General features: G+C 57.5%; 193 protein-coding genes, 13 tRNA genes, 1 pseudogene and 1 riboswitch (2 of these 208 running past the window's edge). Of the genes and pseudogenes, 79 read left to right on the top strand and 128 right to left on the bottom strand.

Annotated elements, in window-relative coordinates; all coding sequences use genetic code 11:
* The 4 genes from N1030_RS15660 to N1030_RS15675 form a co-directional block, all read left to right on the top strand.
* Window positions 1–827 carry the 3' portion of an aspartate-semialdehyde dehydrogenase gene (locus tag N1030_RS15660; RefSeq protein WP_265826457.1) on the top strand. Its footprint begins 220 nt before the window's first position, so the window shows 827 of its 1,047 coding nt (coding positions 221–1,047); its start codon lies off the left edge, out of view; the stop codon is at window positions 825–827.
* 24 nt (window positions 828–851) lie between these two features.
* Window positions 852–1,796 (top strand): aminotransferase class IV, encoded by a 945-nt coding sequence (locus N1030_RS15665; RefSeq protein ID WP_265826458.1) that lies wholly within the window; start codon window positions 852–854, stop codon window positions 1,794–1,796.
* A 107-nt stretch (window positions 1,797–1,903) separates the two neighbouring features.
* Window positions 1,904–2,965, top strand: coding sequence for a glycosyltransferase family 4 protein (locus N1030_RS15670; protein WP_265826460.1), 1,062 nt, complete (start codon window positions 1,904–1,906; stop codon window positions 2,963–2,965).
* A gap of 117 nt (window positions 2,966–3,082) precedes the next feature.
* Window positions 3,083–4,066 (top strand): PhzF family phenazine biosynthesis isomerase, encoded by a 984-nt coding sequence (locus N1030_RS15675; RefSeq protein WP_265826461.1) that lies wholly within the window; start codon window positions 3,083–3,085, stop codon window positions 4,064–4,066.
* A gap of 42 nt (window positions 4,067–4,108) precedes the next feature.
* On the opposite strand, the gene N1030_RS15680 is transcribed toward N1030_RS15675, so the two are convergent.
* Window positions 4,109–4,783: a YaeQ family protein gene (locus N1030_RS15680; protein WP_265826462.1), complete on the bottom strand. Its 675-nt coding sequence runs from the start codon at window positions 4,781–4,783 to the stop codon at window positions 4,109–4,111.
* 284 nt (window positions 4,784–5,067) lie between these two features.
* Between N1030_RS15680 and N1030_RS15685 the strand changes: the two genes are divergently transcribed.
* Together N1030_RS15685 and N1030_RS15690 are read left to right on the top strand one after the other, a co-directional pair.
* Window positions 5,068–6,279: a pyridoxal phosphate-dependent aminotransferase gene (locus tag N1030_RS15685; protein ID WP_265826463.1), complete on the top strand. Its 1,212-nt coding sequence runs from the start codon at window positions 5,068–5,070 to the stop codon at window positions 6,277–6,279.
* A complete protein-coding gene (locus N1030_RS15690; RefSeq protein WP_265826464.1) occupies window positions 6,279–7,004 on the top strand; it encodes a uracil-DNA glycosylase in 726 nt (241 codons plus the stop codon). The genes N1030_RS15685 and N1030_RS15690 overlap by 1 nt, the downstream gene beginning before the upstream one ends.
* 3 nt (window positions 7,005–7,007) lie before the next feature.
* On the opposite strand, the gene N1030_RS15695 is transcribed toward N1030_RS15690, so the two are convergent.
* The gene (locus N1030_RS15695; protein ID WP_265826466.1) at window positions 7,008–7,403 is read right to left on the bottom strand and encodes a secondary thiamine-phosphate synthase enzyme YjbQ; all 396 of its coding nucleotides are present in this window, start codon (window positions 7,401–7,403) and stop codon (window positions 7,008–7,010) included.
* A gap of 287 nt (window positions 7,404–7,690) precedes the next feature.
* Between N1030_RS15695 and selB the strand changes: the two genes are divergently transcribed.
* Window positions 7,691–9,607, top strand: a complete 1,917-nt coding sequence (selB, locus tag N1030_RS15700; protein ID WP_265826468.1) for a selenocysteine-specific translation elongation factor — start codon at window positions 7,691–7,693, stop codon at window positions 9,605–9,607.
* Between the two features lie 87 nt (window positions 9,608–9,694).
* Here selB and N1030_RS15705 read toward each other — a convergent pair whose 3' ends face one another.
* From N1030_RS15705 to N1030_RS15840, 28 genes are all read right to left on the bottom strand, one after another.
* Window positions 9,695–9,937 carry a hypothetical protein gene (locus N1030_RS15705; RefSeq protein WP_265826469.1) on the bottom strand — a complete coding sequence of 81 codons (243 nt, stop codon included), beginning with the start codon at window positions 9,935–9,937 and terminating at the stop codon, window positions 9,695–9,697.
* 265 nt (window positions 9,938–10,202) lie between these two features.
* Window positions 10,203–12,464: a polyribonucleotide nucleotidyltransferase gene (gene pnp, locus N1030_RS15710; protein WP_265826470.1), complete on the bottom strand. Its 2,262-nt coding sequence runs from the start codon at window positions 12,462–12,464 to the stop codon at window positions 10,203–10,205.
* A 184-nt stretch (window positions 12,465–12,648) separates the two neighbouring features.
* Entirely contained in the window at window positions 12,649–12,918 is a 270-nt protein-coding gene (gene rpsO, locus N1030_RS15715; RefSeq protein ID WP_265826471.1) for a 30S ribosomal protein S15, read from the bottom strand.
* A 29-nt stretch (window positions 12,919–12,947) separates the two neighbouring features.
* Window positions 12,948–13,874, bottom strand: coding sequence for a tRNA pseudouridine(55) synthase TruB (gene truB / locus N1030_RS15720; RefSeq protein ID WP_265826472.1), 927 nt, complete (start codon window positions 13,872–13,874; stop codon window positions 12,948–12,950).
* A 4-nt stretch (window positions 13,875–13,878) separates the two neighbouring features.
* Window positions 13,879–14,865: a DHH family phosphoesterase gene (locus tag N1030_RS15725; RefSeq protein ID WP_265826474.1), complete on the bottom strand. Its 987-nt coding sequence runs from the start codon at window positions 14,863–14,865 to the stop codon at window positions 13,879–13,881.
* Between the two features lie 16 nt (window positions 14,866–14,881).
* Window positions 14,882–15,172 carry a DUF503 domain-containing protein gene (locus tag N1030_RS15730; RefSeq protein ID WP_265826475.1) on the bottom strand — a complete coding sequence of 97 codons (291 nt, stop codon included), beginning with the start codon at window positions 15,170–15,172 and terminating at the stop codon, window positions 14,882–14,884.
* 92 nt (window positions 15,173–15,264) lie between these two features.
* Window positions 15,265–18,354 carry a translation initiation factor IF-2 gene (gene infB / locus N1030_RS15735; protein WP_265826476.1) on the bottom strand — a complete coding sequence of 1,030 codons (3,090 nt, stop codon included), beginning with the start codon at window positions 18,352–18,354 and terminating at the stop codon, window positions 15,265–15,267.
* A 15-nt stretch (window positions 18,355–18,369) separates the two neighbouring features.
* Entirely contained in the window at window positions 18,370–18,597 is a 228-nt protein-coding gene (locus tag N1030_RS15740; protein WP_265826477.1) for a YlxR family protein, read from the bottom strand.
* Window positions 18,598–18,603: 6 nt separating this feature from the next.
* Window positions 18,604–19,923, bottom strand: a complete 1,320-nt coding sequence (gene nusA, locus N1030_RS15745; RefSeq protein ID WP_265826478.1) for a transcription termination factor NusA — start codon at window positions 19,921–19,923, stop codon at window positions 18,604–18,606.
* A 45-nt stretch (window positions 19,924–19,968) separates the two neighbouring features.
* Entirely contained in the window at window positions 19,969–20,472 is a 504-nt protein-coding gene (locus N1030_RS15750; RefSeq protein WP_265826479.1) for a ribosome maturation factor RimP, read from the bottom strand.
* Between the two features lie 438 nt (window positions 20,473–20,910).
* The gene (locus N1030_RS15755) at window positions 20,911–21,360 is read right to left on the bottom strand and encodes an Rrf2 family transcriptional regulator (RefSeq protein ID WP_265826480.1); all 450 of its coding nucleotides are present in this window, start codon (window positions 21,358–21,360) and stop codon (window positions 20,911–20,913) included.
* A gap of 67 nt (window positions 21,361–21,427) precedes the next feature.
* The gene (locus tag N1030_RS15760) at window positions 21,428–21,784 is read right to left on the bottom strand and encodes a response regulator (protein WP_265826481.1); all 357 of its coding nucleotides are present in this window, start codon (window positions 21,782–21,784) and stop codon (window positions 21,428–21,430) included.
* Between the two features lie 109 nt (window positions 21,785–21,893).
* Window positions 21,894–23,288 (bottom strand): sulfate respiration complex iron-sulfur protein HmcF, encoded by a 1,395-nt coding sequence (hmcF, locus tag N1030_RS15765; protein WP_265826482.1) that lies wholly within the window; start codon window positions 23,286–23,288, stop codon window positions 21,894–21,896.
* 23 nt (window positions 23,289–23,311) lie between these two features.
* Window positions 23,312–23,992 carry a sulfate respiration complex protein HmcE gene (gene hmcE, locus N1030_RS15770; RefSeq protein WP_265826484.1) on the bottom strand — a complete coding sequence of 227 codons (681 nt, stop codon included), beginning with the start codon at window positions 23,990–23,992 and terminating at the stop codon, window positions 23,312–23,314.
* 39 nt (window positions 23,993–24,031) lie between these two features.
* Window positions 24,032–24,175 (bottom strand): sulfate respiration complex protein HmcD, encoded by a 144-nt coding sequence (gene hmcD, locus N1030_RS15775; protein ID WP_265826485.1) that lies wholly within the window; start codon window positions 24,173–24,175, stop codon window positions 24,032–24,034.
* A 17-nt stretch (window positions 24,176–24,192) separates the two neighbouring features.
* On the bottom strand, window positions 24,193–25,353 hold the full coding sequence (gene hmcC, locus N1030_RS15780; RefSeq protein ID WP_265826486.1) for a sulfate respiration complex protein HmcC: 1,161 nt from the start codon (window positions 25,351–25,353) through the stop codon (window positions 24,193–24,195).
* On the bottom strand, window positions 25,354–26,460 hold the full coding sequence (gene hmcB, locus N1030_RS15785) for a sulfate respiration complex iron-sulfur protein HmcB (RefSeq protein ID WP_265826488.1): 1,107 nt from the start codon (window positions 26,458–26,460) through the stop codon (window positions 25,354–25,356).
* A gap of 18 nt (window positions 26,461–26,478) precedes the next feature.
* The gene (gene hmcA / locus N1030_RS15790) at window positions 26,479–28,086 is read right to left on the bottom strand and encodes a sulfate respiration complex hexadecaheme cytochrome HmcA (RefSeq protein WP_265826489.1); all 1,608 of its coding nucleotides are present in this window, start codon (window positions 28,084–28,086) and stop codon (window positions 26,479–26,481) included.
* A 518-nt stretch (window positions 28,087–28,604) separates the two neighbouring features.
* Entirely contained in the window at window positions 28,605–29,534 is a 930-nt protein-coding gene (locus N1030_RS15795) for an ATP-grasp domain-containing protein (RefSeq protein WP_265826490.1), read from the bottom strand.
* 399 nt (window positions 29,535–29,933) lie between these two features.
* Window positions 29,934–30,560 (bottom strand): RluA family pseudouridine synthase, encoded by a 627-nt coding sequence (locus tag N1030_RS15800; protein WP_265826491.1) that lies wholly within the window; start codon window positions 30,558–30,560, stop codon window positions 29,934–29,936.
* A gap of 50 nt (window positions 30,561–30,610) precedes the next feature.
* Entirely contained in the window at window positions 30,611–31,534 is a 924-nt protein-coding gene (locus N1030_RS15805) for a hypothetical protein (RefSeq protein ID WP_265826492.1), read from the bottom strand.
* 27 nt (window positions 31,535–31,561) lie between these two features.
* Complete coding sequence (locus N1030_RS15810) at window positions 31,562–32,167, bottom strand: hypothetical protein (protein WP_265826493.1); 606 nt, start codon at window positions 32,165–32,167, stop codon at window positions 31,562–31,564.
* Between the two features lie 156 nt (window positions 32,168–32,323).
* The gene (locus N1030_RS15815; protein WP_265826494.1) at window positions 32,324–33,274 is read right to left on the bottom strand and encodes an SMP-30/gluconolactonase/LRE family protein; all 951 of its coding nucleotides are present in this window, start codon (window positions 33,272–33,274) and stop codon (window positions 32,324–32,326) included.
* 187 nt (window positions 33,275–33,461) lie between these two features.
* Window positions 33,462–34,373 carry a helix-turn-helix transcriptional regulator gene (locus N1030_RS15820; RefSeq protein ID WP_265826495.1) on the bottom strand — a complete coding sequence of 304 codons (912 nt, stop codon included), beginning with the start codon at window positions 34,371–34,373 and terminating at the stop codon, window positions 33,462–33,464.
* A gap of 105 nt (window positions 34,374–34,478) precedes the next feature.
* Window positions 34,479–35,297 (bottom strand): substrate-binding periplasmic protein, encoded by an 819-nt coding sequence (locus N1030_RS15825; protein ID WP_265826496.1) that lies wholly within the window; start codon window positions 35,295–35,297, stop codon window positions 34,479–34,481.
* A gap of 224 nt (window positions 35,298–35,521) precedes the next feature.
* Window positions 35,522–35,857 carry a zinc ribbon domain-containing protein YjdM gene (locus N1030_RS15830; protein ID WP_265826498.1) on the bottom strand — a complete coding sequence of 112 codons (336 nt, stop codon included), beginning with the start codon at window positions 35,855–35,857 and terminating at the stop codon, window positions 35,522–35,524.
* A 269-nt stretch (window positions 35,858–36,126) separates the two neighbouring features.
* Window positions 36,127–36,203, bottom strand: a tRNA-Asp gene (locus N1030_RS15835).
* Window positions 36,204–36,208: 5 nt separating this feature from the next.
* Window positions 36,209–36,284 (bottom strand) — tRNA-Val (locus N1030_RS15840).
* A 286-nt stretch (window positions 36,285–36,570) separates the two neighbouring features.
* On the opposite strand from N1030_RS15840, the gene N1030_RS15845 reads away from it, so the two are divergent.
* Window positions 36,571–37,758 carry an anaerobic nitric oxide reductase flavorubredoxin gene (locus N1030_RS15845; RefSeq protein ID WP_265826499.1) on the top strand — a complete coding sequence of 396 codons (1,188 nt, stop codon included), beginning with the start codon at window positions 36,571–36,573 and terminating at the stop codon, window positions 37,756–37,758.
* Between the two features lie 93 nt (window positions 37,759–37,851).
* Here N1030_RS15845 and N1030_RS15850 read toward each other — a convergent pair whose 3' ends face one another.
* The 5 genes and pseudogenes from N1030_RS15850 to N1030_RS15870 form a co-directional block, all read right to left on the bottom strand.
* Window positions 37,852–38,484, bottom strand: coding sequence for an isochorismatase family protein (locus N1030_RS15850; RefSeq protein WP_265826500.1), 633 nt, complete (start codon window positions 38,482–38,484; stop codon window positions 37,852–37,854).
* A gap of 416 nt (window positions 38,485–38,900) precedes the next feature.
* Window positions 38,901–38,977 (bottom strand) — tRNA-Asp (locus N1030_RS15855).
* Between the two features lie 80 nt (window positions 38,978–39,057).
* Window positions 39,058–39,134 (bottom strand) — tRNA-Asp (locus N1030_RS15860).
* A gap of 16 nt (window positions 39,135–39,150) precedes the next feature.
* Window positions 39,151–39,226: transfer RNA gene (locus N1030_RS15865), tRNA-Val, on the bottom strand.
* Window positions 39,227–39,941: 715 nt separating this feature from the next.
* Window positions 39,942–41,012 (bottom strand): annotated as a pseudogene (locus tag N1030_RS15870) (sigma-54 interaction domain-containing protein); the annotation flags it as partial.
* Window positions 41,013–41,324: 312 nt separating this feature from the next.
* Between N1030_RS15870 and N1030_RS15875 the strand changes: the two are divergent.
* From N1030_RS15875 to N1030_RS15890, 4 genes are all read left to right on the top strand, one after another.
* The gene (locus tag N1030_RS15875) at window positions 41,325–42,359 is read left to right on the top strand and encodes a 4Fe-4S dicluster domain-containing protein (protein ID WP_265826501.1); all 1,035 of its coding nucleotides are present in this window, start codon (window positions 41,325–41,327) and stop codon (window positions 42,357–42,359) included.
* Window positions 42,352–42,828, top strand: a complete 477-nt coding sequence (locus N1030_RS15880; protein ID WP_265826502.1) for an iron-sulfur cluster-binding protein — start codon at window positions 42,352–42,354, stop codon at window positions 42,826–42,828. Before N1030_RS15875 ends, N1030_RS15880 begins: the two co-directional genes overlap by 8 nt.
* 154 nt (window positions 42,829–42,982) lie before the next feature.
* Window positions 42,983–44,467, top strand: a complete 1,485-nt coding sequence (locus N1030_RS15885; protein ID WP_265826503.1) for a DUF438 domain-containing protein — start codon at window positions 42,983–42,985, stop codon at window positions 44,465–44,467.
* Window positions 44,468–44,518: 51 nt separating this feature from the next.
* Complete coding sequence (locus N1030_RS15890; protein WP_265826504.1) at window positions 44,519–45,670, top strand: GGDEF domain-containing protein; 1,152 nt, start codon at window positions 44,519–44,521, stop codon at window positions 45,668–45,670.
* Window positions 45,671–45,872: 202 nt separating this feature from the next.
* Here N1030_RS15890 and N1030_RS15895 read toward each other — a convergent pair whose 3' ends face one another.
* Entirely contained in the window at window positions 45,873–46,685 is an 813-nt protein-coding gene (locus tag N1030_RS15895) for a sugar phosphate isomerase/epimerase family protein (protein ID WP_265826505.1), read from the bottom strand.
* A gap of 263 nt (window positions 46,686–46,948) precedes the next feature.
* Here N1030_RS15895 and N1030_RS15900 point away from each other — a divergent pair, with 263 nt between their 5' ends.
* From N1030_RS15900 to N1030_RS15940, 9 genes are all read left to right on the top strand, one after another.
* Complete coding sequence (locus N1030_RS15900; RefSeq protein WP_265826506.1) at window positions 46,949–48,460, top strand: hypothetical protein; 1,512 nt, start codon at window positions 46,949–46,951, stop codon at window positions 48,458–48,460.
* A gap of 112 nt (window positions 48,461–48,572) precedes the next feature.
* A complete protein-coding gene (locus N1030_RS15905; RefSeq protein WP_265826507.1) occupies window positions 48,573–48,908 on the top strand; it encodes a hypothetical protein in 336 nt (111 codons plus the stop codon).
* Window positions 48,909–49,200: 292 nt separating this feature from the next.
* Window positions 49,201–49,437, top strand: coding sequence for a hypothetical protein (locus N1030_RS15910; protein ID WP_265826508.1), 237 nt, complete (start codon window positions 49,201–49,203; stop codon window positions 49,435–49,437).
* Window positions 49,438–49,580: 143 nt separating this feature from the next.
* A complete protein-coding gene (locus N1030_RS15915; protein ID WP_265826509.1) occupies window positions 49,581–51,017 on the top strand; it encodes a sigma-54-dependent transcriptional regulator in 1,437 nt (478 codons plus the stop codon).
* Between the two features lie 275 nt (window positions 51,018–51,292).
* On the top strand, window positions 51,293–52,633 hold the full coding sequence (locus tag N1030_RS15920) for a KamA family radical SAM protein (RefSeq protein WP_265826510.1): 1,341 nt from the start codon (window positions 51,293–51,295) through the stop codon (window positions 52,631–52,633).
* Window positions 52,624–53,658: a D-alanine--D-alanine ligase family protein gene (locus tag N1030_RS15925; protein WP_265826511.1), complete on the top strand. Its 1,035-nt coding sequence runs from the start codon at window positions 52,624–52,626 to the stop codon at window positions 53,656–53,658. Before N1030_RS15920 ends, N1030_RS15925 begins: the two co-directional genes overlap by 10 nt.
* A gap of 2 nt (window positions 53,659–53,660) precedes the next feature.
* The gene (locus tag N1030_RS15930) at window positions 53,661–54,707 is read left to right on the top strand and encodes a D-alanine--D-alanine ligase family protein (RefSeq protein WP_265826512.1); all 1,047 of its coding nucleotides are present in this window, start codon (window positions 53,661–53,663) and stop codon (window positions 54,705–54,707) included.
* Window positions 54,708–54,724: 17 nt separating this feature from the next.
* Window positions 54,725–55,234: a GNAT family N-acetyltransferase gene (locus N1030_RS15935; RefSeq protein WP_265826513.1), complete on the top strand. Its 510-nt coding sequence runs from the start codon at window positions 54,725–54,727 to the stop codon at window positions 55,232–55,234.
* 118 nt (window positions 55,235–55,352) lie between these two features.
* The gene (locus N1030_RS15940) at window positions 55,353–57,110 is read left to right on the top strand and encodes a histone deacetylase family protein (protein WP_265826515.1); all 1,758 of its coding nucleotides are present in this window, start codon (window positions 55,353–55,355) and stop codon (window positions 57,108–57,110) included.
* A 131-nt stretch (window positions 57,111–57,241) separates the two neighbouring features.
* Here N1030_RS15940 and N1030_RS15945 read toward each other — a convergent pair whose 3' ends face one another.
* The 6 genes from N1030_RS15945 to N1030_RS15970 all read right to left on the bottom strand — a co-directional run bounded on the left by N1030_RS15945 (window position 57,242) and on the right by N1030_RS15970 (window position 64,088).
* Window positions 57,242–57,508: a hypothetical protein gene (locus tag N1030_RS15945; protein ID WP_265826516.1), complete on the bottom strand. Its 267-nt coding sequence runs from the start codon at window positions 57,506–57,508 to the stop codon at window positions 57,242–57,244.
* A 278-nt stretch (window positions 57,509–57,786) separates the two neighbouring features.
* Window positions 57,787–59,064, bottom strand: a complete 1,278-nt coding sequence (locus N1030_RS15950) for an L-cysteine desulfidase family protein (RefSeq protein ID WP_265826517.1) — start codon at window positions 59,062–59,064, stop codon at window positions 57,787–57,789.
* A 49-nt stretch (window positions 59,065–59,113) separates the two neighbouring features.
* Complete coding sequence (locus N1030_RS15955; RefSeq protein WP_265826519.1) at window positions 59,114–60,316, bottom strand: dicarboxylate/amino acid:cation symporter; 1,203 nt, start codon at window positions 60,314–60,316, stop codon at window positions 59,114–59,116.
* A gap of 90 nt (window positions 60,317–60,406) precedes the next feature.
* Window positions 60,407–60,781, bottom strand: coding sequence for a RidA family protein (locus tag N1030_RS15960; RefSeq protein ID WP_265826520.1), 375 nt, complete (start codon window positions 60,779–60,781; stop codon window positions 60,407–60,409).
* A 126-nt stretch (window positions 60,782–60,907) separates the two neighbouring features.
* Window positions 60,908–61,579, bottom strand: a complete 672-nt coding sequence (locus N1030_RS15965) for a helix-turn-helix transcriptional regulator (protein WP_265826521.1) — start codon at window positions 61,577–61,579, stop codon at window positions 60,908–60,910.
* 445 nt (window positions 61,580–62,024) lie between these two features.
* Window positions 62,025–64,088, bottom strand: a complete 2,064-nt coding sequence (locus N1030_RS15970) for a ribonucleoside triphosphate reductase (RefSeq protein WP_265826522.1) — start codon at window positions 64,086–64,088, stop codon at window positions 62,025–62,027.
* A gap of 590 nt (window positions 64,089–64,678) precedes the next feature.
* On the opposite strand from N1030_RS15970, the gene N1030_RS15975 reads away from it, so the two are divergent.
* On the top strand, window positions 64,679–65,560 hold the full coding sequence (locus N1030_RS15975; RefSeq protein ID WP_265826523.1) for a flagellin N-terminal helical domain-containing protein: 882 nt from the start codon (window positions 64,679–64,681) through the stop codon (window positions 65,558–65,560).
* A gap of 81 nt (window positions 65,561–65,641) precedes the next feature.
* Here N1030_RS15975 and N1030_RS15980 read toward each other — a convergent pair whose 3' ends face one another.
* From N1030_RS15980 to N1030_RS15990, 3 genes are all read right to left on the bottom strand, one after another.
* Window positions 65,642–67,681 carry a methyl-accepting chemotaxis protein gene (locus N1030_RS15980; RefSeq protein ID WP_265826524.1) on the bottom strand — a complete coding sequence of 680 codons (2,040 nt, stop codon included), beginning with the start codon at window positions 67,679–67,681 and terminating at the stop codon, window positions 65,642–65,644.
* Window positions 67,682–67,961: 280 nt separating this feature from the next.
* Window positions 67,962–70,001, bottom strand: a complete 2,040-nt coding sequence (locus N1030_RS15985; RefSeq protein ID WP_265826525.1) for a methyl-accepting chemotaxis protein — start codon at window positions 69,999–70,001, stop codon at window positions 67,962–67,964.
* A 227-nt stretch (window positions 70,002–70,228) separates the two neighbouring features.
* Window positions 70,229–70,957, bottom strand: coding sequence for a TIGR00266 family protein (locus tag N1030_RS15990; protein WP_265826526.1), 729 nt, complete (start codon window positions 70,955–70,957; stop codon window positions 70,229–70,231).
* A gap of 229 nt (window positions 70,958–71,186) precedes the next feature.
* Between N1030_RS15990 and murI the strand changes: the two genes are divergently transcribed.
* Window positions 71,187–72,011, top strand: coding sequence for a glutamate racemase (gene murI / locus N1030_RS15995; protein ID WP_265826527.1), 825 nt, complete (start codon window positions 71,187–71,189; stop codon window positions 72,009–72,011).
* Between the two features lie 104 nt (window positions 72,012–72,115).
* Window positions 72,116–72,676: a hypothetical protein gene (locus N1030_RS16000; RefSeq protein ID WP_265826528.1), complete on the top strand. Its 561-nt coding sequence runs from the start codon at window positions 72,116–72,118 to the stop codon at window positions 72,674–72,676.
* Between the two features lie 30 nt (window positions 72,677–72,706).
* On the opposite strand, the gene N1030_RS16005 is transcribed toward N1030_RS16000, so the two are convergent.
* On the bottom strand, window positions 72,707–75,268 hold the full coding sequence (locus N1030_RS16005; protein ID WP_265826529.1) for an ABC transporter permease: 2,562 nt from the start codon (window positions 75,266–75,268) through the stop codon (window positions 72,707–72,709).
* Window positions 75,265–75,951, bottom strand: coding sequence for an ABC transporter ATP-binding protein (locus N1030_RS16010; RefSeq protein ID WP_265826530.1), 687 nt, complete (start codon window positions 75,949–75,951; stop codon window positions 75,265–75,267). The genes N1030_RS16005 and N1030_RS16010 overlap by 4 nt, the downstream gene beginning before the upstream one ends.
* Before the next feature lie 34 nt (window positions 75,952–75,985).
* Between N1030_RS16010 and N1030_RS16015 the strand changes: the two genes are divergently transcribed.
* The 5 genes from N1030_RS16015 to N1030_RS16035 all read left to right on the top strand — a co-directional run bounded on the left by N1030_RS16015 (window position 75,986) and on the right by N1030_RS16035 (window position 81,338).
* A complete protein-coding gene (locus N1030_RS16015) occupies window positions 75,986–76,654 on the top strand; it encodes an arylesterase (protein WP_265826532.1) in 669 nt (222 codons plus the stop codon).
* A 383-nt stretch (window positions 76,655–77,037) separates the two neighbouring features.
* The gene (locus N1030_RS16020) at window positions 77,038–78,210 is read left to right on the top strand and encodes a KamA family radical SAM protein (RefSeq protein ID WP_265826533.1); all 1,173 of its coding nucleotides are present in this window, start codon (window positions 77,038–77,040) and stop codon (window positions 78,208–78,210) included.
* A 146-nt stretch (window positions 78,211–78,356) separates the two neighbouring features.
* Window positions 78,357–78,515 carry a rubredoxin gene (locus tag N1030_RS16025; RefSeq protein WP_265826534.1) on the top strand — a complete coding sequence of 53 codons (159 nt, stop codon included), beginning with the start codon at window positions 78,357–78,359 and terminating at the stop codon, window positions 78,513–78,515.
* 289 nt (window positions 78,516–78,804) lie between these two features.
* Window positions 78,805–79,530, top strand: a complete 726-nt coding sequence (locus N1030_RS16030) for a PAS domain-containing protein (protein ID WP_265826535.1) — start codon at window positions 78,805–78,807, stop codon at window positions 79,528–79,530.
* 347 nt (window positions 79,531–79,877) lie between these two features.
* Window positions 79,878–81,338, top strand: a complete 1,461-nt coding sequence (locus N1030_RS16035; protein ID WP_265826536.1) for a carbon starvation CstA family protein — start codon at window positions 79,878–79,880, stop codon at window positions 81,336–81,338.
* A 60-nt stretch (window positions 81,339–81,398) separates the two neighbouring features.
* On the opposite strand, the gene N1030_RS16040 is transcribed toward N1030_RS16035, so the two are convergent.
* The 6 genes from N1030_RS16040 to N1030_RS16065 all read right to left on the bottom strand — a co-directional run bounded on the left by N1030_RS16040 (window position 81,399) and on the right by N1030_RS16065 (window position 89,862).
* Entirely contained in the window at window positions 81,399–81,827 is a 429-nt protein-coding gene (locus N1030_RS16040; RefSeq protein WP_265826537.1) for an RrF2 family transcriptional regulator, read from the bottom strand.
* A gap of 102 nt (window positions 81,828–81,929) precedes the next feature.
* Window positions 81,930–82,358, bottom strand: coding sequence for a hypothetical protein (locus N1030_RS16045; RefSeq protein WP_265826538.1), 429 nt, complete (start codon window positions 82,356–82,358; stop codon window positions 81,930–81,932).
* Window positions 82,359–82,495: 137 nt separating this feature from the next.
* Window positions 82,496–83,632 carry an ABC transporter substrate-binding protein gene (locus N1030_RS16050; protein WP_265826539.1) on the bottom strand — a complete coding sequence of 379 codons (1,137 nt, stop codon included), beginning with the start codon at window positions 83,630–83,632 and terminating at the stop codon, window positions 82,496–82,498.
* A gap of 590 nt (window positions 83,633–84,222) precedes the next feature.
* The gene (locus N1030_RS16055; RefSeq protein WP_265826541.1) at window positions 84,223–85,671 is read right to left on the bottom strand and encodes a sigma-54-dependent transcriptional regulator; all 1,449 of its coding nucleotides are present in this window, start codon (window positions 85,669–85,671) and stop codon (window positions 84,223–84,225) included.
* Window positions 85,652–87,622 carry a PAS domain-containing sensor histidine kinase gene (locus N1030_RS16060; RefSeq protein ID WP_265826542.1) on the bottom strand — a complete coding sequence of 657 codons (1,971 nt, stop codon included), beginning with the start codon at window positions 87,620–87,622 and terminating at the stop codon, window positions 85,652–85,654. The genes N1030_RS16055 and N1030_RS16060 overlap by 20 nt, the downstream gene beginning before the upstream one ends.
* 239 nt (window positions 87,623–87,861) lie before the next feature.
* Window positions 87,862–89,862 carry a response regulator gene (locus N1030_RS16065; protein WP_265826544.1) on the bottom strand — a complete coding sequence of 667 codons (2,001 nt, stop codon included), beginning with the start codon at window positions 89,860–89,862 and terminating at the stop codon, window positions 87,862–87,864.
* A gap of 208 nt (window positions 89,863–90,070) precedes the next feature.
* On the opposite strand from N1030_RS16065, the gene N1030_RS16070 reads away from it, so the two are divergent.
* Entirely contained in the window at window positions 90,071–91,378 is a 1,308-nt protein-coding gene (locus N1030_RS16070) for a TolC family protein (protein WP_265826545.1), read from the top strand.
* Between the two features lie 68 nt (window positions 91,379–91,446).
* Here the strand turns inward: N1030_RS16070 and N1030_RS16075 are convergent, their stop codons facing one another.
* Together N1030_RS16075 and N1030_RS16080 are read right to left on the bottom strand one after the other, a co-directional pair.
* Window positions 91,447–91,821 (bottom strand): hypothetical protein, encoded by a 375-nt coding sequence (locus N1030_RS16075; RefSeq protein ID WP_265826546.1) that lies wholly within the window; start codon window positions 91,819–91,821, stop codon window positions 91,447–91,449.
* Window positions 91,822–91,912: 91 nt separating this feature from the next.
* The gene (locus N1030_RS16080) at window positions 91,913–92,794 is read right to left on the bottom strand and encodes a LysR family transcriptional regulator ArgP (RefSeq protein ID WP_265826547.1); all 882 of its coding nucleotides are present in this window, start codon (window positions 92,792–92,794) and stop codon (window positions 91,913–91,915) included.
* Window positions 92,795–92,918: 124 nt separating this feature from the next.
* On the opposite strand from N1030_RS16080, the gene N1030_RS16085 reads away from it, so the two are divergent.
* The gene (locus N1030_RS16085) at window positions 92,919–93,536 is read left to right on the top strand and encodes a LysE/ArgO family amino acid transporter (RefSeq protein ID WP_420842845.1); all 618 of its coding nucleotides are present in this window, start codon (window positions 92,919–92,921) and stop codon (window positions 93,534–93,536) included.
* A gap of 25 nt (window positions 93,537–93,561) precedes the next feature.
* Here the strand turns inward: N1030_RS16085 and N1030_RS16090 are convergent, their stop codons facing one another.
* The 26 genes from N1030_RS16090 to rpmE form a co-directional block, all read right to left on the bottom strand.
* Window positions 93,562–94,764 (bottom strand): GAK system CofD-like protein, encoded by a 1,203-nt coding sequence (locus N1030_RS16090; protein WP_265826550.1) that lies wholly within the window; start codon window positions 94,762–94,764, stop codon window positions 93,562–93,564.
* Window positions 94,765–94,824: 60 nt separating this feature from the next.
* Entirely contained in the window at window positions 94,825–95,700 is an 876-nt protein-coding gene (locus N1030_RS16095; RefSeq protein WP_265826551.1) for a GAK system ATP-grasp enzyme, read from the bottom strand.
* 23 nt (window positions 95,701–95,723) lie between these two features.
* Complete coding sequence (locus N1030_RS16100; RefSeq protein WP_265826553.1) at window positions 95,724–97,385, bottom strand: phosphate signaling complex PhoU family protein; 1,662 nt, start codon at window positions 97,383–97,385, stop codon at window positions 95,724–95,726.
* Window positions 97,386–97,388: 3 nt separating this feature from the next.
* A complete protein-coding gene (locus N1030_RS16105; RefSeq protein ID WP_265826554.1) occupies window positions 97,389–97,661 on the bottom strand; it encodes an amphi-Trp domain-containing protein in 273 nt (90 codons plus the stop codon).
* 33 nt (window positions 97,662–97,694) lie between these two features.
* Entirely contained in the window at window positions 97,695–98,867 is a 1,173-nt protein-coding gene (locus N1030_RS16110) for a hypothetical protein (RefSeq protein WP_338033314.1), read from the bottom strand.
* Window positions 98,868–98,873: 6 nt separating this feature from the next.
* Entirely contained in the window at window positions 98,874–99,434 is a 561-nt protein-coding gene (locus tag N1030_RS16115; RefSeq protein ID WP_265826556.1) for a GAK system XXXCH domain-containing protein, read from the bottom strand.
* Between the two features lie 354 nt (window positions 99,435–99,788).
* Window positions 99,789–103,961, bottom strand: a complete 4,173-nt coding sequence (gene rpoC / locus N1030_RS16120) for a DNA-directed RNA polymerase subunit beta' (RefSeq protein ID WP_265826557.1) — start codon at window positions 103,959–103,961, stop codon at window positions 99,789–99,791.
* 108 nt (window positions 103,962–104,069) lie between these two features.
* Entirely contained in the window at window positions 104,070–108,179 is a 4,110-nt protein-coding gene (gene rpoB, locus N1030_RS16125) for a DNA-directed RNA polymerase subunit beta (protein ID WP_265826558.1), read from the bottom strand.
* Between the two features lie 464 nt (window positions 108,180–108,643).
* A complete protein-coding gene (gene rplL, locus N1030_RS16130) occupies window positions 108,644–109,024 on the bottom strand; it encodes a 50S ribosomal protein L7/L12 (protein ID WP_265826559.1) in 381 nt (126 codons plus the stop codon).
* Between the two features lie 38 nt (window positions 109,025–109,062).
* Window positions 109,063–109,584, bottom strand: coding sequence for a 50S ribosomal protein L10 (rplJ, locus tag N1030_RS16135; RefSeq protein ID WP_265826560.1), 522 nt, complete (start codon window positions 109,582–109,584; stop codon window positions 109,063–109,065).
* A 170-nt stretch (window positions 109,585–109,754) separates the two neighbouring features.
* Window positions 109,755–110,462 (bottom strand): 50S ribosomal protein L1, encoded by a 708-nt coding sequence (gene rplA, locus N1030_RS16140; protein ID WP_265826561.1) that lies wholly within the window; start codon window positions 110,460–110,462, stop codon window positions 109,755–109,757.
* A 107-nt stretch (window positions 110,463–110,569) separates the two neighbouring features.
* Entirely contained in the window at window positions 110,570–110,992 is a 423-nt protein-coding gene (gene rplK / locus N1030_RS16145; RefSeq protein WP_265826562.1) for a 50S ribosomal protein L11, read from the bottom strand.
* Window positions 110,993–111,047: 55 nt separating this feature from the next.
* The gene (gene nusG, locus N1030_RS16150; RefSeq protein WP_265826563.1) at window positions 111,048–111,602 is read right to left on the bottom strand and encodes a transcription termination/antitermination protein NusG; all 555 of its coding nucleotides are present in this window, start codon (window positions 111,600–111,602) and stop codon (window positions 111,048–111,050) included.
* 13 nt (window positions 111,603–111,615) lie between these two features.
* Complete coding sequence (gene secE, locus N1030_RS16155) at window positions 111,616–111,864, bottom strand: preprotein translocase subunit SecE (RefSeq protein ID WP_265826564.1); 249 nt, start codon at window positions 111,862–111,864, stop codon at window positions 111,616–111,618.
* 34 nt (window positions 111,865–111,898) lie between these two features.
* Window positions 111,899–111,975 (bottom strand) — tRNA-Trp (locus tag N1030_RS16160).
* A gap of 18 nt (window positions 111,976–111,993) precedes the next feature.
* Complete coding sequence (gene rpmG / locus N1030_RS16165; RefSeq protein WP_174410480.1) at window positions 111,994–112,143, bottom strand: 50S ribosomal protein L33; 150 nt, start codon at window positions 112,141–112,143, stop codon at window positions 111,994–111,996.
* A gap of 3 nt (window positions 112,144–112,146) precedes the next feature.
* Window positions 112,147–113,340 (bottom strand): elongation factor Tu, encoded by a 1,194-nt coding sequence (gene tuf, locus N1030_RS16170; RefSeq protein WP_265826566.1) that lies wholly within the window; start codon window positions 113,338–113,340, stop codon window positions 112,147–112,149.
* 52 nt (window positions 113,341–113,392) lie between these two features.
* A tRNA-Thr gene (locus N1030_RS16175) sits at window positions 113,393–113,468 on the bottom strand.
* A 37-nt stretch (window positions 113,469–113,505) separates the two neighbouring features.
* Window positions 113,506–113,581, bottom strand: a tRNA-Gly gene (locus tag N1030_RS16180).
* Between the two features lie 57 nt (window positions 113,582–113,638).
* A tRNA-Tyr gene (locus N1030_RS16185) sits at window positions 113,639–113,724 on the bottom strand.
* 3 nt (window positions 113,725–113,727) lie between these two features.
* Window positions 113,728–113,803: transfer RNA gene (locus N1030_RS16190), tRNA-Thr, on the bottom strand.
* 386 nt (window positions 113,804–114,189) lie between these two features.
* Window positions 114,190–115,107, bottom strand: coding sequence for a UDP-3-O-acyl-N-acetylglucosamine deacetylase (gene lpxC, locus N1030_RS16195; protein ID WP_265826567.1), 918 nt, complete (start codon window positions 115,105–115,107; stop codon window positions 114,190–114,192).
* Between the two features lie 135 nt (window positions 115,108–115,242).
* Window positions 115,243–116,127, bottom strand: coding sequence for a peptide chain release factor N(5)-glutamine methyltransferase (gene prmC / locus N1030_RS16200; RefSeq protein ID WP_265826568.1), 885 nt, complete (start codon window positions 116,125–116,127; stop codon window positions 115,243–115,245).
* Window positions 116,128–116,129: 2 nt separating this feature from the next.
* The gene (gene prfA, locus N1030_RS16205; protein WP_265826570.1) at window positions 116,130–117,200 is read right to left on the bottom strand and encodes a peptide chain release factor 1; all 1,071 of its coding nucleotides are present in this window, start codon (window positions 117,198–117,200) and stop codon (window positions 116,130–116,132) included.
* A complete protein-coding gene (locus N1030_RS16210) occupies window positions 117,200–118,126 on the bottom strand; it encodes a DUF1385 domain-containing protein (RefSeq protein ID WP_265829086.1) in 927 nt (308 codons plus the stop codon). The genes prfA and N1030_RS16210 overlap by 1 nt, the downstream gene beginning before the upstream one ends.
* Window positions 118,127–118,324: 198 nt before the next feature.
* A complete protein-coding gene (gene rpmE, locus N1030_RS16215; protein ID WP_265826571.1) occupies window positions 118,325–118,537 on the bottom strand; it encodes a 50S ribosomal protein L31 in 213 nt (70 codons plus the stop codon).
* A 207-nt stretch (window positions 118,538–118,744) separates the two neighbouring features.
* Between rpmE and N1030_RS16220 the strand changes: the two genes are divergently transcribed.
* Window positions 118,745–119,491 (top strand): TlyA family RNA methyltransferase, encoded by a 747-nt coding sequence (locus tag N1030_RS16220; protein WP_265826573.1) that lies wholly within the window; start codon window positions 118,745–118,747, stop codon window positions 119,489–119,491.
* A gap of 2 nt (window positions 119,492–119,493) precedes the next feature.
* On the opposite strand, the gene N1030_RS16225 is transcribed toward N1030_RS16220, so the two are convergent.
* Window positions 119,494–122,028, bottom strand: a complete 2,535-nt coding sequence (locus tag N1030_RS16225; RefSeq protein ID WP_265826574.1) for an ATP-binding protein — start codon at window positions 122,026–122,028, stop codon at window positions 119,494–119,496.
* A gap of 108 nt (window positions 122,029–122,136) precedes the next feature.
* Here N1030_RS16225 and N1030_RS16230 point away from each other — a divergent pair, with 108 nt between their 5' ends.
* Window positions 122,137–122,697 carry a CD3072 family TudS-related putative desulfidase gene (locus N1030_RS16230; protein ID WP_265826575.1) on the top strand — a complete coding sequence of 187 codons (561 nt, stop codon included), beginning with the start codon at window positions 122,137–122,139 and terminating at the stop codon, window positions 122,695–122,697.
* A gap of 78 nt (window positions 122,698–122,775) precedes the next feature.
* Here N1030_RS16230 and N1030_RS16235 read toward each other — a convergent pair whose 3' ends face one another.
* From N1030_RS16235 to N1030_RS16255, 5 genes are all read right to left on the bottom strand, one after another.
* Entirely contained in the window at window positions 122,776–123,792 is a 1,017-nt protein-coding gene (locus N1030_RS16235) for a BMP family lipoprotein (RefSeq protein WP_265826577.1), read from the bottom strand.
* A 113-nt stretch (window positions 123,793–123,905) separates the two neighbouring features.
* A complete protein-coding gene (locus N1030_RS16240) occupies window positions 123,906–124,490 on the bottom strand; it encodes a manganese efflux pump MntP (RefSeq protein ID WP_265826578.1) in 585 nt (194 codons plus the stop codon).
* Between the two features lies 1 nt (window position 124,491).
* Entirely contained in the window at window positions 124,492–124,917 is a 426-nt protein-coding gene (locus tag N1030_RS16245) for a MarR family winged helix-turn-helix transcriptional regulator (protein WP_265829088.1), read from the bottom strand.
* 24 nt (window positions 124,918–124,941) lie between these two features.
* Window positions 124,942–125,850, bottom strand: coding sequence for a sulfite exporter TauE/SafE family protein (locus tag N1030_RS16250; protein WP_265826580.1), 909 nt, complete (start codon window positions 125,848–125,850; stop codon window positions 124,942–124,944).
* Window positions 125,851–126,001: 151 nt separating this feature from the next.
* Complete coding sequence (locus tag N1030_RS16255; RefSeq protein ID WP_265826582.1) at window positions 126,002–126,748, bottom strand: energy-coupling factor transporter transmembrane component T; 747 nt, start codon at window positions 126,746–126,748, stop codon at window positions 126,002–126,004.
* 125 nt (window positions 126,749–126,873) lie between these two features.
* Between N1030_RS16255 and N1030_RS16260 the strand changes: the two genes are divergently transcribed.
* The 5 genes from N1030_RS16260 (at window position 126,874) to N1030_RS16280 (ending at window position 131,338) form a co-directional block, all read left to right on the top strand.
* Entirely contained in the window at window positions 126,874–127,446 is a 573-nt protein-coding gene (locus N1030_RS16260) for a LexA family protein (protein ID WP_338033315.1), read from the top strand.
* Between the two features lie 8 nt (window positions 127,447–127,454).
* Complete coding sequence (locus N1030_RS16265; RefSeq protein ID WP_265826583.1) at window positions 127,455–128,765, top strand: Y-family DNA polymerase; 1,311 nt, start codon at window positions 127,455–127,457, stop codon at window positions 128,763–128,765.
* A gap of 103 nt (window positions 128,766–128,868) precedes the next feature.
* Window positions 128,869–129,489: a LysE family translocator gene (locus tag N1030_RS16270; protein ID WP_265826585.1), complete on the top strand. Its 621-nt coding sequence runs from the start codon at window positions 128,869–128,871 to the stop codon at window positions 129,487–129,489.
* Between the two features lie 373 nt (window positions 129,490–129,862).
* The gene (locus N1030_RS16275; RefSeq protein WP_265826586.1) at window positions 129,863–130,174 is read left to right on the top strand and encodes an antibiotic biosynthesis monooxygenase family protein; all 312 of its coding nucleotides are present in this window, start codon (window positions 129,863–129,865) and stop codon (window positions 130,172–130,174) included.
* 132 nt (window positions 130,175–130,306) lie between these two features.
* Complete coding sequence (locus N1030_RS16280) at window positions 130,307–131,338, top strand: restriction endonuclease (RefSeq protein WP_265826587.1); 1,032 nt, start codon at window positions 130,307–130,309, stop codon at window positions 131,336–131,338.
* A 70-nt stretch (window positions 131,339–131,408) separates the two neighbouring features.
* Here the strand turns inward: N1030_RS16280 and cobI are convergent, their stop codons facing one another.
* The 6 genes from cobI to N1030_RS16310 form a co-directional block, all read right to left on the bottom strand.
* Entirely contained in the window at window positions 131,409–132,140 is a 732-nt protein-coding gene (cobI, locus tag N1030_RS16285) for a precorrin-2 C(20)-methyltransferase (protein WP_265826588.1), read from the bottom strand.
* 51 nt (window positions 132,141–132,191) lie between these two features.
* Entirely contained in the window at window positions 132,192–133,199 is a 1,008-nt protein-coding gene (locus N1030_RS16290; RefSeq protein ID WP_265826589.1) for an ABC transporter substrate-binding protein, read from the bottom strand.
* Window positions 133,192–133,989 (bottom strand): ABC transporter ATP-binding protein, encoded by a 798-nt coding sequence (locus N1030_RS16295; protein WP_265826590.1) that lies wholly within the window; start codon window positions 133,987–133,989, stop codon window positions 133,192–133,194. The genes N1030_RS16290 and N1030_RS16295 overlap by 8 nt, the downstream gene beginning before the upstream one ends.
* On the bottom strand, window positions 133,986–135,071 hold the full coding sequence (locus tag N1030_RS16300; RefSeq protein ID WP_420842816.1) for a FecCD family ABC transporter permease: 1,086 nt from the start codon (window positions 135,069–135,071) through the stop codon (window positions 133,986–133,988). The genes N1030_RS16295 and N1030_RS16300 overlap by 4 nt, the downstream gene beginning before the upstream one ends.
* Before the next feature lie 32 nt (window positions 135,072–135,103).
* Entirely contained in the window at window positions 135,104–135,994 is an 891-nt protein-coding gene (locus tag N1030_RS16305) for a sirohydrochlorin cobaltochelatase (protein ID WP_265826591.1), read from the bottom strand.
* 188 nt (window positions 135,995–136,182) lie between these two features.
* Window positions 136,183–136,361, bottom strand: a riboswitch (cobalamin riboswitch).
* Between the two features lie 54 nt (window positions 136,362–136,415).
* Window positions 136,416–137,513 carry a nucleoside recognition domain-containing protein gene (locus N1030_RS16310; protein WP_265826593.1) on the bottom strand — a complete coding sequence of 366 codons (1,098 nt, stop codon included), beginning with the start codon at window positions 137,511–137,513 and terminating at the stop codon, window positions 136,416–136,418.
* A 563-nt stretch (window positions 137,514–138,076) separates the two neighbouring features.
* On the opposite strand from N1030_RS16310, the gene N1030_RS16315 reads away from it, so the two are divergent.
* Entirely contained in the window at window positions 138,077–140,173 is a 2,097-nt protein-coding gene (locus tag N1030_RS16315; RefSeq protein ID WP_265826594.1) for an ATP-binding protein, read from the top strand.
* A 160-nt stretch (window positions 140,174–140,333) separates the two neighbouring features.
* On the top strand, window positions 140,334–141,275 hold the full coding sequence (locus tag N1030_RS16320) for a chemotaxis protein (protein ID WP_265826596.1): 942 nt from the start codon (window positions 140,334–140,336) through the stop codon (window positions 141,273–141,275).
* 403 nt (window positions 141,276–141,678) lie between these two features.
* Here the strand turns inward: N1030_RS16320 and N1030_RS16325 are convergent, their stop codons facing one another.
* Both N1030_RS16325 and N1030_RS16330 read right to left on the bottom strand, forming a co-directional pair.
* Window positions 141,679–143,409 carry a sigma-54-dependent transcriptional regulator gene (locus tag N1030_RS16325; protein WP_265826597.1) on the bottom strand — a complete coding sequence of 577 codons (1,731 nt, stop codon included), beginning with the start codon at window positions 143,407–143,409 and terminating at the stop codon, window positions 141,679–141,681.
* 10 nt (window positions 143,410–143,419) lie between these two features.
* A complete protein-coding gene (locus N1030_RS16330; protein WP_265826598.1) occupies window positions 143,420–145,006 on the bottom strand; it encodes a hybrid sensor histidine kinase/response regulator in 1,587 nt (528 codons plus the stop codon).
* Between the two features lie 217 nt (window positions 145,007–145,223).
* Here N1030_RS16330 and N1030_RS16335 point away from each other — a divergent pair, with 217 nt between their 5' ends.
* The 5 genes from N1030_RS16335 to N1030_RS16350 all read left to right on the top strand — a co-directional run bounded on the left by N1030_RS16335 (window position 145,224) and on the right by N1030_RS16350 (window position 149,629).
* Entirely contained in the window at window positions 145,224–147,416 is a 2,193-nt protein-coding gene (locus tag N1030_RS16335) for an RHS repeat domain-containing protein (protein ID WP_265826599.1), read from the top strand.
* A 689-nt stretch (window positions 147,417–148,105) separates the two neighbouring features.
* Window positions 148,106–148,441, top strand: coding sequence for a hypothetical protein (locus N1030_RS16340; RefSeq protein WP_265826600.1), 336 nt, complete (start codon window positions 148,106–148,108; stop codon window positions 148,439–148,441).
* 232 nt (window positions 148,442–148,673) lie between these two features.
* Window positions 148,674–148,751 (top strand): hypothetical protein, encoded by a 78-nt coding sequence (locus N1030_RS17750; RefSeq protein WP_476728715.1) that lies wholly within the window; start codon window positions 148,674–148,676, stop codon window positions 148,749–148,751.
* 80 nt (window positions 148,752–148,831) lie between these two features.
* On the top strand, window positions 148,832–149,431 hold the full coding sequence (locus tag N1030_RS16345; protein ID WP_265826601.1) for a hypothetical protein: 600 nt from the start codon (window positions 148,832–148,834) through the stop codon (window positions 149,429–149,431).
* Between the two features lie 6 nt (window positions 149,432–149,437).
* Complete coding sequence (locus N1030_RS16350) at window positions 149,438–149,629, top strand: hypothetical protein (protein ID WP_265826602.1); 192 nt, start codon at window positions 149,438–149,440, stop codon at window positions 149,627–149,629.
* A 213-nt stretch (window positions 149,630–149,842) separates the two neighbouring features.
* On the opposite strand, the gene N1030_RS16355 is transcribed toward N1030_RS16350, so the two are convergent.
* Window positions 149,843–151,117, bottom strand: coding sequence for a BPL-N domain-containing protein (locus N1030_RS16355; RefSeq protein WP_265826604.1), 1,275 nt, complete (start codon window positions 151,115–151,117; stop codon window positions 149,843–149,845).
* A 173-nt stretch (window positions 151,118–151,290) separates the two neighbouring features.
* Between N1030_RS16355 and N1030_RS16360 the strand changes: the two genes are divergently transcribed.
* The 13 genes from N1030_RS16360 (at window position 151,291) to N1030_RS16420 (ending at window position 166,205) form a co-directional block, all read left to right on the top strand.
* On the top strand, window positions 151,291–153,939 hold the full coding sequence (locus N1030_RS16360) for a valine--tRNA ligase (protein ID WP_265826605.1): 2,649 nt from the start codon (window positions 151,291–151,293) through the stop codon (window positions 153,937–153,939).
* Between the two features lie 350 nt (window positions 153,940–154,289).
* On the top strand, window positions 154,290–154,739 hold the full coding sequence (locus N1030_RS16365; protein ID WP_265826606.1) for a DUF3795 domain-containing protein: 450 nt from the start codon (window positions 154,290–154,292) through the stop codon (window positions 154,737–154,739).
* Between the two features lie 51 nt (window positions 154,740–154,790).
* On the top strand, window positions 154,791–156,296 hold the full coding sequence (gene cobA / locus N1030_RS16370) for a uroporphyrinogen-III C-methyltransferase (RefSeq protein ID WP_265826607.1): 1,506 nt from the start codon (window positions 154,791–154,793) through the stop codon (window positions 156,294–156,296).
* A gap of 270 nt (window positions 156,297–156,566) precedes the next feature.
* Complete coding sequence (purN, locus tag N1030_RS16375; RefSeq protein ID WP_265826608.1) at window positions 156,567–157,241, top strand: phosphoribosylglycinamide formyltransferase; 675 nt, start codon at window positions 156,567–156,569, stop codon at window positions 157,239–157,241.
* A 156-nt stretch (window positions 157,242–157,397) separates the two neighbouring features.
* The gene (locus tag N1030_RS16380) at window positions 157,398–158,042 is read left to right on the top strand and encodes a LysE family translocator (RefSeq protein ID WP_265826609.1); all 645 of its coding nucleotides are present in this window, start codon (window positions 157,398–157,400) and stop codon (window positions 158,040–158,042) included.
* 108 nt (window positions 158,043–158,150) lie between these two features.
* Window positions 158,151–158,717, top strand: coding sequence for an AmmeMemoRadiSam system protein A (gene amrA / locus N1030_RS16385; protein ID WP_265826610.1), 567 nt, complete (start codon window positions 158,151–158,153; stop codon window positions 158,715–158,717).
* Window positions 158,718–158,751: 34 nt separating this feature from the next.
* On the top strand, window positions 158,752–160,590 hold the full coding sequence (locus tag N1030_RS16390) for an ATP-binding protein (RefSeq protein ID WP_265826611.1): 1,839 nt from the start codon (window positions 158,752–158,754) through the stop codon (window positions 160,588–160,590).
* Window positions 160,591–160,722: 132 nt separating this feature from the next.
* Window positions 160,723–161,883 (top strand): MFS transporter, encoded by a 1,161-nt coding sequence (locus N1030_RS16395; RefSeq protein ID WP_265826612.1) that lies wholly within the window; start codon window positions 160,723–160,725, stop codon window positions 161,881–161,883.
* 88 nt (window positions 161,884–161,971) lie between these two features.
* Window positions 161,972–162,457 (top strand): hypothetical protein, encoded by a 486-nt coding sequence (locus N1030_RS16400; RefSeq protein WP_265826613.1) that lies wholly within the window; start codon window positions 161,972–161,974, stop codon window positions 162,455–162,457.
* 12 nt (window positions 162,458–162,469) lie between these two features.
* Window positions 162,470–163,315 carry a universal stress protein gene (locus tag N1030_RS16405; protein WP_265826614.1) on the top strand — a complete coding sequence of 282 codons (846 nt, stop codon included), beginning with the start codon at window positions 162,470–162,472 and terminating at the stop codon, window positions 163,313–163,315.
* Window positions 163,316–163,952: 637 nt separating this feature from the next.
* Window positions 163,953–164,774, top strand: a complete 822-nt coding sequence (locus tag N1030_RS16410) for an ABC transporter substrate-binding protein (RefSeq protein WP_265826615.1) — start codon at window positions 163,953–163,955, stop codon at window positions 164,772–164,774.
* A 76-nt stretch (window positions 164,775–164,850) separates the two neighbouring features.
* On the top strand, window positions 164,851–165,546 hold the full coding sequence (locus tag N1030_RS16415) for an ABC transporter permease (protein WP_265826616.1): 696 nt from the start codon (window positions 164,851–164,853) through the stop codon (window positions 165,544–165,546).
* The gene (locus tag N1030_RS16420) at window positions 165,543–166,205 is read left to right on the top strand and encodes an ABC transporter ATP-binding protein (protein ID WP_265826618.1); all 663 of its coding nucleotides are present in this window, start codon (window positions 165,543–165,545) and stop codon (window positions 166,203–166,205) included. Before N1030_RS16415 ends, N1030_RS16420 begins: the two co-directional genes overlap by 4 nt.
* A gap of 52 nt (window positions 166,206–166,257) precedes the next feature.
* Here N1030_RS16420 and N1030_RS16425 read toward each other — a convergent pair whose 3' ends face one another.
* Window positions 166,258–169,044, bottom strand: a complete 2,787-nt coding sequence (locus tag N1030_RS16425) for a PAS domain S-box protein (RefSeq protein ID WP_265826619.1) — start codon at window positions 169,042–169,044, stop codon at window positions 166,258–166,260.
* A 266-nt stretch (window positions 169,045–169,310) separates the two neighbouring features.
* Here N1030_RS16425 and N1030_RS16430 point away from each other — a divergent pair.
* The 3 genes from N1030_RS16430 (at window position 169,311) to ppnP (ending at window position 169,937) form a co-directional block, all read left to right on the top strand.
* Window positions 169,311–169,385, top strand: a tRNA-Gln gene (locus N1030_RS16430).
* A gap of 6 nt (window positions 169,386–169,391) precedes the next feature.
* A tRNA-Glu gene (locus tag N1030_RS16435) sits at window positions 169,392–169,469 on the top strand.
* A 153-nt stretch (window positions 169,470–169,622) separates the two neighbouring features.
* A complete protein-coding gene (ppnP, locus tag N1030_RS16440; protein ID WP_265826621.1) occupies window positions 169,623–169,937 on the top strand; it encodes a pyrimidine/purine nucleoside phosphorylase in 315 nt (104 codons plus the stop codon).
* A 72-nt stretch (window positions 169,938–170,009) separates the two neighbouring features.
* Here ppnP and N1030_RS16445 read toward each other — a convergent pair whose 3' ends face one another.
* The 5 genes from N1030_RS16445 to msrB form a co-directional block, all read right to left on the bottom strand.
* Window positions 170,010–170,903 (bottom strand): LysR substrate-binding domain-containing protein, encoded by an 894-nt coding sequence (locus N1030_RS16445; RefSeq protein ID WP_265826622.1) that lies wholly within the window; start codon window positions 170,901–170,903, stop codon window positions 170,010–170,012.
* A 463-nt stretch (window positions 170,904–171,366) separates the two neighbouring features.
* Window positions 171,367–173,841 (bottom strand): acetate--CoA ligase family protein, encoded by a 2,475-nt coding sequence (locus tag N1030_RS16450; protein WP_265826623.1) that lies wholly within the window; start codon window positions 173,839–173,841, stop codon window positions 171,367–171,369.
* A gap of 7 nt (window positions 173,842–173,848) precedes the next feature.
* Window positions 173,849–174,616 (bottom strand): IclR family transcriptional regulator, encoded by a 768-nt coding sequence (locus tag N1030_RS16455; RefSeq protein WP_265826625.1) that lies wholly within the window; start codon window positions 174,614–174,616, stop codon window positions 173,849–173,851.
* Window positions 174,617–174,809: 193 nt separating this feature from the next.
* Entirely contained in the window at window positions 174,810–175,652 is an 843-nt protein-coding gene (locus tag N1030_RS16460; protein WP_265826626.1) for a substrate-binding periplasmic protein, read from the bottom strand.
* 194 nt (window positions 175,653–175,846) lie between these two features.
* On the bottom strand, window positions 175,847–176,380 hold the full coding sequence (gene msrB, locus N1030_RS16465) for a peptide-methionine (R)-S-oxide reductase MsrB (protein ID WP_265826627.1): 534 nt from the start codon (window positions 176,378–176,380) through the stop codon (window positions 175,847–175,849).
* A gap of 206 nt (window positions 176,381–176,586) precedes the next feature.
* Here msrB and N1030_RS16470 point away from each other — a divergent pair, with 206 nt between their 5' ends.
* The 6 genes from N1030_RS16470 (at window position 176,587) to N1030_RS16495 (ending at window position 184,338) form a co-directional block, all read left to right on the top strand.
* Window positions 176,587–176,967 carry a flagellar basal body rod C-terminal domain-containing protein gene (locus N1030_RS16470; protein ID WP_265826628.1) on the top strand — a complete coding sequence of 127 codons (381 nt, stop codon included), beginning with the start codon at window positions 176,587–176,589 and terminating at the stop codon, window positions 176,965–176,967.
* Window positions 176,968–177,182: 215 nt separating this feature from the next.
* On the top strand, window positions 177,183–178,208 hold the full coding sequence (locus N1030_RS16475; RefSeq protein ID WP_265826629.1) for a sigma-54 interaction domain-containing protein: 1,026 nt from the start codon (window positions 177,183–177,185) through the stop codon (window positions 178,206–178,208).
* Between the two features lie 126 nt (window positions 178,209–178,334).
* On the top strand, window positions 178,335–182,051 hold the full coding sequence (locus N1030_RS16480) for a tetratricopeptide repeat protein (RefSeq protein WP_265826631.1): 3,717 nt from the start codon (window positions 178,335–178,337) through the stop codon (window positions 182,049–182,051).
* A gap of 38 nt (window positions 182,052–182,089) precedes the next feature.
* Window positions 182,090–182,941 (top strand): AmmeMemoRadiSam system protein B, encoded by an 852-nt coding sequence (gene amrB / locus N1030_RS16485; RefSeq protein WP_265826632.1) that lies wholly within the window; start codon window positions 182,090–182,092, stop codon window positions 182,939–182,941.
* 52 nt (window positions 182,942–182,993) lie between these two features.
* The gene (locus tag N1030_RS16490; RefSeq protein ID WP_265826633.1) at window positions 182,994–183,815 is read left to right on the top strand and encodes a WcbI family polysaccharide biosynthesis putative acetyltransferase; all 822 of its coding nucleotides are present in this window, start codon (window positions 182,994–182,996) and stop codon (window positions 183,813–183,815) included.
* Between the two features lie 91 nt (window positions 183,816–183,906).
* Window positions 183,907–184,338 carry an MOSC domain-containing protein gene (locus tag N1030_RS16495; protein WP_265826635.1) on the top strand — a complete coding sequence of 144 codons (432 nt, stop codon included), beginning with the start codon at window positions 183,907–183,909 and terminating at the stop codon, window positions 184,336–184,338.
* 112 nt (window positions 184,339–184,450) lie between these two features.
* Here the strand turns inward: N1030_RS16495 and N1030_RS16500 are convergent, their stop codons facing one another.
* The 20 genes from N1030_RS16500 to N1030_RS16595 all read right to left on the bottom strand — a co-directional run bounded on the left by N1030_RS16500 (window position 184,451) and on the right by N1030_RS16595 (window position 206,455).
* Window positions 184,451–185,149, bottom strand: a complete 699-nt coding sequence (locus N1030_RS16500; RefSeq protein ID WP_265826636.1) for a hypothetical protein — start codon at window positions 185,147–185,149, stop codon at window positions 184,451–184,453.
* A complete protein-coding gene (locus N1030_RS16505) occupies window positions 185,150–186,436 on the bottom strand; it encodes a L,D-transpeptidase family protein (protein ID WP_265826637.1) in 1,287 nt (428 codons plus the stop codon).
* Between the two features lie 56 nt (window positions 186,437–186,492).
* On the bottom strand, window positions 186,493–187,053 hold the full coding sequence (gene pyrE, locus N1030_RS16510) for an orotate phosphoribosyltransferase (protein ID WP_265826639.1): 561 nt from the start codon (window positions 187,051–187,053) through the stop codon (window positions 186,493–186,495).
* 15 nt (window positions 187,054–187,068) lie between these two features.
* Window positions 187,069–188,361: an adenylosuccinate lyase gene (gene purB, locus N1030_RS16515; RefSeq protein ID WP_265826641.1), complete on the bottom strand. Its 1,293-nt coding sequence runs from the start codon at window positions 188,359–188,361 to the stop codon at window positions 187,069–187,071.
* A 95-nt stretch (window positions 188,362–188,456) separates the two neighbouring features.
* Window positions 188,457–188,762, bottom strand: a complete 306-nt coding sequence (locus tag N1030_RS16520) for an FmdB family zinc ribbon protein (RefSeq protein WP_265826642.1) — start codon at window positions 188,760–188,762, stop codon at window positions 188,457–188,459.
* A gap of 325 nt (window positions 188,763–189,087) precedes the next feature.
* The gene (gene larE / locus N1030_RS16525) at window positions 189,088–189,888 is read right to left on the bottom strand and encodes an ATP-dependent sacrificial sulfur transferase LarE (RefSeq protein WP_265826643.1); all 801 of its coding nucleotides are present in this window, start codon (window positions 189,886–189,888) and stop codon (window positions 189,088–189,090) included.
* Window positions 189,889–189,890: 2 nt separating this feature from the next.
* Window positions 189,891–191,063, bottom strand: coding sequence for a homocysteine biosynthesis protein (locus N1030_RS16530; protein WP_265826644.1), 1,173 nt, complete (start codon window positions 191,061–191,063; stop codon window positions 189,891–189,893).
* Between the two features lie 245 nt (window positions 191,064–191,308).
* Window positions 191,309–192,661, bottom strand: coding sequence for a tetratricopeptide repeat protein (locus N1030_RS16535; RefSeq protein ID WP_265826645.1), 1,353 nt, complete (start codon window positions 192,659–192,661; stop codon window positions 191,309–191,311).
* A 316-nt stretch (window positions 192,662–192,977) separates the two neighbouring features.
* Window positions 192,978–193,790 carry an ion transporter gene (locus N1030_RS16540; protein WP_265826646.1) on the bottom strand — a complete coding sequence of 271 codons (813 nt, stop codon included), beginning with the start codon at window positions 193,788–193,790 and terminating at the stop codon, window positions 192,978–192,980.
* A 39-nt stretch (window positions 193,791–193,829) separates the two neighbouring features.
* The gene (gene gpmA, locus N1030_RS16545) at window positions 193,830–194,576 is read right to left on the bottom strand and encodes a 2,3-diphosphoglycerate-dependent phosphoglycerate mutase (RefSeq protein ID WP_265826648.1); all 747 of its coding nucleotides are present in this window, start codon (window positions 194,574–194,576) and stop codon (window positions 193,830–193,832) included.
* A gap of 23 nt (window positions 194,577–194,599) precedes the next feature.
* Window positions 194,600–195,994 (bottom strand): sigma-54-dependent transcriptional regulator, encoded by a 1,395-nt coding sequence (locus tag N1030_RS16550; protein WP_265826649.1) that lies wholly within the window; start codon window positions 195,992–195,994, stop codon window positions 194,600–194,602.
* A gap of 96 nt (window positions 195,995–196,090) precedes the next feature.
* Window positions 196,091–197,470, bottom strand: coding sequence for an HD domain-containing phosphohydrolase (locus N1030_RS16555; RefSeq protein ID WP_265826651.1), 1,380 nt, complete (start codon window positions 197,468–197,470; stop codon window positions 196,091–196,093).
* Between the two features lie 16 nt (window positions 197,471–197,486).
* Window positions 197,487–198,428 carry a TIGR01777 family oxidoreductase gene (locus N1030_RS16560; protein WP_265826652.1) on the bottom strand — a complete coding sequence of 314 codons (942 nt, stop codon included), beginning with the start codon at window positions 198,426–198,428 and terminating at the stop codon, window positions 197,487–197,489.
* A gap of 76 nt (window positions 198,429–198,504) precedes the next feature.
* Window positions 198,505–200,769, bottom strand: a complete 2,265-nt coding sequence (locus tag N1030_RS16565; protein ID WP_265826654.1) for a sensor histidine kinase — start codon at window positions 200,767–200,769, stop codon at window positions 198,505–198,507.
* Window positions 200,770–200,783: 14 nt separating this feature from the next.
* Window positions 200,784–201,377, bottom strand: a complete 594-nt coding sequence (locus N1030_RS16570) for a DUF4390 domain-containing protein (protein WP_265826656.1) — start codon at window positions 201,375–201,377, stop codon at window positions 200,784–200,786.
* Window positions 201,378–201,521: 144 nt separating this feature from the next.
* Window positions 201,522–202,226, bottom strand: coding sequence for an ABC transporter ATP-binding protein (locus N1030_RS16575; RefSeq protein WP_265826657.1), 705 nt, complete (start codon window positions 202,224–202,226; stop codon window positions 201,522–201,524).
* Window positions 202,219–203,004, bottom strand: coding sequence for an ABC transporter ATP-binding protein (locus tag N1030_RS16580; protein ID WP_265826658.1), 786 nt, complete (start codon window positions 203,002–203,004; stop codon window positions 202,219–202,221). Before N1030_RS16580 ends, N1030_RS16575 begins: the two co-directional genes overlap by 8 nt.
* Entirely contained in the window at window positions 203,004–204,224 is a 1,221-nt protein-coding gene (locus N1030_RS16585) for an ABC transporter permease subunit (protein ID WP_265829094.1), read from the bottom strand. Before N1030_RS16585 ends, N1030_RS16580 begins: the two co-directional genes overlap by 1 nt.
* A 63-nt stretch (window positions 204,225–204,287) precedes the next feature.
* Window positions 204,288–205,196, bottom strand: a complete 909-nt coding sequence (locus N1030_RS16590; protein WP_265826660.1) for a branched-chain amino acid ABC transporter permease — start codon at window positions 205,194–205,196, stop codon at window positions 204,288–204,290.
* A gap of 140 nt (window positions 205,197–205,336) precedes the next feature.
* Window positions 205,337–206,455, bottom strand: a complete 1,119-nt coding sequence (locus N1030_RS16595; RefSeq protein WP_265826661.1) for a branched-chain amino acid ABC transporter substrate-binding protein — start codon at window positions 206,453–206,455, stop codon at window positions 205,337–205,339.
* Between N1030_RS16595 and N1030_RS16600 the strand changes: the two genes are divergently transcribed.
* The 3 genes from N1030_RS16600 (at window position 206,455) to N1030_RS16610 (ending at window position 211,192) form a co-directional block, all read left to right on the top strand.
* Window positions 206,455–206,760 carry a hypothetical protein gene (locus tag N1030_RS16600; protein ID WP_265826662.1) on the top strand — a complete coding sequence of 102 codons (306 nt, stop codon included), beginning with the start codon at window positions 206,455–206,457 and terminating at the stop codon, window positions 206,758–206,760. The two genes, N1030_RS16595 and N1030_RS16600, sit on opposite strands and share 1 nt — an antisense overlap.
* A gap of 266 nt (window positions 206,761–207,026) precedes the next feature.
* The gene (locus N1030_RS16605; protein ID WP_265826663.1) at window positions 207,027–208,151 is read left to right on the top strand and encodes an efflux RND transporter periplasmic adaptor subunit; all 1,125 of its coding nucleotides are present in this window, start codon (window positions 207,027–207,029) and stop codon (window positions 208,149–208,151) included.
* 2 nt (window positions 208,152–208,153) lie between these two features.
* A complete protein-coding gene (locus N1030_RS16610; RefSeq protein ID WP_265826664.1) occupies window positions 208,154–211,192 on the top strand; it encodes an efflux RND transporter permease subunit in 3,039 nt (1,012 codons plus the stop codon).
* 77 nt (window positions 211,193–211,269) lie between these two features.
* Here N1030_RS16610 and N1030_RS16615 read toward each other — a convergent pair whose 3' ends face one another.
* Window positions 211,270–213,438, bottom strand: coding sequence for a methyl-accepting chemotaxis protein (locus N1030_RS16615; RefSeq protein ID WP_265826665.1), 2,169 nt, complete (start codon window positions 213,436–213,438; stop codon window positions 211,270–211,272).
* A gap of 461 nt (window positions 213,439–213,899) precedes the next feature.
* Between N1030_RS16615 and N1030_RS16620 the strand changes: the two genes are divergently transcribed.
* The 9 genes from N1030_RS16620 to N1030_RS16660 all read left to right on the top strand — a co-directional run bounded on the left by N1030_RS16620 (window position 213,900) and on the right by N1030_RS16660 (window position 224,247).
* Window positions 213,900–214,139 (top strand): DUF4212 domain-containing protein, encoded by a 240-nt coding sequence (locus N1030_RS16620; RefSeq protein ID WP_420842817.1) that lies wholly within the window; start codon window positions 213,900–213,902, stop codon window positions 214,137–214,139.
* 82 nt (window positions 214,140–214,221) lie between these two features.
* Complete coding sequence (locus N1030_RS16625) at window positions 214,222–215,997, top strand: sodium:solute symporter family protein (RefSeq protein ID WP_265826668.1); 1,776 nt, start codon at window positions 214,222–214,224, stop codon at window positions 215,995–215,997.
* Window positions 215,998–216,245: 248 nt separating this feature from the next.
* Entirely contained in the window at window positions 216,246–218,363 is a 2,118-nt protein-coding gene (locus tag N1030_RS16630; protein WP_265826670.1) for a putative nucleotidyltransferase substrate binding domain-containing protein, read from the top strand.
* A 46-nt stretch (window positions 218,364–218,409) separates the two neighbouring features.
* Window positions 218,410–219,183: a 3'-5' exonuclease gene (locus N1030_RS16635; RefSeq protein WP_265826671.1), complete on the top strand. Its 774-nt coding sequence runs from the start codon at window positions 218,410–218,412 to the stop codon at window positions 219,181–219,183.
* 247 nt (window positions 219,184–219,430) lie between these two features.
* A complete protein-coding gene (locus tag N1030_RS16640) occupies window positions 219,431–220,234 on the top strand; it encodes a substrate-binding periplasmic protein (protein ID WP_265829095.1) in 804 nt (267 codons plus the stop codon).
* 230 nt (window positions 220,235–220,464) lie between these two features.
* Window positions 220,465–222,186, top strand: coding sequence for a glutamine--tRNA ligase/YqeY domain fusion protein (locus N1030_RS16645; protein ID WP_265826672.1), 1,722 nt, complete (start codon window positions 220,465–220,467; stop codon window positions 222,184–222,186).
* 100 nt (window positions 222,187–222,286) lie between these two features.
* Window positions 222,287–223,141, top strand: a complete 855-nt coding sequence (locus N1030_RS16650; RefSeq protein ID WP_265826673.1) for a substrate-binding periplasmic protein — start codon at window positions 222,287–222,289, stop codon at window positions 223,139–223,141.
* Window positions 223,142–223,323: 182 nt separating this feature from the next.
* Window positions 223,324–223,788 carry a cytochrome P460 family protein gene (locus N1030_RS16655; protein ID WP_265826674.1) on the top strand — a complete coding sequence of 155 codons (465 nt, stop codon included), beginning with the start codon at window positions 223,324–223,326 and terminating at the stop codon, window positions 223,786–223,788.
* A 159-nt stretch (window positions 223,789–223,947) separates the two neighbouring features.
* Complete coding sequence (locus tag N1030_RS16660) at window positions 223,948–224,247, top strand: hypothetical protein (protein WP_265826676.1); 300 nt, start codon at window positions 223,948–223,950, stop codon at window positions 224,245–224,247.
* 380 nt (window positions 224,248–224,627) lie between these two features.
* Here N1030_RS16660 and N1030_RS16665 read toward each other — a convergent pair.
* The 5 genes from N1030_RS16665 to secA form a co-directional block, all read right to left on the bottom strand.
* Window positions 224,628–224,721: transfer RNA gene (locus N1030_RS16665), tRNA-Ser, on the bottom strand.
* Between the two features lie 141 nt (window positions 224,722–224,862).
* The gene (locus N1030_RS16670) at window positions 224,863–226,059 is read right to left on the bottom strand and encodes a radical SAM/SPASM domain-containing protein (protein WP_265826677.1); all 1,197 of its coding nucleotides are present in this window, start codon (window positions 226,057–226,059) and stop codon (window positions 224,863–224,865) included.
* Between the two features lie 144 nt (window positions 226,060–226,203).
* The gene (argJ, locus tag N1030_RS16675) at window positions 226,204–227,382 is read right to left on the bottom strand and encodes a bifunctional glutamate N-acetyltransferase/amino-acid acetyltransferase ArgJ (RefSeq protein ID WP_265826678.1); all 1,179 of its coding nucleotides are present in this window, start codon (window positions 227,380–227,382) and stop codon (window positions 226,204–226,206) included.
* A 214-nt stretch (window positions 227,383–227,596) separates the two neighbouring features.
* A complete protein-coding gene (locus N1030_RS16680; protein WP_265826680.1) occupies window positions 227,597–228,718 on the bottom strand; it encodes a lipase family protein in 1,122 nt (373 codons plus the stop codon).
* A 50-nt stretch (window positions 228,719–228,768) separates the two neighbouring features.
* Window positions 228,769–230,686 carry the 3' portion of a preprotein translocase subunit SecA gene (gene secA / locus N1030_RS16685; RefSeq protein ID WP_265826682.1) on the bottom strand. It continues 641 nt past the right edge of the window, so only the last 1,918 of its 2,559 coding nucleotides appear in the window; its start codon lies off the right edge, out of view; the stop codon is at window positions 228,769–228,771.

Genomic DNA, 230,686 nt, shown 5'->3' on the forward strand with positions numbered 1-230,686 from the left:
CCGCCGGTGGTTCCACTTCCGAGAAGTTCGCGCCTTTTGCCGCCAAGGCTGGCTGCGTGGTGGTGGACAACTCCAGCGCATGGCGCATGGACAAGCGTTGCCCGCTGGTCGTGCCGGAAGTGAACCCGCAGGATCTGGAATGGCACAACGGCATCATCGCCAACCCCAACTGCTCCACGATCCAGATGGTGGTGGCGCTCAAGCCCCTGCACGACGCGGCCAAGATCAAGCGCGTAGTGGTTTCCACCTATCAGGCTGTTTCCGGTACCGGCCAGAAGGCCATTGAGGAGCTGGAATCCCAGGTTCGTCAGCTGTTCAACATGCAGCAGCCCGAACCCAAGGTGTACCCCTATCAGATCGCGTTCAACGCGCTGCCGCACATCGATGTATTCCTTGATAATGACTACACCAAGGAAGAAATGAAGATGGTGCACGAAACCGTGAAGATCATGGGCGACGAGAGCATCAAGGTTACGGCTACTGCCGTGCGTATTCCCGTGTTCTACGGCCACAGCGAGTCCGTGAACATCGAAACGGAGAAGAAGCTCACCCCCGCGCAGGCCCGCGCCATTCTGACGCAGGCTCCCGGCATTACCGTGCTGGATAACCCCAAGGAAAAGATCTACCCCATGGCCATTGAAGCCGCGGGTGAAGATGCCACCTTTGTGGGCCGCATCCGCGAGGATGAAACCATCGCCAACGGCCTGAACATGTGGATCGTTGCCGACAATATCCGCAAGGGTGCCGCCCTGAACGCCGTGCAGATCGCCGAATTGCTTATCGAGCGTGACCTGCTGGGCGTGAAGGACACCACCGTCTTCCAGTAATCAACCTGAACGACAGGAAGCATCGTGATACCTGTTTGTGAAACCGAAGAATATATCCAGAAGCTCCTGTCCGCCCGCCGTGCGGGCGAACAGGGGGTTCTGGCGTTCTATGAGCACCGCATAGGCTGCATCTGCAAGAATCCACGCCTCATGGTGCTGCCCATGGATGACCACCTTGCCCACCGTGGCGACGGCATCTTTGAAAGCATCAAATGGGAAGATGGGCGTATTTATCAGCTCGATGCCCACATCGAGCGCATGAAACGTTCTGCCAAGGGGCTGTATCTGGCTCCGCCCTGCACGTGGGAAAGACTACGTGAAATAACCATCGAGGTGGCCCGTGCCGCCGAGACGGAAGAGGGTATGCTGCGTATCCTTGTGGGGCGCGGTCCGGGGGGCTTCGGCATTGATCCCGCCGAGTGTCCCGTTTCCAGCCTGTATGTGGTGGCGTACCGTTTCAAACCGCTGGCAGCCGAGTGCTATGACTCGGGACTCACGGCGTTCCGCTCCTCCATTCCGGCCAAGCCGGGGTACATGGCGCGGATGAAAAACGCCAACTACATCCCCAATGTGCTCATGCGCCGCGAGGCCACGGAACGCGGGTTGAACGTGCCCCTGTGTTTTGACGACAACGACTTTCTGGCTGAAGGCGCCACCGAAAACGTGGCGCTGGTGGACCAGAAGGGAACGCTGGTCATCCCTGAATTCACCAACGCCCTGACCGGCACCACGGTCATGCGTGCGGTGGACCTGATCAAGGACGAGATGCCTGTCGTGTTTCAGCGTGTGCGCGAGGATGACATCTATCGTGCCCGTGAACTCATGATCATGGGCACCACCGGCGATTGCGTGAGTATTGTGCGCTTCGAGGGACAGCCCATCCATGATGTCCGTCCGGGACCGGTGGCGAAGAGGATTCGCGACCTGTTGCGGCAGGATATAAAGGATTTCGGCGTTCCCGTACGCTAGAGTTGTGTTCGTCTGTCCGGCATCAATCCGGAGAGACGATGAATGAATATTCGGTCCGGCACCGGGTTATCCGGTGCCGTATTTACCTTTAGGAACACAGAGTTCTGATGCATATATTGTTGCTCGACCTCGGCAGGGAGATGCGCGGCGGTCAGTGGCAGGTTTACTACCTTGCCCGTGCGCTGGCTGCTGCCGGTGGTTTTTCTCCCATAATCGCAGCGCCGGCCAAAGCGCCGCTGCTCAGACATGCCGAAGAACTGGAGGGGGTCCGCCTGTTGCCTCTTTCCGGCAATCGTGAGTGGGATCCTCGTAACCTGCACGCCATTCGCGGACTGGTGCACAAGGAGGGCGTGCGTATTCTGCATTCCCATTGTGCCAAGAGCGCGGCCCTTGCCGCCATGTGCAAGAAGCTGTGGAGTGACAGGGTGGTTGTGGTGCACTCCCGCCGTGTTTCCTATCCGCTCAAGAACGGATGGCGGGGTAGCAAGTACCTTCGCGCAGACGCCGTGGTGGGAGTGAGTCAGGAAATTTCGGATGTGCTCATCGCGTCGGGCATGCCTGCCGAGAAGGTGCACACCATTCATTCCGGTATTGATTGCTGCCGCTACACCTCCCGCCGCAGTCGCGGCGATGGCCGCGTGGTTATCGGCATGGTCGGTGCGTTTACGGGGCAGAAAGGGCACGAGGTGCTTGTGCGCGCCATGGCGGAAATGCAGTCCATGAGCGGATTGCCCCCGTGGGAAGTGCGCATGATCGGTTCGGGAGAGTTGTTCAATTCCGTTGCCGCGCTTGCGGGCGAGTTGGGCGTGGACTCCCGTCTGGCCATGCTGGGCTGGCAGGACAGCCGTGAATTTTTGCCGGACTTCGATTTGCTTGCCGTTCCTTCGGTGGATGGCGAGGGGTCTTCCGGCACCGTCAAGGAAGGCTGGTGCGTCGGACTGCCAGTCGTCTGTTCCGACTTGCCGTCGAATCTTGAGCTTGTCAGGGATAATGAGAATGGCCTGGTTTTCCCGAACCGTGACCACGGGGCGCTGGCGAAATGTCTGCATAAGCTCATGACGGATCACGTGCTGGCGGATAAACTGGTCCGTAACGGGCAGGAGTCTGCTGCGGAATTCTCCGACAGGCGCATGGCGGAAGCCTACATGGCCTTGTACAGGCAATTGTAGCGGAGAGCGCTCTTTCCGCCCGCTGTGCCTGTTGAACGGTACGCATTTTTCAAGGCCGGTACCGTTTGGTATCGGCCTTTTTCAAACTGGCAGCGGTGCTGCCCGCAGGAGAGAATCATGGACGTTACCGTGCTTCTGGTGGATGCCTTCACCGACAAAGTGGGTAAGGGAAACCGCGCAGGCGTGGTGCTGGATGCCGAAAAGCTGAGTCCGGCGCAGATGCAGGCCATTGCCGCCTATGTGAATGTTTCCGAGACGGCTTTTCTGCTGCCGCCGCCTGCCGCGGATTCGGTCAAGGGGGGCATTCCCTTTGATTTCGGCGGGATGTTCATGCCGGATGCCGCAGATATGCTGGTGCGCTTCTTCACACCGACGGTGGAGGTTCCCGTCTGCGGGCATGCCACCATTGCCACCCACTATGCCCTTGCCAAGGCAAAGGGCATCCGCGAGGCAAACCATGCCATGGAAACCGGTGCGGGGCGTATGCCCGTGCTGGTAGGACCCGATGCGCACGGGGATCCCGAGGTGACCATGACGCAGGGGGAGCCCCGTCTGGGCAGGGAGGTGGATGCTGTGGATAGGGCTGCCATTGCCGCCACGTTGGGCATTCAGGTGGGGATGATACGTACCGATATTCCCACGCAGTATGTTTCTACCGGCTCAGAGGTTATCATCATGCCGCTGCGGGAAGCTCAGGTGTTGCACGACATGCGCCCGGATTTCAAGGCGCTGGCGGCATTGGCTCCTCGTCTGGGCTGCGCTTCGCTGTACGTGTTCGTCGAAGCCGCAGAGGATTGTCCGTATCGCATAGACGGCCGCATGTTCTGCCCTGCCGAGGGCATTAACGAGGATCCGGTCACGGGCATGGCCAACGGGCCTGCGGGCGTGTACCTTGCGACCCACGGCATGCTGCCGGACGAAGAGACTGTGACCTTTTTGGCCCGTCAGGGCTTTGCCATGGGCAAGGAAGGTTTTGTGGATGTGACCGTGTACCGCTTCGGCGGGGCCGTGGTGGCAGTGCAGATCGCAGGCAAGGCCGTGCTTGCGGGTGAGCTACGTCTGCGCGTGAGCGATGAGGGTACCGTTTCGCCGTTGCCCTGATGTCCGGGGTCTTCGGCGTCCGTCCTGCTATTTGGTCAGGAATCAGGGCTTTTGCAGGGTGATGGCACTGGAAAGTGTGCTGTCACCCTTTCTGTTGCTCACCTGCAGGGCTATGGCTGCCATGTGTGTGACAGACGGATAGACGTCGGAAGATGCAGCGCAGTCCGCTGTCATCCGGCTCTGAGGGGCGGACGTGGGGTGGAGACTAATTCGGGTCTGAATCTGGTTGGTGGCGTCCAGCGCATCCGCAAAGGCGTCCACGAAGCCTTTCTCAAAGGACAGGATGTGCACCCGCTCGGGAAAGCGCATCTTGTCGAGAGACTGGGCGAGCAGCAGGGCATCCCGGTGCGAGCGGCGCAGGATGACGAAGGGGGCGTCCGGTCCCACTTTCTGTGCCACTCGGTCGATCTTGCGCACGGCTATGTTGCCGCAGTCCACCCACAAGCGCAGGGCTCCGTGGTCGTCCAGCGAGACAAGGTCGGGCTTGTAGTGCCAGCCTATGCCTTCCTCGATGCGCGGTTCGTACTCCATGAACAGCAGGTAGCCCAGTATCTTCAGGGCAATATGCCACGCCACCTCGCCGGGGGCGGCGCGCAGCACAAGCTTGATGCGTCGCTCCGGGGCAATAGCCCTGCAGGACGCATCGGGGCAGGCTTGCGGCGGGGTGTTGTGCGGAGGCCTTTGCAGGCTGCGCTTGATGTTCAAGGTGTATTTCATGCGGTTGCCTTGATGGAGAGAGGAGGGCGCAGGAAGAAGCCGTCAGCTCCCTTCCGGCTGACTGAAGCGCGGGTCGCTTACGCTGCAATTTCCCTCAATATCATTATCGTTTTCGGGTATCATCGGTGTCCGTCTGTTGCAAGGGCAGGGGGCGGGGTGTATGGTTCGGCGGTCCTTGCATGCATGGTGCTGTCGTCCTTTTGTTCGGGCGGCATGTTCTCCGGCGCAGGGGCTCGGCACGGCATCGCTATTTCCTTTTCATTCCGCTCATGCAGGAGACTCCCATGTCCGCACCCGTCACGCCTCCGGCAGTCCGCAGGGTCAGCCGCAGGGTTCAGAATATCCGTATTTCCGCTACCAAGCTCATGCCCATGCTGGCCGCCAAGGTGGGCGGCTGCGTCTCTCTGGGGCAGGGGGTGCCCTCCTTTGCCACGCCCCCGCATATTGCAGAGGCAGTGTGCCGCGCCCTGCGCGATGAGCCTTCCGTAGGCAAATATTCCCTGCAGCCGGGCATGCCTGCTCTGCGCGAGGCCATTGCCGAAGGGCTTGAGCGTGACAAGGGCTTCGTAGTGAATCCCGATACCGAAATCGGCGTGACCGTGGGGGCCATGGAAGCCTTGCTCATGGCCATGCTGACCATCGTGGATCGTGGCGACGAGGTGATCATTCCCTCGCCCGGCTATGCCTCGCATGCGGAGCAGGTGCTCATGGCGGAAGGTCGGCCGGTATATGTGCCGCTGCGTCCCGCTGACTGGGGGCTGGATGTGGACGCCATTCGCGCAGCAGTGACGGACCGTACCCGTGCCGTCATTCTGTGCAACCCCGGCAATCCCACGGGTACCGTGTATGACGAGGCGGATGTGCGCGCCCTGTGTGCACTGGCGCTGGAACGCGACTTCGTGATCATCTCCGATGAGACCTACGACTTTATGGTCTTCGGCGCGGACGGCGAGCCTGCGCCCATGCCGTTCAGTCCCGCCAGCCTGTCGGAGATGCGCAACCACGTCATCTGCATCAATTCCTTTTCCAAGAAGTATGCCCTGACCGGCTGGCGTGTCGGTTACGTTGCGGCGGACAAGGGCTGGATGGACGAACTGCTCAAGGTGCACGATGCCGCCGCCATCTGCGCACCCACGGTTTCGCAGTATGCTGCGCTCGCAGCCCTGCGCGGACCGCAGGATTGCGTGGCCGGTATGCAGCAGGCGCTGGTTGCCCGCCGTGCGCTGACCTGCAAGGCGCTGGATGCCATGAGCGAGCATTTTTCCTATGTGGCCCCGCGCGGCGCTTTTTACGTGATGGCGAAATACCTGTTTACGGATGCAGCGTCTCCCGATGTGGCCCGCCGCATTCTGGAAGAGGCCAAGGTCATTACCATTCCGGGGGGTTCCTTCGGGCCGGAAGGGGAAGGGCATCTGCGCCTGTCTTTCGGAGGGGATGAAGCGGAACTCGCCGAGTGTTTCAACCGCCTCGCGGCATGGGCAAAGGACGCCCGCTAGTGGCCCGCAGGAAGATCGTTGCGAAGGATGCGGGCGGGGCTCAGGTTCCGACAGATTGGCTTGCAGCCGTGCCCGCTCTCACGAAAGGGGAGCACCTTCCCGTGCTGGAAGCCGTTGCCGGACTGCGCGGCAAGGGAACTGTATATCCGCCCGAAGAACTGGTGTTCAACGCGCTGCACCTGACGCCGCTTGAATCTGTGCGTGTGGTGATTGTGGGGCAGGACCCCTATCACGGCCCGGGGCAGGCGCACGGGTTATCCTTTTCCGTACCGGCGGAAGCCATTGCCGCCGGAGCCAAGATGCCGCCCTCGCTGCGCAATATCTTCAAGGAGATAGATGCGGAGTTTCAGCAGGACGGCGGGGGGAGCGAACCACTGGTGCACAGTACGGACCTGACCCGTTGGGCTCGGCAGGGCGTGTTGCTGCTGAATACAACCCTGACGGTGGCGGCAGGCAAGGCCGGTTCGCATGCCGGCCTCGGCTGGTCTTCCATTACCGACGACATTATCGCCACGGCCAGCGCACTTTGCGCCCCTTCCGTTTTTCTGCTTTGGGGCAGCCATGCCCAACAGAAAGCCGCGCTGGTGAATACCGCGCGGCATCTGGTGCTGGAATCGGCACACCCATCCCCCCTCTCGGCCTATCGGGGCTTCTTCGGCTGCGGTCATTTCCGGCAGGCGAACGAGTGGCTTGCAGCGCAGGGAAGGGGAGTTGTGGAGTGGTAGCGTCTACGACGAAATGAACTTCACCCACAGCTTGCGCTGTCTTGGTCCGTCGAATTCACAGAAATAGATGACCTGCCACGTGCCGAGCATGACGTCACCGTTTTCCACGATCAGCATCTGTGCCGGGCCGAACAGCGATGTCTTGATATGGGCATCGCTGTTGCCTTCTGCGTGGCGGTAATCTCCTCGCATGGGCACAAGCTTGGCCATGTTTACGGCGATGTCGCGTTTCACATCGGGGTCTGCCCCTTCGTTGATGGTTACGGCCCCCGTGGTATGAGGGCAGTAGAGCAGCAGCATGCCGTCTTGCCAGCCTTGCGCGTTGACGAGGTTCTGAACCTCCCGCGTGATGTCGATGAGCTGTTCGCGTTCCGCAGTGCGTATGGAAAGGGTATGCATGCTGTCTCCCTGAGTGGCTTGTCAAAGTATATGTGAATGTTGCGGCCTTTCCGAGTATGGCCCGATTGCCGTGGCGGTGCAACCGCGCAATATCGTTTGCCGTAACATATCATGCCGTGCCGCTTTGGACGCAGGTGCGCAACCGCTTGTTCACATCGGCATTTTCCCCTACAACCAAGTGTGCATCATGCCGGATTCGCGGAACTATCCCCCCGTCGGCCTGCTGTCGCGTGTGCTGTGCGCCGTGTGGCGCTATCTGCTTTCATCTGCATAGCCAAGGAGCTTTCATGCCTGTTGTTCTGGGCACTGCCGGACATATCGACCACGGAAAGACAACCCTCGTGAAGGCGCTGACGGGCATCGACTGCGACCGTCTGGAGGAGGAAAAGAAGCGCGGCATTACCATTGAGCTGGGCTTTGCCTTCTTCGATCTGCCCGACGGAACACGTATGGGCATTGTGGACGTGCCCGGCCATGAACGCTTTGTGAAAAACATGGTGGCCGGTGCCTCCGGCATCGATTTCGTCATGCTGGTCATTGCGGCGGATGAGGGCGTCATGCCGCAGACGCGCGAACATATGGAAATCTGTTCACTGCTCGGCATTGAGACTGGGTTTGTGGCGCTGACCAAGACCGACATGGTGGATGAGGAATGGCTCGCTCTGGTACAGGAGGATGTGGCGAATTTTCTGAAGGGCTCCTTCCTTGAAGGGGCTCCCATCTTTCCGGTCTCCTCGCACACGGGAGCCGGCCTTGATGTTGTCAAACAGCACATCACCCGCATGGAGAAGGAGCTGGCTCCGCGCCGTCGCTCCGACCTCTTCCGCCTGCCCGTGGACCGCGTGTTCACCATGAAGGGGCATGGCACGGTGGTCACGGGGACCATGATTTCCGGCTCCGTGGCTGTGGGGACGGATGTACAGCTATACCCCCGTGACATCATGACCAAGGTGCGCGGGCTGCAGAGCCACGGCGGTACCGTTGACGTGGCCCCCGCAGGCAGGCGCACGGCCATTAACCTGCACGGTCTTGAAGTTGCGGATATTACCCGTGGCGATGTGGTGGCCCTGCCCGGATCGCTGTTCCCTTCGCTGACCTGGCATGTGGAGCTGCGCTGCCTTTCTTCCTCCCCCACGCCGCTCAAGAATCGTACGGAAGTACATGTGCACCACGGTTCCCGCGAAACGCTGGCACGCCTCTATTTTCCTGACAGGGACAAGCTCATGCCCGGCGAAACGGCCTTGTGCGAGATGCGTTTTACCGAGCCCATGGTTGGTGTGTTCGGCGACCGTTGCGTCATCCGGTCTTTCTCTCCGCTGCGTACCGTTGCGGGCGGCAAGCTGCTGCATCCTGATGCGCAGCCATTGCGCAAGAAGCATCCCCGCTATGCGCAGCTGCTGGATTCTCTGCAGAGTCTCGGCAAGGCGGAGCCGGAAGACCGTATCCGTCTGCATGTGGCCATGGCGGGCGAGCAGGGGGTGACCTTCCGCGAACTGTGCATTCTTACGGATATTGAAACCAAGGCGCTGGACAAGGGGCTGAACCTGCTTGGCGGCAAGCAGGAGCTGGCCTGCTTCGACAAGGAAGAGCGCAGCTACGTAGCCGGCAGCATTCTTGAAGAGCTGGCCGGAACCGCATTGGCATTTGTGGCTGAATACCACCGCAAGGAACCGCTCAAGCCCGGCATGCCCAGAGGCATGCTGATCTCTGGCTGGGGCAAGAAACTGGCCCCCAAGCTGGTGCATTTTGTGGTGGAACGCCTGCTCAAGCAGGGCAAGCTGGCGGTGGAAGGCGACGTGGTGCGTCTTGCAGACCACAAGGTTTCCCTTGCGGCGGATCAGGAAGGTTTGCGCGCCAAGCTGCTTGAGGCTCACGCTGCAGGCGGCATAACTCCGCCGAACCTCAAGGATGTGCTCGAGCCTTTGAATGTGGACGTGAAAGAGGCTGGCCCGGTGTTGCGCCTCATGGAAACGGCGGGCGAGCTGGTCAAGGTGAAGGACGGCATGTACTTCCATGGTCCGGCCATGGATAAACTGGTGGGAATGGTGCGCGAATACTTTGCCACGCACGATGATCTGGGCCCCAACGAGTTTCGCGACCTGACGGGTCTCTCACGCAAGTATCTCATTCCCCTGCTGGAATATTTCGACAAGGCCCGCATCACCCTGCGCGTGGGTGACAAGCGCAAGTTGCGCGGGGCCTGAGAACATCAGATGAGACAATGAAAAAGCCGCCTTCAGGCGGCTTTTTCGTGTGCAGTATGTTCGGCAATCTGTAAAGGCAATGTCTCTCTAAAACAGGAAGGCGCGCAACATGTGCATCAGGCCGGTTTTCCTGATCGGCGCGGCGGTACGCTGGGCAGCGTCGCCGGACGCCATGGGCAGGGCCTGAGCTACTTCTTCACGGAATCGCGCGAAGGCGGTTTCCAGTTTCTCCTGCTGCTTTTCCCGCTTGCGGGCGGCCTTTTCCTGCTGGCGGGAGAGTTTTTCCATCTGTTTCAGATGGTGCTCCACCAGATGATCAACAGTATACATGTATCACTCCGACGTGGCTTTCTGGCGTGGCCAGGTAGTTTCCCCCCACGTTAGAGCCGGAACGGACCAACTTCCCGATGCGGACCGTTACGGTGGAGTCACCTTATGCGCCAATCGCCATATGCTGTCAATACGGAGTTGCGGGCCCTGTGGCCTCTTCAACGGCGTAGACATGCTGATTATCGGCCTGTCCGGTTAACGCATTAGGCTGCCAAAAAAAAACGGGCGCCTGAGCGCCCGTTTCGAATTGCGGTATGCGGGAGAATTAACGGCGTCCGCCGCGATCGCCACCACGTCCGCCACGATCACCACCACGACCGCCACGGTCGCCGCGGTCACCACGGCCACCACGATCGCCACGATCGCCGCGGGGGGCGCCGCCACGGGGACGTGCGGTGTCTTCGGGGTTCCACGGGGTGCCCTGGGCTTCCAGCAGCACAGCCTTACGGCTGGCGCGGACACGACCATCGGCGATTTCAATGACCTTGACCTTCATGTCTTCGCCAAGGGCGCAGATGTCTTCGGTCTTCTCGACGCGGGCGATATCCAGCTGGGAGATGTGCACAAGGGCTTCCACGTTGGGCAGGATTTCGACGATGGCGCCGATTTCGAGCATCTTCTTCACCTTGCCCATGTAGTCCTTGCCCACTTCAGCGCGCTGGTCGTAGTACTGAACCATTTCGCGGGCCTGCTCCAGCGCTTCGAGGGTGGGAGCAAAGACGGTGACCTTGCCGCTGTCCTCGATGTCGATGGAAGCGCCGGTGGCGCTGGTGATGGCCTTGATGTTCTTGCCGCCGGGTCCGATGATCACGCGGATGACGTCGGGGTTGACTTCGAGCACGGCAATCTGCGGTGCGTAGTCGGACAGCTTGGAACGGGAAGCGGGCAGTACCTTCGCCATTTCTTCAAGAATGTGCAGGCGGGCGACGCGGGCCTGCTCAAGAGCGCGGGCCATGACATCGGAAGGAATGCCGGAGATCTTGATGTCCATCTGAACGGCGGTAACGCCTTCTGCGGTACCGGCGATCTTGAAGTCCATGTCGCCGAGGGCGTCTTCGTCACCGAGGATGTCGGTCAGCACGAGGTAGTCGTCGCCTTCCTTGATCAGGCCCATGGCGATACCGGCAACAGGTGCGGAGATCGGCACGCCTGCATCCATCAGGGAGAGGCAGCCGCCGCATACTGCGGCCATGGAGGAAGAACCGTTGGATTCCATGGTTTCCGACACTACGCGCAGGGTGAAGGGGAACTCTTCGCCGGAGGGGGTTACGGGGCGCAGGGCCTTTTCAGCCAGCGCGCCGTGGCCGATTTCACGGCGGGATACGCGAACGGGCTTTACTTCACCTACGCAGTAGGGAGCAAAGTTGTAATGCAGCATGAAGCGCTTGGTTACGTCGCCGACCAGGGAGTCCATGCGCTGCTCATCGGTGGAGCTGCCAAGGGTGGCTACGACCATGGACTTGGTTTCGCCGCGTGCGAACAGGGCGGAACCGTGGGTGCGGGGCAGCATGCCCACTTCGATCTTGATGGGACGCACGGTCTTCACGTCGCGACCATCAATGCGCAGGCCTTCCTTGTGGATGCGGCTGCGCACGATCTTCTTTTCCAGAGCGGCCAGCATGTCCGGCACTTCGGCGAGCGGAGCGGGATCTTCAGCGTACTGGGGATCTGCAGCCAGAGTGGCCATGACCTTTTCCTTAACGGCCTTGCGGGCGTCCTTGCGGGCCATCTTCTCTGCAATCTGCAGGGCGACTTCCAGTTCGGGCTTGGAAAGCTCGGTCACCTTTTCGAGCAGTTCGGTGTTGGGCACCGGTGCTTCAAAGGTCTGCTTTTCCTTGCCGAGCATGGCGCGCAGTTCTTCCTGTGCGTCCAGCAGCGGCATGATTTCCTTGTGACCCCATTCCAGAGCCTCGGCAACCACGGCTTCGGGCACGAACTTGGCTTCGCCTTCCACCATGACAACGGCATCGCGGGAAGCGGCGAACACGAGGTTCAGGTCAGCTTCGGCCATTTCGGGGATGGCGGGGTTGAGTACGAAGGCGCCGTTGATGCGGCACACGCGTCCACCGGCCACCGGGCCGTTGAAGGGAATGGAGGAAATGGTGAGCGCGGCGGAAGCGCCGGTCAGGGCCAGTACGTCAGACTCTTCTCTCTGGTCGGAAGAGATGACGTTGGCAAGTACCTGCACTTCGTCACGGTAGCCCTTGGGGAACATGGGACGGATGGGACGGTCGATAACGCGGGCGCACAGGGTTTCGCGCTCGCTGGGACGACCGATTTCACGGCGGAAGAAGGAACCGGGGATGCGGCCTGCGGCGTACATCTTTTCGGTGTATTCCACGGTGAGGGGGAAGAAGCCCATGTCACGCATGAGGGGCTGGGAACAGGCGGTAACGAGCACTACGGTGCCGCCGCACTGTATCCAGATGGAGCCATCGGCCTGATTGGCGAGACGACCGGTTTCAAAGGTGATTTCCTTTCCACCGACGGTCTTTACGATGCGCTTTGCGTCGAAAATGTTTTCCATAACTATGAATCCTTTCTTCTTTGCGCGAAGGGGATTCCGGGGAGAAAACCTTATCACGGGCCTTTGCCGTGGATAAAGGCAAGGTACTCTTCCCGGACCCCCCTTTCACGCGACTGCGTATGTGCGGCTCAAGGGCCGCATGAAGTGAAACGGGGAGCCCCGTACGGGGCTCCCCGTAGAAAGCCTACTTCCGGAGGCCGAGTTTCTTGATCAGGTCGCGGTAGCGCTGAATGTCCTTACTGGCAAGGTACTTCAGCAGCTTGCGGCGCTGGCCGACCAGCTTGAGCAAGCCGGTACGGGAGTGGAAGTCTTTCTTGTGATCCTTGAAGTGATCAGTGAGGTACAGGATGCGAGCGGTCAGCAGGGCTACCTGTACTTCAGGGGAACCGGTGTCGCCTTCGTGCTGGGCGTGTTCCTCAATAATGGCCTTCTTCTGTTCAGGCGTCATTACCACAGCAATATCCTCCGAATGTTAAAGGATTGTTACTGCCACAATCCGCGTACAATGGTCCAGGCAGGCTGCCGTTGCACGATCTGCGTTTCAGCAAGCGCCAGCGGGGTGCGGTCCGGGGCGAGAAGCATTGCGGGAATCCCAACGGCAAAGGGCATGTTGGCAATGGCTTCCGGCCTGTAGGGGACCGACATTCCGTTTCGCACATTCCTGGCTGCTTCTTCGTCAAGGACGATTTTGGGCCATTCCGGCAGAGCTTTCTCCAGCGGGATGACCATGTCAGGCAGGGTGTGCGGCGCTTCGAGAATCGCGTCGAGCGCGTGTGCCTCGTTCATTGAGAACGGGTGGCTATACTCCCGGATGAGCTCAGTAAGCACCGCCCCGCACTGCAATCGCAACCCCAGGCTGTGGGCCAGGGATCGAATGTAGGTGCCGGAGGTGCAGCGCACCCGGAAACGTACATACGGCAGTTCCAACGACAGAACTTCCGCATGCGAAATATTGATGGTCTTTGTCTTGACCGGTGTTTCCTTACCTTGTCGCGCCAACTTGTAGAGCGATTGCCCGTTATGTTTGGCGGCTGAGTAAGAGGGAACTTCCTGTTCGCTTTCACCAAGCCAGTTCTGCACTTCCTGCAGCACCTGCTCTTCGGTGATGTGTTCCCACGGGGCGGTGGCAACGACTTGACCTTCCGCATCCCATGTATCCGTGGTCTCGCCCAGTTTGATGGTCCCGGAGTAGACCTTGTCGCCTCCGGACATCAGGTGGCCGGACAGTTTGGTGCCCTGTCCCAGCAATACGATAAGCACACCCTGAGCCATGGGGTCCAGGGTGCCGGCGTGACCTATTTTCTTTTGTCCCAGTCGTTTAATCTTGCCTATGCAGGTCCCTGAAGAAGGGCCCTTGGGCTTATAGACGACCAGCACACCATCCTGCTGTGCGGGATATTGTTCTGCCATATACTTAAGCCTGTTTTCCGTCCAGTCCCAACTTGTCGGCAAGGATGGAAATGACTGCTTCCACGGCCTGCTGCATGGGCATGTTCAGGGTGGCACCGGCCGCATTTCTGTGACCGCCGCCACCGAATGTGGCTGCTACTTCCTGCACGTTAAGCGCTCCGTGCGTACGCAAGCTTATCTTGCACCGCTCGGGGCCGAGATCGCGCAGGGTCATGGCCACCTTCACGCCGTAAATACGGCGCAAAAAATTCACGATGCCCTCGGCATCTTCCATGGTGGTGCCTGTTTCATTGAACAGGGACTCTGGCAATGTCATGTATGCCACCTGTCCGTCAAGGGCTAGATGGACATTATCAAAGAGCCTGCCCCAGAGATGTACGCGGTTCAGAGACCAGTTCGCCTCGGAGCGGGCCGTGAAGGATTCCAGATCAAGACCCCGGCGGAGCACCTCGGCGGCGATCTCCAGTGTGCGGGGCGAGGTGTTGCCGTAGGTGAAATTGCCGGTGTCTGACGCTATGGCCAGATAGATTGCCTCACCCAGAGGGCCGGTAAGCATGACGGCAAGTCTGTCTGCCAGCACCGCAAGCATTTCACCAACTGCGGAAAATTCGGGATCAATCCAGTTTATGTCGGCATAGTCGGGAGTGCGCAGGTGGTGGTCTATGCAGATGCTGGCAACTCCGTGCAGATAGCGCTGCATGGCCTCGCCTGTACGCTCGGCCGAACCGGAATCCAGCACGATGATGCGGCGGGGCGTAAAGGGAAGGTCTCCCAGATCAGTGTATACTTCACATGGGAAGGGGAGCCAGCTTAGGTAACGGGGGACGCCGGATTCATTGTAGGCGATCACGTTCTTGCCGAGACGGGAAAGCATCCATGCCAGAGCGCTCATGGAGCCGATGGCGTCGCCATCCGGGTTTTCATGGGCGGTGACGAGAAAATCGTCCTCTTCTTTGAGGATCTGGGCAATCTGGGCAATAACGTTCTGCATACCTGTGTACCTGCGGCTACTCTACGCCGAAAAATTCCATGTCGCTGTAAACCATCTCTTCGTGGCAGACCGCTTCCATCATGCTCAGGCACTTGGTGAGCTTGCTTTGCAGGTGCCGCTCGCTGTTGCTGACAGAAACAATTTTCAGCGACAGGGTGCTCAGAGAATCTTCAGAGCCTACTTCGGCAATGGAAACATTGAACTGGTTGCGCACTTTCTGCTTCAGGCTGTTGGCTATGCGTCGCTTTCCCTTGAGAGAGTCGTTGCCGTGCAGTCTATATTCCACGGAAAGAACGCCTATTACCATTATAGAGCCCGCTTTGGTCTGCCGTAGTGCCGGATGGATGCGTGGGGAAAATCCGGAGCCGGACGCGATGGTCCGGCTCCGGTAGATGTGCTTTAGAGGGTGGCGGCTTCTTCAACGGTGTCGAAGGCTTCGATGGCGTCTCCGACCTTGATGTCGTTGAAGTTTTCAAGGCCGATACCACATTCGTAGCCCTTGGCCACTTCCTTCATGTCGTCCTTGAAGCGTCTCAGAGACGAGATCTTTCCGGTGTAGATAACCACACCGTTGCGCAACAGGCGTACGCCGGCGTTGCGGGTGATCTTGCCGTCTTCCACGATGCAGCCGGCGATGATGCCGACCTTGGGCACGCTGAAGGTCTCGCGCACTTCCGCCTGACCGAGGTAAACCTCTTTGATGACGGGTGCGAGCATGCCCGCCATGGCGGCTTTGATTTCTTCCACGAGCTTGTAGATGATGTCGTAGAAGCGGATATCCACACCTTCGCGGTCCGCAACTTCCTTCACCTTCACGGTGGGACGGACGTTGAAGCCGATGATGACGGCATCGGACGCGGAGGCCAGCAGGATGTCGGATTCCGTGATGGAACCGGCGCCGCTGTGGATGACGTCCACCTTGACCTTGTCGGTCGCCTGCTTGCGCAGTGCTTCGATGATTGCTTCCACGGAGCCCTGCACGTCGGCCTTGAGGACCACGTTGAGGGTCTGGGCTTCCTGCGCGTCGGGACGACGGGACAGGAAGGTTTCCAGCGTCACCTTGGATTCGCGGGCCAGCGTGCGCTCGCGCATCTTGACGGCGCGCTGTTCCGCGATGCGGCGTGCGACTCTTTCGTCTTCAAGAGCCACGAACTCTTCACCGGCTTCCGGTACGCCGTCAAAGCCCTGTACTTCCACGGGGGTGGAGGGACCTGCGGTGGTAACCTTCTGACCCTGATCGTCGAACATGGCGCGTACACGGCCGGAGAAGGTGCCGCAGACGAACACGTCGCCCTGCTTGAGGGTACCTTCCTGCACCAGTACGGTAGCCACGGGACCGCGCCCCTTGTCCAGCTTGGCTTCCACAATGTGGCCGCGGGCAAGCTTGTCGGGGTTGGCGCGCAGTTCGAGGATTTCGGACTGCAGGGCCAGCAGTTCCAGCAGGTCGTCAAGGCCTTCTCGGGTCTTGGCGGAAACCTTGGCGAAAATGGTGTCGCCGCCCCAGTCTTCAGCCACGAGTCCCTGTTCAGAGAGTTCGCGCATGACGCGGTCGGGGTTGGCGGCTTCCTTGTCGATCTTGTTCACGGCAACCACGATCGGCACTTCAGCGGCCTTGGCGTGGCTGATAGCTTCTCGGGTCTGCTCCATCACGCCGTCGTCGGCTGCTACCACAAGGATAACGATGTCCGTTACCTTGGCTCCACGGGCACGCATGGCGGTAAACGCTTCGTGGCCGGGAGTATCAAGGAAGCACAGTTCGCCGCGCTTGGTGCTGACATGGTAAGCACCGATATGCTGGGTGATGCCGCCTGCTTCGCCAGAGGTGATGCTGGATTTGCGGATGGCGTCGAGCAGCGAGGTCTTACCATGGTCAACGTGACCCATGATGGTAACCACGGGCGGACGGGGGCGCAGGTTCTCTTCGGTATCGATATCCTGTGCGCGGGGCAGCAGGAGATCTTCTTCGGAGAAACCCACCTTTTCCACTTCGTAGTCGAATTCGGCACACACCAGAGTTGCCGTTTCGATATCAAGAGACTGGTTGATGGTGGCGAATACGCCGAGCTGCATGAGGACCTTGATGACCTCGGAGCCCTTCACGCCCATCTGGTGAGCCATGTCGGATACACGTATGGCTTCATCAACCTTGATTTTGCGCTTGGCAGCCTTGAGGGGCTGGGTGGAACCGGTAAGCTCTTTGCGCTTGCCGCGCTTGGGCTTGCGGCCGCGTGCCCATTCATCGGAAGCCGCCATTGCCTGATCTTTGCTGCCCTTCTTGGCACCGCGTGCACCCTTTTTGCCGAACTCGTCGGTATCGCTGCGCCCGAATTCGACCGTACGCTTGGTCTTGGCGTGACGCTTGCGGGATTCGTCGGATCCAGGAACGGGCATGTCGGGTGCAGGGCGTTGGAAACCACCGCCGGGACGGGGAGCGCCACCGGGACGCGGAGCACCACCAGGACGCGGAGCACCACCGGGACGCGGAGCACCGCCGGGGCGCTGTCCGCCACGGGAGTCTCTGTCGTCACGGCCGTCACGGGAATCCGGACGGGGACCGCCGGGACGCTGATACCCACCTGCGGGACGCGGACGGTCAGCCTGACCGCCACGATCGCCCTGGCCGCCACCCTGAGGACCCCGGTAACCGCCACGGTTGTCGTTGCGGTCTCCGCGATAATCGCCGCGATTGTCGCCGCGATTGTCACCACGGTTATCGAAGGTGCGCTCGAAACGTTCGGCCGGAGCCTTGGGCTTCACCGGTTCGGGATCGGGCAGGGAAATAATACGCACCTGAGGAGCGGAGAATTCTTCGCGCTTCTTGGGCTTCTTCTTTTTCTTCTTGCGTGCAGCCTCATCATCGCCTTCCGCATCATCGGAAGCGCTGGGACGGGCTTCAGCTTCGGGCTTTACCTGAGCAGGCGCGGCGGGCTTTTCAGCAGGTGCGGCCTGTTCCGGACTTGCCGGTGCTGCGGCAGCCTTGATTTCAACAGGTTCGGCGGGTGCGGGGCGCTCGGTGCGAGCAGCTTCCGCCTGTGCCGGTGCGGACTGCTGGGGGGCTTCAGCGGTCACATCGCTCGCAGGCTTGATAATGCGAACAGAAGAAGTTTCGGCTGCCTGAGGTGCTGCTGCCTCCGCGGGCTTGATGATGCGGGCTCTGGGAGCCTCGGCAATGGGCGCGGAAACAGACTCGGGCCGGACAATGCGGGCCGGAGTGTCTGCAGGCTTCTGAGAGCGTGCAGGGCGGGAGCCGCCTTCGGTGCTCTGCCGACGGCGTACAATGACGCCGGAAGCAGTTTCCTTGCGCAGCACTTCGCGCTGCGAAGGGCCGTTCTTCGCACGGTCCTTGATGCGCGGAATGTCTTCCGCGTTCAGTGCGCTCATGGCGCTCTTGGCAGGAATGCCGAGCTCCCTGAGCATGGTCATAAGATCCTTGACGGATACGCCAAGGTCGGCGGATAAATCTTTTACTTTTGTCTTGTCGTCACTCATACTTACTAACCCCCTTTACTTCCGCCGAACCTTGAACCGCGTGAATCGTTGCGCGCAGTCAGGATTGGTGCAGATGTAATAACCCCGGCCCGGAAGCACCTGTTTCGGATCGAAGACAAGTGCGTTGTCATTGTTCCCCGCCGGGGGGCAGACGTATCGCAGAAGCTCGCCCTTTGCGTGTTTGCTTCTGCATATTACGCACATGCGCGTGGGCGCATGTGCTTTCCGGATAGTATCAGCCATCCGGTATTATTCCGTTTCCTCACCGTCCACATTACCTTCCGGCGCAACCTCTGCTTCCTGAGCGTCGGCGGGCTGCTCGTCGCTCGTGTCTCCGACGGCGGAAGACAGGAAGTTGATCGCGGTCCGAAGGTCCGAGATCTTGGAGGCGGTAAGGCCCGGCACGCTTTCCAACTCTTCATCGGTGGCGTTACGCAGGCTTTCAATAGTCTGGAAACCGGCTTCCACAAAGACTTCCAGCGGCACTTCGGCTACGCTGGCAAGCTGTTCGAGGCCCTTGCCGATGGCATTGGCTTCGTTGTAGCGGCTTTCCGTAAAGATATCGATCTTCCAGCCCAGAAGCTTGGAGGCAAGCTTCACGTTCTGGCCCTTGCGGCCAATAGCGTTGGTGAGCTGGTCGTCCGGCACCACCACTTCCAGCATGTTCTCTTCCTCATCAACGATGATGCGGCTGATCATGGCCGGAGACAGGGCGTTGCGGGCATAGGTGGCCACATCCGCGCTCCATACGACGATGTCGATGCGTTCGCCGCGCAGTTCCTGAACGATGTTCTGGATGCGGGAACCGCGGATGCCGACGCATGCGCCCACCGGATCGACGTCGCGATCGCGGGACATGACAGCGGCCTTGGCGCGGCTGCCCGGATCTCGGGCAACGTTCATGATGACCACGGTGTTGTCATCCACTTCAGGCACTTCGCGCTTGAACAGGGCAGACATGTAGTCGGGGTGCGAACGGGAGACGATGACCTGCGGGCCACGGCCTTCCTTGCGCACTTCGATGATCAGGGCCTGAACGCGGTCGCCGCGCTTGTAGTGCTCGCGGGGAATCTGTTCGTCCTTGGGCAGCAGGGCTTCCGTGCGGCCAAGGTTGATGATCCAGCCGGATTTGTCGCGACGCTGCACGATACCACTGATGATATCGCCCAGACGGTCCTTGAATTCGTCGTAGATGATTTCCTGCTCAGCATCACGCATGCGCTGGATGATCACCTGCTTGGCGGACTGTGCGGCAATACGGCCAAGGTCTTCCACCTTGAGGCGGAAGCCCATTTCGTCGTCAAGCTGTACGGAGGGGTCGTGTTCCCGGGCTTCTTCGAGAGAAATCTGGGTAACCTCGTTCTCTACTTCCTTGGTCACGATCTTGAACTGGAAAACCTCGATTTCGCCGGTTTCCTCGTTGAAGCTCACTTCCACGTCCAGATCATCGCCATACTTGCGGACAACAGAGGTGCGTACCGCTTCTTCCAGCGTATCGATCAGCATTTCGCGATCAAGGCCTCTGTCCTTGCTGATCTGGTCTATGGCTTTTTTGAGTTCCATGCTCATTCTATCTGTCCTCCGACTCGCTCCTGAGCGCCGTCAGGCCGCGTGCTAGCGCTTCTTCTTGCCCTTGCTCGTGTCCGGAAACACGTGGACCAGATGCGCTTTCTTGATATCGTTCCAGTGTACGGTGAGTACACCCTCTTCTTCGGGAAGCGTAAGGGTGATGGCATCGCCATCCACGCCCTGCAGGGTTCCCGGGAATTTGCGTCGACCGGAAAAGTCACCGTGCGGCTCGCGCAGCATGACAACCACGGGGCTGCCCGCATACGCGGTCATCTGCGCGGGGGTAAAGAAGGGGCGCTCCAGACCGGGAGAGGAGACTTCCAGGATATAAGCGCCGGAAATCGCTTCTTCCACTTCAAGAGCCAGACCGACGTGGCGGGAAATGTCCGCGCACTGGTCAATGTTCACGCCTTCGGGACCTTCAACGTAGATGCGCACCACAAGCTTGGGGCCTGCGCCGAGCTCAAGTCCCCACAGGGAGAGGTTCATGGATTCGACAATCGGTTCAACGATTGCGAGGATTCGTGAGTGCCTTGTGTTGCCGCTCATGCTGCGATGTCCTTGTACCCGATTCTGTCGGGCAAATCATGCGTGGCAATCTTGTTCACGCCTGACCCGCCCGTGTGAGTCCAAAAAAATTGTGCGATCCATAGCCGGGGCAATAAAAAAAGGGGGCCACACGGCCACCCCGGTCATTGCCGCCATGCGGCTACAGGATGTCTCGGCATAACCTGCTGAAAACGCGGACGTTTGTCAGTACGTTGCTGGTGATGAGCTCATCCTCCAGCGCTGCCGAATCGACCTCTTATATAGCGTTGGTCTTGGTAAGTCAAGGGTAGCGCGGAAATGTGGGGTGGTGATTCAAGGCAAATGTGTGCAGCGGTTTCGCAGATGCTCTTTGGTCCATGTTGAATCACCTGTTTGTCCGGAGCAGGTGATTCGATCGGGGGGGATGACAAGGGGCAGGTGCGGTATCCGCCGTGCCGGTTACACTCGCGGGGGCACGGAGTCCGGCTGGTTCTTGGGACAGAGCGCGGTGTCGCGGATAAGGTCCGCCAGCGTGAACGTGTTCAGCTTGTTGTACATGGCCTTGGCGGCCTCTTCCCATATGGTTCGGGTAAGGCACACATGCATGCGCGGGCAGCAGTTCTGACGTTCATCGCAGTCGTAGCAGGGGGCGGTCTTTTCCAGCGAATAGGCCACATCGCCGATGGGGATGTCTTTGGGGTCCTTGGCAAGAACATATCCGCCGTGCGCACCGAGACGGCTCTTGATGTAGCCGTCCTTCTTGAGCACGCGCATGAGCTTTTCCAGATATTTCAGAGAAATTTCCTGCCGCATGGCGATATCCTTGATGGATACGGGACCATCTTCCTGATTCATGGCGATGTCGAGCAGCATGCGGGTGCCGTAACGGCTTCGTGTGGTCAGCTTCATGCAGTATCAAGTCGGCTGTTGAGGTGGTGGGAAATATCCGGCAGGGCGTTATGCCCTGCCGGATCGGTTAACCGGGAAAGGTTTCGCGTATGATCCCGATAAGCTTCTCAGGGTCGAACGGTTTGTTCACGGTCGCCACCGCGTTGGGTATGGCATGGTGCATCCCGGGCAATCCGCAGATGAGGATGAATGGAGTATCCTCCATCCCGGGCAAAGCCACAATCTCTTTATAGAGCAGCGGGCCTGCTTCTCCGGGCATTTCCATGTCCAGCGTTATCAGGTCGGGCGGTTGGGCGGCCGCAAAGCGCAGAGCCTGTTCGCGGTCGGTGACTCCCGTTGTTTCGTACCCATGAGCCGTCAGAACATTCACGAGATATTCGACGATGTTCACGTCATCGTCGACGACCATGATGCGTAAGGCCATGACGGACGCTCCTGTTTGCGCTGTGTCGAAGGGCGCTGACGAAGGAGGTTTCCTGCCTGTCAGAGGCAGGGAAAAGCGCGGGGAGGCACATGCCTCCCCGCGGCGTATACTATTCTTCGTCTTCGTCCTGCGGCTGCAGGTGTTCGGGAATGATCGCCATCTTCAGGATCAGCGGCTTCAGGAAGGTCCAGCGGATGCCGATTTCGAACTCTTCCTCAAGGTCACGGATTGCGTCCCAGCAGTTGTGGCAGGGAGCCACTACCAGCTTGCAGCCGGTTGCGAGGATCTGGTCGCGCTTGGTCTTCAGCGCTTCGTTACGCTGATGACGGTATTTGCCGATACCGTTGAAACCGCCGCCACCGCCGCAACAGTAGTTGTGCTCACGGTTGGGGGCCATTTCGCGGAAGTCTTCGGCGATGTAGCTCATGATCTCGCGGGTGATGTTCGCAAGGCCATGGTTACGCACGTAGTTACAGGAGTCCTGCAGGGTCACAGGTTCCTTGATCTTCTTGGCAGGATCGATCTTGATCTTACCGGTGCGCAGCGCTTCGGCGAGCCATTCCACATAGTGGATGTAGGGGGCGGGAGTCAGGCCGTCCTCACGTCCGGCCCAGTAGGGACCTTCGATGACGGTTGCACGGTGTGCGTGGCCGCATTCCGTACCTACCACGCGCTTGGGACGCAGGCGCTCAATGGCGGCGTACACGGTTTCCACCTGCTTCTTGCAGGCAGCCCAGTCGCCGGCGAACATGGAGAGCGAGGTCTGTTCCCAGCCGGAGCTGGGCACGGTCCAGTTTTCACCGGCCAGGTGGAAGAGGATGGCCGCTTCCGCAAGGTCTTCCGGGTAGTGCTTGGGTTCGCGGGCGTTCAGGGTGTACATGATGTCCGCGTCTTCCTTGTCCACCGGAATCTCAAGGCCGGGCCATTCTTCGCCGTATTCGTCGGCCATCCATTCGCAGGTATCCACCCAATCTTCTTCGGTCACGTCCATCTGGGCGTTGTACACGCGGTGCATGCCGGAGCCGATCTTCATTTCCCACGGCACGAAGCCCTGAGAGTAGAGAAGGCCACGCAGGTAGCTGAACATGACGCCCATGTCGATGCCGTGGGGGCAGTACATGCCGCAACGGTTGCAGCAGGTGCACTGGGACCATGCCACGTCCACGCAGTGACGCATGAACTCGTTGGTCACGTTGCCCTTCTTCTTGACGATTTCACCAAGGGTGGACTGAATCTTATATGCCGGAACCTGCTTGGGATCGCGTTCGCTCACGCGGTACAGGAAGCAGGAGTCGGCGCACATGCCGCAGTGGGCGCAGATTTCGAGCCAGGTGCGGATACGTGCTTTGCAGGTTTTTTCAAGGGTAGCAGCCAGCGCGGGTACGTCCACGTCCAGCTTCTTCATTTCCTCGTAGTACTGCGCGCCGCCCTTGTCGCCGAGAAGGGCCTTGAGGTCTTCCTCGGTGTTGACGGGGCGCTTATTGCAGAAAATACCTTCAGGCATTGGTTACTCCTAGAGGCTCGCTGTTACCAGGGGAAAGCGTAGTTCCGCTTCATGCCGCCGCGCTTGATGCTGTAGTCCATGCCCAGCTGGCCGCGGGACATGAAGAAGAGCACGATGTGCGAGAGCTTGGTGAAGGGAGCGATGATGAGCAGCAGTTCGCCGGTAAGGATGTGGGCAGTGATCCAGAAATCATAGTTGCCCCAGTGCATACGGGCGACAAAGCCGGTCACAAACGGCGCTACGGAAACAGCCAGAATGAACCAGTCGTAAGGCGTGGTGAGAATGCGCACTTCGGTAAGGGCGATACGGCGCAGGGCCAGCATCACACCGCCGAGAATGGCAAGCAGGGTCAGCACGTCTGCCACGATGGAAGGCATGGCGGGCAGGCTGAAGCCCAGCGCCTGCTTCAACAGGATCTGGTGACCCAGCAGGAACAGGGGCACAAACACGCCACCGATGTGGAACAGGAAGAAGGCGGCAGCCATGAAGGGCTGGTCGCGCCAGCTATAGGTACCACCGGGAATAAGCCAGCGGCGGATGGAGTGCAGAGCACCCTTTATGCCGAGGGCGAAATGGGGCCTGTAGGCAACACGGTCGAGCTGCCAGCTGAGTCCCCTTACGTACATGACGGCACGAAACCCGAGTCCCACGAAGAATACCGCGAGGGATATCAGCAGCATCGGTCCGGTAAGGAATCCAATCATTGTCTTCTCCTTGTCTTGCTAATGCGTGCTACGCGCAAGCTAGTACTTCCGGATCTTCTCGTCTCTGCCGGTGAGGAACAGCCAGTAGCCGACAAAGCTGACCAGAGCCATGCCCATCAGAACGTATACGATGGACTTGGTATGCAGCATGAAGTCGTGGAGGGTGTAGAAAATGTGTTCCATTGTCTTTCTCCTTTGGCCTAGTGGGCGTCCTTGTACTCAGGATGCTCGTACAGAACGGGCATCTTGGTAGCAATGAACCGGTAGGTGGTGACGATCAGGGTTACAACGAAGATGGAGATGCCTACTTCCATCCAGCTGGGGAAGTAACGCTCGGCAGCGGGGAGCTGCCAGTTGAAGGCGATCATGCTTACGTTGAAACGGTTGATCACGATACCAAGCACGCCGAAGACGGAGGCGATGCGCACCAGCTTGAGGTTCTTTTCACGTACGCCGAGGGCGTAGAGGAAAGAGGGCAGGGCGACAAAGCCGAACATTTCAACGAGGAACCATGCACCGTAACCGGTGGCGAGGTATGCCCAGTCGTTGTCCATGGTGATGTCGAACAGCTTGATGAAGAAGTAGCCCATCAGGATGAAGGAGGCAGCCTTGGCCATGCCGAAGGCGACGCCGTCAGCTTCCTTCAGGTGGGTTTCGTCCATCTTGTCATGCAGACCCTTGTGCGCCAGCGTACCTTCAAAGATTACCATGGAGGCGCCAGCCACCATGGAGGAGATGAAGAAGAACACGGGCAGGAAGCTGGAGTACCACAGCGGGTGCAGCTTGCCGGGGGCGATGACGAAGAGCGCGCCGAGCGAGCTCTGATGCATGGTGGAAAGAACCACGCCGAGAATGGTCAGGGGCAGGGTCAGCTTGATCACGAAGTTGCGGATCTTGCGGAAGCCCAGCCATTCCAGGGCGGCGGGAGACCATTCCACGAACAACACGGTCACATAGGTGGCAACGCACAGACCCACTTCGAAGAGAAGCGAGGTGGTGCCCTGCGAGTATACCAGCGGATAAGGCAGGCGCCACGGATGACCAAGGTCGTACATCAGGGCCACAACAACGAAGAAGTAGCCGAGGAACGCCGTGGTGATGGCGGGACGCACTGCCGAATGGTAATGCTTGAGTCCGAAGAGGTAGCAGGAAGCGGAGGTTACATAGCCGCCCGCGGCAAGAGCTACGCCGCAGAGCAGGTCGAATCCGATCCAGACCCCCCAGGGGTTGTTGTCGTCAAGGTTGGTGACAGCACCGATACCCTTGTAGAAGCGCAGGAACGTAAGCACCAGGCCGCCAGCGAGAATGAAGGCGGTGAGCACGTTGCCCGGCGTCCAGAACGATTTCTGGTTATGGCTCATTTATGCTTCCTCCTCCGGGGATTCCCCGGCGTCGCTGTCGTCTTCTGCAGGTGCCTGCATGGCGGCGAGCTTCTCATCAAACTCCTTCTGGGCTTCGGCAACGGCCTTCTTGACCTCGCGGTCAACGGCAGCGGCCTTGTCCTTGGCAGCCTTGTCCAGAGCGGTCTTCATGGCGCCGTCTGCAGATGCCTGCGTCTTTTCGATGGCTTCGCGAACTGCTTCGGCCTTTTCTTCCGCAGCGATCTTTTCTTTACGCTTGCTGATGCCGTAAGCACCGGCCAGCAGTACGGGCCAGATGCCCACAACCATGGGAACCGCACCCAGTGCGCCGGAGGTAAGCTCGGGCGCGGAGGTCTTGCCCACTACAGGCATGCCCAGTTCGGTGTGCGGAACGGGAGACAGGTACAGCCAGTTGGTGCCGCCTGCTTCCTTTTCGCCGTAGATGTGGTTCTCGTAGCGGTCGGGGTACTTGCGGATGCGGTCGCGGGCGATGGCGAGAAGGTCCTCGCGCTTGCCGAAGGTGAGCGCTTCCTTGGGGCACTTTTCCACGCAGCCGGGAAGCTTGCCTTCCTGAATGCGGGGGTGACACATGGTACACTTCTGCACCAGCGGATCCAGCGGATCGTCGTATTCGAAGGTGGGCACGCCGAAGGGGCATGCGACCATGCAGTAACGGCAGCCTACGCAGAGGTCGCCGTTGTAGGTAACGGAACCGTCAGGATTCTTGGTGAACGCCTTGACGAAGCAGGCGGACGCGCAAGCGGGTTCCTGACAGTGGTTGCACTGCTGCTTGCGGAAGATGGGATTTTCAAGACCGGCGGTGTTGTACTTGTTCACAACGGTGTAGGTCTTGGCATCCGTTCTGCGCTTGGTGTCCAGCACGCTCAGATCATCATATGCGGCGGACGGCTTGGGCAGATTGTTCACTTCGGCACAGGCCTGCTCGCACTTGCGGCAGCCGATGCAGCGGGTGCTGTCATGCAGGACGCCCATGGCGTCCGGATAGCCGTTGAAGGTATGGTTGCCTGCGGCCCTGACCTTGGTTGCGCCCATGGCAGAGGCAAGACCGGCACCACCCAACAGGCTCAGGAATTTTCTGCGATGCATAACTGATCCTCCCGGGTCCTAGTTCGTGCGCTCGGCGTGGCATTCCTTGCACGCCGTGGCCTTGGGCTTTTCAAGCTTCATGGCTGCGTGGCAGCCCATGCACTGCTGATGGTAGGCAGCCTTCAGGCCGGGGCGGTCGCCCTTGGCGGCTTCGAAAGGCTTGCCGTGACAGCTCTGACACTTGGGCGGCGTCTTGCTGACGGGGCTGTTATGGTGGCAGCCCTGACAGAAGGTGCCGGGATCGGTATGGAAGCCAGCGGCCATCTTGCTGCCTGCCACTGCGGCGATCATGGTCTTCACGATCTTGCGGTGGGGCATCTTGGACGCTTCGAACTTGTCGACAAGGGCACCGATCTCAACGGTTTCAGGAATGTCTTCTTCGTTGTACACGGGCATTGCGGTGGGACGCATGCTCACCAGAGCGGCGGCAGCGGCCTTCTTCTGGTCCTTGTCCATGTTTGCCAGTTCTTCACCCTTGGGGGCTTCCTTCACGTGGCAGGTGGCGCAGGACTGTTCGGAAGCGGCGGCCTTGGGCATCAAGCCGTGGCAGCCGGCGCAGGAAGGATCGGCCTTTGCGGTGTTGTGACAACCCACGCAGGAGGCCTTGTCCTTGACGGCGTGCATGGCCTGCTCCAGCTGTACGAAGTTGCCTTCCTTCTTGCCTGCCAGCGTGTGGCATTCGGTACAGGAGGCGATCTTTTCGTGGTGGCAGGTGCGGCAGTTGTCCAGAGCGGTTTCGTGCAGCTTGTGGTTGAAGGCGACTGCGGGCAGCTTTGCCTTCTTCACATCGTCAGCGGCTACGAGGGCTGCATCGGGCTGGCCGCGGTCAAGGCGGGGCACATCCTTCACAACCTTGTACTGCTTCTGGGCTTCGGCGGTATGGCAGCCGGCACAGGTAACAGGGCCGGTGTCGCCGGTGGTCTTCACGTGGCAGGTCACGCAGGCTGCGTGAGCCGCATCGTTCAGAGCGGGCTTCATCTTGTCGGCACCCTCGGCAACGGGGGTGGATTCAGTCTTGTGGCAGGCGCGGCAGGAATCTTCAGTCTGCTTCTTCCATTCGGCCTTCTTGGTTGCGGGCTCGTACACGTGGTGGCACGCGCCGCAGTTCACATCCTGACCGGAGACCTTGATGGTCTTGGCGGCGGTGTGGCGGTAATGCAGGGACTTGTCCATGCCCACTTCCTTCCATGCGGAAGTGTCAGCGGGATTGGGGTTGTGACAGGCGCGGCACTCGCCGTCCTGCGGTCCCGTGTTGTTGCCCGCGGCAGCCTGTTCGGCATGGCAGGCGAAACAGTTGGTGTGATAGAGGCTCTTCAGTTCTTCGGCGCTACCGTCTTCGGTGCGCATGAACTTGAGAGACATCTTGCCATCCTGCGTTTTGTGACAGGCGGAGCAATCCTTGTTCAGCTTCTTCATTGCTTCCGTATGCAGGTCATGGCGATAGGTAACAGCCGGTAACTCGGTGCTCCCCATTTTCCCGATCACATCGATGGTGACGATGTCAGCGTAGCTACCGGCAGAGGATACCTCGGCCTTGGAGCTCTGCGCCTCATGTCCCCAGACCGAGACGAGTGCTACCGCAACCAGCAGTCCCGCCCATCGCAGCAGTGATCTTCCTTTCATCATAGTGGCAGTCCTTTCGATGAAATTACAAACACGTCCTTCAGACTTCCCTCAGCCGATCGCCCTGCGCTCCGGTTCCCTGCGGAGCGGCGGGACAGGTACCAACCCTGCCGCAATGGAAAGAGGCAGCAAGCTGGCAACTTGCTGTCATGACAGGAAATTCCTTGCGGCTCTTATCCGGTGTTCCACCGTGCGGGTGATACCCGCGCCGGGTGAAGCAAACCCATACCCAGTAGCGGTAAAAACCTACCATGTTGGTATGAGTTAAATCCTACCCATCAGGTAGGCGAAATGGCTATGAGCGTCAAGGACATTTTCATTTTTTAGTGACTAAAAAATGAATGCCTAATGTCTTGTTTTTATTGGGATGAATGCTGTGTGACCGATCAGTCTGATGTGTCCTGACTGACCTGAAAGCAAGGCGGGGAAAGGGTTATGGACGGCTCCGGTAGGAAATGGCCGTTGGCTCCCGAAAGGAGAAAAAAATGAAAAAAAGTTAAGATCGACGGTGGGGAGGGGTATTATTTGGCAAGAATGTTCCCCAGCACCGTTTCAGAAAGGTCTTTGCCGGTGAGTTCCCGTATGGTGCGTATGCCGCCGGGGCTGAGTACGTTGAACTCGATGACATAGGGATAGACAAGGTCCACGCCGACGAAAGAGACGCCGCGTTCCAGCAGCCACGGGCCGAGCCGTTCGCACAGGGCGGCCTCTTCGGCACTGAGGGCATAGGGTTCGCAGCTTGCGCCTTGGGCCAGATTGGTGCGGTGGTCCTGCACAGACCTGCGGCGGTATTGCCCCACCACCTTGCCGCCCGCAATGAGGACGCGCACTTCGCCCTGCCGTATCTCCGGCACGTAGCGTTGCAGCAGGCAGTAACGTCCTTCCCCGTTGCCGGTCATGTTCTGGAGAATGGCGCGGGCGTTGGTGTCCGTGCGGGAGATGAGAAATACGTCCCGGCCGAAGGCTTCCGCAGGGGGTTTGACGATCCATCTTTCATCCGAAGCGGCCACCACCGACCACAGGTAATCCGCGTCTGAAGAGGCATACGTCTCAGGATACCGGAACACATCGCCCATGCCCGCCATGTAGTATTTGCTGTTCAGGTGCATCAGCGCGTCCACGGAGTTGGCCATGGAGGTTGTCTCGGCGAGGAGCCGCAGCAGTTGCAGCTTGTCGAGGAAGGCTCCGCGCCTGCCGAAGCTGAGCACCTGCACGTGGTCGAAGGTGTCGAGCGGCGCGGTCTGCGGCGTGGGGGCAATATCCAGCTCGCCGGATGCCGTGAGCGCGATGGTGTATGTGTCGCATACCACCTTGCCGTCCCGCAGGCTCAAGGTGTCCATGGCCCCGAAGCGGGGAACCAGCCCCATGCGCAAGGCTGCGCGGGCGAACTCGACGCCGTTTTCAGGATCGTCGAAAGGGCTGCGGACGAGGAGACAGATGGTGGTGGTCATGGCGATATGGTTGTTCTCTGTTTGTGGGGTGCTCGCGGGATTCTATAGACTATCACTGACTTCATGAAGTCTTTTTTCTGCAATACCGTTGCCGCCGCTCTGCTGTCTTTATCCGCGGGACCAGAGCGTGCCGAGGCTAGTCTTGGATGTATTAAAGGAATAGTGAGCAAGCAGACCTGAATCCAGGGGGGCGGATGGACTGTCAGGCCGATTGGAAGGGGACCGCTTCCACGGCTGAAGAAAGACACATCCAGTGACTGGCAGGGGCGAGGCAGGAGGAGTCCAGAGGGGGCCTTGCTGAGGGGCGGCAACGGGAACAGCAAGGTTGTAACGGTAGACAGAGAAAAAGGCAGCCAAGGTGGTTTCCCACCAAGGCGCAATTCGCTCCAAGATCAGCCCCTAAAACTCCGGCACGGAACAGAACGCCATCTCTTCCTCAGTCACCGGATGCCGGAACTGCAGATACGCCGCATGCAGATGCAGCATGGCACCGTCTTCGGCATCACCATAGAGGAAGTCTCCGACAATGGGACAGCCCAGCCCGAACTTGTGGGCCGCATGGAACCGGAGCTGGTGCGTGCGGCCGGTTATGGGAATGAATTCCACACGGGTGAGGCCCCGCTTGCGTTCCAGCACGCCCCATTCGGTGATGCCGATCTTGCCGTGGATGGGGTCATATATTTGATAGGGGCGGTTGTAGATATCCAGCCGCGTGGGCAGGGTGATCTCGCCGGAATCGCCTCGCACGTCGCCCTTCAGCACGGCGATGTAGCGCTTGTCCACGGCGCGCTTGGCGAACTGGATGGAGAGTTCGCGCTGCGCCAGTGCGGAAATGCCGAACACCAGCAGGCCGGACGTGGCCTGATCAAGCCTGTGTACCACGGGAATGTCGATGCTCTCGGGAAACAGCGCGCGCACGCGGTTCATGGCACAGTCCTGCTTGTGCGGTCCCACACCGGGAACGGAAAGCAGGCCGCCCGGTTTGTTCACCACCACTATATGGTCGTCGCTGTGCAGTATTTCCACGGAGTATCCTTTATAAGTCGTGTTTCGTTACGTGTTCGGGAAGCGGGGGATTATCCGGTTATCGTCTCTTCTTCAAGTCCGCAGAGCATGTAACCGAGAATTGGGTAGCATTTGTCCTGACAGGAAGGGTAGAACTCCCCGTGCTGGCGTGCCCCGGAGCGGCTTTCGCGTCCCCAGTAGAATTCGGCGAGGCCGAGCGGCGTCATGTTGTGCTGCATGGCATATTGCAGCAGCTTGGGCGCACAGCAGTCGCCCGTGCCGGTGGGAACGCCGCGTCCGGCAGGGAAAATATCGAAGAGCGAGGCGATCTCGCCACGGAAGTTGCGAACCCGATACAGCTCGTGGATGGCGCGCATGGAGCGTTGCGAAAGCTGCCTGCGCTCGTCCACAAGACTGGCGCGTTGCTGCATAAGCAGATCAAGAGGCGTGGGGGTGGCTTCCCCGTCCGTCAGGGTTTGAGCAGACTGCGGGGTGCAGGGCTGATTCTCGCTGGCCTGACGCTCTTCCACAATGGCATCGTCCAGCGCCCGAATCTCCCTGCCAAGGCCGTTGATGACGGGGTCATCCTTGGCCACCTGCGCATCAAAGGCTGCGACATCAAGCAAGGGGGGTACCCAGCCGTCCACGTGCCAGACCCGATTGTACTGCGCCGAGAAGGCGCGCAGGGTGCCGTATGCGCCATCCTGCGTGCGGACCACCAGCACGCCGAACATCTGGCCGCGCGCTACGCCGTTCAGGTAATCCAGCGAGAAATGCGGGTCGGCTATGTGATCCGGAACCTGCATGTCGATGCGGCCGTACTGCTCAAGCTGCTGCATGAGGGCCGCGCATTCGGCGCGGGCCACACCTGCGGGCAGTGTGTGTTCCCTGCCGCAGCGAGGACAGAGACCCCGTGTGGTGACCTCGGCATCGTGCAGCGGGTGCGATGTGTCGGGGGCCAGCCCGTGCAAGTCTATGGTCAGCGGAAAGAGCATCGGAAGAATACCATATGATCGTGGCTGCTAGCGCAGGATGTTGCCGGCCTGCTGCAGGCGGGCCGCCTTCCAGACAAAGTTGGCCACGTCCTTGTTCACGTTGCTTTCAAATCGTTTGATCTGATTTACCACATCCTTGTCGAGCTGGTCGGCTTCCTCACCGACATACACCTCGCCCCACAGACGCTGCACCACAAAGGAACAGGCGGAAAGCGTGGCGACAAGGCCGCATGCCTCGTCGGTCAGTTCGGAAGAGTCCTTGCCCTGCAGAAAACCGGCGTGGAGTGAATTGATCTCGCCGCCGCGCACGTTCAGGTAGTGTTCAAGCTGCGTGCCCGTTGTAGGCACTTCCAGTCGGACAAGGCGGAAAGGGGATTTCTTGCGGGTGTGCTCGCCAAGACGCTGCCAGAGCTGGGCAAACGCGCCATAGAAGGCCTGTTGAGCGGCAGAGTCCGCAAATGCGGGCGGCTCTTCCCAGAAGATGGTGAAGAGGGCAACCGGATTGATCTCCGCAGGGGCGACCTGTTCGCCCATCAGGAAGGCCCTGATGCCGGCAAAGTCGTAGGTGCAGGGGTATAGTCCGAGCTGGGCTTCAACCTGCTCGCGAATGGCGGTGTCGGAAAGAGTGGTCACTGGCGGCCTCCGTGCATTATCTGGAAATCTTTTCGCGCGGCCGGAAAAACGGGTTCCACCGTCAGGACGCGCGCGGTATCAGTAGCCCAGAGTGCCGCAGATGTGAAGGGGCCGCTCTCAGGCGGCCCCGATTACGCATTTGCTTCCATGAGATGATTACAGGTCCACACGCAGGACGCGGAACGTTGCTGCTTCCTTGGGATTTCCCATGTGCTCAAGCTGGGATTCCACGACCCATGCGGTGTTGTCACAGGTGACCGTGGTGGTGGGAAAGTCCAGCCCGTTCTGCACGATGCTGTGCGTGAAGGTGCTACCCTGAGGGGTGAGGCGGGTGACGCGGTCACCGCCCTCCACCAGCAGCAGGGAACCATCGGTCAGCGTTTCAAGCCCGTCAGGGCGGTTGAGCTTTTCGGTAAGGGCAACTGCCTCAACTGAACCCGCCGTACCGTCAGGGTTTATCGCAATGCGGAACAGGTCTCCGGTGTTGGTCTTTACGGCATAGGCCATGCCGTCCTTGCCCACGGCGATGCCGTTGAGTCCGATGCGGTCCACAAGCGTGCTCGGATTGGGAGGCAGTTTGGAGAATCGCGGATCGCTGCTCCATTCGGAGATTGTCACATCATCAAGCTGTGCGCGGTAGATGACCGGCCTGAAGGAGTCGGAGACGAGGGCGCTGCCGTCGTTCATGATGGCGATGTGGTTGGGGAAGCTGCCTGATTCCAAGGGGAATGCGTGCAGCAGGGCTCCGGAAGGCAGGCTGTAGGCCTGCACCGAGGGCGGGGCTGATCCGCTGAGACCCTTGAGGCCCAGATCCGCAGAGCATACCCAGAGTATGTTCCGCTTCTGGTCGGCAGTTATGCCAATGATGGAAAGCAAGCCGTTGCCGTTGGCAATGAAGGGCACGGCATTTCGCTCGCCTTTGGGAATGCGGATGATGCTGCCCTTGCCGATGCTGCCAACATACAGATTGCCCCCGGCATCGATGGTGATGCCTTCTGGAAAGAATGCCTGTTGCGGAATGGTCAGCAAGGGGGGCGTGTTCTCCCGGGCACAGCCGAAAAGGCCAAGGAACGCAAACAGCACGAGAATGATCAGAGAATGACGCATGGAAACCTCCCGTCAGAATGGATTGCGCGTATCCCGCATGGTGCGGCGATAGCTGTCGGATGAACGGGAAGATAGGTGAATGCGCTTCTGCAGGCAGTGCCTGAATCGGTCAATATGAATACAGAATCGGTCAGATTGCAAAATGACCGGATTTGAATACGTGCTGTGCAGCGGCCAGGCGTTACGGCTATGCGCCCTGTTGGCTGGTGGCATACGCGGTGGGCGTTATGCCGAAGTGGTCCTCGAAGCGGGCGCGAAAACGCGAGAGCGATGCATAGCCGCAGGATTCCGCTATGCCGGCAATGTCTTCGGAGTTGTTTTTCAGCAGGGTGCCTGCATGTTGCATGCGGGCTTCACGCAGCATCTGGCGCAGGTTCAGGCCGTCCTGACGCAGTCTGCGTGACAGGGTGGAAACGCTTACACCCAGTTGTGCGGCGATGCGTTCGGCAGTCCATTGCTGTGCGGGGCTGAGGGTGATGAGGTGCTGCACTGTCTCCACGATGTCGTCGCCGGTCAGCGAGAAGAGCAGGTGCCCCCTGCCGGATTCGAGCAGCGCAAGGATGAGTTCGAACATCCGCAGCTCCAGAATGGGGCCGGTGTCTTCCCCGCGCGCCAGAGAGCGGCTCAAGTGCATGAAGGCTTCCGCCACATGTATGTCCGGCGAAAAGGCGGAATGCCGCGGGTGTGCTGTGTTCCAGCGCACCAGATCCTTGACGCGGTCGGGGTAGAGGATGGCGAATCTGCGCAGGGCATGGGGTTCGAACTCGACCACAACGGAGCGGTAGAGCCCCTTGCTTCCGGGGTTGTTGGCAATATCCATTTCCACGCCGTTGGGCAGCAGCAAGAAGTCGCCTTCGTGTGCTCTGACGCTGCCGTTCTGAAACCCCACATCCTTGTTGCCTTCCAGCACCACCACAAGCGCGGGAGCCGTTAGCATCAGCCGGGAAAGGTGGGAACCCTGCACCTCGCAGATTCTGCACAGGCGTGCAACGCTTTTCAGGGCGTGACGAAGCGTGGGAGTGGCTTCAAACTCCGGCACGCGCTCAAAGAGCATCTGTAGCAGGTTAAGGCATTCGTATTTTGGGGCATTCTGGTGCATGGGGACGTTCCGGCGGAACAAGCTTGCAGGCGGCGCAGGGGGGGGGTGGCCAATCCACACGTCCTTGATCGGTTTAAGCGCATATAGCCCAGATGCGGCTGCTTGTCATTGCAGGTGGCGCAGAACGATTTCGTCGACTTCGCCCCGCGCATGCATCTCTTGTATGGTTTGGTCAAATCGGAACATGAAGGCGTTCTTGTAAGGGAAACGGGCGCTGTTCCGCGCGTAGCCGAGATACGCGTAGTTGCTTGCTATGGTCGGTCCGACGGAGAAGGGAGGGTGCGCCTTTCGGGCTCCCAGGATTTTGTTCTTTTCAACGGCACGGTTGTACTCGAACAGGATGGCGAGGCGATCGTTGAGGTAACAGTCTATGCGTTGCTGTGTGAGTTTTATGATGTTGCCGGTTGTTCCGGGAGCATGCTCAACTGCGATTCTTTTAGCTTCGACCTCGGCCCAGAACGAATCCAGTCCCATATGAAAACCGAGGTTCATGCCGAAGCGCAGCCCCTGGTAGTCGGCAGGCCAATGGGCAGTCGGTTTGTTGAGGGTGAGCTCCTTCCGGCATACCACGATAACGCTTTCTTCAAAGAGAGGGGCTGAATAGGGGTAAATGTACGGGCGGGCCTTGGGCAGTTTGTACGGGGGGAACAGGGCGAATCCCTGCCCGGTTTCCAGAAGGTTCAATCCGCGCTTCCATGGGACCAGCCGTATGGTGATGTTGTATTCCGGCATGCGTGAGAAAGCGGTGGTCAGCAGGTCAACGTAGATGCCTTTTGCTTTCCCGTCTTCAAGATAGGAATAGGGAGGGTAGTTATCATCGCCGAAGATGACCACGGGCTGCTGGGTTTTGCCCGATACCGGGGCAAGAACCCCAGTTGCTGCAGTGAGCATGATGATGAATGCGATTGTCCAGATGCGTGTCATCGGGGCACTCCCTCCTGCTCGGCACTATATAACATTACGGTTTTTTACCTATGATAATGGCGTGATGCCATTATCCATGCGGCATGGCGAGCAAGAAACCAGGCCAAAAGAAAGGGCCGTGTCGATGACACGGCCCAAATGTTGGTTCGACTGCAGGCAGAAAGCAAGGTTCGTGCGACGCCTGTGCGTAATGCCCGAACGCTCTGCCAGCCGTTGTGGTGGAATCAGCCCTTTTTGACCACCGAGGTCTTCAGCATCATGGAGCCGAACCCGGGAATTTTGCAGGAGATGTCGTGCACACCGTCTTCGGGTTCCACCAGCTTGATGTTCTTGACCTTGGTCCCCTTCTTGATGGGGCCGGAAGCGCCTTTGACCTTCAGGTCCTGAATGACGATGACGGTGTCTCCGTCTGCAAGCACGTTACCGTTTGCATCCTTGTAAACACGCTCGCCGGTCTCGCCGGGCTTCATCTCGTAGCCGCACTCGGGGCAGATGATCATATTGCCGTCCGAATACATGTATTCGGAATTACACTGCGGGCAGTTCGGTAAATTATCCATGTGTTCTCAACTTATTGTCTTGGATCTCTTCAATTACGAAGGGAACGTTGATCATAAAGAATGTCGGGCCAATTGCGGGCACCCTACCAATATCCATTCGGAAAGTAAAAGGCCACTGACTTGGTGTGAAAGATCCTTTTACGCTGGGGTGTTGGCAGATCGGCAACGTTGTTTGTTCGTTGTGGCGGAGCGAAATGAGAGCATCGGTGACGGGGGCGGCAGCACAAAGGAAAAGCCCTGATGCGTTAACATCAGGGCTTTATGTTCCGTGGCGGAGCGGACGGGACTCGAACCCGCGGCCTCCGGCGTGACAGGCCGGCGTTATAACCGACTTAACTACCGCTCCGTTTGTGGTGGACGGTGCAGGGCTTGAACCTGTGACCCCCGCCGTGTGAAGGCGATGCTCTACCAACTGAGCTAACCGTCCGTGAAGGAGCACTGTTTATACGTACTCCGTTTCGCTGTCAACTGGATTACGATGCCTTTCTGTTGGATTGTCCAAATAAGCCTTTTCCAAGTGACAGAGAGTGGGGGAGACCTGCAACAGGGTGGCACCTGAGTGGCCTTGTTCCTATTGTGGACTGAGGGATTTGAGGGGGGCGGGTAGGCTGCGGTAGGTAGATGTACTGATTGGTTCTCTGCATTCCGTTGCTCCGCCTTGGAGGGTGTGGTAATAGCTTGGGGAAGTGTTTCCTGTAACCAAGCGAGGCAATATGGGCGTGCGAATTACAGACAGCGTTACGTGGGTAGGCAAGATAGACTGGGAATTGCAGAAGTTTCACGGCGAAGAATATTCAACATTTAAAGGGTCTTCTTATAATTCCTACCTTGTCCGGGATGAGAAAACAGTCCTGATCGATACGGTTTATCGGCCCTATGCGAAAGAGTTTGTGGCGCAGCTGGAGCATGAAATTGATCTGGATAGTATTGATTACATCATAGCCAATCACGCTGAGGTTGATCACAGTGGCGCAATGCCGGAGTTGATGGAGCGTATACCGAACGTTCCAATCTACTGCTCGCCGCAAGCTGTGAAATCTCTCAAAGGGCACTACCACAAGGACTGGGACTTCAGGCCGGTCAAGACCGGGGATACGCTGGCGCTTGGGGCGAAGACCATAACCTTCGTCAATGCTGCCATGTTGCATTGGCCGGACAGCATGTTCAGCTATCTGGACAAGGAAAACATTTTGTTCAGCAATGATGCCTTCGGCCATCATCTGGCCTCTGCCCGCATGTTCAATGATCTGGTTGATGAGGGCGAGCTCATGCACGAGTGCATGAAGTATTACGCGAACATACTTACTCCCTTTAACAAGCTTGTTGTGAAGAAAATACATGAGGTGGTCGGGTTCGGGCTTCCGGTTGACTACATCATGCCCAGTCACGGGATAATCTGGCGGGATAATCCGCTGCAGATCGTCCATAAGTATCTGGAGTGGGCCGAGGACTATCAGGAAAAACAGGTTGTTGTTCTGTATGACACCATGTGGAACAGCACGCGTGACATGGCCGAGTGCATTGCAGAGGGAATCCGCAAGGCCAGCCCGGAGCTGGAGGTAAAACTCTTCAATGTGGGGCAGCGCGACAAGAATGAAGTGATCTTGGAGGTGTTCAAATCGCGTCTGGTCGTCGCCGGTTCTTCAACGATCAACAAGGGCATTCTTTCCGGTATGGCCGGTTTGCTTGAGATGATTAAGGGGCTCGGATTCAAGAATAAGTTTGGGGCGGCTTTCGGGTCTTACGGATGGTCTGGTGAAGGTGCGGGTATTGTTTCGGAGTGGTTGGAGAAGTCAGGTTTTGAAATGCTTGCAGAACCGTTGAAAGTCCTCTGGAAGCCGGATGAAGAGGCGCGTGCGCAGTGCGAGGCCTATGGCGCGCAATTGGCTGAACGACTGTAGCTGTGGTTGCGTTTGATCAAAAACAATCAGGCCTTGAAGTTTGTCTTCAGGGCCTGATGTTTTTTGGTTCTCCTGCGTTCTCGGGGGAGAAGGCTATTCAATGGCAATATCCGTGGTGCGTGTCAGCACTGTGCGCTTGGCCGTTGCGGGGCCGGTGTGGAGCAGCCAGACAGAGGCCTGTTCGATATACAGCGTGGAAGCCGACAGGCCATCCACAGGCAGAATTACCTGCAGTCCACGCTGGGCTGCACCCGTGGCGGTGTTCAGGACGGCTCCGTGGGCAGCCGTGCCGGTCACGATGACCGCCTTGATCCGCAAATCCTCAAGAATGGTCTGGAGCGGGGTGTTCAGAAACTTGTCCACGCTGGCCTGCACGATAGGCTCCCCATTGGAGGGGGCTACCGGAGGAAGAATGGTTTCTCGCGTTCCTTTTGTCGTCAGGCTGTAGATAACCGGCATTTTGGTTTCGCGGGCTTTTTGCAGCAAAGCTGCGATGCGGGGAACCGTTTCCAGACAACGAGGGCGGCGCTCGGCATTGCAGGTGCGCTCCTCGATATCCAGAATAAGCAGGGCGGTGGTGGTGTGGTCGACGGTGACCGCCTGTACCGGAGGAGTCTCCGGCACTTCCGCTGAAGCCCAGATGTCGAGGATGTCCTTATACTCTCCAGCGCGAACGGGCAGGGCTGTGAGCAGCAGTATGGCAAGGCCCAGCATGGTCAGTTGCATCAGCCTGATCAGAAACAACTGCGGGGCGGGGAGGACCGCTTGGGTGTGAACGTTTGAGCTTTGGACGGGTGTACGCATGGGCAGACCCTCATGGCGTTAGTGTTGCGAAAATCCCGGATAGGGTTACTTCATGCTACACTTTTTGCCGGAGGTGGGGCTTGTGTCAATGAAATCCTTTGTCGGACTTCAAAGATCGTCAGGCAGGTGGGGGGGGCGTGAGTCAGATTGGTTCAGGAGTAGTGGGGCGACAGTATGTCATAGCGTTTGGGAGTTCCAATAATTCTGCGTTGGGTCGCTAGAGTGTGGGCGTTGTCCCGTTGTGGGGCTGACGGGACTCGGTCACGCGAGGCAGAGAGCGGGATGGGGCGCGCAAAAGAAAAAGCCCTGATGCGCAAACATCAAGGCTGTATACTCAGTGGCGGAGCGGACGGGACTCGAACCCGCGGCCTCCGGCGTGACAGGCCGGCGTTATAACCGACTTAACTACCGCTCCGCAGAGGCGGTCGATTGCTCGACCTAAAACTGTATCTAAAAAAACGGATGCGATCTTGCGAACGCATCCGATGTGCTCAATGGCGGAGCGGACGGGACTCGAACCCGCGGCCTCCGGCGTGACAGGCCGGCGTTATAACCGACTTAACTACCGCTCCGTTTGAAGGCTTTAAGTGGTGGGCGGTACAGGGCTCGAACCTGTGACCCTCGGCTTGTAAGGCCGATGCTCTCCCAGCTGAGCTAACCGCCCACTTGAGGAAAAACCTTTTATTGAATCCTTGCTTCGCTGTCAACATCTTTTTCGAAGAACCCGAACAATTTGTTTTCAGTGTGATTCGGAGCGGTTGTTGGCCCCAGAACCGTGAAGCGAGGGCGGTTTTACGCAAAGCACATCCTCTTGGCAAGCCCTTTTTTGAGGTTGGTCGAAAATTTCTTTTTGAGTGTTATTTTTGCTTTTAAAATAAGGATGATATTGCATTGTCGAGCGGGGCGTTTGAGGGGGCTGGGAAGGTTTTGTAAGGTGTGGTGTTGCTCTAAAGGCTTTCGGTTATACGCCGATAGACAGGTATCGGGCACCGCTTCCGGTCCCGTTTCGGGAACATCATGGCATACCGGCCATAGAAATTCATCAGCGTCAGGGCACCTGACGGTTTGACGTGGTTGCATGGGGCGATTCCATCCGGCATGGGGAGATGACGGAGGCGCAAGCCCGCTTCATGCACGGTCCCAAAGACCGCAACGCCATGTCACCGTTTCATGATGAACCCCGGAAGCGGCGTCCGTATTTGCCCACCGAGGTTACTCCCCAACCTTTTGGCCGATCCGTGCAGGTGCAAGCGCGGATCGGCTTTTTTCATGTCGTAGCGGCTGGAGAAACGCCCCGTTTTGTCTGTCGGGCGTTCTCTCGCAGTGCGACACGCCCGAATCGCCATTGTGCGCAGCCTGTCTGGCGATGCGTAATTCCGTTATCCGAACACGGTCTTGCGCAGGTCTATGTTCCATTTCAGCATGCGGTTGCGCACCGTGCCTCTGTGCACTCCCAGCAGGCGTGCCGTCTCGCTCATATTGCCGTTTGCCGTGCGCAGGGCGTTCAGCAGCTCCCGCTTTTGTGGCGGCAACGACTCTTCGGCTCGTTCGCGGGAAGCAGGGGGCTCTGTCTGTGACTGACTGAAAGAGGTTGGGCGAAGGGAGGCGGGCAAAGCCGTTGCAATTTCCGGATGCGAATCCGAAGTCAGGCCAGGAATGAACTCCGGCGGGCATGAACAAGTGTTGGCACCGTCCACCATATACATGGGCAGGTGTTCAAGCTCTATGGGGCCGTCGTCCGCGACCACGAAGGCGTATTCGATGGCGCTTTTCAGTTCGCGTATGTTTCCGGGCCAGCCGTATTCCGCAAAAAGTTGCGCAGATGCCGGAGCAAGACCGGGGATGTCCTTGCCAGTACGCTCCCTGCACAGGTTGATGAAGTGCGCCGCCAGCAGGGGAATGTCTTCCCTGCGTTCCGACAGCATGGGAAGATGGATGGGAATGACGTTGATGCGGAAGAGCAGGTCTTCGCGGAAACGCCCGCGCCGCACCAGTTCCTGCAGGTTGCGGTTGGTGGCGGAGATGATACGCACGTCCACATCGATGGACCGGTTGTCGCCCACACGCTCTATGCGTTTCGATTCCAGAACCCGTAGCAGCTTCACCTGCGTGGGCAGTGGAATGTCGCCGATCTCGTCCAGAAAGATGTCGCCGCCCTGTGCCGATTCGAAGCGCCCCGTGCGGGAGCGTACCGCGCCGGTAAAGGCCCCCTTCACGTGGCCGAAAAGTTCACTTTCCAGCAGCGATTCGTTCAGGGCCGCGCAGTTGAGCTGCACATATGGTCCGTTTCTACGCACCCCAAGGTCGTGAATGGCGCGTGCCGCCAGCTCCTTGCCCGTACCGGAGTGTCCGCAGATGATCACGGGCGCATCGCTCATGGCGGCGCGTTCAATGATGTTGAAGATGCGGCGCATGACAGGCGATGCGCCCACCATGCCTGCGAACAGGTCCGGAGAATTATTTGAAATGGCTGATGCTTTCTTCATCGTGCGTTTCTCTTTTGTCATTTGGGCTGCTCCGGGGGGCTTGATTGAGCATATGTCTAATTTATGATGCATCATTAGTTGGTCATATGTTTAATCATTGTGCCGCGGCAAGTAAAGGGGAGGCCAGTGTTGTGCTTGTAATTATAATGTTTACAGGTGTTTGATCTGCTATGATGCATTGCGGCACGTTTTCTGCTCATGGCAGTATACGCGGACAGGAGGTTCGCAGTGTTTCAGATTCTTTCAAGGACAAGACTGCATACAAGGAACTAGCAGATGACACATACTACGGCGCAACGATCTCGCAGCAAGGGCCATGGTGCCCGTAACGGCGCAGCGCATTCTCCATCCAGACGTTCTTTTCTCAAGGCTCTTGGCGTAGCCGGCGCAGGCGCTGCCCTGCCTGTTGCAATGTCGGGCGGAGCCAAGGCCGCTTCGGTGCCTCAGTCCGGAGAAGAGCTGGTTACCGTGCTTGACCTGAGCAAGTGTATAGGCTGCGGAGCCTGTGTCGAGGCCTGTCGCGAGATCAATGCCCATAAATTTCCCAAGGCGGAGAAGCCGTTTCCGCCCATGTATCCGCCTCGTGTGAAGGCGGAGGACTGGTCCGGCAAGCAGGATGTGGACGACAGGCTCACCCCATATAATTGGTTGTTCCTGCAGAGTGCGCAGGTGGAACACGAAGGTCAGATGCACGAACTGTTCGTTCCGCGCCGTTGTCTGCACTGCGTCAACCCGCCCTGTGCGAATCTGTGCCCGTGGGGAGCCGCCAGAAAGGAAGACAACGGCATCGTCCGTATAGATGACGAGCTGTGCCTTGGCGGTGCGAAGTGTCGTCAGGCCTGCCCCTGGCATATCCCCCAGCGTCAGACCGGCGTGGGCCTGTATCTGCGGTTGCTGCCGTCTTTCGCAGGGAACGGGGTGATGTACAAGTGCGATCGCTGCCATGACAAGGTGGCCGCCGCTGAGCTTCCCGCCTGCGTGGAGGTCTGTCCGCAGTCCGTGCAGAGCATCGGTCCGCGCAGCGAGATGGAGGCGTTGGCCCGGAAGCTGGCTGAAGAGCAGAACGGGTATATCTACGGATTGGAGGAGAACGGCGGCACCAACACCATCTATGTTTCGCCGGTACCGTTCGAAAAGATCAACGCCGTGCTGGAAAAGGGGCCGGGTAAGCCACATATGGCCCCCGTTGCAGACGTAATGCGGCCCGAAACCAGCCTGGCCAAGGCGCTGGTTGCCGCTCCCGTGGCAGGGCTTGTGGCCGGTGCCCTGAAGATTGCCGCAACCATCCGTAAGGAGCGTGACAATGGCTAGACTGATTGAGCAGACTTCTTCCTTTGTTTCGCGCGGGATTGTGCGTGTGTGGTTCGGCATCATGCTGCTCATGACCGTGACCGGCATGGGGCAGATGCCCATTTTCAAGCGCTATTACATCGCGGATATTCCGGGACTCGGCTGGCTGGCGGACCCGTATGTCGTACACTGGGTGCATTATCTGGGAGCCATCGCTCTGATGGGGCTCGGCGCATGGCTGGTTCCCGTGTTCCTGAGCCAGCGCTTCCGCTTCCGGTTCACGGCTTCCGGCGTGGTGCGCCTTGTGCTGCTGGCGCTGATCATCATCACCGGTTACATGCGGGTAGCCAAGAACCTGCCGGGATTCCACTGGTCGGCTGCCTTGACGGTCTTCATCGACTGGTCGCATCTCGGTTTTGCCATGCTGCTGGGCATTGCCGCCATCATGGCGCGCCTGCGCGGTTCCGCTGCATATGTGCGGCTGCGGTAGCAGGCCTGTTGGTCTATTGGTAATTATTCGGGCCCCGATTTTCCGGGGCCTTTTGTTTTTTTGTGGCCTCCTGTGATCTAAATCACGCCATTCAGGGAGGATTGTGCTATGTTGGCCGTACACATCACATACATCTCCAACCGAGGAGTCAGATATGGAAATACGTCAGGAGACCACCATACTCGATCTTACCAAGGCCTATCCCTTTCTTGTGGATGCCCTTGCCGACTATAACCCCACCTTCGAAAAGTTGCGTAATCCCGTGCTGCGTAACACGCTTGGGCGTGTTGCCACGCTGGGGCAGGCTGCGGGCATGGGGCAGGTGAAGCCGCTTGATCTGCTCATGTTCGTGGCGCAGGAGATCATGCGCCGTACAGGCGAAGCTGTTACCGTCATTCCGCCGGAAGTGAAGGACCCAGAAGCCCGTGGGCTGACGGATGAAGAACGGCGTGCCCGCCTGAAGGAAATGATTCGTGCCCTGCATGACGGCGAGAGCATAGAATCGCTCAAGGGACGCTTCAAGGAGACCGTGGGAGACATAAGCCCTGCGGAGATAGCCACGCTTGAGCAGGCGATGGTGGCCGAAGGTCTGCCCGAGACGGAGATAAAGCGTCTGTGCGACCTGCATGTGGAACTCTTCAAGGGGGCACTGGATTGCCATGACCGTCCCTCCATGCCCGAGGGGCATCCCGTGCACACCTACATGGCCGAGAATGCGCAGGCCGTGGAGATTGCCGATGAAATCATCAGTCAGATCGACCGCATGGGCGGCGTGGTGACGAAGAATGTCTGGGCGTTTTCCGACCAGTACATCAGGCAGGCCTTTGAAGACCTGTGCAATATCCGCATCCACTATACCCGCAAGGAATACCAGCTCTTCCCCCTGCTGGAGGAGAACGGCATTGAGGCTCCTCCCAAGGTCATGTGGGAAGTGCACGACGATATCCGGGCCAAGGTGAAGAAGACGGCCGAGGAGTGGGACAGGGAGCAGCCGGAACGGACCGCAGCCAACCTGCGCGAGCTGTGCCTTGCCGTGAAGGACATGGTCTACAAGGAAGAGCACGTGCTGTTCCCCATGGCCTTGGATTCGCTTACCGATGAACAGTGGTCGCGGGCGCGGCACGGCGAGGACGAGATCGGCTATGCGTGGGTCACTCCGGGCATTGAATGGATGCCGGGTGATGTTGCGGGAGCTGCATCACGGGGAACGGCTCACACCTCCGGCACGGATGCGTCCATCCCGCTGGATACGGGCAGGCTGTCGCCCAAGGTGCTGAACCTGATGCTCAAGACTCTGCCCCTCGACATGACCTTTGTGGATGCGGACGACAAGGTGGCCTACTATTCCGACAGTACGCACCGTATCTTCCCGCGTTCCGCAGGCATCATCGGCCGCGATGTGCGCAACTGCCATCCGTCCAAGTCGGTGCATATGGTCGAGGAGATTCTGGCCAAGTTCAAGAACGGCGAGCGCGATACGGCGGAGTTCTGGCTGCAGTTGCACGGCATGTTCATTCACATCCGCTACTTCGCGGTGCGTGATGAGGCCGGAATCTATCTGGGCTGCCTTGAAGTCTCGCAGGAACTGACAGCGCTTCGGGCTCTGGAAGGCGAACGCAGGCTGCTTGAGTGGAGTTGATTGCAGGCTCTGTGCCGGGCTTGGTGACGGCGATGCGTTTGGAGGCGAACGATGGAAAGAGGCAAGCGTCCCACTGATCTTACCCTGAACGAGCAGTTGCGGATCACTTCCGTGGAGATTCAGCGCCGCAAGGAGCTCATGGGGATTACAGAGGAGGACGAGAAGCTGCTTCATGAGCTGCGTCCGGCCATTGCGCGGGATGTTGTTGAGATAGTTTCCGAGTATTACGAGTTTCTTGTGGATTTCTATGAAGTCGCAGAACTCATAGGCGATTCGGAGACTCTTGAACGCCTCAAGAACCACCTTCAGCGCTATGTGCTTACGTTGTTCAGCGGTCAGTATGATGCCGAATATGTGCAGACCCGTCTGCGGATCGGGCTGGTGCACAAGCGTATCGGCGTGCCGCCCAAGCTGTATGTTGCGGCTCTGTACAAGCTGGGCGACCTGCTCAGGAACCGGCTGATCCTGTATGGCAACGGCACCAAGGCATGCGAAGCCTGTTCCGGTAGAATGAGCGTTCTGGACAAGATTTTGATGTTCGACCTTATTTTGGTGTTCGACACTTACATCCAGAGCCTGATGGATGAACTGCATAGACATAAGGATGAGGTGGAAAAATACGCAGCCGGTCTTGAGGGCGTTATTGCCAAGCGTACTGAGGAGCTTGCGGAGCTTTCACGCAAGGACGGCCTTACGGGGCTGTTCAATCAGCGCAGTTTCTTCGAGGAGTTGCGTCGCGAACTGGCCCGCAGCCATCGACGCAACCAGCTACTTTCATTGTGCTACATAGATCTGGATGGATTCAAACGGGCCAATGATACGTTCGGACACAAGTATGGAGACGGCGTACTCATGAATATGGCCAGTGTGTTCCGGAAAACCCTGCGTGCAGAGGATAGCGCGGCCCGTTACGGAGGTGATGAATTCTGTGTCATTCTGCCTTCAACCCCGCGTGAAGAGGCGGTGGGGATATGTCAGCGTCTGGCCAGCCAGTTTTCCGAGATTGATCCGCAGTGCGAGGTTACCTTGAGTATAGGCATTGCGGAGTTTTCACCGGATGCCGGTTGGGATGCCGATATGCTTGTGGGGCATGCTGATAGCGCTATGTACCGTTCCAAGCGGGTCAAGGGGCATGCCATAACGGTCTGGGGAGAGGATGCTGACGCCGGAGATGATCGGAACCCTGATTTGCCCCCGGACTAGTTCAAGCATGGCCCTCGGTGAGTTTGGCTGATGATTTCGCCGGATGATCTCGCCAACTGGATTTCGCCAGCTGGATTTCGTCGGTTGGATTTTGCTGTCTGAACTCGAAGGATAATTTGGACTGGCGGCTCGGGCGATGATTCCGGCAGGTAGCACCGGCGGTAATGGCGGCTCGGACGGTCGTTCCTGAGCCGGCCTGCGGCTAAAGTTTCAGTATCTCCGGCAGGTCTGTGCGGGCCTGCATGAAGGCCAGTGAGGTTTCAAACGCCCCTTCGTCGTGCGGTTCCAGCGTGACGGAGGGGCGAACTGCGTTCCGGCGCAGGGAATCGAACAGGATATCCAGCGGAATGGTGCCGCTGCCAAGGCCTGTATGCTGGTCGTCGCTGCCGTCGTTGTCGTGCAGGTGCAGGTGGCCGAGGCGTGCTCCGGCGGCGTCCACCCACGCGGCAAGGTCCTGATTTCGGAAACCCTGCGCAAAGGAATGCCAGTGCCCTATGTCGAGGCAGAAGCCGCAACGCTCTGCGGGCAGGTGTTCCAGCAGGGTGACGATGGCGTGGGGGGCGCGCTCGAAGGTGTTCTCCAGAAACAGGGGCGGGTGGTTGTCGTCGTGTGTCGTGATGTCCAGCACCTGTTCCCACGTCTGCACCGAACGCTTTATCCAGCGTGCCATGTGCGGCGCATGTTCTCCCTTGTTGAAATGAGGGTGCCCCACCATATGCGCAGGAGCATAGATGGAGGCCAGTTCCGCAGCCCGTATGAGCGTTGCGCGGGTGGCTTCCAGCACGGCGTTGTTCATGCTGCCCGGAGAAAGGTCGAAGAAGGGCAGATGAATGGAACAGCTCAGCCCCGCATCCCTGAAGCGCGCTGCCATGTCCCTGTGCCAGCTTTTCGGCAGTGCCTGCACGGCAAAGGTGTCCATGCCCAGTTCGGGGTGCACCCCGCGGGCGATGAACATCTCCACATACGCCGGAGTGTGGTGGGCATAGCTGAGCGGCAGGTTAACGAAAAAAGGCATGGCGGCTCCTTAGAACAGTTGCTGGCGATTGGTTGGCTTGCTCGGGGCGTGAGCAGCGAGGGTGCTGATGTCGTCGCATACCATCCGGTGGTTGGAAGGTAAATGATTGGGGTGGGGGATAGGTTCTTGTTAGAGTATCGAATATCTGATTGCGATTGCTCGCTCTTGGGGGTAGGTGGGAACTGGCATTATATTTGGGTTCTAGTTGCAACGGTTGCCTGTGTTAGTAGAAAATGGTTGTTGGTCTATAGTGAGGTGTGGGTGTGAATAGTAGTGATCGTTTTAAAGAAATTAGGAATATGGTTTGTGGTGTAGAGAGGGATGGATTTGTAAATAAAATTGTTTATATGCTGCGTATGTCTGATTCCTTCACGTTTGAGAGAATAGTAGCGTCTAGGATGCCGCTTCCATGGGTATTGTGTTCTATTTTGAAATTGGTGATGATTTATGGTGGAACTAATAATAAATTGCGAATGATAGATGATAATATATTCGCATGTGTGTATAATAAAGTTCTAGACAATAGTGCTGTTTACCAGGGTGAGTTGATGAAAGTTGGTTCTATTAACCCTTTTATGTGTGCAATAAATTGTCAACAGGTTCTGTATCAGAGGGAAATTAACTTAGAGGTGTTTGCACGTATAAATTATTTATTCTTTAATGGGTCTAAAAATGTTGGGGTGTGCTTTGAAGAAATGAATGGATTATCGGTTGGTAAATATATAGATATGATGTTTATGGTATATTTACATGTTCACTGTTGTCCGAAAGAGATCGAATTTGATTATGGAAAAATGCTCGTAAGATTTGGCATGAAAGAAAATGATGTCAAAGAATTTATAAATATTTCGTCTAGAAGTGTTTCTAGATTAAGATTAGAATTAAAAAAAGATTCAAAAATTAAAAATTTTGATTATAGTTTAGGAGAACAATCTCCGTTCTATAATTATCCACTTCTAAGGTTGAATGGTGGGTATTGTGCTGTGTATAGTAAAAAAATTATTGAAAGATCAATCGAGATTTATTTGTATGAATATGTTAAGACGTTGAATAGTAAACTAACTCAAGAGTTCGATTCTAGATTTGAGTCTTATGTTGGGAAAATTTTAGAAGGATCTGGGGCGAGTTATTTTGACGAGAAGCAATTAGGTAGAATGTATCGAGGTAAAAAGACTGATTTTTTAGTAGAAGAAGATGGTTGTTCAATAATGATTGAGGTAAAGTCGGTTAGGCTTAAGGATCAAATTCGAGTATCTCCAACTCGCGAAAGAGTATTGAAGGAGTTTAAAACTAGTATTGTAGATGCGATATTTCAGGGGCACGAGCTTAGCAACGTTTTGCAAGATGGTAAGTTTGGAAAAAAATTTTATTTGCTTATTGTTACTTATGATGACGTTGAACTTGGTGCAGCAGGAACTATGTATGATTATTATTTTGAAGAGTATATAAATGAATGTTTTGAATCTGGGAAAAACATTCGTGGTTGTCTAGAGAAGAATAGGATATTTATCATTAGTTCTAGGTGTTTTGAGAGGGTTTGTGCTTATAGAAAGAAGTATGGAAGTTTTTTGTCGTTATTAGATGATGCAGTATTGAGTAATGAAAAAACTGAAACAAGGAAGTTCTCTTTATCGATGTCTTTGCCTAAGGAAAAAATACCTTGGGTGAAGTTTGCTCACGAGCAATTTGATGAAGCCTTTGAAAGAATTCTAGCGTTATTTCCTGAAAGTGAGGTTGCAGCAAATCGAGAACGTTTGAAACAAGGGACAGATTAACCTTGCTCTTCTCCCAAAAACAGGCAAGAACGACGCCACGTGCGGCTGCCTTTGTGTGCAGCCCCGTAACCACCATAGCAAACACCACAACCCATATTATTTGGAGTTTCATATGCCTACTGAACGTAACGAAGCGTTTGGCGATGTAACCTTCGGTGTCGAAAATACCGGCGCGGAAACCTGCACTGTTAAGGGCGTGAAAGCCGTTCTGCCTGAAGGCATCTTCTCTGCCATGGCAGAAATGCTGCTCGTGTACGCCGATTTCAAGTTTGAAACCGGCACCCCCAAGCATGCGTTCCGCTTCAGCAGAACCGCCAAGGAATGCTCCGTGAGCCTTGCCGACAAGAGCAAGGGCGAGGAATGGCTCACCGGCGGCTGGACTGATTCTATTGAATATTGGGAAACGCTTGAAGAACTTGCCGAGCTGACTGAAGAAGTCAGCGAATAGTATTACGCCTGGCATAGCGGGCGGTCTGTCGCTTCTTCATAGTGTATGGGGAAGGGCGGGCCGCCCGCTTTTTTATTTCCACGCTTTTCATATCTTCACGTAATCAAGCTGTTCCAGCTGTTGCGCGGCTTCCTCGCACCCGCAGCACTCAGCAAGGACGATGCCCCATGCCGGAACTTCGGCTCCTTGTCCGTTCATTCCTCTCCCCGGTTTCCATAGGCCGCCACTGTAGCGTCGGAACGCCATTCCCCATCCCGTTGCACCTGCCTCTCCAGTGAGGTATGCTTTACCGATGTTGGTAGTAAAATGCGCGGCGTGCCGCAGAAAATTGTGGAAGTACTTCAAGATAGGCAAGGGCGAAGTGCTGCGCTGCCACAAGGACAGAATCACCAAGCTGTACGACGTGGAAGAACGCGACGGCAAGGTGTGGTGTCTGTGCGGCAAGCCCGTCGGCATAGACAAGGGCGGGCACTTCAGCATGATACGCAACGCCTTTACCTACGCGGGCACCAAAGACCCGAAACGTTGATACCCCCTTGCTAAAAAACGGCAAAAGGCGCAATGGGGTGGAGTCGTTGATGCCGCTGCCTTTTGTGCCTTGCTTTCCGTAGATTCCGGCCGGCGGCGGCAACCTTTCAGCAACTTTTAACGCGTGACAGGGCCGCAGGGACCATGCAGCATATTCTTGTAGCAACGGATGATCAGGCCGCTTCCAAGGCCATTGTGCGCAGTTTTTCGTCTCAGGCGGAACTGAGTGTGGTGCGGCAGCCGGATGATCTGAAACCGGCCCTTGCCAAACGCCCATACGACGTCATCTTTGCCGACCTCTCATGGATAGACCGCTCGCCCGAGCGCAGCTTCGATACCATCCGCACGGCCCTGCGTTCCCTCTGGGCCATGGTGCCCAACCTTGAAATCATCGTGCTCACGGCGCAGGAGAATATCCGCGAGGCCGTGAAATCCGTGCGCGCAGGGGCGGACAACTACCTCACCTATCCCGTCACGGCGGAAGAAGCCGCCTATGTTCTGGAAAGCCTGCGCGAATCGCGCATGATGCAGACGGAACTGGAGTATCTGCGCTCTGCGGACAATTCCCCCACGCTCATTCCCCTGCAGCAGGTGAAAAGCCCTGTCATGCAGGCCGTGTTCGACAAGGTGCGGCGCGTGGCGCAGGCGAACACCACCGTGCTGCTCACCGGAGAAACCGGAACGGGTAAGGGCGTGCTGGCCAAGCTCATCCATGCGCAGAGCAACCGCGCCAGCGGCCCCTTCATGGGCGTGCATTGCGGAGCCATTCCCGAAACATTGGTGGAAAGCGAACTCTTCGGTCATGAGAAGGGAGCGTTTACCGGAGCCAACAAGCGCAAAGCGGGCCGTTTCGAAGTGGCCGCCAAGGGCACCATCTTTCTGGATGAAATAGGCACCATCTCCCAATCCACACAGGTGCGTCTGCTGCAGGTTTTGCAGGACAAGGTGTTTCAGCGTGTGGGCGGCGTGGTGGATATTCCCATGGAAGCGCGCATTGTGGCGGCCAGCAATGTGGATCTGGAAGAGCTGGTGCGCAAGGGCGAGTTCCGCGCCGACCTGCTGTTCCGTCTGAACGTGTTCCCCATAGAGGTGCCCGCACTGCGTGACCGCCGTGAGGATATTCCCCTGCTGGCGGAAATGTTCCTGCAGCGCCTGCGCCAGCAGCACATGAAGAAGATTGAAGGCATCCATCCCGATGTGGTGGCGGCTTTCAAGTCGTATCCGTGGCCCGGGAACATCCGCGAGTTGGAGAACCTCATGGAACGTGCCTACATCCTCGAAACCACGCACATGCTGTCTCCGGACAACTTTCCGCCCGATCTTTTTGTGGGCGGGGCCCCGCTTGCCAACGTTTCTCTCGACCTTTCCCTCCCTCTTTCAGAGGTGCGCAATCAGGCCAAGGAACATGCCCAGCGCCGGTATATCGAGGAACTCATTGCCGAATGCCGCGGCAAGGTGAACCTGACGGCTGAGCGGGCCGGCATCACCACGCGGCAACTCAGAAAACTGCTGTCACGCTATGGTATCGACAAGTCTCGTTATAAACCTGCGAAAAGCGGAATAAGAAGTGCCGATTTGTAGGAAGCGGAACATATCATTCCGCGTCGCTTGCTAGATCAAATCTAGACTTATTGCCTTCTTCTTTGTTGTAGGCCTAACCAGCCGTTAAATAAGCGGAACATGTTGTTCCGCTTGTTTTTTTGGTAAGCTTAAAAAGAATATAATTAACGCATAGTTATGTTGTTGGCATATCTGTTGCTGATAGGTGATCCAAAATCTGCCGTCGTTTTCATGCAGAACATGCACTCAGGCAGGTGATTAACGGTGCATGTCAGCAACTTAATCTGGAGATACCTGTGAGCAGCAACGTAGCCGAAATCGAACAGTCTCCTATGGAGCCTCCCTCTTTATTCGGGGTTCAAACTCCCTCCGTTTATTCCAAGCTCCCCTTCCCGGTAGGCATGAGGTTTACCGAGGAGAAGGAAACCCCTCCGGCTTTTGCTATCAGTGAGCGCTCGGATGCCTTCCGCAGACGCTATTATCCCGATGTAAATATCAAGACGTGGTGCGACTGGCACTGGCAGTATGCAAACCGCATAACCTCGCTGGACCAGCTTGGCGCCATGCTTTCCCTTTCTCCCGAAGAACTCGGCGCGGGCACTGGTCTTGCGGCCTTGCCGCTGGCCATTACCCCCTATTATGCCGCGCAATTTGATCCCGAGAATCCCGCAGATCCCCTGCGCCGTACCATGGTGCCCACCGTGGCGGAATGGGAACTGAATCCCGGCGAATCCGCCGACCCGCTCGGCGAAGACGGTCACAGCCCCGTGCCCGGTCTGGTGCATCGCTATCCCGACCGTGTACTTTTTCTGGCTACCGATACCTGCGCAGCCTACTGCCGCTATTGCACGCGTTCGCGCCGTGTGGGCAAACCCTGTTCCACCAGCACCGTGCGCAAGCGTTGGCCTGCTGCCATCGAATATATCGAGAATCATCCCGAAGTGCGCGATGTGCTCATCTCCGGCGGCGATCCTCTGACCATGTCCGACGCGGCGCTGGACCATCTGCTTTCGCGCCTGCGCCGCATCCCGCACCTTGAGATCATCCGCATCGGTTCCAAGGCGCCCATCGTCATGCCGCAGCGCATTACGCCTTCGCTGCTGCGCGTGCTGCGCCGCTATCATCCGTTGCTCATGAGCATCCATTGCACGCATCCTGACGAGCTGACGTCCGAAGCTTCGGAAGCGTTGCGCCGTCTTGCCGATGCGGGCATTCCGCTCGGCAGCCAGACCGTGCTGCTCAAGGGCATCAACGACGACGTGCCGACCATGACCAAGCTGATGCATGGCCTGCTCAAATCGCGCGTGCGTCCCTATTATTTGTATCACTGCGACCCCGTGCAGGGCTCCGCGCATTTCCGCACCCACATATTCAAGGGTGTGGATATCATTCGCGGCATGCGCGGGCATACCTCCGGCTATGCCGTGCCCACCTATGTGGTGGACGCCCCCGGAGGCGGCGGCAAGATTCCGCTCATGCCCGACTACGTGCAGGGCTACGACGGTGAAGACCTGGTTCTGCGCAATTACGAAGGCAACCTGTACCGCTCCTACGATCCTGCCGCTCCGGCCGCCCATGCGTGCGATACCGGCTGCGACGGCGACTGCGGTTGCAAGGGGGGCACCCCGTGCTTGTAGGACTTACCTATGACCTTAAAGCCGACTACCTTGCCATGGGGTACTCTGAAGAGGATGCCGCTGAATTCGACAGCCCCGCGACTATCGAGGCCATTGAAGAGGCACTTCAGTCCCATGGATTCCTGACAGAGCGCGTGGGCGCGTTGCCCAGCCTCGCGTCCGCGCTGCTGCAGGGCAAACGGTGGGATCTGGTATTCAATATTGCGGAAGGGCTGCACGGTTTCGGCCGTGAAAGCCAGACTCCCGCGCTGCTTGATTATTACGGTATTCCGTATGTGTTTTCGGACCCCATGACGCTGGGCGTGTGCCTGCACAAGGGCGTGACCAAGCACGTGGTGCGCGACAAGGGCGTGCCCACGGCTGACTTTGCCGTGGTGGAGGATGTGGAGGACGCGTATGCCGTGAATCTTCCCTACCCCCTCTTCGTTAAGCCTGTGGCCGAGGGCACGGGTATTGGCGTGGGAGCGGCCTCCAAGGTGCGTAATCAGCAGGAATTGGTGGCGGCCTGTGAGCATGTGCTGGCCCGCTACAATCAGCCCGCGCTGGTGGAGACCTTTCTCTCCGGCCGTGAACTGACCGTGGGCATCGTGGGCACTGGCCGCAAGGCGCGCGCTATCGGCGCCCTTGAGGTGGTGTTCGCCTCCACGGCGGAATCGGATGCGTACGGTTATGTGAACAAGGCCGAATATCTTGAGCGCATGCAGTACACTCTGGCGGAAGACGCGGTGGGCCGCTACGCCGCTGAGGTTGCGCTGGACGCATGGCGCGCGCTGGGCTGCCGTGACGGCGGCCGTGTGGACGTGCGTCTGGACGCCGGCGGTGTGCCCAACTTCATCGAGGTGAACCCGCTGGCAGGCCTGCACCCCGTGAACTCTGACCTGCCCATCCTCTGCTACAAGGTGGGCATGAGTTACCGGCAACTTATTGGCGAAATTATGACCTCCGCGCTGGAGCGCAACGGTCTGGGAACATTGCCCATTCCGATGGTAAAAGAGGCTGCCTGCGCGGCGGAGGCGGGGCGCTAGCCATGCGCGCCGCAGTCATACACAATGCTTTGAATGGAATGCGGCCCGATCAGGAGGACACCCTTGTGCAGGCGCATGCCGTGCACGAGGCCCTTGTCTCTCTTGGCATCGGGTCGTCCATTCTGAGCATGTCGCTAGATCTGGAAGCCGCCCGCAACGAGCTGGCGGCTCTTTCCCCCGACATCATCTTCAATCTTGTGGAAGAGCTGGCGGACGACATTCGTCTTGCACCGCTCGCGCCATCCCTTTTTGCGCACATGCATCTGCCCTTTACCGGTTCAGATGGGCAGGCGCTCACCCTTTCCGGCGACAAGGTGCTGTGCAAGCGCATTCTTGACGCGGCGGGCATTGCCTCGCCCGCGTGGGTATTGCCCGACGGCACCTTCGGCGGCATGGGAGGCGGAGAAGGGGGTGCAAGCTTCGTGACCGGTCGCTACCTTTGCAAGTCGGTGCATGAACATGCCTCACTGGGACTTGATGAGAATTGCCTGGTGGAAGCGGCCTGCGTGCAGGATGTCACCGAAAGGCTCGCCGCCTGCGCCGCGAAGCATGGCGGCCACTGGTTTGCGGAGCAGTATGTGGACGGGCGTGAGTTCAACATCGCCATCATTGCCGGAGAAGACGGCGCAGCACCGCAGGTGCTGCCTTTTGCCGAGATCGAGTTTCTCGACTTCGGTCCGGATAAGCCCAAGATTGTGGGCTACGCCGCCAAATGGGATGAAGACTGCTTCGAATACAGGAACACCGTGCGCCGTTTCGTCTTTCCCGAATCGGATGCGCCGCTGCTTGCCATGCTGGAAAAGGCCACCAAGGCCTGCTGGCAAGCCTTCGGGCTGGCAGGATACGCGCGCATCGATTATCGCGTAGACGGAGACGGTTCTGCCGAACATCCTTTCACGGCCTATGTGATCGACGTGAACGCCAATCCCTGCATTGCGCCTGATGCCGGGCTTGCCGCTGCCGCGCAGCGGGCAGGCATGGACTATGCCGCGCTCATCCGGCGTGTGGTCCGCGCCGGACTTGCGGGCCGGAAACAGAATTTTGAGTAATATACAGGAATACAAGCATGTCTGCTGAATCATCGGCCATGTCGTTTGAGGCCGTTAGCTACAGGGAAACCGTCAGGGAATCGGATGCCGCCGATGTGCGGCGCATCGTGTATGAAACCGGTTTCTTTACCGCCGAAGAAGTGGACGTGGCGGAAGAACTGGTGCTGGAACGCCTCGCACAGGGCGAGGACAGCGGGTACTTCTTCGTGTTTGCCGAGCGGGAAGGCGTTGTGCTCGGTTACACGTGCTACGGCCCCACCCCTGCTGCCGAAGGGACCTACGATCTGTACTGGATCGCTGTGGACCCCGCCTTCCGTCACATGGGGCTGGGCAAGCTGCTTCTGGCGGAAACCGTACGGTCTGTGCGCGTCATGCAGGGCAGGCTGCTCTTTGCGGAGACATCCGGCATGGAGAAGTACGTTTCCACCCGAAAGTTCTACGAGCGCACGGGGTTCGTGGCCGAAGCCGTGCTCAAGGATTTCTATCGTCCCGGCGACGACAAGGTGATATACCGTCTGGAAGTGTAAATGCCGATGCGCGGTTAGGCGGAGAAGGTTACCGGCTTTTGGCGCTGAAGAGGCATGATGCAGTTCTTGTCCGCTACCTGTTGGTAGATGTCCATTTGTCTGCTCGGAGGAACCGGCCATGTTCCGTATTCGCCCCATTTATGACACCCGTCTGCCCATAGATATTCAGGCGGTGGAAAAAGCGCAGGAGATTCTGCGTGAACGGTTCCCCCTGCTGGATGAAGAAGACGTGCAGCAACTGCCTGATCTGCTCGCCAATCCCTTCATCAAGCAATACCGCTCCATCCTTTTCGTGGCGGAGGACGGCCGCGCCAATGTGCGTGGCTTCGCCTTGCTCTGCCATTTTGCCGATCTGCATTTCTGCTATCTGGACTTCATTTCCGTCAGCCAGAAGCATGGCGGCGGGGGCATCGGTTCCGTACTCTACGAGCGTATTCGTGAAGAAGCCCGTGCCTTGGGTGATTCCGCGCTCTTTTTCGAGTGCCTGCCGGATGATCCTGCCTTGTGCAGGGATGCTGCGGCGCTCAAGGACAACATCGCCCGTCTGCGTTTCTATGAACGCTACGGGGCGCGGCCCATTATCGGCACGGCGTATGAAACGCCGCTGGTGGAAGGGGGCGATTGTCCGCCTTATCTGGTGGCCGACCCGCTGGGCAAGCCGCTCAAGGTTTCCCGTACGCAGGTTCGCAAGGTGGTTCGCGCCATCCTGACCCGCAAGTACAAGGGGGCCTGTTCCCCCGAGTATACGGAAATGGTGGTGAACTCCTTCAATGATCCGTATGTGCGCCTGCGCGAGCCCCGCTACATAATTGGCGATGAATCAGCGCCGCTGGTGCTTCCTGCCAAGGTGAGCGGCGACATGCGCATTGCGCTGGTGGTGAACGACAAGCACGACATCCATCATGTGCGTGAGCGCGGATATGTGGAGTCGCCCGTACGCATAGACAGTATCCGCAAGGCCTTGGCCAAGACGGGGCTGTTCGAGGAACTGACCGTTCGTCACTACCCCGAATCCCACATCACCGCCGTGCATGACAAAGGCTACGTGTCGTATCTGAAGACCGTGTGTGCCAAGCTGCCCGCGAACAAGTCGTTGTACCCCTACGTGTTTCCCATCCGAAACGCCTCGCGCCCTCCGCACGAATTGCCTGTGCGGGCGGGGTATTACTGCATTGATACGTTCACCCCCCTGAATGCCAACGCCTATAACGCGGCAAAGCGGGCCGTGGACTGTGGACTGACCGCCGCGGAATCGTTGCTGTCCGGCAGGCGCATGGCTTATGCGCTGGTGCGCCCTCCCGGGCACCATGCAGAGCGCAAGGCCTTTGGTGGGTTCTGTTATTTCAATACGGCGGCCGTGGCCGCGAACAGGCTTTCCGCATTGGGCAAGGTGGCCGTGCTGGATATCGACTACCATCACGGCAACGGCACGCAGAATATTTTTTACAAGCGTAATGACGTGTTGACCGTGTCCATTCATGGGCATCCGCGTTTTGCCTATCCCTATTTCAGCGGTTTCTCGGAAGAAGTCGGCGAAGAGGCTGGCGCGGGCTTCAACAGAAATTTCCCCCTGATGGAGAAGGTGGACGGGCACCAGTACGCCAATGTGTTGGTGCGGGCTCTGCAGGCCGTCAGGGAGTTTAATCCCACCTTTCTGGTGGTAGGGCTGGGGCTGGACCCTGCCAAGGGCGACCCCACGGGAACATGGTCTCTTGCGGCCAAGGACTTTGTTCATAACGGCAGGCTCATCGGCAGGCTGGGGCTGCATACCCTTGTGGTGCAGGAGGGGGGCTATCGTATCCGCTCGCTGGGCGTGAACGCGCGTAATTTCTTTGTGGGCCTGTATGAAGGTATGTCGGAGGCTGTGCGGCGGTAGGCGCAAAAGGGCCGACCATGCTGGTGCATGGTACAGAGATGGTGACTGATGGCGGGCGTTCCGAAAGGGATTGCCCGCCTTTGTATTGGAGGGAGCGCGTAGGGGCTGGCAGGCGAAGAGAGGCGGAGCGGCTAATCGGCCTTGTTGAAGCCTTCCGGATCGGGACCGTTATCGTTGCCGTTCCCTGTGCCGATGATGTCGCGCACGGCCTGCAGGGTCTGTCCGCGGTCCTGTGCCAGCCTTTGCCACTTCTTCTTTTCCTTCTTCAGCGCCTCGACGGTGTGCAGAAGGTCTCGGATGGTATGCGCCGGATAGCCGTATGCGGCGAACTGCCCCTTGCGGAGTTCTTCGTCGTTGAGCTGGCGTATGGCGTTGAGCTGGCTGGCGTTAAGGATCATGTCTGGCAGAGAGTCTCGGGTTGTGCGTTGCAGGGTAAAGCTGGTGAGTCAGGAGGTGGCATCCTAAAAAAAGTCGCGGGAAAAAGATAGGGGTGGCAGTGAGGGGATCGTGGTATTCCTTTATGCCTCGGAAGCGAGGCGTTCCCAATCGACCTCAGTTTTTGCATGTTTTATGAGGCAAGAGGCGAGGGTTATATGACTGAAGATAAAAAAGAGGCAGCGTCTGCACGCTGCCTCTTCTGTTTCAATGGTACCGACCGTATCAGCTCGGCTGACGCTTACTTCTTGGACACCATGATATCCAGAATCACCTTGTCCGTTTCGGCCATGCCGCTGGTGCCGAGGCGGCCGAGGTTCTGGATGCTGACTTCAAGATCGTCATCCACAATCCCTTCCTTGCCGCTGACGGAGGTGCCCTTTCTGGCGAGCAGGGCGGCCTGAATGCCGGCTTCCACGGCAGAAGCGACCTTGAGCGCGCAAGAGGTCTTGGCACCGTCGCAGATCATGCCTGCAATGTTGCCCACCATGTTCTTGATGGCGAAGCCGATTTCGCGCATGCCGCCGCCAAGCAGCATCACGATGCCACAGCTGGAACCCGTGGCGGCCAGAATTGCCCCGCACAGGGCGGAGAGGCGGCCAAGGTGGTGCTTGAGGTGGATGGCGGTAAGGTGGCTCATGATGAGTGCACGGGCCAGCTTTTCGTCATCCGCGTTCAATCTGCGGGCAAAGGCCAGTACCGGTACGGTGGCGGTAATGCCCTGATTGCCGCTGCCGGAGTTGCTCATCACGGGCAACATGATGCCGTCCATGCGGGCGTCTGACGCAGCCGCAGCCATCTTGATGGCGAAGGAGGCGATATCGTCGGCGCGCAGACCCTGTTGAATGTCCTCTTCCATGGAGCGTCCGACCTTCAGGCCCCATTCGCGGGACATGCCTTCTGCGGCAATGGCCTCGTTGAGGCGGGCGGCTTCGAGAATGAAGCTGATCGTCTCGAAGGGGGCGTTCACGGCAAAGTCGTGAATGCGTTCCATGGTCAGGGGCCATTCGGTGTCGCCAGCCTCTTCGCCGGGCCAGGGGGCGGAGAAGACCTCGGTGCCGTTCTTCTCCACCAGCACCACGGCGGTATGCTCACGGGCAATGACGCAGCGGGCGCAATCGTTACCGGCAAAGACCGTCACGTCTGCAAGGAGCAGCTCGGCGGTTTCGGCAAGGGCCACCTTCACGCGTTTTTCGGTCAGCATCTGTTTGCCCGCCGCAATCTGTTCTTCCGTCAGATCGCGCAGCACTTCCAGCGACAGCTCAGCATTGCCTCCCGTGGCCCCCACAGCGGCGGCGATGTCCAGTCCGGTCATGCCGGTGCCGGGCACGCCCACACCCATGCCGTTCTTGAGCAGGTTGCCGCTCACCAGCACGGTGATACGTTCGGGCGCGGTTCCCAGTTCCTGCACGGCGCGGGCCGTGGCAAGGGAGATGGTAATAGGCTCGGTGCAGCCAAGGGCGGGCACCACCTCACGGTTGAGCAGGGCGATGAAGTTGGACCATTCGGGCTTTGTCATGTTGGTATCCTGTCGGTAGATGTTCGATGCGTTGTGCAGGGAACGATCACTAGGCGCGTGCCTGTTCTGTCTGCAGTTCGCCGTTGCGGTTGAAGATGCCTTCCAGCATCAGCGCCAGAGCGCCGTCGCCGGTGACGTTGCAGGCGGTGCCGAAGCTGTCCTGCAGGGCGAAGATGGCCAGCAGCAGGGCGACGCCTGCGGGGTCGAAGCCGAGAACGCTTACCACGATGCCGAGGGAGGCCATAACGGTGCCGCCGGGAACCCCGGGAGCGCCGATGGCGAAGATGCCGAAGAGCGCGATGAACAGCACCATGGTGTGCAGTTCAGGCAGCTGGCCGTAAAGCATCTGGGATATGGTCATGGCGAAGAAGGTTTCCGTGAGGACGGAGCCGCACAGGTGGATGGTGGCACCGAGCGGAACCATGAACTCGACGGTATTGCGGCTGAGCACGGGCGACTTGGAAGCGCACTCCAGCGCAACAGGCAGGGTGGCGGCGCTGGACATGGTGCCCACTGCGGTCAGGTACGCCGGGGAATAGTGGCGGATGACGTCGAGGGGGTTGCGGCCGGAGATGATGCCGCCGATGGTGTAGAGCACGGTCAGCCATACGACGTGGCCTACCAGTACGATGCCGATGACCTGCAGGAAGACGGGCAGCTGCTTGGTCAGGCTGCCTTCATAGGCCAGACCCGCAAAGGTGGCGGCAATGAAGAAGGGCAGCACGGGAATGACAACCTTGGTCACCACCTGCAGCATGATGCCTTCAAACTCGCCGAGCAGTTTTTCAAAAGTCTTGGCGTTGCTCCACAGCGTTGCCACACCAAGCATGATGGCGGTGAACAGCGCGGTCATGACGGGCATGATGGCCGGAATGTTCAACTGGAACAGGACCTCGGGAATTTCCTTGAGGCCTTCCACCTGCGTGGCGATGGAGAGGTGCGGAATGATCATGTAGCCCGCGATAGCTGCCATGGATGCGGCACCTACTGCGGAAAGGTAGGCAAACGAAACGCCCGCCGCGAGCATCTTGCTCGCATTCTGTCCGAGCCGCGTGATGGCGGGCGCGATGAATGCGATGATGACCAGCGGCACGGTGTAGAAAATGACCTGACCGAGAACATACTTGATGGTGGCAATGACTTCCATTGCCGCTTCATTGCAGACGAGGCCGATTGCGACACCGGCGGCAATGCCCATGAGAAGCTGGAGAATGAGGCCGAACTCGCCTTTTCGTTTTTGGCTGTGAGACATGGTAACCCCTTGTGCACTGTTTGGTCCGGTCATCCCCATGAACCGAACCGTCCGTATGAGTAGTAGGTGAGAGGAGGACGCGGAAAGTGACTATCTTTCCGCAATGGCTTCGATTTCGACGAGGGCGTCCTTGGGCAGGCGGGCTACCTGAACGCAGCTGCGGGCCGGGAAGGGCTCTGCAAAGTAGGTGGAGTACACTGCGTTGAACGCCGCAAAGTTGTTCATGTCACTCAGGAACACGGTGGTCTTCATTACCTTGCTCATGGAGGAACCTGCAGCTTCCAGAATGGCCTTCACGTTTTCAAGGGAAGCCTTGGCCTGTTCCTCGATGGTTTCGGGCATGACGCCGGTGGCCGTCACGATGGGCAGTTGGCCGGAGGTGAACACGAGATTGCCGAGTATGGTTCCCTGCGAATAGGGGCCGATGGCTGCGGGGGCCTTATCGGTTTTGATGATGTCAGACATGTTGTCTCCTTTTGGGAAGAGGTAACGTGGAAGTGGTTGGCGCAATGTTTGCGTGAAAATTTTCTTAGTGCGAAAAAAATATCAGGTCAATAAATTTTAGTCGCATTGTGAGAAAATTTTATCACACTAGCCGTTAATGCGCTGCAGGTACCTGTAGATGGTGGCCTCCGAGGCGGCGAGGCGGGTGGCCACAATGCTGACGGTGCCTTTGAGCAGAAACACGCCGCGGGCGTTCAGGGTGCGCACGATTTCCATCTTCTCGCCTGCGGTCATGCGCTCGGGGGCGATTTCCGCACCATCTATGATCTGCACGATCAGGTTCTCGGTCAGATCTTCAATGGATTCGGAGAAGGTTTCGCTGTGGTCGTCGGCATCCTTGGGGGCGGCATCGTCAATGCCCATGGCCTGCACCATGCGGCCGAGCAGCTCGCGGGCCTGCTTCAGGTCCGAAACGTCCATGTTCAGGCACAGCATGCCTGCCAGCCCGCCGTCTGCTTCACGGATGAAGTAGGTGGCGGAGTGGAGCGGACGGTCGTCCTTGGAGCGCGTGGTGTAGCCCATGACCCAGTCGCGGTTTTCATACTCGCGGTTGGCCACGAACTTCAGCGCGAGGTCGGTAAGGGGGGCACCGACCTTGCGGCCCGTAATGTGGTTGTTGGCGATGGCGAGCACGGACTGCTCCCTGGAGGATGCGTCGTGCAGCACCACCTCGCAGTTGGCGCCCAGAAAGGCACCGAGGAAGTGGACAAGGGGGATGAATGTCTCAATGGTTCGGGTTGGGGATGTTTTCTCGGGCACAATGAATCCTTGTTGTGTGAAAAAATTCTTACGGCGATAAAATAGGTAGCGTTGTGCGAATTGGGTGTCAAATCAATTGAGGAAAAAATAACGGGAAGGAATGTATCTGGAGTGGGAACACGTTCATCGGCTGTATGAAGTCTGGGCAAGCTATTCCTTTTGCCGCCTTCCGCGGGACCAGAGCGGGGCCTCAGCCGGGCGGTGCCCGCCCTCAGCAAGGCCCCCTCTGGACTCCCCCTGCCTCGCCCCAGCCGGTCGTTGAATTGGTGTGCGCCTCCCCGTGGAAGCGAAGCGCTTCCAATCGGCCTGACGTTTTGGAGGGCAAGGTCTGGCTTGCCGATGTGCGAAGCACACGTACTCGATGTGGTGTGAAAACAAAGGGCTGAAAATAGAAAAGGGCGACCGTTTCCGGTCGCCCTTTGGTGTTGCGTGAGGCGCGTAAGTTCTAGCGGCATTCGCAGAAGGTGGTCATGCCGTATTCCTGACGCTCGCGGTATTCCTCCTGCTTGCCCTTGTTCCAGCGGCCGACAGGACGGTAGTAGCCCACGACGCGGGTGTACACTTCAGCATCCGCTCCGCAGGTGGGGCAGTTGAAGTGTTCGCCGTGCAGGTAGCCGTGCGACTTGCAGATGGAGAAGGTGGGCGTGACCGAGATGTAGGGCATCTTGGTCTGGCTCATGGCCTTGAGCAGGTAGTTCTTCACGCTGTCCTCGTCCGGTACGGATTCGCCGAGGAAGGTGTGGAACACAGTGCCGCCGTTGTACAGGGTCTGCAGTTCGTTCTGGTGCTCCAGTGCGTAGAACACATCTCCGGTGATGCCCACGGGCAGCAGGGTGGAGTTGGTGTAGTAGGGCACGGAGTCGCCGGAGGTCTTGATGTCCTCGTACAGATCCTTGTCGATCTTGGCGAGGCGGTAGCAGGTGCCTTCGCCGGGGGTGGCTTCAAGGTTGTAGAGGTGGCCCGTTTCTTCCTGGAAGCTCAGGGTAAGCGAACGCAGGTGGTCCAGCACGCGGCGCATGAGGCGCAGGCCGCCTTCGGATTCAATGCCCTTGCCGAGCATGTTGAGGCAGGCTTCGTGTCCGCCGATGACGCCGATGGTGGAGAAGTGGCCGTTGTAGCCGTTCTTCAGGTAGCGGCGGCTGTAGGGGAACATGCCCGCATCAAGGTTCTGTTCGCACAGCTTGCGCTTGAATTCGAGGGAGTCCTTGGCCAGCTCTGCGTACTCGGTGATGAGGTCGAAGAAGTCCTCTTCATTGTGCGCAAGGTAGGCGAGCTTGGGCAGGTTCAGCGTGACCACGCCAATGGAGCCGGTCAGGTCGCCTGCGCCGAAGAGGCCGCCGGTCTTCTTGCGGATTTCGCGCAGGTCCATCTGCAGGCGGCAGCACATGGAACGCACGTCTTCGGGATTCAGGTCCGAGTTGATGAAGTTCTGGAAGTAGGGAACGCCGTACTTGGCGGTGAGCTGCAGCAGCAGGCGGCCCGCTTCGGAATCCCACGCAAAGTCCTTGGTCACGTTGTACGTGGGGATGGGGAAGGAGAAGATGCGGCCGTCGGAGTCGCCTTCCAGCATCACTTCGAGGAAGGCGCGGTTGATCATTTCCATTTCCTCGGCGTATTCGCCGTAGGTGGAATCCTGATACGCACCACCGATGATCACGGGTTCGCTGGCGATATGCGTGGGCGGAACCATGTCGAAGGTAAAGTTGGTGAACGGGCTCTGGCCGCCCCAACGGGAGGTGGTGTTCAGGTTGAAGATCATCTTCTGCAACTGCTGGCGCACCTGCTTGTAGGTGAGGCCGTCGTGGCGGATGAAGGGTGCAAGGTAGGTGTCCACGTTGTTGAACGCCTGCGCACCGGCCCATTCGTTCTGGAGCGTGCCGAGGAAGTTGACGATCTGCCCGCAGGCGGAGTCGAAATGCTTGGCGGGCGCGGAACAGCTGCGGCCTTCAAGGTTGAAGCCTTCCAGCAGCAGGTCGCGCAGGCTCCAGCCGGAGCAGTAGCCGGCGAGACCGAAGGAAAGATCGTGAATATGGAAATAGCCGTGGTTATGGGCCAGGCGGATTTCTTCGGGGTACTTTTCAAGCACGTAGCGTGCCTGCACGGAACCGGCCATATGCAGGATGAGGCCCTGGAAAGAGTGGCCCATGTTGGAGTTTTCCTGCACGCGCCAGTCGCTGCGGTCCAGATAGCTTTCGATCATCGAGGAGATGTCGAGGTAGGCCTGATTCTGGCTGCGCATTTCGCGGCGCTTTTCGCGATAGATGATGTATCGCTCGGCAACGGTGTAGAGACGTGCCTCCATGAGCACTTGCTGAACCATGTCCTGCACGTGCTCCTGTTCGGGCATGTCGATACCTTCAAGCTTCTTTTCCACCTTGCCTGCAAGGCGTTTGGAAAGCAGGGGGTCTTTGATGCCGCTGCCCTTCAGGGCTTTGAAAATGGCGTTGGCAATGCGGTCCAGAGACCAGGTTTCGATACAACCGTCACGTTTGAGAATCTGTTTGGGCATTTTGTCTCCGGGACAACACATGAGAGGCTCCCGTTGCGCTGGTGTCAGCGGGAGTGGGGAAAAGCCGCACAGGCGGCATGTTTTGTGTTGCCGTTCTGCCTTCGGGGGATCATGCGGGTGGCAGGACCTTCCGCATACCGATGGCGTGAGTGTTTGGGATGAATTCCGGCGCGGGCGCAGGAATCGCTTCAGGCAGGGAGTCTGGCTTTCCCGGTTCCGGCGGGCCACATGTTCGGGCATGGACCGTTCGGAAGCAGCAGGGGATTACAGAGGCAGAACCGCTCCGGAGTTGCACCGGATTATCCTGAATGGGCTTCAGCCACCTGAAGAAAACTTCGCGTCAAAGGGCAAGGTAGCAAAAGCAGATTTTCGTTTCAAGGGCAGGCAAAAGAAGTCCGGCTGTGAGGCCTTATGACATTTTGCAACATATTGAATTGTAGTGAATTAATTTTTTTGGCTCTCGGTCGTCTTGCGTTTTTTGGGGTTGACAGGAAAAAACTCGAAGTTCCCTAAAGAGCTTCCGCAATCAGCCGATATGTCCATCAGGAAAGTACCGTCCGGCGTTTACCGTGCCGGAAGGGAGGTGGACCATGGCCGTGGATACCAATCAGCTCATCGTCAGTCTGTCCATGCAGCTTCTGCAGCAGGACCTGCTTACCAATACTCTTTTTTCGGGCGGGCAGGTGGGGCGTGATCTGCGCAGCATGCTGCTGCAGGACAGCGCCGCGCTTAAATTGACTGATCCTTCCAGTGCCGCTTTGACCGGACGTATCCGCAGCGATGCCGGAATGTTCCGTCAGGCCTCCAAGAACGTTTCCGAGGCCGCGTCCATTACCTTGCAGTCTGAGAGCAATGTGGAGACCCTGCGCCAGTCCCTTGACCGCATGAAGGAGATAGCAGACGGCGTGGCGGACGGCACCATCACCGCGGCAGCCGGGCAGTCGGAATATAATGATCTGGTCACCAAGATAGACGGCATCATCGCTTCGACGTCCTACAACGGTATGAAGCTTTTCGACAGCGCGGGCTGGGCCGGTGACGAGCGCATAACCGTGAGCGGCACCTCCGGCGTTCCCGGCACCACGGGCAAGGTCGCCATTCAGGCAGGGGACAGCAGTTTCAACATTTCCCTGCAGGATCTTTCCTTCATTGCGGACCGCAGTTTCGCCACGCTGGGCAGTGTGAACGGCCTGACCATGGTGGGTGCAACCGACCTTGCCGATGCCGCAGCGGCAGCCACCACCTCTTCCCGCGTTTCGTCCCTGTCATCCTATGTCTCAGGTATAGAGAGTATGCTTGAAGGGCGCGCGGCAGACCTTGCCTCGCAGGCTTCCGGCCTGAGCGCGCAGGCTTCCATTCTGGATGCCGCCGCGAATACCCGTGCCAAGACCAACGAGTCCCGTTCGCTTGAGCAGCTTGTTCTGGACTACATCGTCAACAATGTCGGCAAGATCATAGACAGCTCCACGTAACGTGGCTTCAGGATTCATGCATGAAAAGGCCCCCGTACCGGCAAACGGTACGGGGGCTCTGTTCTCTGATGTCGTGTGGGATTATGCCGTCTTGAGTTCCGTGATGAGCTGCTGCATGTCGTCCGCGAGGCTGGTCAGCTCCCAGACCGCCTTGGCGGATTCCGACATGGAATCTGCTGTGTGGGTGGCAATCTGGTTCACCTCGGTCGCGCCTCTGCTTATCTGCTCGGAAGCGGCAGACTGCTGCTCGCTGGCCGTGGCAATGGCACGAACCTGATCGGCGCTGGCCTGCACAATATCTACAATGGACCGCAGAGAATCCCCTGCAGAGCCTGCAAGCGTGGTAGAGCTGTTGACTGAGGCTTCGGCCTGCTCCATGCTGCGGATATTCTCGAAGGTCGCACTCTGGATGGCCTTTATGGCATCGTCCACTTCCTTTGTGGCAACCATGGTTTTTTCCGCCAGCTTTCGGACCTCGTCCGCCACTACGGCAAATCCCCGTCCGGCATCTCCGGCGCGGGCTGCTTCAATGGCTGCGTTCAGGGCAAGCAGATTGGTTTGATCCGCTATGTCCGAGATGACGCCCATGACCGAGCCTATCCCCTTAGCCCGATCGCCCAGATTGGCCAGGTCGTTTTTCAACCGGTTGGATCTGGTGCTCACTTCCTCAATGGCGCTGATAACCTGCTCCACAACGGTTGAGCCGTCTGTGGCCTTGAGGCGGGCCTGTTCCGTGTGGTCCGCTGCCTGCGAGGCACTGCGCGCAACTTCCATGACCGTGGCATTCATCTCCTCAATGGCAGTGGCGGATTCCATTGTCCGTTCGCGTTGCAGGTCAGCGCCCTGTCGTGCCTCATCAATGTGCCCGTTCAGAGCTTTGGCTGAGGCGTGGATTCTGAGGACGATGGAATCCAGTTGCGAAGCCGCATGCAGCATGCCTTCCTGTCTGGCGTTTTCGGCATCCTTTCTGGCTTCCTCTGCCTCTCTGGTGGCGGCCTGTGCCTTGAGTGACTCATTGCGCGCCTCTTCGGCGCAGCGCTCCGATGCGGCGATCATGTCCTTGAGACGGCTTACCATGGTGCGCAGGGCCGCGGCGAGTGTGCCGAGTTCATCCTGACGGCTCAATTCGAGAGAGCCGTTCAGATCGCCTTCGGCAATGCCGGTGGCAAAGTCCATGGTCCGGCGTATGGCCGCGACAATGCCACGCACGATGAAGAAGATGATCGTTGCCGCCACGATGGCGACACCTGCCGTTATGGCCATGCTGCTGATGCGGATTTCATCGATGGAGGCAAAAATATCGTCCGTGGCAGCCCCTACCCCGATGATCCAGCCGGTTCTGGGCTCTTCGGTGAAGCTAACGGTTTTTTCAATCCCGTTGAATGTGTAGGTTATGCGCCCGCTGCCTTCACGAAGCATGGTCCGCATCCAATCTGTTTTGCGGGATTCGCCGTTGAGGATGAGGGTATGGTCCGGGTGGGCCACAAAGTCACCTTTGGAGGATAGGGCAAAGGCATAGCCGTTCTCACCGATCTGTATGGGGTCGATGATGATGTTGGAGAGTTCGGTCAGTTCAACTGCTGCAAACAGAACGCCCACGGCCTTTGCATTTACCATGACCGGTGCCGCGACCACGATAATGGGATGGCCGGAATCTTTGGTCGTCAGCGGCTCCGAGACGACTGCGGAGCCAAGCAAAGCTCCTTTGAAATAGCTGCGGTCGCCGATGTTCAACGTATTCTCCTGTGAGCGTACCGAACTGGCGAGGACCGTGCCGTTTGCATCCGCAAGACTTACAGACGAGGCGTAGCGAGAATGTTGGGCAAGGTTTGTAAGCTGTTTGGCGGCTTCATCCACCTCCATGCGGTCTTCACCCTGATGGGCCAGAAGGCTGGCGTATCCTGTCCATTTGGCTTCACGGGTAACAGTGCTCTGTAATTCATCCATCCATAAGCCGATCTGGCGCGACAGGGTCTGTGCGGTCATTGTAGCCTGACCGTTCATGGCCTGCTCAACGGCTTGCCGTGATAGATTGTACGTGAGCAGGGACGATAGTCCCATGCCGATGACTATGCAGCCCATGATGGGCAGCAGAATGCGTTCTCGTAAACCCAATTTCATGTTGTCTCCCCATGTGTATCGAAACGTAAGGTTATTTGTGATGCGCGGGTTTCATATAGAGGCCCATAAGTGTGTTGAGTGGCTGATGAGTAATATGGTTACATTGAAAATGCAAATCATTTTCAATTAGGTTCTGTATTGTCTATATTTATCTAGAATTGTTGATTCTTAAATAATTCTAACGCCGATAATTTCTGCCGATGCGTGCAAAGTTGTTTCAGGGCAGTAAAAAAGCCCCCGTACCGGCAAACGGTACGGGGGCTTTTTGTGTTGTCTTTTCTTAGGCGCTTTTCAGTTCCTCGATCAGGCCCTGAAGTTCCTGCGCCAGTTCCGTCAGTTCTTCAACGGCTTCCGAGGAGCGGGTCATGATGTCTGCGGTTTCCAGAGCGATGTGGTTCACCTCTTCCGCGCCGCGGCTTATCTCTTCGGATGCGGCGGACTGTTCTTCACTGGCTGTGGCAATGGCGCGAACCTGATCGGCGTTGGCCTGCACGATCTCTACAATGGCCTGCAGCGAGTCTCCGGCGATGGTGGCCAGTTCCGTGGACTTGCCTACGGACATGGAGGCTTCTTCCATGCCGCGGATGTTGTCGCGCGAGGCTGCCTGAATGGCCTGAATGGCTTCATGCACTTCCTTGGTGGCGGTCATGGTCTTTTCCGCCAGCTTGCGCACTTCATCGGCCACCACGGCGAAGCCGCGTCCGGCTTCACCGGCACGGGCTGCTTCGATGGCGGCGTTCAGAGCCAGCAGGTTGGTCTGGTCTGCGATGTCCGAGATGACGCCCATGACGGAGCCGATGCCTTCGGCCCGCTGCCCCAGTTCGCCGAGGCTCTCGCGCAGGGTCATGGATTTATCGTTCACGTCGGAAATGGCCTTCACCACGGACTCTACAACGCCGGAGCCTTCCGCCGCCTTGGCCTGTGCCTCTTCCGCATGTTCTGCGGCTTCAGAGGCGTTGCGCGCTACCTCCATGACCGTGGCGTTCATTTCTTCCATGGCCGTGGCGGATTCGGCTGTGCGTTCGCGCTGGCGTTCGGAGCCGTGCAGAGCTTCGCCTATCTGGTCGGCAAGCAGGCCGGAAGAGGCATGCACGCGTTGAACAATGGTTTCAAGCTGTGCTGCTGCCTGCAGCATGCCCTCGCGTTTTGCGCTTTCGGCCTTGAGGCGCGCTTCGTCAGCCTGACGCGTTGCCTCGCGAGCGCGGGCAGATTCTTCTTCTGCCTCGGCGGTCTTGCGTTCGGACATGGCGATCATTTCCTTGAGCTTGCCGACCATGGTGCGCAGGGCATCGGCAAGGGTGCCCAGTTCATCGCCGCGCTGCAGGTCAAGGATGCCGGAAAGATCTCCGCCAGCCACAGTTTCGGCGTAGGCTACGGCCTTGCGGATGGCTCCGACGATGGGACGGACGATGACAATGATGAGCAGGGCGATGGCAGCAATGACGGCCGCCGTGATGTATATGCTTGTGGTTCGCACTTCGGCAACCGAGGCGTAGATGTCGCCCATTTCAGCGCCAACGCCGATAATCCAGCCACTCTTGGGTTCCTCACGATAGGTGACGATCTTGTCCAGTCCCTCGAAACTGTATTCCAGAATGCCGTTGCGTTCTTTCATGATGGTTTTGCCCCAGTCCAACTCGGAGACGTCCGTCTTCAGGATGAGATCCTTGTTGGGGTGCGCTGCCAGCTTGCCCGACCTGGCAATGATGAACGCGTAGCCCTTCTGTCCGAGCTTGACGGGGTCTACAACCAGTTCCGCGAAAGAACCCATCTCTACGGTGCCGTAGAAAATGCCGGTGATTTTGCCCTCAACCCGGGCGGGGACGGCGACAACGACCACAGGCTTGCCGGTGGCCTTGCTGAGAATGGCGTCTGATATGGCCGGCTGGCCTTTCATGGCCTTGGCGAAGTAGTCACGATCTCCCACATTCAGTTTGCCGATCTGGCTGGGGGTGGAGCTGGCGATGACCATCCCCTTGTCGTCGGTGATTTTGATTGAGGAGACGTATGCGGAGTTCTTTAAGAACTCCGCGAGCTGGGTGTTGGCTGCTTGCACATCTTCCGGGATGCTGCCCTGGTTGGCCATGACGCGGGTATAGGTTTCCCAGTCGGATTCCCATTGAAGAACACGAACCGTGTCATCAAGCCAGCTGGTCAGCTGTCGCGTCAGTGATTCTGCGGATTGGCGTGCCTGGCCGTTCATGGCGTCTACCACAGCCTGCTTCGCAAGATTGTAGGAAAGCATGGATGAAAGGCCCATGCCGAGAACGATACAGATGATGATGGGCAGGAGAATGCGTTCACGAATTCCCAATTTCATAGAGCCTCCCTTCGGACCTGATCTGAAATGTGGCAGTGGCTGTTCTGTGCATGTCTGGAATGAGCCTGTTGGTGTGTGCTTTTCGGCAAGCTGGGACACGACACTATCCCAACTTAGACCTGTTTGTAAGGTAGCGCAATACGCTACGGACGTAACCATTGGTTGCGAGCAAAAAAAGGCCGGAAGATGTGCTCTTCCGGCCTTCAGTATTCTTCTGGCGATGCTGGTTAGTCTTTCTTGGGCAGCACGGATATGATTCTGTCTGCCAGTTTGGCAAAGGGCAGGCTCTGCAGGTACACGGTTCCGGTACCTTTGAGCGTTGCGAGGAACATGCCTTCGCCGCCGAACATCATGGTTTTGAGACCGCCCGCAGCCGCGATGGAGTAGTCTATGCCGTCACTGAAGGCGACAAGACACCCTGTATCGACCATGATGGTCTGATTGTTGAGCTCCTTCTTCACCACCGCGCCGCCTGCGTGCATGAAGGCCATGCCGTCGCCTTCCAGCTTCTGCAGCACAAACCCTTCGCCGCCGAAGAACCCGGCACCGATCTTCTTGGTGAATGCCACGCCTATGCGGGTGCCGCGTGCTGCGCAGAGAAAGGCGTCGCGCTGGCAGAACAGGGTGCCGCCAACGGCAGCAAGGTCAACGGGTACGATGTGCCCGGGAACAGGGCCGGCAAAGGCTACGCGGCGCTTGTCGTTGCCCCTGTTGGTGAAGTGGGTCATGAACAGGCTTTCGCCCGTGACCATGCGTTTGCCCGCGCTGAATACCTTGCCGAAGAAGCCGGAGTCCGCCTCCGAACCGTCGCCGAGCTTGGCTGCATAGTCAATGTCCGCGTCCATCCAGCACATGGCACCGGCTTCGGCGATGACGGTTTCCTCAGGGTCAAGTTCCACTTCCACGACCTGCAGGTCGTTGCCGTAAATCTGGTAATCAACTTCGTGGCTTCGCATGTTCCATTCCTGTTTTGGTCTGATTGGTGACGTTGTAATGTAGGTACCCCGTAGCACGCTTCCGCAGGTAAGGTCATCAATTTAGTAAGGAATCGAAAGGCAGCCCTGCCGTGTTGCTCTTTTTGCCTGCAGTGGGTTTGGCGGTGCCGGTACGTCTTTGCCAGACTCTTGCATTTTTTCGGTGGGCGTGTTGCTGTGCCTGCGCATCACGTTTTTTCATGGAGCAGATATGACCACCACATTGCCTATCGGCATGTTTGATTCCGGAGTAGGGGGGCTGACCGTTCTCAAGGCGCTCAGACATCGTCTCCCCTGTGAAGATATATTGTACCTTGGCGATACCGCTCGCCTGCCCTATGGCACCAAGAGTCCCGAAACCGTTACCCGCTATGCGGTGCAGGCTTCCGGCAAGCTCATAGAGCGAGGCGTCAAGCTGCTTGTCGTGGCGTGCAACACGGCCACTTCCGTTGCGTTGGATGCCCTGCGGGAAGCCTATCCCGGCATACCCGTCATCGGTGTGGTCCAGCCCGGAGCGCAAGCAAGCTGCCGTGCGTCCGCAAGCGGCTCCATCGCCGTTATTGCCACCGAGTCCACCATTCGCGGCAACGCATACCAAAAGGCAATTCACGCCATCCGCCCGACAGCGAACGTCATCGGCAAGCCCTGTCCGCTTTTTGTTTCGCTGGCGGAAGAAGGGTGGCTGGACGGCGAATTGGTGGAAGGCATTGCGGCGCGGTATCTGTCCTCCCTGTTTGAAGACGGGGAAGCGGGCATCCGCCCTGATTGTCTGGTGCTTGGCTGTACCCATTTCCCCCTGCTTGCGGGGGCGATCCGCAACGTCATAGGGCCGGAGATAGCCATCGTGGATTCTGCGGAAACCACGTCGCTTGCCGTGGAGGAAGAGCTTACTGCCCGCGGTTTGCTGCGCACTGCGCCGGGCTGCGGCGGAACCCGTTTTCTGACCACGGACGATGTGCCACGTTTTGTCAGAACTGGCAGCCTATTTCTGGGCATGAACATAGCACCCGAGGACGTTGAGCTGGTGGACCTGTAGTTTCCTGCAGTCGAAATGCTGTTTTTCCTGTGCACGGATAATGTGTCGTGTTATTGTGACCTTGCATGCAGTATGTGCGTATACCGTAACAGGAGAGTCCCGTTATGAATAAATTCAAGCTGAGTATTCTTGTTCTGAGTGTGGCCGTATTGTTCGGTCTGACAGCTCCCGCCTTTGCCGAAGACCCGGTTGTGATTGCCGACTCCGTGTTCGACAAGGTGGACGAGGCCATGGGCCGTGCCGAGAAGGCGCGTGAGGTGTATGATCGCGCGAAGGATATGGGCAAGCCTGCGGAAGAGGTTCGCAAGGCTGAAGAAGATCTCAAGAAGGCGGAAGGCGACCTGCGTCAGGCCAACGTCAAGCTTGATACGGCCCGGGAAAATGCCATTGCCGAAGCCGCCGGCGTGTCTCCTGAAAAGGTGCGTGCCATGCGCGCTTCCGGTATGGGATGGGGCAACATCGCCAACGAATTGGGCGTGCATCCTTCCGTAGTGAGCAAGGGAGCCAAGAAGTCCAAGCACATGAAGGGCAAGAAGTCCTACGATGATGATACGGATGACGACGGCAGCAAGAGCAAGAATAAGTCCAAGAGTAAGTCCAAGGACAAATCCAATGGCAAATCTAATGGCAAGTCCGGCAAGGACTCCGGCGGAAAGAAGAAATAATGCAAAGGCCACCCTCACGGGTGGCCTTCTCTATTCGTTGCGCAGGTAAGGGGCGGGCTTGCGGTTCAGGGCCCGCATGGTGCCGGCAAGGCCGAACAGCAGCGAGAAACCTGTGGCCGTGGCTATGGTGGCAAGGGCAGCTACGGGCTGCACCGTAAAGCTGAGGCGCATCAGCCCTTCTACAGCGGCCCATGCGGCAAGGGTTCCGGTCAGGGCGCTGAACAGGCCCGTGGCCAGCCCGGTCAGCAGGAATTCCGTTACCAACGCCAGCAGAATATCTCCCCGTGTGGCTCCGCAGACCTTGTAGATGACGGCATCGTAGATGCGTCGATGCCTATCCGCAAGAATGGCCCCGGCTAGCACAAGCAGGCCGGTGCACAGCATAACGGCGGCCATGGCGCGGAACACCATGCCCATGCGTTCCATCAGGTTGCGTACGTCAGCCAGAATTTCCCGCATGCTGAATGCGGTGACGTTTGGATAGCTTCCTGTCACCTTGCGGTACAGGGCGTCCATGTCGCTGCCCTTGCCATAGGCGGTGACGGCCCATGTGACGGGCGCGTTGTCCAGAAGTCCCGGAGCGAACAGCACGGCGAACTGCAACTGGAAGGTCATCCAGTCCACCTTTCGTATGTTCGCTATGGCGGCCGTCACCTCGCGTCCGAGGATGTTGAAGGTAAGGGTGTCGCCTATACCCACTCCAAATCCCTTTGCAAGATCGTCCGTGAGCGAGATGATGGGCGGCCCCGTGTAATTTTCCGGCCACCAAGCCCCCTGCACGATCTCTGTGTCTTCCGGCATGACGGCAGCGTGGCTGAGTCCCCTGTCGCCGCGAACGGCCCATTTCGCTTCCGGCTTGATATCGACTTCCTCCACGGGAGCATCCTTGATGCGGATGATGCGTCCGCGAACCATGGGGCCGCGTTCCATGCGGGTTACGCCGGGGGCTTGGGCAAGTGTTTCAAAGTCCTTGAGCTGGTGGGGCAGAATGTTGATGAAGAAGAATGCCGGTGCTTCGCGGGAAAGATCGCGTTCCACGGCTCTGGTCAGGTTTTGCTCAATCTGGGCGATGGCAACAAGGGCGGTGAGTCCTAGCCCCAGCGCGAAGACAAGGTTGACCGTCGGAGCTCCCGGGCGGTGAATGGAGGCTATGCCCAGCCGGAAGCTGGGGTGCCCGGCCTGCGGAGCACGGCGTGAAAGGGCCATCATGCCCCACGCTACGCCTCTGAACACGGCAAGGCAGCCGATGACGACAACCGTGAATCCGCCTGCCAGTTTCCAGTCAGGAGTAAAGAGGAAGACCAGTCCGGCCAGAGATGCGAAGGCGGCTGCCACCATGGTTCTGCCGGTGGCGCTCAGCCGTGTGCGCTGTGTAGCCACGTACCCCCGGAAGAGCACGGCGGGCGAAACGTTGCCCGCCAGCAGCAAGGGCCTGAGGGAGAATGCAACGATGATCAGGCAGCCCAGCAAGGCGGCGCGGAAAAGCGGTGTCCAGTGCAGCGAGGCGTCCGGAAGAACGGGCAGCATTTCGGCAAGACTCTCCCTCGCGACCAAGGGGACCAGCGCGCCGAGCGTGCAGCCTATTGCGATACCGAAGATCCCGATGATGGCTATCTGGAAGAAGTAGGTCCACAGTACCGTGCTCACGCCACCGCCCACGCACTTGAGGGTGGCGATGTTCTGGATGCGGCTGGCAAGATAGCCGCGCACGGCTTCGGCTATGCCCAGCCCGCCGACCAGCAGGGCTCCCAGCCCTATGAGCAGCAGGTCGGCATCGATGCGGTCCAGAAAGGTGCGGATGCGCGGGGCCGCCCGCGTGAACGGTTCCACGCGCCAGCCGGTGTCGGGAAAAGCGGCGCGGAGTGCCTCCGTGAATGTTTGCACTTCCTGCTCCGTGGCAGTTCTCCCCTTGTTGAGCCGCACGCGCAGGTGGCTGTGTATGAGGCTGCCCGGAATCAACAGGCCCGTGCTCTCCATCGCCTTGAGGGAGATGAGCACCCTCGGACCGAATATGATGCCCTGAAACGCTCTGTCCGGTTCCTTTACCAGCACGGCGCTGATGCGAAAAGTCGTATTGCCGACGGTGAAGGCCTCTCCTGTCTTCAGTCCAAGCCGTTCCAGCAGCAGCGCATCCACAACAGCACCGAATACGGGCCTTCCGTCAGCTGCGGGCGCTTGCTCCGCCAGCGCCTTCTCCAGAGGCATGGCCGGAGACAGCTCCGGCACGCCGTAGAGCGGGTAGGCTCCGTCCACCCCCTTGGCGGCCACCAGCATGGCTTCGCCGGATGCCGTATGGGCCATGCCGCGCAGGCTTATGGAGTGGCTCAATGTGCCGTGCTGTTCAAGCCATGCCCTCTGAGGTGCGGTTGGGTGTGGTGTTGTCAGTTGGACCGATGCATCGCCGCCCAGCAGGATGCGGGCGTCCCGGTTGATGGCGGAACGGGCGGATTCCGAGACGGAACCGACGGCGGCTATGGCGAAGACGCCGAGGATGAGACAGCTCAGAAAGACCGTGAAGCGGCGCTTGCCCGAGCGCAGTTCCCTCAGGGCCAGCCGCGCGGCGAGGGATATGTCGCGCAGGGAGAGGCTCATTGGCGGGTCTCCGGTACGAAGAGGCGTCCGTCTTCCATGCGTACATGACGCGTGCAGCGGGCGGCCAGTTCCTTGTCGTGGGTGATCAGCACCAGCGTGGTGCCGTGCTGGCGCTGCAGGGCGAACAGGTGGTCAACCACGCGCGTACCGGTTTCCGAATCAAGGTTTCCCGTGGGCTCGTCCGCAAGAATGACTTTGGGGCGCGCGGCAAAAGCGCGGGCCAGCGCAACTCGCTGCTGTTCCCCGCCTGAAAGCTGGGCAGGATAGTGGCGGGCCCTGTCTGCCAGTCCCACGGCGTTCAGGGCTTCTTCGGCCAGTTCCCGGGCGCGCGGCATGTGGGCGAACTCCAGCGGCAGGGCTGTGTTTTCCAGGGCGGTCATGGTGGGGACGAGATGGAAGGATTGGAATACGATGCCCACGTGCGTGCGGCGGAACCGGGCCAGACTGTCTTCATTCATGGCGCACAGGTCGTGGCCTGCAATGCGTACCGATCCGGAAGTGGGGCGTTCCAGTCCCGCCATGACCATGAGGGTGGTGGTTTTGCCCGATCCGGACGGGCCTAGCACAGCCACAGTTTCCCCTTCTTCCACGCGCAGGGAGATTCCGCGCAGGATGTTGACCTCGCCGGAACCGCCTACTAGATTCAGATGTATATCGGAAAGCTCGATCATGGAGTTGCGCATGCGTACTGTCCTTTTCGGCCGGTTAATGAGAGCCGTGTCCTTCGCTGGAATGGCGCTGGCCTTGCTGTATGTTTCAGGCGTAATCGGCTCGCCTTCAGTCTATAGTAACCAATCCGTGGCGACAGGCAAAGGCGGTGTTGCAGATGAGGGGCGTGCCGGAGTGCACATCATGGCCTTCGGCGACAGCCTCACGGCAGGATATGGTCTGGAAAACAGCCACAGCTTTCCGGTTGTTCTGGAACGCCGCCTGCGCGAACTGGGCTACGCCGTGCGCGTGACCAACGCGGGGGTTTCCGGCGATACGTCGGCAGGCGGTGCTGCCCGCATATCGTGGGCCTTGGCAGACAGACCGGACATCCTGATTCTTGAGCTTGGTGCCAACGATGCGTTGCAGGGTCTTTCCCCGAAGCATACGCGCGAGAATCTGGAGGCCGTTATCAGGACCTGTCAGGCGCAGGGGGTGAAGGTGCTGCTGGCAGGCATGCAGGCTCCCCGGAATCTGGGGCAGGAGTATGCTGCCGCGTTTGATGCGCTGTATCCCGAACTGGCGAAGGCTTTTGACCTTGTATTCTATCCCTTCTTTCTCGAAGGGGTTGCCTTTGATGCCACCCTGAATTTGCCGGATGGCATGCATCCCAATCCCGCAGGCGTAGAGCGGGTTGTGCAGGGGATGTTGCCGTTTGTCCTTGGTATGCTTGAATAAGTGTGTGTGGTTTTTGAAAAGCGACCTCTCGTATCGGATTGCGATCAAGCAAGGTCGGGACGGGAGGTACATGGGCAAAAAATGCCTTGATTTTCAAAATACATTGAGGTATTATCTCTTTATAAGCGGAATGGTCTGGTCGGTCTTCCGATGACCCCGCTCACGCCCTGTCCAGCGATACTCACGAATCCGCCCGTATCCCTATAGCGTCACACTGCTTTCGGCCGGTTTTCTTTGCTGGAACGCCTGATTACAGATCACCATAGGGGGCCGTCCCCCTCTCAGACAGCCGCTGTGGCTGACAGTCTCGAACCTTGGCGTTGTGCCAGCCTGCCAGCTGTTATGGCTTGCGACTGACGCCGCGTAACCAAAGGGGATTTGCCATGTCTACGTATTACACACATTCCTTGGACAGCCTGCCGTTGACCGATTCGGAAAAACAGGCCGTTTCCAAAGTGATGGCACAGTATCAGTTCCGAGCCAACGACTACTACCTTTCTCTCATTAATTGGGAAGATCCCGACGACCCCATTCGCAGAATCATCGTGCCGCACCCTGCCGAAGCACGAGGATGGGGAGCGCTCGACCCGTCCAGCGAAGGCGATTACACCGTCATGCCGGGGTTGCAGCATAAGTATGCTGACACGGCCATCATGCTGGCGAACGACGTTTGCGGCGGGCTGTGCCGTTTCTGCTTCCGCAAGCGCATTTTCATGGAAGGCTCCGAGCCTGCCAAGGTGGATGTGGAAGAAGCGCTTCGTTACATTGAGGGCGCGAAGGAAATCACCAACGTTCTGGTTTCCGGCGGCGATCCGCTGCTGCTTTCCACACGCAAGCTGGAGGAAATCATCTGCGGTCTCTCCATGATTCCGCATGTCCAGTTCATCCGCATCGGTTCGCGCATGCCGGTCTTCGATCCCTACCGCATCATCAACGATCCTGAACTGGTCAAGATGCTTGGTAACTACAGCCGTCCGGACCGGAAGATCTACATCCAGACTCATTTCAATCATCCCAACGAGATGACTGACGTTGCGCGCAAGGCCATTCACATGCTGCAGCGGGCAGGGGTCATTCTTACCAACCAGACCCCCCTGCTGCGCGGGGTGAACGATGATCCTGAGGTGCTGGCAGATCTTTTCAACGGTCTTGCCCGCATGGGCGTGCCCCCCTATTACCTGTTCGTCTGCCGTCCCACCACGGGCAACCATCATTTCACCGTGCCCATTGAAGAGGGCTACGCCATTCTGCAGGCTGCGCTCAGGCAATGTTCCGGCCCTGCAAAACGAGCCCGTTTCTGCATGTCGCATGCAACCGGCAAGATCGAGGTGCTGGGCGTAACTGCCGACGAGGTACTCTTCCGCAGACATCGCGCCCCCGCCGGCAAGGCGGCAGGTCAGATTCAGGTCTTTCCCCGTAATCCGCGGGCCGTGTGGCTGGACGACTATCTGGAGGCCGGGCCCGGAGACACGGAAGAAGCGCAGTCCGGGACGACTGCGCTGGACATGCCGGATCTCTGCAAGGTGTGCGGAGCAGGTGTTCCCCGCCCCAACTAGGAGTTGGGGAGCCGGGTGCTATGCATCGGGTTGACAGGGGCACCCTCCCTGTATAGTCCTATAGTTGTGGCAACATCCGCTTTGCTCCGCATCGTCGGATGGTTTTGCAATCAACAACTGTCTATATGAGATTCATGGAGGATTTGATGCACAAGTACGAATGCCCCTGCGGATATATCTATGACCCCATGGAAGGCGACCCTGATAACAACATTCCGCCGGAAACCGCCTTTGAGAATCTGCCGGAAGACTGGGTATGTCCGCTCTGCGGTGCCGAGAAGGAATTCTTCACCAAGATGGACTAGTCCTTTTTCGGCATGACCCTGTGACCATGAAGCCCCTGTCGTATGACGGGGGCTTTTTGTTTTCTGGTGAATGAATCATGATGGGCAGGCGGGCATACCCGTTTACGGTCTGGCGGCACTGTCACGAAAAGTGTTGCGGCTCTTGGCTGAAATAGTTTTGGTATCTTGATTGACCGGAGATAGGTTGAGTAATCACGCAATATCTGGTAGCGTTATCCCGCATCTGGAGGGCGTTTGCAGCCTGAGCAAGCGAAGCTGCAGGTTGTTTGCCGTACCAAAAGGAGGGGCTGTGTTGGGGATACTCAGGGGGATACGCATTCCCCTTTCGACCAAGCTTGCCGCAGTGGCAACAGTGCTCTTTGCCTGTTCTGGAATCGGCGTGTTGGGGGCGCTGCTTGCGCTGTCGGTTAGTGCGCCGCTGACGCCTGTGGACATCGTATGGCTTATGGCCTGTTGTGCGGCCCTGCTTATGCCGCTCTACTATTTTCTGCTGAACCATCTTGGCAGGGAACTCATATCAAGGCCGTTGGAAGATTTGACCCAGACGGCTCGCGATCTCGGCAGCGCTCCGCTGCCTACCCGCATTCCTGTAGAAGACGAGCTTGATGCCCTTGCCGTGGCGCTTGTGCGTTCGGGTGAATCACTTTCCGAGCGGCTGCGCGTTCTGCGGGCATCAAATACCATGCTTGAAGCGCTGGTTTCTGATCTGCCCGGTTTTGTGAGCGTGCAGGACAGATCCTTCCGTGTTGTTTACTGCAACAAGGCGTTTACCACGGTGTTCAATACCCGGCCGGGAGATTCCTGCCGCAGGCTGTGCAACCGCGCCGCTCCCGGGGGCGATTGCCCCGTTGCGCAGACCTTTGCCGACGGGCAGCCCAGATTGATGGAAGAAAAGGGTGTGTATCCGGACGGAACTGTCTCCCGATGGCTGGTTGCCACCGCGCCCGTACGCTCCGATGACGGTGCCGTGGCCCACTGCATCGAGCTGCGGCTTGACCTGACGGCTCTGAGGTAGCTGCGTCCGGTATTCTGCATCCGTTTTACACGACACTGAATCTAAAGGCGTCACCTTCCTTGGGGGAGAGTGGCGCTTTTATTGTTGTGTGCAATTCACTCCTTTCTGGGGCCGGTTCACGCCGCGGATTTGCTCATTCACACTTAAGCTGGAAATAATGGATGATTATAGGTTATATACTCATAACCTGTTTGAGGGAAAAGGGGATCGGTCCGATCCTTCCGCCACTGGATTCTCAGATAGCCGGAAACGGTTTGATCTGGAATTTGTGGATCTGGCCGGTTCAATGTCGTACGGGGCGCCTCCCTGCTGCGGCATGTAACAATCATCTGTTAAAGGAGTGAGGAATGTTTTACTTCTTTCTAGCTTGCGCTCTGCTCATTGCCGGCTACTTCGTCTACGGCAAAGTGGTCGAAGCCAACTTCGGCGCTGACGTATGTCGCGTTACTCCTGCATGCCGCATGGAAGACGGAGTTGACTACGTCAAGATGGGCCCCAAGAAAATCTATCTTATCCAGCTGCTCAACATCGCAGGTCTGGGCCCCATCTTCGGTCCCATCCTCGGTGCCCTGTACGGTCCTGCCGCTCTGGTCTGGATTGTGCTCGGCAGCATCTTTGCCGGTGCTGTGCATGACTATTTTGCCGGCATGATGTCTGTGCGTTACGACGGCAAGTCTATTCCGGATGCCGTGGGCTACAACCTCGGCAAGTTTGCCAAGCAGTTCATGAATATCTTCTCCATCGTGCTGTTGCTGCTCGTGGGCGTGGTATTCGTGCTCGGCCCCGCCAAGCTGCTTGCCAACAAGATCGGCTTTGATCTGGACAAGCCCACTGCTGTGGCAGTGTGGACCGGCATCATCTTTGCCTACTACTTCCTGGCCACCATTCTGCCGGTGGACAAGATCATCGGCCGTCTGTACCCCTTGTTTGCTGTCTGTCTGCTGGTTATGGCCGGCGGTCTTTCCGCCATGCTGATCATTGACGGCTACACCTTCTTCCCCAACGGCGTGGGCCTTGCCAACGTGCATCCCAAGGGTCTGCCCATGTGGCCCCTGATGTTCATCACCATCGCATGCGGCGCCATCTCCGGTTTCCATGCTACCCAGTCTCCGCTCATGGCGCGCTGCATTCCCGATGAAAAGTGCGGCCGTCCCATCTTCTACGGTGCCATGATCGGTGAAGGCATCATCGCCCTCGTATGGGCAACTCTCGGCATGACCTTCTACCAGACCCCCGAAGCGCTGCAGGCTGCTCTGGCTAACGGCGGCCCCGCTGCCGTGGTAGATCAGGTTGCCACTACCCTCATGGGCCCCATCGGCGGCTTCCTTGCCATCATCGGCGTAATCATTCTGCCCATCTCTTCCGGTGACACCGCATTCCGCGCAGCCCGTCTGATCATCGCCGACTTCACCAAGGTTACTCAGAAGGATGTTGTCAAGCGTCTGATGATTGCTGTGCCCCTGTTCCTGGTGGGTTACATGATCACCAAGACCGATTTCGGCATCATCTGGCGCTACTTCGGTTTCTCCAACCAGACTCTGGCTACCATCGTGCTGTGGGCATCCGCAGTTTACCTCGTGCGTCACGGCAAGATCCATTGGATCGCTTCCGTGCCCGCAACCTTCATGACTGCAGTTTGTGTTACCTACCTGTGCGTGGCTCCCGAGTTTGCCTTCAAGCTGGACGCCAGCGTAGGCTACCCCATCGGTATAGTTGCCGCTGCAGCCTGCTTTGTGGCATTCATGCTGAAGTCCCGCACCATCCCCGTTGAAGCCAACGCTTCCGACTCTCCCGGCACCATCGGCTAGTGCCGCAGGTGTCTCTTGCTGAAAACGAAGCCCCCGCCATTTGGCGGGGGCTTTTTTGTCTTACGCGAGAGCTGCCAGCCGCGATGGCGGTGCCAGCAGGTCGGCTATGGAAATGCTGTCCAGCGCGTTTTCCAGAATGTTGGAAACCTGCATCCATGCCGGGCGGGTGGGGCAGTGATCGCTACGGGGGCACTGGGCGGCCGCTTCGTTGTCGCAACACTGGGTCAGATCAATAGGGCCTTCAATGGCGCGGACGATGTCTCCGAGCGATATGTTGGCCGGGGCGTTGGCAAGCGTATGACCGCCGGTAACGCCGCGGGTGCTGGAAACGAGCCCCCCTTGTTTCAATGGGCGTATGATCTGTTCGATAAATTGGACGGAAATGCCCGTATGCTCGGAAAGCGTAGTGGTATTGACCACGGCATCCAGATTTTCCGCAAGGATGACCAGAATACGGGTTGCGTAGCGTGAACGGGCAGACAGTTTCATTGCGGCGCCTCTCATCTGACATTTAATATTTTCTATTGTATGACTGTATGGAAGGCTGCTTCAATGGTCAATAGCATACTTGTCGGGTATGTTATCGATGGTTTATTTTTTGGCCTTTTGAATAGCGTATATACCTACTAATGCGATGATTGGGGGGATGGTTGAGAGTTTGATTAGCAACAGAATCTCACTTCTAGATACATAATTTCCAAATCCCTCAAAAATGAAAACATATGCCAGAAGACTTAATAGCCAAACTAGTAATCCAGCAAGGTAAAAGCGAACAATTTGAGGCTGCCTGTCTAACAAGGAAACAATAAAGATCAGAGGAGTCGAGTGAAAAACTGGTTGCTGATATAGAAACCGACCGCCGGCGATACCAGCCATGATTGGAAGTAGTATCCAGCCAGCCCCTCGTGGTGTAAGTGTTTTGCCTGCAATTATCCCTATACCGTAAAGAAGGGCCATTTCTATGGCAAAGACAATAGAAATGGCCAAGGAGAAACCAATAATTGCGCGAAAATAGGCCATGATGATCCTCTTTAATTAAACTTAACCGTTAGAATATATTTATTTATATCGTTTTGCAATATATAGAAAAGGATATGTATAAAATGGATAAAAAAAAGGCCGCCCGTGGGGCGGCCTTTTCGGTCGGGTGCAGAGTGCTACCGTACGATCTTCCAGTCACCACCTTCAATGCGGATGACCTCAAAGGCTGTTTTGTCCAGACCATTATGGTCCTGCGCAGAGAAGTTGAATATGCCTGCCGTGCCTACCATGCCGGTGATGGACTCCAGGGCGTCGCGGATAGCCTTGGGATCATCGGAACCAGCCTTTTCAATGGCGGCCTTGAGCAGCAGCATGGCATCCCACGCATGCCCGCCGAAGGTGGACACCGCAGCGTTGTAGTGCTTGGCGTAGCCGGCTTCATAGTCGAGCAGCATGGCCTTCTGAGCGTGGCCGTCTTCCAGCTGTTTTGCCACGATGAGGCGCCCCGCAGGGAGGATGAGCCCCTCTGCGGCATCACCGGCCAGTTCAATGAATTTCTTGGAAGCAACGCCGTGGCTCATGTACAGGGGGGCTGTCATGCCCAGCTGGCGATGGTTGCGTGCAACAACGGCGGGGCCAGGATTCGTGCCCCAGCAGATGACGGCATCTGCGGCAAGCCCGCGGATTTTGGTCAACTGTGCCGTCATGTCGGTATCCTTGGGGCCGTATACTTCGTCGGCTACCAGTTCAAGACCCGCTTTGGGGATAAGGGCCTGCAAACCGGCACGACCGGACTGACCGTAGCCGTCGGAGACGGTGAGAATGGCCACGCGCTTGGCACCGGTGGTGAGAATGTGGTCCAGCAGCCTTTCAATGGCAAAGCTATCGGAAGGTGCTACCTTGAATACCCACGGGTTGACCGGGGTAACGATTTTGTCGGATGAGGCGCAGGATATGAGCGGAATGCCGTAGCGCGTCATGTTGCGGACAATGGCGAGCGTGTTGCCGGAGGTTGTGGGCCCGATGATGGCCTTCACCCCGTCCTTGCGGGCCAGTTTTTCCACAGCCAGCACGCACTTGTTCACTTCGGTTTCATCGTCGTACTGGATGACCTCGACCTGCCTGCCGAGAATGCCTCCTGCGGCATTGATGCTTTGTGCCGCCATCTCAAGGCTGTTCTTTTCCGGCTCTCCAAGGAAGGATGCCGGGCCGGTGCTGGAGAAGATGGCCCCGATGCGGATGGGGTCCGCTGCCAGCGCGTTGGTTGCCGTAACCATGAAGAGTAACAAGAGAATAAGGCCGGAACGTTTCATGAAAATCCTCTTTCAGACTGAAAATGTTTCATTGTGCACACTCTCCGCCACGGCGGAGTCTACCCCGGCCATACCCGAACGCTGCTTTTGCTCCTGAAGGTGGCAGCGTTACTGTATTGGGGACTCTTTCGGATGGGGCGCAAGATGTCAAGTTTCACATCATATTGAAAAGGCATGGTATGATGCGGAGACGAAAAGAGGATGGGCTTCCGGAGATCGGGGGGGGTGATCTGCCGGAAGCCCAAGATAGGTTGGTCTGAACAAACGCCCCGGGAACGCATGTACACGGCCACGGAAGGGGGGGGTATTCCATGCGCCTGATGCGGGCCCGGTATTCAGATCCCGTTACAGACTCCGATCAGAATTGTTGGGGGGGTGAACGCCTGATCGCTGGCATCCTGATCGTCATCTGCGAACTTGCTATAGCAGAAGTCGTGCCAGAATCTGTTAACGAGTTACTACGTTTCGGGACGTTGAATTCCGTGTGCTTATTCGCAAGATGCATTCCGTAGCGGATTGTTTCGGGCGTGGAACTGTTTGTGCTGTGCGAATTCGCACGTGCGATTCCGCTCATTGTGCGAAATCGCACACTATTTCTGGAGCCGTCTGTGCAGGGCGTAGCGGGAAATGCCGAGATAGGCAGCCGTCTTGCTCTTGTTGCCTTCAAAGCGGTCCAGCGCTTTCTGAATGATGGCGGTTGTCAGGGCTTCCAGATCAATGGGGGCTTCAGGCAGTTCAAGGCTTTCTATATCCAGCGGAATAGTGCCGAGGCTTTCCGTGCCGCTGAGCATGTCGCGTCCCGGATTCAGGAAGCTGATGTGTTCCGGCAGGAGCATCTGCCCATCGTGCACAAGTACGGCCCGTTCTATTGCGTTTTCCAGTTCACGCACATTGCCGCGCCATGGGTGGTTAAGAAGGATGTCCATAGCCTCAGGCGTGATGCCGATAAACTGTTTGCGCTTGCGCTCGGCCTGGCGTTTGAGGAACAGCGCGGCGAGGGCCGGAATATCCTCTTTGCGTTCCCTGAGCGGGGGAATGAAGAGATGGCCGACTTTCAGGCGATGGTACAGGTCGCGGCGGAACAGTCCTTTTTCCACCAGTTCGGCAAGGTCAAGGTTGGCCGCGCAGACCACCCGCGCCTTGAAATCCCGTTTGCGGATGCCGCCCACTCGATAGTAGGTGCGGTCTTCCAGTACGCGCAGGAGCTTGGGCTGCAGGGTAAGGGGCATTTCGGCAATTTCGTCCAGAAAGAGCGTGCCTGATGCGGCCAGTTCCAGCTTGCCCGGAGAACCACCGGCGCGGCTTCCCGTGTATGCTCCGGCTTCATGGCCGAACAGTTCGCTTTCGAAGAGTTCGTGGGGAATGGCCGCACAGTTTATGGCCACAAAGGGGTTCTCGCAGCCGCTCTCGCCGAAGTGGATGAGGCGGGCGATGATCTCTTTGCCGGTTCCTGTCTCCCCTTCGATAAGGACGGGAACGCTCGGGTCCCTGTGGAACATGCGGGCATCATTCATGACCCGTTCGGTTGCCGGAGATTCAGATACCACCGTGCCGATGCCGGAAACCTCGCGCAGCAGGGTGCGCGCTTCATCAAGGTCGCGGCGCAGGGTGCCTGCCACCTCGTTCACACGGTTGTCCAGATGCTGGCGCAGGTCGCGGTTTTCGTTGAGCAGAGCCTGGTGCTCGGCACAGCGTTCCACCACTGCGGCGAGTTCGCGGGCATTGATGGGCTTGTTCAGGTAGTCGTAGGCACCGTGACGTAAGGCGCCTACGGCGGTTTCCATGTCACCGTGACCGGTAATGAGCACCACGTCGCAGCTTTCCGTTTCCGGTGCGTTCTTCAGGGCCTTGAGCAGACTGATTCCGTCCATGCGGGGCATGCGGATGTCCGTGATGATCAGCGGGTAGTGATTCTTTCTGGCCTCTTCAAGAGCAAGCAAAGGGTCGGTAAAAGGGGTGGGCTCATGCCCGAGATCGCTGAGAACAATCCGCAAGCTCTGCAGGCTGGTGGTGTTGTCGTCAACTATCAGTATGCGCATCCGTTACTCCCGCTTCAGCATCTGCCGGGTGCAGTGTGATGATAAAGGTGGCTCCGCTGCCCTGCATTGTGGATACAGTGGATATTTCCCCCCGCCATGCCTCTACGAAGGTATGCACTATGGAAAGCCCGAGTCCCATGCCGGAACCGGCATCCTTGGTGGTGAAGAATGGGTCGAAAATACGTTTTTCCAGCCCCTGCAGTCCGGGGCCGTTATCGGCTACGCGCAGGCGGAGCGAGCCGTTGTCCAACTGTTCGGTGGAGATACGTATCCATTTATCAGCCTGACGGGAAGAGTCGATGGTATCAAGCGCATGCATTGCGTTGACGACCAGATTGATGACAACCTGCTCCAACTGGACGAGATTGGCAAGCGCATCCGGGAGGTTGGTTGCCAGTTGCAGGTCAAGCTGTATGCCGTGTGCGTTGAGCTGGGCACCCACGAGTCCAAGTGCCCGTTGCACGGCCTTGTTCAGGCTGGCGCGTCCGATGGGAGGCGCATCCTGCTGCATGACCAGTGAGCGCATGTGGGCGATGATTTCCTGAATGTTGTCGGCTTCACGCAGAATCCAGCCGAGACGCTCCAGCAGATTTTCCTGCGAGAGGCCGTGTTGCTGCTCCACCAGCAGTTCCAGTCCGCTGGCATAGAGTCGCAAGGCTGAAAGCGGCTGGTTGATCTCGTGTGCGATGCCGGCGGCGAGGGTTCCCATGGCCTCCAGCTGGCGTGCGCGGTTCAATTGTTCGGTTACACGTTTTCGCTCCGTGATGTCTTCCAGAAGCAGAATGACCGAGTTGACCGAGTTGTTCACGTCGCGCGTGGGGCAGGCGGTGATGCGCAGGGCGCGCAGTCCGTCATCTGTTTGCAGAAAGGCTTCCGAGGGGAGCTGGCAGGCGAATTCCAGTTCCCGCACCCTGCCGTCGGTGAATACGTTCATGAGCATGCTCTTGGGATTCCATGCTCCGGCCTGTGCTTCCGCCACCGGTTCGTTACTCCCCGCCCCGCAGGCCGCCGCAAACAGGGCATCCGCCTTGAGGTGTCCGGTAGGAACATGGTTGCCGTTGAGAGTGATGCCGAACCATTGCGAGAACAGCGGGTTGGCTGCGGTTATGCGCATGGAGGCGTCCACCACAGCTATGCCTACGGCAAGGTTGTCGGTTATGGAGCGGTAGCGGGCCTCTGACATTATCAGGGCTTCCTGCACCTGCTTGCTCTGAGTGATATCGATGCCAAGCTTCAAAACCAGCGGCGAACTGTCTTCGTCCGTAAAGGGATAGGAATAGATGCGGAACGCCTGCCTGTTGGCCGGGTTGGTCCATTCGTAAATGGAAAGGCTGCCGGTATCGAACACATCGAAAGGCGGACATGTGGGGCAGGGCTCTGACTGGTTCTTGATGACCTTGTAGCAGGGGTGCTTCAGGCTGGAACCGAAAATTTCCTTGAAGGTCTGGTTGTGGTACCGGAGCGAGTAGTCCGGAGCCACAAGGGCCACAAAGGCCGGGAGCCTGTCGAGCAGGCCCAGCAGTCTGTCCCGTTCTGCCTGAACGGCTCGTTGCCTGTCCATGTCTGCCGGGGCAAGCCCCAGCGTGGCGGTGACAAGCTCGGTTTCATCGGGCAGCAGAATCGGTCGGGGGCAGACCTGAATATCGGCAGGATGCCCGTCAACAGTCATGAGGCGGATGGTGTACGGCTCAAAAACGCCACGCTCCTCATTGCGCATCTGTCTGGCAAGTATGGCCGGAATGGGGTCGGCGCACAGGGCCTTGGTCAGCGCCTGAAGAAGGTCGCGTCGCGAAATGCCCAGCAGGGGGCAGAGCAGGGAGCCGGCATACCCCAGATCCAGCGCGTCGCCGCCGGAAGCGGAATCGCTTATCTGGCGCAGAAAGCGGAGAACCTGCGGAGGCGTATGGCCTTCAGGTTGTATTTCCGGGGGCTGGGGCGGGTCAGGTAGCATGGTGTTTTCTGCGCCGTGCGGTAATGTCTGTCGGCTGTTCCGTTGCCGGAAGCCGTGGGTTGAATGACAGGTGCCAACCCTCAGTTGCCTTTGGCGGTGGAGGATGACTGTTGCCAAGGATGATGTGGCAATACCGCAGATCAGTCAAAAGCGAAATGGCGGCATCCCTATACGGCTCTGCCGGTTGGAGATGCGTTGCCGTTGCTGCCGGGGGCGGTATCACAGGTGGTTCAAGCCGTTCAGGACTCGTCTGTTCCTGTCTCCATCAGGCTTTTCATACTCGTGTCTATGACGCTCAATGTATGGGCGAGTACGGTATCCACATGCATGATGGCGGCAGTTGCCCTTTCACGTTCACCGAAACGGAGGGCGTCTGCGCAGGATTCAAGCGTGGCGGCAAGCTCCATGGCCCCCACGTTTTTTGCTGCGGCCTTCAGAGCCTGTGTCGCTCCGCTCGCCACTTCGGCAAGGGGGAGGTCGAGGCGGGGTGAGTTACCGCGTAGCGCTTCGCGGATGCTGTGCATCTGTTCCACCGAGTCTGCAAGAAACGCCTGCCAGATTTCGCGCACCAGCTGTGCGTCTCCGTCCATTCTTTCCAGTACGTCCGCCGTGTCCAGCATGGGCCGCAAAAGCTGCGGCGATTCTGCCGGAGCGGTATCTTCGGGGGGCGACGTATCCTGCTGCATGGCTCGGGCTATGGCCTTGTAAAAGCGGGTCGCGTGGATGGGCTTGGCAATATACTCGGTCATGCCAGCTTCAAGGAATCGTTCGCGGTCGCCTTTAAGGGCGTGCGCGGTAATAGCGATGATGGGAATATCCGGCGCAACACCGTCGGCAAGGCCCGAGCGGATGCGGCGCACGGCCTCCAGACCGCCCATGCGGGGCATCTGGATGTTGCTGAGCACAAGGTCGAAGCGTTCCTGAGCCAAATGCACCAGCATTTCCAGGCCGTTGTTGGCTGTGACGCAGGTATGGCCCTGCTTTTCAAGGAGCAGGCGGACAAGTTTGCGGCTGACCAGATTGTCGTCCACGGCCAGTACGTGCAGTTTGTGCGGGGCGGGCTGTTGAACGGTAACGGCCTGTTTGTCCTGCTGCGCTTTGCCGGAAGGCGTAAGGCACACTGTGAAATAGAAGGTGCTGCCGTGGTCCACCCTGCTGCGCACCCAAATTGAGCCGTCCATGAGCTCTACCAGTTCTTTGCAGATGGCAAGGCCCAGACCGGAACCGACGTGCTCCTGCGGATTATCGCGGTCAACCTGCCGGTAGCGCTCGAATATGGCCGTCTGCCGGTCTTCGGGGATGCCTATGCCGGTGTCGCGTACCGAGAAGAGCAGCTGGATGGAGCGGTTGTTGTCGCCATTGTCTGTCGTCTGGGGAGCGCCCTGTACGGTGTTCACCTCCACGGTGATGCCGCCGGAAAGCGTGAACTTGATGGCGTTGCCCAGCAGGTTCAGCAGAATCTGCTGCAGGCGTCCGGAATCACCGATTATGGTTTTGGGGACATCGGGCGCGATGTGCCATGCCACCTGAAGTCCTTTCTTTTCCGCATCGGGGCGGATGGTCCGTACCGCTTTGGAAAGGCAGGCGTACAGCTCGAAGGGGCGTTCTGTCAGAGACAGTTTGCGGGCCTCTATGCGGGAAATATCCAGAACGTCGTTCAGGATATTGAGCAGGTTCTCGGCAGACTCCAGTACCGTGGTCAGATATTCGCGCTGCTCGGTGGACAGATCCGTGTCCAGCGCAAGGTCGGTCATGCCCACAATGCCGTTCAGCGAGTTGCGTATTTCGTGGCTCATATCCGCAAAATAACCGGACTTGGCAAGGTTGTCCTGTTCCGCCCTGCGCCGCGCTTCGTCAAGGCTGCGCTCGGAGCGGTGTTTGAGCATGGCGATTTCTATGGTGGAGTGCAGCTCGCGTTCTTCAAAGGGCTTGATGAGAAAACCGAAAGGATTGGATGCCTTGGCGCGCTCCAGCGTTGCTTCGTCAGAGTAGGCGGTGAGATAGATGACGGGAATGCCGAGTTTCGCCGTGATGACGCTTGCGGCCTGAATCCCGTCCATTTCGCCCTTGAGCCGGATGTCCATGAGTACAAGGCTCGGCTGCAGTTCCGCTGCCTTGCTGATTGCGGTTTGTCCGTCTCCTACAATGGCTGGCACGGAATAGCCCAGACGTTCCAGCGTGCGTTTGATATCCAGTGCGACAATCTGTTCGTCGTCCACGACCAGAATGGATAAAGGCATGCGTCCTCCGATGCGGGCATGAGCGGGGCAGGCGTTCAGGATACCGCCGTGCGGTATGACAACTCCTCTGTCTCAGGTGTCATCTATGCAACAAAGAGGGGAGTATTTCAAGTATGTTCAGGAGATAAAGATGTTGTGGCGTGTTGACGAACATATTCTGTTGTGTCACTCTCGTCAGCAAACTCCGTACTGAACCATGGGGGATGATGTGAAGAATTATCTGGGAACGCTGCTTGTTTCCGTAACGTTGCTGGCCGGTGCTCCGGCTGTTTCGCAGGCTAAGGGGCTTGCCGAATTGTTGCCGGGGTTGCTGGAGAAGCATGAGCGCGTGTTGGCCAAGGAGAGCCAGATTGAGGCTTCTACTCACGGGGTTGATGTAAGCCGCTCCGGCTGGTTCCCCAGACTGGACGTAACGAGTGACGCATCCAGCGAGCAGATAGAAAGGCCCGGCAGCCAGCCAGACGATTACACCTCCCGTGCTCGCAACATGCAGAAGATTCGGGGTACCCAGCTGCTGTATGACTTTGACGCCACCACCCGGCGTGTCGAGCAATCCGAGGCTGTGCTTGAGCGGAGCCGTCTTGAGCATTTCTCGGCGCAGCAGGATATTCTTCTTGATGGCATCAGCGTCTATCTGGATGTGTACAAGGCTTTCAAGCGTCTTGAATACGCCACACGTTCCGAGGAACGCATCAAGCAACAGACCGGCATTGAAGAGACGTTGGTGCAGCGGGGAGCAGGCGTTTCTTCCGACGTGTTGCAGGCCAAACAGCAGTTGCTCGGTGCCATGGCGTTACGGGTGAATATTGAAGGTGAACTTGCCCGTGCCCGTGCCCGTTTTCGTTCCCTGTATGGCTATGCTCCCGATACGGCGGAGATAAAGACTTTTGAAAAGCCTGTGCTTCCGGCAGATCTTCTGCCCGCTACTCCCGACGATGCCGCTGTTGCCGCCATTGACGGCAGCCCCCTTCTCAAGGCGGCGGACGCTACCGTATCGGCAAGCGTGAAGCAGGTGGAGATTGACCGCACCCGTTTCTATCCCAATTTCAACCTGTTTGCCGAAGCTCGTCGACGCGAGAACGACAACGGGGATTCCGGGGTGCGAAACGATTCGGGATTCGGTGTGGAGATGGCGTGGAATCTGTTTTCCGGATTCGGTGATGAAGCACAGTTGAATGCATCGCGTGCTTCGGTGTCACAGGCGCGTTATGTACAGGCCGACATGCGCAGGACGGTTGAGGAGAATGTTCGCATCGCATGGCAGGATTTGCGAGCCAACCGTCGCAACGCCAAGCTGTTGCGGGAGCAGACCGAGATTCTCGGCGAGTTCATGGATATGGCCAAGCGTGAACGCAAGCTCGGTACCCGTTCCTTGCTGGATGTGCTGGTCGCCGAGGTGAACTACATCAATGCTGTGAGTCAGGCCCTTGCAGCGGAAGCCGAAGCGCTCCGGGCAGGGTATGCGACCCTGCATGCCATGGGTAAGCTTGATGTCACCCTGTTCAAGGCTCCCTAGTGGAGAGTCCGCCATTAACGAAAAGCGCCCCGCAATGCGGGGCGTTTTCGTTGATGGGTGAACGGTTGTCAGCCGCCGAAATAGCCGGGGCTGATCACCGAAAGTGCTTCGGTGTATTTACTGCGCAGCAGGGCAAGCTTGCCGCCCATGGCCTTTTCCTGTGCGGAAATGTCCATGGAGCATTCAGACGCTAACTGGCTGTTAAGCATTTCGATTTCCCGTACCGTGGACTTGATCAGGTTCAGGGTATCTGCGAATCCGGCCTTGCCGTCGGCCTTGTCTGCGTTTGCGAGCACGTCGTAGAGGCGGGCCTTCCAGATGTTCAGCTCCATTTCCACACCTTTGCAGTAGTTCTGTACGGCCGCTTCGCGTTGGGAATCGGAACTGCATCCCTCAATTGCCGAACAACTCTCACAAGGACCGGGGTAATCCATATTGGGCATGGTTTCCTCCATCGGTTGGCAGTTTTAGATGTACCTGCAAAGTACCATCGGGTACGTGGGGAGCAGTATTATTTTTTGGCTTACACCCGGGTTACAGCAGCAGGTGGCCGCAGCCTTCGCGCAGAGCCGTGGCAAGAGCGCGGGTCAAGGATGTGCCAAGGCTCCACTGGTGCCAGTAGAGCCTGACCGAAATGTGCGCCTGCGGAGCAAGGGCAACCAATGTGCCCTGATCGATGAGGGGGAGCCCCTGCGGGTGCGGCACCATGCCGTAGGCAAGGCTGGCGGTCACAAGATCCACAAATACTTCTGATGACGGCACGTAGTGGGTGGGAAAGTCGCCCGCACTCAGCCCCCAGTGCTCGGCAAAACGGCAGTGGAGCAGGTCCTTGCGGTTGAAGGTGACTGCAGGGGCGCGGCGAATGGCCTCTGCGGTAACGCCATTGGGAAACCAGCGTTGCGCGAAGGTGTGCGTGGCAAGGCATTGGTATTCCATCCGGCCCAGATAGAAGCAGGAACAGCCTTGAATCGGCTCTGGTCTGGTGCTCACGCAACCGGCTACTCGGCCTGCGCGCAGCAGATCATGGGTCTGTTCCTGATCATCCGTATACAGGTCCAGCAGAACGCTGTTGGCTTCAAGAAAAGGTTGCAGGGCTGGCAGGAACCATGTGGCAAGGCTGTCTTCGTTCACGCCCAGCGCAATGACCGGCAGGGCATCCGACGTTGGCAGCAGGTCGGCAAGCAGATCGGATTCCAGATGATAGACCTTGCGGAAGTGTGCCAGCAGGCGTTGGCCAGTCTCCGTGGGGCGGACAGGGGTGGAGCGGATCAGCAGTGCCTGTCCCACGTTGTCTTCCAGTGTACGAATGCGTTGCGATACGGCAGACTGGGTGATGTGGAGCCTGCCAGCAGCCTTGTCGAAGCTGCCTTCCTCGGCCACGGCGGCCAGTGCTTCCAGTTGTTTGTAGTCCAGCATGTCTATGCATAAGAAAAATTAATTAAATAGTAAAATAATAAGTTTTACTTGTCATAATGCGCGGGGTAGGAGGAGGGCACATGCAGATGCCTGACCGGCAAATTACGGTGCATGTACGGAGAGCATCATGCTGGGAGCATATATTCAGGGAATCGGGATGGGGGGCGGTTTGATCGTCGCCATTGGTGCGCAGAACGCTTTTGTGTTTTCGCAGGGGGTGCGTCAGAACCATCATCTGACCATCGCCCTGTTATGCAGCCTGTGCGATGCCATGCTGATCTGTCTTGGTGTGTCAGGCGTGGGGACGGCTGTGGCGAGTAGTCCGACGTTGGGGAGGTATGCGGCCTTGTTCGGGGCGGCCTTTCTGTTCTGGTATGGCCTTGGAGCGTTTCGCTCCATGCTGCGGGGCGGTTGCCTGAAGGATGAGGCCGACTGCGAACTGGCTACGCGTCGATCCGCCATTGCCGCTACGCTGGCCGTGACGCTGCTTAATCCGCATGTCTATCTGGATACCGTGGTCCTGCTTGGCTCCGTGAGCGGTCAATACGGCGGTGAAGCCCGTTACATTTTCGGGGCCGGGGCTGCAACGGCATCCTTTCTCTGGTTCTTTTCCCTTTCGCTGGGCGGCAGGCTGATGGCGCCGTTTTTTCAATCCCGGACGGCGTGGCGCGTGCTCGATGGTATCGTCTGCCTGACCATGTGGTGCATCGGCGTCGGACTGTTCAGGCAGGGACTAGCGTAACGGAAACGAGCTATGGGACGGGCAGTTAGCAGAAGGAAAGCAGGGCGTCAGAGAGCAGCTTTCCATCCACGAGCGGAGCGCTTTGTTCACTGATCAGATTCAGATCAAGGACTGCAATTCCACGGGCGGCAAGGGCATCCCTGTTTAGGGTGCCGTTGTAACGCCCGTTTTTCGTATCCAGCAGAATGGCGTTGAGAACGTCGCTGTCCTTGATGTTGTCCGGGGCATCCTTGCGCAGGGTGTGCAGCAGCCGCTCCACCTGCATGGAGAGGTCGTGGCCGAAGAGTTCAGGATCGGTACCTGTATTGGGAATGAACACCTTGGGCTTGCGGCTTGCGGCAATGGCTTTGCCGATGCCGTCGGGCAGCAGGGTGGCGATGATGCTGGAATAGAAGCTGCCCATGGGATAGCAGATGAGGTCTGCCTGCGCGATGAGTCTTCTGGAATTGTCGCAAAGCGGAATGCCGATGCGTTCCTTGCCATGTAATGACGGCGTGAGCCAGATGTCCTCAATGGGGCTTTGCACGGGGGGGTGCCATTTGCCGGTAAACATGTGCTGGCCGACCACAATCTCGTTGTTTGCGAGCCGGACGGCAAGATGGGCACAGCTGTCCACGACGGGACGTACGATGCCGCGCACTTCAACCAGCTTGGAAAAAAGGTAGATGGCAGGATCAAGTTGTTTGCGGTTGGAAGTATAGCCTGCCGTGAGCACCAGATTGCCTATGCTTGCACCGTGCAGATCGAAGTCTTGCGGCATCTGGTCTGCAAAGAGTTGCAGGTTGTTCCGGATGATCTCGCGCATGGGCTCGGGGATGGGCTGCATGAGCGCATGCGTCCCCGTCGTGAAGAGTTTCAGCTCGTCAGCCAGATCCTTGTCGGACGCCTTCTGGGCCATGCGGTAGACAAACAGATCGAATATGGCGGGGTTGCCCTGAATGGACTGGTCTGCAAGCGCCATGAGGCGGCTGCGGATATCACCCACGGCTGGCATGTCAAAGGCTTGCCTGAGCACTGCGGAACTGCCGCCCGAGTCGAAGGGCGTGATCAGGTGCACGGAGTTATGCGTGTAGTGCGTCAGTTGTTGGGCCAGGTCGTGCAATGCCGAGCCGCCGCTGAAGAACAGCGCCTTGGGGCCAAGCTGGGGGGCGTGACGAAACCGCTCCAGCTTGAGGGGGTCGGGGATGGTGATTTCCCGTGTTATTGTCAGGTGCTGCTTGAGATGCATTGTTTCGTACGGTTGCTGTAATTCGGGCTGCTGTGGCAGCGCGGCGTTTATGCTGGTTTTTTAACCGGCAATGTTTTGCAGAACATGGTCAACATACAGGGCGGCAGCGTTCATGCCGCTGGAATCGCGGATGCCGCGAAAACCGCCGAATGCGGAAACTTCAAACACGTAGGGGCCGTCGCTGGTCAAGGCCACGTCTACGCAGGTGAAGTCCAGCCCGAAAAGCTTCTGGGCTCGGGAGGCCAGTTCCAGAACTTCCTCCGAAGGCTCAAAGGGGGCATACCGGCCGCCGCTGGCGGTGGTGGTGTTCCATGAATCGTTGGTTTTGCAGCGGGCGTAGGTAGTCAGATATTGCCCACCGAGAAAGACCACGCCGAGATCCTTGCCCTCCTCAAGATCAACAGCTTTCTGAATGTACATGAGACGGTATTCACGGGCATAACGCTCCACGGCGTCCCGCGCCTGCGGCCCGTGCTCCAGCATGAACATGCCGCGGGCCTTGGACGTGTACAGGGGTTTGAATATGGCGCGACCGTATTCATTAACGGCCTCCAGAGCAAGTTCAATGTTCTCCGTGATGGTGGTCGGGGGCATGGGAATGCCTCCGGCCTGCAGGGTAACCGTGCAGGAGAGCCTGTCCAGCACCCTGATGATACTGAGCGGGTCCGAGAAGACAGGCAGGCCCCGCGTCTTGAGAAAGCGCAGTATCTCCAGTCTGTCCAGCAGATCCGGCGAGTATCGGGACCCGATCTTCTTGATGATCAGGCCGTCAAGTCCGGCTATGTCCGTATCTTCGTACATACATCTGCCTGAAGGCAGGTCCAGCCGTACCTTGTCCATCTCGATGAGCAGCCGGAACCCCGTCTTTTCAGCCACGGCATCGGCGAGCTGCTCGGAAGACCAACCACCGCGTGTACCGACAACACCGATTCTCACATCAGTCTCCTTTTGCAGCCGTATCAGTAGTACAGCACGTCTCTGGGCAGCTGGAAGTTGCGCCACGGTGCATCTTTGTGTGCAACGATCTTGTCCATGAGGAAGTGGGCCCGCATGTACATTTCCTTGGCAAAGGCAAAGTTGAGCTCATAGCGCGTGGAGGTGTAGAATGAGCGTGCAAGGGCAAGAGCCAGACGGGCCTCGAACGTGTCATCGTTGTTCTGTGCGGCATATGTCTTGGCGAACTGGTCGAATTCCTGAATGGCCCAGTTCAGCCGTTTGCGCATGGCGGGTTCGAAAACCGGCATGCGGAAGTTGGAGACCATGAAGACGGAGACATCCTGAACGTAGTCGAAGTCCCGTGAGCGGTGCAGGTCTACGTAGCGAATGGCCTGCTGCATGTGGTCGTAGACCACGTTGTTCACGTTCAGGTCGCCGTGGATGAAGACGCTGAAGGGGGCGAGCAGTTCTTCCTCCAGTTCCTCGCATTCGTCCAGCAGGTCGAAGGTGGACAGAACCTCTGCGTATCCCACCCCCATGGATTCACGGGACAGTTCGGGATGCACCTGCCGGATGGACGCCATGCGCGAACGCAGCTGCACCATGTAGTCAATGGCTATGGGCGCGTTGCGTCTGGTCTTTTCCCATACTTCGCGCAGGGTCTGGAAGAGAATGAACATGGCGTTCTTTACCAGCTCTTCCTCGCCGGTCAGTAGCACTTCATCAAGGGTGCAGCCGCGGAGGAATTCCACCAGCAGGGAGGCGTTGGTGCCCTCCTCATGGTAACCGTAGATCTGCGGTACGAGGTTGGGGAAGATGGTGCTCCAGCGTTCGATGTTCGCACGCTCCTTCCGCACCTTGGCAATGGTACCTTCCTTGTAGATGGAGCCCAGCTTGTCGGCCTGTTCGCGTATTGTTCCGTCTTTCTCGGGCGCTGCGTCCACCCGTCCGATGCGACAGCCGGAGCGGGTGCCCCAGATGGCCTTGAAGTCGATATCCTGCAGGGAGCCCTTGAATCCTGAGCTGGTCAGGGTACGTTGCAGGGCCTCGAACTGCGTAATTTTGATCTTCTCGCCGATGATGCTGAAGATGAGCGCCTCGCCCACGTTGAGCAGTGAATCACCGATACGTTCCAGATAGCGGAAGATGAAGATGACGGTGATATGACTCTGGGCATCGCGCCCGCTGCCAAGCTCGGTGAGCACACGTTCGAATACCCGTTTGTACATGCTGTCCAGTTCGTATTCCGCGCGGCAGATGGCCAGCGCGCTGGCCAGATCCTCCCGCTCGAAGGCGGGTAGAATCTTTTGTAATGCGGACTGGATTTCCTCGAATATCGGCAGGTAATCTGCCTCACGCAGAAAATTGTGGTCTGAGAGATAGCCCATCTGACGGACTATGTTGACGCAGTAGTCGGCAATACGCTCAAGGTTGACCGAAATGGCATGAATGGCCCTGATGCGGTTGATTTCGCGTTTGTCGAGATGCTTGTCCGTATGCAGGCGTGAATAGCACTTGTTTTCGATGATGGTCTTGAGGTTGTCGATATAGTCGTCACGGGTTTCGATCTTGTCGAACAGCGTGCGGGAAGGTGTGCGGAGGAAGGAGAGGGTGGCGTTGATCTGTCCTTCCACCTCCAGAATGATGAATTTGAAATTTTCGCTCAGGCCTTCAAAGGTGATCATGCGTTATCCGGTAGTTACTGAAAGTTCGTTGTCTGCGCTGTCTGGTTTGGTGTGGCTTTCCTTCCAGCCGATCTTGATGGTCAGTTTGCTGGAGTCGCCATAGCGGCGGGCTTTAACGGTGAAGGCAAGCAGCCCTTCAGGGGCAAGCTCTATGCGGTCTCCGTGGGCGGCCAGAGTTACCTTTCCGTTCTCGAATCCCTGTATCAGCGATTCCAGAAAGACCTTGATGGACTGGGTGTCCTGCATGGACTCGAATGCGAATTTTTCTTCTGCCATGGTGGTGTTTCTCCGGTATGAAGCGAAAGCTGATTAAAGGGTGGCGAGCCGTTCCTTGTAGCAGCGGATGACAGAGGCCCTGTCCACTGCTCCGAAAACAAGCTTTTTTCGAATGTTCAGGTCGTCCCACGCTGGTTGCAGGCCCACCTCCCGACTTGCCTTTTCCTTGTCCTGTTGGTCAAGGGGGCGCGTTTTTTCGCCCAGATGGCAGTCGTCGCCCATGAAGATGAGCAGTTCGCGCTGGCTGCTTCCGCGGTTCTTGTTGTGCTGGTTAACCACTTCAATGAGGAAGTCGGTGTAGCGCTGGGACTGTGGGTTCCAGACCTCGTAGCCATCCACGTCATAACCTCGCAGCAGTATGGGCCAGAACTGCTCGGGGTGGGGAATGACGATGCCGCCTCCAAGGTTGCGGGTTTCTTCAATGATCTCGGACGCCCTGTAAAAGTAATCCAGCGGAAAGTCGTTTTTTACAGCTTCTTTCACTGCCTTGATGAATGCCTGAGCATGGTCGATGAACAGATCACCCAGAAGGGGGCGCATGCCGTCCACAAAGTCCCGCAGCAGCTTGTTCTTGATGGAGGAGGGGGGGACGTCTGCCCAATTGTCGTTGAGCATGCTTTCCACCTTGCCCGCGAGCAGGGTGGCGAAGGACACGAGTTGCTGGTTCGCGCCCGTCGCACGGGCGGCCTTCTCCAACCGCTCCTGATTGGGACCGGTGAAGCTTCTGAGAAACTCGAAAAACTGGCTTGAGCGGTACTTGAAGGTGTGGCTCAGCATGGATTTGAGGGTATGGGCCTCATTCAGCCTGTCATTGTGGAAATGCAGGAGCAGTTGCACCTTCTGGTTGAAGCCGCTGGAGTAGCAGTCGACTTCGACGCCGGAATAATCTCCGTATTGCAGGAGTTCATTATGCTGGGTCGGGATGATGAGCCGTTCATCGGCATTGGGGAACATGGCCTCAATGCGTTGGCGGCACAGATCCATGGGGATGAACTCGGGGTGCCAGTGGCAGGCGAGGATGCTTTCCTGCCGTTTGAAGATGGCGTCCGGCGAAACAATCTGCTTTTTTTGCCAGTCCGAAAGATCAACGGAAACAGCATGGAAAAAGAGGGCGCGATCTTCTTCCGTGATTTCCTCGGGAATGGCGGCGAGCAGTCTGTCGGTATTTGCGCACTGCTGTGAAGTAGGTTGGGCGAGTTTCATCATGGGCGGCTATTTGTACCGTTGGTGGCAGTCGGTTTTCACATGGTTGATGGCGTCTACCGCATCATGCATGGCGGTTATGTCCTGCGCCTTCCACGCTGCCATGAATTCGTCCAGAGCGGCATTGTACGGGGCGTAATATTCAGAACCGCAATCATCGTATCGGGTCATGAGGCGGGACTGTGCTTCAAAGGCCTGTACAGCCTCAGCAGGGGGGAGCTTGCCGGTATGGACGGCCCGGTAAATGGCCTTGAAGCTGGCCTGCAGTTCATGCTTGAGATTGGAGTACGGCTGCGGATGCTGCTCTTCGCCGGTTTGCGGCGCGTGTTCAAGGGTGGCGGCTGGTTCGCTATCACCGCTCAGGTCCAGATTGCCGTGATCATCCCGGAATTTCAGCTTGAGGCTGACAAGGCCATATTCGTCCTTCACGCCTATCTGGAGCTTGCGGAAGCTCTCAAGGGAAGGCAGCTGTGTACTCCCGGTCTGCTTGCCTTCCAGTGCATCGGCAATGTCCCTGAAGAGAGCAGGGAGCTCATCTCGGGTGCATTCCAGTACGAATTTACGGCTCATGGGTACCTCGGGGCGCAAAAGGGGCAGCATTGCGTCGGGGCGGAACACAGGGAGGCTGCTTTTCGTGCCTGTGCGTCATAGCGTGTCCGTGCGTTATAGCGTGGCTGTGGAACCGTCGGTCGGCAGGCGATTTCGTCCAGTGCTTCATTCTGCTGGTCTTCTCGGACTCGCCCAGCCGTCTCAATCTGGTATTGTAGCCTATGGGCCTTGCGTGTCAATTGTCCTTAACATGACGCAAAATGATTCATTGAGGGGGGCCGCAGGCAGGATGGGGCCCTTCACGTTCCGTAACCCGGCCATAAGAAAAGCCCCCGCTATTGCGGGGGCTTTGTTGTATCGGAATGCGTGTCCGAACTAGGCGTAGTACGCGTGGTTGTCCACAAGAAGGGGATTGTCTTCCAACTCTTCGAGGAACTTGTCGGCGCGTTCTTCCTGATCCGGCACATCGATGTCGGAGTGAACGTATTCGCGGTAACCGGTACCTGCGGGGATGAGGCGACCAACGATAACGTTTTCCTTCAGGCCGCGCAGGGAGTCCATCTTGCCGCGCAGGGATGCCTCGGTCAGCACCTTCGTGGTTTCCTGGAAGGAAGCCGCGGAGATGAAGGAAGAGGTGGTCAGCGATGCCTGAGTGATACCCAGAACCAGCGGCTCCGCCTTGGCGGGCTGCAGGCCTTCGGCGACCAGACGCAGGTTTTCAATGCGGAATTCCTGCTTGTCCACCTGCTCACCAACGAGGAAGCTGGAATCGCCGGTGTCGATGACGGTCACCTTCTTCAGCATCTGTCGAACGATGATTTCGATGTGCTTGTCGTCGATACCAACGCCCTGGAAGCGGTACACGTCCTGAATTTCTTCGCACAGGTAGTTGGCGAGGTGCTTCTCGCCCTTGATGCGGAGAATGTCGTGCAGTTCCGGCTGGCCTTCGGTAAGCTGTTCGCCCGCTTCAACGAAGTCGCCTTCGGTAACGGTGATGTGCTTACCCTTGGGTACCAGGTATTCCTTGGCTTCGCCGATTTCGGGGGTAACCTTGAGCTTGCGCTTACCCTTGGTTTCACCCTCGAAGGACACGATACCGTCGATTTCAGTAACAACGGCAAGGTCCTTGGGCTTGCGGACTTCGAAGAGTTCCGCAACTCGGGGAAGACCACCCACGATGTCCTTGGTCTTGGAGGTTTCGCGGGGCTTACGGGCGATGATGTCACCCGCTGCCAGCTCCTGACCGTCGCGGATCATGAGAATTGCGCCCACGGGCAGCTGGTAGACGGCGGGAATGCTGGATTCGCCGCGCATCTTCACCTCGCCGTTCGCATCACAGATGGACACGGAGGGGCGCAGGTTCGTGGTGCGGTACTCGATAATCGTACGAGTTGCCATGTGGGTTGCTTCGTCGATCTTTTCCTGGAAGGTCTTGCCATCGATCAGGTCGCTGAACTTGATGGTACCTTCCACTTCGGAGACGAAGGGTTCGTTGAAGGGGTCCCATTCAGCAAGAATGGCGCCCTTCTTGACTTCCTGGCCGTCCACCACGTTCAGGCGGGAACCGTTGGGCAGGATATACTTTTCACGTTCACGGCCCTGTTCGTCTACGATGCCGAGCTGACCGGACTTGCCGAGCACCAGCATCTGGCCGTCACGGTTGGTGACTGCCTTGACGCGGGACATGACCACGCGACCGGTGTGCTGTGCTTCAATGCTGGAACGTTCGATTTCACGGGACGCCGTACCACCGATGTGGAAGGTACGCATGGTAAGCTGCGTGCCGGGTTCACCGATGGACTGTGCGGCGATGATGCCGACGGTTTCACCGGTGTTGACCAGCTGACCGCGAGCAAGGTCGCGACCGTAGCACAGTGCACAAACACCATGTTCGCTGGCGCAGGTGAGCGCGGAGCGGATGGTGATGGTGTTGATGCCGTACGCATCCAGCTTTGCCGTCACTTCTTCATCAATGAGAGTGTTGGCGGGGATGAGCACTTCCTTGGTCTCAGGGTGGAACACGGGGTAGAGCAGCACTCGGCCGAGACAGCGCTCGGTGAGGCGCATCTTGATTTCGCCGCCCTTGATCAGGTGGCCCAGTTCCAGACCGTCAACGGTGCCGCAGTCATGCTCGCCGATGATAACGTCCTGTACCACGTCCACCAGACGGCGGGTGAGGTAACCGGAGTTAGCGGTCTTGAGTGCGGTATCCGCGAGACCCTTACGGGCACCGTGCGTGGAGGTGAAGTACTGCAGCACGGAGAGACCTTCACGGAAGCTTGAGGTAATGGGGGTCTCGATGATTTCGCCGGAAGGCTTAGCCATCAGACCGCGCATACCAGCCAGCTGACGCATCTGGTCCTGGTTGCCTCGGGCACCGGAGTTGGACATCATGAAGATGGAGTTGAACGTCTGGTTCACTTCCTGCTTGCCAGTCTTGGGGCAGGTGAGGGTTTCCGTGGAGATGGACTTGATCATCTCGTTGGAAACGTCCTGAGTGGTCTTGGTCCACACGTCAACGATCTTGTTGTATTTTTCCGTACGGGTGATGATACCTTCGCGGTATTGGCGTTCGATATCGTCAACCTCGTCCTGTGAGCGCTGGATGATGCCCTTCTTGCTGGAAGGAATTTCAAGGTCCTTCACTGCGATGGTCACGCCTGCGCGGGTGCCGAACTCGTAACCGAGGTTCTTGAGGCTGTCGCACAGCAGAACGGTCGCCTTGATGCCGCACTCGCGATAGGCGGTGGACACCAGACGGGCGATGTTCTTCTTGGTCATGACGCAGTTCACATGCTCGAAACCGAGACCTTCGGGCAGGATTTCTGAGACCAGCACACGGCCGGGGGTGGTAGCCACCAGCTCGCCGTTGGGCATGCGAACCTTGACGCGGGCATGCAGGGAAATCTGACCATGGTCGTATGCGGTAACAACTTCCCACGGACCGCAGAAGTACATGCCTTCACCCTTTTCGAAGGAACGCTCAACGGTCATGTAGTACAGACCGAGAACGATGTCCTGAGAAGGCACGATGACGGGCGAACCGTTAGCGGGCGACAGAATGTTGTTGGTGGACATCATGAGCACGCGTGCTTCGATCTGTGCTTCCACGGAAAGGGGAACGTGCACGGCCATCTGGTCACCGTCGAAGTCCGCGTTGTATGCGGAGCAGACGAGGGGATGCAGACGGATTGCCTTGCCTTCCACGAGGATGGGTTCGAACGCCTGGATACCCAGACGGTGCAGCGTGGGAGCGCGGTTCAGCAGAATGGGGTATTCGCGAACCACTTCTTCCAGAATGTCCCATACGACCAGTTCTTCACGCTCAACCATCTTCTTTGCGCTCTTGATGGTGGAAGCGAGTTCCCTTTCTTCGAGCTTGGAGTAGATGAAGGGCTTGAAGAGTTCCAGCGCCATCTTCTTGGGAAGACCGCACTGATGCAGCTTCAGATTCGGACCAACAACGATAACCGAACGGCCGGAGTAGTCAACGCGCTTACCGAGCAGGTTCTGACGGAAACGGCCCTGCTTACCCTTGATCATGTCGGACAGGGACTTCAGCGGGCGACCGTTGGTGCCGGTGATGGCGCGGCCGCGACGACCGTTGTCGAAGAGCGCGTCAACTGCTTCCTGCAGCATACGCTTTTCGTTGCGGATGATGATGTCGGGCGCACCCAGTTCCATCAGTCGCTTCAGACGGTTGTTACGGTTGATGACGCGGCGGTACAGGTCGTTCAGGTCGGAGGTGGCGAAACGGCCGCCGTCGAGCGGAACGAGAGGACGCAGTTCCGGCGGGATGACCGGAATAACTTCCATGATCATCCACTCGGGCTTGTTGTCGGACTCGATGAACGCTTCAACAATCTTGAGGCGCTTGGTGAGTTTTTTCTTCTTGGTCTGAGAGCGGGTGGACTGGGATTCCTCGCGCAGGGTTGCGCGCAGTTCTTCCATGTTCAGTTCTTCCAGCAGGCTGCGAACAGCTTCTGCGCCCATACCCACGGTAATGGCGTCTTCGCCATAGTGGTCGAGCACCTGGAAGTACTGGTCCTCGGAAATGACCTGCATCTTGGTGAGCGAGGTCTGGCCGGGATCAAGAACGATATAGGAATCGAAGTACAGCACCTTTTCAAGGTCGGCCATGGTCATGTCGAGCAGGGTACCGATCTTGGAAGGCAGCGTCTTCAGGAACCAGATATGTGCAACGGGCGCGGCCAGTTCAATGTGGCCCATGCGCTCGCGGCGTACCTTGGAAGCAATAACTTCAACACCGCACTTTTCGCAGACGATGCCGCGGTGCTTCATGCGCTTGTACTTGCCGCAGTTACATTCGTAGTCCTTAACAGGACCGAAGATCTTGGCGCAGAAAAGACCGTCGCGTTCAGGCTTGAACGTACGGTAGTTGATGGTTTCCGGCTTCTTTACTTCGCCATAGGACCATTCCCGGATGCTCTCGGGCGCAGCAATGGAAATCTGAATGGCCTTCAGGTTGCGAATGTTGGTAGTCTGGGTGCTGGTGCCCCGGACAGTGAAAAGGTCGTCTAACGTCATGGTTGATACCCCACCCAAATTTGGTTTGTATGCGGGTTTCGGGAACCTGTCTCTGTGATATTCAGAATCGGGCCTGCGACCTTGGGATGCAGTCGCAGGCCCGCGAGGTTACTCGGTAATGAATCCGGAGCGCTTGGGGCGCTTCTTGCCTTCTTCCTGATGCAGGGTGACATCCAGACCAAGGGACATCAGTTCCTTCACAAGTACGTTGAAGGATTCGGGCAGGCCTGCTTCAAGGAAGTTGTCGCCCTTCACGATCTTCTCGTACATCTTCACGCGGCCGGTCACGTCGTCCGACTTAACGGTGAGGAATTCCTGCAGCATGTAAGCGGCACCGTGTGCTTCCAGGGCCCAAACTTCCATTTCACCCAGACGCTGGCCACCGAACTGGGCCTTACCGCCGAGCGGCTGCTGGGTAACAAGAGAGTAAGGACCGGTGGAACGTGCATGGATCTTCTCGTCTACCAAGTGGTGGAGCTTGAGAATGTACATGACGCCCGTAGTGACGCGGTTATGGAACCTATCGCCGGTGCGGCCGTCGTACAGCACTGTCTTGCCGTCGTTGGCAAGGCCTGCGTGGTCGAGCCAGCCCCAGATTTCTTCTTCAGAAGCACCGTCAAAGACCGGAGTCTTGGTGACGATACCGGTTTCCAGCTTGCGTACGGCCTTGACGAATTCTTCATCGCCCAGAGTATCGACCATCTGGTCGATGTGCTTGGACTTGAAGACCGCCTTGACCTGCTCACGCACCTGCTTCAGCGGTTCGCTGGAGGCGACCAGATCGGCAAGCTGCTGGCCGAGCTTGAGCGCGCCCCAGCCAAGGTGAGTTTCCATGATCTGCCCGATGTTCATTCGGGAGGGAACGCCCAGGGGGTTCAGCACGATGTCCACGGCGGTGCCGTCTGCGAAGAACGGCATGTCTTCAAGGGGCAGAATCTGGGAAACAACACCCTTGTTACCGTGGCGGCCTGCCATCTTGTCACCTACGCTAAGCTTACGCTTAACGGCGATGTAGCACTTGGCCATCTTGATGACGCCGGGGGGCAGATCGTCCCCTTCGGTCACCTTTTCGCGCTTGTTGTCGTAAATGCCCTTGATGAAGGAAATCTGGCTGTCATAAGCCTCGATAACCGCATCAAGCTGTTCGTTGATTTCCTTGTCCTTGAAGAGGCCTGCAAGCTTCTTCACGGGCACCTGACGCAGCACTTCCTCGGAAGGCACGTGGCCTGCCTCGGCGAGAACTTCGCCCTTCTTCTTGCCGGCAATGTTGGTTGCCAGCTGCTTTCCGGCCACCAGTTCCACGATCTTATCCATGGTGGAGGTCGTCAGGGCATCGATGTGGTCCTGTTCCTTGCGGTCAAGGCGGGCCAGTTCGTAGTCCTCGATGTTGCGGGTGCGTTCATCCTTTTCACCGGAGCGGCGGTTGAACACCTTCACGTCGATGACGGTGCCTTCGATTCCCGGAGGAACCTTCAGGGAGGTGTTCTTCACGTCGCGTGCCTTGTCACCGAAGATGGCGCGGAGCAGCTTCTCTTCGGGGGTGAGCTGGGTTTCGCCCTTGGGGGTGATCTTACCCACAAGGATGTCGTCCGGCTTTACGTTGGCACCGATGCGGATGATACCGCTGCCATCCAGATTGCGCAGCATGTCTTCGCTGACGTTCGGGATGTCGCGGGTAATTTCTTCGGGTCCGAGCTTGGTGTCGCGGGCAACAACTTCGAATTCTTCGATGTGCACGGAGGTGAACACGTCTTCCTTCACCATGCGCTCGGAGATGAGAATGGAGTCTTCGAAGTTGTAACCACACCAGGGCATGAACGCTACAACCAGGTTCTGGCCCAGTGCCAGTTCGCCTTCTTCGATGCCGGGACCATCCGCAAGGATGTCGCCCTTCTTCACGATCTGGCCGGGAAGACAGGTGGGCTTCTGGCCGAAGCAGGAGTTCTGGTTGGACTTGTGGTACTTCAGCAGGTCGTAGTTACGCACGCCACCGGTGTTGGGATACAGGTCGCCTTCGTAGCTCACGATGATGCGGTCGGCATCCACATAGCGGATGATACCGTTGCCTTCGGCGATGATACATGCGCCGGAGTCGCGGGCCACGTCGCCTTCCATGCCGGTGCCCACGATGGGCTTGCGGCAGCGGAGCAGCGGAACGGCCTGACGCTGCATGTTCGAACCCATGAGTGCGCGGTTGGCGTCGTCGTGCTCGAGGAAGGGAATGAGCGCTGCGGAAATGGACACCATCTGGCTGGGAGAGATGTCCATGAGCGTCACTTCTTCGCGGGGAGACATGATAACGTCGCCGTTCACGCGGGTGGTCACGTATTCGTTCACAAAACGGTTGTCGGCGTCGAGCGGTGCGTTTGCCTGTGCGACAACGGCACCCAGTTCGCCGGAAGCGTCCATGTAGTGGACTTCATCGGTCACCTGAGAGTCGCGTACAACGCGATAGGGGGTTTCGATGAAACCGAAATCGTTCACCTTGGCGTAGGTGGTCAGAGAAACGATAAGACCGATGTTCGGACCTTCAGGCGTTTCAATGGGGCAGATACGGCCGTAGTGCGAGGTGTGCACGTCGCGGACTTCAAAGCCAGCACGTTCACGGGTAAGACCGCCGGGTCCGAGAGCTGACAGGCGGCGCTTATGCGTGACTTCGGACAGGGAGTTGGTCTGGTCCATGAACTGGCTGAGCTGGGAGGTTCCGAAGAACTCCTTCAGCACGGCGGCAACCGGCTTGGGGTTGATCAGGTCATGGGGCATCAGAGTGGCCACTTCCTGCAGGCTCATGCGTTCCTTGATGGCGCGCTCCATGCGTACGAGGCCGATGCGGTACTGGTTTTCCACCAGTTCGCCTACGGGGCGCACGCGACGGTTGCCGAGGTGGTCGATGTCGTCGGCAGGACCGTGAGAGTCCTTCAGCTTGCAGAGCACGGAGATAGCGGTGAGGATGTCCTCATCGGTCAGCGTGCGCAGCTCGAGGGATTCCTTCAGGCTGAGGCGCTGGTTCAGCTTGTAACGGCCCACGGGAGACAGGTCGTAGTAGTCGGAATTGCGGAACAGGTTCTCAAAGAACGAGGATGCAATTTCGGGAGTGGGCGGAGAGCTGGGACGCAGGCGACGGTAGATTTCCACACGGGCGCTGTCTTCGTCGGTGGTCTTGTCCATGACGAGGGTGTCGCGCATGGAAGAAGATACGTCAGTGCCCTTGGTGTGCAGGATGGGCAGACGGGTCACACCGGCATCGCGCAGGCGCTCGATGGTCTCGGGGAAAACTTCGTCAGCGGCTTCGGCAAGAACTTCACCGGTGCTTTCGTTGACAATGTCTTCGGCAAAGTACATGCCGACGATGGTGTCAGGAGCAACCTCGATGGTCTTTATTCCGGCATCAACCAACTGGCGCCATGCACGCTTGGTGATAAGCTTGCCCTGCTTGGCAAATACGTTCTCGCCATCGACGAGATCAACGTAGGCGGGTTCCTTGCGGTACAGTTCCTTCTCCACTTCCCACATGAGCTTGTCGCCGTCGAGGTGGAAGACTTCCTTCTTGTAGAAGTAGTCGAGGATCTGGGTGCGGCTCATGCCCATGGCCTTGAACAGGATGGTTGCGGGCATCTTGCGGCGACGGTCGATGCGGACATACAGGATGTCCTTGTGATCGAAGTCGAAGTCGAGCCAGGAACCGCGCATGGGAATCACGCGACAGCTGTAGAGCACCTTGCGGCTGGAATGGGTCTTGCCGGAATCATGCTCGAAGATGATGCCGGGAGAACGCTGCAGCTGGTTAACGATAACGCGCTCGGTGCCGTTGATGATGAAGGTGCCCTTCTCGGTCATCAGGGGCAGGGTACCGAAGTAGATATCCTGTTCCTTGATGTCGCGTATGGTGCGGTTCTGGGAATCTTCATCAACGTCATACACAACAAGGCGGACCTTGATGCGGATGGGGGCTTCGTAGGTGAGGCCCTTGGATATGCATTCCGCCTGATCGTACTTGGGCTCGCCAACTTCGTAGCTGACGTACTCAAGACTTGCAGTGCGGTTGAAGTCTTCTATGGGAAATACGGATCTGAATACCCCTTCCAGGCCTTCTTCGGGCAGACGTTCCGTACGACCTTCCTGCAGGAACTTCTTGTAGGAGTCCACTTGCAGGTTGAGCAGATGCGGAATGGGAAGGGTTACTTCGATTTTACCAAATTTCTTTGTAAGCTGGCCCATGTTTTCACCTCAGGGGAGACGGTTTGCCACAGATACGGATAGCAGCTGCTCCGTATCAACTGGCGACGGCAGTTGCGAGACCGTTGTTGGCGGAGGTCCGGAACGGATTCATGCATGCTGGGCACAGACTCGTGGCCGGGGAATGCCATAAAGATGAGTCTGCAATGGAATGGCTGCAGTGCACATGCTTACACGACAGCAGAAAGCAGAGCGCATCCGCCATAGAGCGCCCTGCACTTGTGCAGAAAATTCGGGGTGTTATGCGTCCGGAAAGGGTGTGCAACGTGTCGCCCGATATGGATTTACGTTAGGTGTATGGAGAGGTCGACCAAAATTTGCAGAGTAGTTTGCCCAACGCAAAATGGCAAGAGTTTTTTGGGCTCTATGCCGTTATATTTTGTAGTTGAAGAAGCGCGGGCAAGTTTCCCTGCCCGCGCTTTAGGTCGCTTGGTGCGAAAGCGAAATTACTTGATTTCGACTTCTGCGCCGGCTTCTTCGAGCTGCTTCTTAGCGGCTTCAGCGTCATCCTTGGATACGCCTTCCTTCAGGGAAGCGGGAGCGCCGTCAACCTTGTCCTTAGCTTCCTTCAGGCCGAGGCCGGTCAGAGCGCGAACAACCTTGATAACGCCGATCTTGTTGGCGCCGGCGTTCTTCAGGATAACGTCGAACTCGGTCTTTTCTTCTGCTTCTTCAGCGGGAGCAGCAGCGGCAACAGCAGCAACAGCGGCTACGGGAGCAGCAGCGGAAACGCCGAAGGTTTCTTCCAGTTCCTTGATGAACTCGGAAAGCTGCAGAACGGTCATATTGGAAATGAACTCAACTACCTGTTCTTTGGTAACGGACATGGTGATCTCCTTACAAATTTTGGCTTAGTTAGGTTGGGTTAAGCAGCTTCCTTCTGTTCCTTGATTGCATTCAAGGCGTACAGGAAGGTGCGGATGATGTTGGCGAAGAGGCCAACGAAATTGGTGGGTACGGCGTTCATTGTACCAAGTGCCTTGGCGAGCAGTTCCTGCTTGCCGGGCAGCTTAGCCAGTTCGCCCAGCTGCGCTTCGTTGAGGAAGGAACCCTCAAGGGAAGCGAACTTGATAGCAAACTGCTTGCTCTTCTTGGTGAATTCAACAAGCGCCTTAGCCACTGCGACAGGATCATCGAACCCAAGGGCAACAGCGCAGTTATCCTTCAGCTTGGAAGAAATAACTTCGTGCTGGGTGCCAGTGAATGCGATGCCGGCCAGGGTGTTCTTCACGACGTGGTATTCACCACCGCCGTTACGAAGAACATCACGCAGCTCGGTCATCTTTTCCACCGGCATACCCTTGAAGTCGGTCACCACTGCGATGCTGGCAGCTTCGGCGCGAGCCTTCAGGCGCTCAATAATCGCAGCTTTTTCAGACCTATTCACGGTGAGTCTCCTTGGACTAAGGGGTGCCAAGTGGAAACTAAGCCAATCGTCTCGGCAGGGCTTACGTTTTGTTAACAGCCTGCTGTCTGCGACTTAGATTCCATTTCTCTTGCCAAAAAGGCTTGGGTGGAAAACCACCCAAGCCGAATATCTTTCGAAGGGTCTTTCGACTAACCTTCGAGGAATTTCTTGATCAGGGTCGGATCAATCTTGATACCGGGGCCCATGGTGCTGGAAACGCACATGGCGCGCATGTAAGTGCCCTTAGCGGAAGAAGGCTTCAGGCGATTTACGGTCTCAAGCAGGGTCTTCAGGTTGCCGAGAAGCTTCTCGGGACCGAAAGAAACCTTACCGATGGGAGCGTGCAGAACACCGGCCTTGTCAACCTTGAACTCTACGCGGCCAGCCTTCACTTCGGAAACGGCGGCGGCAACGTCGAAGGTTACGGTACCGGTCTTTGCGTTGGGCATAAGACCGCGGGGTCCGAGCACACGACCAACCTGGCCTACGAGGGCCATGCAGTCGGGGGTGGCAATAGCGCTGTCAAATTCCAGCCAGCCGCCCTTGATCTTTTCTACCAGATCTTCAGCGCCTACTACGTCTGCGCCTGCAGCGGTAGCTTCAGCCTGCTTTTCGCCCTTACAGAACACTGCAACGCGTACAGTCTTGCCAAGGCCGTGGGGCAGGGCGCAAGCGCCGCGAACCATCTGGTCGGAGTACTTGGGGTCAACGCCGAGATTGATGGAAACGTCAACGGTTTCATCGAACTTGGCGAAAGCAGAAGCTACGGATTTTGCAACCGCTTCTTCCACGGGCAGCTTTTCGAGGAGAGAAACTCCCTCAACTGCCTTGCGATATTTTTTGCCGTGCTTGGGCATTGTCATCCTTCCTTTGTCTTGTTCTGCGATAATCTCCTGCCACTCAATGCAATTCGAATACTGCTGGAGTAAACCAGCGAGCGGCAGTCCGACTGATTTCCAGAAACTTACTTAATGTCAACACCCATGCTGCGGGCGGTGCCCATGATGGTCTTCTTCGCAGCTTCAAGGCTGGCTGCGTTCAGATCGGGCATCTTCAGCTTAGCAATCTCTTCGACCTGATCCATGGTCAGGGAACCAACCTTCTTACGGTTGGGTTCGCCGGAACCCTTCTGAACCTTTGCTTCCTTGAGAATCAGGACGGAAGCAGGGGGGGTCTTGGTGATGAAGGTGAAGGAACGATCCGCATAAACGGTAATAACAACGGGGATGATCAGGCCCTTCTGGTCCATGGTCTTAGCGTTGTATTCCTTGCAGAAGCCCATGATGTTCAGACCATGCTGACCCAGAGCGGGACCGATGGGCGGGGAGGGGTTAGCCGCACCTGCCGGAATCTGAAGCTTGATTTTTGCAATTTCTTTCTTAGCCATTCCAATATACCTCTATGGCAATCGCCGTTAATTCGGCGTAAATGCTCTATGCGCGTTAGCCTTTATCCACCTGGACAAAATCCAGTTCAACCGGAGTCTGTCTACCGAAGATGGATACTGAGACGCGAAGTTTGCCCTTGTCGAAATTGACATCCTCTACAACGCCGTTGAATCCGCCGAAAGGACCGTCAATGACCCGGACCTCGTCCCCACGCTCGAAGCTGAACTTCGGCCTGGGTTGTTCCTGTCTGGACTCCATCATGGAGAGGATGCGCTCGGCTTCGGAATCCCGCATGGGGGTAGGACGGTTTTTGCCGCCCACGAAACCGGTTACCCGCTGAATATTGGAAACCAGATGCCATGAAAAATCGGTCATGACCATTTTGACCATGACATACCCAGGGTAGAACTTGCGGGTAGAAGTTCTCTTCTCGCCCTTTACAAGCTCAACTACCTTTTCGGTCGGTACAACGACTTCTTCTATCTGGCCCTGTGCCTCATTGGTACGGATCATCTGGTTGATGGTCAATTCAACACGCTGCTCAAAACCTGAGTAGGTGTGAATGATATACCAACGGGCCTTCGGTGCGGGAATGTGTTCCTCAGTCATGGGACAGTCCAATTTAGGAAAGGATGTATTCAACGAGCTTCGTGAGACCCAGGTCAACTACACCGAGAAAAAGAGACATGATAACTACAAGCACGAGCACTGCTACGCTTGTCGTTATCGTCTCTTTTCGGGAAGGCCAGACTACCTTCTTAATTTCAACCTGGGATTCTTCGAAGTACTCTTTGAGCTGAGAAATCTTGCTTTCAACACCCGCCTGGGAGTCGTTGGCTTTTTCAGCTTTCTTAGAGTGCTTATTCGCCATGGTCGCCTCACCGAAAAGGGGGTAAGAAGAAAAGTGGCAGGGGTGGAGGGATTCGAACCCGCAACATCCGGTTTTGGAGACCGGCGCTCTAGCCGTTGGAGCTACACCCCTGCTTTATCGAAAACTACCTTACTTGGTTTCGCGATGGAGCGTGTGTTTCTTGTCCCAAGGACAATACTTCTTCAGCTCCATACGACCGGTAGTATTCTTCTTATTCTTGTCGGTCGCGTAATTGCGCCGCTTGCACTCGGTGCAAGCAAGCTGAATGTTAACGCGCATGACTTACTCCACGATCTCAGACACAACACCTGCGCCAACGGTACGGCCACCTTCACGGATAGCGAAGCGGAGACCCTTTTCCATTGCGATGGGGTGAATGAGTTCTACGTTGAACACAGCGTTGTCGCCGGGCATTACCATTTCTACGCCTTCGTCCAGTGCAATCACGCCAGTGATGTCAGTGGTACGGAAGTAGAACTGAGGACGGTAGCCGGTGAAGAACGGAGTGTGACGGCCGCCTTCGTCCTTGGACAGAACGTAAACTTCTGCCTTGAACTTGGTGTGGGGCTTGATGGAGCCGGGCTTGCAGAGAACCTGACCGCGCTCAACTTCATCACGCTTGATACCACGGATAAGGAGACCAACGTTGTCGCCAGCCTGACCTTCGTCGAGCAGCTTGCGGAACATTTCAACGCCGGTACAAGTGGTCTTCTGGTTGGGACGGATGCCCACGATTTCCACTTCTTCGCCAACCTTGATGATACCGCGTTCGATACGGCCGGTAACAACGGTACCGCGGCCGGAGATGGAGAACACGTCTTCGATGGGAAGCAGGAAGGGCTTGTCAACTTCGCGCTGGGGCTCAGGAATGTAAGAGTCACAAGCGTCGAGAAGTTCCTTGATGCAGTTAACAGCCGGATCGTCAGCGCTGTCGGCTTCCAGAGCCTTCAGCGCGGAACCGCGGATAACCGGAATGTCGTCGCCGGGGAAGTCGTAGGAAGAAAGAAGTTCGCGAACTTCCATTTCTACGAGTTCCAGCAGTTCTTCGTCGTCAACCATGTCGCACTTGTTCATGAATACGACGAGGGACGGAACGCCAACCTGACGAGCGAGCAGGATGTGCTCACGGGTCTGGGGCATGGGACCGTCGGTTGCTGCTACTACGATGATACCGCCGTCCATCTGTGCGGCGCCGGTGATCATGTTCTTGATGTAGTCGGCGTGGCCGGGGCAGTCAACGTGTGCGTAGTGACGCAGCTTGGATTCGTATTCGACGTGTGCGGTAGCAATGGTGATGCCGCGTTCCTTTTCTTCAGGAGCCTTGTCGATTTCGTCGAATGCAATAGCCTTGCCGCCGCCGAGCATAGCAGCGCACTTGGTGATGGCTGCAGTGAGAGTGGTCTTACCATGGTCAATGTGACCGATGGTGCCGATGTTCACGTGCGGCTTGGTACGAGTAAATTTTTCCTTACCCATGAGTAATTCTCCCTGGCAATGTTGTTCTCGATTTTACACCGAAAATAAAAAATGGAGCCCACAAGCAGGATTGAACTGCTGACCTCGTCCTTACCAAGGACGCGCTCTACCGACTGAGCTATGTGGGCTTCTATACTTAACTGTAGGGGAGAACTCAAGCGTGGGTGGAGCGGGAAACGAGACTCGAACTCGCAACCCTCAGCTTGGAAGGCTGATGCTCTAGCCATTGAGCTATTCCCGCATCATAATGCCGTAGTTCTCCGACGTATGTCTCCTACAGCTTTGTCAGCGTTCATGGTGGTGGAGGGGGGAGGATTTGAACCTCCGAAGTCGTGCGACGACAGATTTACAGTCTGTTCCCTTTGGCCACTCGGGAACCCCTCCACGTGGAGCTGGCGATGGGACTCGAACCCGCAACCGGCTGATTACAAATCAGCTGCTCTGCCAGTTGAGCTACGCCAGCCAACGGAGATGAGTGTTTATATTCGACTCAAACATTTGGCAAGCGAAAAATGGCGTTTTTTGAATTTTTTTTTCCGAGCTTTGAAATTTCAAGGAAAACCAAGGGTTTTACCCGAATGACTCAGCTACGGAAAAGGGCTTCTAAACGCCAAGTAGTTAAAAGTACTGGCAGTTGCGTTGCAGGGCCCACGCATCTCGTAGGGGGCCTTTTATACAACTCGGCATAACCACGCAAGCGAAAAATGCATGATATCGCATATTTTTTCGATTTCAAATAATTAATCAATAAAATAGCTATGTTGCAATTGTCTGGTTTTGCCTTCAGCTATATATAAATGAAAGAGCCGCCCATGGGGCGGCTCTTTGGAGGTGTCATTGATTAGCTTTCTAAGCTGCTGCAACGGCGCGGCCGGCATGAGCTTCAGAGGTGGCAGGTTCCGGGGTGAAGGCGTGCAGCTCCACGGTCTCGAGGTAGATTTCGGCATTGTCATTGATGGTGCGCAGGAACTGGTTGTTCAGCGCATGGCCGGAAGCAAAGATCTCGAAGTGTCCCTGCAGGGGGGTGCCCAGCATGGTCATGTCACCGATGAAGTCCAGAATCTTGTGGCGGACAAATTCATCGTCAAAGCGCAAGCCATCCTGGTTGAGGACGTTGTACTCGTCAAGAACGATGGCATTGTCCAATGACCCGCCGAGTGCAAGGCCGTTCTTGTGCAGATATTCCACTTCACGCATGAAGCCGAAGGTGCGGGCCTTGGCGATCTCCTGCGTAAAGGTGGCGGGAGTAATTTCAAGCGTCATTGACTGGCGACCGATGAGCGGATGGTCGAAGTCGATGGTATAGTCTATGCGCAGCCCGGAGTAGGGAGAGGCCTTGATGTACTTGCCGTCCCTTTCGAAGTTTATGGCCTTCTTGATGCGTTGAACCACGCGGTTGCGGTTCTGGCGGGCAATCCCTGCATCTCTGAGCAGGAAAGCGAAGGAGGCGGCGCTGCCGTCCATGATGGGAACTTCTCCGCCCTCGATGTCGATCTTGATGTTGTCGATCTGGAGGCCTGCGATGGCGGCAAGAAGGTGCTCAACGGTTGCGACGGAGGTGCCGTCGATACCGAGAGTTGTGGCGAGCCCGGTGGCGATTACGGAGTTGGGTTCGGGAGCGATGACTTTTACGCCGTGTTCTCCGTGGATGTGGAAAACGACGCCGGTGTCTTCCTTTGCGGGAGACAGGGTGAGCTTCACTACCTTGCCGCTATGTAGTCCGATGCCGGAGCAGCCGATTGCTTTTTTGATCGTTGTCTGTTTCATACAGCCTCCGATATCTCAATAAGCAAAAAGCATGCCGTGGAGTGCATGCTGGTAACCTGCTGAAATTACAGGTTGCGGTGTTGTGGTTTTAGTAAGGTGCGGTGTGTGTTTTCAGCAATGTGTTGTTTTTTTACACTACTGCGACGTGCGAACCGCAAAGGTCATTCTGTCCAGCCCGGCCAAGTCTGAGATGATTTTTTCATCGCGCCATTTGCCCTCCCTGGATTGCAGATGGGACAGGTTGGGGGCTGCCTGAGTGTATCCCATCTCCATGATAAATATGCCATCGGGTTTGAGCCAGTTTTCCGCATTGCGGATGAGGGCTGCGGCATGTTCAAGACCTGTGGTGCCGGGGACAAGAGCTGTACGGGGCTCAAACTCCCGTACTTCATGGCTTAGTTCTGCATACTCGGCTTCGCTGATGTAAGGCGGGTTGGTGGCAATGCAGTGTAGGCTGCGATTCTGGAAGAGCGGTGTCATAAAGTCGGCGTTCACGAATGCCAGGCGGTCGCGTACGCCGTGTGCGGCGGCATTGGTTGCGGCAATTGCCAGAGCATCGGGCGAGATGTCTACGGCTATGCCCATGGCATCAGGCAGCTCCGCTGCAATAGTGGTCGCGATGCAGCCCGTTCCGGTGCCGAGGTCGGCAAAGAGGAAGGGGCCTTTGCCTGCAAAGCGTCTTACCACCTCTTCGATGATGTGCTCGGTCTCAGGGCGGGGGATAAGTGTTGCAGGCGAAACGGCGAAATCCCGCCCATAGAATTCACGACTCCCGAGGAGATAGGCAACGGGTTCGCCCTTGCCTCGGCGTTCGACAAGTTCGGCGATGGCTGCCCACTGGTCTTCGGTGACAGGGCGGTGCGGGTCGGTCAGCAGGTCGAGTCTGCTTGCGCCAAGTATATGCATGCACAGCAGGTCGGCTGACAGGCGCGGAGAATCAACGGCCTTCCCGGAAAGGTATTCCGAGAAGGCCGTAGTGATGGTGCGTATGGTGAGCTGTGCCGGTCTGGCTATAGCCATGCCTAGGCCTCGGCCTGTGCCTGCAGGGCTTCGGTCTGGTCATGGGTGATCAGGGCATCCAGCAGTTCTCCCAGATCCCCTTCCATGATGGCGTCCAGCTTGTACAGGGTCAGGTTGATACGGTGGTCCGTACAACGCCCCTGCGGGAAGTTGTAAGTGCGGATACGGCCGGAGCGGTCGCCGCTGCCGACCAGCAGCTTGCGCTGTTCAGCCTGTTCTGCGTGCTGCTTGTCCTGTTCCATCTGCAGAAGGCGCGAAGAAAGAATCTTCAGACCCTTGGCCTTGTTCTTGTGCTGGGACTTTTCATCCTGACAGCAAACAACAAGGCCGGTGGGGATGTGGGTAACGCGCACGGCAGAGTCCGTGGTGTTAACCGACTGGCCGCCGGGGCCGGAGGACCGGTAAACGTCAAACCGCAGATCTTCGGGGCGGATGTTCAGGTCCACTTCGTCCGCTTCAGGCATGATCGCAACGGTGGCTGCGGACGTGTGAATGCGACCCTGCGTTTCCGTGGCGGGGACGCGTTGCACGCGGTGGATGCCGGACTCGAACTTGAGGCGGCTATATACCTTGTCGCCCTTGATGATGGCGATGACTTCCTTGAGGCCGCCGGTGCCGGTTTCGCTGGTTTCCAGCACCTCGAGGCGCCAGCCGACACTTTCTGCGTAGCGGCTGTACATGCGGAACAGGTCGCCTGCAAACAGCGCAGCCTCGTCACCGCCGGTACCGGCACGGATTTCAAGAATGGAGTTCTTTTCATCCATGGGGTCCTTGGGCAGCAGCAGGATTTTGAGGTCGTGCTCCATGTCGGGCAGTGCGGCCTCAATCTCCTTGATTTCCTCGCGGGCCATTTCGGCCATATCGGGATCGCTGTCGCGAAGCAGCATCTTGTTTTCTTCAAGATCCTGCTTGAGCTTGCGGTATTTGCGGAACGCGTCGACCACCAGCTTGAGGTCGGCGTGCGTTTTGGTCAGTTGGCGGTAGCGCTCCTGATCCCCGAATACTTCCGGGGAGCTGAGCTGCTGTTCGAGGTCTTCGAATCGACGTTCCAGGTTTTCGAGCTTGGAAAACATCAGTTTTTCTCCGAAACGGTATAGTCGGGGGCGTGAACATCGGCTTCCGCGTCATCGCCGAGCGCTTCCTTGAGGGCAACGATGGCGACTTCCAGTTGCTGGTCATCCGGTTCATTGGTGGTCAGCATCTGCAGCAGCATGCCGGGGGCGCTGAAAACTTTGCCCCAGAAGGTGTCATTCATTTTTGCGGAATACTTGATCGCTTCATAGGCGATGGCGCTGATGGGGGCCATGAGGCCCAGCTTGAGAACAATGATGAAGCTGTGCTTCACCCACATGCTCTCGGGAGTCCAGATCAGCAGCAGGGCAGGCACCAGAATGGTATGCAGAATGATGGCAATGGACAGCACGAACAGCAGGAAGGTGGTGCCGCACCGGGGGTGCAGGCGGCTGCGCAGGCTGGCGGATCCGGGCGTGACGGTGTAGCCGTCTTCATAGGTCCATATGACCTTGTGCTCGGCGCCATGGTACTGGAATACCCGCTTGATATCCGGAATGAAGGATATCCCTACGATGTAGGTGAGAAAAATGGCGAATTTGAATATGCCGTCCCATACATGGAAGCTCAGTCCGTCGGCATCGCCGCCGAGTCCGATGAACTTCATGCCCAATGAGAACAGGTGCGGCAGGACAACGAAGAGTCCCAGCGCGAGAACGATGGAAAACACCAGCGTCATGGCAAGATGCCACGGCTTCAGTTCGCCTTCGGTCTCTTCATCAACGGCTTGCGTCGCGGAATAGTTCAGCGCCTTGATGCCGTTTACCAGTGTCTCGATAAGAATGGGAAAGCCGCGGACGAACGGGCGCTTGAGAAAGTCTGCGCCAGAGAATGTGAACCAGGGGCGGTTGTCTACGATGATGGACCCGTCAGGACGACGGACGGCGATGGACAACCGGTCTTTGTTGCGCATCATCACCCCTTCCATGACGGCCTGGCCGCCAACGGTGCATCGGGCGGCAGAGCCCAATGCGGCGATGATGTTCCTGATCACATGGAGATTGGTGCTCACACTATCCCTCGCTGCAGCAATAGAACACTCCTCCCCGGAAAGCACTCTTTCCGGGGAGGAAAAATCGTTGTCCGACAATGCCGGACCACGGCCACTGTAACTGCGAGAGACGAGCTACTTCTTCTGGAACTTGGCGTACTTCTTGTTGAAGCGGTCGATACGACCAGCGGTGTCAAGAAGACGCTGCTTGCCAGTGTAGTAGGGGTGGCACTGAGAGCAGATTTCCACTGCAACCTCAGCGGCCTTGGAGGTGCGCAGTTCGGATTCGTAACCGCATGCGCAGGTTACCTTGGCCAGGTACACTTTGGGATGGATGTCAGTCTTCATAATATATACTCCTCACGGAAGATGCAGAACGGAAGCTCATACTGTAAACGGAAGGGGAAGGCAAGGAATTATTTGTTGTGCCATGTTTTCCGTTGATGTAGAAGCCCAGTCGTCACGTATGGCGACCGGGGACCGGTTGGCCGGTATATGCGACAACCGGCAAGGTCGAGGTATGCCTCCCTGAGCACAATGTCAAGGTTTGAGAGTATGGCTAAAAAAGAACGGGCAGATCAGTTGGTGCATGAAGCAGGGCTTGCGGAAAGCCGTGAAAAGGCCAAGCGGCTTATCATGGCGGGGCAGGTGTACCTGCTGCGCAACGGTGTGCCGGAGCCGGTGCAGAAGCCCGGTCAAAAGGTAGATCTGGATACGGAATTCGAGGTGCGTGGGGTGGAGCGTTTCGTCAGTCGCGGGGCGTACAAGCTGCTCACGGCCATTGAGCATTTCGGTATTGATGTGGAAGGAAAAGTGGCTCTAGATGCAGGCGCGTCAACGGGCGGCTTTACGGATTGTCTGCTGCAGCATGGGGCTGTCCGGGTGTATGCCGCTGATGTCGGATACGGGCAGTTGCATGAAAAGCTGCGTCAGGATCCGCGGGTCATCAACCTGGAGCGGACCAATCTGCGACTTGCCGAGCCGGATCTCATTCCTGAACTCGTGGATATCGTCGTTGCCGATGTGTCGTTCATTTCTCTTACGCTTATTCTCCCCCCGTGCGTCAGCTTCATGCGCGAGGAGGGCGTGCTCGCCGTACTCATCAAGCCTCAGTTCGAACTGGGACCGGACCGGACTGAGAAAGGGGTAGTGCGTGATCCTCAACTGCATCAGGAAGCTATCGACAAGGTCTGTGACTTTGCCCGCGAACAGCTGGGCCTGACCGTGGTGGGCGTTGTGCCGTCCAGCATCAAGGGACCCAAGGGCAATCAGGAGTTCATTGCCTACATGAAAAAGGGGTAGCTTCAGGCTTGAGGCGGTTCCTTGCCCAGCACTTGTTCAATAAGAGCAACCAGATCTTTCTTCTTGAGCGGTTTGGGGATGTGGAAGTCGCATCCCGCATTCAGGCTTTCTTCCCTGTGCTCCGGCAACGCATGAGCCGTGATGGCTGCCACCGTGGTACGCTCACGTCCGGTTTCCTTTTCGAACTGGCGGATGTGCCGTGTGGCGGTAAGCCCATCCATATGGGGCATCTCCACATCCATCAGCACAAGGTCGAATCTGTTGTTCTTCAGAAGCTCGACCCCTTCCTCTCCATTCTCCGCAAACCACGCGCGGTGCGGTATGCTTTTGAGATACAGTTCCAGCAGGATTCTGTTGGATTTGTTGTCTTCAACAACAAGCAGGTGCGGGATATGCGTATCATCTTTGCCGGACTGGATGCCGCCCGGTATGCTGAGGGGCTCAAGCGATGCCTGCTGCACGGAGGCAATGGGGCGTAACGCCCCTTTCTGTTCCATGGCGTTCAGCAGGCTGTTGCGAAGCACCGGCAGCTGCAGCATGGTGCAGCCGCAGGCGTGAGACTCCTGTTCATTCTGTAGTCGGCAGCCCAGTCGGTATGTATCCACCTGCTTTGTGTTCTCTTTTGCAAGCTGTACAAGACGGCATACCTGATCAATGGGCTGTTGTTCGTCAATGAAGATCAGGTCTGCCGTATTATTGCTGAAGAACGCCTCGGCTTCTTCTGGTGTGGTGCGGACATGACAACGGGCCCCAAGGCTTTTGAGCAGGTCGGCAAAGGAGTGGCCCGTCAGTTTTTGGGGATAGAGGATGAGGGCGCTGAGATTTTTGAGGGGAAGGGCATGGGGGCCGTTATCGCCAGAATATTCCAGTCTAAGATCAGCGTGGAATGTACTTCCCTTGCCGGGAGCGGATTCAAGCCAGATGCAGCCATTCATGCGTTCGCACAGCAGTCGGCTGATGGTGAGTCCCAGTCCCGTGCCGCCGTATTGACGGCATGTTGAACTGTCTGCCTGAGTGAATCGGTCGAAAATGGTTTCATGGTGATCAGGATGGATGCCGATACCGGTGTCCCGTACCGAGAAATGAAGGTGCGCCAGGGGCGGGCCGGATTCCCGGTATTCGACTCTGTGCTCCACCGTCAGTTCAATCTCTCCCTTCTTCGTGAACTTTGTGGCGTTGCCCAGCAGGTTGAGCAGAATCTGACGCAGACGTTTGGAGTCGCCAATGGCGGTTGCCGGCAGATCGGCGGGAATGCGGACGCCGAAGTCGAGGCCTTTCCTGAAAATTGGATGGGCGGAGACGCGCACCGCATCGTCAATGGTCTGTCGCAGGTTGAAGGGGGAGCATTCGAAGGGCATCTCTTCGACTTCAATGCGCGAGAGGTCGAGAATGTCGTTGATGATCCCTACCAGATTTTCGCCGGCATTGCGGAAGATGTCCACATACTGTCTCTGATCCTGTGTGAGCCTTGTTTCCCACAACAGATCCGCCATGCCGAGGATGGAGTTCAGAGGGGTGCGGATTTCATGGCTCATGGAAGCAAGAAAACGGCTTTTGGCCTTGTTGGCCTGTGCCGCTTCCTCTGCGAGTTCCCTTTCTCGCCTGAAGGCGGCCCGCAACTGTCGGTTGGCAAGCGAGATGCGTTCCGTTCTTTCCTGCACCTTGTGTTCAAGGTCGTCATACAATTCCTTGAGCGAGGTGCTCATCGCGTTGAAGTCGTTTGTCAGCTGGCCAAGTTCGTCGTCGCGACCGGGGCGGGGAAGCGTGCGGAATTGCCTGCTGGAAATATCCCGGGAAAGTTGGGCAAGATCGCGAACCGGGGTCACGATGAGTTTGTTGAGGAATATATTGAGCACAATGCAGATGAGGGCCAGAAAGAAGACGAAAAGCAGGGCCATCTGCGAAGCTCGCGTGACGAGTGCGGTATTGAGCGGGGCTAGATAGAGACCTATTTCAACAGATCCCAGGGTTTGGGCGTGGCTGGGGGGAGTGTTTTCTGAGGCGGTTTGGTGGGAAGGTGCTGACACTGGGGGGGGGATCACAGAACCGGCCTGCTGTCCTGCCTCTATGGCGAGTGAGGTTTGAGGCAGCGCTGACAGGGCGTGGTTTTCAACTGCCTCTGCCAGAATGGGGGCCGAAACAATGAGCAGGGCATCGTCCCTCGTGGCGCTTCCATTCCGGGCTGGGGTGGTATTCTCAGCCCGGACAAGGCTGCGGCCCTGAGAATCCTTGATTTCGCAGTAGGCGATGCTGGGAGAACTTGCGGCTGAATGCGCCAAGTCTTCTAAAAGATAGTAGCTGTACCGCCGGATATAGTTCGCGCTGCTGCGGGCAACCACCTGAGCCATGTGGTTGCCTTGTTCCTTAACCGCACGTACAAGCTGGGTATGTTCTTCCGAAAGTACAAAAGCACCCAACGCGAGCAGACAACTGCCCAGAATGCAGATGAGGCCGAGATTGACCCGGAATTTAAGGCGGTTGTGTATTGCGTTTGACATATCTGGAAATAGGGTGTGGCTGTACAGTATCTGGCTCATGTAGATTTGCCAATAACGTCTACCCCCGTATCTCATTATTTTTCTTCTAATCTGTTTGGTTGGTATGTCGGGCAGGTGTTTTTTGGGTGATAAAAAGGAGTGATCCGGATGTCGTTTTCTGATTGCCGGAGCAGCCGGGTGGTTTTGGTTAGCCATTGTCTGCTCAATGCTAATGTAAAAGTTTGCGGATTGGCCCGTTATAATGCGGTTCATTCAGCTGTCGCTGATGTCATAGCTGCTTCCGGGTGTGGAATAGTGCAGTTGCCATGTCCGGAATTCCTGTTTCTGGGATTGAAACGGTGGTGGCAGAGCAAGGCACAGTACGACACTCCGGCGTATCGTCGTCATTGCGCCATGCTGGCGGAGAGTGTGGTTGATCAGGTGGTCATGTACCGGAGCGGAGGCGTGGACGTCGCGGGCTTTCTGGCTGTGGAGGGAAGCCCCAGTTGCGGACTTTCGCAGGTGTATGATCACCCTGAGTGGGGAGGGCGCCCGTGTGATGTTGATACGGCTTCTGCCAAATGTGCCGGGCGAGGGATATGGATGGAGGAGCTTCTGGCCTCCTTCGATCGCCGCGGGATTTTGGCAACTCCTTTGTACGGTGTGGGAAGCGAGGCTGATGAAGCTGCGGTGCCGGAAGCGCTGCGCTCTTTTCTGGCGGCAGGCTGATAGGCTTGCATATGGATATGAAAAGCCCGGCCGTTGTAGATTCGGTCGGGCTTTTTTTCGTTATCGTGCGTGCGGGGGTCAGGGGCGAAGGTCTGTGACGACTATTTCGCCGGAAATAATTTTCAGACGCAGGGCGTTCACCTCTTCGATAACCGGTTCGGTGATGATGTTCCGGGTGTGACGCATGTCTGTCAGCGTAACCGCGTTGTCGGCAAGGCCGAAGTCCGTGACGCCGGGCTTGAAATTGCCTGTAACGGCTCTGTACACCTGCAGGTAGGTGGCAACGTCCAGTCGTTTGACCATGCTGGTCAACACCTTGCCCGCGGCCATGTCGTCCTGATCCGAATCCACACCGATGACATAGCGCCCTTCAGTCCGTCGTGCTGCCTCAATGACTCCGTTGCCGCTCAGCCCGGCAACGGCAAAAATGATATCCACGCCGTTGGCGAACATCTCCTCGGCCATGGCATAGGCCCTGTCCGGATTGCTGAAGCCCGAGAAGTCACCGGGAGGGGTGATGTAGTGGATGTCGACGGTCACGTCCGGTGCTACTTCCTTGACGCCTTCCAGAAAGCCCTGTGCAAAAGCGGCTACGGGGGCGACGTACGTTCCGCCGAGAAAAGCGATCTTTCTGGTCCGGCTCACTCTTCCGGCCAGAGCGCCCGCGAGGAACGAACCATCCTGTTGGCGGAACATGATGGAAGCAAGGTTGGGAATACCGGCAACCTTTTCTTCATAGAAAATGAATTTCTTGTCCGGATGCTTCGGCGCATACTCCCGGGCATGATGCGTGTGCTGGGCTCCGAGCAGTACAAGAATGTCGCATTGCTCCACCAGAGCTTCCACCTTGTCAGCGGGGGCGGTGCCGGTGGCATCCGCTTCAAGCACGTTCAGGGAAAAGCCGAGTTCCTGCTGCGCCCTGCGCAGTCCTCCATAGGCGTTGTCATTGAATGACATGTCGCCGAGTCCACCGGCGCCGGTAACGAATCCGACGACGGGTTTGTCCGTCTGGGCGTTCGCAGGAATGCCAACGCTGAACAGGGTCAGCACAAGCAGCAGTGAGACTGCAACGGCTGACAATATACGGGACTTCATGCAAACCCCCTTCGGCAGGAATGTGTGGAAACTGGGCCGGTGTTATCGTGTTATCTTAAGCGTTATGGATAGATAATGCAATCGGGTCGGTCCGTTGTCCTGTCTCTCGTTGCTCAGCCCATGAGGAACGCAAAAACGTTGTGTTCAGCAAGAATCTTTACCCCGATGAGCAGAAGCACGCTGCCGCCCAGTATCTCCGCAAGTTGGCCGAAGCGGGCTGCTCCGCCGATAAGCCGGCCGATGTGCAGGCCGGCCGCCGTGAAGGCCAGCGCCACCAGACCGATGATGATTGCGGGATACCAGATGGAAATACCCAGCACCGACATGGAAAGTCCCACGGCCAGCGCGTCTATGCTTGTGGCCACGGAGAGCATGATGAGCGACATGCCCTTGGTGGGATCGCAGCGTTCAGCTTCCTCTGTATCGGTTTCAAAGGCTTCCTTCAGCATGCGGATGCCTATCCATGCCAGCAGGGCAAAGGCTATCCAGTGGGCGTATGATTCAATGAAGCTGCGGACCGTAAGACCCAGTGACCAGCCTATGATGGGCATGAGTGCCTGAAACAGGCCGAAGTGCCAGGCCAGCCGGAAAGTCTGGCGTGAATCCACACACTTGAGTTGAACGCCGGTGGCGATGGCAACGGCAAAGGCGTCCATGGCCAGAGCCACGGCGATGGCGAGAAGTTCCAATGCGGTCATGCTAGAATGCCTTGTTCATGGTTTCCAGACAGCGGAGCAGAGTGCTCCGGGAGTCGGCGTCAAGATTGGCGGTGAGGGATTCCGTAAGCCGCATGTGCAGACGGTCATGCTCTTCAAACAGGGCCATTCCCTCATCCGTCAGTTCCACGATGATGGAGCGGCGGTCGCTTTCATGGGGTCTGCGGCGTACGCAACGCTTGCTCTCCAGCCTGTCTATCAGAACCGTCAGGGTGCCTGTGGTTATGCCCATGCGGGAGGCAAGTTCCTTCATCTGCATGGCCTTGTGAATTCCCAGAATCTCGAGTGTATGCACCTGAGGCAGAGTCAGCCCCTTTTCGCGCACCACGTCGTGCTCCCATGAAGAGAGCTTCTCATAGAATTCCACAATGGCATGGTTCAGTGCGTGCACCACACCGGCATCCGGCATGTCCGAAGTCTTCAAGGCTGCTCCTTAGAGGTAACCGGCGTCCACAAGATAGCTGTATACGCCGAAGGCGGCGGTCAGTAAGCCCGCAACCCGCATGATGAGGGGTTCCAGCCACGGGCGCTCCAATGCGCGCATGGCGTTCGCCACCTTATAAATGGCATAGATGACGGCCGCAAGTGCAATGGCGGTGCCCAGCGCGTAACTTGCGAACACGGCGGTGCTTTTGAATGCATCTCCGGAATCGAGCGCATAGGAATACATGATGGCGACCGTGGGGCAGGGAACAATCATGTTCATGAAGCCGAAAACGAACAGGCCCCAGAAAGTGACTGAACGCAGCTTCGGTCCGTGCGCGCATCCGCATCCGCCGTGGCCGTGGGTGTGGTGATGCCCTTTTCGCGCGTGCGCGTGGTCGTGCTGATGCTCATGAACATGCTCGTTCACATGCTCGTGTTCATGATGCCCGCAATTGCAGGGAGCTTCATGTACATGACCGTGGTGGTGTTCGTCATGCTCATGAGGTGAGTGAGCATGGTCAGCGCAACACGCTTCCGTATGATGTTCGTGCCCGTGATCGCAGTGTCCATGCCCGTGGTCGTGGTCATGAGCGTGGCTGTGCAGCAGTTCCGGTTTTACCACCAGAATGAGTCCCAGCACCACCAGCACGCCTGCGGTTACCAGATCCGTGATGTGTTTGATGTCTGGGGGCAGGCTCATGGAGATTGCGCCAAGGGTGAGGCCGATGGCGAGGCATGCCAGAGAAGTGCCGATGATGAAGGCCGCGGTCAGGGAAAAGACTCGCGCTCCGTTGCGTTCTCCATATACGAAGGGGGCAAGTACCAGCCAGGAATGCCCGCAGGGATTTACTCCGTGGATGAGACCGAGAAACAGGCTGCTTTGCAGGGCGATGAGGAATATTTGATCGAATTCCATGTGAACCTCTGATTGTTTGAAGATCAAAAGGCTCTATGAGTGTTTTGTTTGAGTGTCAAGTATAATGGGTGTCGAAGTAAGTCTGTCGTGCTCAGTTTTGCTTGAACAAATTGATATTGCAGGAAAATGATTATTCGATGCGTGTCATGCGCTACATGATCAGCGGCAGAAGGCCGGCGCCCGTTACGAGAAACCCGAGAATCCAGTTGACCGGCTGGGGGGGGAAGTGGGGCTGCCATGCTTCGGGCGAGTCTAGTCCTCTGGCGGCAACGGCAACGGTCTGGTTCCACGTCTTCTGGGCAAGAAGGCGCAGGGCCGCCTGAGGCACCAGCAAAAAACGTTGCCAGCGGGAGCGCTTGGGCTGACGCAGCCGGATGGTCTGCTTCACTTGCGCGAAGGTGCTTTGCACCAGAGGCAGGAAATGGATCATCAGGGCCAGCGACAGGGCGGTTTTCCAGCTGTTCTTCCCCAGTATGGGGCGGAGGAACCACGAAAGTGCCAGCCCCAGCTGGCGCGGTGAGGTGGTCAGGGCAAGAACCAGTCCCAGTCCGATGAGCACGCAGAGGCGAAGGCCGAGCAACGCCGCTTCAATGGCGTTCTGCCGTAGCAGCGGCAAAGGGAGCAGGTGTATGCTGGCCATGGAAGGGAGGCTGTCCAGAATGAATTTGAGGAACACCCACAGCAGGATGAAGGCGAGATAGGAGCGGAACATGGGCCAGCGGTCGCGGGTAAAGAAGTCCGCGCGGGCGCACAGCAGCCAGAGGAAGAACGAGTAGGCCCCGAGCGTCGTGTTGCCCACATGCCACGTGGCCACGCCGAAGCAGCCCGCGAGCAGAATCTTCAGGCGGGGGTCCAGCGTATTGAGCCAGTGGGGTGCGGCGTTTGGTGCGGGGGACATGGCGTTATCCGGTTGTTGCAGGGAACTCGGTTGCGTTGGCTTCGCACGGCCGGTTCCGCATGATAGTATGGTCGTTTGGGCGCGGTTGCTCGGGCCGCGTCAACGTCCGTACAGGGAGATTTTTCATGAAACAAGCACTTTCTGCAAGTCGGGATATCTTCGGTTCACCATCGGTGTATCCGTGTATCTGGAATTCGATCGAGCGCGCACAGGAGGCCGACGGACAATCCGGCCATGTATGTCCTTCGGCAACGGAGTGCCGTAGTGCGCGGGAGCAGGGGGCGGAAGGTGCGGACAACCCTGTGCCCCCCCGCCTGTACCGCCCCCTGTTCCTCAATCCCGTTGCGGCCGGATTTCCTTCGCCCGCAGATGATTACATCGAACGCTCTCTCGATCTGAACGAGCACCTTATCCGCAATCCTCCGGCCACCTTTTTTGTCCGCGCGCAGGGGGATTCCATGCTTGGCGCGGGTATTCACGACGGTGATATTCTGGTGGTGGACCGTTCCCTGACGCCTGCGCATAATCGTGTAGTCATTGCTTCGGTGCATGGGGAGCTGACCGTTAAGCGTCTGTGGAAGCGGGACGGCATGGTGGTGCTGCGGCCTGAAAATCCGGCCTATGCTCCATTGGATGTGAGCTCGCTGGAGCAGTGCGAGGTCTGGGGCGTTGTCACTGCCGTCATCCATGCCCTGTAGGTGACGTCATGACGGCTGTTTCCCCTCTCCCTATCTTTGCTCTGGTGGATTGCAACAATTTCTACTGTTCCTGCGAACGGGTGTTCAGGCCGGATCTTGCGACGCGACCCGTGGTGGTGCTGTCCAATAATGATGGATGCGTTATCGCCCGCTCCAACGAGGCCAAGGCGCTCGGCATCGCCATGGGCGCGCCATACTTCAAGCACAGGCACTTGCTGAACAGGACCGGAACGGCGGTATTTTCGTCAAACTATGCCCTGTACGGCGACATGTCGTCGCGGGTCATGCAGGTGCTGAGCATGTTCTCGCCGGATATGGAAGTCTATTCCATTGATGAGGCCTTTTTGCGGATGGACGGTTTTCGCAGCCGCAATCTGACCGGCTACGCACAGCAGATGCGGGAGCAAGTGCGCCAGTGGACGGGGATTCCGGTTTCCGTGGGCATGGGACCGACCAAGACTCTTGCCAAGATAGCCAGCAGGGTCTGCAAGAAAACGCCTGCCTTCAAAGGTGTGTTCGACATGACCCGCTACTGGGATTCGCCCGCCGCCGTGGACCGCATTCTGGATACGGTGGGGGTGGAGGATGTGTGGGGCGTGGGGCGTCGTTATGCCGCCAAGCTGGCGAAAAGAGGTGTGCATACCGCCCGCCAGCTACGTGATTTGTCCGATGAGTGGGTGCGGCGGCATATGACGGTGGTGGGGCTGCATATCGTGCTGGAGCTGCGCGGGATCTCCTGTATCAAACTGGAAGAAGCGCCTGCGCCCAGACGGTCCATCGTCTCATCCCGTTCCTTCGGCGCTCCGGTGGAATTGCGGGCTCATGCGCATGAAGCCGTTGCCGCCTACATGACCCGCGCGGCGGAGAAATTGCGGCGGGAGTCGCTTGTGGCGCATAGCGTGGGCGTGTTTGTGCGGACCAATTCCTTTAAGAAGGAAGAACCGCAGTATTCCAACTTCATAACCCGCAATCTTGCCCGCCCCTCGGACTACACCCCGCTGTTGCTGCATGAAGGGCGCGAGTTGCTGGATGCCATTTTCAAGGATGGCTACCGCTACAAGAAAGTGGGGGTGATGCTGGCGGGGTTGGAGTCAAAGCACGGCAGGCAGGGCAACTTGCTGGATTGCCTGAGCGGCGAGACGGAGCGTGACGGTGCCCGCGATGCGTTGATGCGGGCGACGGATGCCATCAATGCCCGCTTCGGACGCGGCACCGTGCAGTTTGCCGCCGGTGGCGTGAAGACGGAATGGCAGATGCGGCAGGACTTTCGTTCCCCTCGCTACACAACGGACTGGAAGGAACTTGCCGCAGTCCGTTAGGTGCTATCTATCATTCTACAACCATTGACAGAATGTGGATTGAGGCGAATTATGCCTTCCGATTCCGGCATGCCGGAAGAACCTGATTGCGGAGGTACATGATATGGCCCTCTCCACGTGGATTGCGTATGCGCTGATCATGACGGTCATCGCCTATACTCCCGGTCCCATGACTCTGTTTTCCATGTCCTCCGGCGTACGGCACGGATTCTGGCGCACGCTGCCGGGCATCATGGGCGGTTCGTCCGCTTACATCATTCAGATGTGTATCGTGTATGTCGGCCTTGGCGCGGCGGTGCAGAGTTCCCAGATTTTCTTCCAGAGCATCAAGTGGGCCGGTGTTGCCTATCTGTTCGTGCTCGGCATCCGCAACTGGCGGGCCGCTTCCTCGTTGCTTGATATCAGTGAGAGAGTCTGTCCTGTTTCCGCCCGCAAGCAGTATGCACTCGGTTTTGCCACGGGCATGTCCAATCCCAAGTCCATTCTGGTGTTCACGGCACTCTTTCCGCAGTTCATCAGGCCGGAGGGAAATTATACCCTGCAGTATCTTATACTCGGGGTATCCTTTTTCGTCCTGCAGTTGAGCAGCGCTTCTACCTACGCTGCATGTGGTTCCCGCATCGTGAACTGGCTGGTCCGTCGCCGCATGGCACATATGCAGGGGCGCGTGACCGGCGGCATCCTTTTTCTTGCCGGAGGGGCGCTGGCCCTCAGTCGCAGATAGTCGCAGAATGTAAGGGATGGAAAATATTTCTAGTCGTGTCTAAAACTATGCGGAATAATTCGTGATATTTTTTTGAGACGAGGCGCGTGAGAAGTAGGGGGCTTTCATGGATGTTGCAGCGCTTGACTGAAGCGTGCCCCATGTGTTTCGAGTGCTGAGCGCGTAGCTGATGACGTACGTAATCGCGCAGAACCGCGTGGCGGCGGACTGTGCGTGGCAAGCATCGCTTCGTTTGCGGAGTTTTGGGAGTGATGCCGGATATCTTTTGTGTGTAGAGTCCGGCGTGCTGCAACTCGATCAAACATCGTCCTGCGGACAGTTCTGCCGGACGCAAGGGTGTCGCCGTCCCGCGGGGCGACAGTGAAGGTGTATCATGTACGCACGTGAGTGGAAGTGTCTGTGTCCCCCGCAGAACAAGGAAGGGTTTCTGGATTACCTGTACAAGACCGGCGTGCGCGAGATTCTCAAGGCGCCTGGATATATGGGCTTCCAGCTGATGGACCGCGAAGTCGGCGACAAGGTGGAGATTGTGCTCATCACCTACTGGAAGTCGTTGGAGGCTGTGGCCGAATTTGTGGGTGAAGATATTGATGTGGCCAAGCTGTATCCGGAGGATGAACTGTACGGCATTGAGCCGGATCTGACGGTTCGCCACTACAAGGTGCTGGAACGCAGCCTCGCCTGATAGCTGAAGATATGTATGTGAAAAAAGCCGGAGTCCGCAAGGATTCCGGCTTTTCTTTTATCATGTTTGCAATTAGCGGTTGTGTGGGCGTGTATGTTTATTTGGTTAAAAAAGAAGGCTAAGGAGGAGGATATGGCTGTCTGGCTTCATAGGATCTCGCATAGGTCTGACGTTTCACACCCTCTGTTGGAAAGAGGGGTGTTAAGTATAGGATTTTCAGATTTTAGTTCTGTATCGTTTTGTGAAAACGTCAGACTTAATGGTTTAGATGCGTTGGCAGAAGAGTTTCAGAAAAAATGGAATGTTTGTTCTAGAAGGCGATTTAATTTATGGAATTTTGTTTTTAGAATGAAAAAAGGGGATAGGATTGTTGTTCCTTTTTCCGGAGTGTTCTCGGTGTATGAGATTGTCGGTGATGAGGTGTTCAAAGCTGTAGATCTGAATGTCATAAATTTTAAAACAAATCTTGGAAAGGTTATAAAGCATGGAATAGATGGCTTGTTGTATGATGAAGATGATAAAATTATAGATCTTGGATTTTTTTGGAAGGTGAATTTGGTTCAAGAGAATGTTCCAAGGCGTGATTATGTTGATAGTGCATTGTCTTCAAGAATGAAGATATTATCAACAAATGCAGATATTACAGATATTGAAGGGGCCGTTGATGACGCTTTGTTGCGGTGGAAAGAGAAAAAGCCGATAAACCTTCGTTCAATTCTATATGAAAAAGTGAGTAGTATCGTGCTTGATTCAATGCTGAAATCATTGGATCCAGATAGGTTCGAAAAGCTCGTTAAATGGTATTTTTTACGGTTAGGAGCTTCCCGTGTATTTATTCCCCCAAAAAATGAAACGGGAAAGCAAGGCGATTGTGATGTTGTGGCGGTTTTTGAACCTCTTAAAACAATATATTACGTGCAGGTAAAGTTTCATACGGGAACAACTTCAGACTACGCCGCAAGGCAGATTATCGATTATCGAACACTTAAGGATGTGGATGAGGAAGGATATTCGACAATTCCGTGGGTAGTTTCTTCTGCTGAATTCTCCAAGGAATGTATGGAAACAGCAAAGGAACATGGTGTCGTTCTTATTACTGGAGCGGATTTCTGTTTGATGTTGCTGGACGTGGGAATGAGTTCGCTTGACGAAGCGTTTGTTTGAGGCAGAGTTGACAAATTGAGAATGTGTGAAAAAAGCGGCCCAGTTGGGCCGTTTTTTTCACACTGTTTAGTTAGTCTTTCTTCGACTTGGGAATGAGCAGGTGCGAGAAGTAATGTGGTTTTTCCGGAGCATCTGCAATGTTGCGGATAATCTGTTCGCCTTCCATGCCGAGGCGGGAGATGAACACGGTCTCACCTTTCTTGCCCGTCGCATCAAGTACCTGCCGGATGGCGCCGAAATTCCGGTAGGTTTTCAGAATGACGCTGTTGTCCGCCTGTGCGAGCATGGCGTGCAGTGAATCCGTATCCCGTACGCCGGAAAGCAGCAGGAGGTTTTCGCCGGATTCGCACAGGATGGTGCGGGTGTGAGCGGCGGAAGCCTGATACGAGGTGATGCCGGGAACGACTTCGATGTTCGCGTCGGGGCACAGTTCCGTCAGGGTGCGCATCAGGTAGCCGAAGGTGGAGTAGATGAGCGGATCGCCCAGCGTGAGGAATGCGCCGCTTCGGCCGGAATTGAGAACTTCCGCCACGGCCTTGGCGTTGTCCTGCCATGCGATGGCCAGTGCAGCCTTGTCGCGGGTCATGGGAAAGCCCAGCATCATGGTTTCCACGTCCTTGCGCAGGTGCGGCGCGGCAATCTGCAGGGCGGTGGAATAATCGTTCTTGGTGGAAGCTGCGGCAAAGATGACGTCCACCGTGCCGAGAATCTTCGCGGCTTTCAGCGTCAGCAGGTCGGGGTCGCCCGGACCTACGCCGATGCCGTACAGGGTGCCCGTCGTTGCGGAATGGATTGCGGTCATGTTGTGTATCTCTCTATGGGCTTTCACGGTTCTGTGGGGAGCCGTTCTGCCCTAGTTTTTGCTCAAGGGTGGTTCGGGAAAAGCCCGCGGATGCAGGAAGCGGGCGAGCTCCTCCACGGCTTCCACGGCCCTCGGGCCGGGGCGGGAGAACGCGTGCTCGTCCACGGTAAGCAGTCTGTTGTCCGTTACGGCCCGCAGCGTAACAAAGTGCGGGCGCTCGGCCATGGGGACGGGCACCGGATTCATGGGGCCCGTTTGCATGATATAGACATGCGGGTCCAGCCTGATGAGTTCTTCCTCGTTCAGGCGCACCAGCTTCATGTCGCTTTCCAGTACGTTCCGGCCGCCGGCATGGGTGATGATGTCGTCGACGATGGAGCGTCCTCCGGCTCCGAGCAGGTTCGGGTAGCGTACCTCGAAAAATACTGTGGGGCGGGCCGGTTCATGTGCCACCGCCCGCGTTACTGCGTCAAGGCGTTTTTCCATGCCCGAAACAAGGGCCTGTGCCGCTTCCGGGGAGTCCGTCAGCGCACCGATGCGCCGAATCACGTCAAAGAGTTCCGCAAATGAGGCTGGCTGGAAGAAGGCCACTGGAAAACCGAGTCGCTCCAGAGCCTGCTGGGTTTCGGCTGCCTGTTTGCGTCCGCCCAGTTGCAGAATGCAGTCCGGCCCCAGTGCGGTGATGATCTCCGTGTTGGGGCGCATGTGCGTACCGATGGAGGGAAGTCCTGCGATGCTGGCGGGTTGGGTGTCGGCCTTTGTGCGGGCGATGATGCGGTCTTCAAGTCCCATGGCGGCGAGGATTTCGTTGAATCCGCCGTAGAGGGCAATGATGCGTTTCGCCGGTGCCTGCAGGGTGATGGTCCGTCCGGCATCATCCACGATGGAATGCTGAGGCGCACCGGCCTGTGCGGTCATGGACGAAAGCACAAGGAACAAGGAAAGCATCAGGGCCGACAGCCGCAGAAAAAATTGAACGCGTGGCGCAGGGGAACGTTCGCTCCGGATGGGCGCAAGGCGTTGCGTGGGCTCGCCGTGAGGAAACCGCATGTCAGTCATGGTTCAGCCTCGGTGCAGGCAGGAGCGGAGAGAGGCAGGCCTGCGGCACGCCGGTGACAGGGTGGGAGATGATGTGAATGCGTGTTTCATAGATGTCTGAAAGATGCTGTTCGGTAAAGATATCGGATACAGGGCCGTCCAGCACGATGCGTCCCTCTTTCAGGAAGATGAGTCTTTCACAGTACAGGGCTGCCATGTTCAGGTCGTGGATGGCGGAAATGACCGTGGTCCCTTGCGCATGGCGGGCATGCAGCAGGCGGAAGACTTCCACCTTGCGGGCAATGTCGAGGCCGGATGTGGCCTCGTCCAGCAGCAGGCAGGGCGTCTGCTGGGCAAGGGCGCGGGCAATGAGCACTCGCTGGAATTCACCGCCGGAAAGAGCCTGGGCCGAACGGTGTGCAAGATGCGCTGTACGGGTTTCCTGCATGGCGCCAAGAGCGATGTTTCTGTCTTCGGCGGAGTAGCCGCCCAGAAAGGAAATGTAGGGGTAGCGGCCCATGAGCACGAGAGAAAAAGCTTCCATATGCGGCTGTTCGCCCAAGCGTTGCGGGACAGAGGCTAAACGCTTGGCACGTTCCGTCGCGGCAAGCGTTGCCGCGTCATCATTGGCCAGCCGCATCTCGCCCGATATGGGGGGCAACACGCCGGAGAGCGTGAGCAGCAAGGTGGTTTTTCCGCTGCCGTTGGGGCCCAGCAGGCCGACCATTTCGCCGGAGTGTATGCACAGGTTCACGTCGCGTAGGACAGGTTGGCCGGCGTATCCGCAGGTAACATTGGTCAGGGTGATCATATGGCGTCCTCCCGCATGCGTCGCCTGAGTAGCAGGCAGAAGAAGGGGCCGCCGAGCAGGGCGGTAACCACGCCCACGGGCAGTTCCGCACCTTCCGGCAGAATGGTGCGCGCGGCCACGTCGGACCAGAGCAGGAGCAGCCCCCCTGCAAGACCGGAACTGACCAGAAGCGGCCTGTGCTCGCCGCCCTGCGCCATGCGCATGAGGTGCGGTACCACTAGACCCACAAAACCGATGACGCCGGATACGGCCACTGATGCTCCCGTGAGCATGCTGGCTCCCACAAGCAGCCACAGGCGCACGCGGTCGGCATTCATTCCCAGTTGCCGCGCCTGCGTATCACCGAGGGCGAGGATGTCCAGCTCGCGGGAAAAACGCCAGATGATCAGGCTGCCCACGGCGAACCATGGAAGAACCAGAGTGCACTCGTTCCAGCCGCGCCCCTGCAGGCTGCCCATGATCCAGAAGACGATGGAGGCGACGGATTCCTCATCCAGTGATTTGACCAGTGAAATGAGTGCGGCGAGGAAGGTGGCGACCACCACGCCCGCCAGCACCAGCGATTCGCGGCGCAGCCTGCCGCCGGAACGTCCCAGCATGATGACGGCAAACAGGGCCGTCAGCGCGCCGACCATGGCTGCGGCAGGCAGGGTGCCCACGAAAGGCAGCAGGGGCAGTGTGGCGGAAAGGCCCAGCATGATGACCAGCGAGGCTCCGAAGGCAGCACCGCTGGAGACCCCCAGTGTGAACGGATCAGCCAACGGGTTGCGCAGGATGCCTTGAAATACCGTTCCCGCCATGCCCAGAGACGCGCCGACCAGCAGGGAAAGCACGACTCTGCCCAGACGGATGTCCCAGACTACCAGCGTTGCGGCAATGTCGGCCTGTGCCGGGCTTGCGCCGGTCAGCTTGCCCCACAGCAGGGACAGTACCTTGGGAGCAGGAATATCCACGGGGCCGAAAAGACATGCCGCCACCACCGAGATTATGCAGGCTGCAAGTGCGCAAAGCGCCGTGCGCCTGAATCGGCGGGAGCGGGCGGAGTGCATTGCATGCGTGGTGCTGTCGGTGGTGGCGGTCATAGTTCAGTCGGTTCAGTCGGGTTGAATGCTCGTTACTGATTCAGACGGGAGAATGCGTCCCGCAGATGGTCTACCCATATGGCGGTAATGGCGTCAAACTCACCGGTGCCGCGCAGAATAGTATGCACGGTGAAACCTTCTTTTTCCAGCACGCTCTTCCAGCTTTCCGGTTCAGGGCCTGCCATGTCGTTGCGGGCATGGTCGCCGGCAACGGCCATGAGCGGCATCAGCCATACGGTGCGTGCCTTGCGGGCTTTGAGTTCATTTACCACGTCCTCAAGCGAGGGCGCGCCTTCCACAGTGCCTACAAAGGCGTTGGGCTCAACCTTGGAGAGATAGTATTGCAGGCCGGGGTAGTAGATGTTGGCAGGGTGGTGGGTGCCGTGTCCCATGAGCACCACGGCGTCAGTCTTCTTCCGTTCTGCGGGAAAGGTGGAAACAAGCGCCTTTGCCGCCTTTTCCATATCGTCCGGGGAAGAGAGCAGCGCCTCGCCCAGCGTTACGGTCCGGGTTCCTTTGGGCATGTTGCGGAAAGCCGCCACGGTTCGGATGAGATCATGAAATTCGGCGCCGGGAATGGTGTGCAGCGACTGCACGGCCACGTGGGTAAATCCTTCATCACCCATGCGTGCCAGCGCGGATGCGGGAGACAGCAGGGCCGTGCCTTCATTTTCCTTGATGGTCCGGCGTACCTGTTTTGCGGAATAGGCCCAGCGGATTTCCGTATCAGGGAAGGCCTTGCGGACTTCTTCCTCGATGTTGTCAAACGCGGCACGGGCCTCGGGTACGGTGGTGCCGAAGGCCACGAGCAGAATGCCCTCGCGTTCGGCCCCGTTCTTGCCGTGTCCGGCAAATGCGGGCAGGGCGAGCACGAGAAGCAGCAAGAGCGTTGTCGACCATCTGGTCAGGCGGGAAAGAAACATGAAAATAACCTCCAAAGTGATCTTTGGGGCCGGTTGTGAGGGACGAAACAAAAAAAATCCTTCCACGCATGACGCATGGAAGGAATTCCGTTTTCATTCCGTCCTTGTTCCGCGCTGCAGTAGCCCCGTGCACGCGGAAGATGCCTTCGACCCTGTAAGTGCCCGAAAATGGCGTACGCGAGACAGGGTCGCACCGAAAGGATCAGGCAGGTCTTCCGGCTTGTCCCGCCGTTTCCGGCCTTCCCGGGGAAACCCAGTGGCGCGCGGGGGAAACGGTTTGTATGAGACTTACGGCGGCGGGTCCGCTCCCGACTTGAACGGGATTCCCTGTTAGGCCCCTTGGGGCACCTGAACCGCACGATAATAGGCGAGCCGTCATGTGCGGTCAAGGATTCGCTACGTGCTCGGGGGGCTGACTGTTTCAGGCGAGGGCAAGGTACGCCCAGGTTACGGCGAGCAGGCTGGTGATGCGCAGAAACTGGCTTTGCAGCAGCATGACAAGGCCGAGTTTTGGTGTGAACACACCTGCGTGGGAAGGCAGCTGATGGCGTAGCGCGCGGATGGGCGTAGCGACGATGGTGCCAAGAATGAGGGCCAGGACGATTTGTTGTGTGGTCAGGGTGCCCGCATCCAGTAACGCGCCTGCGGCGGCGATGCCGGATGTGAATTCCGCAGCCACGGAAAAGACAACGACCCCTGCGGCTTCCACCGGCAGGAGGCCGGTGACGGCCCAATGGGAAAATGCATCACGCAGATAGTCGAACGCGCCGGTCTGATTCAGGGCATACATCAGAAAGTAGACGGGGGCCGTGATGGTGATGATGCGCCTGAATCGTTTGCCGAAGGCATCCAGCACCTTTTGCATGGTCGTCTTTCTGCTCTGCGGCATCGTTTCCGCTTGCGGGGTTGCGGTGGCGGAGGTGGAAAGCTGTATGCGGCTCCATGCCAGTACGGCAATGGTCCGCAGCAGGGCGGCAAGGGCATTGATGGAAAGGTAGATGATGCCAGCGGTGCGCGTCATGGGCACCACAATGAAAAAGGTTGTGGGCAGGTGCAGCAGAAAGACGGGCAGGCCTGTGTTTACAAGGTAGGAAAGGCGCATTTCCTGCTGCGTTATCCTGCCGTCCTGCCAGTAGTTCATGAGCATGGTGTTGGCCGTGGTGCCGGAGAAGAAGGCGGCAGTGAAGGCTGCGCCGGACTCGTCGCGCAGGTTGCCGAAGCGCATCAGCGGGCGCACCACGCGGGCCAGCATGGGAGCCCAGCCCATGCCCTCGACGGCAAGGCCGACCAGAAGCCCCACGCCCAGATACAGCAGCATGCGCAATAGCGGGTGTATCAGCTTGGGCCATGCCTTGGCCCAGGCAAGGAGTGCGGGGTCGTGGCGTATGATGAGAACGAGGGCACCTGCGCACAGGGCGAATGGAAGGATGCGGGCAACAATGCCGGAACGTTTCCTGCGCATGCCGGCGGGGCGAGACGTCGTGCTCTCTTTGGGGAAGGACTGGGCTGTGTCGGTCAACGAGATGAACCTTGTTTGGGAAATGTCATCACTGCCGGGAATTATGCCACCACGTATTCCGGCAGGGGCGGGGTATAACGCGATAATCAAAAAGTAACAATGCCGCGTCAACCTGGAAACATGACGTGCATTGTTCCTTGCGGAACGGGAAGGAGTGCTGCGGGCAAGGCAGGGGAGATTGAGAATTATTTAATGTTACAAGCCCGCGCTTGCTGCAACGCGTTGTTAAGGTATACTTGTTCAAGACGAAGTATGGAGAATGTGGTGCGTTTGATCTCGCTCCATCTGGTGTTTCGTTTTGAGGAGTATATCGAGTGAATTGCTTTTTCCGGAAGCCGTTTTTTATCGCAGTCATTCTGTTGCTGCTGGGCGTATGGGGGCCTTTGGGGCTTTGGGCAGCCGAGGACGCCGCTCAGAGAGCAGTGCCACAGGTTCAACGTCTGCAACGGGTTTTGCTGCTCAATTCCTATCATCCAGGCTATCAGTGGTCCGATGGCATAGTGGAAGGGGTTCGGGAAATATTGAGCCAACGGAAGGTTCCTCCGGAGTTGTATGTTGAATACATGGATACCAAGCGGAACGATCTTTCCATCGCCTTTCCGACAACCTATGAAGTGCTGCATGACAAATACGGCAAGGCCTCCTTTGATGCCGTAATCGTTGCGGATGACAATGCCCTGACCTTCGTCCACACCTATCGTGACGAGCTGTTTCCGGATACGCCGGTCATTTTTTGCGGCGTCAATGACTACGAAGACAACCGTGTCCGGCGGCCTTGGCTGACCGGAGTGGTGGAGGCGCAGGATTATTTCGGCATCATTGATCTTGCGCTGCAGATTGATCCGGGTCGCAGTCATTTCTATGTGGTTTCAGACCATACGCTTACCGGCAGGGCCATGTTGAAGGGAGTGCGACAAGTCATGCCACTGTTCAAGGACCGGGCACGCTTTACCGAACTGGTCGGGCCTCCGGTTGCCGAAATGCAGCAGGTTCTGAAGACGCTGCCTGCAGATGCGGTGGTGCTCTACCTTTCCTATTACAAGTTGCAGGACGGAACATTGCTGACCCTGCAGTCCAGCATTGATACCGTGCTGACTTCGTCTTCGGCACCGGTATACTCTCCCGTGCCTGACCATATCCACATGGGGGTTGTGGGCGGTGTCATGCTCAGCGCCCGCCTGCAGGGCGAAGTGGCTGCCAGCTTGTCCGGCCGTGTGCTGGAGGGTGTGAGCCCTGCCGATCTGCCTCTGGTGACAGACAGTCCCAATGTCATCATGGTCAACTACAAGGTATTGAAGCGTTTCAACTACGCCTTGAGCAGGGTGCCAGCCGAAGCGCAGGTGCTCAACCAGCCTTTCTCCATCTGGAAAACACACCGCACCACGGTCATAATCGTGCTTGTTCTGGGCGGATTGCAGTTTGCCGTCATTGTCCTTCTTATCGCAAACATGCGGCGCAGGGTACTTGCGGAGAAGTCCATGAAGGCCGCTCGTGATCTTGTACTGAATATTATCAACTCCATGCCGTCCGTTTTGGTTCACGTGGACAGCGCGGGGAACATCGTCTCCATGAATGCATCTGCGCTTGCCATGGTGGGCAAGGATGAGGATGACATAAAGGGACTGTCGTTGACCGATGTTTTCCCACACCTTGCCCGTCATGCAGAGAGGGTGCTGAACGCCATTGACACGGGAGCAGCGCTCAAGTTGCAGAGAGCCAGCATAGTGCTGGAGGGCGAACCCCGGTATTTTGATATTGAAACCTACCCCCTCAGAGAGCAGGAGATAGGTGAGGGGGGCGGGGCCGTGGTGCGGATAGATGATGTCTCGGATGCCGTTCAGATGGAAACCGTGATTATTCAGACCGAGAAGATGCTCTCGCTCGGAGGGCTTGCCGCAGGCATGGCGCACGAGATCAATAATCCGCTCGGCGGCATTCTTCAGGGGGCGCAGAATATTGAGCGGCGTGTAAGTCCGGGGCTGCCTGCTAATATGAAGGCTGCGGAGAAAGTGGGATGCGACTTGAGTAAGGTGTATGCCTATCTTGAAGAGCGGGGAATACTCAGGTTGTTGCAGGGAATTCGCGATTCCGGCGCCCGGGCGGCGGAGATTGTATCGCACATGCTTGATTTCAGCAGGGGCGAGGCATCGCGCAGAACGCTTGTTGATATGCATAAATTGGTCAACAATGCTCTGGAGTTGGCTCGTAACGACTATGACCTGCGCAGCCACTATGATTTCATGCAGGTTGCCTGCCGTGTGGATACCGAGCCGGATATGCCGCTTGTTCCCTGCCGTAGTTCGGAAATTGAGCAGGTGCTCTTCAACCTCTTCAAGAATGCGGCGCAGGCCATGGCAAGCATGGAAAGGCCGCTATCCGAGGCAGTGCTGAACGTCCGCATTTTCACGCGAGATGGTCAGGCCGTGATCGAAGTGGAGGATAATGGGCCGGGGCTTGATCCCGTGACACGTACGCGGGTGTTTGAACCCTTCTTCACGACCAAGGGGCCGCGGGTGGGTACGGGACTGGGGTTGTCCGTTTCCTATTTTATCATCACGAGAAACCACGGCGGTTCCTTTACCGTGGAGTCCGAGTTGGGCAAGGGGGCCTGTTTTATCATTTCAATTCCTTTGGCAGAGCGTGCAGACGAAGACGTATAGCAATGTATAAAATCTCGGCCTGTGTTTACTGCTGCCGTACGTGGCGTGTATCATTCCGTCTGGTACGTCTCATGGACGTTTGTTCCGGCTGATGATACATTTATGAAGAATCCCGGACCTGCATTCTGCGGGGGGATGCTAACCTTAATCGGATGGTGCCATGTCTCAGACGAATATTCTCCTTGAATCCGGTACCAACGAGCTTGAAGTCGTCGAATTCTTCATTGATGAAGAGGACGGCTACAGGGCTCACTATGGCGTTAACGTTGCAAAGGTGTTGGAAATTCTTCGCAAGCAGCCTGTTACGTCCATGCCGGAAATGCCGCATCCTGCGGTTATGGGAGCTTTCAAGCATCGGGATAATTCGATTGTGCCGCTTATCGATCTTGCGGTGTATCTGGACCGTAATCGAAAGAAGAGTTCAGACCCCAAGGTTATTGTCACGGAATTCAATGAGGTGGTGACGGCCTTTCTGGTGTCTGGTGTGAACCGCATCCATCGGATGAGCTGGGAGGATGTGGAAGCGCCGAGTGAATTCCTGCAGAAGACGACTGGCAACTCCATTACCGGTGTTGTCCGTCTTGAAGGGCGCGTTGTTTTTCTGCTCGACCTTGAAATGATCGTGGCCGACCTTGATGACAGTCTGGCCATCCGCATGGAAGCCCCGACGGCCGATCGTGTCGCAGGAAAGACCTACACCATAGTTCATGCCGATGATTCCGGCAGTGTCCGTGCGCTGGTAAAGTCGCTTCTTGAGGCGAGCAACTTCCGTGTAGTGCAGTTCACCAACGGCCGTGATGCATGGGAATATCTGCAGCGGCAGGCGGCAGAAGCACGCGAAGAGGGTGGCAGTCTTGTGGACAGGGTGCAGGGGATTATCTCCGACATTGAAATGCCGCAGATGGACGGTCACAACCTGTGCAAGCGTATCAAGGAGAATCCGGATATGCGCATGCTGCCTGTGGCGCTATTTTCTTCCCTCATCACCGAGAAGCTGGAGCACAAGGGGACGGCTGTGGGGGCGGATGCCCAGTTCGCCAAGCCGGACCTGCAACGCCTCAGCGAGTTCATGCTGAATCTGCTTGCCGAACGAGGCATGTAGCCGCCTTCCTTCAATACCTTCCAGAAAAACGTAACGCGCCGCTCCGGGCTATCCGGGGCGGCGCGGTATTGTCTGCCCTACGCTTGTCCAGAGTGTAGGGCGTCGACTCTGTCGGGTATCCCCCCCGACAGTTTCCGAAGGCCATTTCCGTACTTTGTCCAACATGTGGAACGGCGCTTCGGCACGGACAGACCGATGTCCTGCCTGCCTATAGTCAAGAAGCGTGCCAGAGTCTGGGAACCCGCATGGGACGGTCTTTTGATATAATTGCGAGTGATTCCTGATATCTTTTGTCGCAGTTAAGTGCACCAGAATGAAACGTTTATGTCCTTATTCCATGATTTGAGAATAGTTAATCCGCTAATTCGGATTAACGGAGAGGGTTCCTGTCTGCAATAGAGGATTAACGCCTCTTTCTCTGCGGTGTCGCGATGTCGTACTTTTTCAGAAGATCATATAGGTACGAGCGGGAGAGGCCGGAAAGTGCGCAGGCTGCAGGGATGTCTCCGTTGCTTTGTTTCAATAGTTCGGTGAGATAGCCAAGGAATGCGGCGTCTCTGAAGGCAAAGAACGGGGGGAGGTTGGGCTGGTCGGCAGGCGTGTCCGATATCGTGGAATAAGAATGAGAGTTGTCCGCAGGAACGGATTGGCTGGCCTGCACGTGGGGCGAAAGAGCCTGTTGCGCGTGGTGCGCTTCCGTGTTCGTCGCCGGAAGTGTGCGGGACCGTCTGTCGAGCTGTTCAAAAGCGCTTGATTCAGGCGTCTCAATCGTGTCGCTGATGACACAGGAGGCCCCCGGTCTGAGCGGAGGAGTGAATGTATCGCCAAGGTCGCCAAACGTATCCGGGGGAGCTGGCTGCATATCCTTGGGGGGCAGCAGCCCGTCGCTGCTGTCGGCCACGGTCAGCCAGCTTTTTGCCGCGTCAGTGCTCCGGGGCAGGGGGGCAGTGATTGAGCTGGCAGCAGCCCGCGCAATACTGATGCGCACATGGTCCGGCAGGTGGCGTGAGAAAAGTTTGGGCTCGTCCTGTGCAGCGAGTACGGCACGTTCCAGCGTGTGGATGAGTTCCCGCACGTTGCCGGGCCATTGGTATTCCTTGAGGGCGGCGTGCAGGTCTGTGGAAATGCTCTTGGCCGGCATGCCATATTTACCGCAGAGTCGACGGATGTAGTGTGCCGAAAGCTCCGGAAGGTCGTCCAGACGTTCACGGAGCGGCGGAATGTGCATGACAACGGTGCGCATGCGGAAGAGCAGGTCGCTGCGGAAGGTGCCCCGCGATACCATTTCCTCGATGTTGCGGTTGGTGGCACAGATGAGCCGGAAGTCGGATGTGATTTCGGCGCGTCCGCCCACGGGGCGGAACCGGTGCTCCTGCAGCACGCGCAGGAAAATTTTCTGCATGGCAAGGGGCAGTTCCCCTACCTCGTCCAGAAAGAGTGTGCCTCTGTGGGCTTGTGCCACAAGGCCGTCCCTGTCCTTGTCAGCACCGGTGAACGCGCCTTTGCGGTGACCGAAAAGCGTGGAGCCCGCCAGTGTTCTGGAGAGGGAGGCGCAATCCACTGCCACAAAAGGCCCGCTGCTGCGCTGGCTGTTGTCGTGAATGGCTCGGGCGAAGACTTCCTTGCCCACGCCGGTTTCGCCGTACAGCAGGGTGGAAGCGTCGGAGGCTGCCGCTTCCGAAACAATATCGAGACAGCGGGTGAGGCCGGGGCTGCCGCCGATGATGGAATCGCGTTTGAGCCGCACCTCGCCGCGTTTGCCGGGCTTGCGTCCCCGGTAATCCAGCGCACGGATGAGCGGCAGCACCATGCGATCCACAGCGCCCTGCTTAGCCACATAATCCCATGCGCCGTTGCGAATGGCACGCTCGGCTCCGTCCGCGGTGGCGGCGTCCGTGATCATGATGACTTCCGGTTTTGCGGGCTGGGTCCGCAGCTTGGGCAGGGTGTCCAGACCGTTGCCGTCCGGCAGGGCAGTGTTCAGAAAGATGATGTCGGCGTTGCGGAGTGAAGGCGTGGAAAGCGCGATGCCCAGAGATTGCGCATGTTCCGCCTGATGACCGAGTCCGGCCACGATGGCGCCGAGAGATTCGCAGAAGGCGGGGTCGGCGTCTATGACGAATATACGTGCCATGTCGGTGGTTCTACTCCTGATTGGTGTCCAGCGCTACTTCCAGAAGATGCAGCATGGCCTGTGAATCCATGGGCTTGCGGGCAAAACAGCATATGCCGGACTCCCGTGCAAGGTCCAGCGTCACGGGGTCTGTGGCCTCTCTGCACAGGGCTACCTTCACATCGGGGTGAATGCCTTTGACGGTGCGTGCCAGTTCCAGTCCGTTCATCTGCGGCATGGCAAAGGCCGTGACGATGAGGTCGAAGGTGGGAGGAGACTCCATGAATACGCGCAGGGCCTCAACGCTGCCGGAAATGGTGTCTATGCGGTAGCCGAGCGGGGCCAGCAGACCGCGCCATTTGCGCAGTTCGCGGGGGTCGGCGTCCACCACCAGAATGCGTTCGCTGCCGAGGCGCGGTGCCGGTGCAAGGGGTTGGCTCTGGTCCACCTCGCGGGCGTGCGAGGGAAGGTACAGGCAGAAGGTGGAGCCGAGTTCGGGTTCGGAAAGCACGGTGATGCCGCCATCATGTGCGCGGGCGATGCCGTGCGCCACGGAAAGGCCGAGGCCCTGTGCGCCGCTGCTGCTCTCTGTGGTGAAAAAGGGGTCGAAGATGCGGGTGGCGATCTGCTCTGTCATGCCGCAGCCGGTATCCTGTACGGTCAGGCGTATGTAGTGGCCCGGGCTCAGGTCGGCACGGAACGCCGCTGTGCGTTCGTCCAGTTCCACATTGCGCAGGCTCACGCTGATGGTGCCGCGTTCGCCCACGGCGCGGATGGCGTTGCTCATCAGGTTTTCCAGCACCTGCCGTATCTGGGTGGGGTCTGCCAACACCGTGTCCGGATGCGCGGAAAGGTCTTCGCGCAGGTCCACCTCAGGCGGGAGCAGCGGGCGCAGATCGTCCAGCGTCTCCGTGATGATGGGAGAGATGGTGACAGGCCGTTTGTCTCCCTCGCGCTGACGGCTGATGGTGAGGAACTGGTGCATCAGCGCTTTTGCCCTGTTGGCCGCGCCCAGCACTTCGTTCAGGTTGCGGCGGGCCGCATGGTTGTCCGGTATGTTGCGCAGCGCATCTTCCGTGTTGCGCAGAATGGGCTGGAGCAGGGTGCCGAAGTCCGCCGCCATGCCGCCAGCAAGAATGCTCACGGCCTCCAGCTTCTGCGACTGCCGAAGCTGTTCTTCGATGAATGTCCGCTGGAACTCGGTTTCCTTGCGCTGGGTGATGTCCACCAGCGTGCCTTCGTAATAGCGGATGGAGCCTTTGGTCGTATAGACGGCGCGGGCGTTGATGAGCGCCCAGATGAGTCTGCCGTCCCTGCGGCGGAACTGCAGCTCGAAGTTGCTGATGTTGCCATGGGATTTGAGTTGCTCCAGCATCTCCAGAAAGCGCGGGGCATCCAGCAGGATAGCTTGTCGATCTTCCGGAAACTGGCGCAGCATGGCACCGGGGGAAGGGTAGCCGAAAATTTTGGACAGGGCAGGGTTCACCAGCAGGAACGTTCCGGTTCTGGACTTGCGGAACATGCCTTCCACGGCGTTGTCAAAGAAGCTGCGTACGTCCTGTTCTTCCCGCTGCGGCATCTGCGGTCGGACTGTGGGCGGTGTGTGGTGCGCTGTCATGCGGGCGACTCTAGCCTTGCCGCGCTGGCATGGCAAGCAGAGGCCTGCAGCCTGTTTGGTATATCCTGTCCACCCCCTGTTGCGCCCCTTCGGTACCGTCTTTTCATCGCCTTCACGCCATGCTCTCGTCGATTGTCCGAAAAAAGCCTGTGATACGGGTTTTGCCTCATGCGGGGCACAGGGCTCCGCTTCACTGCAAGTAACAGGAGGACAGATCGTGGCGAGACATTCTCATCCACATTCAGGCGGAGCCCTTACCCGCATGATGACCACCGAGGAGTGGCTGCGGACAGAGGCCTTTGCGCCGAAGCCCCGTAACGCCGCCATGGCGGCGGCCATGAATCCCGATGTGCCCATGAGCACGGAGGAGTACCTGCGGGCCATGTTCGGTGAACAGGAGACAGGCTGGAAGGCGGCCAACATGGTGGGGCCGTGTGGCGGAGCCGGTCGCACTATGGCGGCGAAACAGGTGGGCGGCAGGGGCACCGCTGCGGCGGGGCGTGCCGTTGCATCAGCAGACGTGCGGCCTTCCGAGGAGCGGGGTGCGTTTGACGTGAGCGGCATGTTCGCGGACGAGTGGGAGACGCAACTCGACGACAACGGCTTGCCCGTGTTTGCGGATCAGGCGGGGTATCGCTCTGCGGGGGCGAAAGGTTCCAACGGTCAGGCAGACTGGTTCAGGGAACTTGTTCCGCAGGGGGATGATGGAGAAGCGGCAGAGGGAGGCAGTGCCGCAGCGGAGGGCGCAGGAAGCACAAATTCCGGCAGCGCCGCCATGCCTCAGGCCGGACCGGACCAGATTCGCGACCTGACGCCGGACTCGCTGCCCCGCGAAGAGTTGCGACGCTTTGCGGTCAGTCCGCAGGGGGCCGCATATGGTGTCGCACAGGGGGGCACCCCCAGCGTGGCCCTGCCCGCCATGCGTCCGGTCTTTGCCGAACTCTTCGTGCAGCGCGATGAGGAAGGTCGCATCACCCGCAAGGTTATGAGCACTCCCTTGGGCAAGGACGTGCGCACCTATGCCTATGATGCAGCAGGGCGACTGGTCGCGAGCGGTGTCATTGTCGCCAAGGGGGAAGCTGTTGCCGCTTCGGTAGGTGACCGGAAGGTGCCTCGTGCTGCCGGAGTTGCGGCGGCAGGGTGTCAGCCTTACGGGCAGGGCTTGGATGTGTCGTATGGTCAGGCTGCGGGCGCAACCGAAATCGTGACTGAGGTGTATGTCTATGGTCTCGCAGGCGAGCGTCTGGCTTCGACCCGCGCTGGCGTTGGCGAGACTCGCTATGTCTATGACGAGGCTGGCCGGATGGTGCAGGCCGGTACCGTGCGCTTCGTGTATGACCAGTCCGGCAGGCTGGCCCGCCGCCTGACCCCCGCCGGAGAAACCCGCTACGACTATGACGCCGCCGGCAACCTCGTCGCCGTGGCCCTGCCCGATGGTCGCGTGATCGAATATCTGCTTGATGCCGCTGGCAGACGCATCGCCAAGTCCGTGAACGGCGTCATGCTGGAAAAGTTCGCGTGGCGCGACGCCGTAACGCTGGAAAGCACCTCCCGCCCCGACGGTTCCGGCCTCTGCCGGTTTATCTATGCACAGGACTCACGCATGCCCGTCTGCATGGAACGCGGCGGCCTGCGCCTCTCCCTCGCCTTTGACCAATCGGGCACCCCCTTTGCGGTTGCCAACGCAAACGGCGATTTGATACAGGCTTACAAACATGATGCATTCGGTAATGTTGTCAGTATGCTGACGCAGGATGTCCGCATCCCCTTCGGCTTCGGCGGCGGTTTGTTCGATGCTGACACCGGCCTTGTCCATCTCGGCTACCGCGAGTACGACCCGCGCATCGGCCGCTTCATCCAGCCAGACCCCCTCGGCTACGCTGGCGGCGATGTTGATGTCTACGGCTACTGCCTTGATGATCCGGTGAACTTGGTGGACCCGTTGGGGTTGGAGCCTGCGGCTGGTGAGGCTGGCAACGGGAATGGCGCGGAGCAGAAAAAGGAATCGGAACCGGCCAAGAAAGTGCCGGATATTACTGAGCAGGGTGAAGAGATTCCTGCTGTTCCGCCCAAGCCTTCTCCTCCCCAGCAAGAGGTGCTCCCCGAAGGTTGGACAGTAAAGAACGGGGTGTACTTCAATGAGAAAGGGGTACCCGTTGGCGAAAAGGGCTTGCAAAAGCCAGCGATAGACCCTGTTGATGTTGTTGCTGGCGTCGGCTCGGTGGCGGCTAAGCCTGCAATACAGGCTGCAAAGGCTGCGGGTATGGCTGTGCTTAGCCATCCTGAATATATGGAGCCTGCCATGGAAGCCATCGGGGGAGCGGTTATTCCTGGTCCTCCTAGTTTAAATTGGGCAAGTATTAGAGGATTCGCAGCTAGCAAAGTTTATGAAATGATTCAGGGAGAATAATTGTGAAAGTGACTCGTGGAGATTGGCTAAATTCATTGGTATTCCTTTTTCTTGGTATATGGCCATTGCTTTCGGGCGACTATTACACTCGTGAGGGGGTGCTTATGTATAGTTGGGTGCCCTATGTTTTGATCGCTGTAGGCATTTTGATTCCAGTCGTTGCCAATAAGCTGCGATCAAAGGGAGACGATTCTTCCCAGAAGTGATTTGTAAGGCCGACGGCTTTGCCGTTGGCCTTTCTTGCATAGTCTACCCTCTCCGCATCCCCCTCGGCTACGCTGGCGGCGATGTTGATGTCTACGGCTACTGCCTTGATGATCCGGTGAATCTGGTGGACCCGCTGGGGTTGGAGGGAGCGGCTGCTAATGAGGTGCGGAGGTCCACAGACCACACCCCTACCGTGGTGCCCGGGATGCCTCCTCTGGATAACCCGGTTATTCGCCAATCTCAGTATCCTGAGGGGGTGCCGGGGGTAGAGCCGAGGCCGGGCGCTACGAAAAGGATTGTTGGGGCATGTGTCGGAGGAGCATCTGGGGCTGCAATAGGGCTTGGCCCTGGAGCTGCCCCTGCGGGCTGTTTGGGTGGCATTGTCAAGCAAGGAATAGAAGAGTTTGTTAACGGAGTACGGGAACAATAATTAGCAATGCGGAGAAGGGGAGCTCCTCTTCTCCGCATTAAGGAAAATCTATATGGATATTGTAACTGGTTTGTTGTCGTCTGCTTCCATGTGGTGCTTGCTTGTGTTTTGGATTGTTAACTATATATTTGAAAAGACTCATAAGGAAAAGTATATAGGGTATGATCAATTTGTGTTTAGAGATTTTACAATGAGAAGATATTGTTTTGCAGTTTTGCTTTTGGCGTTAGGTGTGATCCGTATTTTTTTAGCCGATGAATATGCTGTGATATTTATTCTTATTATTGCTTATGCCCTTGTAAAGGAATTTAAATATAATGGGTCGTATCTGGTTACAAAAGATTCAAGTGTGATGCATAAGATAGAAAGTGGCGTAGTTGTTAATTGATCGTGATTCTACTGTGGCTGAGTTTTGAGTGTTGTGTGGTTTGAGTAACGTCACTGGAGAGGCTAGCAGGGGGATGCAAAAACAAGCTAGTAATGTTGCGGCTGCATAATGTTTTGCATGGAGCTTTGGGCTACCGCAAGCGTAACTAGAATAATAATGGGCCGACGGCGTTGTCGTTGGCCTTTCTTGTATAGCCTACCCTCTCCGCATCCCCTTCGGCTTCGGCGGCGGTTTGTTCGATGTCGATACCGGCCTTGTTCATCTGGGCTACCGAGAATATGACCCAAGCATCGGCCGCTTCGACCAATAGGATTGGCCCGACCCCCTCGGCTACGCTGGCGGCGACGTGGATGTCTACGGCTACTGCCCCGTATCTGCTGGTCTGATCCGGTGAATCTGGTGGATCCGCTGGGGTTGGAGCCTGCGGCTGGTGAGGCTGGCAACGGGAATGGCGCGGAGCAGAAAAAGGAATCGGAACCGGCCAAGAAAGCGCCGGATATTACTGAGCAGGGTGAAGAGATTCCTGCTGTTCCGCCCAAGCCTTCTGCTCCCCAGCAAGAGGTGCTCCCCGAAGGTTGGACAGTAAAGAACGGGGTGTACTTCAATGAGAACGGGGTGCCCGTTGGGGAAAAGGGCTTGCAAAAGCCAGCGATAGACCCTGTTGATGTTGTTGCTGGTGTCGGCTCGGTGGCGGCTAAGCCTGCAATACAGGCTGCAAAGGCTGCGGGTGCTGCGGCAGTTGATGCTGCCAAGGTAGCAATGTCGCCCGCAACCGTTGCAGTTGTTCAGGCCGGAGTGCAGCGAGTGGGTGATAAGACTGCTCAAATGGTGGATAGAGCGAAGGCTGCATACTACGGCAATGCCGAAATGTTGAATAATGCATACGACGTTGCAGATGGGATCAAGAGCCCGATGATAGGTGGTAATCCCGCTCAGCAGTTGGGTGGGGTAATAGGTTTTTCTTATGATTATGCAAAAGATAGCTGGTAGGTTGCAATGCAGATTAAGATGGGTAATGTCGCGTTTGCAGGATTCTTTATTGCAACAGGGATTATTGGGTTAGGAGCCAAAGATCCTCATTTTAAATATAATGGCCCGCCTTTGCCATGGTGGGGGGCATATGTATTTATTGCCTGCGGCTGCATAATGCTCTGCATGGAGCTTTGGGCCGCCCGCAAGCGCAGGTAGATTGGCAGTAGGCCGGTGGTTCTCCATCGGCCTTTATCCTATGGTTTATCCTTTCCGCATCCCCCTTAGCTACGCTGGCGATGATGTGGGCTTATGTGGCTTCCTTCAGTTATTTTTGAAGGTTCAACTCCTATACATCTCCAAACAAAACGGCGTTACCGAATTCCGGTAACGCCGTTTCTTGTTCCATATAATAAGGATAGGCTCTGCGGGTTATTCCCTCGGCAGCAGCAGGTACATGACGCGGTCGATAATTTCCAGCAGGTCCAGATACAGGCCGCCGCTGGCCATGGGGGGGCCGAAGAGGGCGGTGCGCTGGTTCTTCAGGGACTCGCGGGAGACCGTCTCGGGAAAGGTCTTGGAAAGCGTCATGGCAAGGCGCTCCGCCAGCAGGTAGCCTTTCACGCCTTCGTGGAAGAGGCGCAGTTTCTCAAGGAAAGTGGCGGAAACGTCGTTCCAATAGGCCAGCGCGTCTTCGGTGGGTTCTGAAGACACGGCCGAGCAGATGGCGCTGTACAGGTTGTTCAGGTTCGCGCCGGGAATGCCCGCACGCCAGCCGATGAGCCATGCATTGCGCTGGAAGAACAGGCAATGGTTCTTGCCGATGGTGACGATGTCGTCAAAGATTTCTCGTGCCTGCACGAGCGCGGGATCGTTCCATACGGTGGGGGCGTTTTCCAGATTCCACGGCGGCACGGCGGAGCTTGTAGCGGATAAACCGTCAGGGCAGGCCTCGCTTCTGGTCAGCTCGCGGATGATGTGTGTGAGCCAGCGGTTGGCGTCCGGCGAATCCGGCGTTTCCAGATGTGTGTAGCTGAGCACGTAGCGGCCCTTGCCGTAGGTGCCGGAAAGCACACAGGGTTGACCTGTCAGGAAGGTGGGGCGCAGCTTGATGTCGTAGAGCGTTTCCCAGTCGTTGAAGGTGCCGGGGGGCAGGGTGCCCAGCGGCAGGTCGGCAATCCAGAAATCTTCACCCGGCGTGGTGTAGCTGGCCAGCACCTCCACGTTGGTGCCTTCTTCCGGTGCAAATCGGGCAGGCCACCAGATGGGCACAAGCGGCGACTCTCCCAGCGTGGAGGGAATGAGGTGCTGTGCGCCGGAAATATCCGTGCCGATGCTGGCGTGAATGTGGCCACTCACAAAATGCTGCATGCGATCGGTGAATTTGGCGCGACCCCACGGGCACAGGCCAAGGCCGTCAGCACTGGTCAGACCCAGTCCCGCGCCGCCGCAGAAGCCCAGATAACTGCCGCCGTTCTTCACATATCCGCGGATGGCATCAAGGCCCGCTTCACCCAGCGCGTCGGATTTCAACCGCGCATTGCCGCCGGGCACCAGCAGCAACGCGGGCGGCTTGCCAGAAAGCAGTCCGTGGGCTATTTCTTCCCCCCGCACGATGCGATAGGGCAATTGCATGGCTTCTATGGCCCGCCAGACAAGCAGGCCCCAGATGTGGGATTCATCCCATAATATATAGATGCTTGACATTGTTCTTCCGCTCATTAGTGTGTCCGTCTGGCGGACTTGGCCGCTCTGTGCTATCTGGCGGCTTGAAAGTCGGCAGTGTAGCAGCGGGGCGGATCTTACGCAAACCGAAACGCGACACCGGAATCTATCGCCGGTGGCAACATATCGCAATACCATGTTTTTTGGAGAATGACATGTCGGAAAACGCACTCCCGAAGGGATACGAACCTCAGGACGTAGAAGAACGGTGGCGCAACCACTGGGAAGAAAACAAGGTCTTCACACCGGACCCGAACGCCGAGGGAGAGCCCTACTCCATTGTCATTCCTCCGCCCAACGTCACGGGCGCGCTGCACATGGGCCACGCCCTGAACCTGACCCTGCAGGATATTCTCTGCCGCTACCAGCGTCAGAAGGGCAAGAACGTGCTGTGGATTCCCGGCACCGACCATGCGGGCATCGCCACCCAGAACGTGGTGGAACGTCAGCTCGCAAAGGAAGGCAAGGGCCGCCACGATCTCGGCCGTGAAAAGTTCATTGAGCGCGTCTGGGAATGGCGTGAAGACTACGGCAACCGCATCCTGAATCAGGTGCGCAAGATGGGCGCATCCGTGGACTGGACCCGTGAACGCTTCACCATGGACGAAGGTCTTTCCAAGGCCGTGCGCAAGGTGTTCGTGGAGCTCTACAATCAGGGCCTCATCTACAAGGGCGACTACATCATCAACTGGTGTCCCCGCTGTCATACCGCGCTGGCCGACGATGAAGTGGATCACAGCCTTGAAAAGGGTGCCCTGCACTACATCAAGTATCCCCTTGAGGACGGCTCTGGCCATCTGACCATCGCCACCACCCGTCCTGAGACCATGCTCGCGGACACCGCCGTGGCCGTGAACCCCGAGGACGAGCGCTTCAACCACCTCATCGGCAAGCATGTCATCCTGCCGCTGGTGAACCGCAAGCTCATCATCATCGGCGACAAGTACGTTGATATCGAGTTCGGTACCGGCTGCCTGAAGGTGACCCCCGCCCATGACCATAACGACTGGGAACTGGGCCGCAAGCACAACCTTGAGGTGATGAACATCCTGAACGACGACGGCACGCTGAACGAGTCTGCCGGCGCCGACTACGCAGGACTGACCTGCCCGCAGGCACGCACCAAGATTCTGGCAGCGCTGGAAGCTGAAGGCTATCTTGACCATATCGATCCGCATGATCACAACGTGGGCCACTGCTACCGCTGCAAGACCGTGGTTGAGCCTTACGTATCCACCCAGTGGTTCGTGGCCATGACCAAGCTGGCTCCGCGCGCCAAGGCCGCCGTGCCGGAAATGACCCAGATTTTCCCCGAGTCGTGGATCAAGACCTACAACCACTGGCTCGATAATATCCGTGACTGGTGCATCTCCCGTCAGATTTGGTGGGGCCACCGCATTCCTGCATGGGTATGCGCCGACTGCGGCGAGCTGCTCGTGGATACCGATGCGCCCGCAGCCTGCAAGTGCGGCAGCACCAATCTCACGCAGGACGAGGACGTGCTCGATACGTGGTTCTCTTCCGCGCTCTGGCCTTTCACGACCATGGGCTGGCCGGACAAGACCCCCGAACTCGCCAAGTACTACCCCACCTCCGTGCTCGTTACCGGTTTCGACATCCTGTTCTTCTGGGTGGCGCGCATGATGATGATGGGCCTGCAGTTCATGGACGAAGTGCCCTTCAAGCACGTGTACATTCACGCTCTCGTGCGTGACGAGCACGGCAAGAAGATGTCCAAGTCCACCGGCAACGTCATCGACCCCGTGGAAATGATCGAGAAGTACGGCTGTGACTCCCTGCGTTTCACGCTGACCTCCTTCGCCGCCATGGGCCGCGACATCAAGCTTTCCGAAGCGCGTATCGAAGGTTACCGCCACTTCTGCAACAAGATCTGGAACGCCACCCGTTTCGCGCTGATGAACCTGCCCGAAACCGCGCCCGCTCCGGTTGATCTGACCAAGGTGGACCTGCACCACAAGTGGATTCTCTCCCGCCTCGAGGGGCTTAAGAAGGCCACCGAAGCTGCAACCGACGCCTACCAGTTCAACGAAGTTGCCCAGAACCACTACAAGTTCATCTGGAACGAGTTCTGCGACTGGTACCTCGAACTCATCAAGCCCGACATGCGTGCGGGCGGCGAGCGCGAAAAGGCCGCACAGTACGTGCTCTGGATCGTTCTGCAGGAAATGATGGTGCTTCTGCACCCCGTCATGCCCTTCATTACCGCCGAAGTATGGACCGTTCTGCCCGGCATCGATAACCGCGATATCGCCACCATGCCCTTCCCGCCCTTTCGCCCCGAATGCGCAAGCCGCGCAGCCGAAGCGGACATGGAGCTGGTGCAGAACACCATCGTGGCCGTGCGTACCATCAAGGCCGAGCTCAACATCTCGCCTTCCGCGAAGATGGACATGCTCATCCGTACCGCTTCCGAAGAAGTGCGCGGGCTGCTTGAAGCCAACAGCGAAGTGATGCTCTTCCTTGCCCGTCTGAACAGCGTTACCTGCGGTTCGGACGTGAAGGCTCCCAAGGCATCCGCTTCTAGTGTGGTTTCCGGCAACGAAATCATTCTGCCCCTGTCCGGTCACGTGAACTTTGATGATGAACTTGCCCGTCTGGACAAGGAACTCGGCAAGGTGGAAAAGGATCTGAAGGGCGTGCTCGGCAAGCTGCGCAATGAAAGCTTCGTTGCCAAGGCTCCCGCCGAAATCGTGCAGAAGGAAAAGGACCGCGCCGTCGAACTGGAAGAGACGCTGGACAAGCTGCAGAAGCTGCAGAAGCGCTTCCGTGACGCCATGGAATAGAATGTAATGACCGAGCGGCCTGCAATCGCAGGCCGCTCGTGTATTTAGTTCAAGAATTTTGTTGCATTGTTTCGCCTGTGGCGTTTTTAAGCACGCCTCCGGCGGGCAGGGGGATAATCCCCCTGCACCCTGTGATAGCGAGAGAAATTCGTTCGTCGTGTTGTTCCCGGCTTAACAAAGGTTGTTTGGGTGTGGGAGGGGCGGCGTAGTTTGCAGAGGAAATCCTTTCTACACGCGGAGTGTGTGCCAGTACGAAAAAGGGTTTCCAAAGGGCCGGTTGGCCCTTTGGCCAGCGGAGCGAAAAAGCGCCGCAGGCCACATAGAATAGAAACAGCTTCCGGGAGAAGTGTATGCCCATAGCGCCGCGTCATCTGGTCGCCTCCTGCGGGCTGGACTGCTCCCGCTGCATATCCTGCTCGGAAGGCAGAACCGTGGCCCTGTCGCGGGAATTGCTGGCGCTGCTGGGTGAGAATTTTCATGCCTACGCGGCTCGGCTGCAGGGGATCAACCCTGCGCTTGCGGAGTATCCGCAGTTTCGCCGTGTGCTGGAGTCCCTTGCGGAAGAGCGTTGTGCCGGGTGCCGTTCCGGTAAGCGGGTGTGCCTGCCCAGTTGCAATGTTATGGACTGCACCACAGCCAAGGGTGTGGAATTCTGCTTCCAATGTGACGAATACCCCTGTACGAATACGGGGTTGCCCGAGCCGGTCCTCAAGAAGTGGCGTGCGCAGAACGACCGTATGCGCGAGATCGGCATTGACGGATACCTGAGGGAACTCGCGGAAACGCCGCGGTACCCGTAGCTGAATATTCATCGGATCGGGAGTGCTGCCCGATTCATTTGCGGAGGAGCGATGAAAGTTTACCTGATCGGAGCCGGACCGGGCGATCCCGGTCTGTTGACCATAAAGGGCCGCGATGTGCTGAGCGAAGCGGACGTCATTGTCTATGACTACCTCGCCAACAGCGAATTCCTGAACTACGCCAAGCCCGGCGCGGAAATCATCTACGTGGGCAAGAAGGGCGGCGACCACACCCTGTCGCAGGAAGGCATCAACAAGCTCATCGTGGACAAGGCCAAGGAAGGCAAGGTTGTTGCGCGCCTGAAGGGTGGCGATCCCTACATGTTCGGCCGCGGCGGCGAAGAAGCCGAAGAGCTTCTGGATGCGGGTGTTTCCTTTGAGGAAATTCCCGGCATCACGTCTGCCATTGCCGGTCCCGCCTATGCGGGCATTCCGCTTACCCACCGCGATTACGCCTCTTCCGTGGCCTTCATCACCGGCCATGAGAATCCCGACAAGCCGGATTCCTCCCATAACTGGGATGCGCTGGCCAAGGGCACGTCAACGCTGGTGTTCTTCATGGGTATGAAGAACCTTCCCCATATTTCTGAACAGCTCATCAAGCACGGCATGGACCCCAACACGCCTGCCGCACTGGTGCACTGGGGCACGACCACCAAGCACCGCTCCATGGCTTCCACCATTGAGAAGCTTCCCATCGACGGTCCCGCGCAGGGCTTCACCTCTCCTTCCCTCATCGTGGTGGGCGGCGTGGTCAACCTGCGCGAGCGTCTGAACTGGTACGAGCAGCTGCCCCTGCTGGGCAAGAGCGTGGTGGTTACCCGCGCACGAGAGCAGGCCAGCGGCATGGCTGCACAGCTGCGCAAGCTGGGCGCTAACGTGATTCAGTTCCCCACCATCAAGATCAATCCGCTGCCGGATTATTCTGAAGTGCATGCGGCCATCCGCAAGCTGGATGAATACGAATGGCTCATCTTTACGTCCGTGAACGGCGTGAAGCACTTCTGGCTGCAGATGGCTGAACTGGGTCTCGACACCCGTGCCCTCGGCAAGGTCAAGGTGGCGGCCATTGGTCCCGCAACTGCGGACATCCTGCGTGAAAAGGGCATCGAGCCCGACTTCATTCCGGAGAAGTATGTGGCTGAAGGCGTGGTCAAGGGCCTGCTGGAGCGCGGCATGAACGGCTCCAAGGTGCTGCTGCCCCGCGCCATGGAAGCCCGCGAAGTGTTGCCGGAAGAACTGCGCAAGGCCGGTGCCACCGTGGACATTCTGCCCGTGTACGAAACCGTGCCCGCAGGTGAAGCCAAGGACGCCGTGATGGAGCTGCTGGAGAAGGACGAACTGCACTGCGTCACCTTTGGTTCCTCCTCCACCGTAGACAATTTCTTCGCGCTGGTGTCTCCCGATGTGGTCAAGACGCACAAGGCCAACCTCAAGCTGGCCAGCATCGGTCCCATCACCGCCAAGACGCTGGAATCCTACGGCTTCACCCCTGACATTCAGCCCGAGGATTACACCATCCCCGCGCTGGTGGAAGAACTGAAGAAGAATCTGTAGCCGCTACAGGTTATGATGATTGCAATAAGGCCGGAGTTCGCTCCGGCCTTTGTTCATTGTAGCGCTTGAGCCGTGGTGTCGGGTGGTGCCTGCAACCTTTGCCAAACCCGCCGACCTCTGGCAAAGAAAGACGAGAACGGATGCATACTGTCCCCATCGGCGCGAAACGCTGATGCGGGAGTAAAACGGAATAGGATGGATGAGGCGGGGCGGATCGACGCAGCCTCTCTTCGCCTGAGACCTTTCCCGCTTCATAGGGAGATGCCGCACATGGCCTTGAAAATTGCTGTGCTTGCATCGGGCAATGGCTCGAACTTGCAAGCCATACTGGATAAGCACGCAGCAGGCGTGCTGGATGTGGATATAAGGCTGGTGCTGTGCAACAAACGCAATGCCTATGCGTTGGAGCGTGCCGAGGCGGTGGGCGTGCCAACCCTGTGCCTGCCCCATACAGACTATCCCGACAGGGAGAGCTTTGATCAGGCCATGATCAAGGCCATACAGGAATCCGGGGCGGACACCATCGTTCTGGCAGGCTACATGCGTCTGCTCACGTCGGCTTTTCTTCAGGCGTTTGCCGGCAAGGTCATCAACATCCATCCCGCCATTCTGCCCGCCTTTGCGGGTGTGAGGGGAGCGGCGGATGCCCATGAGTACGGCGTGAAGCTTGCTGGTTGCACCGTCCATTTCGTGGATGAGATCATGGATCACGGACCGGTCATTATTCAGGCCGCTGTTCCCGTGAATCCGGAAGAGGATGTGGAGACGTTGAAGCAGCGCATCCACAGTGCAGAACATCGTGTCTACCCGCAGGCCCTGCAGTGGCTGGCGGAGAATCGGCTCAGCCTTGAGGGACGCGTTGTGCGGCTTGCTTCGTCGGACAAGCCAAAGCTGGCTGCCGCCGGAAATTGCCTTGTCTGGCCGCCGCTGGAAGAAGGTTTTTAAATTGAAGCCCCTCGCAGGAGGGGCTTTTCACTTGAAGCGCAGGGGCGAGCGCTGCAAAGAGCTGCTTAAGCATTGTTCTGCTTTGGCGTGCGCTTGCACAAGGCGGTCATGATGGCCTATGCAGTGATCGAACGCCGCTCCTGAAGGATGCTCCCGATGATTGAAACCATACTCACGCTTTTCACCGTCTGTTTCTTTGCCCGCATGAGTCCCGGTCCGGATATGATGCTGCTCATCAAGCATTCCACAGCTGCGCATGGCTATTCCGGTGAAGAGGAAGGTGGCGGCAGTTGCCGTGCCGCCTACGCCTGCGTGCTAGGGGTCTGTGTGGGGTTGTGTTTTCATGTCATGCTTTCCGTTCTGGGGCTGGCCATCATCATCAAAAGCAATCCCATGGTATTTGCGGCATTGCGTTATGCCGGTGCAGTCTACCTGCTGTATGTAGGCTGGCGTTGCTTTACGGACAGGGATACCGTGCAGCTGGAAGGGCAGGGGGGGCTGTGCACCACCGCAGGGCAGGGATTTCGTGACGGTTTGTTCTGCAACCTGCTCAACCCCAAGGTCACCATGTTCATTCTCAGCGTGTTCATGCAGCTTGTCACGCCGGAGACATCCCTGTTCGAGCGTCTCGCCTATGGCGCGGTCATCGTGCTTGAAGGTCTCTTCGGTTGGGCCGTGTTCGTCTATTTCCTGCATACGCCGTTCATGAAACGACTGTACGGAAACCATGCGGGCATCATCAACAAGACAACGGGTGTTGTCCTGTTTGCGCTTGGCGGGGCCATTTTCGTCTGGGGTTAGGCGCTGCATTAGGCTGTATTGCCCCTCAGCTTGATTGAAAACTCGGGAATGCGTTATTGTGGTCGTAAGAGTGATTGTTCCAACGGTAGCGTGACGGAGCGCAGGCGTATGACAAAGCAATTCAGGTTGACCCTGTCGGAAGAAGAAAAACAGTATCTGCTGGATCTGGTGCGGTGGAGCATCCTGCACAGGCTGGCAGGAAAGGGCGGTGACGTTGCCGAGGCTGCGCCCGTACCGCCTTCTGAGACGTTGCAGTTGCCTTTGGGCGCTTTTGTGACCCTGAAGCGTAACGGCGCCTTGCGTGGTTGTATCGGCTATGTGATGGCAGAAGAGCCTTTGTACAAAACCATCACCCGCATGGCTCAGGCTGCAGCCTTTGAGGATCCCCGTTTTTCTCCCCTTGCTGCCGAAGAGCTGGAAGGGCTGGATGTGGAAATTTCCGTACTTGGCCCGCTGACACCGTGTGATGATGTGCAGGCCATAGAAATTGGCAGGCATGGCCTTATCATCCGGCGCGGAATGCATTCCGGCCTGCTGTTGCCGCAGGTTCCCGTCGAGTGGGGATGGGACAGGGAAACCTTTCTTGCGCAAACCTGTCGGAAGGCGGGACTGCCTGAGGATGCCTGGCAGCAGTCAGGCACACAGATAATCTGGTTTGAGGCGGAAGTATTTTGACGGCGTTGTTCTGCTATTCGAACTCGGAGGAGCCATGAGAGTGTTTTCCAATGGAAAGAAAAGCTTTTCCATCACGCGGGCTGCTCTGAAAACTGCGATTGTTTACGGCGTGTTCGGTGTGCTGTGGATACGTTTTTCCGACCTGCTGCTGGATTACACCATTGACGATGCGCGAACCATGACGACCGTGCAGACGTATAAAGGATGGTTTTTCATTCTGGTTACGGCTGCTCTGCTGTTTCTTCTTGTGCGACGCAATCTGCTCTCGCAGAAGGCGTTTGAATCCTCCCTGCGGGCGAGTAATGCAAGGCTCGACGGCATGTTCCGCGTGGCTGGCGGTGTAGCGTTCATTCTGAGCAAAAAACGCGGTGGGTTGCATTTCGTTGAAGCGGTGAGCCCGGGAGCTGTCCGCATGTTCGGTCTGGAGTATTCTGATATCGGCAGGCCGGTGCACGGGTTGCCGGTGCCTGACTCTCTTTTGGTTTCGGCTGCGGGCAAGGGAACTGGCCTGGATGGCATGACCGAGATACTCTTTACAACCCATCAGGGGCAGGAAAAAGCGCTTCTGGGAAGGACTCTGACCCTTGAGCCCGAAGAGGACGGTACGGAAGTACTGCTTTCGGTAGCCTTGGATGTCACCGAGCGCAGGCAGATGGCGAGGGAACTGGAAGCGGCTCACGGGGTTATCAAGGGTATTCTGGATGCCGTTTCGTCCATCGTGATCTGTGTAGATGAAAGAATGGGGGTGCTGCATTGGAATGCGGCTGCCCAAGCCTGCACGGGGCTGGATATGGCGCAGGTCAAAGGACGTCCCCTGAATAGTGCGTTTCCTTTTTTGCAACCCCGCTTGAACGAGATATCCCGAGCCGTTGCGGAAAAACGCAGCCTTGCCTTTCAGATGCGTCCCTCTGCAGATGTGTGCCTCATGCAGAATGGGAACGCTGAAACCAGAGGCGCAGGCGGCCCCATATTTTACGAAGTGCAGGTTTTTCCCCTTACACATGAAGGAGGGGGGGGCGTCATACGGGTGGACGACATCACCGAGCGCGTGAGGGTTCAGGACGTTCTGGTGCAGACGGAGAAAGTTATGTCCGTGGGCGGACTGGCTGCCGGTATGGCTCACGAGATCAATAACCCTCTCGGGGCCGTCATGCAGGGAGCGCAGAACGTACGGCGTCGGCTTTCCAGCGACCTTCCCGCAAACAGGGAGGCCGCGGCCGAAGTTGGGTGCGATCTGGAAGCGCTTGACCGGTATGTGAGGCAACGCAACCTTGACCGCATGCTGGACGGTGTTGTCGAAGCAGGAAGGCGGGCTGCGGATATCGTAACCAACATGCTGGACTATGCCCGAACGGCCGATTTTTCCCACAGCGGTGTGCACGTCGATCAGCTTCTTGATAAGGCACTGGGGCTGGTGGATAACGACTATAGTATCGAAAAGGGATATGATTTCAGAATGATCCGGGTGGTGCGTGAATACGGGAAGGATCTCCCCATGGTTTCATGTTCCCGCATAGGCATAGAGCAGGTGGTGGTCAATCTGCTGCGCAATGCCGCACAGGCGATGTTTACCTATGAAGGGGGCGAAGGCTGGAAGCCCGAGATTCGGATACGCACTTATGTTGGCGATGATCGTGTTGTCATTGAGGTGCAGGATAACGGCCCCGGCATGACCGGAGCCCAGCAAAAGCGCGCTTTCGAACCTTTCTTCACGACCAAGCCGTCTGGCGAAGGCACGGGGCTTGGGCTTTCTGTTGCACACTATATCATCACCTCAGTCCATAGAGGGGAATTCGTTCTGGAAAGCGAGCCCGGAAAAGGGGCCTTGTTCCGTATTTCGCTTCCCCTGCAGAGAAGCCCGGAATTAGGATAGGCCTTGGGCGTATGTTGCCGGTAGCCTAACCCGCAACCTTTGTGCTACCTCCCCTTGCAGTTTCGTGCGTCGGCAACGACGGGATTCTCCCGCTTGTCTTCGCGTATTCATTTCTCCCGCTAAGGAAACGATATGTCCAAGGGCTTCTCCACAAACGCCGACAACAGGCGTATGTATCTTTTTTTGTTGATCATGGTTCTGGCTGCGGCCGTGGGCTTTCAGGGGTGGCGCACCCTTTACAACAATTTCGCCGTGGATGTGGCCGGACTGACCGGCGAGGAGAACGGTTTTGTTCAGTCCCTGCGGGAGGTGCCGGGCTTTCTTGCCCTGCTGGTCATCTATCTGCTCCTGCTGGTGCGCGAGCATACTCTTGTGGCGCTTTCCGTGCTCACCCTCGGGCTCGGCGTGGCGCTGGCGGGCTTTTTCCCCTCTTTTCACGGGCTGTTGATCACCACATTGATCATGAGCTTCGGGTTTCATTATTATGAAACCACAAACCAGTCCCTCATTCTGCAGTATTTCGACAAGACGCAGGCTCCGGTGGTGATGGGGCGGCTCAGGGGCTTTTCGTCCGGCGCCAATCTTGCCGTGGGCGCTACCATTTTTCTGCTGGCTCCGTATCTGGAGTTCCGTACCTTGTTCTGTCTCTTCGGCGGGTTTGTGATACTGGCAGGTCTGTGGTGCCTCGTGCAGAATCCCGCTTCGCCCAATATTCCTCGTCAGCGCAAGGGCATGGTGTTCCGTTCCCGCTACTGGCTCTTTTATGTGCTTACCTTCTTCAGCGGGGCCCGCAGGCAGGTTTTTGTGGCCTTTGCCGTTTTTCTGCTGGTGCAGCGCTTCGGCTACACTGTGCAGGAAATCACGGCTCTTTTCGTGATCAATAATGTGGTGAACTGGTACCTATCGCCCGCCATCGGGCGCGCGGTGAACAGGTTTGGCGAGCGCAAGGTGCTCTCTCTGGAATATGTGAGTCTCATATTCATATTCGTGGCCTATGCCTATGTGGACAGCAAGTTGCTGGTGGCCGTGTTGTATGTTCTTGACCATGTCTTCTACAACTTTGCCATGGCTATCAAAACCTACTTCCAGAAGATTGCCGATCCCGGCGATATTGCCCCCAGCATGGCGGTGAGCTTCACCATCAACCATATTGCCGCCGTGGTCATTCCTGCGGCGGGCGGGCTGCTTTGGATGGTGGACTACAGAATTCCCTTCCTCTGTGCAGCAGGGCTTGCGGGCTGCTCGCTGCTGTTGACCCAGTGTATCCGCCTGCCGGAGCCTGAAGGCAAGTAACCGCGCGAAGCGTATAATCAATTGCTTCAGGCAGCATGTCGCGCTAGTATGGTCTCATCTATGAGTCCATGCGAAAAAGGAGTGTGACATGCAGCGCTGTAAACGGATCGCCCTGAGCCTCATTTGCCTGTCGGCTTGCCTGCTGCTTCTGTCGGTGTCGGCTTTTGCGGAGGAAGGGCAGACCAAAAGGCCCCTCAAAGACACGCCGCAACGGGTAGCTGCCCGCGCCACGGCAGTTTCCGTTGAGCATGAGGGGGACGATCCCGCCGGTATCCGGCTTACTTTCCAGCTCAAGGAACTGTTCAACACGGTCAGCCTGTTCAAGCTGACAGACAGCGATTCTCCAAAGATCAATCTGCTCATCTCCACACAACCGGAGTTTGCCTCACGCCCGGAAATCGGATCGGCCTATGCCGTGGTCTGGGTCTTTGCCGAAAGCAAGGGGAACCTGCAATATTATCTCGGAAGGCAGGTCGGCGTTGTGAGCGATGCCACTGCCGTCAATGTGGCGAGGCAACTTGCGGAGCGTACGGACGGCATTGCTGTCAAATACAACTATCTCTTCGGAAAATAACCGGAGGTGGGGATGGACAGGGCTGTCTTGTTGACCGTAAGCGACGATATGACCGCCATGTGGGGAATGCGCTTTGTCTCCGGTTTCTTTGCGGAAAAGGATAAACTGGAGGTGTGCGTTCTTTATGTGGCTCCTTCCGGTTATGCGGCAAAGCACGAGGAAACTCGAATAATCCTGTCGGACCTGCAGGTGCGCAAGGGGCGGGAGATGGTCGAGGCCGCGAAGAGGTGGCTGGTCGCTCACGGCTTTTCCGAGCACAAGGTGAAGACCAAGGTGCTTGCCACGCAGTACGGCGTGGTGAAGGACATTGTCGCTGAAGCGCATAAGGGGCTGTATGACGCGGTTGTTGTGGGGCGCCGCTATCTGGACTGGATGGAAATGTTGTACACCACCAGCGTGAGCAGAGGTATTCTCTGGGAGAGCGTGGATTTTCCGGTGTGGATATGCAACGAGCCGGACCCCACGCGCAGGAATATATTGCTCTGCGCTGACGGCTCTGCCTCAGCCTCCCATGCGGCAGACCATGTAGGCTTCATGATGGGAACCGAGCCGGAACAGCGCGTGACCATTCTGCATCTGCGCTCGCCGGGTATCGTGGCCAGTTCCGCAGTTGCAGAGGCTCGCCAGCGGATATTGGACAACGGGATAGAGGCTTCGCGTATCAGCACGCTTGTCACGGACGGGCTGGACAAGGTGGAAACCATAATCCGCCTTGCGCATGAAGGGTGCTTCGCGGTGGTTGCGGTGGGGCGCAGGCCTGACCTGCCAGAGTCGCTGATGAAACGGCTTTTCACCAGATCTGTCAGTCTGGGGCTGCATGAACATGTGAACCAGTTTTCATTGTGGGTGAGTAAATAGCCTGTGCTATGCGCACTGTATCATGCTCTATATTTTCAAGAAATAAACCCGATCATGCTAATAGGATTTTATTGCAACCTGAAGCTTGCCAACCGGTCTTCTTGATGCTAGATGATTTTTGTCGGACGGTAGATACACTGTTTGACGACTATATCGCCATATTTCCGGAGTTCTCCGGTCCATATTGAGCGATTCGCACAAGTTTGAGGATTGCCCCCCAATTCCGCCTTGAATCATGCGAATCGCTCTATTTTTTTGCCTTTCTCCAACGTTTCTGCCCCTGTCTCCCTAAATGTCTGAATAAATCCGATATGGGTCTATGCACACACGCTGGCAGCCAATTTGGGTTCATAGCCGGTTTTTTGCATTGAAGTTGCGCTCACAGAATGGTGCTGTAGGCTATGTGTGATGTGTTTTAGAGTCTTTTTGTGTTTGTTTTAGTTATTTGTAGTTTCTTTTGGTGGTTGCGTTTACTGTTTTCGTTGATAAGTGCTTTTGATTTCGGGCGGTAACAGGCTGTGTCACAGTATGCGTATGAATATTGTCTTGGACAGGTTGCTTTGGGGTGTGTATTTTGATTGCGGTTTCTTGAGCGTACCTAAAATGACTAATTCTAACACATGCTCGGAGAGATGGGATGAAGAAGCTTATTACTCTGTTGTTCTTTCTGGTGCTGGCCCTGCCTGCTGTTGCATCGGCTGAGAAGCCGGTTCTGATGATGTCCACCACGACCAGCACCGACAACACGGGCCTGCTGGACGTCCTGAAGCCTGCGTTTGAAGCCGAGACGGGCATAGAACTCCGCTGGACTGCTGTTGGTACCGGCAAGGCGCTTGCCATGGGGCAGAACTGTGACGTTGACGTGCTTCTCGTGCACGCACCCGCTTCCGAAAAGAAGTTTGTGGAAGAAGGTTTTGGTGTGGACCGCACCCAGCTCATGTACAACGACTTCGTGATCGTCGGTCCTGCTGCTGACCCCGCCAAGGTCAAGGGTATGTCCGTGGGCGACGCCCTGAAGAAGATTGCGCACACCGCTACGCCCTTCTGCTCCCGTGGTGACAACTCCGGGACCCACAAGAAGGAACTGTCTTTGTGGAAGTCTTCCGGCATGGCAGTGCCCGAGAAGGATGCATGGTACATCCAGACCGGTCAGGGCATGCTGCCCACCATTAACGTAGCGAATGAAAAGAACGCCTACACCATGACCGACCGCGGTACCTTCATCAAGTATGAGGCTTCCCACAACGGCAATCCGCCCATGGTCATTCTGGTCGAGGGCGACGGTGTTCTCTTCAACCAGTACAGCGCCATGGCCGTTAATCCCAAGAACTGCCCCAATGCCAAGTTTGATCTTGCCAAGAAGTACATTGACTGGATGGCTTCCCCTGCCACCCAGAAGCGTATTGGCGAGTTCTCCCTCATGGGTAAGCAGCTGTTCACCCCCAACGCGGGCAAGTAGGCGTAAGTTACTCTAGAGATGAAAACATGTAAGGGCGGTTGCGTACCGCCCTTTTTTATGGAACAGGTGTTCATCTATGGATTTCATACTGGAAGGCATATACAGAGCATTTCTGCTCCTGTTTGGTGGTCATGAGGAAACCTGGTCCGCGGTGTATGCAACCGTGGCTGTTTCCAGCATGTCCATCGTCGCCACCGTGCTTCTCGGCGCACCACTGGGCTTTCTGCTCGGCTACTGTCGTTTTCCCGGCAGGCGGGTGGTGCGGTTGATTGTGGATACCCTGCTTTCCTTCCCCACGGTCGTCATCGGGTTGATTGTATACGGCTTTATTTCGCGTAGCGGTCCGCTGGGCGAATTTGGGCTTCTGTTTACACTGCAGGGTATAGCGGTGGGGCAGGTGCTGCTCGGTCTGCCTGTGGTCGTGGCCATGGTGGCAAATGCTGTGGAAAATGCGGATGACCGCCTGCAGTATACGCTGCTGACGCTTGGCGCAGACAGCAGTCAGTTGCTGCGGGCAACGCTTTGGGAAGTGCGCTATCACGTCATGCTGGCCACCGTTGCCGCCTATGGCCGGATAGTGTCTGAAGTGGGCATCTCCATGATGGTGGGTGGCAATATCAAGTGGCATACGCGAACCATCACCACGGCCATTGCCTTGGAAACCGGCAAGGGCGAATTCGCCATGGGCGTGGCGTTGGGCCTTGTACTGCTGGTTATTGCCTTCGGTGTGAATATTTCTGTTTCCGGTCTCAAGCGGAGGGTTGGCAGATGAGTGCCCTGTATACGCTTTCGGGCATTCGGCAGGTCTATGCAGGACGGCTGGCGCTGGAGATCGATTCCCTTTCCATCGGTGCGGGGAGCATTGTGGGCGTTGTCGGGCCAAACGGAAGCGGCAAGTCCACGCTTATGCGCATGTTGGCCTTTCTTGAAGTGCCGCAGGCTGGAGAAGTCCGTTTTGACGGCATGACTGTGGGGGGCGCTTCAAACGGTGCCAAGGCTGCCCTGCTGCGCAAGCATGTGACGTTGCTGACGCAGGAGCCATATCTGCTGCGGCGCTCCGTTGCGGAAAACGTGTCCTACGGGCTTTCTGTGCGCGGGCTGCGGAATTATGAGCAGACCGTACGCGCTGCGCTTGAGGAAGTGGGGTTGCCGCCTGCGGAGTTCCTGCACAGGCAGTGGTTCGAATTGTCCGGTGGGGAAGCGCAGCGTGTGGCGCTTGCGGCGCGCATTGCGTTGCGCCCCAAGGTGCTGCTGATGGACGAGCCTACCTCTTCGCTGGATGAAGAGTCGACAGAGCGTATCAGGGTGGCTGCCATGCATATGCGTGACGGGCATGGCACTACGCTTGTCATCGTTTCCCATGACCGCGACTGGCTGCACTCCGTGGCAGACACCATGGTGACGCTGCGTAACGGTCGTCTGGTTTCCTGATTCGTTTCCATTCCTGAACTGATACGAGCCGGGCGTGTGAAGGTGCGGCAGGTTATGTTTCCTGCTGCGTCTTTGTCTCGGTTTGCGCCGAGTCGAGGGGTAGCCGGATGGTGAAGCTTGTTCCCTGGCCGGAGGTGGAATCGACCGTGATGCTCCCCTCGTGGTTTTCCGTAATGATGAAGTAGGAAACGGAGAGCCCGAGGCCCGTGCCGATGCCGGGGGCCTTGGTGGTGAAAAACGGCTCGAACGCTCTTTTTCTGGTGGCTTCAGGCATGCCCGGGCCATTGTCGGCGACCGTCAGTACGGCCCAGTCTCCATCCTTTCTGGACGAGATGCGGATGACCGGATTCTCTGTTCCGCTCATGGCCATGGCCTGTGCGGCATTCTTGATCAGGTTGAGCAGAACCTGCTCCAACTCAGTGCTGATGCAGGGAATGGGAGGCAGGCCGACTTCGTGATCAGTCTCTATGGCAACTTTCTTGATGTCATAGCTTTTTTTCAGATCATAGTCGCTTCGGGCCATCTCCACCGTTCTGTCCACCAATTCGGCAAGGTTGTGCTGTGAGCGTTCAGAACTGCTCTTGCGTGCGAAGTTCAGCATGTTCTGGACGATGCGTGCGGCCCGTTCTCCAGCATCGCGTATCCCTTTCAGCATGGTCAGTATCTTCCGGCTTTCCATGTAGCCGGATATGGATTCCAGACTGCACCCGGCTTCCTCAGCGGCCTTCCGGTTGCCCTCCAGGGCCGGCGAGAGCCTCCGCTCTATGTTTTGCGCACCCTGCAGAATGGCACCGAGGGGGTTGTTGATCTCGTGCGCCATGCCCGCCGCAAGTCCCCCCACGGACATCATCTTTTCGGTTTGAATCATGACCTCTTCTATGCGTGCCTGTGCCGTCATGTCGTCTATGCGGATGACGGCTTCGGCCTTGCCCTCGCGTTCCAACGGGTAGATGACGATGCGGGCCGGTATCCGCCCCTTGGACGTGGCAAGTCTGGTCCGTTCCGTCGTGTGCGGGCTGTTGCTGGCGATGGTCTGCCTTGCATTGGCCCATTGGTCGGCAAGATCCGGTACGAGGGTGGGGAGTTGCTGCCCTATGGCAGCTTCTCTGTCGATGGCAAAGTATTCGGTGGCGTGGGTGTTCCAGTGGCGGACAGCCCCGTTCTCGTCCAGGCCTATTATGATTGAAGGCATGGAGTTGATGATGTCGGTCAGATAGCGTTCCATTTGCAGTATTCGCTGTTCCGAGCGCATTCGCTCGGAAATGTCCACGGCAATGGAACAGAGACCGTAGGGCTGGCCTGTGATGTCGTGCAGCGGAAACTTGGTGGTCAGGAATGTGTGTGGCTCTCCATGAACGGTGAAGTACTCTTCCCATTGCTGGGAAATGATCCCCTGCTGGGAGGAACTGGGGTCGCCCACGCTTCGGGTTTTCTCGTCGGGGGGGAGCAGGTCGTTGATGTGTCTGCCTGTGATTTGCTCGTGCGGCAGGGCGGTAAGGTGCTCAAAACTCGGGTTGGCGAAAACGACATTTCCAGCAAGGTCGGTAACTATGACAAGGTTGCTGGTGTTGTGCAGTATTTCCTGAAGACGGGCCTCGTTTTCCAGCAGGGCCTTGCTCTGGGTGCCAAGGCTTCTGAGCAGCAGTATGGTGATGACGGTGACGACGATGAGAGCGCCCCCGATGCCCATCTGCTGAAGAATCAGGGTGTCTCGTTGCCCGGTGATGGTGCGTTGCATGACCTCCATCTCGCCGAAGAGCGAATCCTGCAGCAGGGTGGCCTCCGTATGGATGACAGAGGTGGGAACTGTGATGAGAATCGCAACGTCGTTGTGATTGGCGGTAAGAGTAAGGGGGATGACGATAACGAGCTTGTCCCCTTCGATCACTGCCGAGGTGGTCTTGCCCTGAATGGCGCGTAGGTGTTCCTTCCAGTTGGCGTCAAAGGTGCTGATGTGTGTGCCTGTGCTGATGTCTTTCAGCGTGGAGGCGGCTACATGGCCTGTTCCGGATATGATGAAGGAATCGGCCCCACCGTCGAAGAGTTCCTGTTTCAGTGAGAGCATGAGGTTGTGCATGAAATCGACCTGAAAACCCACGCCGACGCTGCCCGCAAAGCGCCCGCTGACAATGATGGGAGCGGTAGCCGTGGTGAGCCATGTCACCTTGTCGTTCATCATGTATGGGTGCAGGGTTATGAAGTGGGGGGTCAGGGTTTCCTTGACTATGAGATTAAAATCCCCTCTGCGAAAGCCTTGCGCGGTGAGTTCTTCGGAGTCGCACTCCGTCAGCGGAGCAGAGACTATCGAACCGTCCGGCTGGCGCATCCAGTTGCTTGTGAACCTGCCAGAGGCGTCGTAGCCGGAACGATTGGCGTATGCCTTAACCTGTTGGTCAAACATGCCGGGTTCCCAGCAGGAGAAAACGGCTGCAAAGTCCTTCTGATTGTGAAGCAGGCGCTTGAGACGCAGGCTTTCCCTGTCGCGGCTCATGCTTTCAAGGGGACCGGACTCACGGGTCCAGCCAAGCGATTCAGCCAATGTGGTGGCCACGATCATGGCATTGCTCAGCCGTGATTCTACAGTGGCCGCCTTTAAGCTGGCCTGAGCCACGATGCGCTGAATGGCAATGCCCGTTGCCTGATCTGCAAAGATTGAAGAAACCTCATGCGTGAAGCTTTCTGTTCCGTCTATGGCCAAGCCGGCAATACGGTCTGCAGTAGTGTAAGAAAAGGCGATGACGAGCAGGCAGGTAAGGGCGAGGCAGGTGCTGGTGGCTATGCGAATGGGAGAGCTCCAGAGGAGCTTGCGCATGAGCGGGTGAGGAGTGGTTCGCAGCATGATGATGTCCGTCTCGTCTGGGTGACTGGGGATGCTTTTATCGTAACCGATATCCAGAGGTGTTATCAAGGCGAATGGAAGAGAATGAGTGAGTTTTGCTGTTGCAGGGCAAACAAATACGAAGATGAGGAGTGGCTACCCTGACGGTATAAGGGCAGATAGGGTGCTAACCCCGCTGTTTTAAAGGGGTTGAAAAGGAATTTGAAGAAAATTTGAAAATTCGTTGACAAGGGGGGCGAGTTTCTTTAGTTATCTGCCTCGCGCACTGGGCTGTCGTTCAATTGGCAGGACACCGGATTCTGACTCCGTCAATCAAGGTTCAAGTCCTTGCAGCCCAGCCATCAAGCGTCCCCATCGTCTAGCCTGGCCCAGGACACCTGCCTTTCACGCAGGCGACAGGGGTTCAAATCCCCTTGGGGACGCCACAGGAAAAATAGCCGCTATCGAAAGATGGCGGTTTTTTTCGTTTCATATCCCCCTTGCACCATGCCTGCTGATCTTTGTAGTATCGTCATGTATTGCCCGTATGCCGACAGGCGGCAGGGGTGTTTGACCTGTTACGCGATAGAGGAAGGAACATGTCCGAATTTGCCAATGTCACTGTGATCAAGAAGGCGAATGTGTATTTTGACGGAAAGGTGACCAGTCGCAAGGTCGTGTTCGCGGACGGGTCGTTCAAGACTCTGGGCATCATGCTGCCCGGCGAGTACGAGTTCGGCACCAGACAGGCCGAGGTGATGGAAATCATGCAGGGCAGCATGAAGATTCTGCTGCCCGGCGAAGCCGACTGGCGCACCGTGCAGGGCGGCGAGAGCTTTGACGTGCCTGCCGACTCCAGCTTCAAGCTGGTAGTGGAAACGCTCGTGGACTACTGCTGCTCGTACATCGACTAGAGTCGTCTGCCGGAATGAAAAACGCCCCGCAGGAGCTTCGGCTCTTGCGGGGCGTTTGTTGTTTTGCTGGTGTCATGCTGCAGGGGCAGAAGGGGTGGGGAGGGTGGCCAGAAGTGCCTCTTCCTGCCGTATGATTTCACAGGCCAGCTTGATGAAGCAGTTGGAGCCTCTGGTCATTTTCTCGCCCTTTGCCAGGTAGATATTGGTCATGGGCAGCGGCGGATAGCCCTCTTGCGGGCCCAGAATCAGTGCGTTGGGCGGCAGGGATATGGGGGTAAGCGCAGCAACGGCCGCACCGGCGGCAATGGCGGCATGCAGTCCGGCAAGGGAAGGGCTGGAGTAGGCGATGCGGTAGGCAAGGCCCGCAGTGTTCAGGGCCTCTATGGCGTGTTGCCTGTAGGAACAGCCCTGAGAATAGACCGCCAGTGGAACAGGTGTTTCCTTGTGCACGAGATAGCCGGCAGAAGACACCCAGATCAACGGGGTGTGGGCAATGATCTCCGTGCCTGCAAAGAGATATGTTGAGGTATTGATGAAGAAATCAAGCTCGTTTGCGTCCAACAGGCGTTTGAGTTCTGCGCTGTTATCCGTGCGTACTTCCACCTGCATGGCCGGATAGAATTCGGCGAAGCGCTTCAGAATGGTGGGGAAAAAACGCATGGAAAGTTCGTCGGACGTGCCTACCCGCACCAGCCCTGTCAGTTCCGGCGTGCGCACGGCGGCAAGCGCCTCGTCGTGGGCTTTGAGTATGCGCCTCGCATGAGGGAGAAATGTGTCACCTGTACTGGTGAGACGTACCGCTCGCCCGCTGCGGTCAAAGAGCTGCACCCCCAGATCGCTTTCCAACTTCTTGATCTGCTGGCTCACGGCGGATTGTGTCTTGTGCACGGCTTCCGCTGCACGTGTGAAGTTCAGGGTTTCAGCCACAGCCACGAACGCACGGAGCAGGTCTGTTCCGATATCCATGATTAGCACCTCTAATGATGTTCATTACGGCAATTCGTTTCCCTTATCAATGCGGGTGAGGCATTCTCGCGTTGAAAAGAACGGAGGTGCGTATGAACATATTGATATTGATGACAAACAGTCTGCTGAACAGCTTTCGGTCATGGAGGCAGGCTCGGCGTTTGGCGAAGGAGCAGCGGAAGGTGCTGTATGATCTGTTTGAGATGAATGATCATATTCTGCGTGATATCGGCATGCCCAGAGAACGCCTGAGCCATATGCTACGCGAGAGCCGGAGGGTGAAAGTCTATGAGAGATCGTCTGAACCGGCAGCAACTAGCGGTGCGAAGCAGAGCAGTTGTTGCAGGTGCCGCAGCTTGCAACACCCCTGTCGCGGCGGGTCGTGTTGACGGAGGGCGGCCGGGGAAAATGAAACGCCCCGCCGTCAGGAGACAGCGGGGCGTGCAAACTATTCTTCGGTATATTACGGCGTGACGCCCTGTGTGCGGCCTGTATCTCTCACGCAGGTTACGCCGGTGGTCGTCTGCTGTCGGCTGCGGATGTTCTCCATGTGCAGGCGGGCCTGAATGTACTGTGCCAGCGCGTCCACGGCGCGGTCACACAGAGGGAACACGGGAACGTTCGCCGCGTGCAGGGTGTCGCGTAACGGGGCGTAAAGCGTGCCGCCGTCCGCAACGCAGACAATGGGCTTGTCCGATTCCGCAGCCAGCGTTGCCATGCGCGCGGCAATGCCTTGCGGATCATGCAATGCGTACGCGGGAATATTCGTCTCGGCCAACGTATGCATGGCGGGCGAAAGCGGGTCCAGCCCCACGATCACGGCATCCACGTTGGGGTCCTGCACCATGGCGGCGGCAACGAGGGCGTGGGTTTCATCATCCGCCGCAGGGTTGATGTCCATGGGGTTGGCTATGCCTACAAGGCTGTCCAGACGCTTTTCGCGCAGAATGGTCTGCAGGGCGTCGCGGGTTGCGGGGGCATAACTTGCCAGCCGCATGGCGTAGTCATCCGAGTGGATGGAATCCGCCATGCCCACGGCTTCAAAGCCCGCACCGCTGACAGCGCCGAGCCTGTTGCCGCGGATGGTCTTCCCGTGCAGGGTTTCCGAGAGCAGGAAAAGGTCCTGAAACTGGGTGAAGGTGCGGGCTACAATGGCTCCCGCCTGCCGCACGCAGCTGTCGCAGACCATGAAGTCGCCCGCCAGAGAGGCCGTGTGGCCGCTGGTGGCGGATTTGCCTTCCGGCGTGCGTCCCGCCTTGTAGAACAGCACTTCCTTGCCTGCCAGAACCGCTTCGCGCACGGCGCGGCAGAATTCCAACCCATCCAGATCGTTGAAGCCTTCCGCATAGATTGCAATCACGTCCACATCGCTGCTCTGCGTGAAGTAGCATAGCATGTCGCCCAGCGTCAGGTCCGTCTGGTTGCCCATGGAGATCATGTATGCGGGGCGCAGTTCGGGGCACTGGCTGATGCGGTGCAGCATGAAGGCCCCGCTCTGGCTCACGAGGGCGGCGCGGCGGTAGGTGCCGCCACGTTCCTTGGGCAGCTTTTCTTCGGGAATGAACCACGTGTCATATTTGCCCGGGCGCGAGACAACGCCCATGCAGTTGGCCCCCAGAAACACGGGACCGCCGTGTTCCGTGGCGTGCACCGCGTTGATGCGGGCAATGACCTGCTCGGCGCGGGTGCGGCTCTCCTCGGTTTCTCCCATACCGCCGGGGATGAGCATGACGCTGGACGCGGCGTTCAGATCAATGACCTCATCCACGAGGTCCGGCACCTGTTTGGCGGAAACGGCCACCACAAAGAGGTCAACCGAGCCGTTCATGTGGGCGGGCAGGTCGCGCAGGGAGGGCACGCAGGCCACGCCGTCGATCGTGGTCTCGCCTTCGCGGATGATGACCACGTTCTCGGGTGCAAAGCCCTCGGCAAGAATATTGCGCAGGATGGTGCGCCCGAAGTTTTCGCGGCTGGCGGAAACACCGATGATGCCGATGGACTTGGGGTGCAGCAGGGCGTCTATGCGGTGCACGGGACGCGGTACGGCGACCTGTTCGGGCAGCGAGAAGCGACACATGCCGTCCAGTGGCACCATGAGGAAGTCCGTGAAGGCGAAGGGGTTGATTTCCAGTTCTTCTATGATGAAGGGCGCATCCGGATTGGCGGGGGAATAGTGGTTGGCCATGCGGATGAAGGACTCAAAGCATTCGATAAGTTGCTCGTCGGTGACGATGCGGCGTTGGCCGCGCGTAAGCCCCGCCAACTTGCGGTACGAGATGGTCTGGCGGAACAGGCTGAAGAAGGTCTCACCGTCCGTCAATTCGGTGGAGGCGGCTACAATGGCCTGTCCCTTGCGGAATCGTTCCGCATAGAGTTCCGTGTCCGTTCCGCCAAGGCCCGCGCTGAGCACCATGCCGAATTCACGGGTGCGCCTGAGGCCCACGATCAGCTCGTTGCCGAAGGCACTGGAATCCGGCGGCATGAACTGTACCTGCAGCACGCCTTTCAGGTCGCGGCTGATGGCGTCCACCAGCACCTCGCCGGAAAGCCCGCGGTACTGGGCGGGAGCCGCATCGGGGTAACGTTCTATCCACGTGGCGTAATTTTCCGGCACTTCGTAGAGCATTCTGCGCCATGCGGAGCGGATGCGGTCCGGCTCGCGCTCCACAATACGCACGCCGCCCACCTCGGTCTTATGGACGATGGTGGGCGATACGATCTTGAGCACGGCTTTTTCGCCGGGAATGGCGGTCAGCTCCTCATCAGAGGGGCGCGCGCCGCGCGGAATGAGGTTGGCGCGGGGCGGCGTTTCAGCTCCTGAACGCGAAAGCAGGGTGTACACTTCGTATTCGTACAGAAAGCTGCGACCTTCGCCGTGGGCAGTCCTGAAAAGCTCGGTAATGGCCTCGAAGTCGATGGCAAGCTGAGGTGCGGGCATGGCGGACCTACAGGAAATGAGGTTGCGGGCGATAGCCCATGTGGGTGGATATTTCCATGGCGGCATCAAGCAGCTGCGGTGCAAGGGAGATGATGTCTCCGTCGGTGAACTGTGAGGGGTTGCCGCTCAGGCTGACTGCACCGACAACTTTGCCTTCCGGTCCGAAAATTGGCGCGCCGATTGTGTCCAGATGGATGAGGGTCTCGCCGTATACCAGCGAGTAGCCGCGTTCCTTGGTCGCTGCCAGTTCCTGACGCAGCTTTACGGGATCCGTAAGCGTCTTGGGAGTGTAGGCATGCAGTTTGACCCGCGCCAGATGGGCGATGACCTGTTCACCCGGCAGATAGGCGAGAATGGCACGGCCTATCCCGGTGCAGAAGGCGGGCACGGTGGGGCCAATGTAGGAAGACGGGTGCCATTCCTGATGGTCGGTGCTCATGGTGGTAAGCACTACGTCGTTGTTCAGCACGCCCACTCTGCCGATGGTGGAGGTGTGACGGGCGAGATAGCTTATGGGCGTGGCGGCCTTGCGGTTGAGCGAGAAGGTGGCGGACTGCAATGCGCCAAGTTCCAGCAGTTTGAGGCCGAGATGGTATTCCTTGGTGGATGGATCCTGTTCAAGGTAGGTGGCTTTTTCCAGCGCACTGATGATGCCGTGCGCTGTGCCTATGGCAAGGCCCAGCGTTTTGGCGACATCGCTGACCCGCCAACTGGGATGTTCAAAGGTGAACAGGCCGAGTACCTGTGTCGCCCGCTGAATGGATTGCTGCGACATGAATAACTCCTTTCGGTAATGTCGAAATCTATTCGAGATATACGCTCAGGCTTTTGCAACTGTCAATGATATGAGATTGGCTGGGGAAGGAAAGGCGAGTACGGGATGGCGCAGTGCCGATTTCCGATGAGTCCGGTAGGATGGAATGGCTGGGTGGCACGCCTGCGGGAAGAAAGGCGGGTAGGAAGGGGCGCTATTGGTTCAGTGAGAGAGGGGGCGTCAGGCTTTGCAGGTGCTTCTGTTTCAGCTTCTGGTATGACGTGACGGCGAGGACCTTCCTGAGCGCCGCGTCATAGCGGTTGATAATGTCCTTGGGCAGGTGGCGTCCGAATACCGTGTACAGGTTGCCGGTGGCTTCCGGCATCGGTATGACCCTGACCTCATTGTCGAGGGAGAGCTGGTTTATCGACTGTATCAGAATACAGGTGTCCGGGCAGAATACTATCTCGACCCGATCGTTGACCAGCTTTTGCAGGTTGAGGACAGTGGCGGATTCGCCGGTTGTCGGTTCGAAGCGGGCTCCGCTGTGGAGAAAGTCGGCAGGCATCCAGGCACCGCGAACAGTGCCTACGCGTTTGGAGTCAAATCGCGTTCCGGATACATATGCAGACATGGGGTTGCTGTTGCGTACGGCCAGAGCGGCGGTAATGGTGCCGAAAGGATGTGTCGGATAGACAAAATGCGTTTCCCGTTCCGGCGTTTTGGAAAGCATGAGAATGGCATCCAGACCGCGGGATTCGAAATCATTAAGGAGACGTGCAAAAGGATAGGGGCCGGCCATTTCGATGGAAATCTGCATTTCCGGTGCGACATGCCGCACAAGCATCTCAACCGCTGCACCCGCAGCTTGTCCCGATGCAAGCTGATAGGCATGGGGTGGGGCCTGAAAATACCCTACGCGAAGCGTTGTGAGGTCGCGAGAGAACAGGGGGGCGTCCTGTCCTTGTGCAGTGTGGGCGGCCAGCGGACAGGACAAGACGAAAGCCATGCACAGGAGTGTGGCCAGAAGGAGCGAGTTACGAGATGGTTGGGGCATGATTCTTGTCCAGTGTGAGATTGGATTCTCTATGAAGAATACCGAGTTATCGTCAATGAAGAAAATGTCTTTAGGCATCCAAAAGGACCGGAGTTGAAACTTCCGGTCCATTCAGAGTGTGTTTGCAGGCCGTGCCCGGGATGCTCGTCATATCGCACTGTGCCGGATTGCGCCGGACAGTGGCGGGGCTGGCATCATTCGAAGAGGTGCATGAATGCACCGTATCCTTCCTTGACCATGTCTTCTTTGGCGATAAAGCGCATTGCGGCGGAGTTCATGCAATATCGTAGTCCGGTCGGCTGCGGTCCATCCGTAAAGACGTGCCCCAGATGTGAATCCGCATGCTTACTGCGCACCTCGATCCGCGTGACAAAGAGTCTTCTGTCTTCACGCTCCACAATGTTCTCCGGAACAAGAGGCTGCCAGAAGCTGGGCCATCCAGTTCCGGAGTCGTATTTGTGGGTGGAGCTGAAGAGCGGCTCGCCGGATACGATATCCACGTAAATCCCTTCGCGGTGATTATCCGCATATTCATTCCGGAACGGCGGTTCGGTTCCCTCCTCCTGCGTTACTTCGTATTGCAGGGGCGTCAGGCGGGAACGAAGAGTCTCCTTGTCCGGTTTGGTGAAGTCTTTCCAGCCTCCGCCGGCTGCGGCGTCCCCGGCGACAACCAGCAGCGTGATGACGAAAACCGGAAAAAGTATTTTTATCCAAAGCGCTATGTTCATGGCGATCTCCAGTTGTCAAAAAGCTTGTGGCTTTTAGTAGAATTGCTTGTTTCAGCAGGGAGTTCTAACATACTTCAGTAAGCAGTTTCACTACATATGAGTAAAATAGGAATGCCTTTTGATTAGTCAACGTAAGAGTGTTGCTTTATCAAGAGATGGTGACATTCTGTGCCGGGGTGTTTATAGTGAACCTAAGCGAGGTTCACATGCGCATTGATGCCAACCTTTCCGCGTTAGACGCCATTGCTCTTAGCCAGCAGGTGACTGCCAACGATATTGCCAACGTCAACACAGACGAGTTCAAGTCGAGCGACGTCCGTCTTGAGACCGGCCCAGAGGGAGAGGGTGTGCAGGTTTCTGAAATCCGGCAGGATTCGTCGCCCGGTCCGGTGACGCATTATCCCGACCTGCAGGTGGAGGCTTCCGGCGGTGATGGAGCTGTGCAGGAGGTGGTGGAAGGTTCCAATACGGACTACGTGCGGGAGACCGTGAATATGATCCGCGATGAAAACGCCTATGCGGCCAACGTTCGGGCCATCCGCTCGCAGGTGGAGCTCATCGGTAACTTTATTGACGAAGTCGCATGATCCATTGTTTTGCCGAGGGCCGAATTGCCTGAGGCGTGATTTGTGTTCACACGAATTCACTATGCTGCGCCGTGCCAAGGCGCAGTTTTTTTTTAGATAATTTCTATATTGTGGTTGACTTTGTGTCATATTCTTGACAGTCGTATATATTATATAGTTGGCATAGCTTCGCCCGCATTCCCGTTCGCAAGGGCATTATTGAAACCGGAGGCGCAATGGACCTCAAAACCACCGGCATCATTGGTCAATCCACTTCCCTGCTGGAAGTGTTCAGGATTCTCGCCAAGGTAGCCCCCACAGACAGTACCGTTCTCGTTACCGGAGAGTCCGGAACCGGCAAGGAACTGCTTGTGCGTGCACTGCATGCCAATAGCCTTCGCCACCAGGCCCCCTTTGTGCCCATCAACTGCGGCGCCATTCCCAAGGAGCTTCTGGAATCGGAACTCTTCGGGCATGAGAAAGGGGCGTTCACGCATGCCATACGCAGCCGTCCCGGACGTTTTGAGATGGCAGATGGCGGTACCATTTTCCTTGATGAAATCGGTGAGATGGACCTGCCGCTGCAGGTGAAGATTCTGCGCGTGCTGCAGGAAAAAGAGATAGAGAGAGTTGGCGGCACGTGTACCAAGAAGGTGGATGTGCGCATTGTGGCGGCCACCAACCGGGACCTTGAGGATGAGGTTCGCGCAGGTCGCTTCCGCGAAGATCTTTTTTATCGTCTGAATGTCATTCCCATGCACCTGCCACCCCTGCGGAATCGCGGAGGGGATATTCTGGTGCTCGCCCAGCATTTTCTCGAAAAGTTCTGTGAGCGCAGGGGCAGAGCTGTTTTGCGGCTTTCCGACGATACGCGCAAAGTGCTTTCCGCGTACAGTTGGCCGGGCAACGTGCGGGAACTTGAAAACTTTATGGAGCGGCTCAGCATTCTCTGTGATGAGGATGTGGTGCAGCCCGTTGATCTGCCTGCGAAGATTCTGGATGACGTCGGCAATATCGTTGATCTGCCGGAACCGCAGCAGCCTGTGCAGCCTGCTCCGGCGCAGCAGGGGTTTGTGTGGCCGCGCATTGAGCACCTGCGTGAGCACGGCCTTGGCCTGAAGGAATTCCTCGATCTAGCGGAAGAAAAGTTGCTGCTCGAGGCTCTTGAAATGGCCGACGGAGTCAAAAATCAGGCTGCAGAGATTCTTGGCGTAAAGCGCACCACCCTGATCGAGAAGCTCAAGAAGAAAAAACTTGAGTAGCTATCCTCAAGCATTTCCGAAAGTTATCCGATAAGAAACAACTGGGGTGCCGGATGTGCCGCTAGAGCGGTAGTCCCGAGAACCGGCACATTCTCAATATTGCATGCAACTTGCATTTAATTCGGAGTGAGTCGTATAGCTGCCACCAGATGGATCTGGACTCTTCTTGCGGCAGGCGGGATTTGGCTGGCAACCGCCGGACCTGCCACAGCCCTGACTTGGTACTGGGGTGCCCATCCGGACAAGGAACGTCTGGTTTTGGTGCTCGACAGACCGGCAGACGGCTATTCGCTTGAACGTACCGGCAAGCAGGCGCTCACTCTTACGCTTCCTCCTGCCGAAACCGGCACATTGAAGGCACAGTCTTCAGTCAAGCCGCTGGGTAATGCCAAGCTGCTCGGCAAGCCCACCGGAAGCGGCCGCACCATTACCATTCCCACCAAGACAGCCGCCTTCGGGTATATTTCCACCACTGTCAGCGGCAACAAGATTGTCGTCGACCTTTTCCGCGACCCCATTGGGGCGCGTTGGAAACCACGTAAGGATACCCCCAAGCCTGCGGCTGTCGTACAGCCTCAGGATGCTGCGCCCGTACCCGCTGCCGCGGCAGAGAAACCGGTGGAGCCCAAGGCCGAGGTTGCCGTTGCTCCTCAGACGCCCAAACCGGCAGCTTCACCGCCAGCTTCTCCGCTGGACGCCCTGAAGAAGGTGGAAGTGCCTGTTCGCGGAAAGAAGACGGAGCAGAAGAGCGCACAGCAGAGAGCGCCTATCGTCGAACGGCCGGGAACACGGTCGCTGGACAAGGTGCTGCCGCCTCCGCTGAATGAGAAGGTGCTTGTGGAGGGTGGACGGGGGGCAGTCTCACAGACGGCTCCCCATAATGCATCCCAGTCTCTCCCGCAGCCTCCTCAGGAGCCTGTGGAAACTGTGCCCGCACAGCCGGCACCCAAGGTGAGTTCGCCTCCGGAACGGCCTTTCTTTGCCGTGCCCTACACCTATCGTTCCCGTATCAATACTGGCGGCCCTGAAGACTGGAAGGAGCAGGTGCGCCCGCCTGCGCCCGTTGTCGTGGATTCTCCCATGCCCAATGCGGAAGGCAGTATTCGTGCCCGCGTTTCCAAGGCGCCGGAAGCATGGCGCGAAGACGCGCCCACGGATGTCCCGCAGGAGGCTGTGGCCATTGCCCGCAAGATACAGGATGCCAAGCTTGCCATGGAGCGCGAGAAGGCTGAGAAGCTGGCCCGCGAGCAAGCCGAGAAACAGATTCAGGCTGAAAATGCACGACTTGCCAAGGAGCAGGCCGTGGCGGGCAAGACGCCTAAGGAAAAGGCTGGAGGCAGTCAGGTTTCCGAAGCCGGAAAGCGCAAGGAAGCTCAGCCTGCGCCGGTAGCGCCTGCACAAGTGCCGCCCGCCGCCAGTGAACAGGTGCAGGCCGTGGCGCAGGGGCCGGAGTTTTCCGTGCGCGCCAAGGTGGCCCCCCCCGGACAGGTGACCACCCTTCGCCGTTCGCCCGATGCGCCCCGTGCACCTCAGGGTGCAAAACCGGTTGCGGAGCAGGGCGGTGATGTGCCCATGCCTCCAGCCGGCAGCGCTTCCGTGCCGGCCGTTGCGCCGAAACCGGCTCAGCCTGTACCCGGAGATGGCGGGGCAGACCGTTTCGCCGTGAGCGATCAGGCGCCTCATGCACCCAAATATCCCGATCTGAAGCCTGCCTTTGCCGATGCAACGGAGCCCAAGGTTGCTCCTGAGCCGGTGACAGTGCCCGAGCCGCAGATGGAAGAGGTGGTCAGCAACAAGCCCGCGCCGCCGGAACCCAAGGTTGTGTACGTGGATAAGGACGGCAACCCCATTCCTCCGCCGCCTGATCCCAAGGATCTGTTGTTCCAGGCACAGGCTGCCCTGAACAATGGCGAGGCAGCTGCCGCACTTGAGCAGTTCAAGGCACTGAAGCGTATGCCCAAGCTGACCGAGGAGCAGCGCGCCGAGGTATTGAACGGTATTGCCGATTCGACATACGCTCTTGGCAAAGATGACCTGCTGGCCAACTACGAGAAGATCATTCAGGCCACCACCGAGGCCATGAACTACAACCTCAAGTCCGATTCGGTGCCCTCGCATCTGCTGCGTCTGGCCATGACGAACATGAAGATAGGCAACGTGCGTGAGGCAGAGGCCTATTTCAACATTCTGCGGAAGAACTATCCGAACAGCGACCTGATCCCCCTGACGTACTACTACTGGGGTGATTACTATTTCAACAAGGGCGAGTGGCAGAAGGCCGCAGACAACTTCCAGTACGTGGTGCAGAACTATCCGGACTCCAAGTACGTGCGCGAGTCAGGTGTGGGACTGGCGCGTGCGCTCTACAGCCTCGGGTTCTACGATCAGGCCTTCCAGATCGTGGACTATGTGGAAAAGCGCTGGCCACGCTTCTATCTGGAATACCCGCCCTTCCTGAGTCAGATGGGTGACGTGGAATATCGTATGAAGAAGTACGATAAGGCCCGTATAACCTACTGGACGTATTATAATATTGATCCGGACGGGGATGAGGCGGATATGATTCTGGCCCGTCTTGGTGACCTGTACGTGGAACTGCGCGAACGTGATGCGGCCCGCGAAGTGTACGAGGAAGCCGCACGTAAGTTCCCCGATCGGGACGGCGGGCTCATTGCCCTGATGCGCCTCGCCGAGGAAGGCGTGTTCGACAGCCCGACCCTCGCGGAAATGTTCTCTATTTTTGACAGGCCCTATAACCTGCGCCCGCTGCAGATCTATTCCAAGATCATAGAAGATCATCCGGACAGCGCGCTCGTGCCTTTGGCCCGTCTCAAGAAGTCCATGTGGTACCTCTGGAACAAGCAGTATCCGGAGGCGCTCACCACGGCCACGTCGTTCATCAAGCAGCATGCCGGACATGAACTGACCGGCCGTGTGAAGGAAGTGGCCTTGAAGGCCTTCAACGTCATGGTCGCGGACAACATTCGCGAAGGCAACTACGAGCGTATTCTGCAGATATGGGACCAGTTCCCCATCGTGCGCGGGCAGGACACGGAGCTGGCTCCGGAAAGCCGCATTGCGCTCGGTCTTTCCTACTGGAAGCAGAAGCAGCCATCCAAGGCGCTGGAGGTCATTGATCCGTTCTTCCTCGGCCTGAAGATACCCGAGACCTCTGAAATGGCCCTGAACCTTGCGCTCAGCATCTATCTGGACAACGAGCGGTGGGCGGATGTGGTCAATCTGGCACAGCGCATAGAGCTTTGGGATCTGAACCCCGAAAGCCGGAAGCAGCTCGATTACGCACTGGCGCTGGCGTATGAGAATATGGGCGAACACGACAAGGCGAGCCCCATGTGGGATGCCTTGGCAAAGGTTCAGGACGTGCCGCTGGATCAGGAGGCCTATACGCTCTTCTTCCTGAGCCGCGAAGCCGAGCGCAAGGAAGACTGGGAAACAGCCTACCGCCATGCCAAGCAGTCCCTGATTGATTTCCGCGAGCTTGCCAAGCGTGATCCCGACAAGGGGGACCCGCAGAAAATAAAGGATCTGCTCGGAGCCTTGATGGATATTACGGAGCGTACCGGCCGCGCCAAGGAGGCGCTGGACTGGGCTCGCGAATATGCGCAGGACGTGAAGCCCACCGATCCGGACTATCCCGGTATGCAGTATCGCATTGCAGGGCTTTACAAGAAGAATGCGAATCTCGAAAAATGGCGGGCCATTCTTACCGAGCTACGCGACAGTAATCCGAATTCGTTATATGGTCGCATGGCGGCTTCCGAATTGCGCACCTATGATCTGACGGAAGGCGCTTCCAAGTTCTCTCCCACCGGCAGGCTGTAATCTTTCGGGCTGCCTGCCCCGTTCAGGAGGTTACGGTTATGGTGCATCCCTCGCATACCATCAGACGCCCTGTCGTGGCTGGACAGTTTTATACCGGCGACCCCGAGGCGCTCAGGCAGCAGGTGTCCGAGTTTCTTGCCGCAGGGCAGAGACAGCCCAAAGGCGAACCTGAGGCCGCGCCGACCATGCTGGCCATGGTTCCCCACGCTGGCTATGTCTACTCCGGCGCCGTGGCGGGGCAGACCCTTGGAGCGGCCCGTCTGGCGGATACCGTAATCCTGCTTGGTCCGAATCATACGGGGCGTGGAGAGCCCGTGGCGGTATGGCCGGGTGGAGAGTGGATTACTCCCCTAGGCAGTGTAGCGGTGGATGCGGATTTCGCTGCCTGTCTCGTCAAAACGGATCCCGTGTTTGCCTTGGATACCGCCGCGCATCTATACGAACATTCTCTTGAGGTGGTGCTGCCCTTCCTGCAGGTTGCCAAGCCCGACGTGCGTATTATCCCCATCGCCATTGCGACTCCCTCGCCGGAAGTGCTGGCCCGTTGCGGGGCTGCTCTGGCCCGCTGCATTCAGGTCTATAAGACTCCCGTCACCATGGTGGTCAGCTCTGACATGAGCCACTATGTTTCGCACGAAGAAGCCAGGCGTAACGACTTGCTCGCTCTTGCCATGGTGGAATCGCTGGACCCCGAAGGGCTTTACAACACGGTACGCGAACATGGCATTACCATGTGCGGCGTGCTGCCCATGACGGCAGGATTGGTTGCCTGCAGGCTGCTGGGGGCAGACAGGGGCACGGTCGTGCGCTACGCTACGTCGGGTGAGGTAAACGGCGACATGGATAAGGTCGTCGGGTATGCGGGCGCTCTTGTGCCTTCTCCTCTCTAGGCGCACGGACGTACTTGTGCAGGGGCTTGCCTAAGGGTATTGATGGCGCATCATGTCCAGAAAACTGTGTCTTATTCACGCGAACTGTCAGGGCGACCCGCTGCGCAAACTGCTGATGCTGCATCCGCAGTTCGGGCAGGAATTTGAGGTCGTCAAATATACCAACTATCTGCGTGAGTCCATTCCGGACGAGCAGCTTCGATCCTGCTCTCTCTTTCTCTATCAGCCCCTTGGCGAAAAGTGGGATGACCATGCCTCGGATGCCTTGCTGGCCCGGGTTAATCCTGACGCCGTGAATCTGGCCATCCCCAACATGCTGTTCAAGGGCTACTGGCCGTTCTGGACCAACCGCAGCCCCATTGAGTTCGGCGATGCCTTTCTGGACAAGCTGGTGGGCATGGGACTTGAGAAGAAGGAAATCCTGTACATCTGCCTGCACACGGACATCGCAGCAAAGCATGATCTGGCCGCCATGTTCGAGAAATCCATTCTGCACGAGATTGAGAAGGAAAAGGGCTGCGTTGTAGGCACCGTTGATCTGGTGCTGGAGCGGTTCAGGACAGAAAAGCTCTATAATACCATCAACCACCCCAACCGGCGTCTCATTCTGCATGTGACCGCCGGTATTCTCTCCCATCTGGGCTATGCGCCCCTGCCGCGGGTGCTCGTGGATGCTTTTCAGGATCCGTACCCTGAGTTTGAGTTGCCTCTTCATCCCCAGATAGCTGCGTTTCACAGTCTGTCCTTCGGCGATGCAGCCACCCGTTACAATGTCTTCGGCAAGATGCGGACATATGAGGAGTACGTGGGCTTTTACGTGGACTGCAGACAACTCAACATCCGCGATTTTTCAAGCTACCTGCACCTCGTGTGAGGATTTGGTGCGTGATTGGCACTAAGTCTGACCGATCTTGTCAGAATTGCATCCATGAGGCATGCTCCGGACATACTGTTGGAGGTTACGTATGAACGGAACCATTGTGGCTGTGTGTACCAGCACGCGAACTGGCGAAAAGAAGGTGCCGGTAGAGAGCGTAACGCTGGAAAAGGATTTCGGTATTGTCGGGGATGTACACGGCGGAACCGGAAGGCAGGTGAGTCTGCTGGCCATTGAAAGCGTGGACCCCATGCGCGAAAAGATGCCCTCGTTGTCTGACGGCGACTTTGCCGAGAATCTGCTCGTAAGGGGTATTCCTCTGGCGCGGTTGCTGGTGGGGACAAGGCTGCGTGCCGGTGACGGTGTGGAACTGGAAATCACCCAGATCGGAAAGAAGTGCCATTCCAAGTGCAATATCCACAAGACGGTCGGATACTGCATCATGCCTACGGAGGGCGTATTTGTGCGTGTTCTGAGCGGAGGCACCCTGAAGCCGGGGGACCCCGTCTCGGTTATATAAGCCGCATCCCGCCCTGCTGTTCTGAAAGGGCGCTGCCCCCTCCTGTTTGGAGGAAGTGAAAAAAAGAGCCGATCGTGAGACCGGCTCTTATTTATTTTCGTGAAAGGTGCAGCTACTGAAGAATGGATTCTATGGGGAACAGGTCCTTTAACACGGTCTTGTTCTCAGCGCTGATGGCGATGCGAAGTGCGTACATGTCCTTCAACGCCATGGTCTCAGGAGGAGAGAAGCTCGCAACCACCTTCTTGAAGCGGGAAATGGTGAACTTCAGATCCTTGCTGTCCGCGTTGATAGGAAAGATCTGTCCATCTCGACCGATCAGGGAAAGTACGGCAATGCCGTCTATGGTCTTGGACGCATCAAGGTTGTTGATGTCAAAGGAGACGCGGATGGTTGCATCATCGGCAGGCTTGAGCATGACATTCTCGACGCTCACAAGCTGCACGTCTTCCGTTGCCAGCAGGGCAGAGAGGTCGACTGACGGCTTTTCCTTGGAGGAATCCTCAATGCTCATGGTGCCGAACAGCGCCTGCAGTTCTTCAGGGTCATTGGACTGCAGAATCTGCTCAATATTTTCCAGGCGTTCGAGTTGGACCTGCGTGGCTCGCAACTCTCTTTGCAGGTCAATGCGTTCGCTCTGCAGAGCGGCATTCTGTTTCCAGTAGTTGTATCCAGCGTAGAAGCCCAGCGATGCCGTAATCACCAAGATCAGCTGCAGCCATATCAGAAGCTTGAGCCACATGGGGCTGATTCTGAAGCGGTGCACTTTGGTGTCATCGCGCATGAACAATACGCTGTACTTTTCATTCATCTAGAGCGGTCTCCAGTCTTCGCTTTCTATTCTCCAGGATATGCCGTCGGGACGCAGCACCAGAATCTTGATGCCTTTGTCACTGAATCCATCGGAGCTGCTGTACTGTTGTATCATTTCAACGGTCAGGCCGTTGCTGCTTACGGAGTATTTCGGGTTGCTCAGGCGGACCTTCTGCGGTTTCGCCGAAACCCATACAATCTTTTTATGATCGCGTATGGCCGCAATGCCTTTACGGGTGCCCTGAGATGCGCTTTCCGTATAGCTTTCTGCGTACTTTTTCAGGTTAGCAGATTCCCACGCGGTACGCCACCCCTCGATAAACTGGTCAATACTTTGCTTTTGTGCCTTGAGAAAGTCGGGTTCAAGATCAAGATCGGCACGTTCCCACTCCATGCCCGCGATAAGCAGGTTGCCTTCCGTATCCTTGTGCCAATACAGGCGGCGGTAGCCTTGCACAGTCAGGTTGGGGGCTCGGTAATACTGCTTGAACCACGATACCCAGTAGTCCGGGCCTTGCAGTACGTATATGTCGTCAATCCAGTTCAGGATCCAGGGCAGGTTCTTGAACAGACGCTCCTTGGTAGCCACAAAGTCGGCAAAGTCGCCCGACTGGGATTTCGTATAGGCGTCGCCGTCATAGTATTCAAACATGACCGAATCGCGGTTGCCCCAGGCTGTTGCCCATTCGCGGGTCATGTTGAGAACGGCGGAGGCGATCTTCTTTTCCTCGGTTGTCTGGGGAGCCTTGTCCGCAATGGTGTGGGCCAGAACAACGGGGGTGCCCGGCTTCAGGTTGGGGCCGAGCTTGAGCAGGTCTGCATTGTTCATGGCCACGCAGCCCTGGGTTTCGCGGGGGACAATGTTGTGCCCGCGACCGTGAACCCATATGCCGTGTCCGGATTTCTTGCGGAGCAGGTCCATGGGGTTTGGGTAATTCAAGGTGTAGGCCATGCCGCCGTACAGCCCGAAGTCAAGTCCGTTGGGGATGTGACGTTGCACAAAGTAGACGCCTTCCGGCGTTTTCTTGTCGCCTTCGTCCTGTTTGTCGCCCTCGATTTGACCGGTCGTGCACACGTATTGGGCGGCAACGGCAAGAGGACTCTTGTGCTCCATGAGGTAGAGCTGCTGCTGTCCCTTATCCACGGCAACGAGCGAGGGCGGAATGCCCGGATGCTCTTCAAAGCGGGCCTGCCAGCCTTTGGTCAGGCCTGCGGAATAACCCGCCTGAGGAAAGGCGAGTGATACGATGGACAGAATAAGAACCGAGAATAATGCGGAGCGCATAGAGTCCTTGCGATGAGGCGCGCCCGTGATGCTTGCACGGGCGCGCCGGGTGCTTGCTAAGCGTTCGCCAGTTCCACCAGTTCCTTACGGGTGAAAATGGATATCAGATCGTAGCCTTTTTCCTTAAGGGCTTCGCGTCCGCCTTCCTGCCTGTCGAGCACGCAGCATACGCCGGCAACCTTGAGGCCGGCTGCTTCGATGCGTTCGATGGCGGTAATGACGGAACCACCCGTGGTAACAACATCTTCAAGCATGTATACGGTCTGCCCTTCGGTGAAGTTGGCAAGACCTTCAACATACTGTCCGGTGCCGTGGCCCTTGGCCTGCTTGCGGACGATGAGCGCGGGCAGGGGCTTGCCCTGTTCGTGCGAGATGACGGCAACGGAGCTGACCAGCGGGTCAGCGCCCAGGGTCATGCCGCCCACGCCGTGAATGTCCTTGTCCTTGAGCAGGTCAAAGAACAGCTGGCCGATGAGCCAGCAGCCTTCGGGATGCAGGGCGGTCTGGCGGCAGTCGAAGTAATAGTCGCTCTTCTTGCCGGAAGCGAGGGTGAAGTTGCCTTCGCGGTAGGACTTTTCCGCAAGAATGCGTGCGAGACGTTTTTTGAGTTCAAGCATTGTGGTTAGCTCCGGTTAGCCGAAAACCCGGTTGAAAATCAGGTCTTCATGGCGGAGATAGTAGCTGGGGTCGAAGATTTCTTCAAGCTTCTCCGCCGTAAGTCGTGAAGTTATTTCAGTATCCTTGCAGACGATGTCCTTGAAGAGCTGCTTGGTGTCCCAGCTCTCCATGGCGCAACGCTGCACCATGACGTAGGCGTCCTGACGGCCCATGCCCGTGTCCACCAGTGCGAGCAGAACGCGCTGGGAGAAGAACAGGCCCATGGAACCCATGAGGTTGCGGTCCATGTTCTCGGGAATGACACGCAGGTTGTCGATGAGACCTGCAAGGCGGTTCAGGATGTAGTCCATGAGAATGGTGGAGTCCGGCATGATCACGCGTTCCACGGAAGAGTGGCTGATGTCACGCTCGTGCCACAGGGCCATGTTTTCCATGGAGGCAAGGGCGTTGGTGCGGATCAGGCGGGAAAGACCGGTCATGTTCTCTGCGGAAATGGGGTTCTTCTTGTGCGGCATGGCCGAAGAGCCCTTCTGGCCCTTGCGGAAACCTTCTTCCGCTTCCAGCACTTCCGTGCGCTGCAGGTGGCGCAGTTCCACGCACAGGCGTTCAATGCCGCCTGCGGCGAGGGCAAGGGAGGTGAAGAAGTGCGCATGGCGGTCGCGCTGGATGATCTGGGTGGAGATGGGGTCAACGGAAAGGCCCAGCAATTCGCAGGTGATGATTTCCACTTCTGCGGGAATCATGGCCATGGTGCCCACGGCGCCGGAAATCTTGCCGACGCGGATGCCGTCCAGCGCCTGCTTGAAGCGCTCGTAGTGACGGGAGAATTCAGCATAGAATCCTGCCATCTTCAGGCCGAAGCTGGTGGGCTCTGCGTGAATGCCGTGGGTGCGTCCCATGCACAGGCGGCCCTTGTGGGCGTGTGCCAGCGTTTTCAGGGAAGCGAGCAGGCGCTCAAACCCTTTGCAGATAAGTTCGCCTGCGCGGGTGAGCAGCACGCCGTTGGCGGTGTCCACGATGTCGGAAGAGGTGCAGCCGAGGTGGATGAAACGGGCGGCGGGGCCGACCTTTTCTTCAACAGCGGTCAGAAATGCTATGACGTCGTGGCGTGTGGTTTCTTCGATTTCAAGAATGCGATCCACATCAAAGTCGGCCTTTTCGCGGATTTGCTTCATGCTCTCGGCATCAATCTCGCCGAGCCTGTGCCATGCCTCGCACACGGCAATTTCCACTTCCAGCCAGACGCGGAACTTGTTTTCCAGTGTCCAGAGCTGGCCCATTTCAGGGCGGGTATAGCGATCAATCATGGTGGCTGACTCTCGATCGGGTTGCAGGTTCGGAACGTAGCCGCCTTATTCCGGCAGCGATCAAAAAAAAGGCAGCCCTTGGGCCGCCTTGGTGGTTAAGAAGCGGTACCACCGGACGCCACTGCGTCGGAGGTGCCTGAAGCAGAAGAGGTTCCGGATCCCGGTTCGGAGCTACCGGAACTTGCGGCGCTTGCCGAAGAATCCGGTTTGGTGCTCGCACTGTTGCGGCCATATTCGGAAACGTACCAGCCCCCCCCCCTCAGTACGAAGGTGGTGTTGGACATAACTCGCTCGGAAGTACCGCCGCAGACGGGGCAGTCCGGTTGTGCGTCTTCAAAGGACTTCTGCCATTCCTCGAAGATCTGTTCGCATGCATTGCAACGATACTCATAAATGGGCATCGCGTCCTCCGCTAAACAACAAAAACTGGATACGGGCATCGCCCGCGAATATAACTGAGCAGCGGTTTCACAGCCGCGCTAATGAAACCGCCACAGAGATAGCAAAAAACAGATAGCCGCATGTGCGGCCCGAAGCAGGAACTAAGCCTTAGCGGCCTTGGCTTCCTTGATGCGCTGCTTGATGCGCTCTTCACGGCGCTTGCGGCGACGGTCCAGTTCCTTCTTGCGTTCAATCTTCTTGTGAGCCATGACGAGTCTCCTTCAACGTTATAATCAATAGAATATACTACTCGGGATGTGGTGCCTTGTCCAGCGGTCAGACATCTCAGCTTGTCCTGTCGAAGTAGCCACTTATGGATTCAGCAAAAACAATATCCACATCCCTGAAACCTTCCATTGCGAGCAGGCTCTTTACCGTGTCAAGGGCCGTCTGCGCAAGGGATTTTTGTGCAGTGGAAATCTGGAGCAGGGCTTTACCCTGTTCTGGGATGCGCAACCGGAAATCGGTCAGGCCAGTATCGGCCAGTGCATCTTCAGCTTTCCCGAGCCTGAGCATGGTGTCAGCGTCGGGTTGCAGGCCGTAGGCGAACCTGGTCATCAGGCAGGCACGTGCGGGCTGATCCGGCCAGTCGAGACCGGTTTCCCGCGCGAACTGGCGAATGTTATCCTTGGTCAGTTCCGCCAGTGCGTAAGGGCTGAGAATACCCAGTTCTTCAAGTGCGCGTCTGCCTGGGCGATATTCCGTGGCGTCCGTGGCGTTGGATCCTTCCAGAATAACGGCGTCATGCCCGTAGAGATCCCGAAAGCCGCTGAACAGGGCAAGCTTGCAGTGGTAGCAGCGATCTTTGTCGTTGGATGCGGCTGCGGGAATTTGAAGCGGATCAAAGCGGATGGCCATGTGGCGGATGCCTTTCCCGGCCAGCCAGCGGCGGGCGAAGGCGGTTTCCGCCGGGCTGAGGTGTGGACCGGTGGCATGCACCGCCGTAAAGGGGAGTTTGAGCCGGACAAGGGTAAACGCCAGCAGGCGGCTGTCGATGCCGCCGGAGACGGCAACCCCTATTCGTTGATTGGAAAGGCCCCTGAGGATTTCCTCAAGGGCCTGAATTCTTATTGAATACTCGGACATTTTTACCAGGCCGGAATGGGTTCCACAGGTTCCGAGAGAAGGAACTCGCCCTTCTCGATCCATTCCTTCAGGGTGTTGGCCACTTCCAGCGAAATGGAATAGCTGGTCATGGGCACGGTTTCCACCTTCTTGCCCTGAATTTCCACCTCGCCGCTCTTCAGGTCTTCATAGGTCACGTGCTGCAGCACGCGCGGCAGGCAGTTGGGATAGTCGTGGCCGTAATCCTTGACGGGCATCTGGATGTCGGAATCATCCACGCCGGTGTACCACGCGATTTCCTCGTTCAGAATCGGAATGGGAATGCCCACGCCCACACTCATTGAGCAGCCGTAGCCGATGAAGCTGAGGCCGCGCAGGTAACGGGTGTTCATCTTCTTGAGGTCACCCTTGACCTGAATGGTGCCGGCTGCGGAAAGCGGCAGGCCGCGTTCCGTGCGCTTGGGGTTGGGCACATGTTGGGTGCCCGCACCGACCACATAGCCGATGCCGCCGCCAAGGAAGATGCGCGTGCCGAAACCGATGGTCTTGAACAGCGGGTCGTTGAACAGAGGCGAGAGCTTGCCTGCCGTGGCGTAGTTCACATTGCGCATGTTGGGCTTGAGCGGCCCCATGTAGGTGTAAATGATGCGGCTGGTCAGGTTAACGGCCGCATTGTAGTTCTGATAGCAGTTGCGGGGGTTGTACAGTTCGGCAAACGGCAGATCCGCAAGGCTGATCTTCTTGTCCAGTGACTTGCGGGGGTAGCAGTCCGTACCGTAGGCCTCCGCACGAAGATGAACGGATTTACCGCGGACGAGGTCTTCAATGACATGGCCGCCGCCGTACTTGAACGTACCGGGGTAGACCTTGTTCAGCGGGTCGTCTTCTGAAGGTTCGGTGGCGCCGATGTAGCTGTCCACGGCGGCAAGGCCGGCGTATGCGGGCACGCCGTTGAGCCAGACCTTGGACGTCTTCATGGTCGGGGGTTCTTTCTGCCCGATATTGAACAATAGCCCGGAAGAGCACATGGGAGAGAAGGTGCCCGTGGTAACCACGTCCACTTCACGGGCGGCCTTTTCCTTGCCCATGGTGCGGACGGCTTCGGTCATTTCTTCCGCATTCAGAACAACGGCCTTGCCTTTGCGAATGCGATCGTTGATTTCCGCGATGGTCTTGTTAACCGTAAACTTGGACACGTAATCCTCCTGAACTGGTCCGGATATCTGGATAATTCCTGATGTGATGGCGACTATATCAATTATTCCAGATAACCTCAAGTAGTTTGCTCTCCGCTAACGGACGTGAGGCTCTCCGCAATGCCGGATGAAGTGCTACGCGGGGCGGCTGCCCGTAACGTTTCGCTGTACATTCCCCAATAGCGGTTAAAAAAAACAGGCACCGCGAAGACCGCAGTGCCTGTTGGACGGCAAGATGGGGCAGCCTACAATTGGCTGAGCATTTCCTTCGCCTTGTCAAAGTCCGGTGCCAATTCCAGCGCTATCTGGAACATCTCGCGGGCGTTGTCCTTTCGGCCTGCCCGCATGAACACCAGTCCCATGTTGTAGGCAAGAGTCTTGTCCTTGCGCGGGAAGTTTGGGTTAATGCCGAGGGCGCTCTCCAGATGCTCCGCTCCTGTGCGGAACTGCTTGCCTTCCGCGCAGGCCATGGCGAGGTTGTAGAACAGGTGCTCGTCGTCGGGGGAGATGCGCAAGGCCTTTTCGTACTCCTGCGCTGCCTCGTACCATTTTCCCTGCTTGCGCAAGGCAATGCCGAGGCTGTTGAAGGTGGCGATGTCCGATTTTTCGAGCATGTCGCCTTTGGCATCAAGGGCGCGGCGATAATACTGCTCGGCCCGGACCGGATCGCGCTGGGAATATACGTGGCCGATGCGTTCGGAAATTTCGCCGATGTAGGAAAGGGCTTCGCGAGTGGCCTGATTCACGGCGCTGTCAAAGAGCTTCTCCGCTTCTTCCTCGTTGCCCAGTTCCACGTGAATAGTGCCAATATCCACCTTGCGTTCCACGTTCAGCGGGCTCAGTCTGTCGAGTTTTTCCAGGTACTTGAGCTGCTGTTCAATCTCGCCGGTTTCCCTGTGCAGGTCGGCCAGCTTCTTGAGCGGTTCCAGATACAGCTGGGCGTTGTCGCTGGCGCTTTCGTACGCCTCGCGGGCTTTATCAACCTTTCCCAGCCCTTTGTAGGCGTCGCCCATGACGAGAAAGCCCGCTGCGGAGTTGGGCTTGATTTCAAGAATCTTGCGGCTGGCCTTGAGCGCCTGATCGTAAGCACCGCGTGTGACCATGCTCTTGGCAAGGTCTATGAGCTGGCCGAGCTTGCCTTGCGGCTTGATCGTGAAGGCGATCTTTTCGATGAGCGTATTGATGGAAATGGGCTTGGTGATGAAGTTGTCCGCGCCGATTTCGTGCAGGAGAACAAGCTTCTGCCTGTCCGCTTCACCGGTCAGGATAATGATTTTGACGAAGTCGAAGGCATTCTTCAGCTGTCTGACAAGGAACCCCATATCCTTGCCCTGCAGGGTGCGTTCGATGAAGATGAGAATGCTCTTGCGGCGCAGGCTGGTATCACGGATCGTCTTGAGAATGTGGTCAGGGTTGCTGACCACACTCATGCAGTCTTCGGTTATGGCAAGGTGCTTCTGCACCGTACCCCGAAGGATGCTCTGAAAACTGTTGTCATCGCTGACAATGAGAAAATAGCCTTTTGAAACAGTCACGTAATCGACCACATGGCCTTCATACTGCTTCTGTTTCATTTTCATGCTGATGTTACTGGCCATTCATATCTCCGGTACAGAATGAGTGTGTTCACGGCGGGACGTTCTGTGCCGATGACGGTCGGCATCCGCGTCGTGCTTACCATGTTATGCCTTAACAGGCGGGTAAACGCCATAGTTATAACACAAGCGAGAGCAAAGCGTAGACGATGCCGCCGGCACCGATGGCTGCATAAAGCAGCAGTCACGGGGTGCAGCGGCCGCCGTAGCGTTTCATGGCGAAGAGGAAAACACCGAAACCTGCGGCTGCGGCCAGCAGGGTGCGCAGTATGTCCATGCCGATCCTTTTACGCGGCGGCTCTGCGGCCTCCGGGTATCGTTACAGTTTTTCGCCGCAATACTTGCAGTATACGGCGTCTGCGTCATGTCCCTCTCGGTTGCAGGAAGGGCACACTTCCGTGCTGACTGTCTGCTGGGCAGTCTGGGGGCGGGCCATTTCGATGGTTATGATCCCCGTGGGCACGGCAATGATGCTGTAACCCAGAATCATGACCACTGAGGCTAGCCCCTGACCCAGCATGGTCTTCGGGGATATGTCCCCGTAGCCCACCGTGGTCAGGGTGACCACGGCCCAGTACACAGCGCGCGGAATGGAGGTGAAGCCGTTCTCTTCGCCTTCGATGACGTACATGAGGGCTCCGAAGAGAATGACCAGCGTCACCACCCAGAAGAAGAATACGGTGATCCGCTTCCGGCTGGCCCGCAACGCACGCAGGATGAGTGTGCCTTCATGTACATACTGTACGAGTTTGAGCACGCGAAAGACACGTAATACGCGTAAAACTCTCAAAACAGCAAAGAACTGCACGGCAGGAAAGGCCAGTATGAGCCATGTGGGCAGGATGGAGAGCAGATCGACAAGGCCGTAGAAACTGCGGGCATACCTGACCGGGTGATTAACACACCACAGGCGCAGCAGATATTCCACGGTGAACAGACCGGTAAACAGGAATTCCGCCCAGCGCAGCACTGGTGCGTAGGGGCTGGCAGCCGGTGTGGCGCTGTCCAGCATGACCACGGCCACGGAGCAGATGATGCAGGCTATGAGGGCGATGTCGAATGTGCGCCCAGCGGGCGTTTCTGCTTCGAATATGATCTCGTAGGCTCTCAGGCGCAGAGGGGATGCAGGCATGCCGAGTCGTGTTCTCCGTTGTTTTACCGTTGTTTCCTGCTACCTCGCCTTGCCCTGTGCCGCCACGGCGTTGGCTCTGGCTTCCGCTTCAGCAGGGTCGCCGAGGTAATAATGGCGGATGGGGCTAAGGTCGTCGTTCAGCTCATATACCAGTGGCAGGCCGGTGGGGATGTTCAGTTTCATGATGGCATCAGGCGTCATGGCATCCAGATGCATGACCAGCGCCCGCAGGCTGTTTCCGTGAGCGGCAATGAGTACGCGTTTGCCGGAGCGCATGGCGGGGGCGATTGTTTCGTGCCAGTATGGCAGCACGCGGGCAACCGTGTCCTTGAGGCTTTCGCACAGCGGCAGTTCGTCCGGCGTTACCTCTGCATAGCGGGGGTCCTTGCCGGGAAAACGGGCATCATCCGGGGTCAGGGCCGGAGGCGGCGTATCGTAGCTTCGCCGCCAGATGAGCACCTGCTCGTCGCCGTATTCACGTGCAGTCTCAGCCTTATTCAGACCTTGCAGCGCGCCGTAATGCCGTTCGTTCAACCGCCAGTGGCGATACACGGGCAGCCAGAGCAGATCCAGCTCCTCCTGCACGATGTTCAGTGTGCGGATGGCACGTTTGAGTACCGAGGTGTAGCAGACATCGAAGGACAGCCCTGCTTCCTGAATGAGCCGTGCGCCGTCCTTCGCTTCCTGCTCTCCGGCAGGGCTGAGGTCCACGTCGGTCCATCCTGTAAAGCGGTTTTCAAGATTCCAGGCACTTTGTCCGTGTCGCAACAAGACGAGGGTATGCATGGTATCCTCCGTGCCGCAGTATGCTACTCGGCAGTCTGAATATTGTATGATTTGAGCTTGCGGTAGAGATAGCTCCGCTCAAGTCCGATGGCTTCCGCCAGTTTGCTTATGTTGCCGTCGAATTCCTTGAGCTTGGATTCCAGAAAAGCCGCTTCAAAGGCATTGCGCGCGGCCTTGAAGTCTACAGCGCCCAATTCGATGGCGCCCGTATCCGTCGTGGGGGACGAGGCTGCCACAGGGGGGGTTGATGCGAATTCCGGCGGCAGGTCGAGTACGTCCACGGTCTGGCCGGCAAACATGATGAGCATGCGTTCCACGAAGTTCTTCAATTCACGTACGTTACCGGGCCATGGGTAGGCGAGCAGGCAGCGCTCGGCATCCTTGGAGAAGCTGATGGGCCTGAAGCCGTGCTCGCGGACCATGGTGTCGTGAAATTCGCGGATCAGGGTGAGAATGTCTTCTCCCCGGCTGCGTAGCGGAGGCAGCGAGAGGGGGAAGACCCGCAGGCGATAGTAGAGGTCTTCACGGAAGTTGCCCTTCTGGATTTCCTCTTCCAGATTCTTGTTGGTGGCGGCGATGACACGGACGTTAACGTGCATGGTCTTGTTGCCGCCAACCCGCTCAAAGCTTTGCTCCTGCAGGATGCGCAGGATTTTGGCCTGCGTCTTCATGCTCATATCGCCGATTTCGTCCAGGAACAGGGTGCCGTTGTCAGCCAGTTCGAATTTGCCGGTCTTGGCCTGATCCGCACCGGTGAAGGCCCCTTTTTCGTGGCCGAAGAGTTCGCTTTCAATGAGTTCTTCCGGAATGGCCGCGCAGTTCACGGCTACCAGTGCCTTGTCCTTGCGCTTTGACTGGGCATGGATGGAGCGGGCGGCAATTTCCTTGCCGGTTCCGTTCTCGCCGGTGATGAGAACCCATGCATCCGTGGGCGCGACGCGTTGGATCTGCTCGCGCAGCTTGACGATAGGGGCGGACTCTCCTGTCACGGTGACTGTCTGTTCGCTGGCGATGCGACTTTTCAGCGCCTGGTTTTCCTTGCGCAGGTTGTGAAATTCCAGTGCCTTGGCAGCGGCAATGACAACTTTTTCCAGCGAGAGGGGCTTTTCGATGAAGTCGTGAGCCCCGCGCTTGATGGCGTTGACCGCGGTCTCGATGTTCCCGTGGCCGGAGATCATGATCACTGGCAGGGAGCTGTCCCTATCCTTGATCTTGCCCAGCACGGTAAGCCCGTCCATGCCGGGCAACCAGATGTCCAGAAAGACAAGGTCCGGCTGTTCCACAACCAGCATGTCCAGTCCGGCTTCGCCGGTTTCCGCTTCCGATACCGTATGGCCTTCATCTTCAAGAATGCCCCGAAGGGAAAAACGTATGGCTTCTTCGTCGTCTATGATCAGTATGTGCGCTTTGCTCGGCATTACGCCCGCTCCGGAATTCGTTCTCTATAGTGTCAGTGTGGTGCCGGTGGAGGCCGGTCAGGAGCATCGGTTGCTCTCTGCGGCCAGTCCTCGGGGTCAGTCCTTCGGAAAGGTGAAGCCGACATCGAACAGGGCTATGCAGGCTTCGGCGGCATCCTTGTCGTAGGCGGTTCCAATACCGCTGCGCAATTCATCCAGTGCGGGCGGCAGCCCCAGTGAGGGGCGGTATGGACGATGGGAGGACATGGCCTCTACCACATCTGCCACGGCAAGTATCTTTGCTTCTTGTAGAATATCCTTCGCTGATAGTCCATTGGGATAGCCGGAACCGTCCAGCCGCTCGTGGTGCTGGTGTACGATATCTGCTACTGGCCAGGGGAAGCTGATCTGGCTGAGAATGTCGCGCCCAACCGTGGTATGGGTGCGCATCAGATCCATTTCCAGTCCGGTGAGTTTTCCCGGTTTTGCCAGGATTTCTGCGGGGATGTAAATTTTTCCAATGTCATGCAAGGTTCCGGCAACGCGGACGGCCTCAATGGATTCGCTGTGCAGGCCCAGCAGGTCGGCAATGGCGCAGGCGAGTTTGGCCACTCGGGTCTGGTGCCCTGCAGTGTAGGGGTCGCGCTTTTCCGCAGTGACGGCAAGCGCCAGCACGGTCTGTTCAAAGGTGCGGCGCAGTTGGCCCAGACTGGTTCTGAGCACCTCTTCCGACCGTTTCCTGTCGGTCGCGTCACGCAGCACGATGACCGAACCGGTGGTTTGGTCCAATGGGTCAATCGTTCCGGAAACCGAGATGTCCACAGGCACTATCCTGCCGGAGCGGGTCTCCACGGTGGCCGGCGAGGGCTGAGTGTATTGTCCGTTGCTGGCCTGTATGGTGCGGGTGGTGATGATCTGCCCCGTGCTGTCGTCCCGCACCCTGAACTGGTCGGAAAACAGTCTGCCGGTGGCCCGTTCTTCCGTGATTTCGAATATGCGGGCGGCGGCAGCGTTGATGATGGTCACAAAGCCTGAACCATCCAGCGTGATGACGGCGTCGCCGATGCTGCGCAGGGTTGTGGCGAACCAGCGTTCCTTGTTGCGGATGTCGCTTTCCATTCTGTGCTTGTAGAGCGCCATTTCAATGCAGGTGTGCAGTTCGCGGTCTTCGAACGGTTTGAGAATGTAGCCGAAGGGTTCCGTAATCATGGCGCGCCGCAGGGTCGCTTCGTCTGCGTGTGCCGTAAGGTAGATGACGGGAGCCGAAATCTGCTTGCGCAGCAGCGCCGCGGCGTCGATACCGTCAAGGGAACCGCTCAGGATGATATCCATGAGAATGATGTCCGGAGCAATGGATTCGGCGCGTTGCACCGCCTCTTCGCCGGAGGTGACCGTCACCAGCGTCGAGTAGCCGAGCTGCTGCAATCGTCTGCGTATGTCCAGCGCTATGACTGGCTCATCTTCGACGAGGAGTATGGTGATCGGTTTATCCTGCATGGTGTCACTCATGGGATCATGACGTCAGAATGTTGCGAAGGGCATCTTCCAGATCGGTGAAGCGGAAGTTGTAGCCGGTTCCGGAAAGCCTTCCGGGCAACGCAAACTGTCCTTGCAGTACCAGTTCCTCTGCCATTTCGCCGAGCATGAGGCGGAGCATGAATCCGGGAACGGGAAGCCATGACGGCCGGTTCATGACCCGGCCCAGCGCGCTGCAGAAGTCGCGCATGGTGACAGGAGTGGGGGCGGTGAGATTGTATGGCCCGGCACAGTCCTTGTTTTCAATGAGATGAGCGATCGCTCCGGCAGTATCGTCGCGGTGGATCCACGAAAAACCCTGTTGGCCGGTTCCCAGCGGGCCACCTGCGAAGTAGCGGAAGGGGGGGAGGAACTTTTGCAGCGCCCCTTCGTTCGGTCCCAGTACTACGCCGGTGCGGGTAATGATGCGGCGTATGCCCATCTGTTCAGCTTCGACAGTGGATGCTTCCCAGTCTTTGGCCACGGAGGCGAGGAACCCTTCGCCGGAGGGAGAAAACTCGGTATAGGCGTCAGGGCCAGCCAGCGTCTGTGAGCCGCCGTAGTAGCCGATGGCCGATCCCTGTACCAGCACTTCGGGCAGCACGGTCAATACGTTGAGCGCCTTGATCAGTACTTCCCCTGTCTGAACACGTGACAGGCGGATTCGCTGTTTCTGTTCTTCGGTCCAGCGCGCGGTGGCTATGTTTTCACCCGCGAGGTTGATTATGGCATCGGCGCCTTCGCAATACTTGGCCAGTGTATGGGGATCGTTTCCGTCCCAGAGGACAAAGGAAACGTCCATGGAGTGTCCCTGCGGAATGAGGAAGCGTCCTTTTTCGGGATTGCGGGATGGGATGACGACCTGCCATCCCTTGTCCAGCAGGAGGCCGGAGAGTGCCGTGCCGATGAATCCGCTTCCGCCGAGAATGACTGCACGCATAGATTTGTCCCTGTTTTCGTGTGGATAGAGTGCACGTCCCGTGTGCTCCGGTGACGCCGTTTAACAGTACCACACATTATGCCACAGGAAGCTCTACAGTGACAATGGTTCCTCCATTTTCAGCGTGATTTGCTCGCACATAGCCGCGGTGGTCGCTGACAATGGACTTTACGATGGTCAGGCCAAGCCCCGTACCACCTTTTTTGCGGGAGAAATAGGGCTCGAACAGGCGTGAGCGTTCTTCCTTGGTGAGGCCCGGGCCGTTGTCCGCAATGTCTACCCGGATCAGGCCGAGTTGCTTGTCATGCCGCAGCGTGACCGAGACTTTGGGATTGTCGCGGCCTTGCAGGACCTCGGCCGCATTGCTGATGATGTTCAGGAAGGCACGGTGCAGGGCCTCTCTGTCCATGGGGATGGTGGGGATGGCCGAAAGGAACTTGAGTTCCCATTCGATGTGGCTGTGGCTGTGCCGGAACAGCGAAACCAGCTCTTCGACAAGCGGTTCAATCTGGTCGGGCTTGGGCGTGACTTCGGGCAGTTTGGCGAAGGCGGAGAACTCCTGCACCATCTGCTGCAGGTGTTCCACCTGACGAACGATGAGGTCGGTGCACTGGTCGAAAACCGGATCGCCCACATCCTTGCCGTATTTGCGCTGCAAGCGCTGTGCGGAGAGCTTGATGGGCGTGAGCGGATTCTTGATCTCATGGGCGATGCGTTTGGCGACCTCGCGCCATGCGGCCATGCGCTGCATTTTTTCCAGTTCGGTGATGTCTTCGAACACGATGACAACGCCGTATTCTCCGGAGTCGCGCGAGGGCAGGCCCACCGCGTTGACCAGCAGCTTCAGTTCCCGGCCGCCGACGGAAAGATCCACCTGCCGCTGCCAGAGAGACTCCGGCATGGACGTGAAATGCAGGTACATGTCATCCACCAGTTCGGCATACTCTCCCTGCAGCAGTTCGCGGGCGCTCAGGCCAATGAGGTTGCGCGCCTCCACGCTGAAGATGGCGGAAGCGGCCTTGTTGAGCGTGGAAATGCTGCCGGAGGCGTCCAGCGAAATGACGCCGGCGGCAATGTTGTCCAGCACGGCTTCTATGTATCTGTTGCGCTGTTCCTTTTCGAAATTCTGGCGCCCCAGCTTGATATTGGCGTCAGTAAGGCGCGAGCGGCTCTGTTCAAGGTCCTCGGCCATGCGGTTGAATGACTGCACCAGCACGCCGAGTTCGTCGGTGGAGGTGTCTTCAAGACGCACTGCAAGGTCGCCCCGGGCGATGCGCTCCGTACCTTCGGCCAGCGCAAGTATGGGGGCGGCCAGTTCTTTGGCAAGCCGGAAGCCGAACCACATGGCGCCGAGAATGATGAGCAGGGTGAGCACACCGAGCACGAAATACAGCGTGACCTTGAGTGGATGTTTCAGCGTTTTGAGCTTCTTGTATTCCTCAACGCCGCGCACGATGCGGTCCAGCCGGAACATGACTCCCTGCCCCACGCTTTCCACCAGCACCAGATAGCCGGTTTTGCCTTCGTCAACCGGCATAACTCCTACGGCGTAGTCCGCGTCTGACCCCGGCCATATGAGCGACCAGAAAAGGGGCTGATTCTCAAGACTGTCCCAGTTGATGCGGGCCTTGGTTTCTTCCCAGACGTTGGAAATATCCTTTGGCCCGTGCCAGTTCTGCTCCTGCTTGTCGGGGCGGATGACGCCCACGAGGGTGAGATCGTATTCGGTCAGTTTATTGGAAAGGTACTCATCCATGGCCTTGCCGCCCCATGCGAAGCGGCGGCTGATGATTTCCTGAATCATGAACTCGCTGCGGTGCTTCAGCCTGTCCCGTGAATCCGCATAGATGGACTGGCCAACCTCCAGCGCCTGTTCCATGGAGTGCTCTACCTGATTTTTGAACCAGTAATCCACGGAGGTTTGCACAAAACGGGCGCTGACCAGAAACATGAGTACCGTGGGGAAGAGGGACAGGCACATGAAGGCCAGCACAAGGCGCGTGCGAAGCCGGGAACCGAGCACTCTGCGGCGGCGTTCCAGCATGAGCTTCACGCCGTTGCGGATAACGATGAACAGAACCAGCAGCAGGAGAATGAAGTTCAGGTTGAACAGGCCGAGAAAAAAGTATGAGTCCACCCCGAAATACGTGAGTTCAACCCACGTAAGGGCCACGACCATCAGAAAGGCGACGGCCGCAAGGATCAGCTCCCTCTGGCGGCGCTTGCGCTCGCGCGTATCCGCAACGCTTACGCGGATGGTGTCGCGGTGGGCAGCATCTTGGGTGGTCTGCCCGACGTTGTCATCCGAGTTGTGTCCGTTTTGTGTTTCGCGCGCGGTCATGGTGCCTTCGTGTGTCAGAAGGTGAAATTCATGGAATAGTGCATGGATGGGGCGATGTCCCAGGACCAGAAGAAGAGGGTCTTGGTGAGCCACGGGGGAACGTTGTCATTCTTGATGCGGATGTTCAGCTCCACGCGGTAGTCCCGTCCCCGTTCCAGCGCGGCAAGCTGGCCGAGGTTGATGGTCAGCTTTTCCCAAGTGTTTTCAAGCAGCTTGATGAGGCTGGTGTTCTTGTGCAGCGTGGTGTCATTTTCATGCACGATGACATATTCGCGGGTGAGCACGTCGTAGGTGAGCACACTGGTGAACTGCTGTCGGGTCAGGGTGCTTGCGAGCCAAAGAGTGCCGGGTTCTGAAAGGGTGGCTTCGCAGTCAAGCGTGACCTGAGAGCCTTCCTTGAGCATGAGGCGCAGGGGATCCAGCTCAGAAAAACCGATACCGAAACGGACGGCAATCTGTCCCTCGGAATTGTCGAGAACAAAATCGCGCAGGTGCAGTTGCTGGTCGGCTGCGGCGGAATGGAGCGGACACAGCAGCGTCGTCAGCGTCATGATGAGCAGGAGAAGGCCTGCATGTAGTGAGAGGCGATGGTGTGCGATGTTTGTCATGGGCTTGTGTTGTAACTGTGATAAGGCTGCGGAATAGTGTCATACCACTGACTGCTTGGCAACAGTTTGCGCGGAGGGACAGTGCCCGGTGCATAAAAAAAGGCGACCGTAAGGCCGCCTTTTTTCTTGTTGGTGGAGACGCGATTACAGACCCAGATAGGCCTTTTTCACGTCATCGTTGGAAAGCAGGCTGGCAGCGGAATCCTCAAGCGTGATTCTGCCGTTCTCCATCACGTATCCGCGGTGAGCGATCTTGAGCGCCTGGTTGGCGTTCTGCTCCACGAGGAACACGGTGGTGCCGCCTTCGTTAACCTTCCTGATGATGTCGAAGATCTGCTGGATGATGATGGGGGCAAGGCCCAGAGAAGGTTCGTCCAGCAACAGCAGGCGGGGCTTGCTCATGAGTGCGCGGGAAATGGCCAGCATCTGCTGTTCGCCGCCTGAAAGCGTGCCGCCCTGCTGCTTCTGGCGCTGAGCCAGAATGGGGAAGAGGTCGAACACGTAATCAAGGTCGCGCTTGATGCCTTCCTTGTCGTTACGCAGGAATGCGCCGAGATCCAGATTCTCCATGACCGTCAGTTCGGGGAAGATCAGTCGGCCTTCCGGTACCTGACTGATGCCGAGGCGTACGATCTCGTTGGCGCGCATCTTGTGAAGCAGCTTGCCTTCGAAGGTGATCTCGCCGGAGCGGGGCGGAGTGCCGCCGCAGATGGACATGAGCGTGGTGGACTTGCCTGCGCCGTTGGCGCCGATAAGCGTGACGATTTCGCCCTGCTCAATGTGCAGGTTGATGTCGCGCAGGGCGTGAATATTGCCGTAGTAGGTGTTGACGTTGGTAAGCTTAAGCATGGTCCTCTCCCAGGTACGCCTTGATGACTCGGGGGTCCTTGCTGATCTCGGCAGGGGTGCCATGCGCGATCATGCAGCCGTATTCCATGACATAGATGCGCTCTGAAAGGCTCATGACCATGCTCATGTCGTGTTCGATGAGCAGAATGGCCATATCCAGTTCGTCGCGGATACGCAGGACAAGCTGCTTAAGCGCTGCGGTTTCCTGCGGGTTCATGCCTGCTGCCGGTTCGTCCAGAAGAAGGAGCGAAGGCTCCGTCGCGAGGGCGCGGGCGATTTCCAGACGGCGCTGTTCGCCGTAGGGCAGGTTGCAGGCGAGATCATTGTAATGCTTGTGCAGGCCGATGTATTTGAGCAGGTCGTAGCTTCTGTCCACGATTTCCTGCTCTTCCTTCCGCACCGCCGGGGTTCGCAGCAGCGCGCCAAGGATGCCTGCCTTGGTGCGGCAGTGGCGTGCTATCATCACGTTTTCAAGAACGGTCATGTTCTTGAACAGGCGGATGTTCTGGAAGGTACGGGCCATGCCCAGTTCGGTAACAAGGTTGGGCTTCATGCCCTTGATCACGGTTTCGCTGCTGCCCTTGGGGGTGAAGCGCACTTCGCCTTCCGTGGGGACGTAGATGCTGGTGATGCAGTTGAAGAAGGTGGTCTTGCCGGCACCGTTGGGGCCGATAAGGGCCACGATTTCACCGGCGTCGATCTTCATGTCCACGTCGTTGAGGGCGCGCAGGCCGCCGAAGTTCTTGGAGAGGGAACGGACGTCGAGTACGGTAGCCATTACGCCTTCCCTCCTTCATCGGCGAGACTTGGATCGTTCACCGTGTATTTTTTACCCTTGGGGGCGATGAGCCCCTGCGGGCGGAAGATCATCATCAGCACCATCGCAACCGCGAATATGATCATGCGGTATTCGGAGAAGGCGCGCAGATATTCGGGCATGAGCACGAGGAATGCGGAGCCCAGAATGACGCCGAGGTTCGACCCCATGCCGCCCAGTACCACAATGGAGAGGATGATGGCGGATTCGAAGAAGGTGAAGCTCGCGGGGTTGATGAACGTGGTTTTGGCCGCAAAGATAACGCCCGCAAAACCGGCCCATGCGGTGCCGAGACCGAACGCCATGAGTTTGGTGTTCACGCGGTCGATGCCCATGGCCTGACAGGCGATTTCGTCTTCACGCAAGGCCTGCAGTGCTCGGCCGATACGGGAATCCTTGAGGCGTTGTACGGCGATGATGGTGATAATCGCCATGACCAGCACGATGTAATAGATGTAGATGTTGGCACCGGCAACGGTCAGTTCCTGGCCCATCAGGCCGGGACGGTGGATGCTGGAAATGCCGGAGGGACCGCCGGTCAGATCGCTCCAGTTTTCGAGAACCAGCCGGACGATTTCGCCGAAGCCAAGCGTGACGATGGCGAGGTAGTCGCCGCGCAGACGCAGTACGGGGAAGGCCAGAGCCACACCGGCCAGAGCTGCCATCACGCCGCCGATGGGCAGGGCGACCCAGAAGCCTATGCCGAAATAGTGGTTCAGCAGGGCGTAGGTGTAAGCGCCGATGGCGTAGAAGGCTGCATGACCAAGGAAGAGCAGGCCAGCCACGCCGACGATGATGTTCAGGCCAAGGCCGAGAATCACGTACAGCAGGAAGGAGATGAAGATGTTGGTCTGGTAGGTGCTCACCAGCCACGGCATGATCATGAACAGCGCCAGCGCGCCGCTGTAAACCGTGAAGGTGAAGCGCTTGTCCGAGCCCAGCCGGTCGGTGAAGGAGGGCTTGGCCGAGGTGGTCGCAGGGGCGGTCTTGACCAGTTCCTTGCGGCGCAGAGCCCAGCGCCAGACAAAGGAGAGGATGAAGCTCCCCACGGCGATATAAACCATATTCATCCACCGCCACTCTACCGTGTTTTCAATGGTGTTTACACGAATCACCATGAGCGGCAGGGTGAGGAACATGAACCAAACGCTGACGAGTAGCGATTTTTTCAGTTCTTGCATTGCTTGCATAATAAGTATCCCACACGCAGACGGGCTGCGTTCTCTATGTGCGTAAACGGGTTGCTACACCTTTTCCACAGGGGCTTTGCCCATGATGCCGGAAGGTCTGAAGATGAGGAACACGACCAGCAGGGTGAACGCGAACACGTCTTCATAGTCACTGGAAATGTATCCCGTGGCGAAGCTCTCTGCGAGACCGAGGAAGAGGCCGCCGAGCATTGCGCCGGGAATGGAGCCGATGCCGCCGAGAACCGCGGCGGTAAACGCCTTCACGCCGGCAATGAAGCCGATCATGAAGTTCACCTGTCCCACGTGGGAGGCGATGAGCACGCCGCCAAGCGCTGCAAGCGAAGAACCGATGATGAAGGTGATGGAGATGACCCTGTCGGCGTCAATACCGAGCAGCATGGCCATCTTGCGGTTCTGTGCGGTGGCGCGCATTGCCTTGCCCATTTTGGTGTACTTGATGAACAGGGTGAGGCAGGCCATGGCGACGGCGCTGGCTACAACGATGACGAAGTCGCTGGATCCGAAAATGTGTGCAACCGGATCAAGGAATTCGAATTCGGGGATCAGCGCCGGGAAGGGAAGAAAGTCGGAAGTCTGTGCCAGAATGACGTAGTTCTGGAGGAAGAGAGACATACCGATGGCGGAAATAAGGGGCGACAGACGGCCTGCGTTACGCAGGGGTTTGTACGCGATCTTTTCCATGGTGAAGCCGTACGCCGAGCAGTAGATGACGGCGACCACGGCTGCCATGAGCAGGATGGCAATGGCGGGGAAACCGTAGATGCCCAGAACGCCAGCTACTATGAGGGCGGAAAAAGCGCCGATCATGTAGATTTCGCCGTGGGCGAAGTTGATGAGCTCGATGATGCCGTACACCATGGTGTAACCGAGTGCGATCATCGCGTAGATGCTTCCGCGGGTAAGCCCGCCGAGCGCTAATTCAAAAAAGTAAGACCAATCCATAGTGACCTGTCCCGTCCGGATTCCCCCGCGCACCCCAACGACAACGGGGTGAGGGCGGGTCGTAACTCCGGCTTTTGAGTAAAGAAGCAGGGGACAGGCGTTGCCTGTCCCCTTGAGAATATCTCAACCAGTCGCAATAATTACTTGAGTTCTACGTACTTGCCGCTCTGAACCTGGTACATGGAGAAGCCAACGCCCACTGCATCGCCGCGGTCGTCGAACTTGATCTGGCCCACGGGGGTGTCGACCAGTTCTTCATGCAGAACCTTGGCCATGGCGTCGAACTTGGTGGAGTCGGCCTTGTCGATGGCGTTCAGCAGTGCCAGGGCAGCAGCGTAAGCGGAGTCGAAGAAGGCGCCGGGTTCGGTGCCGAACTGCTTCTTGTGTGCTTCAATGGCTTCCTTGTACAGGGCCAGACCGGAAACGTCGCGGGGACCGGAGGCGTAAACGCCTTCAGCATCGCCACCGGCAACCTTGATGAAGGTGTCGTCCTTAACGCCGTCATCGGATACGAAGGGGGTATCCATGCGCTTCTTGCGCATCTGGGCAACGATCTTGGAAGCTTCGGGATGGTAGCCGCCGAAGATGACTACGTCGGCGTTTGCACGACGGATCTTCTGCACAACGGCGGAGTAGTCCACGGCACCGGGGGTTACGCCTTCAAACAGAACCACTTCAGCCTGCTTGCCGTCTTCGATGAACTTCTTGGCGAAGTCTGCATAGCCCTTACCGTAGTCGCCCTTGTCGTGCAGCACGGCAATCTTCTTGGCCTTCAGGTTGTTGATGGCAAAATCAACGCCCAGCTTTGCCTGAGCGTCGTCAGATGCGATGGTACGGAAGAAGGTGGGGTATTCGCCGGACTGGGTCAGCGCGGGGTTGGTTGCGCTGGGGGACATGACCGGGATTTTGGCTTCGGTGTAAATGGGCAGGGCTGCCTTGGTGGCACCGGAGCAGATGTGGCCCAGAACGGCAACAGCGCCGTCGGAGATCAGCTTGGTGGCAACGTTGGTGGCCTTTTCAGGCTTGCACTCTTCGTCCTGAATGAGCAGTTCGATCATCTTGCCGTCGATGCCGCCCTTGGCGTTGATCTGTTCGACAACAATCTTGGCGGCGTTCATGGTAGGAATGCCGTAGGAGGCGAGGTCACCGCTGTGGGGACCGGCAACGCCGAGCTTGATGGTATCTGCAAAGGCGGGGCTGCAGAACATGGCGATGGCAAGGCCGGCAATGATACGCTTCTTAAGTCCCTTGAAATTCATTGGATCCTCCGAAATTAGCAGTGGCGGTACGAAAATGTGAAAAAACCCCAACTGAGGCTGCCGAACCGGTAAACTCCCAGTGTTTTTGCAGCAAGCAGCCTGAAAAATTTGTTTCGAGCCTTTTTGAACCTTTCGTCGTTGTTGTTGCTGAAAAGTGGAAAATTGTCAAAACCGGATGCCATAAAACCGCAAAATATGTCAATTTGCTGGCTGTTTCGTCGCTCAATATGACAGATTGCAACTTTATGAACTCTGTAGCCTGTCATGTGCAAGAGAGTGACCTGAAAAAGTACGAAATTGTCTGAATATGCCCTGCTGAATTTGTCTTGCTGTTATTGAGGGCGATGGGAAAAGTTGAAGGTTGCTTGCATATTTCTTTAAAACAGCCTGTAAAAATTGATGAAAAAATTGGCCGTTCAGGTCAGTGTCTCGGATGGTGATTCTTACAGGTGGTTCCGGCTGATCTTTGGCTTGTCTAATCAGCGGGATATGCTATTCTTCGTAGCCGGATAGCTGTATTGGGATGCCGTCGGCGTGTTCAGAGTGTCATTTCGTCAAGGAGAATCATACCATGGCTGTATATAGGTCTTTCATTTCAAGAATTTTGCCTGTTGTTCTTCTCAGTCTGCTGGCGGCGTGCTCTTCTTCGGAAGAAGCGCCCAAGGCCAAGGCGATCAAACCGGTGAAGGTGATGACTGTCGGGGAACGTGAGGCCGGAGTGCTCCGCGCTTTTCCCGGAGTGGTTGTAGCCGGTGATTCCGTCGATCTCGGATTCCGCGTTGCCGGTCAGCTGGCCGATTTTCCGGTCAGGGAAGGGCAGCAGGTGAAGGAAGGCGAGATTATCGCCCAGTTGGACAAGAAGGACTATATTACTTCGCTGCGCAACCTTGAATCCCGTCTTGGCGGGGCCAAGGCTTCTCTCAACGAAGCGCGTCTCAATTTTCAGCGTAATGAGCAGCTGCTGAAATCCGATACCATTTCCAGATCCGCATATGATACGGCCAAGGCACGGTATGAGAATACTGTTTCCGAGCTGGAGTCCCTTGAACAGCAGATCCGGCAGGCTCGTCAGAACGTTCAATATACGGAACTGCGTGCGCCGTTCTCCGGTACCATCGGCACCAAGTACGTGAAGAATTTCGAGAATGTGCAGATTCAGCAACCCATTGTGCGGCTGCAGAATCTGGATTCGCTGGATGTGGAAGTGCAGATTCCCGAGTTCGTGTTCATTCTCTTCAAGAATTACAAGGGAGCGACCACTCCTCCCGTAGTCCGCTTTGCTGCGTACCCCGACCGCGAGTTTACCGCACGGCTGAAGGAATACCAGACTGTGCCTAACGCCCAGACGCAGACATATACCGTGACCATGACGATTGATGCGCCCGCGGACATTGCCCTGCAGCCCGGCATGACGGCGGAAGTGCAGGGCAAGCTGCCTCCCACCATGGCGACCGAAGGCTACATGATTCCCTCCGCCGCAGTTTTCGGCGGAGAGGGGCAGAGCAAGCACGTATGGGTGCTGGGTGAAGATATGACCGTGCATTCCAAGGCCATTGTAACAGGAGAAATGCAGGGCACAGATATCATAATTTCCAGCGGCCTTGCTTCGGGAGAGCGTATTGTCACTGCCGGTGTGCACTATCTTGAAGAGGGACAGCAGGTCCGTATTCTTGAAGGGCCGGTAGGGGGGCAATAAACATGAATATTGCCGAGTTTTCCATACGCAAGCGGGTGAGTACGCTTGCCCTGACCTTTGCGCTGATTCTGGGCGGACTCGCCGCCTATACGTCCATGGGCAGGCTTGAGGATCCTGAATTCACCATCAAGGATGCGCAGGTCATCACCATGTATCCCGGCGCATCGGCACAGGAAGTGGCCGAGGAAGTGACAGAGGTGCTTGAGAGCGCGGTCCAGCAGATGGGCCAGCTCAAGCGTGTCACCTCCGTTTCCAAGCCCGGGGTTTCCACGATTACCGTCACCATCAAGGACGAGTACGGCAAGGAAAAGCTTGCCCAGGTCTGGGACGAGCTGCGCCGCAAGGTCGGCGACAGTGTCTCCTCGTTGCCGCCCGGCGCCAAGACGCCGCTCGTTGTCGATGACTTCGGCGACGTATACGGCATTTTCTTTGCCGTGACGGCAGACGGGTACAGCTACAAGGAACTCAAGGACTACGTGGACAACCTCCGCAAGGAGATGCTCGTGGTTCAGGATGTGGCCAAGGTGACCATCTGGGGCGCACAGCAGGAAGTGGTCTATGTCGAGATTTCGCGGGCCCGTCTGCGTGCTCTTGGCGTTTCCATGACTGATGTGCTGAACGTGCTTTCGCAGCGCAACCTCGTGACGGACGCCGGTCGTGTGCTGGTAGACCCCGAGTACATCCGTATTTCTCCGAGCGGCGGCATTTCCTCCGTGGACGATCTGGGCGACCTGTTCGTTACCGACGCCGGTTCCGGCAAGCTCGTGTACCTCAGGGATATCGCCACCATTTCCCGCGATTACATTGATCCGCCTCAGAAAATGATGCGCCAGAACGGCAAGATTGCGCTGGGTCTGGGTATTTCGCTTGCTTCGGGCGGCAACATCGTTGATCTGGGCGAGCGTGTGCGAGCAAAGCTTGCCGAGATGGATGCTGAAACCCCCGTGGGCATAGTCGTTGATCCGGTCTATTTCCAGCCGGACTACGTGACCAAGGCGGTAGACGGATTTGCCATAAGCCTGATTGAGGCGATCGTCATCGTCATCGGCGTGCTCATGGTCACCATGGGCCTGCGCAGCGGGCTCATCATCGGCGGCGTGCTGCTCATTACCGTTGCGGGCTCGTTCATTTTCATGACGATGATGGATATCCAGTTGCAGCGTATCTCGCTGGGGGCTCTCATCATTGCCCTCGGTATGCTGGTGGACAATGCCATCGTGGTGACGGAAGGGATGCTTGTGCGCATCCAGAAAGGCGAGAATCGCATAGCCGCAGCCGGAGAGGTGGTGCGCCAGAACATCTGGCCCCTGCTCGGCGCCACGGTCATAGCAGTCATGGCCTTTGCCGCCATCGGGCTTTCCGAGGATAACACCGGTGAGTACTGCGGCTCCCTGTTCTGGGTGCTGCTCATTTCGCTTATGCTGAGCTGGGTGACGGCCATTACCAGCACCCCACTGCTGTGCGAAATGTTCCTCAAGGGCGGGGGCGCTGGCGACAAAGACCCCTACGGCGGCATCATGTTCACCTTGTATCGGGGAATGCTGCGTTTCTGCCTGAACAACAGGTGGCTGACCATGGCCGTGATGGGCGGGTTGCTCGCCGCCTCCATTGTGGGGTTCGGCTTCGTCAAGCAGAGCTTCTTCCCTGATTCCACGCAGCCGCAGTTCTTCATCGATTTCTGGAAACCGGAAGGTACTGACATTCGTCAGACCAGTGCCGAATTGAAAGAGCTTGAAGCCAGAGTGCTTAAGGATCCGCGCGTGGAGTTCGTTTCCACTTTTGTGGGCGGCGGTGCTCCTCGTTTCATGCTGGTTTACGGTCCTGAGAAGGACTTCTCCAACTATGGCCAGTTGATCGTGACGGTGAAGGACTACAATGAGATTCCCGCCATGATCGAAGAATACAAGCAAAACCTGCAGGATGCTCACCCCGAAGCCTTCTTCAAGTTCAAGAAGGTGCGTCTCGGTCCGGGGCGTGACGACCCGATTGAAATACGTTTCAGCGGGCCAGACCCCGAGGTGCTGCGTACCATTTCCGCCGAGGCCAAGCGCATCATGCGTGAAAGCCCGAATGCCCAGGGCGTGCGCGATAACTGGCGCGAGAAGGTGAAGGTGCTTGAGCCCGTTGTTGCCGAAGCTGCTGCAAAGCGGGCGGGACTGGACAGGACGGATATTGCAAAGGCGTTGCAGATGGCCTTCTCCGGTTCCACGGTAGGCGTCTACCGCGAGGGAGATTCCCTGCTGCCCATCATAGCCCGTCCGCCTGCGGAAGAGCGGCTGGAAGTGGGGCGCATAGCCGACGTGCAGATATGGAGCCCTTCGCAGAAGGCCATGATTCCGCTCAATCAGGTGGTTTCCGGCTTCCGTACGGTCAACGACTACAGCCTGCTGCAGCGTCGTGACAGAAAGTACACTGTCACAGCTGCCTGTGAGCCTGTTTCCGGCCTTGCGAGCGTTCTCTTCAAGGACCTGCGGCCGCAGCTTGAGGCCATGCCCCTGCCTTCAGGGTATTCCATGGAGTGGGGCGGCGAGTACGAGGATTCCACCAATGCGCAGGAGGGACTGTCATCGTCCATTCCGCCCACGGTGGTGCTCATGGTGTTGATCACCGTCGTGCTCTTCAACTCCCTGCGGCCTCCGCTGATCATCTGGCTTACGGTGCCTCTCGCCATTATCGGCGTTACCTGCGGCCTTCTCGCAACGGGACAGCCCTTCGGCTTCATGGCGCTTCTGGGCTTCCTGAGCCTTTCGGGGATGCTTATCAAGAATGCCATTGTGCTGCTTGATGAGATTGCCGCCCAGATAAACGAGGGCAAGGAATCGTTCCATGCCGTGCTGGAAGCTTCTGTCAGCCGTATGCGACCGGTGCTCATGGCGGCGGGAACCACGGTTCTCGGTATGCTGCCCCTGCTGGGCGATGCCTTCTTCGTGGCTATGGCCGTTACCATTATGGCGGGCCTTACCTTTGCCTCTATCCTTACGCTGGTTGTTGTGCCTGTTCTTTACGTCATCTTCTACGGTGTGCGTGAGAGCAGAGCCTGACCACAAGGCAGCATGAACTGAAATTGAAAGCCCCGGCCTTTTCGGCCGGGGCTTTTTTGCTGTGAGGTGCGTAAACCTTATTGGCTCGCGGACTCCAGTTGCTGAATGAGCTTGCGCAGATCGGCAATCTGGCTTGCCAACTCCTGAATGGCGTCCGCCGCCTGTTCCATGCCCTGCGTCGTTTCGCCCACGATCATGGTCACTTCTTCCACGGAGCGGTTGATTTCTTCCATTGCAGCCGACTGTTCTTCCGCGGCAGTAGCAATGCCGGACACCTGACTGGCCGTGTCGTCCACCAAAGTCACAATGGCTGAAAGTGCTTCGCCTGAACTTTTGGCCTTTTCCGTGGCCACTTGGACGGCCTTGGCTGCCTTGTCCACATGTCCAATGTTCAACGTGGCGGAGGACTGGATGCTGTGGATGCGTTCGCCGACTTCCTTGGTTGCGGTCATCGTTTTTTCGGCAAGTTTGCGTACCTCGTCCGCAACCACTGCAAAGCCGCGTCCTGCTTCGCCAGCGCGGGCGGCCTCGATTGCTGCGTTCAGGGCCAGCAGGTTGGTTTGATCTGCAATATCCGAGATAACGGTAAGAACTTGTCCAATGGAATCGGCCTGAGAGCCGAGGTCTCGCATGTTATCTTTGAGGGTGGCGGCCATTTTGTTCACGTCATCTATGGCGGTAATGACCTGTTGAACGACGACTGCGCCTTCGGATGCCTTGTCCTTGGCTGAACCTGAACTATCCGCGGCGTTGCTGGAATTTTTAGCTACCTCGTTGACCGTGGCGTTGATTTCTTCCATGGCAGTCGCGGTTTCCTGCATTCTGTCGCGCTGGATACTGGCCCCTGAGCTTACCTGATCAACCTGTGCGGTCAATTCTTCCGAGGCAGAAGAAACCCGCTCCGATATGGTGCTGGCCTGATCGGCAATGTCCTTCATTCGCTCAAGCAGGGCTGCGACACGTCGTTGCTGCTCCTCGGACTCTGTCAAGGCCGTGCGGGCGCGGGTTGCCTGTTCTTCGGCTTCCAGACTTTTGGTTTGGGCCTCTTCCATTTTGCTCTTCAAATTATCCACCATGATGGTGATGGCGTTATGAACCTGTGCAATTTCGGCCTTGAACGTTCCTTCGGCCTTGGCTTGCAGGTTGCCCCGGGACACTTCGTCGGCGAAGTGCTGGATCTTGCTCAAGGGGTGCAGCAGTTCTCGCCTGAGAATGAACAGTGTGCTGATTACAACGATGATCAGTACAATGAAACCGGCAAGGAGCATGGCATTACGTAACGTTGAAATGGCTGCAAAAGCTTCGGCCTCGTCAATTTCTGCAATAAGTGCCCAGTTTGTGTCGAAGAGGTTCAGTGGGGTGAACGAAGAAAGAACCGGATTGCCGTTGTAGTCGATTATGATGCGGGTGTCTGATTTTCCTGCCAGAGCATCGCGAGAGGCCTCCGTATCCACTGAACCCTTTGAGGGGTTTTTGAAGGAGGCAATAACCGAGTGGTTATCCGGATCAAGAAAGGAATCAGACCTCATCAGTTTATCCGGCCCGACCAGATAGGTCTCGCCGGTTTGCCCCAGGCCGTCGCGCAACTGCATAAGATTGTTTATCTTGTCCAGAGGGACCTGGAGAATGACTGTGCCCACCGTTTCCCCTTTGTTCTTCAGGGGGGCTCCTATGAAAGCTGCTGGTGCCCCTTTGGAGGGGGCGTAAGGGGCAAAGTCGGCAAAGGCTGTTTCGCCTTGCATTGCCCGCTTCCAGACTTTGCCGATACCGCTGGAGGAAAGCTTGCCGCGGGCAAGGTCCTGTCCGAGGTCTGGTTCCTTGGTAACACTGAAAAGTATGCGCCCTCTGTCATCTGTAATGAATGCGTCATAGTAGCCTGCATCTTCAACCCAGTAGTCGAACTCTCCAAGGGCGTTTTTGTGAAGGGTATTGTATTCGGCACTTGAGATGTTGACGTTATCTCCGTTCATGCCGCCGGAGCTATCTGCGTAGTCAATGAATTTGCTGAGGTGCTCTTTGGCGGTCTGTGAGTGGGCGAATGACACTATGTTTGCCCGCCACATTTCAGTCAGCTCACTTGCTGAATGCTTCTTGATTTCTCGTATGGAAACGAGTTGTCCAAAGAAACCTTTCTCAAGACTTGAAGCGGCAATGTTGTATGCGTAGAGCCCCATGGCCATGAGAGGAAGCAAACCCACGAGAAGACAGAAAGCAATCATTTTTGTCTTTAGTGTAATATTCTTCATTTCTTGGCCTCCGGAAGGATGGGGGCGTTTGCTACCCACGGTTATGTATTGATGTGTCTGTTGCGTGACAAATAATGATATGCATAACGGGCCGTAGTTGTGGATGTTTCCTTGCAGGCATGTAGCCCTGTTGTGCATGCTGCAAGGGGTTCCGGGCAGAGTTGCTTGAATTAATTGGCGGGCTCATTGGGTTGATTGAGCGCACCGCTATCTTTAATTCTATATTGTCGTCCATCTGTCGGACGCTATTATATCCTCTCCCATGATCGGTCGCAGGCAGCCGGTGAGTGGCTGCTCCTTTCCGTTTACCCTTCCGCCATGTCCATCATGCCGTTCACCGAAGAGCACGTGCAAAGCTGCTTTTTCTTTTCTATAGGGATAACTGAGCGGGTCCTGCCGGATGGTCCGGCACAGGGCAGAGCAGCAATCTGCAACAAGCGAGGTGCCGTATGAAACCGGACATGAAAGCGTACTGGAAAACAAACATCGGTTACATGGCTGTACTGCTGTCCATCTGGGCACTGGTCTCCTATGTGTTCGGCATTGTGCTTGTGAACGAGCTGAACGCAATCAAGATGGGCGGGTTCCCTCTGGGGTTCTGGTTTGCACAGCAGGGGTCTATCTACGTCTTTGTCATTCTGATCTTCGTCTACTTCCTGCTCATGCGTCGACTCGACCGGAAGTATGACATCGATGAATAGCGCTACCCGCGCAATGCGTCTCCCCGACAGGGGGACAGGCGGGAAACAAACGTGAACAAGCAGCAATGACGGAGAGTGAGCAATGAGTATCCAGATATGGACCTACATCATGGTCGGCGCAACTTTCGCCGTATACATGGGCATCGCATGGGCAAGCCGCGTACGTGATACCAAGGGCTTCTACGTGGCGGGCGGCGGGGTGCCGCCTCTGGCAAACGGCATGGCAACGGCGGCGGACTGGATGAGCGCCGCCTCCTTCCTCGGCATGGCCGGGCTTATTTCCTTCTATGGGTATGCAGGCTGTATGTATCTGATGGGCTGGACGGGCGGTTACGTGTTGCTTGCCCTGCTTCTGGCCCCGTATCTGCGTAAGTTCGGCAAGTTTACCGTGCCGGATTTTGTTGGCGACAGATATTACTCCGGCACGGCGCGACTGGTGGCGCTTATCTGTGCGGTCTTTGTGTCGCTTACCTATGTTGCAGGACAGATGCGCGGCGTGGGCATCGTGTTCAGCCGCTTCCTTGAGGTGGACGTGAACACCGGCGTGTTCATCGGTATGGCCATTGTGTTCTTCTATGCCGGAATCGGCGGCATGAAGGGCATCACCTGGACGCAGGTGGCACAGTACGCAGTGCTTATCGTGGCCTTCCTCATTCCTGCCGTGGCCATTTCCATGAAGATCACGGGAACACCCATTCCGCAGCTGGGTTTTGGTTCCGCCATTGCTTCCGGACCTGACGCGGGCATCTATCTGCTTGAAAAACTCGACCAGATCGGTACGGACCTCGGCTTTTCGGCATACACCACGGCCTTTGGCGCAGGCAGCAAGCCCATGATCGACGTATTCTGCATCACCATGGCACTCATGGTGGGCACCGCCGGTTTGCCCCACGTTATCGTTCGCTTCTACACGGTGCCTACGGTTCGCGGCGCACGTCTTTCCGCCGTATATGCCATCCTGTTCATTGCCATATTGTATACCACGGCTCCTGCTGTGGGGGCTTTTGCCCGGTACAACCTGATCAACTCGCTGAACGATGTGGCTTATACGCAGGCACCCAGCTGGTTCAAGAACTGGGAAAAAACCGGCCTTATCGCATGGCTGGACAAGAACGGCGACGGTATTGTGCAGTTCCGCAAGGGCGATGCCTTCAAAGGCAAGCCGGTGTTTTCCGGTGAAATTGGCAGAGACGGACAGCGTGTTGTGACCAACGCTCCCGTTGACAGCCCCAACGAACTGTATGTGGACCGCGACATCATCGTGCTGGCTAACCCTGAAATCGCCAACCTGCCTCCGTGGGTTATCGCGCTGGTGGCCGCCGGTGGTCTTGCAGCAGCCTTGTCCACGGCATCCGGCCTGTTGCTGGTTATTGCTTCCAGCATCTCGCATGACTTCTACTACCGCATGGTCAATAGGCAGGCTTCGGAAAAGCAGCGGCTGCTTCTCGGGCGTATCATGATCGGCGTGGCCGTGTGTATCGCCGGTTACTTCGGCATCAACCCGCCCGGCTTTGTGGCACAGGTGGTGGCATTGGCCTTCGGGCTTGCGGCGTCCTCCTTCTTCCCCACGCTGGTGCTCGGCATCTTCTGGAAGCGCGCCAGCCGTGAAGGGGCCATCGCAGGCATGGTCAGCGGTATCGGGTTCACCATGCTCTACATCGTGCAGACCAAGTTCATGGGCGTTGCTCCCTGGTTCATGGGGATCAGCCCCGAGGGTATCGGCTGTGTGGGCATGATCATCAACTTTGTGGTAACGATAGCAGTATCGCATATGACTTCCGCACCTCCCCAGGAAGTGCAGGACATGGTGGAATCCATCCGCATCCCGCGTGGTGCCGGAGCCGCCATAGATCATTAGAACTGATTCGCGTGTCCCGTGCTACGCGCACTCCCTGATAGCGCGGGGGCGGAACTGGTTCCGCTCCCGCCGTCACGGGAACCGGCGGCACGGGCAAGGTGGAGTGCAGTGAGACTGGCTGCATGTTTCAGGACAACCTCCCTGCAAGACAGGGGGCTGGACAGGGAAGAGCCTGCAGCGGGCCGATAAGCCTTTCGGGCCAACTGCGCAGGCTCCGGTAACGGCAAGCGCAAACAGGGAGAAAGCACATGGCAGACCCATCCAGACAGCCACAGTTGGCATTGGACTTTCTGCGCGGCACGCTGCCGTTCAGTGAGCTTTCTGCCGATGTGCTCGGCTGGCTCGCCAAGGCCTGTTCTGTTGATTTCATGCCCTCAGGCACCCGTCTTTTCGAGCGCGGACGTACCCGTCCCGACAGGTTGTGGCTGGTGCAGAAAGGGGCGGTGCGGCTCACAGGCGGTCCTGATGCCGAATCTACTCCCCAGACTGCTGCTGGCGAAGGCAGGCAGGGTAACGCCTCCGGGGAAGTCTCCGGTTCCGACTCGCTGACCGACGTGCGGGGCGAAGGCGCTTCCGTGGGAGCAGTGGCGCTTATGGATGGCGGCTTTGCCACCGCTGATGTGGAAACGGTGGAAGATACGTTCTTTATCACCATTCCCCGGGCTGTCTTCCTTGAGCTGGTGGAGCGCGAGCAGGTTGTTTCGCAATACTACATGAAGGGATTGCCCGAGAGGTTCGTTTCCAAGGCCTTTGCCGAAATGCGCGTTCGATGCGAAGGGCTTGCGGACGAGAAAGGGCTTTACCTTTTTGCCAGCCGGGTGGGTGATCTTGTCTCCCGTCCCCCGGTAAGCGTCGTGCGCGGCACTTCGCTCAGGCAGGCGGCCGCCTGCATGGTGGAGCAGGGCGTAGGGTCGCTGCTTATTCGCGAAGGTGCTTCAGAGGCTGTCCTGCCTGCCGAGCAGGAGAGCGGCAACGGTCTTTCCATGGTGCTCGGCGAAGACTGGGACGAGCGGCTCGGCAACCTGACGGCGGCAAACTGGAGTGGCGGAGAGCGGCTTGCGGATGATTCGGACGGCGAGATCATCGGCATTGTCACCGACTCCGATCTGCGCAAGGCTGTGTCGTTGTGCATGGACTACGGCGCACCCGTGGAAACGCTGATGAACGCGCCGGTTGTCGCCATGGATGCCGAGCGTCCCTGCTTCGACGGATTGCTGGAGATGATGCGGCGGCAGATTCACCACCTGTGCGTTACACGCAACGGGCGCATCGTGGGGGTGATAACCGCGCACGACATCATGGTCATGCAGGGGCGCACTCCCATGTCGCTGTTCCGCGAGATCATGCACCAGCGTACACTGGAGGGCCTGCATCCCCTCGGGCAGCGGGTGGCCCACGTGGTGCGCGGGCTGGTGGAGGAAGGTGCCCGTGCCGGTGCCATCACCCGCATGATCACCGTGTTCAACGACCTGATGCTGGAAAAGGTGCTTTCGCTGCTGCAGCGCGAACTCGGGCCCGCTCCTGTGCCGTTCTGCTGGATGTGCATGGGCAGCGAAGGCCGCCGCGAGCAGACGTTCATGACCGATCAGGACAACGCCCTGATCATCCGCGACACGGAAGATCCGGTTATCAGACGGGCTGCGGAATTTTACTTTGCCGCTTTTGCCGAGCAGGCCGTGCACCATCTGGATGCCTGCGGTTTCAAACGCTGCAAGGGCGACATGATGGCCAGCAATCCGCGTTGGCGGATGGAACAGGCTGGTTGGGCAGAGCTGTTCGGCAACTGGATTCGCAGGCCGGAGCCGGAGCAGGTGCTCAACTCATCAATTTTCTTTGATTTCCGTTCAGGCTATGGGCGTTCGGATTACGTGGACGGCCTGTGGCGTCAGGTGCTGGACGATGCCGCCTCCAACGAACTGTTTCAGCGGCATCTGGCAGCGGATTGCCTGCGCATGCGGCCCCCGCTCAGCTTCTTCCGCAGCTTCATTGTGGAAAAGGACGGCCAGCACCGTAACACGCTGGACCTGAAAAAGCGCGGCGGCCTGCCGTTCGTGGATTTTGCGCGGGTCATGGCGTTGCGCCATGGCTTACGCGAAACGAACACCATGGACCGTCTGCTCGCGCTGGAAGCGGCAGGGCATGTGCCTGCCCAGCTCGGGCGCGAGGCCCGCGATGCGTACGAGTTCGTCATGCATCTGCGGCTGGTGCATCAGGTGGGGCAGATAGAGCGCGGTGAGCAGCCGGACAACCATATCAACCCCGCAACCCTCACGGACCTCGAAAAGCAGACGCTCAAGGAAGCTTTTGCGGTGGCGGTGCGGTTGCAATCCTTCCTCAAGGAAATGTTCCACATGCACATGGGATAGGCCCTGATCATCAAACCTGTAACAGCCCAATGGGAAAGGACATGCCATGATGAGTACATCGGCATCCGCCACAACCGGTTTCACCGGCAGGATAGCAGGGCTGCTTCAGGCAGTCCGTAAAGGGCTGGGGCGCTGGACAGGTCCCGTACATCCGTTGCTGGAAGAGAACTATGCACTCTTCGCGGACTTTGATCAGGAACGGCCCATAGAGGAGTATTCCTTCGTGGTGCTGGACAGCGAACTCACGGGCCTCAATCCTTCGCGGGACGAAATCGTCTCCATCGGAGCCGTGCGCGTGGCAGGTTTCAGCATCAATCCTTCAGACACGCTGCACCTCATGGTGCGTCCGCGCGGGACGATGCACAAGCCCGCCACGCTCGTGCATCGCATCACGCCCGAAGCCGTGGCCGACAAGCCGCCCATTGAAGACGTGCTGCCCGAACTGCTGCGCTTCTGCAACGGATCGCTCATTGTGGGGCATCATGTGGGGCTGGACATGGCCTTTCTGAACAGGGCTGCCAGACGGCATATGGGCGGTTCGCTCGCCACGCCCTGCATAGATACCATGCGTCTTGCCCAGGCATGGGAACAGGAGCGCTGGGAAGCCTCGTTCGATCCTTTCCAGCCCAGCATATCCTACAACCTGCGTGATCTTGCCGCGCATTACGGACTGCCCCGTTTTCAGGAGCACGATGCGCTGGAAGACGCCATGCAGGCCGCCTATCTCTTTGTTTATCTGGTGCGCAAGATGCGCGGCGGTTCCATTCGCACCCTGAAGGACCTGTTCATGGCAGGCAGAAGCTGGCGCTGGTATATGTAAAGGCTGCGGAGGAGAACCGTTTCCGGCAGACGGGGGGGCATTATTCAGGGATGAAGTAGCTTTTGCCCGATGGGGCTTCAGTAGTGGTCAGGAGTATCCTTGTTGCAATGTGATTGGAAAGTATTGTATAGGAGGTGGTAAATTTGTTCGTTGTCTGAACATGTTAGAGGAATTTCTCTGTAGATTACACCTGAGGCTGGATTGTAGAAAATGACGTCATTTTCTCTTCGGATAGTCCGTGCGTAGCATGAAAGTTCATTCAATGACCATCACAACGTCATTATTGTCTGCCGTTGTCTTTCTGCTTTTGTCTATGCTGCCTGTTCAGGCCGAAATGCTGGTGCTGACCACAATTGAACCGCCGACCAACTATGTGCAGGACGGCGAGATAGTTGGGACGTCCGTTGATGTCGTTCGTGAGATACTCCGGCGAATGAATGTTGACGCTGAAATAGAAGTTAAACCATGGGCAAGAGTGCTTAATATTGCCCAGACCACTCCCAACGTCATGCTCTTTACCTGCGGCCGAACTCAGGAGCGCGTTGATTGCGGCTTTCACTTCATAGGTCCGGTTGTTTCCCGAAAGCACGCCGTTTATAAAAAGAAAGAAAGCCGGATAACAGTGACAAGCCTTGAAGATATCAAACAGCAAGGGCTGGTCGTAGGTGGCGTCCACGACGACTGGCGAAGCTTGATGTTTGAAAGCAAAGGCCTCCGGGTTGATATTGCTCCAACTCACGCACAATGCGTGGAAAAGATGTTCGGCGATCGTTTTCCACTACTCATCGGATCCGATATTGAAGTGCCCGAGTGGCTTGAACAAACGGGGCGTCCTGCGGATTCCCTTGAAGTCGCTTTTGTCTTCATGGAAGCTCCCAGCTTCATCATGCTCTCCAAACACACTTCTCCCGCACTGGTGCATCAGGTGAGAGAGGTGTTTCGCGCCATGCAACAGACAGATTTTTTTGAGATGACGGCTGCCAAATATACTGAAATATTGAAGTATAAGTTGGAATATTCGCCTGAAAAAGGCTTCCATCGGCCCGAGTGAAATGACGGGGCTGCTGCTGGGGCCCCTATTCCGAATCGTCATGGGCATGGGGGCATCTTCTTTTCCGTGATGTGATTATTCAAAACCAGGAACTCCGCGATGCTGCTGCATGTAGGACAGGCGCGGGAATTGACCGTGAGGCCGCTTTCCCGTATGTCCTGCCGTACAAAGAGAATCAACCGCGTCCGGTCGTTTCTGCCGGATGCGATACAGCATAGGACGAGCACCCCATGAGCAATTCCCCCATCGAGTCTGCCAAGGAAAATGCAGAAAAGAAGGAAGGTCCGGGTCTGGACTTCATCCGTACCCGAATCGCAGAAGACAACGCCTCCGGCAAGTATCAGGGCCGCGTGCATACGCGTTTCCCTCCGGAGCCCAACGGATATCTGCATCTTGGTCATGCCAAGTCCATCTGTCTGAACTTCGGTATTGCCAGCGAACATGAGGGCGGCAAGTGCAATCTGCGCTTCGACGACACCAACCCCGTGAAGGAAGACACCGAATACGTGGAATCCATCATGGAGGACGTGAAGTGGCTGGGCTATGACTGGGAAGACCGCATGTTCTATGCATCCGACTATTTCGACCGCCTGTACGAGCTGGCCATTCAGCTTATCAAGGACGGAAAGGCGTATGTGGATTCCCTGTCTGCCGAAGAGATTCGCCAGTATCGCGGTACCCTCACTGAGCCCGGCAAGGAGAGCCCCTACCGCAACCGTTCTGTGGAAGAGAACCTTGATCTCTTCCAGCGCATGAAGGACGGCGAATTCGAAGAAGGCGCTCACGTGCTGCGCGCCAAGATCGACATGGCGGCTTCCAACATCGTGATGCGCGACCCCACCCTGTACCGCATCCGCAAGGCGCATCACCATCGCACCGGCGACACGTGGTGCATCTACCCCATGTACGACTACACCCACTGCATTTCCGACTCCACGGAAGGCATCACGCATTCCATCTGCACGCTGGAGTTCGAGAACAACCGCGAGCTGTACGACTGGATGCTGGAAACCCTTGGCCTTTACCGTCCGCAGCAGATTGAATTTGCCCGCCTGAACCTGACCTACACCGTGCTTTCCAAGCGCAAGCTCATTCAGCTGGTGCAGGAAGGGCACGTGCGCGGTTGGGACGATCCCCGCATGCCCACTCTTTCCGGTGTGCGCCGTCGTGGTTTTCCGCCGGAAGCCCTGCGCGAGTTCTGCTCCCGTATCGGCATTGCCAAGGCGGACTCCATGGTGGATTACGCGCTGCTGGAATTCTGCGTGCGTGAGAAGCTGAACGCCGTTACGCCCCGTCTCATGGGCGTGGTCGATCCCATCAAGCTGGTTATCACCAACTATCCTGAAGACCAGTACGACGAGTTCGAAATGCCCCTGCATCCGGAAGATGAAAGCTACGGCACCCGTACTATGCGCTTTGGCCGCGAGCTGTGGATAGAGAACGACGACTTCCGCGAAGAAGCGCCCAAGAAGTACTTCCGCCTGACCCCCGGTCAGGAAGTGCGTCTGCGCTACGCCTACTACGTGACCTGCACCGGCGTGGTGAAGGACGATGAGGGCAACATCAAGGAAGTGCACTGCACCTATGATCCTGAAAGCAAGGGCGGTTCCACCGCTGACGGCCGTAAGGTGAAGGGCACCATCCACTGGGTTTCCGTCTGCGACGGCGTGCCTGCGGAAGTGCGTCTCTATGAGCCGCTGTTCCTGAAGGAGAACCCCAATCAGGTGGAAGAAGGCAAGACCTTCCTCGATTACCTGAACCCCGATTCCGAAAAGGTTGTTACCGCGTATCTTGAGCCCCGTCTCGCTACGTATGAACCCGGTACCCGCGTCCAGTTTGAGCGCCTTGGCTACTACTGCGTGGACAAGGATTCCCGCCCCGGCAAGCCGGTGTTCACCCGCACTGCCACCCTGCGTGACAGCTGGGCCCGCGTGGAGCGCAACCAGAAGTAGCTGAATGCGGCTGGTGCTGCAGAGATGACAATAAGGAAAGGCTGTCCGGCAACGGGCAGCCTTTCTTCGTGCATGGAAGAGGGCGTGGTCATGTTGTATTATGATGGGGGTGGTGTTACTGTCTAAAATTGAATTCAAATCTATGATTCCAGTCTGTTGCATGCGGTGGGGAATGCGGGGTGAACAAATGTTTCGCGTGTTATCATTGGTAATTATCTGCCTTTTGGGGGTGAACTCGTCCGCAGCGGCGGCAGATGTGCGGCTTGCCATTCCGGACTGGCCGCCTTTCAGCAGTTCAGAGTTGCCGGACAATGGGGTCATGACGGACTTGGTTGTTTCCGCGTTTCATGAGTCGGGCTATGCCGTTACCGTGACAATGCTTCCGTGGAAGCGGGCGCTTCTCAAGGGAGAGGAAGGCGAAGTGGATGCCGTGCTTGGCGCTTCATACCTGAAGGAGCGTGAAGCTTGCTTTCTATACTCCCAGTGGTGTTATCGCGTTGAGCCCTATTTCTTCTGCATGGCGAGAGAAAAGGAATATGAAGCCTCTGTAGAGGATTTATGCCCCGCTACTTTGGGTGTTTATCGCGGTTCAGTGTTTTTGAAGGAGCTTGCTGAGACCTGCCTGACCATAGAGGAAGGGAACGACCACGAGCAGAATTTGAAAAAGCTCGGCAACGAGCGGCTTGATTATGCGCTTACGCACCCGGAAGTTGTATTGTATATGGTGCAGACGGGCGCGATTTCGCCCGGCCTGCTGCATGTCTGCGGTAAGCCCTATGCCCAAGATGCTGTGCATGTCGTATTTTCGCGAAGAAATGGAAAGGCTGCCCAACTTGCAGCGGCCTTTGATGAAGGGATGCTCAAACTGCTGCAAAGCGGTGAGTATGATGCCATCTTGAAGCGGCATGGCATTGATAACGAAGCGCTGAAAGAGCTTGGCATAATGAGACGGTAGACAATAGGGCCTGCCGCTGGTCATTATTGTGGTCGAATTTGTTGAAACACAACTATGCTTCTGTCGGCTCTGAGGCCGCTTTTCTGTTACCTGTCTATTCTTTCCCCAATATATAAACGACCAATGCCGCCAATAGGGGTAACTGGGGTTGTATCTCTAACCCGAGCCCCGGAGGTACGGTTATGAAATGGCTTCTGTTGGTCGTGCTGATGATCGCCATTTCCGCCAACTACGTCATTGCGAACATGCATGATCCGGTTGCAGAGAAGGTCTGGAACGAGGTCGTCAAAGACGCGGCCTACAAGAAATGGAAGAACTGGCCTGATCACGCCGGAATGCAGTGCGGCCTCTCCTCTCCGCATGGCGAGTTGCATATCGTCTATGTGAACGATGTGGGACTTTCGAAGCGGGGAACTCCCAAGCCTTACGGCACCGTCGTAGTGAAGGAAGATTATACTCAGGACCGCAAGCTGGACGCTATTACGGTCATGTACAAGGTGCCGGGGTATAATCCCGACGCTGCAGACTGGTTCTGGGCACGATACACGGCAGATGGCAAGGCCGGCCCTGTCGGTACGCCGGAAGGGTGCATCAGTTGCCATATGGAACGGTCAGGCAGGGATTTCATTATAGTCTCACAGTATTGATTCAGCGCTACGCAAGAGAATACAGAGCAGGTTCCGGCATGGGAATCTGCTCTTTTTATTGTGGGGTGTGGGGGGGGCTAGTCAAAGTCAAACCAGTTACGGATGGGCTTGAGGAGGCTGATTGCAGCAATTGGGATGGCAATGGAGTAAATTTTCCACATGATATCGGGTGAGGCCCCATTCGTTATGGCGATGATCCATATGCAAGTGATGAGCACAGAGGCAATGGAGATAAGGAAGAGTATTGCTAATATTTTGTTTTCTTTTTTCCTCCTATCCTTGCGACAGGGAAGGAAAAATCTTCGAGATGCTACCGTTCCAGTGAAAGCAGCAAACAAAGCGAAGCAGGTGACGGTTGCACATAGGAAACCTTCAAAAATTGGCTTCTGTATTGTTTTAGGGAAACAGTTCGGGGCGAAGGCAAAGGTTATTAAAAATAATGATAATCCTATACAATAGCTCATATTTCTTATTAGTCGTTCTGACATTGGCAGTTCCCATGATGAAGTTGGTGAGAGTTGTATTAAATTTTGATAATAGTATTGAGTGTCTTTTGTGAGATGTTTGAGCTGGCCAATAATGATTGATGCTACAATATTTTAAATCTGACAAGTTGTGTGTGTTGGATTTGTGTATTCAGAGCTTAGTTGTGCCTGTGCTAGGTTGATGTGTTATGATGTGTGAATCTAAATATTGAACAAATGCTAAATTGAAAACATGATTAAAATCATAAGTGATGTTAGTTGTGTATTGGTTTGCTAATTCTTTTGGCGAGATGGCGTGCTTGTTGTCCGCACAATAGAAAAGGGTCCAGTCTTGCGACTGGACCCTTTGTCTTCTGGCGATGAGGGGGGGATTTGAACCCCCGATACGCTTTTAAGGCGTATACTCGCTTAGCAGGCGAGCTCCTTCGGCCGACTCGGACACCTCACCGTAATCCTCAGCCTTGCGGCTGGCGCATGCGGCCACACATGCGAGACAGACTCTTTACAAGAGCAGGGAAGGGCTGTCAACCGGACAGGGCATGAAAAAACGGAATTTCATGCAACTTCCGTGGGCTGCTGATTCTTCCGTTCACTGCTCAGCAGCGGCGCATTGTCTGAGAAACTCCAAGCGTTCGGTCATGGAGTCCCCCGGCGGGTGGATACCGCCCTGTATGCGGCATACCTGCCGTGCATGGCAAAAAGTGCACTGCGCAGGGAGAATGCCTGATGCCGCCTGTTTTCTGAATTGCCTGTAGGCAGGCGATGCCCAGATGGTTTCAAGGGAAGCCTCTGCCACGTTGCCGAACTCCAGCGAGGGAAGCGGGTGCTGCCCCGTTCCAGTGTACTGCACGGCATCCTTATCCGGCAGGCATCCGAGAATGCACGGCGTGACCTTGCCTTCTGCCGTGATCACCAGACTGTGCTGCACAGGCTCCGGACAGGCTGCATTGATGAACTCGCCATGAGGAATCATGCCTGTCTGCCCAGACGTGGCAACAGGCCCGTTCTCCTGTTGCGGCGGGGGGCATGCTTCCTTTCTGGCAGATACCTCGGGCGTATCTGGTACAGGCAGACGAGCATGAATGGACAAACCGTGTTCAAAGGCTGCGTCCAGAACACTGACAACAGGTCTGATGGCCTGCCGGAACTCTGCTTGCGTGAGCGAGGCGAAGCACTCGCCGTACATGCGGGCGTCCGCTACCAGAGAAATGCCGCTTACGGTCGCCTCATGTATGCCGTACTCTTCCATGAGGTCCGGCAGCAGGCACACATCCTCCACGGCTGAAACCGTGGAGAGCCACGCGATGTGGATATGCGGGCGCGGGCTGCCGAGCTGCTCCTTGATACACTTCAGGCGGGCCATGGCATCCAGCACGACGGTAAAGGGAGTGGAGGGGCGCAGGGCGTTGTGGTGTCTTTCGCCGCCCGCAAGGGAAAAGGCCATGACGTCGAGTCCGGTGTTAACCAGTGCGGCTAACTGCTCATCGCTTACTCCCAGACCGCAGGTGGTGGTGCCTGCCGTGCAGCCCTGCTGTCTGGCAAGGGCGACCATCTGCGATAGGTCGGGGTGCAGGAGCGGTTCGCCCCAGCCCTGCAAATGCACATGGCGCACACGGGCCAGCGAGGGCAGCAGAGAGCGGAAGACAGACATGGGCAGCAGGGTATTGCGCCAGGATTGTCGCAAGGCGGTGCGGGGGCAATAGATGCACGAGGCGCGGCAGAGGGTCGAGACCTCCACCTGTACGGATTGCCAGCGCGGGCGTCGTGAGAACAGGGAAAAACGCATGAGATTCTCCACTGCGGATAAGGGCATATCGCTACAGTAGCAGAATCGGGGAAGGCGGCAAGCTGCGAAGCCCGACAGGTAAACAAAGAGGCCGGAGATGAATCTCCGGCCTCTGATGTTCGGCAGACTGGATGGTTCAGGCGGCTAGCTTCTGTAGTCCGCGTTGATGTCTATGTACTTGTGGGTCAGGTCGGATGCCAGCAGGGTGTAGGTGCCGTTGCCGTGCCCGAGTTCGATGTCCAGAATGATGTCCACTTCCTTGAGGTAGGGTTCCAGCATGGTGTCGAAATCGGCGTCCGTGGGCTGGCCGTTGCGGAACAGTTCAACGCCGCACATGGTCACCACCACGTCTTCGGGGTCAAACTGCGCACCGGAGCGGCCCAGAGCGGCCACAATGCGGCCCCAGTTGGCGTCGCGGCCATACATGGCCGTTTTTACCAGCGGGGAGTGACCCACGGTGCGGGCGGCAAGCTCTGCGTCTTCCTTGCTCTGCGCGCCGGTCACGTTGATGTGGATGACCTTGGTGGCGCCTTCGCCGTCCTGCACCAGCTTGTAGGCAATTTCGCGCATGACGGCGGTTACGGCCTCCTGCATGACGGGGCGATTGGCGGCATTCACGGCCACGCCGGAAGCGCCGTTGGCAAGGCCGAACACTGTGTCGTTGGTGGAGGTGTCGCCATCCACGGTGACGCGATTGAAGGATTCGTCAACGCCTGCGCGGAAGATCTCCTGCCACATGGCGGGGTCGACAGCGGCATCGGTGATGAACACGGCAAGCATGGTGGCCATGTTGGGGCAGATCATGCCTGCGCCCTTGGCTACGGCCAGCAGGGTAACGGGCTTGCCGTCGATCTCCACGGTGCGCGAGACGATCTTGTTGAAGGCATCCGTGGTCATGATGGTGCGGGAAAAGTCTTCGGCAGTGCTCTTGCCGAGATCGGATGCGAGCGGGGCGGCTGCGGTTTCCCACTTGGCCATGTTGAACTGCATGCCGATGACGCCCGTGGAGGCGGGAAGAATTTCTTCCGGCATCAGGCCGACGGCGTCAGACACCAGCTCCATGGTGCGGCGGCAGTTGGCAAGGCCCTGTTCGCCCGTGCATGCGTTGGCGTTGCCCGCGTTGATCAGCACGGCACGCGCAAAGGGGCGGGCGTCCAGCAGGGACTTGGCCATGACAACAGGGGCTGCCTGAAATTTGTTGGTGGTAAATACGCCCGCAGCGGCGGCGGGCAGGTCGCTCACAATAAGGCCGAGATCCTTGCGGCCGGAATATTTCAGATTCGCCTCGATGGTGGCGAAACGGTATCCCTTGGGGGTGTTCATGGCGGCTCCGGTTCGGGCGTGTTCATACAGGCCGCAGGCAGGTGCATGTCGTCATGCCTTGCGAGTGTATGTGCAAGCCTCGGGTCTGTCAGGTGAACGGGCGTTCCGTCCGGAAACGTGGGCGGAAAGGCACCCGGCGGAGGACTGTTTCAGCTCAGTAAGTCCGGCCTGTGGCAAGCGGTCGTGCAAAGGAAACCAGCCTTGGCGATGCCGTTCAAGGCTGCGCAAGCCTTTGTATCAACGCTTGTCCTTCCTCCGAATGCAGGTGCTTGTCAAGTATGGTCATGTAGCTGGTGATGTCGTGTTCCAGCACGTCATACTTGCTGGAGTACAGGGCAATGAGGTTGTTGACCACGGAGAGCAGAAAGGTGCGGTTCTCCGTGCCTAACGCAGCGTCGGCTTCCGTGAAGCCCTCTTGCCTGGGATTGAAGGTGTAGGATTTGCCGATGTGCATGAACTGGCTTTGGTAGGTAGCGTCAACCTCTATGCCCTCATCCTGATTGCGCTTGGCCTGTTCGTAGAGCCATGGCGATATGCTGGCCGCAAAGGGGACGGGATCCCCTTCAAGCTCTATGCGGAAAATCTTCCCCGTGTCGTTGGCTCTGGAGAATTCCTTGTCGCCTACTGCGGGCGCGCCGAAGGTATAGGTCTGCATGTGCCCGGGTTCTACGCCAATGCCGCGCATCATGGCCGTGAAGATGAGTCCCACGGCTCCGCCGAGCGAATGACCGGTGATGAGCAGGTCGGCCTTGCCCATGGATGTTTCCGTGAGCAGGGGGCGTGTGGCGTCGTTCCACGCAATCTGGTTGTAAACGGCTTCGGCATATCCCAGAAAGCCCTGATGGACCCGCCCCGGAATGGTGGTGTCCTTGAGGCCGCGGTTGGCGAGCTGCATGTTGGTTATCCAGTCTTCTGACGAATCGGAACCGCGCACGGAAACGATATAGACCTTGCGCCCTTTATACATGCCTTGGGCCGCGAAGAACTGATAGTCCGCCGGTTGGAGGTCGAAATAGCCGAGCAGGGTGAAGCCGCGTTCGGCAAGGCAGGTGCGGACAGTGGGCTCCGGCAGATACCCCAGTTGTGAGAAGGCGGCTGCCGTATACGCCACACGGGGGTGGAAAGCCGTGAACTGGCCAAGCTCCGGTCTGTTCAAGGCGGTGCAGGCCTGCTGCAGCAGGGCAGCATTGTAGGGGGTGAGCGAAACAACATCAGCCCGTCCGGCCTCCGGGGCCGGAACGGGCTGATGAGAAGATGCACATGCCGTGAGCATGAGGCAGGCGAACATCGCAAGCGTCAGTACGTGTCTGCGTACCGTTAAGCCGGGTAAACCCATGCGAGTACACCTCCTGCCCTGTGAGCGGGCTCAGGCGTTTGTATTGTGTGTTAGGCGCCGGTGCCGCAGCACTTCTTGTATTTCTTGCCGCTTCCGCAAGGACAGGGATCGTTGCGGCCCACCTTGGGCTCATCGCGGCGCGCAGGCTGCTTCTTGGCTTCTTCCTGCTGCGGAGCTTGCGCTGCGGAGTAGGAAATATCCTTCTGGGCTTCCTTGTGACGCAGCTCTTCGCGCAGACGCTCTTCTTCGCGCTGGCGGGCTTCTGCTTCGGCCTGCTCGTCCGCCTTCTGGATGCGCAGGCGGGTGAGCGCCTTGAAGATGTTTTCGCGCATGCGCAGCAGCATGGACTGGAACAGGGAGAAGCCTTCGCGCTTGTATTCCTGCTTGGGATCACGCTGACCGTAGCCGCGCAGGCCAATGCCGTCGCGCAGGTGGTCCATGTTGAGCAGGTGTTCCTTCCAGCAGCGGTCCAGCTCTTCCAGCATGAAGTAGCGCAGGATGTCGGAATACATTTCCGGTACATCGTTTTTCAGTACGTTCAGCTTGCCGAGAACGGCCTCACGCACGGCGTTCTGGTCCGGCACGGGCGGCATGGTCATGTCGCGCGCAATGTTGAAGGTCTCGTCCAGACGGGCAGCCATGGTGGCGGCCATTTCGTCGTCGTGGGTCTTCTGGGCTTCCCATTCGGCGTACAGTTCGTCCAGAATGTCGTCGAGGAATCCGTGCACCAGCGGTTCCAGATCCGTTTCCATCATGGAGGAGCGGCGCAGGGTGTAGATGACTTCGCGCTGCTGGTTCATGACGTTGTCGTAGTCCAGCAGGGCTTTGCGGATTTCAAAGTTGTGGCCTTCAACGCGCTTCTGGGCGTTTTCAATGGCCTTGGAAACCATGTTGTTGACGATGGGCTCGCCTTCTTCCATGCCCAGCTTCTGCATGATGGTGGAGATGCGTTCAGACCCGAACAGGCGCATGAGATCGTCTTCCAGCGAGAGGAAGAAACGGGAGCTGCCGGGGTCGCCCTGACGACCGGAACGGCCGCGCAACTGGTTGTCGATGCGGCGGGATTCGTGACGCTCGGTGCCGAGGATGTGCAGGCCGCCGAGTTCGCGTACGCCTTCGCCGAGCACAATGTCGGTACCGCGGCCCGCCATGTTGGTGGCGATGGTCACGTGGCCGCGCTGGCCGGCTTCCGCAACGATGCGGGCTTCTTCTTCATGGTGCTTTGCGTTGAGCACGTTGTGGGGAATGCCCACCTTCTTGAGCATGCCGGAGATAAGCTCGGAGTTCTCGATGGAGATGGTGCCCACCAGAACAGGCTGTCCCTTCTTGTGCAGCTCGGCAATTTCCTGAACGATGGCGTTGAACTTCTCGCGGCGGGTGCGGTAGATGCTGTCGGGATGGTCAACGCGGACCATGGGCTTGTTGGTGGGGATGGAGATGACCTCCAGCCCGTAGATCTGCCCGAATTCCACGGCTTCGGTATCAGCCGTACCGGTCATGCCCGCAAGCTTTTCATACATGCGGAAGTAGTTCTGGAAGGTGATGGATGCCAGCGTCTGGTTCTCGGCTTCCACCTTCACGCCTTCCTTGGCTTCCAGTGCCTGGTGCAGGCCGTCGGAGAAACGGCGGCCGGGCATGAGACGGCCGGTGAATTCGTCAACGATGACGACCTGACCGTCCTTCACGATGTAGTCCACGTCGCGCTTGAAAATATGGTGCGCCTTCAGCGCCTGCAGAATGTGGTGCTGATGGGTGATGTTCTGCGCATCGTAGAGGTTTTCCAGATTGAGCAGCTTTTCGCAGTGGGCCACGCCTTCATCGGTCAGGGAGACGGACTTGGCCTTCTCATCCATCGTGAAGTGCTGGTCCTGCTTGAGCGAAGGAATGATGTTGTCGATCTGGGCGTACAGCGTGGTGGTGTGCTCGGAAGCACCGGAGATGATGAGCGGAGTTCTGGCTTCGTCGATG

The sequence above is a fragment of the Desulfovibrio mangrovi genome, assembly GCF_026230175.1.
In the GTDB taxonomy this organism is placed as follows: Bacteria; Desulfobacterota; Desulfovibrionia; order Desulfovibrionales; family Desulfovibrionaceae; genus Halodesulfovibrio; species Halodesulfovibrio mangrovi.

Excerpts from the sequence above, each read along its gene's own strand:
- N1030_RS16245 (WP_265829088.1), bottom strand. The coding sequence starts at position 124,917 with ATGCCGGATGCCGGTGTGGTGCACGCACTGAACCATGCCATTGTGGAA.
- N1030_RS16560 (WP_265826652.1), bottom strand. The coding sequence starts at position 198,428 with ATGCGTGCAGTCATTCTCGGCGGAAGCGGATTCATCGGCACGGCACTC.
- N1030_RS15985 (WP_265826525.1), bottom strand. The coding sequence starts at position 70,001 with ATGAAATTGGGAATTCGTGAACGCATTCTCCTGCCCATCATCATCTGT.
- N1030_RS16255 (WP_265826582.1), bottom strand. The coding sequence starts at position 126,748 with ATGTCCCCCGCACCAAACGCCGCACCCCACTGGCTCAATACGCTGGAC.
- N1030_RS16050 (WP_265826539.1), bottom strand. The coding sequence starts at position 83,632 with ATGAAACGTTCCGGCCTTATTCTCTTGTTACTCTTCATGGTTACGGCA.
- N1030_RS16290 (WP_265826589.1), bottom strand. The coding sequence starts at position 133,199 with ATGACTGACATGCGGTTTCCTCACGGCGAGCCCACGCAACGCCTTGCG.
- N1030_RS16005 (WP_265826529.1), bottom strand. The coding sequence starts at position 75,268 with ATGAGCCTCTCCCTGCGCGACATATCCCTCGCCGCGCGGCTGGCCCTG.
- N1030_RS15885 (WP_265826503.1), top strand. The coding sequence starts at position 42,983 with ATGGAAATACGTCAGGAGACCACCATACTCGATCTTACCAAGGCCTAT.
- N1030_RS15730 (WP_265826475.1), bottom strand. The coding sequence starts at position 15,172 with ATGGTAATAGGCGTTCTTTCCGTGGAATATAGACTGCACGGCAACGAC.
- N1030_RS16400 (WP_265826613.1), top strand. The coding sequence starts at position 161,972 with ATGCAGCGCTGTAAACGGATCGCCCTGAGCCTCATTTGCCTGTCGGCT.
- murI (WP_265826527.1), top strand. The coding sequence starts at position 71,187 with ATGACCACCACATTGCCTATCGGCATGTTTGATTCCGGAGTAGGGGGG.
- N1030_RS16235 (WP_265826577.1), bottom strand. The coding sequence starts at position 123,792 with ATGAAGTCCCGTATATTGTCAGCCGTTGCAGTCTCACTGCTGCTTGTG.
- N1030_RS16280 (WP_265826587.1), top strand. The coding sequence starts at position 130,307 with ATGGCTGTCTGGCTTCATAGGATCTCGCATAGGTCTGACGTTTCACAC.
- purN (WP_265826608.1), top strand. The coding sequence starts at position 156,567 with ATGGCCTTGAAAATTGCTGTGCTTGCATCGGGCAATGGCTCGAACTTG.
- N1030_RS16460 (WP_265826626.1), bottom strand. The coding sequence starts at position 175,652 with ATGCCCCAACCATCTCGTAACTCGCTCCTTCTGGCCACACTCCTGTGC.
- rpoC (WP_265826557.1), bottom strand. The coding sequence starts at position 103,961 with ATGACGTTAGACGACCTTTTCACTGTCCGGGGCACCAGCACCCAGACT.
- N1030_RS16295 (WP_265826590.1), bottom strand. The coding sequence starts at position 133,989 with ATGATCACCCTGACCAATGTTACCTGCGGATACGCCGGCCAACCTGTC.
- hmcD (WP_265826485.1), bottom strand. The coding sequence starts at position 24,175 with ATGGAACACATTTTCTACACCCTCCACGACTTCATGCTGCATACCAAG.
- N1030_RS15845 (WP_265826499.1), top strand. The coding sequence starts at position 36,571 with ATGGGCGTGCGAATTACAGACAGCGTTACGTGGGTAGGCAAGATAGAC.
- N1030_RS15830 (WP_265826498.1), bottom strand. The coding sequence starts at position 35,857 with ATGGATAATTTACCGAACTGCCCGCAGTGTAATTCCGAATACATGTAT.
- rplL (WP_265826559.1), bottom strand. The coding sequence starts at position 109,024 with ATGTCCGTTACCAAAGAACAGGTAGTTGAGTTCATTTCCAATATGACC.
- N1030_RS16225 (WP_265826574.1), bottom strand. The coding sequence starts at position 122,028 with ATGAGCCAGATACTGTACAGCCACACCCTATTTCCAGATATGTCAAAC.
- N1030_RS16470 (WP_265826628.1), top strand. The coding sequence starts at position 176,587 with ATGCGCATTGATGCCAACCTTTCCGCGTTAGACGCCATTGCTCTTAGC.
- pyrE (WP_265826639.1), bottom strand. The coding sequence starts at position 187,053 with ATGCTTGAACTCAAAAAACGTCTCGCACGCATTCTTGCGGAAAAGTCC.
- N1030_RS16420 (WP_265826618.1), top strand. The coding sequence starts at position 165,543 with ATGAGTGCCCTGTATACGCTTTCGGGCATTCGGCAGGTCTATGCAGGA.
- N1030_RS16000 (WP_265826528.1), top strand. The coding sequence starts at position 72,116 with ATGAATAAATTCAAGCTGAGTATTCTTGTTCTGAGTGTGGCCGTATTG.
- nusG (WP_265826563.1), bottom strand. The coding sequence starts at position 111,602 with ATGACTGAGGAACACATTCCCGCACCGAAGGCCCGTTGGTATATCATT.
- N1030_RS16500 (WP_265826636.1), bottom strand. The coding sequence starts at position 185,149 with ATGAATGAAAAGTACAGCGTATTGTTCATGCGCGATGACACCAAAGTG.
- N1030_RS16455 (WP_265826625.1), bottom strand. The coding sequence starts at position 174,616 with ATGTCGCAGCAATCCATTCAGCGGGCGACACAGGTACTCGGCCTGTTC.
- N1030_RS16010 (WP_265826530.1), bottom strand. The coding sequence starts at position 75,951 with ATGCGCAACTCCATGATCGAGCTTTCCGATATACATCTGAATCTAGTA.
- N1030_RS15820 (WP_265826495.1), bottom strand. The coding sequence starts at position 34,373 with ATGCACCAGAATGCCCCAAAATACGAATGCCTTAACCTGCTACAGATG.
- purB (WP_265826641.1), bottom strand. The coding sequence starts at position 188,361 with ATGATTGATCGCTATACCCGCCCTGAAATGGGCCAGCTCTGGACACTG.
- N1030_RS15805 (WP_265826492.1), bottom strand. The coding sequence starts at position 31,534 with ATGCTCTTTCCGCTGACCATAGACTTGCACGGGCTGGCCCCCGACACA.
- N1030_RS16445 (WP_265826622.1), bottom strand. The coding sequence starts at position 170,903 with ATGGATATCGGAACAGACCTGCTCCGTGCGTTCGTGGCTGTGGCTGAA.
- N1030_RS16495 (WP_265826635.1), top strand. The coding sequence starts at position 183,907 with ATGAACGGAACCATTGTGGCTGTGTGTACCAGCACGCGAACTGGCGAA.
- N1030_RS15695 (WP_265826466.1), bottom strand. The coding sequence starts at position 7,403 with ATGCATACCCTTTCCATACGCACTGCGGAACGCGAACAGCTCATCGAC.
- N1030_RS16320 (WP_265826596.1), top strand. The coding sequence starts at position 140,334 with ATGTCTCAGACGAATATTCTCCTTGAATCCGGTACCAACGAGCTTGAA.
- N1030_RS16660 (WP_265826676.1), top strand. The coding sequence starts at position 223,948 with ATGATATCGGGTGAGGCCCCATTCGTTATGGCGATGATCCATATGCAA.
- N1030_RS16395 (WP_265826612.1), top strand. The coding sequence starts at position 160,723 with ATGTCCAAGGGCTTCTCCACAAACGCCGACAACAGGCGTATGTATCTT.
- hmcC (WP_265826486.1), bottom strand. The coding sequence starts at position 25,353 with ATGAGCCATAACCAGAAATCGTTCTGGACGCCGGGCAACGTGCTCACC.
- N1030_RS16105 (WP_265826554.1), bottom strand. The coding sequence starts at position 97,661 with ATGGCAGAAGAAAAATTCGCATTCGAGTCCATGCAGGACACCCAGTCC.
- N1030_RS16060 (WP_265826542.1), bottom strand. The coding sequence starts at position 87,622 with ATGCTACCTGACCCGCCCCAGCCCCCGGAAATACAACCTGAAGGCCAT.
- N1030_RS16220 (WP_265826573.1), top strand. The coding sequence starts at position 118,745 with ATGGCTAAAAAAGAACGGGCAGATCAGTTGGTGCATGAAGCAGGGCTT.
- truB (WP_265826472.1), bottom strand. The coding sequence starts at position 13,874 with ATGGCAGAACAATATCCCGCACAGCAGGATGGTGTGCTGGTCGTCTAT.
- N1030_RS16045 (WP_265826538.1), bottom strand. The coding sequence starts at position 82,358 with ATGGCCTATTTTCGCGCAATTATTGGTTTCTCCTTGGCCATTTCTATT.
- N1030_RS15760 (WP_265826481.1), bottom strand. The coding sequence starts at position 21,784 with ATGGCCTTACGCATCATGGTCGTCGACGATGACGTGAACATCGTCGAA.
- N1030_RS16035 (WP_265826536.1), top strand. The coding sequence starts at position 79,878 with ATGTTTTACTTCTTTCTAGCTTGCGCTCTGCTCATTGCCGGCTACTTC.
- N1030_RS15890 (WP_265826504.1), top strand. The coding sequence starts at position 44,519 with ATGGAAAGAGGCAAGCGTCCCACTGATCTTACCCTGAACGAGCAGTTG.
- N1030_RS15935 (WP_265826513.1), top strand. The coding sequence starts at position 54,725 with ATGTCTGCTGAATCATCGGCCATGTCGTTTGAGGCCGTTAGCTACAGG.
- N1030_RS15850 (WP_265826500.1), bottom strand. The coding sequence starts at position 38,484 with ATGCAACTGACCATGCTGGGCCTTGCCATACTGCTGCTCACAGCCCTG.
- N1030_RS15915 (WP_265826509.1), top strand. The coding sequence starts at position 49,581 with ATGCAGCATATTCTTGTAGCAACGGATGATCAGGCCGCTTCCAAGGCC.
- N1030_RS16330 (WP_265826598.1), bottom strand. The coding sequence starts at position 145,006 with ATGACAGCGCACCACACACCGCCCACAGTCCGACCGCAGATGCCGCAG.
- N1030_RS16265 (WP_265826583.1), top strand. The coding sequence starts at position 127,455 with ATGACGGCTGTTTCCCCTCTCCCTATCTTTGCTCTGGTGGATTGCAAC.
- N1030_RS15725 (WP_265826474.1), bottom strand. The coding sequence starts at position 14,865 with ATGCAGAACGTTATTGCCCAGATTGCCCAGATCCTCAAAGAAGAGGAC.
- tuf (WP_265826566.1), bottom strand. The coding sequence starts at position 113,340 with ATGGGTAAGGAAAAATTTACTCGTACCAAGCCGCACGTGAACATCGGC.
- N1030_RS16260 (WP_338033315.1), top strand. The coding sequence starts at position 126,874 with ATGAAACAAGCACTTTCTGCAAGTCGGGATATCTTCGGTTCACCATCG.
- rplK (WP_265826562.1), bottom strand. The coding sequence starts at position 110,992 with ATGGCTAAGAAAGAAATTGCAAAAATCAAGCTTCAGATTCCGGCAGGT.
- N1030_RS16505 (WP_265826637.1), bottom strand. The coding sequence starts at position 186,436 with ATGCGCTCCGCATTATTCTCGGTTCTTATTCTGTCCATCGTATCACTC.
- N1030_RS16540 (WP_265826646.1), bottom strand. The coding sequence starts at position 193,790 with ATGCCTGCATCCCCTCTGCGCCTGAGAGCCTACGAGATCATATTCGAA.
- N1030_RS16565 (WP_265826654.1), bottom strand. The coding sequence starts at position 200,769 with ATGACCGCGCGCGAAACACAAAACGGACACAACTCGGATGACAACGTC.
- argJ (WP_265826678.1), bottom strand. The coding sequence starts at position 227,382 with ATGAACACCCCCAAGGGATACCGTTTCGCCACCATCGAGGCGAATCTG.
- hmcA (WP_265826489.1), bottom strand. The coding sequence starts at position 28,086 with ATGATGAAAGGAAGATCACTGCTGCGATGGGCGGGACTGCTGGTTGCG.
- N1030_RS16595 (WP_265826661.1), bottom strand. The coding sequence starts at position 206,455 with ATGAATTTCAAGGGACTTAAGAAGCGTATCATTGCCGGCCTTGCCATC.
- N1030_RS16350 (WP_265826602.1), top strand. The coding sequence starts at position 149,438 with ATGCAGATTAAGATGGGTAATGTCGCGTTTGCAGGATTCTTTATTGCA.
- secE (WP_265826564.1), bottom strand. The coding sequence starts at position 111,864 with ATGGCGAATAAGCACTCTAAGAAAGCTGAAAAAGCCAACGACTCCCAG.
- N1030_RS15795 (WP_265826490.1), bottom strand. The coding sequence starts at position 29,534 with ATGACCACCACCATCTGTCTCCTCGTCCGCAGCCCTTTCGACGATCCT.
- N1030_RS16240 (WP_265826578.1), bottom strand. The coding sequence starts at position 124,490 with ATGACCGCATTGGAACTTCTCGCCATCGCCGTGGCTCTGGCCATGGAC.
- msrB (WP_265826627.1), bottom strand. The coding sequence starts at position 176,380 with ATGAACATAGCGCTTTGGATAAAAATACTTTTTCCGGTTTTCGTCATC.
- prfA (WP_265826570.1), bottom strand. The coding sequence starts at position 117,200 with ATGTTTTCCAAGCTCGAAAACCTGGAACGTCGATTCGAAGACCTCGAA.
- N1030_RS16650 (WP_265826673.1), top strand. The coding sequence starts at position 222,287 with ATGATGGGGGTGGTGTTACTGTCTAAAATTGAATTCAAATCTATGATT.
- infB (WP_265826476.1), bottom strand. The coding sequence starts at position 18,354 with ATGAGTGACGACAAGACAAAAGTAAAAGATTTATCCGCCGACCTTGGC.
- N1030_RS15895 (WP_265826505.1), bottom strand. The coding sequence starts at position 46,685 with ATGCCTTTTTTCGTTAACCTGCCGCTCAGCTATGCCCACCACACTCCG.
- N1030_RS16575 (WP_265826657.1), bottom strand. The coding sequence starts at position 202,226 with ATGCTTAAGCTTACCAACGTCAACACCTACTACGGCAATATTCACGCC.
- ppnP (WP_265826621.1), top strand. The coding sequence starts at position 169,623 with ATGTCCGAATTTGCCAATGTCACTGTGATCAAGAAGGCGAATGTGTAT.
- N1030_RS16305 (WP_265826591.1), bottom strand. The coding sequence starts at position 135,994 with ATGTTTCTTTCCCGCCTGACCAGATGGTCGACAACGCTCTTGCTGCTT.
- N1030_RS16590 (WP_265826660.1), bottom strand. The coding sequence starts at position 205,196 with ATGGATTGGTCTTACTTTTTTGAATTAGCGCTCGGCGGGCTTACCCGC.
- N1030_RS16605 (WP_265826663.1), top strand. The coding sequence starts at position 207,027 with ATGGCTGTATATAGGTCTTTCATTTCAAGAATTTTGCCTGTTGTTCTT.
- N1030_RS15880 (WP_265826502.1), top strand. The coding sequence starts at position 42,352 with ATGGCTAGACTGATTGAGCAGACTTCTTCCTTTGTTTCGCGCGGGATT.
- N1030_RS16415 (WP_265826616.1), top strand. The coding sequence starts at position 164,851 with ATGGATTTCATACTGGAAGGCATATACAGAGCATTTCTGCTCCTGTTT.
- N1030_RS15970 (WP_265826522.1), bottom strand. The coding sequence starts at position 64,088 with ATGCCCAAACAGATTCTCAAACGTGACGGTTGTATCGAAACCTGGTCT.
- N1030_RS16020 (WP_265826533.1), top strand. The coding sequence starts at position 77,038 with ATGTCTACGTATTACACACATTCCTTGGACAGCCTGCCGTTGACCGAT.
- N1030_RS15685 (WP_265826463.1), top strand. The coding sequence starts at position 5,068 with ATGTCCGCACCCGTCACGCCTCCGGCAGTCCGCAGGGTCAGCCGCAGG.
- rpoB (WP_265826558.1), bottom strand. The coding sequence starts at position 108,179 with ATGGGCCAGCTTACAAAGAAATTTGGTAAAATCGAAGTAACCCTTCCC.
- N1030_RS16065 (WP_265826544.1), bottom strand. The coding sequence starts at position 89,862 with ATGCCTTTATCCATTCTGGTCGTGGACGACGAACAGATTGTCGCACTG.
- N1030_RS16275 (WP_265826586.1), top strand. The coding sequence starts at position 129,863 with ATGTACGCACGTGAGTGGAAGTGTCTGTGTCCCCCGCAGAACAAGGAA.
- cobI (WP_265826588.1), bottom strand. The coding sequence starts at position 132,140 with ATGACCGCAATCCATTCCGCAACGACGGGCACCCTGTACGGCATCGGC.
- N1030_RS16550 (WP_265826649.1), bottom strand. The coding sequence starts at position 195,994 with ATGCCGAGCAAAGCGCACATACTGATCATAGACGACGAAGAAGCCATA.
- N1030_RS15930 (WP_265826512.1), top strand. The coding sequence starts at position 53,661 with ATGCGCGCCGCAGTCATACACAATGCTTTGAATGGAATGCGGCCCGAT.
- N1030_RS15945 (WP_265826516.1), bottom strand. The coding sequence starts at position 57,508 with ATGATCCTTAACGCCAGCCAGCTCAACGCCATACGCCAGCTCAACGAC.
- N1030_RS16250 (WP_265826580.1), bottom strand. The coding sequence starts at position 125,850 with ATGGAATTCGATCAAATATTCCTCATCGCCCTGCAAAGCAGCCTGTTT.
- hmcF (WP_265826482.1), bottom strand. The coding sequence starts at position 23,288 with ATGCCTGAAGGTATTTTCTGCAATAAGCGCCCCGTCAACACCGAGGAA.
- hmcB (WP_265826488.1), bottom strand. The coding sequence starts at position 26,460 with ATGCATCGCAGAAAATTCCTGAGCCTGTTGGGTGGTGCCGGTCTTGCC.
- lpxC (WP_265826567.1), bottom strand. The coding sequence starts at position 115,107 with ATGAAACAGACAACGATCAAAAAAGCAATCGGCTGCTCCGGCATCGGA.
- N1030_RS16630 (WP_265826670.1), top strand. The coding sequence starts at position 216,246 with ATGGCAGACCCATCCAGACAGCCACAGTTGGCATTGGACTTTCTGCGC.
- N1030_RS16025 (WP_265826534.1), top strand. The coding sequence starts at position 78,357 with ATGCACAAGTACGAATGCCCCTGCGGATATATCTATGACCCCATGGAA.
- N1030_RS16490 (WP_265826633.1), top strand. The coding sequence starts at position 182,994 with ATGTCCAGAAAACTGTGTCTTATTCACGCGAACTGTCAGGGCGACCCG.
- N1030_RS16405 (WP_265826614.1), top strand. The coding sequence starts at position 162,470 with ATGGACAGGGCTGTCTTGTTGACCGTAAGCGACGATATGACCGCCATG.
- N1030_RS16360 (WP_265826605.1), top strand. The coding sequence starts at position 151,291 with ATGTCGGAAAACGCACTCCCGAAGGGATACGAACCTCAGGACGTAGAA.
- N1030_RS16340 (WP_265826600.1), top strand. The coding sequence starts at position 148,106 with ATGGATATTGTAACTGGTTTGTTGTCGTCTGCTTCCATGTGGTGCTTG.
- larE (WP_265826643.1), bottom strand. The coding sequence starts at position 189,888 with ATGTCCGAGTATTCAATAAGAATTCAGGCCCTTGAGGAAATCCTCAGG.
- N1030_RS16270 (WP_265826585.1), top strand. The coding sequence starts at position 128,869 with ATGGCCCTCTCCACGTGGATTGCGTATGCGCTGATCATGACGGTCATC.
- N1030_RS15750 (WP_265826479.1), bottom strand. The coding sequence starts at position 20,472 with ATGAGCGGCAACACAAGGCACTCACGAATCCTCGCAATCGTTGAACCG.
- N1030_RS16610 (WP_265826664.1), top strand. The coding sequence starts at position 208,154 with ATGAATATTGCCGAGTTTTCCATACGCAAGCGGGTGAGTACGCTTGCC.
- N1030_RS15755 (WP_265826480.1), bottom strand. The coding sequence starts at position 21,360 with ATGAAGCTGACCACACGAAGCCGTTACGGCACCCGCATGCTGCTCGAC.
- N1030_RS16410 (WP_265826615.1), top strand. The coding sequence starts at position 163,953 with ATGAAGAAGCTTATTACTCTGTTGTTCTTTCTGGTGCTGGCCCTGCCT.
- N1030_RS16055 (WP_265826541.1), bottom strand. The coding sequence starts at position 85,671 with ATGCGCATACTGATAGTTGACGACAACACCACCAGCCTGCAGAGCTTG.
- prmC (WP_265826568.1), bottom strand. The coding sequence starts at position 116,127 with ATGGCTATAGCCAGACCGGCACAGCTCACCATACGCACCATCACTACG.
- N1030_RS16075 (WP_265826546.1), bottom strand. The coding sequence starts at position 91,821 with ATGCCCAATATGGATTACCCCGGTCCTTGTGAGAGTTGTTCGGCAATT.
- N1030_RS16115 (WP_265826556.1), bottom strand. The coding sequence starts at position 99,434 with ATGAGCCGTAAATTCGTACTGGAATGCACCCGAGATGAGCTCCCTGCT.
- N1030_RS16555 (WP_265826651.1), bottom strand. The coding sequence starts at position 197,470 with ATGCAGGATAAACCGATCACCATACTCCTCGTCGAAGATGAGCCAGTC.
- N1030_RS15740 (WP_265826477.1), bottom strand. The coding sequence starts at position 18,597 with ATGGCTGATACTATCCGGAAAGCACATGCGCCCACGCGCATGTGCGTA.
- nusA (WP_265826478.1), bottom strand. The coding sequence starts at position 19,923 with ATGAGCATGGAACTCAAAAAAGCCATAGACCAGATCAGCAAGGACAGA.
- N1030_RS16625 (WP_265826668.1), top strand. The coding sequence starts at position 214,222 with ATGAGTATCCAGATATGGACCTACATCATGGTCGGCGCAACTTTCGCC.
- N1030_RS16580 (WP_265826658.1), bottom strand. The coding sequence starts at position 203,004 with ATGGCTACCGTACTCGACGTCCGTTCCCTCTCCAAGAACTTCGGCGGC.
- selB (WP_265826468.1), top strand. The coding sequence starts at position 7,691 with ATGCCTGTTGTTCTGGGCACTGCCGGACATATCGACCACGGAAAGACA.
- N1030_RS15975 (WP_265826523.1), top strand. The coding sequence starts at position 64,679 with ATGGCCGTGGATACCAATCAGCTCATCGTCAGTCTGTCCATGCAGCTT.
- N1030_RS15990 (WP_265826526.1), bottom strand. The coding sequence starts at position 70,957 with ATGCGAAGCCACGAAGTTGATTACCAGATTTACGGCAACGACCTGCAG.
- N1030_RS15940 (WP_265826515.1), top strand. The coding sequence starts at position 55,353 with ATGTTCCGTATTCGCCCCATTTATGACACCCGTCTGCCCATAGATATT.
- N1030_RS16425 (WP_265826619.1), bottom strand. The coding sequence starts at position 169,044 with ATGCTGCGAACCACTCCTCACCCGCTCATGCGCAAGCTCCTCTGGAGC.
- N1030_RS16535 (WP_265826645.1), bottom strand. The coding sequence starts at position 192,661 with ATGGCCAGTAACATCAGCATGAAAATGAAACAGAAGCAGTATGAAGGC.
- N1030_RS16380 (WP_265826609.1), top strand. The coding sequence starts at position 157,398 with ATGATTGAAACCATACTCACGCTTTTCACCGTCTGTTTCTTTGCCCGC.
- N1030_RS16585 (WP_265829094.1), bottom strand. The coding sequence starts at position 204,224 with ATGCAAGAACTGAAAAAATCGCTACTCGTCAGCGTTTGGTTCATGTTC.
- N1030_RS15960 (WP_265826520.1), bottom strand. The coding sequence starts at position 60,781 with ATGTCTGACATCATCAAAACCGATAAGGCCCCCGCAGCCATCGGCCCC.
- N1030_RS16300 (WP_420842816.1), bottom strand. The coding sequence starts at position 135,071 with ATGACCGCCACCACCGACAGCACCACGCATGCAATGCACTCCGCCCGC.
- N1030_RS16315 (WP_265826594.1), top strand. The coding sequence starts at position 138,077 with ATGGATACCAAGCGGAACGATCTTTCCATCGCCTTTCCGACAACCTAT.
- N1030_RS16230 (WP_265826575.1), top strand. The coding sequence starts at position 122,137 with ATGTCGTTTTCTGATTGCCGGAGCAGCCGGGTGGTTTTGGTTAGCCAT.
- N1030_RS16620 (WP_420842817.1), top strand. The coding sequence starts at position 213,900 with ATGAAAGCGTACTGGAAAACAAACATCGGTTACATGGCTGTACTGCTG.
- N1030_RS15980 (WP_265826524.1), bottom strand. The coding sequence starts at position 67,681 with ATGAAATTGGGTTTACGAGAACGCATTCTGCTGCCCATCATGGGCTGC.
- N1030_RS16355 (WP_265826604.1), bottom strand. The coding sequence starts at position 151,117 with ATGTCAAGCATCTATATATTATGGGATGAATCCCACATCTGGGGCCTG.
- gpmA (WP_265826648.1), bottom strand. The coding sequence starts at position 194,576 with ATGCATACCCTCGTCTTGTTGCGACACGGACAAAGTGCCTGGAATCTT.
- rpmE (WP_265826571.1), bottom strand. The coding sequence starts at position 118,537 with ATGAAGACTGACATCCATCCCAAAGTGTACCTGGCCAAGGTAACCTGC.
- N1030_RS16080 (WP_265826547.1), bottom strand. The coding sequence starts at position 92,794 with ATGCTGGACTACAAACAACTGGAAGCACTGGCCGCCGTGGCCGAGGAA.
- N1030_RS16640 (WP_265829095.1), top strand. The coding sequence starts at position 219,431 with ATGAAAGTTCATTCAATGACCATCACAACGTCATTATTGTCTGCCGTT.
- hmcE (WP_265826484.1), bottom strand. The coding sequence starts at position 23,992 with ATGATTGGATTCCTTACCGGACCGATGCTGCTGATATCCCTCGCGGTA.
- N1030_RS16110 (WP_338033314.1), bottom strand. The coding sequence starts at position 98,867 with ATGATGAAACTCGCCCAACCTACTTCACAGCAGTGCGCAAATACCGAC.
- N1030_RS16570 (WP_265826656.1), bottom strand. The coding sequence starts at position 201,377 with ATGACAAACATCGCACACCATCGCCTCTCACTACATGCAGGCCTTCTC.
- N1030_RS16325 (WP_265826597.1), bottom strand. The coding sequence starts at position 143,409 with ATGGCACGTATATTCGTCATAGACGCCGACCCCGCCTTCTGCGAATCT.
- N1030_RS15910 (WP_265826508.1), top strand. The coding sequence starts at position 49,201 with ATGTTGGTAGTAAAATGCGCGGCGTGCCGCAGAAAATTGTGGAAGTAC.
- N1030_RS16390 (WP_265826611.1), top strand. The coding sequence starts at position 158,752 with ATGAGAGTGTTTTCCAATGGAAAGAAAAGCTTTTCCATCACGCGGGCT.
- N1030_RS16040 (WP_265826537.1), bottom strand. The coding sequence starts at position 81,827 with ATGAAACTGTCTGCCCGTTCACGCTACGCAACCCGTATTCTGGTCATC.
- N1030_RS15905 (WP_265826507.1), top strand. The coding sequence starts at position 48,573 with ATGCCTACTGAACGTAACGAAGCGTTTGGCGATGTAACCTTCGGTGTC.
- N1030_RS16210 (WP_265829086.1), bottom strand. The coding sequence starts at position 118,126 with ATGGAAGGGGTGATGATGCGCAACAAAGACCGGTTGTCCATCGCCGTC.
- N1030_RS15670 (WP_265826460.1), top strand. The coding sequence starts at position 1,904 with ATGCATATATTGTTGCTCGACCTCGGCAGGGAGATGCGCGGCGGTCAG.
- cobA (WP_265826607.1), top strand. The coding sequence starts at position 154,791 with ATGAAAGTTTACCTGATCGGAGCCGGACCGGGCGATCCCGGTCTGTTG.
- N1030_RS15680 (WP_265826462.1), bottom strand. The coding sequence starts at position 4,783 with ATGAAATACACCTTGAACATCAAGCGCAGCCTGCAAAGGCCTCCGCAC.
- N1030_RS16615 (WP_265826665.1), bottom strand. The coding sequence starts at position 213,438 with ATGAAGAATATTACACTAAAGACAAAAATGATTGCTTTCTGTCTTCTC.
- N1030_RS16450 (WP_265826623.1), bottom strand. The coding sequence starts at position 173,841 with ATGCCCGCACCTCAGCTTGCCATCGACTTCGAGGCCATTACCGAGCTT.
- N1030_RS15875 (WP_265826501.1), top strand. The coding sequence starts at position 41,325 with ATGACACATACTACGGCGCAACGATCTCGCAGCAAGGGCCATGGTGCC.
- rpmG (WP_174410480.1), bottom strand. The coding sequence starts at position 112,143 with ATGCGCGTTAACATTCAGCTTGCTTGCACCGAGTGCAAGCGGCGCAAT.
- N1030_RS16680 (WP_265826680.1), bottom strand. The coding sequence starts at position 228,718 with ATGGGTTTACCCGGCTTAACGGTACGCAGACACGTACTGACGCTTGCG.
- N1030_RS16475 (WP_265826629.1), top strand. The coding sequence starts at position 177,183 with ATGGACCTCAAAACCACCGGCATCATTGGTCAATCCACTTCCCTGCTG.
- pnp (WP_265826470.1), bottom strand. The coding sequence starts at position 12,464 with ATGGAAAACATTTTCGACGCAAAGCGCATCGTAAAGACCGTCGGTGGA.
- N1030_RS16520 (WP_265826642.1), bottom strand. The coding sequence starts at position 188,762 with ATGCCCATTTATGAGTATCGTTGCAATGCATGCGAACAGATCTTCGAG.
- N1030_RS16645 (WP_265826672.1), top strand. The coding sequence starts at position 220,465 with ATGAGCAATTCCCCCATCGAGTCTGCCAAGGAAAATGCAGAAAAGAAG.
- N1030_RS16670 (WP_265826677.1), bottom strand. The coding sequence starts at position 226,059 with ATGCGTTTTTCCCTGTTCTCACGACGCCCGCGCTGGCAATCCGTACAG.
- amrA (WP_265826610.1), top strand. The coding sequence starts at position 158,151 with ATGACAAAGCAATTCAGGTTGACCCTGTCGGAAGAAGAAAAACAGTAT.
- N1030_RS15815 (WP_265826494.1), bottom strand. The coding sequence starts at position 33,274 with ATGCGTCATTCTCTGATCATTCTCGTGCTGTTTGCGTTCCTTGGCCTT.
- amrB (WP_265826632.1), top strand. The coding sequence starts at position 182,090 with ATGGTGCATCCCTCGCATACCATCAGACGCCCTGTCGTGGCTGGACAG.
- N1030_RS15675 (WP_265826461.1), top strand. The coding sequence starts at position 3,083 with ATGGACGTTACCGTGCTTCTGGTGGATGCCTTCACCGACAAAGTGGGT.
- rplA (WP_265826561.1), bottom strand. The coding sequence starts at position 110,462 with ATGCCCAAGCACGGCAAAAAATATCGCAAGGCAGTTGAGGGAGTTTCT.
- N1030_RS15955 (WP_265826519.1), bottom strand. The coding sequence starts at position 60,316 with ATGTCTCACAGCCAAAAACGAAAAGGCGAGTTCGGCCTCATTCTCCAG.
- N1030_RS16090 (WP_265826550.1), bottom strand. The coding sequence starts at position 94,764 with ATGCATCTCAAGCAGCACCTGACAATAACACGGGAAATCACCATCCCC.
- N1030_RS16100 (WP_265826553.1), bottom strand. The coding sequence starts at position 97,385 with ATGATCACCTTTGAAGGCCTGAGCGAAAATTTCAAATTCATCATTCTG.
- N1030_RS16635 (WP_265826671.1), top strand. The coding sequence starts at position 218,410 with ATGATGAGTACATCGGCATCCGCCACAACCGGTTTCACCGGCAGGATA.
- N1030_RS16365 (WP_265826606.1), top strand. The coding sequence starts at position 154,290 with ATGCCCATAGCGCCGCGTCATCTGGTCGCCTCCTGCGGGCTGGACTGC.
- N1030_RS16655 (WP_265826674.1), top strand. The coding sequence starts at position 223,324 with ATGAAATGGCTTCTGTTGGTCGTGCTGATGATCGCCATTTCCGCCAAC.
- N1030_RS15950 (WP_265826517.1), bottom strand. The coding sequence starts at position 59,064 with ATGACAAAGCCCGAATGGTCCAACTTCATCGCCCTGCTCAACCGTGAG.
- N1030_RS15825 (WP_265826496.1), bottom strand. The coding sequence starts at position 35,297 with ATGACACGCATCTGGACAATCGCATTCATCATCATGCTCACTGCAGCA.
- N1030_RS15705 (WP_265826469.1), bottom strand. The coding sequence starts at position 9,937 with ATGTATACTGTTGATCATCTGGTGGAGCACCATCTGAAACAGATGGAA.